Source organism: Dorea hominis, assembly GCF_014287705.1.
Classification (GTDB): Bacteria; Bacillota; Clostridia; order Lachnospirales; family Lachnospiraceae; genus Dorea_D; species Dorea_D hominis.
On record NZ_JACOOY010000001.1, the window covers coordinates 1 to 230,686 of the forward strand.

Sequence of the window (230,686 nt, forward strand, 5' to 3'; positions counted from 1 at the left end):
CTTTCACAATGCTACAGTGAATTGAAAATATTTTTCAGCATATTGACCAAAATTTCAATAAACTATTGTTATTGTTGAAAAATATTTTCAATTCACTGTAGCATTGTGAAAGCTGTTTGATATTATCTTATTTGTATAAAAATTAGATAGTTTTTTCATCTTTTCCACAATTCATACACTTTAAGTTGATCTATTTTAATTTGATTGTACATAAAAAAAACACCTTTTTGTATATTTTGCAAAAAGGTGTTTTAAATCGTATATGCAAATGAATAAAATCTGTACCTTAGTCTTTGGTAAAATCCCCAAAAATTCTTCACTATTTGACATAACAAAATATGACATTTAGTATGCCTGCCAGTAGCATGACTATAATCGGGTTCCATTTTTTCCAGCATAATAATATCAGACAAATCAGAAAAATTACGAAAAGCGGTATATTTATACCAGTGACAGACAGTACACTGCCTGCTTCCAAGAAAGCATTTTTTAAAATACTGACTCCTGCGGAGGCAATTAGTGCGACTACTGCCGGGCGCAGGGATTTCAAAACTCCCTGCAACAAATCTAATTTCCGGTATTTTAAGTATAGTTTCGCAATAGCTGTCACAATAATACAGGACGGAAGGATATTCCCAAGTGTTGCTGCAAGCGCTCCCGGCACTCCTGCTACTTTAATTCCAACAAATGTTGCCGAATTGATGGCGATCGGTCCGGGTGTCATCTGTGATAATGTAATAAGATCTGTAAATTCTTTAACATCCAGCCATCTGTGCGCATCGACGATTTGGCTCTGAATAAGCGGAAGCGCTGCATAACCACCGCCAAAGCTGAATAATCCAACCTGAAGGAAACTAAGGAAAAGCTGGATATAAATCATTTCCGCACCTTCCTTTCAAGCATAGTCCGTATAACACCAAGGATTCCGCATCCGAGAATAATCCAGACGATATTAATTTCCCCGCTGCATGCAAGAAGAAATGAAAGAATCAGAACAAGCAAGGATATCACATCTTTCTCCTTTATAACCGAACATCCCATCCCAAAAGTAACAGAAGCAATCACAGCTCCCACACCCGCCTGCATACCTTCCAGCATCCGTGCAACCAGCAGGTTGGAGCGGAATGCCTGATAGCAGACAGATAATATCGATATAATGACAAAAGGAGGGATAACTGTTCCGAAAATAGCAACGAATGCGCCTAGAATTCCTGCCAGTTTATATCCGACAACAATCGCGCCGTTGACAGCAATTGCCCCCGGCGCTGACTGGGCGATTGCCACAAGATCCAGCATCTCCTCCTCATCGATCCAGTGTCTGGCATCGACAAAATCTTTTTTCATTAATGACACAATGACATATCCACCTCCAAAGGTGAATGTGCTTAAATATAAAGTTGATAAAAATAAAGTCCGAAGTATTTTACTATTCTTTTTTTTCATTGTATTATCCTACTCTTCGTCTGTAGACTCTATTTCACCGTCAAATCCGGCATCTCGAATCATCTGCATTGTAGCATCAATCCCCTGACCGTCTGCGGTCAGATATCCGGATGCGAAAATCGAATCAACAACTTTGAAAAGCGTCGGCTCTATTCCTTTAAAATATACTTCTCTTCCGGCCGCACAACGGATATCAGAAGTCGGGATCATAAGTCTTGCAAGGCATAAAACTTTCATGCAGTATTCCGGTGTAAGTCCGGAAATATCCCTGTCTGCAAGTCGTGTCCCCGGAATCGGAAGCAGGAAATTGATTGGTACAGATTCCGGATGAATTTCACGAAGATCCAGAAGCATGTCCACAACATCTTCTTTTCTCTCTCCCATTCCGATAATACCACCGCTGCAGATCTCAAAGCCGATATCCTGAAGCATATGTATATTTGCCACACGCTGCTCGTAAGTGTGCGTCGTACAAATCTCCGGGTAAAATCTCCGGCTGCTGTTCAGATTATGATTGATCCTGTCCAGTCCGGCATCTTTTAAAAGTCTCGCCTGCTTCTCCGTCAGAAATCCAATAGAACAGCAGATTTGCGTTCCTTTCTTCTTCATTTCCCGGATACGTTCTGCAAGATCTTCAATCTCTGCATCTGAAAACTGAATTCCGCTCAGACCGATACAATGTCTTGCCAGATGCTTGTCATCTACCAGATCGTTATCCCCGTAAAGTTTTTCATCCGAAACACGACGATATTTTTCAATGGCCGCATGCGACTCGCAGGACTGTGCACAATATGCACAGTTCTGCGAACAGTTTCCGCTGCGGACATTAGTCAGAAGCTGTACGCTTACTTTCTTGCCTTTATACTTTGTACGGAGCGCATAGGCACATGCGATCAGATCATCCATGTCTTCCTTTGGAAGATTTAAAATTTTAATTGCTTCCTCTCTCGTAAGTCTCTTTGTCTCATCCCAGTGTTTCAACCATTCTTTCATAGAAACATCTCTCCTTTTATCTTAAGCTTTTTCTTCCTTTTTATTAAATATCTCACGATCCAGCGCCTTGTTCTGATGTGCAACGATTGTTGTACATACAGCATCACCTGTAATATTAACGGCTGTTCGTGTCATGTCAAGAATACGGTCAATACCCATGATCAGTCCGATTGCCTCAACCGGGAGTCCTACAGAATTAAATACCATTGTAAGTGTAACAAGACCTACACTTGGTACTCCGGCCGTTCCGATAGATGCAAGTGTCGCTGTCCCGATAACCGTAACATAATCGGTAAGAGAAAGATGGATTCCAAATGCCTGTGCCGCAAACACAACAGCTACACCCTGCATAATCGCTGTTCCATCCATATTGATCGTCGCACCAAGCGGGATCGTAAAGGACGAAATTTTCTTGGATACACCCATTTTTTTAGACAGCGTATCGATGGAAAGCGGAATGGTCGCATTGGATGTTGCTGTTGAAAATGCAAACGCCATAACCGGGAAGAATTTTTTAATAAATTTGAATGGATTCAGTCCTGTAAATCCTTTTAAAAGTCCCAGATATACAACAAAACACTGCAGGGCAAGTGCAAGCAGGACACCGATCATGTATTTTGCAAGCGGAATGAACGCGCTGAAACCGATATTAGCAAAAGTGCGTGCGATCAGGCAGAACACTCCGATCGGAGCAAGTCCCATAACCATCATTGTCATTTCCATCATGATGTCATTGAACTGACTGAAGAAATTGCTGACTGTCTCTGTACGCTCTCCTAGTTTTGCCAGAATAACACCGACGATCAGTGCAAATACAATAATCTGAAGCATTGTTCCGTTTGCCAGCGCATTCAGCGGATTGTCCGGAATGATATTCAGAAGCGTTTCTGTCAGTGTAGTTGCTTTCATGGACTCCACTTCCGCAGCATTCTGCTGAATACTGCTCATATCCAGTCCTTTGCCAGGATTAATTAGATTACCGACAGATAACGCAACTGTAACTGCAACGGCTGTTGTAAACAGATAAAAAACGAGTGTACGCACGCCGACTGTTCCGAGTTTTTTTGTATCTCCAATCGACATACTTCCACATACGATCGAACAAAATACAAGTGGAACAACAAGCATCTTCATCAAACGGATGAATCCTTGTCCGATTACATATAAAATTCCTTCTACGATTACATCATCTTTGATACTGCTTTTCGGGACAAGATAACATAAAATCACACCAAACAGCGCTCCTGCAAGAAGGGAAATGAATATTTTCGTAGTAAGTCCCATCTTTTTCTTTTCTTTTGTATTACTCATGAGTCTCCTCCTTCCACTCGGCAATGTATTCCTCAAGAGACTGTTTCCATTTCGGCATTTCATATACATCAATGATCCGTAAAATAAAATTATCCAGAACCGCATATGCTGGCCGTACCAGATGTTCTTTAGAATCTGCAATTGAAATCTCTTTTACTTCTGCATGAAGACCTGCCAGAGATAGAATCTCTCTTGCAAAATCATATCGACTGCAAAGTCCTTTACATGTTGCATGATAGGTTCCATATTCATTTGTTGTAATAAGATACAAAATAATACGTGCCAAATCCTTCGCACTGGTCGGACATCCGGTCTCATCTATTGCAGCCTCGATCAACTCTCCATTTCCCGCCTTCCGCAATACACGTGTCACAAAATTATCGCCATGTCCAAAAATCCAGCTGCTCCGAATCACAAAATGTTTGTGTGTAAATTCCCGCACATAATTTTCACCGGCTCTCTTAGAGCGTCCGTACACGGTCTTCGGATTCGTATCATCAAATTCACTGTAAGGCGTATTTTTGTTACCATCGAAGACATCATCTGTAGATATATGGACGATTTTAGCACCGATCTTACGTGCGACGATACTTAAATTTCTTGCACCGAGTGCATTAACACGGTACGCCAGTTCCGGTTCTTTTTCACAAAGATCCATATCTGTGATTCCGGCACAGTTGATGATCACATCCGGACGGTTGATCTCACCAAAGCTTAATACTTCATCTGTCTGTGTGATATCCAACTCATCTTTATCTGTGTTAAAAACTTCCATCTCCAGTGGATCTAACACTTCGTTAATAGCAGTTCCGATCTGTCCTGCCGATCCTGCAATCCATATTTTTAACATGTTTCATCCTCCTCTTTCGTTCCTCATTTACTCATGAAATTACCGGTGTTCCAGAATCGGAAACGCCGATGTATCTTCAGAGATCATTTGAATGATTTCTGAGCTGTTCACACTCATAAACTCATCCTTTTTGTAATCCATTGCAACAAATGCAGCAAACAGCAGAAAGCTTATGAAAAGCCGGAGCCCCAGTGTACCGCTCTTAAATTCCTGCGGCTCTTCATAAAGCAAACGGTATGCCGCTCCATATCTCGGGTGTACCGCCGGAGAGTCATAAGAATCCCGGTACAGTTCCCGTGTCCGCATTAATAATTTCTGCCTTCGTCTTTCTGCTTCATTCAATCCCGGTCACATCCTTTCCACTCTAGGATATGCATGGATATTCGGTTCTATACCTGAAAAGACAGTGCACGCGCATTAGCGGCTTGCCAGTTCTTTTACAATATCTTCCCAGTTCAGTCCTTTTTCAACCATTAATACAATCATATGATAAAGGAAATCCGAGATCTCATACTTCGTCTCTTCTGCACTTGGATTCTTGGCAGCGATCACAATCTCCGTTGCCTCTTCGCCGATTTTTTTCAAAATCTTATCAATTCCTTTATCAAATAAATAATTCGTATAAGAACCCTCTTTTGGATTCTCTTTTCTGTCTACAACGGTATTATAGATGATTTCAAAAACTTCCAGCGGATTTGCTTCGTTATATTCCGTTCCTGCAAGGTGCTGGAAAAAACAGGTCGGATTACCGGTGTGACATGCCGCACCAACCTGATCTACTTTTGCAAGTAACGTATCATAATCACAGTCAATTGTCAGCGACTTGACATACTGGAAATGCCCGCTTGTCTCACCTTTCACCCAGAGCTTCTGGCGGCTTCTGCTGAAGTAAGTCATTTTTCCTGTTTTGATCGTCTGATCAAATGATTCTTCATTCATATAGGCTAACATCAATACTTCTCTCGTCTTATAATGCTGTACAATAACCGGGATCAGCCCCTGCTCATTTGTCTTAAACTGTGAAAATTCCATAATACTTTCAAAAGAAGTCATCTGGATGCCTTCCTCTGAACACTCTTTCTTAAATTCCACAAAATCCATATCCGGCTGACTGACATATTTTCCTGAAAGCCCTTTCACTCCCGGACATTTAAGTATCTTGAATAACTCCGGTTTTTCCAGCGTATCTGTTACGATTACACATGGAATATCCGTTACGTCCATAACCGAATTAAGATCCAGACGATGCATGAACACAATCTCACTGGAATATTCATCAATCAGATGCTGATGTTTGAAAAGCGCATCAAAATCATTCAGCGATACTGCAATTTTCTCTTTTCCAAAACGTTTTGCCGCCTCTTCCACTGCCTTCGCACTGTCCGGTTTGGAAAAATTCAGCATTGCACGCTTTGCTCCGGCATACAAAATCTTCTTTACATCCTCCTGCCGTTTGATATTACCACCCGCTACCATTGGGATACGGATCAAGCGATTAATACGGCGCATCAAGTCAATGGCTTCTTCGTGCTCATCATCAGATGTAGAAAGATCGAACACAAGCAACTCATCTGCCCCGTGATCGCTGTAGTATTTTGCAAGTGCGATCACATCGTCCTGTAATACGCTCTTATCATTAAACCATTTTACAGCCTTCCCACCTGCAATAAAAATGCAGGGAATCAATCTTTTATAACTCATATATGTTCAAAAACTCCTTTAAAGACTTCCTTTTGTCGTCCACGCTTCTTTGATCCGTGGTTCATCCATAGTTGCCATATCAAGCGCTTTTCCAAAACTTTTGAAAAGTGCTTCAGCCATGTGATGATTGTTCTCACCATCCATAATCTTAAGATGGATGTTCATTCCTGCGCTGTAAGAAACAGCATAGAAAAATTCTTTCACCATCTCTGTGTCCATATCACCAATCTTTGGAACTGTAAATTCTGCATCATAGCGAAGGTATGGACGACCGGACAAATCTACCGCGCAAAGTGCTAGCGTCTCATCCATCGGAAGGATCATATTCCCAAAGCGTTTGATACCGACTTTATCTCCGATGGCTTTTAAAATGGCATTTCCTAGCACAATTCCTGTATCTTCGATCGTATGATGACTGTCTACATCCAGATCGCCATTTACTCGAACAGTCAGGTCGAACAGTCCATGTCTTGCAAATCCGTCCAACATATGGTCAAAAAATCCAATCCCCGTATGAATATCGTTATTTCCGGTTCCATCCAGATTCAGCGTAATGGAAATGTCGGTTTCTTTTGTTTTTCTTTCACAAGTAACGATTCTGCTCATTTTTTACATCCTCCTTACTTCTTCTCAAAACGTACTTTGATGGAATTTGCATGTGCTGTCAGATGTTCTGCTTCTGCAAATTTTTCAATATCGGTATGGATCGCACCAAGTGCCTCCTGTGAGTAAGCAATAATGCTTGATTTTTTAATAAAATCATCAACAGAAAGCGGTGAGAAGAATTTTGCTGTTCCGTTTGTCGGAAGGACATGGTTCGGTCCTGCAAAATAATCTCCAAGCGGTTCACTGGAATATTCGCCAATGAAAATAGCTCCTGCGTTGCGGATGCGTGTCATAATGTCATACGGATTCTTTGTCTGGATCTCCAGATGTTCCGAAGCAATCTCATTCGCAATGTCAATCACTTCTTCCATGGTATCTGCTACCAGTATGTATCCATAATTATCCAGTGATTTGCGGATGATCTCACTTCTGGAAAGTTCATTTAAAAATCCGTCTACTTCTTCAGATACCTTCTCTGCAAGCTTCTGGCTGGTTGTCACTAAAATTGCAGAAGCGAGCTCGTCATGTTCTGCCTGGGACAGAAGATCCGCAGCTACATAGCGTGGATTTGCTGTCTCATCAGCGATTACAAGGATTTCACTTGGGCCTGCTATCGCATCAATGCTTACATGTCCGTATACAGCACGCTTTGCAAGTGCAACATAAATATTTCCAGGTCCTACAATTTTGTCAACCTTCGGGATACTCTCCGTTCCATAAGCAAGTGCAGCGATCGCCTGTGCGCCGCCGACTTTATATACAACATCAGCACCTGCTTCATGTGCTGCAACCAGTGTTGTCGGTGTGACTTTTCCGTCTTTTCCCGGAGGTGTTACCATTACGATTTCGTCAACTCCTGCAGCTTTCGCTGGTGCGATATTCATAAGGACAGAAGACGGATAAGCAGCTTTTCCGCCTGGTACATAGACGCCGACTCTCTGAAGAGGTGTAACTTTCTGTCCAAGCATTGTTCCATTCGGTTTGCTCTCAAACCAGCTGTTCTGACGCTGTCTCTCGTGATAATCACGGATATTAAATAATGCCTTGCGGATAATACCTGTTAACTCTTCGCCGACTAATTCGTAAGCTTCTTTAATCTCTTCTTCTGTTACTTTAATATTCGATGCATCAATCTTTGCTCCGTCAAATTTTTCTGTATATGTAAATACAGCCGCATCTTTTTCGCTGCGTACATGATCCAGGATTTCTGCAACACCCTGCTCATATTTGCCATAGTTATTCGGACTTCTCTTTAAAAGATCCTCCAGCAGATTCATTTTTATATTCTTATCGAGATGCTGTATTCTCATTTTTATCACTCCTATATTCCTATATCTGTGCGCGTAATTTCATTAATAATGCCTTAATTCTGTCACTCTCCATACGCATGCTTACCGGATTGACGATCATACGCGCAGACAGTGGGCAAACTTCCTCCAGCACTTCCAGACCGTTTTCACGCAGTGTGGAACCCGTTTCTACAATATCCACGATCACTTCAGAGAGACCAACGATCGGTGCCAGTTCAATCGAACCGTTTAATTTTACAATCTCCACAGTCTGGTGTTTTGTGTTGTAGAAATAGTCTTTTGCAATATTCGGATATTTTGTTGCGACACGGATCAGCTCATGATGTTTCAATAACGGTATTGCATCTTTATAACCGCACACACACATTTTACATTTCCCATAACCAAGATCCAGAACTTCATGAACTTTACGTCCCTCTTCAAGGATCGTGTCTTTTCCGACAACTCCGATGTCCGCTGCACCATATTCTACATAAGTCGGTACATCCGGTCCTTTTGCAAGGAAGAAGCGAAGCTTCAATTCTTCATTTGTAAAGATCAGTTTTCTGGAATCTTTGTCTTTCATCTCTTCACAGGTTATACCAATTTTCTCAAACAGTTCCAGCGTCTGTCTTGCCAGACGCCCTTTTCCAAGGGCAAATGTAAGATATCTCATAGTAAAAACTCCATTCTCTTATATATTATGATGTGGTCTTCTTTCCGTTTCCGGCAATCTTGTGTTCACCTGTCACAAGATTGATCATGACCACTTCTCCATCTTCTCTTATATATACAAGGTTTCCTGCATAATACTCTTTTCCATAAGTAATATATTCTTCCAGGATCTTGCCATCCGCTTTCTTGATCAGTTCCACATTCTTTGCTTTGTTACGGAAATCTTTTGCAAGCATAACCGCCTGTTTTGTCTTCCCTTCATCATATAAAATAATCGTATTCTTTCTTGTATATACGATGCGGAGTTTCTGTCGGTTCATCGCATTCATCAGCTCATCAATGACAATTGCAAATCCAATAGAAGGTGATTTCTTACCAAACTTCTCCAACAGATGGTCGTAACGTCCACCTTTTACGATCGCATCTCCGGTTCCAAAAGTATAACCGCGGAAAACAATACCGGTATAATATCCGTAAGTTCCTGTCATGCTCAGATCAAATGTTACAAATTTTTCCATTCCATATAATTTTAGAATGTCGTATATATGTTCCAGACGTCTGATTGCCATAATACCGGCAGAGTTAGGCGCAAGATCTTTTGCCTGGGAAAGGATCTCTACTCCGCCAACCATTTCTCCAAGTGCTGCAAAAGCTTCCTTGGAGCTTCTCTTTACAAGAATACTGTCCAGATATTCTTCCACACCGAAATAATTCCGGTTATTGATTAGTTCAATGACGCGTTCTCTTGCATCCTCATCCAGCGATGCATCTTCAATCAGGCTCTGGAAGAAATCAACATTCCCCACGCTGATTTGAAATTCCTTCACGCCAATTGTAAGCATCGATTCAATCACAAGTGCAAGCATCTCTGCATCTGCTTCCACGGAATCATCACCAATCAGCTCTGCGCCCATCTGTGTGACTTCTCTTAATCTCCCCTGATAGTTGGAATGATTAATAAATGTATTACCTGTATAGCAAAGCCGAATCGGCACTTCTTCCTCACCAAACAGTGTTGCTGCTGCTCTTGCAACGGACGGTGTGATATCTGGCCTCAGTGCAAGTGTATTTCCATCTTTATCAAAAAACTTATATAAATCTTTGGATGCCGTTGTTCCGATTTCTTTACGAAACACATCAAAATATTCAAACATCGGTGTCTGGATATCATGATAGCCATATAAATGGAACGTCTTCTTTAAACGGCTCTCCAGTGCAAGTTTCTTTCCGCATTCTACATTATATATATCCCGGACTCCTTCCGGTGTATGCAATACTTTCTTCATATGACCTCCTGTTAGCTCTTTCACTTTAGCGTGCTAATACGTTAAAACCCTTTCCGTATTATATACATTTTCTGATTCTTTGTCAAGTATATGACAAAGCCTGCCATTACTTCTGTTTCTGCTCCCGGACATCCAGGTCTTTATTAATCCCGTCCAGATACGGAACAAGACTTCCACGCCTTAATTCCATAAAAAATTCCGGATCCAGTTCTTCCAGACGGAAGCTTTTTCTGCCGCCTTTTTTTGCACGGTTCCAGAACTTCATCATTTCTTCATAGCGCATATAATACAGTATATTTTTTGCTGAATAATAAAGCAAAAAAAATGCAATTCCTTCCTGTTTTTCAAATCTGCCCATAAACTCTATCTGATGCTCATGGATATTCTGTAATGGAAAGGTATCTGCCACACATTCTTTTGCATCAAAGCATACCGGAATGCCCTGCACAACACCGATATAATCAACTGTACTTCTCTGTTCAAAATATGCCAGTGTGATCTGCCGGTGTTCCTTATCCATGCGGACCGGCGTGATCGGTGTCGGGATCTTCTGGATCAGCGCCAGATTTTTTTCCATATAATATTCATTGGTCCGGTTTACGAAATCCTCTAATGTTGAACCTCTAAGACCTCTTGAGTTCCATGTTCCCATGTTATCTCCTTTATGATTTTATAGAAATCTTCCGGAACCGGAGCTGTAAACGTTCGCCCGGAAAGTTTCTTTAATGTCTTATTCATCTCCGGCATTACAAGTTCATATGCATGCAGCATCTGTCTTGTCTGTGCTGTCTTCATTCTTCCGTTCCATTTCCGGTTCCACTTTGGATCACCATACTTCGGATCACCAAGAAGCGGATGTCCCTGCCATGCCAGATGTGCGCGGATCTGATGCGTCCGTCCGGTGATCAGATGCACTTTCAAAAGTGTTATTTCCTGATTCCATGCAACCGGAACATATTCTGTCTCGATTGGAACTGCATCAGCGCCGGCCTGTTTTGCAATTCGCACCTGGTTGGTCGCTTTGTCTTTCTGTAAATAGCCGCAGATATGTGCTCTTTTATCGATTGTTCCTTTCACAAGACAGAGGTAATATTTTTTCAGTGTCCTGTCTTTGAAAAGTTCTGAAAGCTTCTGTAATCCCGCCAGACTTTTTCCGGCAGTAATAAGGCCGCTCGTATTCCGGTCCAACCGGTTGCAGATGGATGGTCTGAATGTCTTAAGATCATCTTGCCTCAAAGCTTTCGTTTCAAGCAAATGTTCCATTAAATATTCGACAACCGATACATCCGAAGGCTTTGCTTTCTGGGATAGCACCCCGGCCGGTTTGTTATAAAAAACAACATCTTCATCTTCGTACACAACAGGCATCTGGATCTTTGGAAGCTTTTTCTTACTATGTGCAGTTTCCTGCTTTCCGGTAAATTTCTCCAGTGTTTCATCAGCAAGAAACAGTTTCACCTGATCCCCTTTTTTTAACTTTTCACTACCTGTTGCCTTTCTGCCGTTCAGCACAATATTCTTCTTACGCAGCATTTTATACAGGAAACTTCCCGGAGCTTCACTTAAATATTTCTTTAAAAATTTATCGAACCGCTGTCCGGATTCATTTTCCTTAATATATATTTCTCTCATACACGATTCCTTATATAAATATTTTACATGGATGTTGTCAGAAGGAGATGCCGTATCCGCCGTTCTCTTCTCCGGTTATCCGGCTTCTCGATTGCTGCAATACTGTTCATTCCCTCCGCACGTGATAAAAACGCAACATAATCATGAAAAACTTTTACAGTAACTTTCTCATATTTATGGTTGTGAAGCATTTCCTTAATATATCTTGCCGCCTTTGTCTCATCCGTTTTTTCATTGCTGGTGTAGCCGCACACCGTATGTCCGGAAATGACGATTGCATCTACCTGCATGACTTTTTCCGGACTTGTAATGACAAGATCATAGACTCTTGTCAGAAGGGGTGCTTTTTCTTCAATTTCTTTGCACTTGTCCGACGCAATGCTCTGATAAGGAGCCATTGTAATATACTCAACAAGCATCTTTGCAGCCGGAAGACATCCGACAACTGCTACTACAGTGAGCAAGTTCATGCGGGAACCACTCTGTACAATACCGATCACAACAAGCGCTATGACCACTGCAAATTCAATGACCGCCCAGAGCAGATATTTTGTTTTGCGGAAACGGATATATCCCGGACGTCCTTTTTCAATCTTCATTTATTATTATCCTTCTTTCCTGTTATTCTATCCTCTTTTATCAATCAGCATGCCTGATACGAATCAGATTCCATTTAACTTACGCATCAAATATGCGCTAAGAACATCCGGCAGCAATTTTCCTGCAATTCTGGCAACTTTCATAGATGTGCCGTATACAGAAACACATCTACGATCCACCGCATCCAGCAATGCTTTTCTGGCAACCGCTTTTGGATCCACTTTTGTAACTTTGTTACTTTTTCCAAGAAGTTCACCGCTGTGTGCAAAAAATTCTGTGTCCACAGGACCCGGGCACACCACTGTTACAGATATCTCCGCCGGTTTCCATTCCTCGCGGATCGCCATGGACAGACGGTAAACATATGATTTTGACGCAGAATATATTGCAAATCCCGGCTGTGGTGCGAATGCCGCTGCACTCGCCAGATTGATCACGCGGCTTCCTCTGCCAAGAAACGGCCGGCAGAGCAGAAGCATTCTTGTAAGACTCTGACAATTCAGTTTTACCATGCGAAGTTCTGTATCCTGCTCTCTTTCTCCGAAACAGCCGGACAATCCGCAGCCCGCGCTGTTAACAAGTATCCGGATCTCTGCATTTTTACGTTCCAGCTCTTTTTCGATTCTTTCATAAATATAATCTCGGTTCAGATCTCCGTCAAAGATCCGTACCGGAACAGTAAATTCCTTTTCCAGTTCCTGCAGGCGCTCTGTTCTTCTTGCCACAAGCCAAATCTCATCCAGATTCCGGTACAGTTTTACAATCTGTCTTGCAAATTCTCTGCCCATGCCAGAAGAAGCTCCTGTTACTAATGCAATTTTCATAGGATCATCTGCCTTTCTTTTTGTGTACGTTACGGATTGCTTTCTTTTTATACGGGCGCTTTCCGCCAGAAGCATTTCCACTACCAGATGTATTTCTGTGACCGGAATCATTTCCCCGCTCCGGCGCACGGCTCTTACTATAGGATGTTCCCTGATTCTTCCCACCGTGCCGTTTTGGACGCAGCAAACAGTGTTTATCATAACCTACCAGATCCATACGTCCCGCTTTCTTAAGCGCTTCCAGCACGATATCATAATTCTGCGGATTGCGATACTGGATCAAAGCACGCTGCATCGCCTTTTCGTGCGGATTCTTCGGAACATACACCGGTTTCATCGTCCTTGGATCCACACCTGTATAATACATACAGGTAGAAATCGTTGACGGTGTCGGATAAAAATCCTGTACCTGTTCCGGCATATACCCAAGGTCTCTCAGATATTCCGCAAGCTCAACAGCTTCTTTTAATGTCGATCCCGGATGGGAAGACATCAGATAGGGCACAAGGTACTGCTTCATACCAAGCTGTTCATTGATTTTTTTATATTTCTCAGTAAATTTCTGATAAACTTCATTCCGCGGCTTACCCATACAGGTAAGTACCGCATCTGAAACATGCTCCGGCGCTACCTTAAGCTGACCGCTCACATGATATTTACACAGCTCTTTAAAAAATGTATCATCCTTATCTGCAAGCACATAATCAAATCGGATTCCCGAACGGATAAAGACTTTTTTTACTTTTGGAATCTTCCGCAGTTTCCTGAGAAGCGATACATAATCTTTGTGATCCGCTTTAAGGTTCTTGCAAGGTGTCGGGAACAAACACTGCCTGTTCTTGCAGACTCCATATTTTAACTGTTTCTCACAGGATGGATGTCTGAAATCAGCCGTTGGTCCGCCCACATCATGGATATAACCTTTAAAATCCTTATCCTGTGTGATATGTTCTGCTTCTTCCAGCAGGGATTCATGACTTCTCGTCTGTATGATGCGTCCCTGATGGAACGTAAGCGCACAGAAATTGCAGCCGCCAAAACATCCTCTGTTGCTGATCAGGCTGAATTTGACTTCCGAAATAGCCGGGACGCCACCATCTTTCTCGTAAGACGGATGATAAGTCCGCATGTAAGGATAGCTATATGTCTCGTCCATCTCCTGTTGGGAAAGAGGCTTTGAAGGCGGATTCTGTACGATATACATATGTTCGCCGTACGGCTCTACCAGTCTCTTTCCGGTAAATGGATCTGTATTACAATACTGCGTATAAAAACTTCTGGCATAGTTGAGCTTGTCCGCTTTTAAATCCTCAAAAGCCGGCAGCATAACTGCATCATACACACTGTCCAGACTCTTTACTCTGCAGACTGTTCCATCAATAAAAGTAATATCTTTCACATCGATCCCACTGTCCAGAGCCTCAGCGATCTCGATGATCGAACGCTCTCCCATTCCATAAGAAATAAGATCTGCGCCGGAATCTAAGAGTACGGATCGTTTTAATTTATCTGACCAGTAATCATAATGCGCCATACGCCTGAGACTCGCTTCAATTCCCCCCAGAATGATCGGCGTCTTCTTATAGACCTGCCGGATCAGATTACTGTAAACGATTGTCGCATAATCCGGTCTTCTTCCCATTACGCCGCCCGGAGTAAAGGAATCTTTGCTTCTTCGTTTTTTTGATACAGAATAATGATTGACCATCGAATCCATATTGCCCGCAGACACAAGGAAACCAAGCCTTGGTTCTCCATATATCATTATACTGTTTTTATCTTTCCAGTCCGGCTGTGCAATGATCCCGACTTTGTAACCAAAAGCTTCCAGTTCTCTCGTAATAATTGCATGTCCGAAAGACGGATGATCTACGTAAGCATCACCGGAAATATATACAAAATCCACCTGCTCCCATCCACGGTCGATCATGTCTTGTCTGCAGATTGGCAAAAATTGCTGTTTCATTAATCGTTATACCTCTTATCTATCTCTTCTGAGATTCATGTTTTCTCATATTAATTACTAGTTATCTTACTAAATTATAGGATACTCTTCAATTCGCTGTCTGTAAGTTTCCGGTATTCTCCCGGAGCAAGCTCTTCATCCAGTACAAGTGCACCCATACGTTCCCGTTTCAGATAGACAACTTCCTTACCAACAGCCAGAAACATACGTTTTACCTGATGAAATTTCCCCTCCCGGATTGTCAGCCGGATACGTGAAACCGTGCCTTTTTCCAGAATCTTCAGTTCCGCAGGCATTGTCCACTCTGGTTCTTCCTGAGTACCAATATTGATTCTCTCTTTGAATACACGGACATCCTCCTCCGTCACGCCACCGCTGATCTTCGCATAATAGCACTTATCGACATGTTTTTTGGGCGATAACAGTCTATGTGCCAGTGCTCCATCATTTGTTATAAGAAGAAGCCCCTCTGTATCTTTATCCAGACGACCGACCGGAAATAAATCTTTACGTTTTTTCTCTTTTATGAGATCCAGAACTGTTTTATCTCTTTTGTCTTCTGTTGCAGATATCACACCAGCCGGCTTATTCAGCATATAATATTCAAATGTTTCATAAGCAACCGGTGCACCGTCAAACGTAATTTTATCTTCGTCTTCCCGGATCTTATATTCCGGCTTCTTTATAATATCTTCATTTATCTTCACGCGTCCCTGACGGATATATTTCTTTACTTCCTGGCGTGTACCGATACTCATATCTGCCAGATATTTATCCAGTCTGATCATTAGCAAAGCCTCCATCCCGGAAGATATTTATTTTTCAGCGTCTGTCCTGATAATTTACCAAATCCAAGCGGATAGCCGTCTACGCAAACCAGATACCAGCCTTTTTCCTTTGATCCAGTCATATCTTCTACATCCAGTGTCTCCCCTTTCAGATAACGTTTCACGCGCTCATCTGATACCGGGAAATCTAATACTTTTTTGTACTCGTCCTTTTTCAGGCACATGGCAAGCGCCTGACTTGGTTCAAACCGTTTTTTCTTAAGTTCGCCAAGCAACAGCCCTGTTCGCAGGAAACGAATGCCACATACATCCGGCAGATCTTCCGGCATGTAGTAAACCCGTTCTCCATGGACATCCAGCCTTGCTGCATCCAGTTCCCACGTAGTATCCTCAAGGAACACTTCCAGATCTTCCGGTAATTTCTTTTTGCTTTTCTTGCCAGGAAGCAGTTTCTTATCGGTTGCAGGGAGTGGCTTTCCTTTTCTCAGAAGTGCAAGGTAGTGTCCTTCCCCTTTCATCTTATGAGGAAAGATACGGACTGTTTTTGCAAATTCTTCAGACTTTGAAGCTGTAAGCTCCGGCATTCCTTTTTCAAATCCTTCGTAGCCTTTTATACCTAATATCTCAAATTCCGGATATTTTTTCAATAAATATTCAATTGTCCCTTCATTCTCCCTGCCATCAAAGGTACAGGTAGAATAGAGCAGCATGCCACCAGGTTTTAACATTCTCGCTGCCTGCGTAATAATACTTTTCTGGATATTAGCAAAAAATTCAGGGCCATGTTCTTCCCATGCCTTCACCATCTTTTTGTCCTTCCGGAACATACCTTCGCCGGAGCACGGTGCATCGATCAGAATTTTATCAAAATATTCCGCAAAATAATCTTCCAGCTTTCCAGGCTCTTCGCTCAGCACCAGAACATTGCCAATACCAAATACTTCTATATTTTTTAGCAATCCTTTTGCTCTGGAATTGCTGATATCATTGGCTATCAGAACCCCCTCTCCTTTTAGCTTTGCACCTAATTCTGTCGCCTTGCCACCCGGAGCTGCACAAACGTCCAGCACCTTATCGCCCGGTTCTACCGGCAGACGATTGGCAGGTGTCATGGCACTTGGTTCCTGAAGGTAATACAATCCAGCAAAATAATATGGGTGTCTGGATGGTGTTACCTTGTCTCCATCGTAATAAAACCCATTTTCAATCCACGGAATCGGCGTGATCTCAAATGGACAGATCTTCTTAAAATCTTCTACAGATATTTTATTTGTATTTACACGCAAGCCGTAATATCTCGGCTCATCATAGCAGGACAAATACTCCGGAAATTCATCTCCTAAAAGTGCCTGCATCTTTTCTTCAAATTTATCGGGCAGTTTCATGTCTTACCTTCCTTATGTTCTTTGCAAAATATACGCATAACATATCGCTGATTCATCATCCGTTTCGCAAATGCCTATACGCTTTTTTAGTATAACATATAACAATACTGATTGCAAAATCGGCACCGTCAAAAATGATATTTAAGCTTTTGTCGTTTGCATTTTTGTAAAATGTAATATGGATTTACACTGATTTCCATTCCTTTATCGTATTTATAAATTCCGACATGCAGATGTACTGGGAATTTTCCTGTTTTCCCCTCTTCCCCATAACCGGAATCCCCCATAAACCCAATCACCTCTCCCGCTATAACTGTATCCCCTCTTTTCTTATTGCCAAAGCTATGCAAATGTGCGTAGTAGTAATAAGTACCACTGTCAGAAGTTACGCCGATTCTATATCCGCCTTTTTCTGTCCACCCAAGATTCGTAATCGTCCCATCCGTCATACTTACAACCGGACACGTTCCCGCTTTACTGTTCGCAACCATAAGGTCGCAGCCTTCGTGTCCTCTTTTCCCACCATAAGTGCGTTCCAACATCCAGGAGTTTTCAAAAGTGATTTTAAATTTTGCATTATCTACCGGTTCGGGCAGTGGAAAATACACCACTTCTTTTTTTACCTGTTTCGTCCACCTGTGGTATTTTTGCAGGACATCTGTATTTTTGCTACTGGATTTTTCAAGTTTTTCCGACGCGAATCCCGCGCGTATTTCTTCAACAAGCATATTCTTTTCTATGCTTTTATTCGCGCTATTATCATAGGTGGTTTTAATTAGAACCACTATCAGCATTATCAAAATATACATTCCCACTTTTCGGCAGTTATTTCTTTTTGTTTTGAATCTTCGTTTCATTTCGCATTTATTATTAGTTCTTTTTAATACCACTATATGTATTTTAAGCATATCATTATGCCCTGGCGTATCATACAACATAATTCTTTATATAATCTTCTGTTATAGCGACTCTGCTTTCGATTAATGATTGAAAAAGCAAAACACAGGCACTACAGATCGTTATGATCCACAGTGCCCGTGTTTTATTTTTCTTATTCAATTATTAAACTTATTAAACTGCTAATTAAACATCCTTCAGCGTTCTGTATTATTACTCTTCAGATACTGCGTATTATTTTAATTTCGCAAGAATTGCTTTCAGATAATCCCATGTTCTCTCTGTAGAAGCAATATCCAGTTTTTCATTGAAAGAGTGTACATCCAGCATATCCGGTCCCATAGATACGCAATCCAATCCCGGACACTTATCCATGAAGAAACCACATTCCAGCCCACTGTGCGTAGCAAATACAACCGCTTTCTTTCCATACATATCTTCGTATATATCAGACATCAATTTCTGTAATTTAGATTCCGGATTGTACTGCCATGCCGGATACTCTCCGTTGATAACAGCTTCCGCTCCGACTGCTTTACAGCACCGTTCGATTTCTGCACGCATCTCCTGCTTCTTGGATTCGAAAGAGCTTCGCATCTGGTATCTTACTTTTACATGATCTTCATCCGTGCTGACAACACCCATATTCAGGGAAGTCTCTACAAGACCTTTCAGGGAACGGCTGAATTCAACCAATCCGTTTGGCGAAATTATAATATATGTAATAATATGATCTGTTGCTTCATCATCAAAAGCATCCATCGTTGTCTGACCTTTGACTTCTACATCCAGTTCCAATGTTGGTTCTTCACCGACAAATTCAGCTGTCCAGATTTCTCTCATCTGATCTGTACATTTTTTTACTTTCTCAATATCACTCTCAGCTACAAGTAAAACTGCCTCACAATTCCGAGCAATAACATTATCCTTGGATCCTCCATTGATGGATACCATATGGAATTTAACTTCTTTGGAAACGGCATCCAGAAGACGTCCCATCATCTTATTTGCATTACCGCGCTGTTTGTCAATCTCCATACCGGAGTGTCCCCCAAGCAGTCCGTGAACTTTCACCAACACCTCTGTTCCATCCATCTTTTCTCTGTGGAATGGAATTCTTGCTTCAATGTTAATTCCACCTGCACATCCAGTTGTCAGAATGCCTTCAATCTCAGAATCCACATTGATCAGTGTCTTGCCTTTTAAGTTACTGAAATCTAAAGCAATCGCACCATACATGCCTGTTTCTTCATCAATTGTAAAAACTGCTTCGATCGGTGGATGTGGAATATCGTCACTGTCTAATAATGCCATTGCCATCGCAACCGCAATACCATCATCAGCACCAAGCGTTGTATCTTTGGCTTTTACAAAACCATCTTCTACATAAAGCTCCAGTCCATCTTTTTTGAAATCATGTGTACTTCCCGGTCTCTTCTCGCAGACCATATCCAGATGTCCCTGAATGATCACCGGATCGCTGTTCTCATATCCTGCTGTTCCCGGTTTCTTGATAATTACATTGTTCGTGTCGTCCTGAATGTACTCAAGATTTCTTTCTTTTGCAAACTCAACGCAAAAGTCACTGATCTTCTTCGTATCAAATGTTCCCCTCGGAACTTTGCTGATTTCCTCAAAAAAGTGAAATACTTTCTTAGGTTCTAAATTTTCTAATACTGCCATTTTTCTTACCTCTCTTTTCGACAAATTCTATCTATATTATGGTATACAAATCATAAAAAATCAACTTAATTCATAAAATAAATTAAGAATCTTCTTACGAAAGTCTGAATTATGGATTGTTATTTTTTTATCGTAGTTACAATTATCATTTTTTTCCTGATGCTGTTTTTTCCGCAGACTGCGATCTGTGGGGCAAGCCTTGGTCTGATGCTCTGGTTTCAGACAGTCCTTCCTGTATTGCTGCCATTTTTAATACTGACAGCCCTGCTTTTAAAAAGCAACGGATTCTTCTTGATCTCCAGACTTGTCCGTCCCATACTCCGTCCTCTGTTCGGTATCTCCGACTATGGTTCTTTCGCACTGCTTGTCGGTTTCTTATGCGGCTATCCGATGGGAAGTAAAGTCACGGCTGATTTAAAAAGAGAAGGTAAAATCACAGTAAACGAAGCCTCTTATCTGCTTTCTTTCTGCAACCAGACAAGTCCAATGTTTCTGATCAGTTACATTTTCTACATTCATTTAAAGCGTCCGGATCTTCTGTTCCCCGGTATGCTCCTGATCGAGGGCGTTCCTATCCTTATGAGTATTCCGTTCCGCAAAATATACTGCCCCGCTGTCACATCCAGCGCTTCTTCTCCTTCACCTCATTTTACCTGGAATATGCTGGATGACTGCATCATGCAGTCTTTTGAGACAATCACAAAAATTGGCGGTTATATTATTATCTTTTCCGTTTTTCTGCAGTTTGGTAAAGAATTGCCATTTACACATCCGTTGTTGACCTTCCTATTTCTTCCTTCCCTTGAAATTACAAATGGTATTGCTTTAATCTGTAATTCGGGAGTTCCGACAGACCTGGCTTTTGTACTTGCAACCGGACTGGCTTCGTTTGGAGGCTGGTGTTCCGTGGCACAGACGTACAGCATGATCCGTGGAAGCGGTCTTTCTATTGGCGATTACATAGCAAAAAAGCTGATCATCACAGGGATAACCAGCTTGCTTGCTTACATATATATCTTTTGTTTTTAAAACAGGATCTATATTATATTCTGTTTTATACAGAAATTATTCCTTGTATTCAACATTCTCTGCCTCTTCATAGACCGGTTCTTCTACTTCCGGAATCTCTTCCGCCTCTTCGTAGACCGGTTCTTCTTGAACCATATTCTGATCCGGAACTTCTAATTCTTGACGATTGTTATGTACGCGGTCATAACACTCCTGCAGAGAATTGACAAGCCCATCATATTTTGTAGTGTAGCTGTCCAGTGTATGTCCAATAATGCTCTCTGCATTGGCAAGCAGATCATCAGTATAACGGATCGCTCCGATACGGATATCATTCGCATCTCTTGTCGCATTATCCAGAATCTCCTGTGCCTGGTCAGTTGCTGCGGTTACGATTTCATTTGCCTGGGCATATGCCTGCTGCATGATCTCGTGCTCACTGACAAGTTCATTCGTCTGAATGTGCGCTTCCTCGATCATATTGTCTGCTTTGTTCTGTGCATCAGCAAGGATTGCATCTTTATTTGCAATAATCTTCTGATAACGCTTGATCTCTTCCGGCGTACGCATACGCAGTTCACGAAGAAGCTCGTCCATCTGGTCTTTATTTACAATAATCTTCGTTGTAGATAACGGCTGAAATTTACAACTGTCGATATACTCCTCAATTTCTTCAATAATCTGCTCAATACGGCTGCTCATTATTCACACTCTCCTTTTTTCGTGATCTTCGATTTTATTTTCTCCTCAACATGTTCTGGAACAAATTGAGATATATCCCCTCCAAAAGCTGCCACTTCCTTTACTATCGTGGAACTGAGATAAGAATATTCCAGACTTGTTGTTAAAAACACTGTCTCAATATCCTCTGCCAGCTTGTGATTCGTCTGTGCCATCTGCAATTCATATTCAAAATCTGTCACAGCACGCAAGCCACGCACGACCATCTTCGCTGACATCTCTTTCGCAAAATCGATCAGAAGTCCTTCAAATGGTACAATCTTCACTCCCGGCAGTTCTTTTGTAACTTCTTTTAACATTTTAACACGTTCTTCTACGGAAAACAACGGGGTTTTTGCCTTATTATTCAGCACTCCGACAATGAGTTCGTCAACAAGTCCGCTTGCTCTTCTGATCACATCCAGATGTCCGTTCGTCACCGGATCAAAACTTCCCGGATAAATTGCTCTTAACATACCGTTCCTCCTGTTTTCTCCAAAAATACATGTTTATTTGTCTTATATAATTTCTCCTTGATAATCGAATAACCGAGTGCTTCTACATCGTCAAACGTTGTCTCTTTGGACGCTTCTACGATCAGCAGTGTATCTTCATCCACCAGATTTGAATCATTCAGACTCGCAAGTACTTGTTTCTCCAGATTATGGTTATACGGCGGATCCATGAAAATAATGCCAAACGCACTGGTTCCGCGAAGTCTTGCCAGTGCACTTAATACATCTGTTGCCACTACCTGTGCATTGGAATCCAGTTTTGTATATTTTAAATTCTCTTTGATACATGAAACTGCTTTCGGATTTTTCTCAACAAACACGGCTTCCTTCGCGCCACGGCTTAAAGCCTCGATTCCGATACCGCCGCTTCCGGCAAACAGATCCAGAAACCGGCAGTCATAAAGGCTCGGTGTAATCATATTAAATAATGTCTCTTTGATCCGGTCGGTTGTCGGACGTGTGTCCATTCCTTCAATCGTTTTCAGTTGTAATCTTTTGGCAGATCCTGCTATTACTCTCATAACATCCTCACTTGCTTCGCTTATTATATAGTTCTTCTATTAATATTTCTTCTTTCAGCAAAATATCTTTTTCCCGTTCATTATACGTATTTACTATATAAAAGTCAAATCGGCACACAGCATTTTCTGCCATGCGCCGATTTTTCTTTTCCTTATTTACCGGACATCTGTTTTTCCTGTTCTTCGATCATTTTCTTAACCATATAACCACCAACAGATCCGTTCTGTTTTGATGTCAGGTCTCCGTTGTACCCGTCTGATAATGGTACACCAAGTTCACTTGCTACCTCGTATTTGAATTTGTCTAATGCTCCTTTTGCCTCCGGTACGGCGGCTCTGTTTGATGAACGATTTGCCATTTTATACTCCTCCTTTTAATCTCTGTGTTGTTCTGTAACCTTTTGTAATATTTGTTTTGGTTACAATCCTAGTATATGGAGGAATTAAATTATTACACTAGAAGTTCTTTCATAATCTGGAATTTTTTTCAACCATTCCGGATATTCTTCTAAAATCCAGTCTGCCGCTTCATTTGCCATTTGCAAGATTGCCGCATCCTGATAAATATCTCCGATTTTAAAATCCATAAGACCGCTTTGACGGATGCCAAACAGATCACCCGGACCACGAAGCTTCAGATCTTCACTTGCAATTTTGAAACCATCGTTGGAATGATTCAGAATATCCAGTCTTTTTTTCGTCTCTTTTGCATCAGAACCGGTCATAAAAATGCAATAAGACTGATATGCACCTCTTCCGACACGTCCCCGGAGCTGATGGAGCTGGGCAAGCCCAAAACGTTCCGCGTTTTCAATCAGCATGACTGTCGCATTCGGCACATCGATTCCGACTTCAATTACCGTAGTGGATACAAGGATCTGAATCTGATTTTCTGCAAATTGCTGCATGATCTCATCTTTGTATACCTGTTTCATCTTTCCATGCAGGCAGCCCACCTGCACATCTGCGCCCATCTCATCCTGAAGCATCCTGCTGTAGTCCGTGACATTTTCTGCTTCCATGTTCTCACTCTCTTCGACCATCGGACAAATAACATAACACTGTCTTCCTTCTGCGATCTGTTTTTTCATAAACTGATAGGCAGTCTGCCTGTATCCGGTATCTACGACGCAGTTTTTGATCGGGATACGATTTGCCGGAAGCTCATCAATCACCGATATGTCCAGTTCACCGTATAAAATGATTGCAAGCGTGCGCGGAATCGGTGTCGCACTCATAACAAGCACATGCGGTGTACCGCCTTTCTGCGCGAAACTCTCTCTCTGCTTCACGCCAAAACGATGCTGTTCATCGGTCACAACAAGCGCCAGATTATCATAATTTACCGCATCCTGTATAAGCGCATGGGTTCCGATGATAATCTTCGCAAATCCGCACTCTATCCGGTCATAGGCACGCCGTTTTTCCTTTGCGGTCATGGAACCTGTCAGGAGCACTGCTTTCACTGGAATATCATAGGTTTCCAGCATATTACATATTGACGCGTAATGCTGTCTTGCAAGAACTTCTGTCGGAGCCATCATTGCGCCCTGGCATCCTGAAAGCGCTGTATTAAAAAGCGCCAGAACTGCAACGATCGTTTTTCCGGAACCGACATCCCCCTGCACCAGACGTGACATGGTCATCTCTCCCGCCATATCTGCTGCAATCTCTTTCCAGACTTTCTTCTGTGCATTTGTCAGTTTATATGGAAGCTTCGCTATAAATGCATCTATATCCGGGTGTACCGGGATCACATATTCATTTTCCAGTTTTTCATTCTTATCTTTTAATTTTCGGATTGCAAGAATAAACTGAAGAAATTCTTCAAATACAAGACGCTTTCTTGCATGCATGAAAACAGCTTTGTCCTCTGGAAAATGAATTCCCCGGACCGCATAATTGTACTCTGCAAGTTCATAACGCATACGCAGTTCCTTCGGCAGACGTTCTCTGGTCAGATCCATCCCGTCAAGCGCCTGATGCATTGCTTTCATAATGGCATGATTGGAAAGTCCGGCTGTCAGACCATAGATTGGCTGCAGCGTATTTTTTTTCCCGTCATACTGTTCCGGCGGATAAAAGACCTCCGGATGTTCCATGACAAGTTCGTTTCGTTTTCGCACAATCTTACCGCGGAGCGTAACTGCACCGCCTTTTTGAAATGTATTACGAAGATACGGCATCCGGAACCAGATAACCTTAAGCGTTCCGGTCAGATCTTTCACATGCATCGTCGTCACCTGCAGACTGCGGTTCCCGGATACCTGCACGCGGCCAAAAATCATGCCGTTTACTGTCACTACCTGCCCTTCTCTTACATCGCTTATCGACACCGGCTCTTCATATATATCATAGCCTCTCGGATAATAACGGATCATATCTCCTACCGTAGAAATACCAATCTTCGCAAACAGTTTTTCTGTTTTCTCTCCGATTCCTTTTAATTCTTTAATACTTGTTTCTTTGATCATAACTGCTCCTGCGTAGTAACATCAATAACAAAAAGGGGACCGCTTAAAGTCCCCTTTTATCCTGCTTTTTTTCTATTCAACTGCCAATACGTAATAATAGATCGGCTGTCCACCAAACTGCGCATCAACGTCTACATCCGGATATTTCTCCGTCACTTTCTCTGTAAATGCATCTGCATCTTCTTCTGATACATCAGCTCCATAATACAGGCTGATCAGTGCTGAATCATCATCTACAAGCTGCTCCAGCATATCCAGCGCTGTTGCCTCCACTTCCGTTCCAACAGAAAGGATTCCGCTGTCACCGATTCCCATGATATCTCCTTCATGGATCTCTTTCTCATCAATCTTCGTATCACGGACTGCATATGTGATCTGTCCGGTCTTAACATTCTTAATCTCTTCCAGCATCGTCTCTTCGTTGCTCTTCGCATCTGCGTCCGGCACAAAATTGATCAGTGCTGTGATTCCCTGTGGTACTGTCTTTGTCGGAATTACAATGATCTCTTTATCTTCCACAAGCGCTTTTGCCTGATTTGCAGCAAGGACAATATTCTTATTGTTCGGAAGGATAAATACACTGTCTGCATTCACTGCATCAATTGCCTTGAGCATATCTTCCGTACTCGGATTCATTGTCTGACCGCCTTCGATAATATAATCAGCTCCAAGTTCTTTGAAAATGGAATTCAGTCCTTCACCAATTGATACCGTAATAAATCCCATTGGTTTTCTAGGCTCTTTGGCCTTCTCTTCTTCCTGTGCTGCCGCAAGTTTCTCGGCATCACGGATCAGTTTTTCCTGATGCTCCTCGCGCATATTGTCAATTTTCATGCGGGAGAGCTGTCCGTATGTCAACGCTCTCTGAATCGCAAGTCCCGGATCATTTGTATGCACATGGATCTTCACAACATCGTCATCTGCAACACATACGATAGAATCGCCGATGGATGACAGATATGCTTTAAAATCATGTTCATCTGCTTCTGTAAATTCTTTCTCTGTAAGGATAATGAACTCTGTACAATATCCGAACTTGATATCTGCCGTATCTTCTGCATTCACTTTCGTTACAGTCACACCGCCGGCAGGCTGGATCGCACTGTAATCTACTTCTTTTCCAAGGAATGCATCATATGCTCCTGAAATCACTTCCAGAAGTCCCTGTCCGCCGGAATCTACAACGCCGGCTTCTTTAAGAACCGGAAGCATCTCCGGAGTCTTTGCAAGCACTTCTTTTGCATGTTCGATCACTGCCGGGATGAACTCTTCGAGATCATCTGTCTCCTGTGCCAGCTCAGAAGCCTTCTCAGCAATACCGCTGGCAACTGTAAGAATTGTTCCTTCCTTCGGCTTCATAACTGCTTTATAAGCTGTATCACGCGCTCTTGTGCATGCTGCCGCAAGTGCGATCACGTCAATCTCTTTCTCTTCGCGGATTGACTTGGTAAATCCTCTTAAAAGCTGTGACAGGATAACACCGGAGTTACCTCTTGCGCCACGCAGGGAACCGGATGAGATTGCTTTTGCAAGCTCTTTCATACCCGGATTCTCAAGTGCTGTTACTTCCTTTGCTGCAGACATAATTGTCAGTGACATGTTCGTTCCTGTGTCTCCATCCGGAACCGGAAAAACATTCAGCTCATTGATAAATTCTTTCTTTGCCTCTATATTCTGTGCACCTGCAAGAAACATCTTTGCAAGCATGTCCACATTAATTGTCTTTGTAGCCACTTCTTATGTTCCTCCTTAACTAATCGATGACTCTTACACCTTCGATATAGATATTGATCTTATCAACCGGCATACCTGAAAATTCTTCTACTTTATACTGTACATTGCTGATCAGGTTCTCTGTTACTGCAGAGATACTGACACCATATGCGACGATCGCATGAAAATCAAGACTGATGTGATTGTCATCAGAAATGTGAACCTGAATACCACGTGTCAGGCTCTCTCTTTTAAGCAAATGTACAAAACCATCCTTCATATTAACAGCAGCCATACCAACGATACCAAAGCATTCTACTGCAACGGTTCCGGCATATTTTGCAATAACCTCAGGATCAATTGTAATAATTCCAAGATCTGTACTAACGCATCCCTTCATACTGCAACCTCCACTTCTTCTATTTATCATTTTAAGTATAGTCTAATCTTCTATATTATACCCTGTTTGCTCATTTATTACAAGTCACGCATAGCAGACAGCGCCTGTTCTGTCATAAAAATGTAATTTTTTGTCATATAAAAAACTCAGATTCCAAATCGAACCTGAGTTTTTAATTCCAATCACATTCTTGATTAAGCACGTTCAACTTTGCCTGATTTTAAGCAAGAAGTACAAACATACATTTTCTTTGTAGCTCCGCCTTCTGTCTTAACACGAACTGATTTTACGTTTGATTTCCACATCTTTGGTGATCTTCTATGTGAGTGACTTACATTGTTACCAAAGTGAGCACCCTTTTCACAAATAGCACATTTAGCCATGACTGCACCTCCTAACGCTCATAATAAGTCTGTTCTCCAGACTCGCAACATTGACATTGTAACAGACTTGTTATCTAATTGCAAGTATTTTTTATAAAAATGTAATCTTAAGATGAAAATATGTTTTCAAGGCGGCAAAAGTGTTCTCTCCTGTCTGCACCGCCTGCTAGCAGCAGAACAGATTATACCCTGCCAGTATACATAAAATAATACAGATCACTTCTATAAAAGCATTCGGTAAGATCATAGACAGAATAAGCCCGACAGCAACCCAGAACAAAGCAAATCCGATTACTTTCTTCATAATTCTCACTGCCTTTATCAATTCTTTTCATATTATTTTATGCAAATTTGCCGGAAAACATTACAAAGTTCTCTGCCTGGTTATTCCTCGTCAAGAATATCCATAACATCTTTCTCCGTCATCTTGTCATCTTTATCGCCGGTAAACTTGTCGATGGCATCCGGAATCATATCCAGGATCTTCGTCATCGTATCCTGATTCTTGATATTTACAAGTTTTGTTTTACCATTCTGGATCACAAGCACCGCACACGGAGACATCTTACCGCCGACACCTCCTGCCCCTTTTTCCTTCTTATCGCCGCTGAATGCGCCGGCTCCGATACCAAAAGAGACATCTACAAGTGGAAGAATGATCGTATCTCCGATGTGAATTGCATCTCCGACAACTGTCTTTGATGAAACAACACTATCCATTCCCCGGAACAATGCTTCTACTGTTCCTTTAAAATTATTGTCTGCCATATTATTTCCTCCTGACTTTATCTTTCATAATTTTTTATATCCCGATAGGTCGTTCTGATATTCCGGTTCCAGAACAATACCCATGCAAGTCTCGCAAGATGATTTAACCGTAAGTTTCCTTTGCAGAGAAGGCTTCCTCCAAATACTGCCTGTTCAAAATCCGGATGCACTTCAAATGCCGAGCCGAAGAGCGGATAAAATACACTTAATACAGCCAGCACTTCACCGGTATAAGCCGGATCTTCAAATCCAAATCTTATCTTTCCTTCCAGCTTCTTTGGTTTCCACGCTTTCAGAAAACGGAAAAGCTCTTTTTTAACTTTTTCAAATGCAGCTTTATGCGTCTCGTCCCGAAGAAAGGACATCAATTGCTCTTTCTTATCCACAACTGTCTGTTTCTGCTCACGCATCTTATCGCGCGTTCTCTTTATCTTCTTTACAATCCTCTGAATATAAGATTCTTTTTTATCCGGATTCTTCCGTTTAGATTTTTTCTTTTCAGTTTTTTCAGGATCTTCTGAAATTTGTCCAGATTTTTCTTTATCTTCTTCACACTGTACCGTCTGCGGAAGTTTCTTAACATCTTGTGCTTTTTCAGCCACCTGTAATTCTTCTTCCACTTCTGGCTCTTCATACGCTTCAACAGACCTCTTTTTTTCTGGCTCTTCATGCGTTTCATCAGTTTCTTCCACTGCTGTATCCGGTTCTTCGTTAACAGACCGTTCTTTTTCGTCATCTTTCTCATCGGCTTTCTCCTCCTTTATTTCTGCGCTTCGCTTCTTTGCAGATCTTCGTTTCCAGAACACAATCCGTAATTTCCATATCAGATGGCTATCCTTATACAGCAGATCGATTCTGAACAAATGTAAAAGCCACGTTATGCACACCTTTCCTTTCAAGCTGTCTGTAGTCCCTCTGCATACGCCCTGTGCTTTGTAACGAACAGGAACAAACAGCAGGATTAGAATCAGCAATAGCAGTATTCCCAGTATCACTGCGATTATGATTCCTATTATTTTCAAGATCAACAACAATATATGTAGCATCTTAACCTTCCCGTTCTTTTTCTAAAATATAGGAACGGATATCCGCACCTTTGGTTTCATTATACACTTCCTGTGTGATTCCTTCCACTATTTCCAGCGCATCCTCAAAATCTTTTGTAAGGCCCACGACAAGCGGCAGCTCCTCCGGATAATTTTTCTGCCTGCGGATACATGCCGGGAAAATATCCAGCTGGTTCTGATCTGTCGATGCAAGTGTGATCAGATAAACTCCGGGTAATAATTTCCCGTTTTTCAGTTTTTTAATCAGATTTTCTTTTTTCTTCTGCAGGCCTTCCGGCACATATAAATATTTATAAATATGCATATGCCGCCCTCTTTCTTTAATAATAGGCATCAAAAACTTTCCTTGCCACATTGACTGCTTTCGCATTACCGTCTGCTGCTTCGATTACAACGCTGACAACAAGATCCGGATCATCCACGTTCGACATACCGATAAACCAGGAGTGGTCTTTGTTCTTATCCGAACTGTACTCTGCTGTTCCGGTCTTTCCTGCTGTTGTATAACTTGTTCCGCTCATTGCTGATGCTGCTGTTCCGTATTTTGTTACACTGGACATATAATCCTTTAACATGGAAGCTTCTTTCGCTGTCATCAGTTCTGCATATTTTTCCGGTTTCGTCGAGCTTATCACAGCGCCTTTGTAATTTGTCACAGAATCCACAAGGTACGGCTTCATCAATGTTCCGCCATTTGCAATTGCCGAAGTAATGAGTGCCATATGATATGGACTTACCTGTGTCTTTCCCTGTCCGATCGCTGTCATCATACGTTCCGCGATTCCTGCCTGGTCACTTAATGCAAAATGACTTTCTTTATAAGAAATATTCCCCGGAAGTTTTGAATCAAACAGCAGCTTCTTTGTAGTCTTCTTAAAATCCGGGATCTTCAGTCCCTGTCCGATATTACTGAAAGAGGTATTGCAGGAATAAGCAAGGCTGTCTCTGAAACTTACCTGTCCGTGCACTTTTCCGCCAAAGCAGTGGATCGTATTCGATCCAGCTTCGATCTGTCCCTGGCACACATAAGAATAATCATCCGGATTGCCATGTTCTCTTAAATACTCCAGTGCTGTTACCACTTTAAATGTAGATCCCGGCGGATACTGTCCCTGTGTTGCACGGTTTAACAGCCTTGCCGATGAATCCGTATTGAGTGTCTGCCATTTGTCTTCCACTGTCTCCGGATTGAAGTCCGGCTTTGATACCATGGCAAGAACTTTTCCTGTCTTCGGATCCATGGCAACAACCGCACCCTTTCGGTCTCCCAGCGCATCATACGCTGCTCTCTGTAATTTCACATCCAGTGTTGTGACAACATTGTCTCCCGGATTCTTCTTATCCTGAAATTCATTCGTTAGCTTCTCCAAAAAAAATGCATTTGACGACAGAAGTTCGGAATTCATTCTGGATTCCAGACCGTATTTCCCTTTTGCCGTATACCCGACTACATGGGCAAATTCTCTTCCATACGGATATTCCCTCGTCTCGCTTCCATCTGCGGAAGTTGTCGTCTGAGCAAGTACTTTCCCTCTTTTGTCCAGAATCTTACCTCTTGTAACACGTTTGGCAAGCGTATCTGATCTCCGGTTGTACGGACTGCTTATGAAATCTTTACTTTTTACAACATTAAAATAGGATATATATCCCATCATGACTAAGAAAAGTGTGACAAAAACATATGTTACTCTAGCGAACTCTTTGTTGCGGGCGCGTTTGCGCTTTGCGCGGCGCTTTTCTTCCCTGCGGGCGCGCCTGCGGTCTCTGGCGGTCATATGCCGGCGTTCTTCTCTGCGGCGCATGTTCCTGTCTGCTTCTCTTTGCTCGTAACCGTTCCTTCTTCTTTCTTTCAATGTCCTCTTCCTCGTCTTCTCTTAAAATATAAAGTCCCTGAATAATCGCAAACATGATCACTGTACTGAACAGTGAACTACCACCATAGCTGACCAGAGGAATGGTCACACCGGTGGATGGAATAAACTTGGTCACACCTCCGATGGCAAGAAACACCTGGAAAATATAACAGGTTCCAAGCCCCAGCGCTACCAGCTTGTAAAATCCGTTGTGAAGCTGCATTGCAATATTTAAAAACATAATATAACAGCTCACACAGATCAGTATCATACAAAGTCCGTAGATCAGTCCCATCTCTTCACCGATCGCTGCAAAAATGAAATCGGATACTGCAACCGGGATCGTATTCGGCACTCCCTCAAATAAACCAAGTCCGAACCAACTTCCGGTGCCGATTGCAAATAAAGACTGTGCTACCTGCTGTCCGCCGTTCGCGTATACAGCAAGCGGATCTTTCCATACGATGACACGCACACGCACATGGTTGAACAGATAATATGCCGCCACGGACGCCAGACTCCCGGCACCCAGTCCGGCAAATATATACAGAGGCTGTCTCGTTGCCACATAGAGCATAACGAGATATACAACAAATATGATGAGTGCCGCACCAAGGTCTTTGGATACAACCAGGATCAGCACATGGAATGCCGCCAGCGCTGTCGTGATCACAATATTCTTAAATTCCAGTGACAGCTTAAAACTGGAGGCAACAAAGAATACAAAAACAATCTTCACAAGCTCTGACGGCTGGATATTTGCAACCTTTGTTGAAAAGCTAAGCTTTGCACCTCCGGTAACTCCACCCCAGATAACAACTGCCGCCAGCGAAAAGATACCGATTACTGCGTAAAATTTTCTCCATTCTGCCAGAAACTTGAATTTCCGGATGATCACCGGTACAACCAGACTGCATGCAATACCTGCCGCCGCGATCATAAACTGCTTGATCGCGTAAGAATAATTCAGCCTCGTCAGCATGATAAATCCAATGCATAACAGCATACACATATTATTGACGACCAGTCTGGACACCTTTGGATATAACAATGTGTACAAAATGATCGTAGCTCCAAACAATACTACCTGCATCAGATAAAACGCCAGCATTTTGATGTCATCCGTCTGTAAATACATCACTGCAAATGCGATCGCATGCATCAGAAACATTAATATATTCTGTCGGCGCAGAAGATAACGTTTTCTGTCCGGGTCCTGATAACCAAATATGCTGAAACATAAGAATGTGTACATAATGATCAGCAGAATCATCACATATTTGGATAGTTGTACGATTATATTTACCAAACTCTCACCTACTTCACTCCTCGTTTAAAATGTCCTTTTGTATAGGAGGCTTCCGGAAGCTGTGCATTTCTTCCCCGTAAAAATACATCTCCATATACATTTATAATATCCCGCGTTTCTTTTCCGGATTCCATCGTGAAATCCAGCCGCAGTGCCGATGGCTGTAAATTCCGGATCTCTTTATGCTGTTTCATAAGCATAAGCGGAACCGGGTTATAAATAATATTATAGCAGAAACTGCACTCATTCCTTACCGGAAATCTGTTCTGATAACGGTCCGTCAAATATAAAAGTGACGGCTTTCTCTCACAGCTCCTCGTATTCTTCTGTATACAGTTTGCCGTGATCATCACCGGCTGGTATCCGTAAATACTCAGCATACCGCCCAAAAGACCGCAGTCTTTTAATTCTCTGCCATTGAGTTCAACAGATGCCGTAAACCGGGAAATGCCTTCCTGCTTCAGAAAAGCTTTTCCACTGTGGTTAAATACATACATATTGTAATCTGTCAGAATCTCATCCGTGTAATTTTTCTCTTTCAACCATGCAAGGCTCTCGAAATTGCGGATCATCACGCCATCAAAACTCTTCTTAAGTTCTGCATAGTACTGTTCAAACAGCTTAACTGCACGTTTCCGGAAAATATATGGCATAGCAAGATATAGTTTCTGATCATCAGAGAGCTTCTCTCTGAGATTTTTCCATTCTTTCGCCTCACAAAGTGTACTTTCTGCCAGGATCACTGCAACATCTTCTCTGCCTGCTGCGGCTTCAAACTGTTCCGGTGTGCATACGCGCACTGTAAATCTCTCATCCGCCGGAACATTATTATATTCGTGGCAGATCTCATCCTGTCTCTCAAAAAATGTTTCAACACATTCCGACGACTCTGAAGTTCTGCGATATGGTTCTAATAATTTTTCTTCTAATAATCCCAGACTTTCCCGTCGCAGTTCATTGATTGCCTGCATTGGTAGAAAAATACTGCCTTCCGTATGGATTTCCAACTCATCAAATGTAAATGGCGTCTGACCTGTCTTGCGCATCTGCTTATCAATACGCTTCTCATCTAACGGCTGCTTCAGTGCTTTCTGCACTTCAGCGCCTTCACAAGAAACAGATACCTCCCGACAGCATAAGTCTATTTTAGCACGACTTCCTTCGGAAAGTGTGAAGACTCCCTTAATTTTTTCTTGCTTTTTTGAAAATTCCGGAAGCGTCTCTGCCTGTTCTTCTCCTTTTGGCCGTTTTAGTGATAACATCGATCTGCCATTTTCGCATTGATAATAACCCTTCATATAGCCTCTTCTTCTGTAGGCATTCTCCAGAGTTTTAAGATCTTCCGGCTTCACACGGAAACCATCGCGCCCTTTCTGCAAATAAAGATTCACGTATTTGCGGTACATCCGTACAACCGTATAGACATATTCCGGCTGCTTCATCCTGCCTTCAATCTTAAAAGAGTCAATTCCAGCTTCGATCAGATCCGGGATCATCTCTATTGTGCACAGATCCTTAAGGCTCATCAGATCCTGCGGTTTCTTTCCCTCTACGGAATATGGAAGACGGCACGGCTGTGCACACTGTCCCCGGTTACCACTTCTTCCGCCAATCATACTGCTCATCAGACACTGGCCAGAATAACAGTAACACATTGCACCGTGAACAAAGCATTCCATCTCCAGACCTGTTCGTTCTTTCATCCGACGCACTTCCTCAAGACTGATCTCTCTTGCCGGAACAATACGCGTTGCACCCTTTCTGCCGAAAAATTCTGCTCCGTACTCGCCTGTCACTGTCATCTGCGTGCTGACATGCACCGGCAGATCCGGAAAAACCTCACGGATAAACGAAAAAACACCCAAATCCTGAACAATTACGGCATCCAGCCCTTGACGGTAATATGGCAACAGATACTCATACAATTCTGCAAGTTCATAATCCTTCAGCAGCGTATTCACCGTCATATAAATCTTCCTCTGCTGTAAATGTACCTCATCAATGGCACGCAGATACTGCTCTTCATCCAGATTGCCTGCATATGCCCTTGCGCCAAAACGCATCCCGCCGGCATAAATCGCATCCGCTCCGGCGGCAAGTGCCGCAGTCAGACTTTCATAGGAACCTGCCGGTGCCAGTATCTCTATATGATTGTGCCTATTCTCCGCCTCTCTGTTCATCCAACTACTCCTTGTTCTATAATATCTGCCCTGCCAGATACTTCACATCTCATCTGAATATCTCTGGCAGCGAAGTTTCCTTTTAAACAAATAAATTGTGTCCTGGCATATTTCCGCACCGAGCGCGTTACTGAGCGCCTGCGACGCTCGTTTAGCAACGACCGGAGTGAAACGTAGACAGTTTACAACAATCTACCTCTTCGTGCGAGTGCGCATCCCGCCGGAGATTTTTCATGTAACAGAAAATGCAATTTCCTGTTACATGAAAAAGGCTGTCACTCGACAGCCCTTACTTATTTTTATTCTCTGTCTCCAACTGAACGATCTTAAGCTGAAGTTCTTTGTTCTCTTCTTTTAACTTATCCATCGCTTTCTCAGCATTCTCAAGCTTGATCTGCACGGATATCAAGTCATGTTTCAGTTCGTACATGTCCTTGTCTTTCTCCTCGATATCGTTTTCCAGTGAAGTCCCCTGCTTCTTTGCTTTGAAATAATCATCCGCAATATTAAGTGCCAGAAGGATACTTCTTGTCTCAGCGTTCTGCTTGCGATATCCGTCGCTTGCTCCGAGCTCGTCCAGTTTATGATTCAGATAAGTAGATACTTTCTGCAGATAGTCTTCGCTCTCAAATCCGCTCAGTGTAAATACCTTTCCTCCGATTAATACTTCTGTAAAATTCTTTGATGATGCCATAAATGCCTCCCGCATACATTCATAATCTTTTTACCATTATAAACTAATCTGTGCAAAAAACCAACCTTTTTTTCATCTGCTGATTTTTCTGCCGATTTTTCAGACTTCCATATTCATCTCAATGCCAAGATGTATATATGCTTTTTCTGTGACAATTCTTCCCTTCGGAGTACGCTGGATAAATCCATTTTTCAGCAGATACGGTTCGTATACATCCTCGATCGTTCCTGCATCTTCTCCGACAGAAGCTGCCAGTGTGTCCAGCCCTACCGGGCCTCCGGCAAATTTATTCACAATCGTAAGCAAAAGTTCCCTGTCTGTCTGATCAAGACCTTCTTTATCTACATCCAGAAGATCCAGTGCATAGTCTGCAACTTCCTTTGTGATATCTCCGTCATACTTTACCTGTGCAAAATCCCGCACACGCTTTAACAGACGGTTTGCCAGTCTCGGTGTTCCTCTGGAACGTCTCGCCAGCGCCAGAGCGCCCGCTTCATCGATTCCTACTTCCAGTACTCTCGCTGAACGCTTGATGATCGTCACCAGTTCCTCAGTTGTATAATATTCCATCCGGTGTACAACTCCGAAACGGTCCCGGAGCGGCGCTGTCAGCATACCTGCTCTCGTCGTTGCACCTACCAGTGTGAATTTTGGAAGATCCAACCGAATAGATCTTGCAGTTGCGCCCTTTCCGATCATGATATCAATCGCATAATCTTCCATCGCAGGATAAAGTACTTCTTCTACCTGCCGATTCAGCCGATGGATCTCATCTACAAAAAGAACATCCTTCTCCTGCAGATTATTTAAAATTGCTGCCATCTCACCCGGTTTTTCAATTGCCGGTCCGGATGTGATCTTAATATTCACGCCCATCTCATTGGCAATGATCCCGGCAAGTGTTGTCTTTCCAAGTCCCGGCGGACCATAAAACAGGACATGATCCAGTGCATCTCCTCGCTCTCTCGCCGCACGGATATATACATTCAACATCTCCTTCGCCTTTGCCTGTCCGATATAATCGTCCAGAAGCTGCGGGCGGAGATTGTTCTCGATCTTCGCATCTTCTTCCAGATTCTCTGTTGTTATGATTCTTCTGCTCATCTTTATCGATCCTTTACAGCATCTGTTTCAAAGCCTGTTTTAATACAGCTTCGACATCCATTGCTTCTGTTATTTCTATTTTCTTCACAGCTCTTAAAGCCTCTGTACTGCTGTAGCCAAGTGCTGTCAGCGCCTGAACAGCTTCGCTCTGGACTCCGGACGGATCTCCGTAAGAAATATCCCCGGCGTCTCCGGTCATCGTATGCTCTAACGCATCCTCAAGGCTTAGCTTGTCCTTAAGCTCTAAAATGACCTTTTCTGCTGTCTTCTTGCCGATTCCCGGTGCCGCGCAGATTGCTTTCACATCACCGGATAATACTGCAAAACGCAGATCATCCGGGCTTAATACAGACAGTACTGCCTGACCGCCTTTTGGTCCGATCCCGTTCACACCGATCAACAACTTGAATACCTGCAGATCATCTCTTGTCAGGAATCCAAATAACTGCATCGCGTCTTCTTTTACATTAAGATAAGTATAAATACGCACCTCATTGCCGACCGGCGGCAGCTGGCTGATCGACTCTACCGGCATGAAAATACCATAGCCGACGCCACCGACATCTACGATCACGCGATCTGCTTCCACAACCGCAAGTTCACCTCTGATATATTGAATCATCTGTTCCTCCATTTACCTAAAACTGTATATTCACAAGCCTCTTAAGCATCATCTCCGCAACAATGCCGATCACAAGTCCGGTAAGCAGCCCTGCTACCAGAAGTACCGGAAAATAATAAGTAACGCTGAATGTCTCTACCACAACAGCCGCAACAATAAGCTGTCCGATATTGTGGAAGACGCCGCCTGCAATACTGATTCCCTGCAAGCTGAATCCTCCCCACTTCTTAAGAAGCGCCATTACAGTCAGACTTAAAAGTCCTCCGGCAAGGCTGTATATAATACTGAAATAATTTCCAAAAATAAATCCTGCCAGCAATACACGCACGACAGAAAGAAGATACGCCTCTGAAAGGCGCATCTTATATAAGGCAACAACAATGATCAGATTCGCAAGTCCAAGTTTCACACCGGGAATCCCGAGGTTGACCGGAATCAATGTCTCTACATAACTAAAAATCAATGCCAATGCCGTAAACACTCCAAAATATGCTACTCTGCTCTTCACGTACTCCTTATCTTCCTTCCTGATACAATACCTTAATTTGATACAGCATCAAATTCACTGTTCTCACTGCTCTCAACTTCAACAACTACTTTATTCGGAAGACAGATAATGCTCTCATTGTTTTTTGAAATTGCTTTCTGGTTCACGCAGAGTTGATCCGGGCAGTCTGCCTCTTTCATCTTCGCTCTGTTATTTTTGATCACAAGTGTATTCGTTCCACCATTGATGGAAATCTCCTGATCCTCTCCAAGAGAATAGGTTCCCTCAATCTTCCCGTCTACTTTCACCACAACGCAATTCGCGCCTTTGGCGCCAAGAAGGTTATGGAGAAAAAAGGCAAGACCCGCTACAACAATGATAATCGCAATTAAAACCCAGTCTTTTTTCTTCAAATGCATCTTTTCTTTCATATACACCGTTCCTCTCTGCGTTACATTCTAACACAAGAAATCAAACACTGCAATCACATGTTCGATTGCATATCTTATTTTTCATGGTATAATAACTTAAGATTATGACTGCCGACCTGGAGGTGTATTATGAAACTAAAAAAAATCACGGCAGCAGCCATGTGTGTTTCACTTCTTCTGACCGGTTGTTCCGGACTTTCCGGAAAACGCGGGCTTACTTACAGTGACACATTATTTGACACCACAATTAAGGTGCAGATTCTGGATTCTGCCAATACTTCTGTCATCAAGGGCTGCGAAACATTATGTAAGAAATACGACGCTATGTTCTCACCGGACAACAAAAAAGGCGATGTATATAAGATTAATCATGCAAAAGGAAAAGCTGTTACCGTTTCGGACGATACGATCAGTCTGATCAAAAAAGGGCTTTATTATGGAAAGTTCTCGAAAAGTGAATTTGATATTACCATCGGTTCTGTTTCCCGGCTGTGGGATTTCCGTTCCGGCAAGAAAAAGGTACCATCTTCCGCAAAAATCGACAAAAAGCTTTCCCACGTCAATTATCACGATGTAATAATAAATGGCAATGCTGTTACGCTGGCAGACAAACATGCGAAAATTGACCTCGGAGGAATCGCCAAAGGTTATATTGCAGACCGCGTAAAAGACTATCTGAAAAAGAAAGGCGTGAAACACGCGACGATTAATCTCGGCGGCAATGTACAGACGATTGGTACCAAGCCGGATGGTTCGGATTATCACATCGGCATCCAGAAGCCATTTGGAAAAAACGGCGATGCGATCGCTTCTGTAAAGATTGATGACCAGTCTGTTGTCACCAGTGGCATTTACGAACGATATTTTGAAAAGAACGGAAAGATTTACCATCACGTGCTTTCGCCTTCAACCGGAAAGCCATGCAAGACAGATCTGTACAGTGTATCTGTTATCACAGATTCATCACTAACGGCAGATGCGCTGAGTACCATCTGTCTGATGATGGGATATGACCGCGCACTGAATATGGTAAACCAGTTAGATAATGTTGACGCCATTTTTATTACAAATGATGGCGAACTTCATTATTCGAATAATTTCCAAAAAAATCACTAGTAGCTGGTATTCTTTAGATGTTTCAGCTGACGATCACAGATAATTGAATAAAGCAAAAGAAAGACGATCACTTTACTGCGATCGTCTTTTTATTGCTTTATTCCATTCATATGTGCCACCAAGTATCCGCGAATGGCACATATTGTCGTCCAGTCTTGATTGTCCCAGCTACCTATACTTCTATATATTTACTGCAGGCAACCGCCATTGCTCCAGGACCGATATGACATGCCACGCTCAGAGATAATTTTTCTGTGCGAATCTCATAATCAGGAAATCTCACCTGTAACTCCGCGATCCATTTGTCTTTTTCTTCTTCTGAGCATGTATATGCAGCTTCCAGATGAACCTTTTCTCCTGCGAAACGGGAATGAATATCCTTGTCAATTGCATCCAGCATTGTCTTTTTTGCAGCCTTCCATCCGCGCACTTTTGCAAATGCATCCAGTTTCTCGCCTTGGATCTGGAGTACCGGTTTCAGATTCAGTACCGTTCCGATTGCTGCGGCAGCAGGTGTGATTCTTCCACCTTTTTTCAAATATTTCAAAGTATCAACTGTAATATAAATGCTGGATTCCAGCTTTTCACGCATCAGAACATCGACGATCTCTTCACCGGACATTCCTTTATCGCGCATCATCATGGCGTCTTCCACAGATTGGCGTTGTGTTACGGAAATACGCTGGTTATCCACAACATGTACTTTTCCTTCAAATTCTCTGGCGAGCATGATCGCGTTCTCGCAGGAACTGCTCAGTCCGCTGGACATCGGAATATGAATGACTTCATCATACTCCTCTAGCAGTTCTTCCCACAGTTCCATAACATCTCCCGGTGACGGTTGAGATGTTGAAATATCCGCACCGGTTTCCAGTTTTTCATAAAATTCATCCTGTGTCAGTGTAATATCTTCGTAATACAGTTCCCCATTGATATAAAATGGCATCGGCACAACACGGATTCCCAGTTCCTTTGCTTCTTCCTGTGTAATACCACTGTTGCTGTCTGTTACAATTGCTATTTTTCCCATTACCTATACCTCACTAATTTTTAAAGCTGTGGATCGGTGCCGGAATACGTCCTTTCCTGTTCACAAATGAACTGCAGTCGTATTCGTTTACCGGCATGATCGGTGCATAGCCTAACAACCCACCGAACTGCGCCACATCTCCTACATCTTTTCCAATAACCGGAATGAGACGAACCGCTGTCGTCTTCTGGTTCACCATTCCGATTGCCATCTCATCGGCAATGATCCCGGAAATGGTTGTTGCTTTTGTCTTTCCAGGTATTGCGATCATATCTAACCCAACGGAGCAGACACATGTATATTCGCACCGGCAATATAAGCCGTTACTTTTGCGATAATTCCGACATTGTCTTTTCCAACTACTGTAATGATACATTTCTTCATATGCGAGTCCTCCTTCAAAGCCTGTTCATCTCTTCCTACAGCTGAATAATGTTAGAAACGGATGTTCTTTTTGCAACTGTGATCGGAAGTTCTTCTCCCTTGTACGGATTGTCTCCCATCGTAACTTCCAGTTTCACAGTTTCATAAGCAAGACTTTCATAATTATTTTCCTTGCTCAGATGTCCGAGTACAACTGCGGACATATCATCATGCAGTATATCACAAAGAAGGCGCCCTGACAATTCATTTGATAAATGTCCTTTGTCGCCCATAACTCTTCTTTTCAGAGGATAAGGATATGGTCCGACTTCCAGCATATGTATGTCGTGGTTCGCCTCCAGCACAATACCATTCAGATTTTTAAGGTTCTCAATGGTATAGTCATCATATATTCCAAGGTCTGTTGCAACTGCAGCAGACTTACTGCCATTCTCAATCCGGTAACCGGACGGTTCATTTGCATCATGGGAAATTGCAAAAGGACGGATGTCCATATCTCCCAGACGAAATGTCTGATCTACCTGCACCTCATGCAGAAGACCTTCCGGAAGCCTGCCAATATTTTTATTGGCTTTGATTCCTTCAATCGTTCCATGAGTTGCATAAACAGGAACTGCATATTTTCTGCTGAATACACCCAGTCCCTGAATATGATCGACATGTTCATGTGTAATGAGAATCCCCTGTAGTTCATCTCCTTTGATCTCCAGCTCTTTCAAGCCTTCTTCAATTCTCTTCTTGCTGATTCCAGTGTCTACCAGAAGATGCGTAGTATCATCTCCTATGTAAATACAGTTTCCGCTGCTTCCACTGGCAATGCTGCATAATCTCATCTGTTATTTCCACCTGTTCTTTACCATGTTATTTTTTCTATTATGTACCGTCATGCTGTCTTTTAACTGTTACAGATTCTTTACGATCTGATCGATCTGGATCATTGTCTCGGCGAAAACACCATTATTGTCAATAACTCTGTCACATTCCTTCATAAATTGCTCTTTTGTAAGCTGGGAAGCCATGATATCATCAATCTTGGATTCCTTGTATCCTCTGGAATAAAACAGACGGTTCTTACGGACCTCTGTCTTCACATATACATACCAGAGTTCGTCATAGACCTCTTCATAATGATCTTCGATCAGAAGTGCAGATTCCAGAATAAACAGATTCGTATTCTTCCGCTCTTCATGACGGATTTTTTTCTTAATCTCTTCCTTTACAGCCGGATGCACAATTGCATTGAGTGCTTCTAATTTGGCTTTGTCTGTAAATACGATATCCGCAATTTTCTCACGGTCCAGCTCTTTCTTCTCATCCAGGATGTCTTCTCCGAAATAAGCAACAATCTGATCATAACATTCTGTTCCTTTTTTCTGTAAATGCTTTGCGACTTTGTCAGCCTGACAGATGGTTGCACCATATTTGTCATTCAGATATTCCAGAATCTGTGTTTTCCCGGAACCAACGCCACCTGTTAATCCTATTATCTTCATGTCTTTTCACCTCTTATTTTGCTTCGTACCAATTCGTTCCAGTATGCATATCTATCTCAAGCGGTACCCGGAGGTCAGCCGCATGTTCCATCTCTTCTTCCAGGATTTTCTTCACTTCTTCAACTTCCGGTTCGTACGCTTCGATCAAAAGTTCATCGTGTACCTGAAGCACAAGTCTTGATTTTAAATGCTCTTCTTTCAGTCTGCGTCCCACACCGATCATGGCAATCTTCATAATATCTGCCGCTGTTCCCTGGATCGGTGCATTCATCGCCACACGTTCTCCAAATGAGCGCTGCATGAAATTGCTCGATGATAATTCCGGAACCGGACGCCGTCTGCCAAACAATGTTACTACATATCCGTTCTCTTTTGCATGTGCGACTGTATCATCCAGAAACTTTTTGATTCCCGGATATGTCCGGAAATAATCTTCGATGTATTTCGCCGCTTCTTTTCTCGTAATGCTCAGATCCTGGCTGAGGCCAAAGGAACTGATTCCATATACAATACCAAAGTTTACTGCTTTTGCATTTCTTCTCTGCAACGGTGTCACTTCATCGAACGGAATGTGAAATACCTGTGATGCGGTAATTCTGTGAATATCTGCTTCCTCCCTGTATGCCTGGATCAGCTGCTCATCCTGCGAGCAGTGTGCAAGCACACGCAGTTCAATCTGCGAATAATCAGCATCTACAAATACATATCCTTCTTCCGGCACAAATACTTTACGAATCATTCTGCCAAGTTCCACTCTGACCGGTATATTCTGCAGGTTTGGTTCCGCACTGCTCAAACGCCCGGTTGCCGTCACTGTTTGATGAAACTTTCCATGGATCCTTCCATCTTCCTGAATGTACCCCGCCAGCCCGTCTGCGTACGTAGACTTAAGCTTCGTAAGCTGTCGGTATTCCAGTACTTTTGATACGACCGGATAATCCGGTGCCAGCTTGTCCAGCACATCCGCCGCAGTTGAATATCCGGTCTTTGTCTTTCTTCCGCCCGGAAGTTCCATTTTTTCAAACAGAATTACTCCAAGCTGCTTCGGTGAATTGATGTTGAACTCTTCTCCTGCAAGCTCGTAGATATCTTTTTCCAGTTCAGTAATCTTACCGACAAGCTGATCTCCGTAAGCTTTCAGCGCTTCTGCTTCCACTTTCACACCATTTTGTTCCATCTCATATAAGGTAAATACAAGTGGCATCTCAATGTTTTCAAAAAGCTCCCAGCTCTTTGTATCTTTTAAACGGTTCTCCAGCGGTTCTTTCGCCGCAAATGCTGTATATGCTTCATAGCAGGCTTTTGTTCTCCCGTCTGCTTTCTCATCAATCATAAGTCCGAGCTGTTCTCTTGCGACATCTTCATACATATAATCGCTTTTCAGTGGATTCAGAAGATACGCCGCAACTGTCGCATCAAAACAATTCGCCCTGTTTTCTATCGGCAGTTCAGCTATGACATTTTTCAGATCAAATACAACAAATTGTCCGGCTTTCCGCTGAATCTGCGAGACTTGCTCTAATAACCATTCTGCGGAAATCTCTCCACCTGTAAGAATTAACGCTGTCTTTTCCTGTGATGCACAGAATGCAACTCCTCCAAGAGCTGCCTGCATGGCAAATAATGGCAATACATTTTCTGTATCTTTATAAACAGCTGCGCCAACAACTTTTTCTCCCTCAAGCTTCTTCAGATATGTTTCAGCTTCCTTCTTTGTCTTGATCGCACAGAAAGTCTCTTCAATCGATGGCGCTTCTGGCTGTACATCAAAACGGGATAACAGGTTCTTAAACTGTAATCTCTGGAAATATGCATAAGCCTCTTCCGTATAGAGATTGCCAAGTTTTGCCTCTTCAAAATCGTATTCCACATCCGCGTGCACTTCGATCGTCGCCAGTGTCTTGCTTAAAACCGCAAGATCCCAGTGTTCATTTAATGCCTTGGATGCTCGTGGTGGCTTCAGTTCTTCCACATGCTCATGTGCATTCTCAATAGAATGATACTCGGTAATGATCTTCGTTGCTGTCTTCTCGCCGATGCTTGGAACTCCCGGAATATTATCGGCAGTGTCACCCATCAGCGCTTTCAGGTCGATAAATTCAACCGGATTCACCTGATAGCGTTCTTTTACATCTGCCGCATAATAATCTTCCACTTCGGTGCGTCCCTGCTTCGTCTTCGGGATTCGAATCTTCACATGCTCTGTCGCAAGCTGCAGAAGATCTCTGTCACCGGAAATCACAGATACTTCCATGCCCTGTTCTTCTGCTCTTCTCGACAGCGTTCCAAGCAGGTCATCTGCCTCCAGTCCCGGCTGCTCGATAATGCGCACTCCCATCGCCTTTAACACTTCTTTGATCACCGGAACCTGCTGACGCAGTTCCTCTGCCATAGGCTTACGCGTTCCTTTGTACGCATCGTACATCTTGTGACGGAACGTCGGTGCATGCACATCAAAGGCCACCGTCAGATACTCCGGCTTCTCTTCTTCTAATATTTTAAACATGATCGTCAGAAAACCATAAATGGCATTCGTATGAAGCCCCTCTGAATTTGTCAGATCCGGAAGCCCATAGAATGCCCTGTTCAATATACTGTGTCCGTCGATCAGAACTATTTTCTCGCTCATAAAAACAACACTCCATGTATTTTTTCGCTACCTTAATACTATACACCAAATCCTTTGATTTTAAAAGTGCTTTTCTTTTTCTTCTTTCTCTTCTTCCTCAGCCTGGATAAACATCAGGACAAATACAACAAAAAGCAGGATACACACGGTATATACAGATTTTGTGCCAACCCCCGTCGTCAATTTTGTACTGATAACTGCGCCGAAGATAAATGCTGCAATAATTCCGTAATACTGAAGACTGTTATTACGTACTTTCCGGTCTCTGTGCACACCGGAATAAAAAAGATTCTCGGTAGCTGTCCTTAAGTTTCCGGTACACATCGTTGTTGCGTATTTCTTTCCTCCGCCAAAAGCCCTGAAACTCTCTACCTGCATAGAGCAGACGAAAGAAACTGCCGTATTGACCAGATCATTGCAAATGCCTTCCGGGACAAAAGAAACTGCCAGCAGTACAAGAATCTCCAGTGCGATAACGATCTGACGCCAGTGGATCTTTGTGCTGTAGCGGAAATTCAGTTTTACAATTTCCGTAATCATAACTCCGACCATAAACGCAAGGATCGGTAAAGTATACGTTGTTATTTTTTCAAAATTCTGCTGTGCAATATGAATCCCGAGAAGGACGATATTTCCCGTCTGTGCATTGGCAAATACGCCGCCCCGGCTTATATATGTATAGACATCCAGATAGCCTCCTGCAATCGCAAGAAGAAGTCCTATGAAATAAGACTCTGAAACCTGTCTTTTTAACTGTAGCATGAACTTACTTTCACATCCTTTATTTCTCTTTTTTCTGTAAATATGCCGCTCTTCCCTCTTCGTAAAGGTTGTTTCCCTCGCTGTCTATCACGACAACTAACGGCATCTCTTCTACATATAATCTGCGGAGCGCTTCCGCCCCAAGATCTTCATAAGCGATCAATTCTGCTTTTTTGATACATTTTGCAAGAAGTGCTCCGGCGCCTCCGATTGCTCCAAAATACACACCGCTGTATTTCTTCATTGCTTCAACAACTTCCGGAAGTCTGGCACCTTTTCCGATCATGCCTCTTGCACCTACAGACATCATCGTCGGCGCATACGCATCCATACGACCGCTTGTTGTCGGTCCCGCAGAACCGATCACATGTCCCGGTTTTGCGGGTGTCGGTCCGACATAGTAGATCGTTGCGTTTTTGGGATCAAATGGAAGTTCTTCTCCTCTTGCAAGCGCCTCACACATCCGCTTGTGTCCTGCGTCTCTTGATGTATAAATGGTTCCGGTCAGATACACGGTATCTCCGGCATGTAATGTTTTTGCAAGTTCCTCTGTCAAAGGAAGTGTGATATGTTTTTCCATTTTAGATCACCTCCGTTTTATGTCTGGTCACATGGCAGTTGATATTGACTGCACAAGGCATACCTGCGATATGCGTTGGCAATGTCTCGATATTCAGCCCGATTGCTGTCGTACGACCGCCAAATCCCTGTGGTCCGATTCCAAGCTCATTGACCTTTTCAAGCATCTCTTCTTCCAAATCTGCATAGTATGGATCCGAATTTTTGGAATCTACCGGACGCATCAGCGCTTTCTTCGCAAGAAGTGCCGCTTTGTCAAACGTACCTCCGATTCCGACACCGATCACCATTGGCGGACATGGATTCGGTCCTGCTGTCTCAACGACTTCCAGAATAAAATCTTTGATGCCCTGCAGTCCTGCAGATGGCTTGAACATACGGATCTGGCTCATATTTTCACTGCCAAATCCCTTCGGGCCTACTGTGATCTTCACCTGTTCTCCAGGAACGATCTCCGTGTAGAGCATTGCCGGTGTATTATCTCCGGTATTTCCTCTGCGCACAGGATCTTTCACAACAGATTTGCGCAGATAACCCTTGTCATATCCTCTTCTTACGCCTTCATTTACCGCTTCTGTAAGATCACCGCCTGTCAGGTGTACATCCTGTCCGATTTCAAGGAAGACACATGCCATACCGGTATCCTGACAGATCGGTACTTCCTGTGCACCTGCAATCTCATAATTCTCTATAATATTGTCTAACACGCCTTGCGCAATCTCCCAGTCTTCACATGCACGGCACTTCTCGATTGCACCTTTCACATCTTCCGGAAGAAACTGGTTCGCCTGAATGCATAATTTTTCTACAACTTCTGTAATTTTTGCTACATCAATTTCACGCATTATGCAGTACCTCCATTGCATTTTTATTCACTTTTTCTATCATATTCTCTTTTGGCAGATTTTTCAATTCTTTTTTCAGATCATACCGGGTACTCATATGCCAGAAAAATTCTCCTGTAAATAAAACTTTATGCATCCAGTCTTCTTTAAGCCATGCTCCGATCAGCCGTCTCACGGAATAAATCCGTCTGCTGGCATCTATCTGTTCAAGCTGAAGTTCGTACGGTGTCATCTGCTTTGGATAATGTACCGTATTTCCATTATATTTTGCCCAGTTTCTATGTATCAGACGGTCTTTATTTGCCTCATATGCCGGTGTCCCCGGTACAAAATACATGCTCTGGATCAGTACGCCCTGAATATGATTGCGGATCACGAAATCCGCCAGTTCTTTTCCACAACCCTTTTTCTGATTGTCCGACCCAAGAATAAATAATCCGCGCACGCTCAGTCCATGTTTCTGGATATTGCGGATAGATTTTTCAATCTCTTTTCTTGTACTCTTTTTGTGATAAGTTTCAAAAGATGCATCATCAATAAACTCGATACCCATATCTAGCTCAAAAAATCCAGCTTTCTTTAACAGCTCTAACATCTCATCATCGAAACCCACTTCATATCTTGCCTGGATATTAAAACGATATTTGATTCCGCTGTCTATGATCGCATGCAGGACTTCCATTGCCCATTTCTGGTCAGCAAAGAAATTATCATCCGTGATCCACAAATCCTGCACAATTCTGTGATTTCCTTTTTCAAAAAAATCAATGGAATATTTAATATCTTCTATAATATTTTCCGGTGTACGTTTTCTGACACATCTGCCAAAATGTTTCACAAGCGCACAGTAGTCGCAGTTATGCGGACATCCTCTAGAGGCATGTACCTGCGGCCAAATCGTCATATGTTTTGTCATCTTCTTATAATTATGAATCAGACTTCTGTCCGGAATCACATCGATATTTTCCGGCGGAACCGGCTTTCCTGTGCTGTAAAATTTTCCCTCTTCCAGCCAGGCGTATCCAGCCGTATCCGGTTTCTTTTTCTCCTGTATCATTTTTATAAGTGGAAGAATCGTCTCATCACCTTCACCCAGCATCACATAATCGCAATAGTTCACTGCTTCTTTCACATTCATGGATGCATGTAACCCACCCATCACAATGGTTGCATTCGTATGCTCCTTCAAATATGTTGCGATCTGATACCCGCGAACCGCCGCATAAGTAAAAATGCTGATAAATATAATATTCGCATCCTGAAGATCCTTCATCGGAATCTTAGAAATCGACTCACTGTACATATAAGTATCCGGATACTCCCGCTTCACAATCGTCGCAAGTGTATTTAAGCCCACCGACGGTGTGCGGATATAGCGGTCATATACGAAATAATTTAAAATTGTGGGTTTATACGGGCGATTGCCCGGCTCAATAAAACGAATTTTCATCTGTTTCTTTCCTCCACCCTGTCTTTTCTCGTTTGCCGTTATTATTATAAGCCTCTTTTCTATTTTTATAAAGAATTTTCTTGACATTCGTTTCAAAATACATTATCATAATTTTGTTACTTTGAGTAACAAGTATGCGGATATGGCGGAATGGCAGACGCACAAGACTCAAAATCTTGCGAGGGTGACTTCGTGTGGGTTCAAGTCCCACTATCCGCAGGCAGATAAAAAGCAGTAATGATTTTTTGTCATTACTGCTTTTTCTTTACATAAAGCTTCTTGTTTTTGTATATTCCACTATTTCAAATCATTTCAATAAATCCGCTATCCGAATCTCAAATCCCGGATAAATTCCTACCGGTATCATCTCATTGAAAGAATACTGCATGAAATTCTCCTGCATGCCAAATGAATACACCAGTACCTTTTCCTTCCGGAAGCGCATAAATATCATGAATTGTGTATCCATGCTCTTTTTGTAATGCACCGCCTTTCTTATCTACATAGGGAACATTGCCGCATCCAGCGAAGTCAGATCTTTCTCCCGGATGGAATACACGCCATCATCGTCCTTCTCAATCTGGACTTTACGAACTTCCGCTTTCCCATACTCCGGATTTTTAAGCTTGTCAGCCATGAGATCATACATTTCCTGCAGCATCAACTCATTGAGCTTATCGTCTGACGGAATCTTCTTTAACGTCTTCATCTTCGCTTCCAGCTTCTTCGTCAGCTCGTCCTGTAATCCTGAGAAGCACTTAAGCGGTTTCACTTTTACTTTCACTGTAAATCCGTTGTCTGTCTTCTCGGCGCTCTGCACTTTGTAATTCGCTGCTTTTAAAATATCCTGAAACAGCAGCCGGAACTTCTCTGTCATCTTTTCGGAAGCACCTATACTGTCCAGGCCACTGCTCTGCATCATCGTATCAATATTTTCCTGATATAAGTTCTTTACTTCTTTCTCTGTAGCATCTGTCTGCTTCTTGTATTCCTTGAACTTCCCTTTATAACTGGCATCCAGTGTTGCCGTCACATAGGCTTTTGCGTCTTTTTCACGCATCCCGCAGCCGGACAGGAGTCCCACAAGCAGTATGCAGACAATGAAAATACTTCCATATTTTTTAAGAACCATCTTTCTACTCATATCTTTTTCCTCCATTTTCCCGTAAGCTATCGCTTATAGCCTGTCTTTACGATACCTTACAGGATGGAAGTTTTCAATATGTATCCGTTTATTTTACCAGTTTTTTTCCGATATCAAAACAGTCAAATGTCGCAAAATAGTCCTTTGGTGTCTCAGCGCGTCGAATGAGCTGTGCTGTGCCGTCTTCTTTCAGTAACACTTCTGCTGATTTTAATTTGCCATTGTAATTGTATCCCATTGCAAATCCGTGTGCGCCGGTATCATGGATTACAAGCAGGTCTCCAATATCGATCTTCGGGAGCATACGGTCGATTGCAAATTTATCATTATTTTCACAGAGAGAGCCTGTGACATCATATTTGCAGTTGCATGGTTTGTTCTCTTTGCCCATAACTGTAATATGATGATAAGCACCGTACATTGCCGGACGCATTAAGTTTACAGCACATGCATCTACACCAATGTATTCTTTGTATGTATGTTTCTCATGGATTGCTTTTGTAACGAGGCAGCCATACGGTCCCATCATGAAACGTCCAAGCTCTGTGTAAATCTCAACATCACCCATTCCTGCCGGTGTAAGCACTTCTTCATACACACGTCTTACGCCTTCTCCGATCACACGGATGTCATTTGGCTCCTGATCCGGGTTGTAAGGGATGCCGACACCACCGGATAAGTTAATAAATTTAATATGAACGCCTGTTTCTTTTTGTAATTTGACAGCCACTTCAAAAAGAACTTTCGCAAGCATCGGATAATATTCATTCGTAACGGTATTACTTGCCAGGAATGCATGAATACCGAATTCTTTCGCACCTTTTGCTTTCAAAATCTTAAATGCCTCGAAAATCTGCTCCGTTGTCATTCCATACTTGGAATCTCCCGGATTGTCCATGATGTCATTACTGATTTTGAAAAGTCCGCCCGGATTGTATCGGCAGCTGATCGTCTCCGGAATATGTCCGATTGCTTTCTCAAGAAAATCAATATGTGTAATATCATCCAGGTTGATGATCGCACCTAATTCTTCTGCTTTTTTGAACTCTTCTGCCGGTGTATCATTGGACGAAAACATGATGTCATTTCCTCTTGCTCCGATTGCCTCTGACAGCATCAGCTCTGTATAAGAGGAACAGTCGCATCCACATCCATATTCTCTCAGAATATTAATCAGGAATGGGTTCGGAGTTGCCTTTACAGCAAAATATTCTTTGTATCCTTGGTTCCATGAAAATGCTTCTTTTAATGCTTTTGCATTCTCGCGGATCCCTTTTTCATCATAAAGATGAAATGGAGTCGGATATTCTTTTACAATCTCATCAAGCTGTTCTTTTGTTACAAATGGTATTTTTTTCATCGCTTCTCATTCTCCTTCTTCATTGCAAGTAATTCTATTTCATTCGCCAGTGTACGTTTATATAACTCAACAAAGTTCTTCTGTCCGGAATAGAGGCATGTATTCATACTGCCTTCCCCATATTCTCCGGTCAGTACATACTTAGAATCTGTGATCACACCGATTGATGTGCCTCGCTGTTCACCGATATAAACCTTTGCCCCTTCGTAGTTGACCGGCTGATCCGTAACGATCACAACTTTTCTCTTCGCATCAATCAGCTCTTCTAACTCTTTTACAAATAGGAGCAGATAGTTACGTGTACAGGATACGTACACCCGTTCTCTGGCATCTTCCAGCAGGTTACGCATCTTATCCAGCACATTTTCCGAACCTTCGATCGTAATATATCCTTCGACATGCTCCTTCTCCAGCGGTCTGTGCTTGCACAGCCACTTCTTGTTCTCTTCCATATGCCGGATACGGTTCTTGCAAAACTCATCCAGCACAACCGGAACATATTTCTTAGTTGTACCTTCTTCAACTAGATATGCCGCACCCTTCTCTGTCATGCTCGCCAGCGAATTGTAAGCATTCGACCGGGAAATTCCAAGCTGTTTCGCGACTTCATATCCGGTTGTTTTGCCTTCTCTGAGCAAGCACTCGTAAATACCGGCCTCCTGTCTGGTCAGTCCAAAATCCATTAATCTTTCAACAAATGATGTATGTTCCATAACTCCACCTTTATTCTTTAGTAGTTCTCCACGGGAACACTATATAGCATATTTTATCGTATGTCAACGGATACTACTGGAAAATTTTATCAAAAAAGGATAAACGATGTCGGTTACTCTGGTTACCGTCATTCGTTTATCCTTTTTCACTTCTACTTCTAAATATTTGTTATCTGAATACTTGCAGATTGCTTCACGCTTTGCTTAACTGCAATTTCCCACTTGTTCACATATAGAATAGAATATAATCTTAATCAATAATTGCAATACGCATCATATTACTGAATCCGCTCTTCTGTGCTCCAACATTTGGAGAAGGGATTCCTGCTGTCAGGATTACGATATCTCCTGTCTCTGCAAGCTGTTTTGCGCATACAAGATCAATCGCCCCTGTACAGATATCTTCTGTTGTCGTTACTTCAATAGATTTCAGTGGCTGTACACCCCAGTAAATCTGCATTCTGCGGAGAGTTGCCTCGTTCGGGCTTACACCGATAATATTTGTCTTTGGTTTGAACTTGGATACCACTCTTGCAGTTGCTCCGGATACAGTCGGAGTAATAATGCATTTCGCTCTTAAGTTCGTTGCTGTTGTAACGGTTGCATGTCCTAATGCGCTGGATGCACTCTTCATACGGTGTTCTTCAGCTTTTCTCAGAATAGAATCGTATTCCAGATGCTCTTCTGTGCTTTCTACAATATGGACCATCATCTGCAATGCCTCAACCGGATATTTACCCTGTGCAGTCTCACCGGATAACATTACTGCATCTGTTCCATCATATACAGCATTGGCAACATCTGTCACTTCCGCTCTTGTCGGACGTGGGTTACGAATCATGGAATCCAGCATCTGTGTTGCAGTAATAACCGGTTTAAAATTATCATTACATTTCTGGATCATCAATTTCTGTAAATACGGAACTTCTTCTGCCGGAATCTCTACACCAAGATCTCCACGGGCAACCATGATTCCATCTGCGCAGCGGATGATCTCATCAATATTCTTAATTCCTTCTGCGTTCTCAATCTTTGCAATGATTGGAATATAAGGTGCATTGCACTGCTTCAATACTGCTTTGATTTCCAAAATACACTCTGCATTTCTTACAAAAGAAGCTGCGATAAAATCAACACCCTGTTCTACACCGAATTTGATATCGTCTCTGTCTTTTTCTGTAATAGCCGGAAGTCTGACCGGTACATTCGGCACGTTGACTCCCTTCTTCTCACCAAGCTCACCACCGTTGATGACTTTACAGACAATCTCATCATTTCCTTTGTCTTTAACTTTCAGTTCGATCAGTCCGTCATCGATCAAAATTGTACTTCCGATCTGCACGTCATTGACAAGTCCTTCGTATGTGATGTAAGTCTTTGTCTCATCTCCAACACATTCTGTTGTTGTCAGAGTAAATGTCTCGCCTTCTTTTAAATGTACTTTCTTACCGTCTTTCAGAACACCGGTACGGATCTCCGGTCCCTTTGTATCCAGGAGGATTGCGATCGGCTTGCCTTCTTCTTCACGGATTCTCTTCAGCATATCCATACGGAACTTCTGCTCTTCATGATCTCCGTGTGAAAAATTAAATCTTGCAATATCCATTCCATTGCGTACAAGTGCACGCATTGTATCTTCGTTATTTGTATTTGGTCCCATTGTGCATACAATCTTTGTTTTCTTCATAATAAACCTCTTCATCCTTTCCCATTTACTTCATTTACTAAATTTACTATTGTTCATTTACTGAACATGTATATGTGTGAACAAATGCTCCTGGCAATATTCATAGTTGCCGTGGCATTTTGAACAATACCGAAATTCAAGATTCGGATCATCTAATTCGGTCCGCCCGCATACTGCACATCTGTGCTTTGCACCACCTGTCGCATACGGATTCTGTGTCGAACGCGCCTGTCTTACATTCTTCTGAAAATCTCTCTTGCGTTTCATCTGCTTCGGGCTGTATGCTCTTGTCTTTCTTGAACTCAAGAAAAACAGCAGGAAGTTAAGAATCGACACAAATGCAGCAAGCGCATTTGCTTTATAATAAATGCCATAAACGGCATTTCCGCCATAACTTGGAATAAACGCCTGTGCAATCCCGTAAAGGAAAAATGCACCGTCAAGCCATGCAAGCCATTTTGCTTTTACCGGAATGACAAACCATACCAGGAACTGTACGTCCGGATACAGAAATGCGAATACAAAAAACAACGACATATTCAGATACGCTGTATCAAGATGCATGGAAATACCCGTAATCAGATAGACAAGGATCGCTGCAATCACATGGAACAGTACTCCCGCAAAGAAATATACATTAAATCGGAACGCTCCCCATGCTGCTTCAAGCTGCTTTCCAATAAAATAATACAGCATTAATGCAAATGCCACCCAGATAAGGCTTGTACTCGGCGGATCAATAATAAATGTAATAACTCTCCACACCTGACCATGTAAGATTGCCGGAGCATCCAGGCTCAGCCATGTAGAATAAAATGTTGGATTCACCATGTCAAGTATAAACCCGAAACCATACAATATTACTATGTAAAGCATCAGATTGTCAATGGCATACCTGCCAAACTTTCTCTCTAATTTATCTAACCAGTTCATAATCTAATCTTCTATACTCCTTTTTCTTATCATGACTCTCATTCTAACGGCTTCAAAAATGTTTGTCAATTCTGTCATATAAGTTTCACAGCTTTTTTACAATTCTATAACATTTGTTAATTGTCTTTTTGATTTTTTTGTCGTATAATGTTACAGTCTATTAAGCTTACATGCATTTAATAAGAAAGAATACATATATTTAACTAGATAAGGAGTACATATTATGAGCCAAAACGAAGTATACACACTGGGGATCGATATTGGTTCTACTACCGTGAAGATTGCTTTGTTAGATTCTGATAATGAAGTAGTCTTTTCTGATTATGAGAGACATTTTGCTAATATCCAGGAGACACTGTCCGATCTGTTAGGACGTGCCATTTATAAAGTCGGACCTGTTTACGCATCCCCGGTCATTACCGGTTCCGGCGGACTGACACTTGCCAAACATCTGAAAGTGCCGTTCGTCCAGGAAGTTATTGCCGTATCTACAGCATTACAGGATTACGCACCACAGACAGACGTTGCGATTGAGCTTGGCGGAGAAGATGCTAAGATTATTTATTTTGAAGGCGGCAATGTAGAGCAGCGTATGAACGGTGTCTGCGCCGGTGGTACCGGTTCTTTCATTGATCAGATGGCTTCTCTGTTACAGACAGATGCTTCTGGTCTTAATGAATATGCAAAGAATTATCAGGCGCTTTACACGATTGCCGCGAGATGCGGTGTATTTGCCAAATCGGATATCCAGCCACTTATTAACGAAGGAGCCTCCAAAGAAGACCTGGCTGCTTCTATTTTTCAGGCTGTTGTCAACCAGACCATCAGTGGTCTTGCCTGCGGAAAGCCGATTCGTGGTCACGTTGCCTTCTTAGGTGGACCGTTACACTTCCTTTCCGAGTTAAAGGAAGCATTTATCCGTACTTTAAAACTGGATGATGAGCATACGATTGCTCCTCACCATTCACATTTATTTGCAGCGATTGGTTCTGCACTGAATTCAAAAAAAGACCTGCACGTTTCCTTACAGGAGATGCAAAAGCGTCTGGAAGGCAAGATCCAGATGGAATTTGAAGTAGAACGTATGGAACCATTATTTGCAACGGAACAGGATTTCAAAGAATTTAAAGAACGTCACGACAAAGACCAGGTACCGATGGGCGACCTTGCCTCTTATAAAGGAAAAGCATTCCTGGGAATCGATGCCGGTTCAACAACTACAAAGGCTGCTCTTGTCGGCGAAGACGGCACACTGCTTTATTCTTTCTATCATAATAACGAAGGAGATCCGCTTGGTACAACAATCCGTGCGATCAAGGATATTTACAGTAAACTGCCGGAAGGTGTTGAGATTGTTCACTCCTGCTCGACCGGATATGGCGAAGCGCTGATCAAAGCTGCTCTTCTGCTGGACGAGGGAGAAGTAGAGACAGTTTCCCACTACTATGCTGCATCCTTTTTTGAGCCGGATGTAGACTGTATCCTTGACATCGGTGGTCAGGATATGAAATGTATTAAGATCAAGAACCATACAGTTGACAGTGTACAGCTCAATGAAGCATGCTCTTCCGGATGCGGTTCTTTCATCGAGACATTTGCAAAATCATTGAACTACAGTGTAGAAGATTTTGCACAGGAAGCATTATTTGCAAGAAATCCGATCGACCTCGGAACCCGCTGTACGGTATTTATGAATTCCAAAGTAAAACAGGCGCAGAAAGAGGGCGCAGAAGTTTCCGATATTTCTGCCGGTCTTGCTTATTCCGTTATCAAAAACGCATTGTTTAAAGTAATCAAAGTTTCCGACGCATCCGAGCTCGGTGAGCATATTGTTGTGCAGGGAGGAACTTTCTATAACAATGCCGTTCTCAGAAGTTTTGAGAAAATCGCAAACTGCAAAGCCGTACGTCCGGATATTGCCGGTATCATGGGAGCATTCGGAGCTGCCCTCATTGCCAGAGAACGTTATGTTGACTGTGAAGGTACTACGATGCTTTCCATTGAGGACATTGAAGCGCTAGAATACTCTACAACAATGACTAAATGTCGAGGATGTACAAATAACTGCCGTCTGACGATCAATCATTTCAGCGGCGGACGCAGATTTATTACAGGAAACCGCTGTGAAAAAGGACTGGGCAAAGAAAAATCAAAAAATAACCTTCCAAACCTTTTTGCTTACAAATTAGAACGTTATTTTAATTATGAACCATTAAAAGCCGAGGATGCAAAACGCGGTACGATCGGTATCCCACGTGTACTGAATATGTATGAGAACTATCCGTTCTGGTTTACATTTTTCAATACATTAGGATTTTCCGTTGTGCTCTCTCCTGCTTCTACACGTAAGATTTATGAACTGGGAATTGAGTCCATACCGAGTGAATCCGAATGTTATCCGGCGAAACTTGCGCACGGACATGTACAGTGGCTGATCAACCAGGGCGTACAGAATATTTTCTATCCAAGTATTCCTTATGAGCGCAATGAGTTTGAAGAAGCAAATAACCACTATAACTGTCCGATCGTAACCTCCTACCCGGAGAATATTAAGAATAATATTGATGCGATCGTCCAGGGCGAAGTGAATTTCATTCATCCGTTCCTCTCCCTGCAAAGCGAAGAGACGATCCGCTATCGTTTAAAAGAAGAACTCTGCGAAAGATTTGATATTTCCGGAGCTGAGATCGACACTGCTGTACATGCAGCATGGGAAGAATTAAAAGCATGTCGTGAAGATATGCGCAGAAAAGGCGAAGAGACAATTAAATTTCTTAAAGAGACCGGCAACCGCGGCATTGTCCTTGCAGGACGTCCATATCACATTGATCCAGAAGTCAACCACGGTATCCCGGAACTGATCAACTCCTATAACATTGCAGTTCTGACAGAAGATTCGATTTCTCATCTGAATCCTGTCGAGCGTCCATTAAATGTTATGGATCAGTGGATGTATCACTCCCGCCTTTATGCAGCCGCAAACTATGTGAAGACAGTAGATAATCTGGATCTCATCCAACTTAACTCTTTCGGCTGTGGACTAGATGCTGTTACGACAGATCAGGTTGCTGAGATCCTTACAAATTCAGATAAGATTTATACTTCTCTGAAGATTGACGAAGTAAATAACTTAGGTGCTGCACGTATCCGTGTCCGCTCTCTGCTGGCTGCGATCCGTGTCAGAGAACAGAGAAAAGACGAAAGACATATCCAGTCTTCCGCGATCAAGAAAGTTTCCTTCACAAAGGAAATGCGTAAAGACTATACGATCCTCTGCCCGCAGATGTCACCAATCCACTTTGAACTTCTGGAGCCTGCATTCCGTGCTTCCGGATATAACATCGAAGTACTTCCGAATGACAACAAACAGGCTGTTGACGTAGGACTTAAATATGTAAATAATGATGCATGTTACCCATCTCTGATGGTTGTCGGACAGATCATGGAGGCAATTCTTTCCGGCAAATACGATACTGAAAAGATTGCTGTGATCATCAGCCAGACCGGTGGTGGATGCCGTGCTTCGAACTATATCGGATTTATCCGCCGTGCCCTTAAGAAAGCCGGTTATGCACATATTCCGGTAATTTCCATCAACTTAAGCGGACTGGAAGGCAACCCTGGATTTAAGATTACACCTTCTCTCGCACTCCGTGGCGTATATGCGGCTATATTTGGAGATATTTTCATGAAATGTACTTACAGACTTCGCCCTTACGAAGCCGAAAAAGGTGCTGTAAATGCCATGCATGAGAAATGGAAGAAAGTCTGCATTGACTTTTTATCTTCCGGATATCCGTCCAGACGCAAATTCAAGAAACTGTGCCGTGAGATCATCGAAGACTTTGACAACAACATTAAACTGTTGGATATTAAGAAACCGCGTGTCGGTGTTGTTGGAGAAATTCTTGTCAAATTCCTTCCGGCGGCAAACAACTATCTTGTAGAACTTCTGGAAAGTGAAGGTGCCGAAGCTGTTGTTCCGGATCTTCTGGACTTCCTGCTTTATTGCTTCTATAACCAGAACTTCAAGGTAGAAAAACTTGGATTTAAGAAATCCAAAGCCACACTCGGCAATCTTGGTATCAAGGCACTGGAGTGGTTTCGTGCACCGGCAACAGAGGCATTCAAAGCAAGTAAACACTTCGATCCACCGGCTAAGATCGAAAATCTTGGCAAGATGGCTTCCAAGATCGTATCTCTCGGAAACCAGACCGGTGAAGGCTGGTTCCTGACCGGCGAGATGTTAGAGTTGATCCACAGTGACGCACCGAACATTGTGTGTACACAGCCGTTTGCCTGCCTGCCAAACCACGTCGTAGGAAAAGGCGTTATCAAGGAACTGCGCAGACGCTACCCACAGTCCAACATTGTCGCTATCGACTTTGATCCGGGCGCCAGTGAAGTAAACCAGCTGAACCGTATCAAACTGATGCTGTCTACGGCTAATAAGAATTTAAATCAGTAATAAAGTTTCAATATAAAAACGACACAGAGAAAAATTACTTTTAATTTATTCTCTGTGTCATTTTTTATTTCCAATTACACCAGAAATTACGGCATCATACATATTTCAGTATATCCGCAACATCTGCCTCTACATAATCGGCTCCTGCCTGTGCAAATTCTTCTTTGTCTCCGAATCCATATAAAATGCCAAGACAGTCTATTCCAATCTTATGCGCGCCGATAACATCATATTCTCTGTCTCCGATCATAAGCACATTTTTCAGATCTGTAATGCCATTTTCACGAAAAGCATATTCTATCACTTCCGCCTTCGTCCCTCTGCCACCATCCAGTTCCATTCCGGCAACGTATGTGAAATACGGCGTAAGCGAGAAATGATCCATAATCTGTTTTGCATATACTTCCGGTTTGGAAGTTACCACCAGAGCTTTTTTTCCTGCTTGTTTAACGGCTTTCAGCACATCAGGTATCCTATCATACAGCTTACACTCAAAAATGCCTTTGTCCTGATAATACTCGCGGTAAGCGTCAACCGCTTTCCAGCTTTCTTCTTCAGAAAATCCATAATATTTTGTAAAAGATTCCGTAAGCGGCGGTCCGATAAACGCATACAGTTTCTCACGTTCCGTCTCCTCGATTCCGAATTTCTTCAACGCATAAATAACTGAATTGATAATCCCTTCTGACGAATCAATTAATGTCCCGTCCAGGTCAAATAAAAATGTGTTATATTCCATGAGCTTCTTCCCCCTGATTTATTTTATCATATAGCGAATCAGACATAGAATCAGCAAATGCACCGGATAAAATATATAGAAAAACCACCGGTTCCACTTTCTGAACTTTGTCATCTGATTTCCATTATAATAGCACAAAAGTATAATCCCGGACAAGGCGATTCCAAGTCCGTTTCCGCAGGCGAGGCATGCCGCTTTAAAAATTCCATGCGCACTTATATAGGTACTGAAATTTAAAATCATAAATAAAATTATCACGATCACATAACTCTTTGCAAGCTCTTTTTTCCTACCACGATAACGGACAAATAAATACACGCCAAGTGGCGCAATTAATTTCCAACAACAAAAGAAACTGGTTGCAAAAATCAGAACCAGAGAAATCCTGTGTTCCCACTCTGCCATCGGGCGTTCTATAAGCTCCGGAACCGCCAGGCATAAAAGCAATGTAAACAGCATATTTAACTGTCCATCCCGAAACGCCATACTATATGGAATCTGCGAAAGGACTGCAAAAACAAGTAATCTTCCTGCATAATTTTTCCGGCTTCTCGTGTAATAATACCCTTCCACAAGAAAATAGCACATGGTCATTGCTGCAAAATATCCGATGTCGCTTAAGCTCTCATATAAAAAATTGCCCGGTGTCAAGAACATCCGGGCAATATGATTGCAAACCATTGTCAGAATTGCAATGTATTTACATGTATCACGGTTCATTATTTCACCAGTAAAGAAGCGCCATTCATCTCTTTTGGCTGCTCCATACCCATTAATTCGATCAGTGTTGGAGCGATATCAGCCAGGCATCCACCTTCTCTTAATTTGTAAGCCGGATCAGCATTTACAAGGATAAACGGTACCGGGTTTGTTGTGTGGGCGGTAAATGGTTCTCCTGTCTCATAATCAATGAGCTGTTCTGCATTTCCGTGATCAGCACAGATGAACATCTGTCCGTTAACTTCTTTCAAAGCTTCCACCGCCTTGCCAACACACTCATCAACTGCTTCCACTGCCTTAATCGCAGCTTCCTGTACTCCGGTATGTCCTACCATATCCGGATTTGCAAAGTTGATGATGATAACATCATACTTATCAGATTTGATCGCAGTTGTTAATTTGTCGCATACTTCGTATGCACTCATCTCCGGTTTCAGATCATAAGTTGCTACTTTTGGAGATTTAACGAGAATTCTGTCTTCGCCCTCATTCGGTTCTTCCACTCCGCCATTGAAAAAGAATGTTACATGTGCATATTTCTCTGTCTCTGCAATACGTGCCTGTTTCAGACCGTGTGCAGCCAGATACTCACCGAATGTATTTGTAATCTCTTCTTTGACAAATGCAACCAGTTTATTTTCGATCGTAACATCATATTCTGTAAAGCATACAAATGTTGTTTTTACTCTGTCGCCTCTCTCAAATCCGTCAAATGCGTCATCACAGAAAGTTCTTGTGATCTCTCTTGCACGATCCGGACGGAAGTTAAAGAAAATAACAGAATCATCATTTTTAATCGTTGCAACCGGTTTCCCGTCTTCAACAACAACGGTCGGCAGAACAAATTCATCTGTTGTATCTTTGTCGTAAGAAGCCTTGATTCCTTCCGGTCCGCTTACTGCCTGCTCGCCTTCACCGCAGACAAGTGCACGGTATGCTTTCTCGACACGATCCCAGCGGTTATCACGATCCATAGCATAGTAACGTCCCATAACCGATGCAACTTTACCTACACCGATTTCTTTCATCTTAGCTTCCAGTTCTTCTACATATTCTTTACCGGATGCCGGTGGTGTGTCACGTCCATCCAGGAAGCAGTGTACATATACTTTCTCGATGCCCTGTCTCTTTGCCAGTTCCAGAAGTCCGTAAATATGTGAATTATGACTGTGTACTCCACCATCAGATACCAGTCCGAAAAGATGCAGTGCGCTGCCATTATTCTTCACATTCTCGCACGCAGCAAGAAGCGCTTTATTTTCAAAGAAGTCTCCATCCTGGATTGCTTTTGTGATCTTTGTCAGATCCTGATATACGATTCTTCCGGCTCCCATATTCAGATGTCCGACTTCTGAGTTACCCATCTGTCCATCCGGAAGACCTACTGCCATTCCGCTTGCATTTCCTTTTACAAAAGGATATTCTGCCATTAATTTATCCATAACCGGTGTGGCTGCCTGCGCGACTGCATTACCGTTTGTATTCTCATTTAATCCATAACCATCCAAAATCATTAAAACTGTTGGTTTTTTACTCATAAAATATTGTATCTCCTTTCTCGTTTTTTGCAATTAAAAACTGCTTCGATTCCTGCATACAGAAATCGAAGCAGTCAAAATACTTATTATTTGTAATTTACAATCTTGCCAAAGTCAGCTTTCAGGGAAGCTCCACCGACAAGACCACCGTCGATATCTGCCTGTGCAAATAATTCAGCAGCATTTCCTGCATTTACAGATCCACCATACTGGATGCGGATTGCTTCTGCTGTTGCCTCGTCATATACTTCAGCGATGCATGCACGGATTCCTGCGCATACTTCTTCAGCCTGCTCTGTTGTAGCTGTCTTACCTGTTCCGATTGCCCAGATTGGCTCATAAGCGATAACTGCTGTCTTAGCCTGATCTGCTGTAACATTCTGGAATCCGACTTTAACCTGCTGGCGAATGAAATCCATTGTTACACCCTGTTCTCTCTGCTCAAGCGTCTCTCCACAACACATGATCGGTGTAAGACCATGTTCAAATGCTTTGAGGACTTTTTTATTAACAGTCTCATTTGTCTCTGCGAAATATTCTCTTCTCTCAGAGTGGCCGAGAACAACATATTTAACACCAGCGTCTGTGAGCATTGCCGGAGAGATTTCTCCTGTGTAAGCTCCGCTTTCTTCAAAATACATATTCTCTGCTCCGACTTCAATGTTGCTTCCTTTACATGCTTCTACAACCGGAATGATATCAATTGCAGGTACGCAGAATACAACATCTACTTCTTCGTTAGCAACTAATGGTTTTAATTCTTCAACCAAAGCAACTGCTTCACTTGGAGTTTTGTTCATTTTCCAGTTTCCTGCTACAATTTTCTTTCTAGCCATTTTTATCTCTCCCTAATTTTATATTTGTAAGTCTTTACTTATCATTTGCAGCTGCAACACCCGGCAGTTCCTTTCCTTCCAGGAACTCTAAGGATGCACCGCCACCAGTAGAGATATGAGTCATCTTATCACCGTATCCAAGCTGGTTAACAGCTGCTGCAGAATCGCCGCCGCCGATAATTGTAGTAGCTTCTGTATCAGCAAGCGCTTTTGCTACTGCTTCTGTTCCTTTTGCAAAGTTCGGCATCTCGAAACATCCCATTGGTCCGTTCCATACAACTGTCTTTGCGTCTTTTACTGCATCACAGAAAATCTTGATCGTTTCTGGTCCGATGTCAAGTCCTTCCCATCCGTCCGGAATCTCGCCACGTTTTACAACTTTGATATTTGCATCGTTAGAGAAATCATCTGCGATTACGTTATCTACAGGAAGAAGAAGTTTTACACCTTTTTCTTCTGCTTTCTTTTTCATGTCCAGTGCATACTGGCAGTAATCTTCTTCCAGAAGGGACTTACCAACTGTACCACCTTCTGCTTTTGCAAATGTATAAGACATTCCACCACCAATGATCAGTGTGTCAACTTTGTCAAGCAGGTTGTTGATTACAGAAATCTTGCTGGATACTTTGGCTCCTCCAAGGATCGCAACAAACGGTCTTGTCGGATTGTTTACTGCATTTCCGAGGAAATCGATCTCTTTCTGCATAAGATATCCTACAACTGCTGTATCCACATATTTTGTAACACCCACATTGGAACAGTGCGCACGATGTGCTGTACCAAATGCATCATTTACAAATACATCGCAAAGAGAAGCGAGTTCTTTGCTGAATGCATCCCCGTTCTTTGTCTCTTCTGCTCTGTAACGGGTATTCTCAAGAAGAATAACATCTCCGTCTTTCATTGCAGCTACTGCTGCTTTTGCATTCTCGCCTACGACTTCTCTGTCTGCTGCAAATTTAACTTCCTGTCCGAGCAGTTCTGATAAGCGTACTGCAACCGGTGCCAGAGACAGCTCCGGTACTGGCTCTCCCTTCGGCTTTCCAAGGTGAGAACAAAGAATAACCTTACCTCCGTCTGCAATCAGCTTCTTGATTGTTGGAAGAGCTGCTACAAGACGATTCTCATCTGTGATCTTACCATCGATAAGCGGTACGTTAAAATCGCATCTTACGAGTACCTTTTTTCCTTTTACGTTGATGTCATCAACTGATTTTTTGTTAAGCATATCGTTTACCTCCTAATATTCAAAAAAAGAGGCCCGGTCCAATAAGACCGGACCCTTTTTTGAGTCATAATTAAGCTAATTCAGAGAAGTATTTGATTGTTCTTACCATCTGGCTTGTGTAAGAATTCTCATTGTCATACCAAGATACAACCTGAACTTCTGTTGTTCCGTTGTCTAATGGCAGAACCATTGTCTGAGTAGCATCAAATAAAGAACCATATCTCATTCCTACGATGTCGCTTGAAACGATCTCATCTGTGTTATATCCGAAAGACTCTGTAGAAGCTGCTTTCATAGCTGCATTTACTTCGTCAACTGTAACTGTTCCGTCAACAACTGCTGTAAGAATTGTTGTAGATCCTGTAGGTGTTGGAACACGCTGAGCAGATCCGATTAATTTTCCATTTAATTCTGGAATAACAAGACCGATTGCTTTTGCAGCACCTGTGCTGTTAGGTACGATATTAACTGCAGCAGCACGGGATCTTCTTAAATCACCTTTTCTCTGCGGTCCGTCAAGTGTCATCTGATCTCCTGTGTAAGCATGGATTGTGCACATGATACCAGATTTGATAGATGCAAGGTCGTTCAATGCTTTAGCCATTGGAGCTAAGCAGTTTGTTGTACAAGAAGCTGCGGAAATAACTGTGTCTTCCGGTTTCAGTTCTGTATGGTTTACATTGTATACGATTGTAGGAAGATCGTTTCCTGCCGGTGCGGAAATAACAACTTTTCTTGCTCCTGCTTTGATGTGTGCAGATGCTTTCTCTTTAGATGTGTAGAAACCTGTACACTCAAGGACAACGTCTACTCCGATTTCTCCCCAAGGAAGTTCCTCAGCGTTAGCCTTTGCATAAATTTTGATTTCTTTTCCGTCAACAATGATGGAATCTTCTGTAGCTTCTACTGTATCAGCCAGTGCATATTTTCCCTGTGATGAATCATATTTTAACAGGTGAGCAAGCATCTTAGGAGATGTTAAGTCGTTGATTGCAACTACTTCATATCCCTCTGCTCCAAACATCTGTCTGAATGCCAGACGTCCAATACGTCCAAAACCATTAATCGCTACTTTTACTGCCATGATCAATTCCTCCTAAAGTTTATTCTAACTATACTTTATTGTGAACGCTTTAACATTTTAAAGCACTCCCAACTGGCTTAATTGTACTAAATCTGGTACAAAAGTTCAAGTGTCTTCTATATTTTTATGAAAGTTGCTTAAAAACAGGCTTTCTTTGCTTAAATTCTGTATAATATGTAAAACCGCATGCCCGCAATATGCCATTTGCCTTGTCAAAATCCCATGCAATATGCTCCGGACAGTGTCCGTCTGCACCGACTGTGATGATCTCTCCACCTAACTCCCGGTATCTTTTTAATACATCCGGGTGTGGGTGTGCATATGGAAGTCCATATTTTAATCCTGCCATATTGAGTTCAAGTCCTTTGCCTTTTGCAATGATATTTTTCAGGATCTCATCGATCAGCTCTGCATATTTCAGATACGAATATGCCTGTTCTTTATCTTTTCCATAACGGATCATATAATCCAGATGTCCGAGCACATCATAATCTTCATAAATACGGACATCTTCCAGCATCTCTTCCAGAACTTCCCGGTAAACTTCTTCATCTGTTTTTCCATCAAAGATCTCTCCGTGTGCGATATCCAGTTTATGTGTGGAATGTACGGATCCAATCACAAAATCAAATGGATATTTTTTTACAAATTCCCGGTAAAACGGTTCCAGATAAGGCTGAAGTCCGATTTCTACACCGATCCGTACATCAATCTTATCTTTGTATTTGTCCCGCAGCGGCGGCATTACTTTAAAATATTCTTCCGGCTTAAACACTTCTTCCGGTCCCCATGCAAAATCATCTTTGTCGTGGTGATCCGTAAAACAGACTGCCTGAAGCCCTTTGGCTATCGCACCAAGGATCATCTCCTCCGGTGCGGATTTTGAATCATGTGAAAAATTCGTATGCATATGCACATCTGCCCGCATCATCGCATTTCCTCCTGTCACTGTTTTTCATTTACTGTTTCGTATTCTCTAGCTGTCTCCGATGATCGTTCCACCGCCAAGCACATAATCCTGGTCATAGAGGACAACTGCCTGTCCCGGCGTAATTGCTCTCTGCGGTTCTTCAAATGTACAGAGGATCTCATCTTCCCCTGTTTTCTCCACCATGCACCAGGCGCCTCTGTGATTATAACGGATCTTCGCCCAGACGCGTTTCGGTTCTTTAAGGTTCTCCACAGACATGAAATTAACCGCATTGGCACGGACATAACGCGACATGGACTCTTCATTGGAACCAACTACTACTTCATTCGTCTCCGGTCTGATCTCAAGGACAAATACCGGATATCCGAGAGAAAGTCCGAGACCTTTTCTCTGTCCTACTGTATAATGGATGATTCCTTTATGTCTGCCTACAACAGTTCCATCACTTGTTACGAAATTGCCCGGCTGTATCTTCTCTCCGGTATACTCTTCTATATAAGAAGCATAATCTCCATCCGGAACAAAACAGATATCCTGACTGTCTGGTTTGTGCGCCACCTGAAGTGCGACTTCCGATGCAAGCTCACGGATCTGGTCTTTCGTATATTCCCCGACTGGCATAAGTGTTCTCGCAAGCTGGTCCTGCGTCAGATTATAGAGTGCATAAGTCTGGTCTTTTGCTCCGGTTGCGGATGTATGAAGCGCATAGCGTCCGTTTGGAAGCTGTTCGATCTTCGCATAGTGACCGGTTGCGATATAATCTGCTCCGATATCCAGGCTTCTCTTCAGGAGAGATTCCCATTTTACATATCGATTACAGGCAATACACGGATTCGGTGTCCTTCCATTTTTATATTCATTTACAAAATAATCAATGACATGTTCTTTGAATTCTTCCTTGAAATTCATAACATAATAAGGGATACCGATTGCTGCTGCTACACGTCTGGCATCGTCTACGGCGCTTAAACCGCAGCATCCGCCATTCTCTTCCTGGACAAATTCATCTTCATCCTGCCAGATCTGCATCGTTACCCCTACTACATCGTATCCCTGTTTTTTTAAAAGCCAGGCAGCCACGGAGGAGTCAACTCCTCCTGACATGCCTACAACTACCTTCTTTTTATCCATGCTTTTTTCCATGTTTGTCTCCCGGCTTTAATATTCCTCTTCTTCGTCCTCTTCACCTTCGTGAATATCAGACTTTGGTTTCTCTAATCCTTCGATCGTAATACCATTTTTTGTTGCATAGTCCCAGAGTGCTGCATGAATTGCTTCTTCTGCAAGAAGTGAGCAGTGTACTTTTACCGGCGGAAGTCCGTCCAGCGCTTCCATTACGGCTTTATTTGTTACCTCCATTGCTTCCTGGATTGACTTTCCTTTAACTAGTTCTGTCGCCATACTGCTTGTTGCTACAGCAGCTCCGCATCCAAATGTCTTGAATTTGACATCACGCACGATTTGGTTCTCATCGATATCAAGATAAATTCTCATGATATCTCCACATTTTGCATTACCAACTGTTCCTACTCCGCTGGCGTTCTCTATCTCTCCGACATTTCTCGGATGCTGAAAATGATCCATTACTTTTTCTGAATACATATTAAATTCCTCCTGTATCTTATATCTTGTCTGTGTCTTGTTATTTATTTCTGTTTCTTTACAAAATCTTCATATAATGGTGACATATTTCTTAGGTGTGCCACGATCTCTTTCAGATTATCCACAACGTAATCAATATCTTCTTTTGTGATCTCTTCGTTGATCGTCAGTCTCAAAGAGCCATGTGCGATTTCATGAGGCAGTCCGATTGCAAGTAGTACATGGGAAGGATCAAGAGATCCGGATGTACATGCAGATCCGCTGGATGCACAGATTCCTTTCATATCCAGCATGATCAGAAGAGATTCTCCTTCTACAAACCGGAAACTGAAGTTGGCATTGTTTGGAAGTCTGTCAGTTCTGTGTCCATTCAGACGGCAGTATGGAATTTCTTTCAATACACGATCAATCAGATAATCTCTGACCTCGATCTCTTTTGCCACTCTCTCTTCTCTTGTATTCGCAGCACGCTTTGCAGCTGTTCCGATTCCGACAATTCCAGGAACATTTTCTGTACCTGCACGACGTTTTCTCTCCTGTGCTCCACCATGAACGAAAGAACGGATCTTCACACCTTTACGGATATAAAGAAAACCGATTCCTTTCGGTCCGTTAAATTTATGTCCACTTGCACTGAGCATGTCAATATGACACTCGTCTACATTAATTGGGAGCTGTCCATATGCCTGTACTGCATCTGTATGAAATAAAATACCGTGCTCTTTGGCAATCTCACCGATTTCTTTGATCGGCTGGATCGTTCCGATCTCGTTATTTGCAAACATAACAGAAATCAGGATGGTTGTCGGACGGATTGCTGCTTTTAATTCATCCAGTTTTACTTTTCCGTCTTCATCTACATCTACATAAGTAACTTCAAATCCTCTTTTTTCCAGATACTGTGCAGTGTGAAGGATCGCATGATGCTCGATCTTTGTTGTAATAATGTGATTGCCTTTCCCTGCATATGCTTCTGCTGTTGCTTTCAACGCCCAGTTGTCAGATTCTGAACCACCTGCTGTGAAATAAATTTCATTTGCACTGGCTCCAAGTGTATCAGCAATTGCTTCTCTCTGTTTGCTGATCATTTCTTTATTACCGGACGAAAAGCTGTAAACGCTGGAAGGATTTCCATAATGCTCTGTAAAATAAGGAAGCATTGCATCTACGACTTCCGGTGCTGTTTTTGTTGTTGCTGCGTTATCAAGATATAACAGTTTACCCATGATAAATTCCTCCATTTTCTATTCTGAATGAGTACACTTCGTATGATCATATACACCGTGTGGATTCATTTCTTTGCTTTCTTTTACCAGTTCATCTAACATCATCTCATCAACTGCATGATTGATGCTGTCGTTGATCCTCTGCCAGACATATTTGGTTACACAGCCTTCAGAAGCCATACATCCTTCTTCTGAAAAAAAAGCTGCACATTTGACCGGTTCCAGACTTCCTTCGAGTGCCCGCAAAATATCTCCCACTGAAATCTCACTGGAATCTTTTGCCAGTACATACCCGCCGGAGGCTCCCCGGATACTCTTCACCAGACCTGCTTTCTTCATCTTAGCCACGAGCTGCTCCAGATACCGTTCGGAAATTCCCTGTCTCATTGCAATACTTCCAATAGAAACCGGTTCCTCTTCACTGTATCTGGCAAGATCTATCATTGCCCTTAAGCCATATCTGCCTTTCGTGGAGAGCTTCATCTCATCACCTTCTTTAATTCCTACCAATTCAATTCCCACTAAATTACTAGGATTTTTTCCTTTTGTAGAATAGCACCCTCTTAAAGTTCTGTCAAGGACTTCATTCAAATATAATATAATAATATTTTCAGCGGTTTTCCGACCGAAAGGAGTCTGTTTATGACAGAGAAACATATCATCCTGAAAGGAACATTCGTTCTGACCCTTGCCGCTTTTATATCACGATTCCTCGGTTTTTTCTACCGTATGTATTTAAGTCACACCTTCGGTGAAGCAAATGTCGGACTGTATCAGCTCATTTTCCCGGTCTATACACTGGGGATTGCCATAACGTGCGCCGGAATCCAGACTGCGCTTTCCCGACATGTTGCCGGTTACGTTGCTAAAGGGAAAAAAAAAGAAACAGACCTGCTTCTTTTTACTTCTATGATTTATACTGTTTTTCTCTCGGTGATTCTTATGCTTTTTACGCAGCACTATGCGCATGACATCGCATGTACGCTGTTGAAAGAACCGGCATGCAAACCCCTGCTGCTCCTGCTCTCTTACTGTTTTCCTTTTGCTGCCATCCACTGCTGTATCCTCGGCTATTATTTCGGTATGAAACAGGCTAAAATTCCCGCCTGGTCTCAACTTCTGGAACAGTCTGTCCGAATTCTTTCTGTATATGCAGTCTATTCTTTTGGCATCCGACACGGGCAGCATTTTTCTGTCTCCGTTGCAGTACTTGGAATGATCGCAGGCGAAGCTGCCGCAGCATGGTATTGTCTCCACAGTTTAAATTCATATTCCGAGACATTATCATCCCGCAAATCAACAGACATCCTTTTTCTCCGAAGGCTGTGCTGTCTGGATAATTTAAAGGCATTTCTTTCACTGCTTCGTTTTTCAATTCCGCTTACCGTAAGCCGGATCATGCTTACACTGCTGCAATGTCTGGAGGCATTCTCCATTCCATGGAATCTACAATATTACGGTCTGGATCGGAATGAATCTCTTCGTATCTACGGTGTGCTGACCGGAATGGCACTTCCGTGTATCCTGTTTCCAAGTGCGCTGACCGGATCTCTTGCAACAATGATCCTGCCATCTGTTGCACAGATTGAAGCAGAAAACAATACCCAAAAATTACGTCGTCTGATACGTAAAGTGACAACTACGTGCATTTTGCTCGGAAGCACATGTTGTATCCTGCTTCTGCTTTCAAGCTCTTTTATAGGAGTATGTCTCTTTCACAGTCCTTTAGCATCCAGATACATTTTTACACTCGCATGGATCTGTCCATTTCTGTATACGAATACAACATTTATCAGTGTTTTAAACGGAATCGGTAAAGCTGGCATATCCCTTTTCATCAATATGTTTACAATACTCATCCGTATTGCAAGTATCTATCTCAGCATCCCGGCATACGGAATCCGAGGATACCTGACTGGACTACTGTTAAGCCAGATATTTATGTTTTGTTTCTGTTTCATTTATCTGCATTATCATTACAGATTCAATGCGAACCGAAGGACAGCTGGGCTCACATAGCATTCCAGGAAAATACCGATAGCAAACAAAATTAACACGCCAGTTGTCTTATTTATATTCCAGCGATTTACAACAGGATAATTCAGTAAATAGATCAATATTGCCATATATGCCGCGACATAGAAAGGCATATGTGGCAGCAGTGCCAGCACGCAGATAAATATTCCTTTTATTCCAAGTTGTAAGACTGCTGCGCAGAACAATACGCCTGCCAGAAAACCTGTCCATAGAAAAAACAGTACCGCACTTGCCTTTTTCCATCTTGTTGCCCCTGCAAGCGTAAGAATGCAAAGAGGTAACAGGCGCATACGCACAATGTACCATATATATTCCAGTCCAGGTACGCACACTTTCACACTCTCTGTTAAATGATTTTCTGCAAATATTCCCATCTGCATGATGGACTCCTGCGCAATCAAATTCGCATATAGGATTCCTGCCATCACTCCCGCAGCATATACTGCTACCCAGATTTTTGTATATTCACGCATTGCCACGCCTCCCGACCTAAAGATAATTTATTATATGTCAGGATTCTTCTTACTAATGACAGTGTTTTTTAAGAGGCTTATCTAAAATAAATACATTTAATGACAGTATTTGGATTCGTATGCCAAAATTGAGGCGATTGTCTTGGAATCTTCAATCTTGCCGGTAAAGATCATCTCCCTTAACTCCTCCAATGTATATGCCTTCACCTGGATAAATTCATTCTCATCCAAATGTTGTTTCGCAGGTTTGAGATCCCTTGCAAGAAAAATCTCTACCTTTTCATCACAAAATGCAACCGTTGTACGCAGATCCATAAGCCACTCTATATTCTCCGCCCTGTAGCCGGTCTCTTCTTCCAGTTCTCTTCTTGCGCATTCGATTCCAGGCTCTCCTGGTGCATCCAGCTTTCCTGCCGGGATTTCCAGTGTATCCCGCTCCAGTGCATTACGGTACTGTGTAACCATCAGAATCTTGCCGTCATCCATAACCGGAATTACGGCAGCCGCTCCGTCATGGTGAATAAAATCCCAGTCTTCATGATTGCCATTCGAAAATTCCATACGGTCTTTGTATATTTTTAGAACTGTTCCTGTATAAGCCAGTTCTCTGCTTACTCTTTTTACTTCGTTGCTCATAATTTACCTCCTTGCCACAACAAAAGGCAGAACCGATATTCACCGATTCTGCCTCTATTTTATCTTCTACTTGGCATAGTCTGTAACACGTGATTCACGGATTACATTGACTTTGATCTGTCCAGGATATTCGAGTTCAAACTCGATCTGTTTTGCTATATCTCTGGCCATTAATACCATATCTGCATCAGATACTTGTTCTGGAACTACCATAACACGAATCTCTCTACCTGCTTGAATTGCAAAAGATTTATCAACACCCTTGAACTGGTTGGTGATATCTTCTAATTGTTTTAACCTGTTTGTATATGTTTCTAATGTTTCTCTTCTCGCACCCGGTCTTGCAGCAGAAATCGTATCTGCAGCCTGTACAACACATGCAATCAGAGTTTCCGGTTCTACATCTCCATGATGTGCTTCGACAGCATTAATAACCGTTGCAGACTCTTTGTATTTTCTACAAAGATCCACACCAATCTGAATATGCGATCCTTCTACATCATGATCTATAGATTTACCGATGTCGTGCAGAAGTCCTGCTCTCTTAGCAGTACGGACATCCAGTCCGATTTCCCCTGCAAGAAGTCCAGATAACTGTGCAACTTCCATAGAATGTTTCAGCGCATTCTGACCATAACTTGTTCTGAACTTCATACGTCCAAGAAGCTTGATCAGTTCCGGATGGATTCCGTGAACACCGACTTCTAACGCTGCTGCTTCTCCTTCTTCACGAATCATCGTATCGACTTCTTTCTGTGCCTTTTCCACCATCTCCTCAATTCTTGCCGGATGAATACGTCCGTCAACAATTAATTTTTCAAGTGCAATACGTGCAACTTCTCTTCTTATTGGATCAAATCCGGATAAGACAACTGCTTCCGGTGTATCATCAATAATCAGTTCAACACCTGTCATCGTCTCCAGTGTACGAATATTACGTCCCTCTCTACCAATAATTCTGCCCTTCATCTCATCACTTGGAAGCTGTACTACGGAAATCGTAGTCTCAGCAACATGATCCGCGGCACAGCGCTGAATAGCAGTTACTACATATTCTTTTGCTTTCTTGTCCGCTTCTTCCTTTGCCTGGGCTTCCAGTTCTTTTACCATCTTGGCAGTGTCATGTTTCACATCTTCTTCAACAGTTTTCAACAAATATTCTTTTGCTTGTTCGGAGGTAAGTCCTGAGATTCTTTCTAGTTCCTGTACCCTTTGCTTACTCAGCTCGTCTACTTTAGTTTCACGCTGTCTGAGCTGTTCTTCCTTTGCTGCAAATCCTGCTTCACGCTTTTCTATAGCATCTGCCTTCTTGTCCAAAGTCTCTTCCTTGGAAAGTACACGCTTCTCATAACGCTGTAATTCAGCTCTGCGTTCCTTTGTCTCTTTTTCAAGTTCATTCTTGTTCTTGATAGACTCTTCTTTAATTTCCAAGAGAGACTCCTTTTTCTTTGCCTCAGCCGTCTTCACTGCATCATCAATGATCTCACGCGCCTTTGATTCTGCATTTCCGATCTTCGATTCTGCATTCTTACGCAGATTCGAAACTGTAACAAAATGACTGATGATTACACCTGCTATGACAAGCACTACTGTAACAGCAATCATAATTCCGTCCGGCACAGGAGCACCTCCTTATTTAATTTTTATTGTAAAAATACAACGTACAAATACAACACTTAAATTTTATACTGTTTTACCAAAGATGTCAAGCGCTCCCCTCAGAAACTTGTATTACTTGACGTATGTCTTCATAGCGGAATCCTTTTCTCGTCAGATAGCCCAGTATTTTGCGGGTTTGCACATGATCCGCCGTCTCCGGGTCATAATGCTTCTTTGCAAGAAGAGTCATGATCGCATGTCTGGCATCTTCATGCCCGTAGCACTCTTCCATCGCCTCGTCGATCTCATCTCTTGCGATTCCCTTCTCTGCCAACGCCGCATAAATCTCTCTCTTGCTCTTTTTATCCTTCCTGCTGTCGATAAAGCTGCGGGCATAAGCCGCATCATTGATATAACCGAAAGACTTCACATAAGCAATTACTTCCTTCACGATATCATCCGGATAGCCTCCACGCTTAAGCTTCGTACGGAGTTGCTCCTCCGTTCTCCCCATATCTGTCAGTAAATGCATGGCTCGAAGCTTTGCACGTTTCAGTACAATCTCACTCCGGATCTTCTGATATATGTCTTCTGTTATCTCCCGGCTCTCTGCCAAATGATACCGCTTAACCTCTCCCTGATAGAGAACAAATGCCGGATGTTCATCTATATAGATGCGGAACTTTGTCTTTGTCAGTGGTTCCACTCTGGTGACTGTCATTACTCTTTCTCAGCTTTCTTTGGAGTCTCTGTCTGTTCTTCTTCCTCTTCACCGTCTTCAAATGCATAGTGCTTGCGGATCTTGTGATCCAGTTCCTCCATGATATCCGGGTGTTCGGTCAGATAGTTCTTGGCATTCTCACGTCCCTGCCCGATCTTATCACCATTATACGCAAACCAGGATCCACTCTTGCTTACCAGTCCAAGGTTTACTGCGAGATCAAGGATGTCTCCTTCTTTGGAGATTCCCTTACCAAACATAATATCAAATTCTGCTTCCTTAAACGGAGGCGCAATCTTATTCTTCACAATCTTCACTCTTGTACGGTTACCGATCATCTCACCACTCTGCTTCAATGTTTCAATTCTTCTGACATCCATACGGACAGATGCGTAGAACTTCAGTGCACGTCCGCCGGTAGTTGTCTCCGGATTGCCAAACATAACACCGACTTTTTCACGCAGCTGGTTAATAAAGATCACGACGCAATTGGACTTGCTGATTACAGGCGTCAGTTTACGCAACGCCTGAGACATCAGTCTTGCCTGCAGACCAACGTGTGAATCTCCCATATCTCCTTCGATCTCCTGTCGCGGTACAAGAGCCGCTACCGAATCAATAACAATAATATCCATAGCTCCGGAGCGCACCATCGTCTCCGCAATCTCCAGCGCCTGGTCTCCACTGTCCGGCTGTGAGATATAAAGCTCATCAATATCTACACCGATATTCTTTGCATATACCGGATCCAGCGCATGCTCTGCATCGATAAAACCGGCAATACCGCCCTGCTTCTGCACTTCTGAAATCATATGAAGCGCAACCGTTGTCTTACCACTGGACTCCGGTCCGTAAATTTCTACAATTCGTCCCTTCGGCACACCGCCCATACCGAGCGCGATATCCAGACTCAGAGATCCTGTCGGAATTGTCTCAACTGCAACCTGTGCTGCCGGATCTCCCAGCTTCATAACCGTACCTTTACCGAAATCCTTCTCCAGCTTTGCAATGGCTGCATCTAATGCCTTCTTCTTATTCTCATTCTTTGTATCATTACCTGCCATAAAAGTTATCTCCTTCTCTCGTGACGAACGCATGTTCGTTTTTCTGTTTACAATAGTAGTACACTTGTTCTGTTTTGTCAATATACTTTCGTCTCTCTCTGTGAAATAATCCGGCGAAGTGCCGATGTTGAATTACAGAATGTATTTATATATTCAGCATGCTTAAATACATTTTTACTCTAGCATACTCTCCGGAACAAGTCAAAGAGAATTTCTGATATCGCCACACTTTATTTACACACGTCGATCCATTTCTTACACTGTCCGTATCGCTCCAGTTCCGGAATCGTAAGTTGGATCATGCTGTTGCCGCTTCCTGCTGCCGGATAGACCGTTTTATAAGCTTTGAGTGATTCATCCAGATATACCTCTACGCCTTCATTGACAGCAAACGGACATACGCCGCCGACCGCATGACCTACCAGCAGTTCTACTTCCTCGAATTTCAGCATATGCGCTTTGCTTCCAAACTCTGTACGGTATTTCTTATTGTCAATCTTCTTATCTCCTGCCGTTACGATCAAGATTACTTTTTCATCCAGATGAAAAGACAGTGTCTTAGCGATTCTTCCCGGCTCGCAGCCTAATACATCTGCTGCCTCTTCCACCGTTGCACTGGAACTATCTTTCTCCATGACTCTGTCTTCCATCCCATAATTCTTAAAATATGCTTTTACTTTTTCAATTGCCATGTTTTTATTCCTCGTTTTCGTCTTTTGTCATATGTAAAACATTATACTTTTTTCTTTGCACAAGCGCAACCGTCCCATATGAAATCCTTTTACCTGCAAAACCTGCCACTGATTGCTCCATCCTAATGCTATGGTGACAAAAACAGCTTTTTCATAACAAACGCAAGACATCCTCCCGGTGAACGGGCTTCTACCGTTTCATCTGCAATAACCGGGCAGGCACACACGGCTTTTCCGTTAAGGAAATACTGTACTTCACCAATCTGTTCTCCCTTTTTCACCGGCGCATGCAGATTCTTCGGAATCTTCTTTTTTACTTCCAATTTTTCATCTTTTCTCATCAGGATTTTCTCTGTTTCTTTCTGGATATGTGCCGTCAGATGTTCCCCTTTCTGGTATGGATTTCCTTTATTTACAGCATCCTTTATATATACCTGGATTCCTTCTTCATCCGGAAACTCTGCCTTTTGATAATTTTTCAGTCCATACTCCATCAGTTTTCTCGTATCTTTCCATTTATAAGAACGGTTCCCTGGCCACCCGCAGGCAAGAAGTACCACAATAAATGTCCGGTTATCACTTTTTAACGCTCCGATATAGCAGTATCCTGCTTTCGCTGTAAATCCCGTTTTTCCGCTTAGTGCCCCATCCATCATTTTCAAAAACGCATTATGATTCCGGCAGGAAAATGTCCTTGTCTGCTCGATGTTCTGGAACGAATACATCTCCTTTCGTGTAATCTCAAGAAACTGTTCTCGTTTTGGCGATTCTGTGATGCAATATCGGAAAATCCGTGCAAGATCTTCTGCTGTCGTCCGATGTGCACCTTTTTCATCTGTTCCATCCAGACCGTTCGGTGTCACAAAGTGTGTATCTTTGCATCCAATCTCTTTCGCTTTTTTATTCATTTCCACAGCAAATTCCTGTACACTCCCGGCAACGTTTTCCGCAACCAGCACTGCACTGTCGTTATGGGACTCCAGCATCAGCGAATATAACAGATCTTTCAGTCTGTAATTTTCTCCTTTCCGCACGCCGAGACGGACCTGTGGCTGTCGGCATGCCTTTTCTGATACTTTTACTTCACTGTCTGTTTTTCCTTCTTCCAGTGCCAGAATACACGTCATAATCTTCGTTGTGCTTGCCATCGGGCGCACCGCATTTCCTTCTTTTTCAAATAAAATACGCCCACTATCTGCATCCATCAGGACTGCCGACCGGGCGTATAACTGTTCTGCAAACTGTTCTCCCTCTGCTTTAACTGCAACCGGTTTCCGGCTCCACCAACTCACAAGAAAAACGATAAGCAAAATACATGCTCTGTTTCTTCTATTTTTCATATTGCACCGCCCATACATTACTATCCTAAATGTATGCAGACAGTCCAGAATCTATACATCTAATTTTAGCTGCACTTCTTCTTCCGCTTCTGATTTGAAATGCTCCACCTGTTCCGGATTCAGAACCGGAAGATCATCTACAGACTGGATACTGAATCTGCGCAGAAATTCTTCTGTCGTTCCAAACAAAATCGGTTTACCCGGCGCATCCAGCCTTCCCACTTCACAGGCAAGGTTATATTCCACCAGTTTATTCACTGCATGATCCGACTTCACACCTCTGATCTTTTCAACCTCCAGCTTCGTCACCGGCTGTTTGTACGCAATAATCGACAACGTTTCCAGCAGGACATCTGTAAGCACATACCGTCTCGGCTGTTTGGCGATACGGATCAGATAATCATAATTTTGCTTTTTCGTACATAACTGGAAAGAATCCTCCAGTTCTACGATCTGGATTCCACGGTCTTCTGCCTGGTATTTATCCATCATCTGATGGACGATCTTTCTTGTTGTCTCTTCATCGTGTTCAATGGCAGATGCAATCTTGCCAAGTTCCACAGAGTCTCCCATTGTAAATAAAATTGCTTCTATTGCGCTTTCTAATCTATTGATCTCCACTGTCTCCATACCTTTCTTCTCCTACATGCGAAGTGATCAGAATGTCATCAAACGGCTGTTCCTGACTGATACTGATCTGTCCTTCCTTCATCATCTGCAAAATCGCAAGAAATGTTACCACAACCTGTGTTTTTGAACTTTGCTTTGTCAGAAGACTCCGGAAACTAAAGTTTCTGTGTTCCTTTGCATACTCATAAACATAGCCAAGCTTGTCTGTCAGCGTCACTTCTTCTTTTTCGATTTTACCGAATTTGCTCCGCACCGGATCGACTTTGTCCACCTGACGTCTCATGACATCTTTGAAAATACGGTTCAGTTTTGCCAGCGTAAGATCTCCTAATAGCTTGTCCAGATCGACCGGCTCCACATATTCCATGACTTCTTCCGGAATAGTTGCTTCCTTGTACAGGATTCCTTCCGAATCTGTCTCTCTGTCCTTCAACTCATAGGACATGAATTTATACATCTTATATTCCAGTAACTGTTCTACTAATTCCTGTCTCGGATCTTCCTCTTCCCCGTCTTCCGTCACTTCTTTTGGAAGTAGCATCCGGCACTTAATATCCAGAAGCGTAGCCGCCATAACGAGGAACTCACTCATAATATTCAGATCTTCCCGTTCCATGGCTTTGATGTAGTCCATGTACTGGTTTGTGATCTCTACGATTGGAATATCATAAATATCTATTTTATTTTTGTCTATTAAATGTAAAAGCAGATCCAACGGACCTTCAAACACCTGTAGTTTTACCGGAATTCCCATTTCTCATCCTCACATTATTTTCATATACCGTAACTTATTTATTATACAGAATTTTCCTGTTAATTACAAGTTTTCAAATGCAATACGATAAATTCCGCCGGATTCCACAGACGGATATGAAATGTATGCGTTCCAAGACCTTTGCTTACAACACTGATTTTGTCGCCATCCCGGTACAGATCACCTGAATATTTCGGAAATAGTTCAAATGCCGGAGAAATAACCCCTAAGATTCCCGGTATTCTCACCACACCTCCATGCAGATGTCCGGACAGCACAAGATCCGCCCCCCACTTCTGATATGTCTCCATATAAGTTGGATTATGTGCAAGCAATACCTCGTACGTTGTCTCATCTGGCTGTCCGATCCGTTCGATTATTTCTTCCACAGTAAGCGTACCTTTCCGGAAACGCCGATAACAGGCTAACGGAATCTCCAGCCCGCGAAGTGTGATATTATACTCCGCAAAACGCACTGTTTCATTTTCCAGAAAATGTACTCCGTAAGCCTCCAATACTTCTTTGTATTCCACATAAGAATATTGATAATCTTCCGGGTTCTCTTTCATACGCTGCTCGTGGTTACCACTCGCACAATAAACCGGGCAGATCCCGGTTATTTCTTTTACAAAAGAAAGCGCCGGCGTATAATCGGTATCTTCTTTTCCGATCAACATATCACCGCCAATCCAGATAAAATCCGGATCAGACTCACGGATCGCTTTTACAAGGTTCTCATTATTCTGTCCGTATTGCTGATTATGAAGATCACTTAAAAATACAATTTTCTTTTCTTTCCCTTCCGGAATATTCAGTTTTTCAGATACGATCGCATAATCGGTTCTCTTAAAACAATGTACTTCTCTGTAAATCTCGATTCCGGCAAGAATAGCCAGAACGAGAATAATTTCTGCTATGATCTGCACGGCTTACTCTCCTTTTGCCCTCTTAAATGCCTGCAACAGTGTACGAATATCTGCGAATGCATAATCCGGCATATATTCTGTCTCTTTTAAGTCTTCCGGCTTTGCTTCCCCTGTATAGACGAGTGCCGTCTGCACTCCGGCATTGATGCCACAGGCAATATCCGTATACAAACGGTCTCCGACTACCAGCACTTCTTCCGGCCTGGCATTCACCTGTTCCATACACATCCGTACAATCTCCGGATTCGGTTTCCCGACATAATAAGGCGTCCGGTCAACCGTCACTTTTAACATTTCACAGATTCCACCACAATCCGGCACAAAGCCGAACGCTGTCGGACAACGGTAATCTGGATTTGTACCGATATAATCCACTTCCGTGCGAAGAAGCAATTCACAGGCTGTCTCGATTTTTCCATAATGAAGCGTCCGGTCAAATCCTGCCACAACACAGGCAACATCCGGCTCTACCTGCTCTGTTACAAACAATCCACATTCTTCTACTTCTTTTCTGAAAGATGGTGTACCGAGAACGAAAAGCTTTTTTCCGGCATAGTGCGCTTTCAAATACTCACAGGTTGCATAAGATGCTGTCATAAACTGGGATGCCTCCGCCCGGATCCCCCAGCGGGCAAATTTTTCTATATAATCTTTTCTGCTTTTCACAGAATTATTTGTGATATAAAAGGATTTTCCTCCAATTTCCTCTATATAATCCAGCAGTTCTTTTGTTCCGTCATATAAAGTCTCGTCCACTGCCAATGTTCCGTCTATGTCAAATAAAAAATATCTTTTGTCTTTCAGCATATATGTTCTCCTTCATTTCATTCAGTAACAGTATATAATTAATGTCAGGACTTTGCAAACAGAAAAGAAGACGCAAACTCCCGGATAACATCAAATAATCTCTGTCTGCCGATACTTTCTTTCGATACAACCGGAACAGTTCCAATCGACTTTCCATCCAGTGTATATTCTATTGTTCCCACTTTGTCACCTTTCTTCACCGGTGCATGCAGATTCTTCTTTATATGAAGAGAACGCTTGATTTTGGATATATCTTCTCCCTGTGACAGGACATAGGAAAACCTTTTTTCCGTCATAATTTTAAACATATCTTTTTTGCCGCGTATCAGTTTTATCTCTTTTAATTTCAGATTTTCTTTCTCCCGGTATACTTTGCATGAGCCGAATCCATATTCCAGAAGAGAAATGGCATCTTTCATCCGCTTCTTACTGTCATCTGCCGCCATGATCACTGCGATCAGTTCTACATCGTCTTTTTTTGCAGTCGCAGAAATGCAGAATTTTGCTTTTCCGGTAGAACCTGTTTTCAGTCCGGTTGCATATGCATAATGCCTGATCAGTTTATTCGTATTGCTAAGTCCGAATGTTGTCTTTCCTTTTTTCGTCTCGTGTGTAATGTCTTCCATCCAGATTTTGCAATACTTTTCAATCTGAGGGTGTTTACGCAGCATCTCTCTCGACATTTTTGCAATATCTCTTGCTGTTGTCTCATGTCCGTCTGTATCCAGACCGTTACAGTTCTTAAAATGTGTATGCATCATTCCCAGCTCTTCTGCTCGCTTATTCATCTGTCCGACAAACACTTTCTCACTGCCTCCGACATGTTCTGCCATTGCCACTGCCGCATCATTGGCGCTTGCCACAGCAATACATTTGATCATCGTCTTAACGCTCTGTGTCTCTCCCGGTTCAAGAAATACCTGGGAACCACCCATAGATGCAGCATACTCAGAAACGGTCACCGGATCTTCCAGTTTTATTTTTCCAGCATCCAGTGCGTCAAATACAAGCAGAAGTGTCATAATCTTCGTTACGCTTGCAGGCGGGCGTTTCTCATCTGCATTCTTTTCATACAAAACTTTCCCAGTCGATACTTCCATTAAAAGAGCAGACGGAGCCGATACCATTTCTTTTGTATCCTCTGTCTCCTTCTGCTCTTTTTCTTCATTATCTGTATTTTCTGTAGTTTCCCTTTCTTCTTCCGCCAGACTTAAGATACTGCTCTGGCAGGTCATCATAACAACCGCTAGCAAAAACACTATCCCTCTTTTTATAATCTGTTTCATCCGGCATCCACCAATTTTATGTAGTTACTACTAATATAATAAATGCTTACATAAAATATGAGTAAAATCTATTTTTCCTCCGGGTTCTCCTCTTCATACTTTTCTTTGTTTGCTCTTGCTGTTTCTATCGCTCTCTTGAAATAAATGATACTGCATCTAACCGTTATCACTGTTCCAATACCTGCCGCTGCAATTCCTTCTATACCACCTGCTTTAATTCCATTTATTACAGCACCTGCGCCAACACTACAGATCATCCATGCAGCTCCCATAGTTGCATAAAACAGTTCTACTTTCTTGCTGGAATGTCTGAGATTTTTTTCCGGCAGGTAACGTTCCAGATAGGAACCACACCACATGAACACTATAATAAGACCAATCAACAATATGCTTCGTCCTTTTAGTAGCAATACATTTCCTTCTGGCCAGAACAGTACATTCAACATCCATACCGGATCCCCCCATAATATCGGCAATAATATTAATACATATGGTAAAGTCATCAACAGATAAATAATCAGCTGAAACCTGTGCATCGTATTTTCTCTTACTGTTCCCATAAGCATCTTTTCGGTCTCTTCTTTATAATGCTCCGGTTCTATCTTTTTCCCGGCCAACAGTTCACTTACTTCGATATCCAGCTCTCTGCAAATCTCCTCGATCAGATTCACATCTGGAAAGGACCTTCCGTTTTCCCATTTGGAAACTGCACGGTCTGTTACATTCAGTCTGTCTCCTAATTCTTTCTGTGTCAGATTTTTTTCATGTCTGCACTGTGCTATAAATTTTCCCGTCTTCCGTACATCAATCATATTCTGTACTCCTCTCTGATTCACTGCCCATATCATAACATAATTTCTTATTTTTCTCACCACACTGTCAGTTGAGTTATATTTTCATCCTTCAAATTGTGTATTTCGCATGATTTTTTCTTGAAAATACAAGTTTTTCGTGTCATAATATAACACAATACATCTATAAGGAATGCTTATCATTAGAGGAGGTTTTAACATGCAAAAAAGAAGTAGTTTTTCCGGCAAGCTCGGTTTCGTACTGGCAGCCGCCGGATCTGCGGTAGGACTCGGTAACATCTGGCGATTCCCCTACCTCGCTGCAAAATATGGTGGAGGAACGTTTTTATTTATTTACCTGATCTTGGCAGTCACATTTGGTTTTACACTGATGACCGCAGAGATCGCAATCGGACGTAAGACAGGACTCAGCGCCATTGGTGCTTTCACTATACTTGATAAAAGATTCAAGTTTCTCGGTATTCTGGCATCAGCAGTGCCGATCATTATTTTCCCGTATTATTCCGTTATCGGTGGATGGGTTGTCAAATACTTTTTCGTATTTGTCACTGGTTCCGGTCACGCAGCAGCGGGCGACAGTTATTTTACAGATTTCATTGGCAGAACATTCGAACCGATCGGATGGTTTTTCTTGTTTATTGCAGTTACAGCAGTTATCGTTGGTTTTGGTGTAGAGCAGGGTATCGAAAAGGTCAGCAAATTCATGATGCCGATCCTCGTTCTTCTAACTCTGTTCGTTGCCTTATATGGACTGACGATCGACGGTGCCATGGACGGACTTTCTTACTATCTGAAACCACATATGGCTGACGTATCCGCGAAGACAATCCTTGCAGCTATGGGACAGCTCTTTTATTCCATGTCACTTGCCATGGGTATTATGATCACATATGGTTCCTATATGAAGAAAGAAAATCATCTGGAAAGTTCTGTACGACAGATTGAAATATTCGATACCGGTGTTGCTTTCCTTGCAGGTCTTATGATTATCCCAGCAGTATTCTCATTTTCCGGTGGTGACAGTTCTGCACTGCAGGCAGGTCCGGGGCTAATGTTCATTACACTTCCAAAAGTATTTGGCAATATGAAATTTGGCAATGTTGTCGGAACAGTATTTTTCCTGCTTGTGTTCTTTGCGGCGCTTACTTCCGCAATTTCACTGATGGAGACGATTGTATCAATCTTAAGAGATAAACTTGGCTGGACAAGAAAAGGAACCTGTGTGTTTGTAACAATTCTGGCACTTGTTATGGGTGTTCCGTCTTCTCTCGGATTCGGTCCACTCAGTTTCATTTCCTGGATGGGAATGTCTGTACTTGATATTATGGACTTTGTCAGCAACAGCGTACTAATGCCGATCGTAGCATTCTTCACCTGTATCTTTATCGGTTTTGTAATTAAGCCATCTACGATCGCAGACGAAGTAAAAGTGACAGATGGAACGTTTAAAGGCGAAAAATTATTTGCAGTTATGATCAAATGGATCGCTCCGATCTTCCTTGTGCTGATCCTCTTAAGTTCCGTAGCAAGTGCATTAGGAATCTTTACTCTGTAAGAAGTATATTGCAACTACAGGAATACATTATACACCAACAGCAGAATATGATAATTTGGGACTTTCTTCCCAAGATAAAACGGACAGGATTTCAGTTAATATTTTCTAAAATCCTGTCCGCTGTTTATTTGATTACCAGAAGCTCGTAAAAATCGCCATTGACTGACTGCCTTTTGAATCTTTCCATCCATAGACTGTCTGGCAAGATCTGAGCAGGCTTCTTTGCCTATCTCTTTCCACCCATATGGAATACCGCCAGTACACCCGGACCGGTATGGCTTCCAATCACGGTTCCGATATTATTGATAAGAATATTCTCCACTCCCATCTTCTCACGGACAACTTTTGCCAGATATTCTGCATCTTCCGGGCAGTCTCCATGTGTGATCATGATAATCTCATTATCCCATCCTTTTGAACGCTCTACAGACATATCTACAATCTTCTGGATAGAACGTTTTCTTCCTCTCTCTTTACCGATCACCTGCAGCTTACCTTCGTCATCTACATGGATGATCGGCTTAATCTGTACCATTGTTCCGAGAACTGCCGCTGTCTTTGACACACGCCCGCCTCTCTGCAGATGATGCAGGTCATCTACTGTGACATTGTGGCAGACATGTAATTTATTCTGCTCTACCCAGTCTGCAAGTTCTTCAACGGACATGCCTTCCTTCTTATGTTTCAGTGCATAATACAGAAGAAGTCCTTCTCCCATACAAGCACACAACGTGTCAATCACGATGATCTTACGCTCCGGATATTCTTCTTTCAGCTCTTCTGCCGCAATCCGCATACTGTTATATGTACCGCTGAGTCCGGAAGAAAATGCCAGATGAAGGATATCTTTTCCCTCTCTTACAATCTTCTCCAGACCTTCTTTTGCCTGCTCCGGGTTTACCTGTGTCGTCACAGCCATCTTTCCTTCTCTTAACTTTTGGAAAAATTCCTTTGACGTAAGACCTGACATATCATCATAAGTTTCCTTATCTATCGTATATTTTAACGGAATCACCGGAACAGCTCTCTTCTCAAGCCATTCCTTTGGTAAGTCAACTGTACTGTTGACAGAAATTACATATTCACTCATCTTTCAAATCCTCCTATTTCTTAGGTTGGCTACATTATACCACCTGGAAACAGGATATGCAAAACATAATACTACACCAACTTACACCAAAATTACACCAAAATTATTACGGTTTGTTCACATTTTCCAGCGTATCAGTTTAACCGTATATGCAGATAACTCCACCCGGACAATGTCTTATTAAAACAGATACTACACACCACAACGATACATCCGATCAGAAAACCGATCCAGTTAAAGAGAGCAGTCAATATAAGCAATTGAAGCCGCATAAATTTGAGTGCATAGCCAAGTTCAAAATTCGGCTGGGTGTAATTAGCGACAGCCACAAAAGCCATGTATAACATTACCTCACTGTTAAACCAGCCGGACTTTACAGAAAATTCTCCCATCACAAGACCTGCGATCACACTGAGCGGTGTGCTTAACATACTCGGTGTATTAAGAGCTGCAAGTCTTAATCCGTCAATTGCAATCTCCAGAATCAACAATTGGAAAATAAGCGGAATATTTATCATATCTTTTACTGCCACAAACGCAAACATTTTCGGGAGCCAGTTCAAATTCTGCATAAGCAGAAGAAACACCGGTGTTAAAAAAATCGTCAAAAAGCTAATCAGCCCTCTCGCTGATTTCAGATACACTCTTGTAAGTGTTGGAAAATAATAATCATTTGCTTCCTCTATGACGTCCAGGATCGATGTCGGCAAGATCATCGCTGATGGAGAATTATCTACCAGCAGAACCACTTTTCCTTCAAAAAGACATGCCGCAGCCGTATCCGGTCGTTCTGTAAACTTAAATTTCGGAAATGGATTGTACCACTTTCTCTTCATCAGACATTCTGCAAGACTCTGTTGGTTCATTCTGAGATCATCGGTTCGGATTGAAAGGACTTTCTGTCTTAAATCGCAGAGAATCTCCTTGTTCACCCGGTCTTTCATATAGCAGATGGCAATATCTGTGCGCGAACTGTCGCCAACCTCCTGCATCTCCATTACAAGATGCTCGCTCCTTATCCTTCGTCTTATCATTGCCGTATTGCTGACAACAGTCTCGACAAAACCATCTCTGGAACCACGAAGTGATTTATCTTTATCCGGCTCTTCCACACTTCTTGCTGGATAAGTACGGCAATCGATTGCGATTGCCCCCTCATAGCCATCCACAAAAAGACAGGTAACACCAGAAAACAGATTTTTTAACACCTGGTCAAAATCTTCTATTAGCTCTACTTCCGTATAGGGAATCGCCATTTCCATAAATTGCAGAATCCCTGCCGGCATATCTTCTTTTTTGATCTTTAAAAGTGCATCCATCAGCTTTAACATATCATCGTCTTTATTCAGACCATTGATAAAATAAAAAGAAGCCATCCTTTCGCCGATCATCAGATCGCGCTGAATCAGGTCAAAGCTCTCCCTCATCGGGAGAGTCTGATTCATATAGGATGTGCTTTCTTCTCTTGAAGCGGTAATCTTTTTCCCGTCTTTCATATATGTTCACCCTCCACTGTCTTACTGACAGTTAGGATGTCCTTTTTCTTTTATCTTATTCACTCTTTGTGGTGCTTCCGAATCCTCCGTTGCGTACTTCTTCTACATCATCATCGACGGTAATTCCATATTCAACGAAAATTCCCTGCATAAATCCGGTACCTTCTTTTAATTCGACTTCTTTCCCTTCTTTTCCGTCATTTGTCAGCTTTGCGAAAATATGTCCCTCATTATCGGAGCCATAATAATCGCTGTCAATAATTCCAACTGTATTATTAAGCTGCAGACGGTATTTGAATCCAAGACCACTTCTCGGATAGCATTTCAGTACCCAGTTTTCATCCATCTTCACACGAATTCCTGTCGGAACTTTTAATGTCTCCTGCACTTTTAATGTCTTCGTCACAGGCATGAAGAAATCATATCCTGCCGAACCTGCTGTTGCTCGTCTTGGAAGTTTTATTTTTTCATAAATTCCCCGGATTTCTTCATCCGAAACATCTCCGAATGCATCTTTGTATCCTTCTTTAAACTGTACAAAACTTACTTTTTCAAACTGTGCAATTCTCTTAGCCATATCATAATTCTCCTTATTTTGATCAACTATCATATAGCATACCATTATTTAGTTCCCACATTCAATACTGATTTCATTAAACATTGTAAGAATATCATCAATAGAGGTTGCTTCTTTTTCCTCTTTCTTCTTATCTAAAACAATTTTTCCCTGATGCATCATAAGAAGCCGATTCCCATACTCTACTGCATAACGGAGATTATGTGTTACCATAATCGTTGTAAGATTTTTCTCCTTTACGATTTGATCGGTCAGTTCCATGATAAGGTCTGCCGTCTTTGGATCTAACGCTGCCGTATGCTCATCGAGGATCAGATAATCAATCGGTGTCATCGTTGACATCAGAAGTGCCATCGCCTGTCTCTGACCACCGGACAATACACCGACTTTCACACTCATCTTATCTTCCAGTCCGAGATTCAGTCTGGATAACTGTTCTCTGTAATAAGAAATGCGGTTCTTATTTGTTCCCCGCAAAAGTCCATACATTTTTCCTTTGTTGTCGGCAAGTGCCATATTTTCAAGGATCGTCATGGAAGGACAGGTTCCCATCGCTGGATTCTGGTATACTCTTCCAATCCGGAGATTTCTTTTATATTCTTTTTCTTTTGTAATATCCTTTCCATCCATCAGAATACTGCCTTTTTCCGGTGAAATACTGCCACAGATCAGATTCAGCATAGATGTCTTGCCGGAGCCGTTGCTTCCAACTACGGATACAAATTCACCTTTTCCAATCTGAAGTCCAAAATCATCAAACAGACACATCTCATTGACTGTTCCCGGATTATAATATTTGTGAATTCCTTTTAATTCTAACATCTATTTCACCTTCGTCTTTCTTTCCATACTGATGACCAAAATGATCAGGAATAATACTGCTGTGATCAGCTTCATTGCCTGCGGTTCAAAGTTACGGATTGCAACCGCCACACATGCTTTGTAAATGATCGAACCGATAATGACCGCTGTTGTCGTCTTTACATACGAGATTTTCTTGAAAATACTTGTTCCGATGATTACGCTCGCAAGTCCGATAACGATCGCACCTGTTCCCATGGAGATTTCAAACACACGCTCTTCCTGTGCAAATACACATCCTGCCAGAGATACAAGTCCATTTGCAATTGCAAGTCCTAATATTTTCACATTGCCCTGATCTTTTGCAAGTGCAGTTACGACTGTCTCGTTATCTCCGACTGCCCGGAGCAGGTATCCGGACTTTGTATTCATATAAAAATCCAGAATGATCTTGCATACAACCGCAAGGATGAGTACGACGATCAGCGTCACATAACTTTTCATACTCTCCGGTACAATTCCTGTCAGAAAATCATTTTTAAAAATACTGTCCTGAGAAAAAAGCGGTACATTCGCTGTACCTGCAATGTAAAGATTTACAGTCCACAGTGCCGTCATCATAATAATTCCGGACAGCAGATCTCTTACTTTACATTTCACATGAATCAGTCCGGTGCATACACCTGCCAGCACTCCTGCCAAAAAGGAAACCGGCAGTGTCAGATAAGGATTCATCCCTCTTGTAATGAGAGCAGCCGTTACAGCTGCTCCCAGAGGGAAACTTCCATCTACCGTCAGATCCGGAAAATCCAGTATCTTATAAGTAATATATACACCCAGTGCCAATATTGCATATATCAGCCCCTGTTCTAAAATCGTTACGATAAAATCCATGAAACTTCCTCCCAAAACATTACTTTCTTAATTCTTCTTATTTATCTGCCTTTTTGCTTGCTGTGATCTCGTCAAAACTCTCTACTGCACTCTTGGATAGTTCATCCGGAACTTTGATTCCAAGATTAGAAGCTACTTTTTTATTTACATAGAAACCAGGTTTTTTAATGGTTTCATAGTTCATTTCTTCTGCTTTCTTTTCACCTTTTAATACCTGTGCTGCCATCTTACCTGTCTGCTCTCCAAGTGCAATGTAATCCAGTCCTTCTGCTGCAAGGCATCCGATCTTAACCTGTTCGATCTCACTTCCGAATACCGGGATCTTCTTTGCATTTGCTTTGTCAAGAATTGTCGGCAGGGAAGATACGACCGTGTTGTCTGTCAGGTTTGTGATGCAGTCCACTTTGCTTAACAGATCATCTGCAGCAAGTGAAACATCTGCTGTTGTTGAGATTCCTTTCTTCACAAGTGTAAATCCATAATCTTTTACAAGGCTTTCATATTCTTTGATCGCAGATACAGAATTTGCTTCACTCGTTGTATACATGATTCCGATCTTTTTTGCATCCGGTAACATCTTACGGATCATTTCCAGCTGTTCTTTTATCGGAAGTTTGTCAGATGTTCCGGTTGTATTTCCTACGGCTTCGCCATCTTTGTCTGCAAGTTCAGCACTTACCGGATCGGTAACGGCTGTATAAATAACCGGAATGTCTTTGTCCATTGCTGCATTGTATGCACTCTGTGCACTTGGTGTTGCGATCGCACAGATCAGGTCCACTTTATCTGAAACAAAACTGTCCGAAATCTGTCCGGCAGTTCCCATATCTGCGGCTGCATTCTTATACTTAACTTTCAGATTCTTGCCTTCTTTGATTCCTTCGTCTTCCAGTCCTTTTAAGAAACCTTCCCGGCAGTTGTCCAGTGAACCGTGCTCTGCGAACTGTTCAATACCGATTGTGTAACTATCTTTCTTTGCTTCACTCTTTGTCTCTGACTTTCCACATCCTGCCATCATCGTTGCTGCCATCATTGTTGCTAATACTGCTGCTAATACTCTTTTTTTCATTGTCTTTTTCTCCTTTTTCTGTGTTTATTGATTTTTGTTTCCTGTTAGGAGAGAAAAATGATCGGGACCGACTGACAGATAAGGAAGTCTTATAAAATAAGAAAACCGCCTCAAACCTATCGGTTTGAGACGGTAATATTATTCTGAAATATTATCGCGGTACCACTCAACTTGACGAATCGTCCACTTTTCTCATGTACTAACATACACTCCTGATTGATAACGGGTTCGGTTCCCGACAAGCCCTACTCTCAAAGATTTCAGACTGCCCTCGAAAGGCCATTCAATTATCCATTCCATACGATGTTCCACCACCCATCGCTCTCTGTAATGTCATCAGATAATCTACTACTCTTTCTCAACGGTTTTGCTTATCTACAATCACTACTTTACTTCATTAAAGTATATTTGTCAAGAACAACTTTGATTAATTTTGTAACTCAAATTTTTAACTAATCTTTAATAACCGGAATTGGTGTGTCATCTTTTGCGTCGAGATCGTTGATGTATTTCTTCGTTTCACTGACGATAACATTTGACAACAACAATACTGCCACAAGGTTTGGTATCGCCATCAGCGCATTCAATGTATCTGCGATCAGCCATACAAGATCCAGCGCTACAACCGGTGCGATAACTGCAACTGCCACATACAGGCAACGATACAGTAATAATACTTTTTTGCCGGCAAAATATTCTACACAGCGTTCTCCGTAATATGCCCATCCAAGAACAGTAGAATATGCAAATGAAATAATACCAAGTGTCAGAATGATCGGTCCAAGAACCGGAATCTGACCAAATGCAAGAGATGTCAAGACACCACCATCCGGGATCTCATCTGCATTAATCGATGGGTTCTTCATAATTGTTGTTACAAGTACAAGACCTGTCATTGCACATACAACAACAGTATCCCAGAATGTTCCTGTAGAAGATACCAGAGCCTGACGGACCGGATTCCTTGTCTGTGCTGCCGCTGCTGCGATCGGCGCAGATCCAAGACCGGATTCATTGGAGAAAAGCCCTCTTGCTACACCAAACCGGAGTGCCATCATAATTCCGCTTCCTACCAGACCACCTGCTGCTGCGCCTGGTGTAAATGCAAGCCGACATATGACTCCAAGTGCTGGAATTATGTAATCATAATTCATACAGAGAATCACGATACATCCCAGTACATAGAAAATTGCCATAAATGGAACAAGCTTCTCACATACATTTGCAATCGCTTTGATTCCACCGAAAATAACAATTGCTGTTAATATTGCAACTACCACACCTACCAGCCATCTTGGAATGTGGAAGTTTGTATAGCAGACTGTTGCAATTGCGTTCACCTGCGTTGCACATCCGATACCGAATGAAGCAAATCCTCCGAAAATAGCAAACAGAAGACCTAACCACTTCATATTCAATCCACGCTCCAACGCATACATAGCACCACCCTGCATACGTCCATCGTCTGTCTTTACACGATACTTCACCGCGATCAGTGACTCTGCATATTTTGTTGCGATTCCAAAAACGCCGGTAAGCCAGATCCAGAGAACTGCCCCCGGTCCACCAAGAGCGATTGCTGTTCCTACACCTATAATATTACCAGTTCCGATTGTTGCCGCCAGAGCAGTCGTAAGCGCACCAAACTGTGATACTTCTCCTTCTGCTTCCGGATCCTTTGTTACAGATAACTTGATTCCTTTTGTTACGGACTTCCACTGGATGAATCCTGTCCGGAAAGTCATATAAAGATGAGTTCCAAACAAGAGTATGATCATCGGCCAGCCCCATACAACACCATTAATTGCGGTAACGACAGAATTAATTGCTTCTAACATAATGTGCCCCCTTTTCATGAATTCTCTGTCCTTAAGTTACTGTACATGTACTTTCTATACCGGTTATTTAGTTATTGAATACATTTTAACCGAACTTATTGAACACATCAATAATTGTTATATAATTATCGAACAATTCGGCATTTTATCTAATATTTTTAGAAAATCTTTTTTCAAATAAGTTGTCCTTGCATGTATTCGTCAATACACACTGGTATGTTTTATCCGCTGATTAGCGTTCGAGGATGCACTTGCATAAGTGCGTGTATTTTCCTCTTTGCCATAACAAAAAGACTCCGGGGAAATTCCATCCTTGGAGTCTAATTTTCGCACAACTTGTATTCATTAAACCAATTGACAAAATTATACTACCATATTTGGAATTTGCATGCAAGTATTTTTTGTATATTATATGTTTTAAATATTCCATATATGACTACAATTTAAGAAAAAAGAAGACAGCCAAAGTAGTTTTATTTCCTGTCAATGTCAGTCTGTAAAACAAGGGTTTCCAAACTGATAAATATTATCGCTCTCCAAACTGGCATGGTTATTTTTGCAATAACTGGTTCTTTATTTCAATCCAGTTTCGTTGTAAAGTTTCTACAACAAAACAAAAGAAATGAGGTCTGATAGTTATGAATTCAAATCTGAAAAAAATTGTTATGACAGCTTTATTTGCTGCTTTATCGTGTGTAGCAACCATGTCGATTCACATTCCTACTCCTGGAACCGGCGGATATATCCATCCGGGTGATGCAGTTGTGATTCTCTCCGGTGTGATCCTTGGTCCGGTATACGGACTCCTTGCCGGCGGTATCGGTTCTGCAATGGCTGATTTGATTGGCGGATATTTTATCTATGTACCGATTACATTTGTGATCAAAGGTCTGGTTGCTCTTGTAGCAGGACTGATTTACCAGAAACTTGGACATTCTTCCAAGACAAGATTTACAGCCGTTATCCTTGGCGGAGTTGCTGATATTGTACTTGTTGCCGGCGGCTACTGCCTCTGCGAGATTTTCCTTTATGGTGTATCTGGTGCACTTGCAAGTGTTCCTGCCAACATCATCCAGGGTATCGGAGGACTGGTCATTTCCGCAATCTTATATCCGGCTCTGATCGCTATCCCGGACGTAAGACAGCTTGCCGGGGAACGCGCTCATTCCTAAGTGACATTATCATTTTTGTTCAGATATTTGCCCCTCATAAAAGAACCAGCACATGAAATCATGCGCTGGTTCTTTTTAACTACTTATGTATGTTTTCTTCTTAGACGTTTATATTATATTTTAAACTTTTCACCTTATATTTATAAGATGATTTTGAGTTCTTAACAATTCGGATGAATCTTAAGTTGTTTTTTCTGTCCTTGCACAAGAACGACCTTTTTTGCTGAATCTGCCGACGCAGTTATGCAAGTTCGTCCAGATGCAAGACCTCCCACAACCAATGCAGAGAGCATGACAAGCAGGCAGCTTTGTACGACTTTTCTTTTTGATCTTTTCATTTTTCTTCTCCTTTTTCTACCGAAAATCCGGTGTTCATAACATAATATATCTCCCAATATATTAATCAAATTACTGCTTTTTTACAATCTTTAACTCATATCCTAATGCATTTAATAAATTATTAAATGCCGTTATAGTAGGAACTGTTTCCTTGCGTTCTATCTTTGAAATTGTCTGTTGTCTTTTACCGGATAATTTTGCTAATTCTTTTTGTGTTATATTTTCTTCCTTTCTCAGCATAATCATTTTTTCTATTAATTCATACTCCGCACGAGATTCATCCCATGCTTCTCTAAATTCACTGTCATCCTTTCTTTTTTCTTCAATTTCTTTTTTTATATTTGCTTGTATGAATGGCATATCTTTCACTCCTCTTTTTCTATATTTTTATATAAATTTCTTTCCCAATGCCTTTCCCAATTCTTTTGCTCTCTTTTTTATTATTTTTGAATCTCCCTTTTCCGTTTTGTTTTTTTGCTTTCTGCATGCATGTAATAAATAAATATTGTCACCGTCTGGGATAATATAAAATATGCGATTGTGTTTGTAAAAATATACTTCGTATATTTTTTCTCCCATCTTTTAATATTCAGTTTCTCGAATTCTCCATTCTCCATTTTTTCTCTGACACTATATCCATCAACCATTTCAGGGATTGTCAAAGAATCAATATATTCTTTAATTACATTCCTTCCAGAAGAAGTTTCATAATCATGTAGTATCATAATTACATATTCTCCTTTCTTCTTTTATATTACGCATAATACATCATATATGTTGTATTCATCAATGTAAAACATCTGTTTATATTATTTTTGCATTAAAAAAGGAATGCCTTAATTGGCATTCCCATTTTTTAACAATTTTTCTATTTTTGTACACCTTTTCTACACCATTTTCGTAACAAATCATACTAAATTCAAATAAATTATATACCTAATTTTCGATTATCCGCATAAACACTAGACTTTCAAGCATTTTGAAGTATAAAAAAACATTCATTTTACCACGAATTTACCACGATTGAATGAGCCTTGATATGACCTATAAAATAATACCCAAAAGACATCATTTAGATATAATGATGTCTTTTTTAAAAGCAGTCAATCCTAAGACTAACTGCTTTATATGTGATATAAGGTTATCAGACAATTTACCAACAAAGTATATACTATCGACTCAATAACATAGGCAAAAATTTTAATAATAAATCAATTCCATACGTAAATATGAATAACCCTAATATTATCGAAACTATTGTTCCTATTTTAATTTTTTTAGCCAGAATAAATACTGCTGGGTGCTTTGGGTCAATATATATGCTATATACATTTCCTTGTGTCATACTCCTATTTAATCGTTTATGAGATATATTTTGTGCTGTTTGCTCACGATAATAAGTTCCGTTATATGTATATTCAAATATTGGAGATTGTGTAGAAATGCCATTGCCACCATAATATGTATTGTAGCCACAATACACGCCGTCCACTTTTTCTCTACAACGCAATAACGAATATAAATCATTTACCCCAACCAAAATAAATACCAAACCAAATATAATTGCTCCCAATGGATAAACCAAAATCTCACCATATGGCAAAGTTAAAGATAAGATAGAAACGATTCCACAGCCAATGAAACAAATAAACATAATCAAACAGATAAGTGGCATGACTTTATAGCGTTTCTTTTTCATAATTACAAAACATACTATACCAAATACTATTGTTAAAAAATAAATAAGAATTGTCATTACCTAATCGCTCCTTTGATTTTCCCTTACTACTTAATCACTATTATTTTTCTAACTGTTCTTGCACAAATTTAATACTATTCTGAATCAATTCTTTATCTTTTTCTGTTGCAACTTCTTCTAATTGTTTAAACAAAGCAATACTTTCATTTCGTTTACCTAATACATTAAATGCAGTTGCAATATTAAGATACCATGTCATTTCATCTTGCATATCTTTAGGCTTCATATCCATTGCAAGAAGTTTTTCTAAAAAGAGTTCTCCATTTTTATTTTCTTGATATTCTCTTACAATATCGTTATTCATTTTTCTAAACTGATATCCTCTACGCATTAAAACAAAGAACATGATAAAGAAATAAACAATAGTAATAACGGCAATACCACCAACGATAATGCCTAAAAAACCAATTGTTAATTTTACATAGGGAATTACTATGTTCACATAAATAAATAGCAGTACCGCCCAAAATAGAAAGGCTAATCTAATGAGCCATTTATCTTTTTTTTCATACATTGCTCTTTTCTTTTTTAGATTTTCGGGTTCGTAAATCATTTTTTCACTCCTTTATTACTACATCAATCAGAATTTGTTTCATTGTTCTGATTTTGTTTCTTCCATTCCTTATAATCTTTTTGCGTTTTTTGTTGTCTTTTAACATCTGCCATTTTTTCCAAAATCACTTCTACGTCTGGTTGACTGTGCTGTTCTGGTAGAGAATAGAAAATAAGGTTATCATCGCTTGTATATACTGAAATATTAAAAACCAAATCACTTTCTACAATTTCTTGCATGATATAGGAAAGTTCTTCTGCATATTCTTTATCAGTTTTTCCCTCATTAAGATATATACTTGTTTCTATTTCATATTCCCTTTTTTTCAGATATTCTTCTACACTTTCCTTACCATTCCATTCTGTCGTGGTTGTATGCCCTTGAACTTCAATTTGATAACCTCTTATAAAAGGCTTATCTTGAAATAAAGGAGTTGCAAGTTCTTTTATTTCATCAGAATAGTAATAAACATGGTAACTATCCTCAAAAAGTCCAGTATTTCGTGTATATATAGTAGCAGTTTGAGAAGAATTTATTATTACAGAAGTGAAGAAGTACAAAGAAGAAAAAATAGGATTAAACTGGATTATGGCAGAAGTTTCCAGTAAAGAAAATTCTTCATTGTATTTGTCCTTTAATTTGGATAAGATATATTTTTGTGCTTCTTCACTAGAGTTAAAATCATGCGAATAACTGCTACAACCATTTAATAGTCCTAGACAAAGCACGCTTGCTATAACACCTAATAAAAATTTTTTATATCGCATAATCGCCACCTCTATGTGATTTGATGATTTAACACTCATAAACTTCTCTATCTATATCATTTTCGACTTCCTTTTTTATTTCGTCCATAGAATTCAACCAATTATCTAAAAATTCCAATGAAATAATTCGCCCATTATAATAAATAGTTATTTCTGCACCTGCTCTTTGCAGTTTCCCAATCAATTCTCTAAACGCTCTAGTCTTATCTATTCCGTTTATCTCTTCTACAACATCGTAATCATTAGTATCATATGTTACTACAAAATCGTTCGACTCTATTTTCTGTTTTATATGGCTCATAGACATGGATTTATCATATTCTCTGATGAATTTAATGTATGATACAATTTGCTCATCTTTTGCTATTTTTATTTGCATTAAATCCATAATAAGATTCCTCCTAACATTATGATTTTATGATTTAACACCGTTCTACAAACTGGGATTTGCATATATGAAATACAAACTTATAATCTTACCATTCATTTATGGCATATAAAATAGCAAGTCTTACATTTTTTAATAACTCAGAAGACAGCGTTTCGTATTCTTCAGATAACCCTTTTTTGTGAGCCATATATGCTGGGCTATCATTCCACGAACCCATTGCTCCAAAAACATCCGAAACACTTGCAGCTTCGAACATTTGAAGATTTTGCTGTGGAATTGGTGGTAAACTCAAACCATACTTTTCATCTGGATACTCGCTACAGCCATCTAAAAGGTTTATAGCAGAAGTAAAAATATTAGCAAAATTTTCACACTCTATTTTTTCAGCCAATTCTTTAATCGATAATAATACATCTCGAAATGAGTTAATGTTATTCTCAAAATATGGTTTTTTTGATGGTGGGTTAGTCCACTCATGCTCTGAATATAGAATATTCCATTTTTTTTGCACAGAGTCAAATTGCCAATCAGCAACAAAGTATGTTACTTTTCCGCTTTTGTAAAAACACAAAATGGCACTTTCTGTTGTATTTGAAAATCCTAAAAATTGTCTATCTTTCACTGAATATGGACAGAGCAACTTTATATCCTGTATCCCATTTTTCTTTATTTGTTCAAACCACAATGAAACATTAGTAGCAGTATATTTTTCTGTCCTTAAAAATTTCTTTTGAGGTAAAAAGACAAATTCAATTTTATTCTCATATTCTAATGGTGAAAATCTAATTGGTTCTGATAATTGCAACGCTTTTTTGCTCGCTGCTACAATAGATGCAATTTGAAACATTTGTCCATTCATCATTTCGCCTCCTCTTAACATGAATAATACTGTTCTCACAAATTCTAATTTGTCGCTTTCTTCATGCCCATATTATAACAGTTCCATATATCCACCACAATAAAAATCAGCATACCTCTTAATATTTTTCTATCTTGGAAAATACACACTTTTCTTTTCTTCCTCTTGATTATCAATCACAGAAAAGAAAAAGCCCTGTCAAGAGCCTTGCCACCATTGGTGGTGCTTTGCACTCTTTACTGGGCTTTTTATTTGCTGTATCTTCCATGCAAGAGGAAATTAAAGACCTCTGTTCCATTTCGCCTTTAGATAATCTTCATAATCTCCCTCATTAAAGTCTACTTGTGGAGAAGTATTAGGAATATTTTTTCTGTTATCTATATCTGCAAGTTGACGGAATATCCAGTCATCATAAGGGTTGTGATATTTGTATTCTTTCGGCTGTTCTCTGTATCGGTCTAACCCTCGCATTTCCTTATGTACTTTCATCATGCGTTCTATTTTTTGACGCTGTATCAACTGTTTGATTTCCATAAGTTCTTCAATTTCTACAACCTCATTAGAAAGATAATTGCTGATGTATCTAATCAATATGGTTTCCATGTAAAATCTGTATTCGTTTTCATTATCGAAAAATTCATTTTCAGACAGATAATCTAAAGAAACATTGAAGTCCTGTTCCCGTTTGATAATATCCATGATATATGGCTCGGTGTGATCGATATACTTCCATTCTCCCGACAATAATTCATTGGGCGTTACACCCAGCACGTCCATTATCTTTTCCAGCGTATCAAAGGTAGGATAATTCACACCACGTTCAATCTTGGAAAGGCTCTGCATATTGATACCGATTTTGTCCGCCAGTTCCTGTTGTTTCATTCCTCTATGTTTTCTTATGGTTTGTATGTTCTCTCCTAAGAAACTGATTTTCTTTTCATAATGCTCCATAACTTAGTATAACCGCTCCTTTCGTTGCTTTTTTTGGTATTTATAAGCATATCATACTTAATCTATATCCAAAAGTCAACAAAAACTTCTTGACAAGTAATTCTAATGGCGTTATTATCATATCAGATAGAGTGATTAAGCACGCTAGGGTCAATCACACGCTTGAGTAAGCATATAGAATAGATATTTTCATTTTGATAGCATGAATAGGTATGGACTATCAGACCGAAAATAAGGTTTCTGACTGGGGCTGTTCCGTTTAGCCACGAGCCTTACAAGGCTCGTGAGCGTTAAGAACGGAGCAGACACAGGAAGAAAAGGAACGCCTTTAGGCGTTCGTAAAGGGCGTATATGTAACACCGCCCTGCGCATACATGTCATAGTACCTAGAAACTGTGATAAATAAAGGAAAAAACACGATTTTTACCCCGCAAAAAAACGGGAAGTACGAAAGGAGTAATGCACTATAACTACACACAAAAATTTATCCGTTAAGATTGATTACATCAGCATTGTATTTGATACTGCAACCGCAGAAGATGTCATCATGCACATTTTAGGTTTACCGACTGATATTTTCAATGTCTATCCGGCAAGCATTAAATACAAAACTTATCAAGCACGCTGGCAGATTGGAGATATTTATGTATCGGGGGACGCAAGAAAAACAGAGGATAACCCACAAGGGTTAGGCTGTTATCTTGTTATGACTGGCAGAGGTTGTGATGATATTTTCCGTATTCTCGACAATAGGAATTATACTTTTGGGGATATGTTCAAACATTGTGAGCGAAGATACGGACGGGATAACTTCCACTTCACAAGGCTTGATATTGCCATTGACGATAAAAACGAAAAGCCATTTTTTACCATAGATCAGATAAAGAAGAAATGCGAAAAAGAGGAATTTATCTCGAATAGTGAGGGCTACCACTTTGACGAAAGCAAGTTTGATGATTTCGACACCGCAAAGACTGTTTATATCGGTGCTGGCAAATCGGGATTGTCCTACCGCTTTTATGATAAGGATAAGGAAGTCTGTTCAAAACATAATAAGACACTTGATGAAGTCGGCAGTTGGAAACGGACAGAAATGCAACTGCGTGATGATAAGGCTCATGCTTTTGCCATGACATTCAAGGAAAGACCGCTGGAACTTGGAGAACTTGCTTTCGGTCTATTGGCAAACAACCTACGCTTTGTCGTACCAAACAGAAACGAAAGTAATAAGAGCAGGTGGAAAACTTGTCGGTTTTGGGAACGCTTTTTAGGGGCTGTGGAAGTCTTAAAACTGCAAGTACCAAAACAGCAAAATTCTCTTGAAGAAACACAGCAATGGCTCACAGAGGGTGGCGTGATTTCCGCTGTCAAAAGTTTTTATTTCTTAGAAGAACATGACGCATTAGGTGGACTGGAAAAAGTAGGAACTATGCTTGATAAGGCAAGATACAGCAATTCCCTTTCCAGTAAATTAACCGCCCATTTACAGAGGATAAACCGCACCGACCTTATCCCCTATATCCAGTATGACACGAAACATGGGAAAGGGGGTATCTGATGAATAACAACGATATTCCCGTATGGGAAAAATACACCCTTACCATTGAAGAAGCGTCAAAGTATTTCCGTATCGGAGAAAACAAGTTAAGACGATTGGCAGAGGAAAACAAAGACGCTGGCTGGCTCATTATGAATGGCAACCGCATACAGATTAAACGCCGACAATTTGAACAGGTTATTGATAAATTGGACGCAATCTAATGCAAATGAGCCTTGTATGTGTTATGATGAACACAAGTCATATCAAGGCTCTTTCCAACAAGGAAAGGAGCAGACACCATGAAAGAAAAAAGACGGGATAACAAAGGTCGTATCCTGCATACTGGAGAGAGCCAACGAACAGACGGAAAATACTTATATAAATATGTAGACGCATTTGGAAACACAAAATATGTGTATGCTTGGAGATTGACACCTACAGACCCGACACCAAAGGGAAAACGGGAAAAACCCTCACTTCGAGAACTGGAACAGCAGATAAGACGGGATATTGAGGACGGTATCGACAGCACAGGCAAGAAAATGACGCTTTGCCAACTCTATGCCAAACAGAACGCACAGAGGGCAAATGTGAAGAAAAGCACAATGAAACAACGGGAACAACTCATGCGGTTATTGAAAGAGGACAAGTTAGGTGCGAGGAGCATTGATACAATCAAACCCTCTGACGCTAAGGAATGGGCGTTACGCATGAAAGACAAAGGTTTTTCCTACAATACCATTAACAACCATAAACGCTCGTTAAAAGCGTCATTCTATATCGCCATACAAGACGATTGCGTAAGGAAAAATCCCTTTGATTTCAAGTTAAATGAAGTCCTAGAAAATGATACCAAAGAGAAAGTCGCATTGACAGAGGAACAGGAACAAGCCTTACTCTCATTCATCAAAACAGACAATGTGTATCACAAGCATTATGATGATGTGCTGATATTATTAAAGACAGGACTTCGTATCTCGGAACTGTGCGGGCTGACAGTAGCCGATATTGATTTCAAGAATGAAGTTGTGATTATCGACCACCAGTTATTAAAGAGCAAGGAACAGGGCTATTATATTGAAACGCCTAAAACAAAGAGCGGAATAAGGCAAGTGCCATTAAGCAGAGAAACAATACAGGCATTTCAACGGGTTATGAAAAAACGCCCAAAGGCAGAACCATTTGTGATAGACGGACGGAGCAATTTTCTGTTTGTCAATCATAAAGGCAAGCCCAAAATTGCGATTGATTATAACGCCTTATTTATCCGTATGGTAAAGAAATACAACAAGCACCACAAGGACAATCCCTTGCCACATATCACACCGCATACGCTACGCCATACATTCTGCACAAGGCTGGCTAGCAAGAACATGAACCCAAAAGATTTACAGTATATCATGGGACATTCAAACATCAGTATCACAATGAACTGGTACGCTCATGCGTCCATAGATACCGCAAAATCAGAGGTTCAGCGTCTAATCGCATAAGAAGTATTTACCACGATTTTAACCACGCTTGATAGCGAAAATATAAGAAGATAGACCTAGATATGTGAGGTTTACCACAAAAGCAAAATGCCCGTAGAGCCTATAAAATAAGGCTTTGCGGACATTTAAGAAGATATAAAAAGATAGTCAAAAAGACATATATAATTTATAATAAATTATGTGATATATAGGATACTCGTAATCCCCGTAAAATCAACGAAAATCCGGTGTTCCGATCATATCGTACGGCGTTGCCTGATATACGTAATAATTCAACCAGTTTGTATACAGGTTATTCGCAGTCGCTCTCCACTTAAGGAGCGGTGTCTTATCCGGATCATCATCCGGATAATAATTCTTCGGCATTGCAATCTCCAGGCCTTTGGAAAGATCACGTTTGTATTCGCCATCCAGAGTTACCCGGTCATATTCCGGATGTCCCATTACGAAAATCTGTCTGCCGTCATTTGCCATAGCAAGGAAAAGTCCAACTTCATCGGACTCAGCAAGCACAGTAATTCGCTCGTCATCCCTTACTGCATCCATCGGCACTTCTGTATGTCTGGAATGTGGTGCAAGGAAACAGTCATCAAATCCACGGACAAGTGGAATCTTACGGTTGAGTACTTTATGCCAGAATAATCCAAAAGCTTTCTCCGGCAACGGCTTCTTATCAATTCCGAAATGATAATACATACCTGCCTGCGCACCCCAGCACAGATGCAGTGTTGAGGTAACATGCGTCTTTGTCCATTCCATGATCTGCTTTAATTCTTCCCAATAATCTACTTCCTCAAATGGGATCTGCTCTACAGGAGCTCCCGTAATGATAAATCCGTCAAATCTCTCATCCCGAATCTCGCCAAAACGATTATAAAACTGGTTTAAATGACTGGTCGGTGTATTCTTTGCTTCATGACTGGATACCATAACAAACGTTACATCCACCTGCAACGGTGTATTGGACAGCGACCGGAGGATCTGAAGCTCCGTATCCTCCTTAAGCGGCATCAGATTCAGAAGTCCGATCTTGATCGGACGGATATCCTGATGCATCGCACGGTGTTCATCCATTACAAATATGTTTTCACTCTCTAAGATCTCCTTTACCGGGAGATCATTCTGCACACGAATCGGCATAATTAAATTCCCCTTTATTTGTTATCTTTTTTATGATTCTCTTCCTGATCATCCTTTTTCTTTGGTCTAATTTTTGCATCAAAGGTTTCCATATGACCAAAATGCTCCATATGTACTGCGGAATGTTCCGGATACTTATATTCCTGCGTCGCATGCACATGCTCCTGTGAAGAATGTACATACTGTCCTGCATTGTCTACATAACTGTACTGATCGTAAGCTTCCGTATTTTTAGGAAGCATTTTTTGTTCCAGCTTGCTGCTTACAAGCATCTGAACAATGTAATAGATCACAGCAAATGTCGGCACTCCCATAAGCATACCCGGGAATCCGAACAAACCTCCCCCGAGAAGAATTGCAACGATTACCCAGAATGCAGACAATCCTGTGGAATTTCCAAGGATCTTCGGTCCTAATATATTACCGTCAAACTGTTGCAATACCAGTATAAATATCAGGAAATACAGTCCTTTTATCGGACTATCCAGCATGATCAGGATTGCACTCGGAACAGCTCCAATGTACGGTCCAAAGAACGGGATGACATTCGTCACACCGACGATCACACTTACTAATAACGTATATGGCATATTTAAAATTGACAATCCAAAGAAACACAGTACTCCAATAATTGCAGAATCAATGATCTTTCCAATAATAAATCCACCAAATATCTCATTACTTTTCGTTGTCAGATGCAGGAGCAGATTAGCATGTCTTATTGGCAATACTGCATAAACAATCTTCTTGCACTGTTTTGCAAACAGTTCCTTACTGAATAAAATGTAGATGGATACAATCACTCCGATCAGGAAGTTCACAACTTCACCAAGAAAATTGAGCACTCCGACTGTCAGATTCGACATCAGTTCATTGACCTTTCCAAGAAGGTCGTTGCGCAGCCAGTTCTGAAGCATTGTTGTTCCCTGCTCAATCGCTGTCTTTACAATGGAACCGGTTGTAGAATCATCCATTTTGATATTATTCAGTGATGACACCATATGGTTGAGCTGTCCCGGTAATGTATAGATCATATCACGGATACTAACATATAATTCCGGTATCAGTAGGTTGCATAAAGCAGATATCAATGCGCCCAATATAATCAGCGATGTAAACACACCGACAGATCTGGAAATATTCTGTGCTCTTCCCGGTTTTGTAACCTTTTTCTCTAATACAGGGATCAGCCTCTTGTCTACTCTTTTGACGATTGGGTTCAGCAGATATGCGATCACGGCTCCATAAATAATCGGTTTCAATACGTCGTATACCTTCCACAGCACGTTAAAAATATGCCGGAAACGCAACAGTGCAAAATAAAATGCAAGCGATGCCGCTATCACAAGAAAATATGTCATTCCTCTGTTAAACTGCTGTCTGATTTTCGAAGGACCATTTCCGCCAAGTCTTGGTTTTGAATTGTAATATGTTTCCCGTTCTTTCTTTTCATTTTCACTCATATAATTATTCCTCTTCTTTGCACAAATGCACATAAAATAATTATACTCTCCGATCTTTTATGCGTCAACTATAAAGGCGTAACAGTAAGCAATCAGCGGCACAAAAGAAAACTCCCGGAGCGAGATCTCCGGGAGTTTCCATTGTGCTATGAGAGGCACGCTTATTTTTCTTATCTGCAGCTGCAATCAAATGTTGCACATTCTGTCTGCCCACATGTGCAGGCGTTTCCACCTTCCACGCTGATCTTACCAGCCTGACAGGAACAGTTGTTATTATATTTACATTCTGTTGCCTGGCAGTCTACCTGGCTGACCGGCGATGCCTGTTTTCCTGTGCTGTTTGAATATCCGTCTTTACGTTCTTCAAAACTGTCGCAACAAGTGTCCTTCGGTGCAACTGCGGCGTCTCCGCCCACTGTGATCTTGTCAAGATCACAGTTATAATTCTGATTGTGCTTACATGTCTGTACGGTACACTTTAATTCCGGCATATTATACCCTCCTTTTCTATCCTGTTACCAGATCAAAGTTAGTATATCCGGAAATAAAATTTTTAACCGTTTGATATCATAAAAGTTTTAATCTTCTTTTTCGACTTCGCGGATTGTTTTTGTATCGATCTCTTCTTTCAAAGCATCCATAAATGCTGTCAGATCTTTCTGTCCTTCGTCACCTGCAAAACGACTTCTTACAGATACCACACCTGCTTCTTCCTCTTTTGCTCCCACAACAAGCATGTATGGAATTTTCTGCATCTGTGCTTCACGGATCTTGTATCCAATCTTCTCTGCTCTGGAATCAATTTCTGAGCGGATACCTGCATTGTATAATGTATCCTGTACTTTCTGTGCATAATCCATGTATTTATCGGAAATCGGAAGTACTTTAACCTGTACCGGTGCAAGCCATGTCGGGAATGCTCCTGCAAAATGCTCGATCAAGATACCAATAAATCTTTCGATAGAACCAAATGCAACTCTGTGGATCATGATCGGACGATGTTTCTCTCCGTCAGCTCCTGTATATTCTAATTCGAATCTCTGTGGAAGCTGCATATCAAGCTGGATCGTTCCGCACTGCCATGTTCTTCCGATAGAATCTGTCAAATGGAAATCAATCTTCGGTCCATAGAATGCTCCATCCCCTTCATTTACAACATAATCCAGTCCAAGATCGTCTAATGCTCCTCTTAAACCTTCCGTTGCAAGTTCCCAATCTTCATCGCTTCCCATACTGTTGTCCGGACGGGTAGATAACTCTACATGATATTTGAATCCGAACAGGCTGTATACTTCGTCGATCAGTGCTGCAACACCTTTGATCTCATCACGGATCTGTTCCGGCATCATAAAGATGTGCGCATCATCCTGTGTAAAGCAGCGTACACGCATCAGTCCGTGAAGCTGACCGGATTTTTCATGACGGTGTACCAGTCCAAGTTCACCGACACGGAGCGGAAGATCTTTATAAGAACGAGGCTCTGCTTTATAAACAAGCATTCCACCCGGACAGTTCATTGGTTTTATTGCAAAGTCTTCATCATCGATCACGGTTGTATACATATTTTCTTTATAGTGATCCCAGTGTCCAGATGTCTCCCACAGATGTCTGCTTAAGATGATCGGTGTGGAAACTTCCTGATAACCACAGCGTTTATGCAGTTCTCTCCAGTAATCGAGCAGTGTATTCTTTAATACCATTCCCTTTGGAAGGAAGAACGGGAATCCAGGTCCTTCTTCACACATCATAAAAAGTCCGAGCTCTTTTCCGAGTTTTCTATGGTCACGTTTCTTCGCTTCTTCCATCATATGCAGGTATTCATCTAACTGTGCTTTCTTCGGATAAGCAACACCATAGATTCTTGTCAGCATCTTATTCTTCTCATCTCCACGCCAGTAAGCACCTGCAAGGCTTGTCAGCTTAAATGCTTTTACTGTCTTGGTAGACATCAGATGTGGCCCTGCACAGAGATCTGTAAATTCTCCCTGTTTGTAAAAGCTGATCTCTGCTCCTTCCGGAAGGTCTTTAATCAGTTCTACTTTATATGGTTCCTCCTTTTCTTTGAAAAATGCAATTGCCTCTTCTCTTGATTTTGTAAATCTTTCCAGAGGAAGTGCTTCTTTTACGATTTTTTTCATTTCTTTCTCGATTTTTTCAAGATCTTCTGCTGTAAATGCAGTTTCACGATCCAGATCATAGTAAAAACCGTTAGCAATAGAAGGTCCGATTGCCAGTTTTGTCTCCGGATACAGCCGTTTTACAGCTTGTGCCATAATATGTGCTGCTGTATGATTAAATGCACCATTTCCGTCTTCTGAATCAAAAGTAAGAATTTCCAATTCGCAGTCTTTGTCAAGTACAGTACGAAGATCTACAATATCTCCGTCTACTTTTGCAGATGTTGCTACTCTTGCAAGACCTTCGCTAATTGATTTTGCAACATCAAGAACGGACATTTCCTGTTCAAATTCCATAACAGATCCATCTTTTAATGTGATTTTCATAATGTTTTCTCTCCTTTTATTTTATTATTTCGCTTTTTATTCGCTGGTAAGGGGTTAAATAGAATGTGCGAGTACACATCCTGCCGGAGGCTTTTAAAATAATAGGAAATGCGGTTTTCTATTATTAAAAAAATCCCTTACAGCAATCACTGTAAGGGACGAGTTCTCTCGCGGTTCCACCCTGTTTGAAACGATCATACTTGTATATTAAAAATATCTCTGATCGAAACCACTTCATTCATGATGATAACGGAATCACCGGGCTGTTTTACAGCCACTCCGAGGTAGTCTTCAGAAGGTTCCAAAATAAGAAGCTTGCAGCCGGTGACTTCTCTCTCTGCTATTCCTTTCCCAACTTACTCGTCTCATCTACGCATTTGGCATATGTCTTTCATACACGCTTTATATTATATCACTGTCTTTTTCTTTGTCAAGCCAGAACTTCCACATCGCCGGAACCTCACGCATCATATAATTCAAAAAGAGACTTCCTTTACATCCGGCAGAAATCGGATACACATGTGGATATCCGAGTCTATTTGCAAGAGCACATGACCTGTGTAAATGGAAATTATTTGTCACAATTCCAACCTTTACGATCTCCGGTGTAAATAATGCTTTGGAAAATCTTAAATTCTCTCTCGTCGTTGTCGATGCCGTTTCCTTTAAAATCCGTTCTTTCTCAATGCCATGCTCCCACAGATAAATCTCCATCGCTTCTGCTTCTGTAATATCTTCGCCCTTTCCCTGACCTCCGGAGACGATGACTTTAGTCATCGGATGTGATTTCAGATATTGCTCCGCTTTTCTGATTCTGCGTTCCAGTGAATCACTTGGTACCCTGCCATTCACATGCGCACCCAATATGATCAGATAGTCGCATGCATCATTTTCTTTAACAAACATCGTATACAAAATCGGTATACAGGTCAGTATGATCAATACACAGATTGCCAATATTGCCAGCATCATTACATGTGGCAGACGTCCTCTCCATTCCAGATAGGAAAAAGCCAGTAACAGGATTCCTGCTACTGGCCAGACTCTTGCAAATGTTGAATTCCATCGCCCGGTTGCCAGTCGAATCACTCCATAATAGACCAGGCACAAAACTGCGAGCATTAGCAATATTATTTTCCACAACATTTCTTATACTTCTTTCCTGAACCGCACGGGCACGGATCGTTACGTCCGATCTTCTTGCCTTTGCGGATTGTTGTAGACTCTTTCTGCTCTTTGTATAACTTTTTCAGTTCAGACTCAGAAAAAATCTCTTTCCACTGTGGAAGTTCATACAGCCAGTCGGCTCTCGCTGCAACCATGTTTTTGTAAAGTTTTTCCTTGTCAAACACAAGATTCACAACGGTATCTTCGTCCATTGTATCGATTGGGTTTGGCACAACCAGACTCTCGTCAATACCATCCAGAAATCCTACCATTGTCATGACATCCTGTCCATATCTCTCAGCCAGCTCTTTTACAGTTCCTCTGACTTCTTCATCCGGATTAGAAAGAAGCTTTTCATAAATCTCCTTCTCAATCTGGAAATAGCTTCCCCAGAAGTTCTGAAGCTGTCCTCTGTCAGCAGTCTCATCATAAGCGATGTCTTTCCACTGTTCTAATAATGTACGACTCATATCTATGTTACTCCTTCTTATGTTTCTAGTTCATTTCTCTTATATATACATCTCGGCGAACGCCCATGCAACATTCACAGGAATGGTAGTTTCCATCTTGCTACTGTTCTCAGGGGCATTCTTTTTCTGTCTTTTTCTCTTGTCTAAATACTCTTCCATCGATATCACTTCCTGATATTCTGAAGTAGTTTTCTGATTCATAAGTATACCTCCTTCTCGGTCATTCTTACTCCCGCCTTACTATTATATTCACAGATTGCTCTGTATATGACGTAATTCTTAGCGGTAAAATCATCTTATCAGCAGAATGTGTACATCCTGTGGCAGATTTCTAAAGATAAAATAACACTTTTCTTAAGAGGTATTAAGAATCTTAATTATTTATTACGATAAATAATGTCTTCTCTTCCAGGTCCGTTTGATACCATTGTGATCGGATAACCAATCTGTTCTTCTACGAACTCGATATACTTACGGCAGTTCTCCGGAAGGTCTTCATATTTCTTGATTCCACGGATATCACAGTTCCATCCCGGCAGTGTCTTAAATACCGGTTTTGCTTTCTCAAGAAGATGTGTCGGCGGGAAATCTGTTGTAACTTCACCGTCAATCTCATATCCTACGCATACCGGAATCTCTTCCAGGTATCCAAGGACATCCAATACTGTAAATGCAACATCTGTTGTTCCCTGCATACGACATCCATATTTGGAAGCTACACAGTCAAACCATCCCATACGTCTCGGACGTCCGGTTGTTGCTCCGAACTCGCCACCGTCTCCGCCGCGGCGTCTTAACTCGTCTGCTTCTTCTCCGAAGATCTCACTTACAAATGCACCTGCTCCAACTGCACTGGAGTATGCTTTGCATACTGTCACGATCTTCTGAATCTCATACGGTGGAATACCTGCTCCGATTGCTCCGTATCCAGCCAGTGTGGAAGAAGAAGTAACCATTGGATAAATTCCGTGATCCGGATCCTTCAGAGAACCTAACTGTCCTTCTAACAGAATATTCTTTCCTTCTTTTAATGCATTGTGCAGGAACAGGGATGTATCACATACAAACGGCTCAACTTTTGCTTTGTACTCCATCAGCTCTTCATAGAGATCATCCGGATTGATCAGCGGTTTGTGATACAGATGCTTCAGAAGAACATTCTTCTGCTCTGCAACTCTTACTACTTTTTCTTTTAATAATTCATCATCAAATAACTCGCTTACCTGGAAACCGATCTTTGCATACTTATCTGAATAGAACGGTGCAATTCCGGACTTTGTAGATCCGAAAGACTTGCCTCCGAGTCTCTCTTCTTCATATGCATCAAAATCTTTGTGGTAAGACATTACCATCTGCGCTCTGTCAGATACAAGAATCTTCGGCATCGGAACATTTCTGTCAACGATAGACTGTACTTCCTTGAAAAGTACCGGAATATCTAATGCAACACCATTTCCGATGATACTTGTTGTATGATCATAAAATACCCCTGACGGTAATGTATGAAGGGCAAATTTTCCATAATTATTAACGATTGTATGTCCTGCATTGGCTCCACCCTGGAAACGTACGATAATGTCAGCTTCCTCAGCAAGCATATCTGTAATTTTTCCTTTACCTTCGTCTCCCCAGTTAGCACCTACGACTGCTTTAACCATATCAATTCCTCCTGTGTTATTATCACATATCATTCTTCATTCGGGTGTCCTAAGACACCATTCGTTATTATACTATATTTCCGTGTTTCTGTAAAACAAATTTTGTACATTTTCACTGTTTTTCCACGTTTTTTTTATTTTTACATAAGCGGCGCTACAAGTTTTAATACCTGTCCGACAATCTTGGTCAGCAGTGACCGATTCTTTACTTCCATCAGCGTCACTTTATGACATTTCTCCAGTGTTTCCTGAAAATCACGTTCAATTCTGTCAATTTCTGAATTATTGTAAATAAAGGCTCCGCATTCAAAATGCAGATATAGGCTCCGGTAATCCAGATTGATCGTACCTACACTTGCCGTATCATCGTCTGCCACAAATACCTTTGCATGAACAAACCCCGGCTCGTATTCATAAATCCGGACACCGCCCTCTATCAGCTCTTTGTAATATGTCTTGGCCACAGCAAAAGCATACCACTTATCCGGAATATGTGGCATGATGATACTGACCTCCACGCCACTTTTTGCCACACGCGTCAACGTCGTGATCATCTCGTTATCCAATATCAGATACGGGGTCATAATATGTACATATTTTCTCGCATGGTTCAGAATATGGAAATAAACCTCTTCGCCTACATTTTCATCATCATACGGACTGTCTGCATAAGGAATTATATAGCCGTATTCCCGGTGCAATTCCCGGCGTTTTGGTGTCAGATAGCGATGATAGTTTTCTGAATATCGCTCATCTACATTCCACATCTCCAGAAACATCATTGTAAAGCTCTGTACCGCATCCCCCTTTAACATGATTGCTGTATCTTTCCAATGGCCGAACCGTTCTTTCCGGTTAATGTACTCATCTCCAATGTTGATTCCTCCTGTAAATGCTGTTTTTCCGTCTATAACACAGATTTTCCGGTGATCTCTGTTATTCTGTGTTGTAGACAGAAACGGCTTTACTGCATTTGCCATTTTACATTGGATTCCATAGTGTTTTAATTTCTCCGGATAATCATACGGAAGCATGGAAATCGCACACATTCCGTCATACATAAAACGAACTTCCACACCTTCTCTTACTTTCTGGATCAATATCTCCAGAATCTGATCCAACATGTATCCTTCTTCGACAATAAAATATTCCATAAAAATAAATTTTCGTGCTTTCTTAAGCTCCGCAAGCAGGCAACGGAATTTGTCTTCCCCCAATGGGAAATAACGAACCTGCGTATTCCGGTATGTCGGAAAGTTCAGCTGGTTTGAAAGATAATGCGACAGCCTTGCATTCGCTGATCGGCTTGCCCATAGTGCATCTACTGTATCTTTATCCTGCACCATATACTGGGACATCTCTGCTTTGAGTGTACTAAGTCTATGCTTCAGAAAGCGTGTCCCCACCTGCAGCTTCACATAAATATAAAACAGCGTTCCTACAACCGGAAACGTGATAATACACAAAATCCATGTCATCTTAAATGCCGGATTGCCCTCCGAATTGATTACGTAAATGATTACTATAACTCGCAGGCAAAGCATGATTCCGCTGATTGCTGTCGAATATGCCTGCAGCCGGAATGTAGTTATCGTAAAGACTCCGATCTGCATGAGAATCAGCAGGAGCATAATACCGGAACGACTGAAAACAATACGAAACAATCCTTTTTTTGCTGTTTTTTTTGGTTCATGTTTTTTCATAAACTAACTACCAATCTCCTCTTTTACTACACTTTCTTCAAAAAATATATTTTACAGTGTATCACAATTTTGTCAAGTTTTATAGTATTTTTATAAGTCTATCCCTTTCTTTTTCTTCTGAAAAGTATTACAATACATCTATTAGAACAACACGACGAAAGGAGTATTTACTTATGAATAAATTATGGAAACGTTTATTCGGACTCGCTGCGATCGGCAGTGCTGCCGCAGGTATTTTCTATTACTTTAAGAAGACAAAAGCTGACGACGAGGACGATTTTGACGATGATCTCGACGATATCTTTGAAAATGAAGGCTTTGATCTGGACAATGATCTGAAGCCGGTCTCTGACAGAGGTTATGTACCACTTACCCCAAAGACTGACAGCGAAGAAGATGCTGACTCTGATGAGGATAACTCCTCTGATAACAGTACTGAAGCTGATATAACAGAAAACGTTGACACTTCCAGCGAAGGAACTGAAACAGAAAATATTGATCCGGATAAGGAAGAACAGAAATAAATTTTCAAATCAGCATTCATTTAATAATAAACACAGATTTTGTTAAATGAGCAAAAGGGCATTACACAAATTCTAAATTTGTATAACGCCCTTTATTTTATGTCTGTGCTCTATATGTTCACATCTTGTTCATTTCTGCCATGGCAGTAACCGACAGCCGCTGAAGCTTTTTATAACTCTGTCCAGCACTGGTTCAGAAGGTTTACTGCTTCTTTGATATCTTCTTCAGACATATTCGCATATCCAAGAAGAATTGTCGCCGGCTCTTCTGTAGTTTCGATACGGTACTGGGACATTCCGTACACACGGACGCCGGCTTCCTTTGCCTTCCGGATCAGAAATTCTTCTGATGTACCATCCTTGAAATTAAGTAGCAGATGCACACCTGCATGTTCCCCGGAGATCCTGCATCTGCCAAGCAGTGGCTTTAATGCCTCAATCAGCACGTCATGCCGGTTCTTATATAACGCTCGCGTCTTGTTCAGATGGCGCTCATAATATCCTTCTTCAATGAATTTCTGCACGATCAGTTGATCCACCTTCGATACGGTAGAATTAATGAACCGGTAATTTTCCCTGTATTTTTTTAGAAGCGGTACCGGCAGAACCATATAGCTCAGTCGGATCGCCGGTGCGATCGACTTTGAAAATGTTCCCAGATAAATAACTTTCTCATCGGAATCATATCCCTGTAATGCCGGAATCGGTTTCCCTTTATACCGGAACTCACTGTCATAATCATCTTCAATAATGAAACGTCCTTCTTTTTCATTTGCCCATCGCAATAATTCCAGACGGCGTTTCAATGGCATGACAATCCCTGTCGGATACTGATGAGACGGCGTTACATAAGCAATATCAGCATTTTCCATTTTCAAAGCATCCACACGCAGACCATTTTTATCTACCGGAACAGGCACTGTCTCGTATCCCAGACCGGAAAGTACGTGGTATGCCTGTTTATAAGTCGGATCTTCAAAAGCAATCCGGTGATTCTTTCCTAAAATGATACTTAACAACATCAGAATATAATCACTTCCGGCTCCGATCAGAATCTGCTCCGGCGTACAATGCACTCCCCGCGCCTGATACAGGTAATTACAGATTGCATTGCGGAATCCATATTCTCCCTGCGAATCCCCGCTTCGGAATAATTCTGTCCGATCATCAATCAATATATCTTTGGAAAGCTTTCTCCAGACATTATACGGAAAACTCTTAAGATCTACACCATTTGGTGTAAAATCAAACCGATATTTTTCTTGTTTTTCTTGTTTTTCTTCCACAACTGCAGGCTTTGCTGCCGACAACTGATACAATTCTTCAATCTGTGCTACAAAATAACCGCGGCACGGTTCTGATTCCAGATAACCTTCGGACAATAACTGTTCATAGGCTAGTTCAATCGTGCTGCGGCTGACTTCCAGATGTCTGGACAGCGCTCTCGTAGAAGGAAGCTTCTCCCCATAGGAGAGCTTCCCTCTGCGGATCTCTGTTTTAATATGTTCGTAGATCTGCTCATAAAGCGGAACCTTACTGTGTGCTTTTAGATCAATCGTTAATTCATTCATATCCTTTATTTTGGAAGTTTAAACGAACTCTTCAGTGAAACAATCCGGTTAAATACGAGCTGCTCCGGTGTAGAATCTTTGGAATCTACGCAGAAGTAACCATTTCTTACAAACTGAAAACTGTCAGACGGACCTGCCTCAGCGAAGCTGTCCTCTACATAACATCCCTTGCGGATCTCCAGTGAGTTCGGATTTAAATTAAGAGAACCATCTTCTTTGTTATACACACCCTTCTCTTCATCGATCAGATTCTCATAGAGACGGATCTCTGCCTGTTTCGCAAGAGGTGCATATACCCAGTGGATCGTTCCTTTCACTTTTCTTCCTGTAAATCCGGTTCCACACTTCGTCTCCGGATCATAAGTTGCATGTACAACTGTTACATTGCCATCCTCATCCGTCTCATAACTTGTACAAGTCACAAAATATGCATGCATCAGGCGTACTTCATTGCCAGGGAACAAACGGAAATATTTCTTCGGAGGCTCGATCATAAAATCGTTACGCTCAATATATAATTCTCTTCCGAATGGAACTTTACGCATGCCAAGCTCCGGATTCTCCAGATTATTCTCAACATCCAGATATTCTACTTCTCCTTCCGGATAGTTGTCGATTACTAATTTGATCGGATCTAACACTGCCATCATACGTGGTTTCTTCATCTTCAGATCTTCACGGATGCAGTACTCAAGCATTGCATAATCTACAGAGCTCTGGGATTTGGAAACGCCACATAATTCTACGAACTTACGGATAGATTCCGGCGTAAATCCACGTCTGCGCAGAGCTGCAATAGAAACAAGTCTCGGGTCATCCCATCCATCTACGATTCCATCCATAACAAGCTTCTTGATGTAACGTTTTCCCGTTACAACATTTGTCAGGTATAATTTGGAAAATTCGATCTGTCTCGGTGCCGGATCAAATTCACATTCCTTTACAACCCAGTCATATAACGGTCTGTGATCTTCAAACTCCAGTGTGCAGATAGAGTGTGTGATCTTCTCAATCGCATCTTCGATCGGGTGTGCAAAATCATACATCGGATAAATGCACCACTTATCTCCTGTATTGTGGTGTGTCATATGTGCCACACGGTAAATAACCGGATCACGCATGTTGATATTCGGTGATGTCATATCGATCTTCGCACGAAGAACACGTTTTCCGTCTTCAATCTTACCTGCACGCATCTCTTCAAATAACTGTAAGTTCTCTTCTACGGAGCGATCTCTGTACGGGCTATTCTTTCCCGGTTCTGTCAGCGTTCCACGGTATTCACGGATCTCTTCCGCACTCAGGTCGCAGACATATGCTTTGCCTTTTTTAATCAGCTTGATCGCGCATTCATACATTGTATCAAAATAATCGGATGCGAAATAGAGATGGTCTCCCCAGTCAGCACCTAACCACTTTACATCTTCTTTGATGGACTCTACAAATTCCATGTCCTCTTTCATCGGGTTCGTATCGTCAAAACGAAGGTGGAATGTTCCTCCATACTCCTTTGCCAGACCGGAATTTAAAATGATGGATTTAGCGTGTCCGATGTGAAGGTATCCGTTCGGTTCCGGTGGAAAACGGGTACATACTTCCTGGTAAACGCCCTCTTTCAGATCTTTATCTATCTCTTGTTCTATAAAATTCTTAGAAACTGTCTCTTCTCCCATGTTCTTCCTCCTAGTGATTATTCTGCCCCTTATCTTACCATAAAACATATGGACGAACAAGGTTTAAAACAAAAGAAAACCTCTGAAAGTCATGACTTCCAGAGGTCTTTATCTTTTGTACAAGCTGCCTAGCGGAATCGAACCGCCGACCTCCGCCTTACCAAGGCGACGCTCTACCGACTGAGCCAAGGCAGCACGCATATGTGCTATGCAACGTTAATACTATACAACACATACGCTATTTTTGTCAATATGATTTTTCGTCACTCTTTAAGATTTTTTCGGTCTTATTTTTGATGCGCTGCAGTGCATTATCAATCGTTTTCGGGCTCTTATCCAGAAGCTTTGCAATCGTCTTATAGTCTGTTCCCCGAAGGCGCAGATACAATACTCTGCTTTCCAGATCACTGAGTGCTTCTTCCAGACGGCTCTCAATAAGAGTCGCATATTCCTGGCTGATAAGCAGCTCTTCCGGATTGTTCTGACCTTCCGCTTCTACTGTTTCGATCAACGGATTCTGGTCATCCGCACCGGTCTCATACAGAGAAATGTAAGAATTTAATGGGCTGTGTTTTTTTCTTCTGGATGCCGTTATTGCTGAATACAACTGTCTTGTAATACATAATTTTGCGAAACTGTAAAAGGATGAATTCTGATCCGGTGCATAGTCACGAACAGCCTTAAACAGACCGATCATCCCTTCCTGAATCAGGTCATCTGTCTCACCGCCGAGAAGATACATTGCATTGGCTTCTTTGCGGACAAGATTTTTGTATTTTTCCATAAGAAAATCAATGATCTCTTTCTCACCGCCGCGCAGCTTCTCAATCAGCAGTTCATCTGTCATCTTCTCATATTTCATGCGCTTCCATTCCTTTTGATTCTTATGCCATTCTCTGTCTTACAATCTCATAAGCAAGGACACCGGCTGCCACAGACGCGTTTAGTGAATCGATATCACCGTGCATCGGAATGCTTGCTACATAGTCGCAGGTTTCTTTTACGAGGCGGCTGACTCCCTCGCCTTCGTTTCCGATCACCAGTCCGATCGGTCCTTTCAGATTAAGATCATACATCTTCTCGCCGCCCATATCGGCACAGACAAACCAAAGACCTTCTTTTTTCAGTTCTTCCATTGTCTTTACCAAATTTGTAACTTTTGCTACCGGTGTATAGTTCAGTGCACCGGCAGATGTTTTTGCCACAGTTGCTGTCAATCCGACTGCTCTTCTCTTCGGGATGATCACTCCGTGTGCACCGGCAAGATTTGCCGTACGGATGATCGCGCCAAGATTGTGCGGATCTTCAATTCCATCCAGAAGAACAAGGAAAGGATCTTCTCCACGCTCTTTTGCAAGCGCTAACATATCCTCTACTTCTGCGTATTCATACGATGCAGTATAAGCAATCACACCCTGATGTCTTCCCGTCTCAGAAAGCTGATGCAGACGCTCTTTTTCTACAAACTGAATGATCGTGTCGTGTTTCCTTGCTTCTCTTATGATCGTGCGCACCGGTCCGTCCTGGCAGCCGTCCAGAACAAATAATTTGTCAACCGGTTTTCCGGAACGAAATGCTTCCAGAACCGCATTTCTTCCCTCGATTTTATTTTCGTTTGTTTTCTTATTATAATCTTCGCTCATGTCCGACTCCTTATTGTTCCTCTTCAAGGCTCTTAAGTCCCATTTTCACCAGTTCCATCATTCTTGCGTAATCCTTTTTCAGATACAGATATCCCATCACTGCTTCAAAACCGGTCGCACGTCTGTAATCGGTCACAGACTGGTTCTTCGCAGGTGATACACTCTTGGAATTCCGTCCCCTTTTGTAAATGCTGTGCTCTTCTTCTGTCAGTTCTTCCTGCAGAACACGCATCATTTTAGACTGTGCTTTTGCCTGCACATAGGTACTGGTTTCTTTGTGCAGTTTCTGTACCGGTTTGTTGCCCTGGTTTACAACTAACGTCTTCATGATCAAATCGTAAATACTGTCACCGATATACGCCAGAGTAAGAGGTGAATATTCTCTTATATCCACCTCTTTTAACCGGAACGTTTCCTGCATGCAGGAGTCAAACTCCCAGTTTATGCTCTTTTCCATTGTACTCCTTCTCTTGTATCTTTTAAAACGATACCTTTTTCTAATAACTCGTCACGGATTGCGTCTGCTCTTGCGAAATCTTTGGCTTTTCTTGCTGCCTGACGCTCTTCGATCAGTTTTTCAATATCTTCATCCAAGATGTCTTCCTTCTTGTCAACGAGCAGTCCAAGTACATCTGTTAATTTTACCAGAAGATCAAAGAGTTTGCCAAGGTATTCTGCTGAGCTCTCACTGTCTGTATTACTGTTTGCAAATTTAACAAGGTCAAATACTGCTGCGATTGCATCTGCTGTATTGAAATCATCTTCCATTGCTCTCTCAAAATCAGCAACAAATGCATCTGTCTGTGTAAATAACTTGTTCTCTTCCTCTGTCATCTTTTCATTTGCAGCATTTTTCTTTAAGAATTTCAGATTATCTGCCGCATTGACAATACGCTCCAGACCATTCTTGGATGCTTCCATAAGATCTGCGCTGAAGTTCAGCGGACTTCTGTAATGTGCGCTTAACATAAAGAAGCGAAGCACCTGCAGATCATACTGTTCACTGATCTCACGGACAGTGCGGAAGTTTCCTAATGACTTGCTCATTTTGCGATTATCGATATTTAAAAATGCATTGTGCATCCAGTATTTAGCAAATTTTTTTCCGTTGGCAGCTTCACTCTGTGCGATTTCATTCTCATGATGTGGAAATACAAGATCTTCTCCACCGGCGTGAATATCGATCTGCTCACCCAGATATTTTTTAGACATCTCTGAGCACTCAATGTGCCATCCCGGACGTCCCTCGCTCCACGGTGCTTTCCAGAAAGGTTCTCCTTCTTTTTTCGGTTTCCAGAGAACGAAATCCAACGGATCTTCTTTTTCATCTTCGCCGCTTACAAGGAGTGATCTCTCACCGGATCTTAAATCATCCAGATTTTTATGGGAAAGCTTTCCATAGTCTTTGAATTTTCTTGTGCTGTAATATACCGTTCCGTTTTTCTCATAAGCATAGCCTTTGTCGATCAGTGTCTGGATCATCTCAATCATTCCGCTGATTTCTTCTGTTGCAAGCGGATTCTTTGTTGCCGGCTCGATGTTCATTCCATCCATATCTTTCTTACACTCTGCAATATAGCGTTTGGAAATCTCATCGGACGAAACGCCTTCTTCATTAGCTTTCTTAATGATTTTATCATCTACATCTGTGAAGTTGGATACATAATTAACATCGTATCCTTTGTACTCAAAATAACGTCTGACCGTATCAAATACAATCATCGGTCTTGCATTTCCGATATGGATAAAATTATAAACCGTTGGTCCGCAGACATACATCTTAACTTTGCCTTCTTCCAGCGGGGTAAATTCTTCTTTTTGTTTTGACAGTGTGTTATACAGTTTCATCTTTGTCTCTTCCTCTCTTTTCTTATTCTTCTCTGGAACTTTCTATGAATTCCATTTTTTCTATTTCTTTGATCAGTTCCTTCTTATCTTTACGCAGGCATTTCATATTCTTCTCCATTGCACGGATCTCTTCTCTCATGCGGAGATTTTCTTCCTGCAGGTTCTGGATATCTGCGCTGATCGGATCTGGTAAATGTACCTGATCTAGATCCATACGCGGAATCTTCTGGTCATCCATCTTCACAATTCTTCCCGGCACACCGACAACTGTACAGTTCGGCGGTACTTCTTTTAATACAACCGCTCCGGCGCCAATCTTGGAATTTTCTCCGATGGTGAAGGAACCAAGTACTTTTGCGCCGGCACTTACCATGACATTATCTTTAAGTGTCGGATGCCTCTTTCCCTGTTCCTTACCCGTTCCACCAAGGGTGACACCCTGATACAGTGTAATATTATCACCAAGCTCTGCTGTCTCTCCGATGATCACACCGCTTCCGTGGTCGATAAAAAGTCCTTTGCCGATCGTAGCTCCTGGATGGATCTCAATACCGGTTTTGCGCACGGCACGCTGTGACACCCATCTTGCCAGAAAATAATGTTTCTTTAAATATAATTTATGTGCAATTCTGTAATGTAAAATTGCCTTGAAACTGGAATATAAAAAAACTTCCATATTGGATTTGATCGCAGGATCCCGTTCACGAACAACCTGAATCTCCTCTTTTACGTAAGAAATAACTCCCATATCTATCGCTCCTTCATTATAAAAAACGCCTCTTGCTTTCGCAAGAGGCGTATATATCGCGGTTCCACTCTTCTTCCAGAATCAGACCTTCCTGCTGAAATGTCCCCCGCTTAAGGAAAATCTTCTTCTGCTTAAGTACACGTAACGTGTGTAATTCCGTACCCGGCTACCCATCTTATCTGAACGCATCAGACTACGCTCGCCGGATCAACTCCCGAATGCACTTCACGATGCTCTTTCCTGAAAACCGCTTTCAGCCGGTGACGGTTTCTCTCTGACAGTTGCAAGTATCGCTACTCTTTTCGTTCATCGTCTTTTCATATAGAATATACTATATGCGAATTATCGGCATTTGTCAATGGGAGACAAGTGGAAATCTCAATGTTATTTTGAAAAGATCTGCTTCTGTCTCAATATCCAGATGTCCTTTCTGCAATTCTGTAAAACTGCTTACAATGGCAAGTCCCAGTCCGGAACCTTCGGTTTTCCGGGATTCATCTCCCCGCACAAACCGTTCGGTCAGTTCTTCTGGTTTTACATGCAGTTCTTCTCTGGAAACATTCTTCATATGCACAACCGCTTCTCCATCTTCTTCACGGATGGAAATATAGGCTCTCGTATGCGGCATCGCGTATTTTGTAATATTAACAAGCAAGTTTTCAAAGATCCGGTATGTTTTCTGGCTGTCCAGATGTACGATCAGCCTTTCTTCCGGAAAATCGCAGCGGAACTCCACACCGGATTTCCGGATCTGTTCATCCAGTTCCAATTTTACCTGTTTAAACAGATTTACCATATCCAAATCCAGCAGGTTCAGTTTGACAGCCTGGCTGTTCGCTTTGCTCACTTCAAACAAATCTTCGATTAGTACTTTCAGCCGCAGTGATTTTCGTTCCAGGATCTCAATGTACTCTTTCTGTTTTTCTTCATCTTTTTCATTTTTCAGAAGATCCACATAAGTAATGATCGCTGTGAGCGGTGTTTTCAGATCATGCGAAACATTGGTGATCAACTCTGTCTTCATCCGCTGGCTCTTCACTTCTTCATCCACTGCCTTTTTAAATCCGCTCTGAATCGTTCCAAGTGCGTCACCGACCGGCTGGAACATCCTTAGATCCGTACCTATTTCTGCATCCAGATTGCCGTTTGCGATTGCTTCTGCTGCATTCAAAAGCTGCATGTATCTGCGTCTCATTCTGCGATACCAGATATTTAATACAATAAACAAAAGGACTGCATCACACAGAAGAAACCACATCATATCTCCCTGCCCGACTATAAAGCAAGGCACTAATAATATGGAATTAATAAGAACAACCTTTAACATATAACGCTGTCCTCTGTCTCTAAAATCAATCTTTTCCAGCATATAGAGGGTTTTTCTGCCAGCACTTTTCACGGTGCCGCAGATTTTTCCGGAAATATTCTTTATCGTCTTCCTTTTTCTGTAGCACAGTGAATATTCTTTTATATATCCTCTGACTCCACAGGTCCAGATATGTCTGAGATTCGTCACGATCCAGTAATCCACAGCAAATACTGCCGCCCACAAAAGCGTTTCCGTGCCTTCTGACCGCAAACCGTCTGTAACACGTGCCCGGACAAGCGACGGCGCACACGTAAGCAACACAGTGAATGCAGGCACAGCTACTTCCACAGGAGCCTGGAAAATCTGTTCTTCTCCGGTCTGAAAGCTCTTCACTGACGGATAAACACATGCAAGAAGCGCAACTGCAGCAAGCAGTGCATAGATCATCCTGTCTGCTGAATCCGGTACTTCATCCTGTTCACTGAAATCCATTTCCGTGCTGTCTTTTAAATAAGCTTTCAGATTTTTCTCTGTAATTCCATAACGGAATGTGCAATTCTCCGGATTCTTTAATATCGTATTTGTTTTTCCGTCCGTCTGCGTATCTGCTTCATCATCTTCATAAAGAAACGCCTCATCCGGCTGTGTACTTACATCGTTCAATGCCCGCCTGAGCGCAAGAAGCTGCTTGCTTTTGTTACTTCCGGATAAAATCTGCGCCATTGGTTTTCCATTTTTATCATACTGGATAGTAAATGAAAATGCATATTTCGTCATATCATCTTCCATCGCCTGTTCACCTGTACTGACAGAACTTCTTGCTATGACCTCACCTTTTTCATTTTCCATTTCGTAATCAATATATGGATAGAGCATTTTGTAATTTGTAAGCCATTCCCAGTATGCATCCTGATCCAGCATATCCCGTAACTTCGTGCGTTCTTTTTCCGTTCCGTTTTCATTTGTATACATAATATATCCATTCTGAACGAATGGCATCATAAAATCTTCAGATGACTCGTGGCTTCTTTTTTCCTTTTCTACGTTTGCCGCGGCCTCTCTCTGATAGAGCTGATATCTTCCGACAACCATCGCAGCCGGTATCAGTATCGTAAAAAAGATTAGTATGCACGCCAGTTTATGCCTGTTTTTCAATTTTGTATCCAACTCCCCACACCACCTTCAAATATTTTGGTTCTTTCGGGTTAATTTCTATTTTCTCCCGAATATTTCTCACATGCACCATAATAGTGTCTGTATTCACCGCCTCTTCTTCCCATACCCATTCATAGATTTCATCAGCGGAAAAAACTCTGCCTGGATGTTTCATTAACAGCAGAAGAATCTTATACTCTGTCGGTGTCACTTTCACGTCTTCCCCGTCTACGCTCACTGCTTTGCGGTCCTCATTCAGTTCCAATCCACCGATTGTATAAATATGTTCCTTTTCTTCTTTTTCCTTTAATCTGCCCATAAAATTCCGGTATCTGCGAAGCTGGGAATTAACTCTAGCCAACAGTTCCATCGGTGTAAATGGTTTTGTCACATAATCATCCGCTCCCATATTTAGTCCCATGATCTTGTCTACTTCTTCTGATTTTGCGGATAAGAAGATAACCGGAAAGTCATATTTTTCTCTTAATTTTACCGTCATTGTAATTCCATCCATGCGCGGCATCATAATATCTACGATCGCGAGATGGATTTCTTCTTTTTCTATCACCTCCAGACCTTCGATTCCATCTTCTGCCTGGTACACTTCGTATCCCTGGCTTTTCAGATAGATCTCAATTCCCTGACGGATCTCCTTATCATCTTCCACTACAAGTACGTGATTCATTTCCATTTTCTTTCTCCCTGCTTCTCTTTTAAATATCATGTCGGGGCAAACCCGGCTCCGATACCTGCGGATTCTTCCGCATTATTCGGTATCTTAAAAAATGTGTGGATACAGTTTCTTTTTCTCTAACCTTTGTATCATATCACATTTTATGATTCAAAGTATAAAGAACTTTTCTTAAGAGCCGCCGGATGGCTTTCTAAAGATTTTCTAAAGAAAATACCCGGAGCAGCTTTTCGTGCATACACAATATTTTTGTGTTATTTCTTACAAGAATAACAGTGATAAGCGCGATTGCCGCCAATACCTTTCCTATAAAAAGTCTATATTTATTATGATTTTCTATAAATTGTTTCTATGTATTTTCACCTTGACATACAAATAAACTACCGATATAGTAGATTAAGTACTTTCTATATGTACCACAGAAAGGAGGCATTTTCAGATGTCTTTAAATGCTAATAACAGTAAGGAATTACAGAAGAAACAGAATACCATCACTTTCATCAATGCTGCGACAGAGATGATCGCTGAATTAGGGATTGAACATATTTCGATTCGAAAGATTGCAGAAAAAGCCGGATTCCACAACTCAACCATTTATCTTTATTTTAAAGACCTGGATGAACTTCTGCTCCTCGCTTCCATGAAATTTTTTCAGAAATACAGTCACTCTCTCAGTCTTTTGAGCAAGACAGCTACTACATCCGGTGAGACTTTCATTAAGATCTGGGATTATTTCCTGACAACGGTTTTCAAGTGGCCAAATCTGTTCTTTAATTTCTTCTACGGAAAGCGAAGCGACGACCTGACGCCTTATATGAACCATTATTATGAACTCTATCCGGAAGAACGTAACGAATATACGGACGATATCCACAACATGTATTACGGCAAGAATATTGAGGAACGAAGCAGCAACCTGCTCAAAACTGTCCTGAATGAAACAGATAAGGTGACTACAGATAATATGGATATGGTAAATGAGATTATTGTCAGCTACTGCAAATACAAGCTGGAGCAGAAACGAGCGAATATGGATCTTGACAATACGAAGTTAAAAGACGAATGTCTGCATGTCATCTCCTATGTTACAGGCGTATAAATGCAGTTCATTGTGTAAGCATAAATCTGTACCTGGCTCATCGTATACCTGCAGAACTTGCCATCGGCAGCTTCCTCTGGATGCTATGGCAACACAAAAAAGTCAGCTTTCCCAAACCGGAAGCTGACTTTTTTATTTGTTATGGCGACAAGGAAAATGCGCCCTGCTTGCATGGCAGCATTTGACGACAGCTAATCAGCGATAAAATTCGCAGAGCGCGTTTTATCGCTGTTATAGCGTCCGGGAAATAACTCCCTTATTTTTTCAGAATTAATGCTGCAAATACAACATCTTCTTCCCCGTCGTTACGGATCCCGTGTCCGTCTCCGTCCTTACAGAAGAATACATCTCCCGGTTTTGCCGGAATCTTCGTGCCATTATCTTCGTAAATTCCTTCACCTGACAAAATATAATACGTTTCCGTTTCTCCATGATGTTCATGGTGCCCGAGCTCAGAATGTGGCGGCAGTGTCACTTTACTGAACATCTTACAGTGCGCACCAAGTTCCTCTGCACCAAGCAGTGCCTCCTTCAAAATATATCCTTCTCCACCACTTGGTTTTTCAACTTTTACGATCTCTCTTTCGCCTTCTCTTGTCATTTTCGTTCTGCCTCCTTCTTACGATTGCCTCTGTACCTGCTATGAAAACAGTTTTCTCAAAACTCTATAAAAACAAGATACAACCGCAGAGCCGATCCGTCAATCCACTTTTTATCAAAATACTGCTCCTTTTCACAATTTAATTTACGATCCTGTAATATTCTTTTGCAGTAAGGCTGTATACGATTGCATAAAATACAGCAAACACACCAATTGTTGTAACCGTACATCCCGCAAACAGAGCTCTGTTACTTAAATTCAGTACACGCAGAAGTTTTACCATGATCGGAAATGCCACAATTACATGCAGAATTGCCATAAAAAGCGGCAGGAAAAATACACTTAAGATCTGGCTTCTGATGGAACGACGCACTTCGCGCTTACTCATTCCGACATTCTGCATAATCTGAAATCGTTTTCTGTCTTCAAAGCCTTCGGATATCTGTTTATAATAAATGATCAGCACCGTTGCGATCAGAAACAGGATTCCCAAATAAATTCCAATGAAGAACAATCCGCCATAGAGACCATAGAAACTCTCCCTGCTCGTCTCTCTGCTTTCCATTTCTGTATAAGGAACTTTGTTTAGCCCTTTTTGTAATTTTCCCAGTATCTTTGCATTTTCTGCATTCTTTCCATTCAGGTCAAATGCTGTATAATAGCGGAGCATCTGCTGATTTTTCTTAAAAGCTTCCGGTACATTCTGCCCAGAATAATTCTGCATCTGCAAAATTTTTAAAATCGCATCTGTGTTTTTGAAAACAATATAATAATTACCATATACCGACTGTGTTTTCTCCACCTCTGCTTTCAATTTCCTGATCTGTTTTTTCACATGAAAATTCTCTTTTGCAATTTTCAGATCATAATAATTATATTTTCCATCTGGACAGTACAACAGAATTTCGTTTTCATTTAATGTTTCTGTTTTTCCTTCCATGTGATTATAATCTTCCAGCGGAAGCAAAGTCAGATAGCAGATTTTTGATGAATTATATGCATCCGCATTTATTTCAAACTGTTCGTCTTTCTGTGATGCCATAAGCTGACCGCATCGGTAAGAAATCTGTGATTGTCTCTGTAAATGCAGACGATCACATTCTTTTTCAAGGGCTTCCTGCAATTGATTTCTGGATTCTCTGCTAGTCTGATAATTTGTTACTGCCACTGCTTTCGGGAAACGTGTATGTAAAACGTCCTCCATTCCTGCATACAGTGATGTTGTTGTAGATATCATTACAAGCACCATCGTACTTAAAATACAGATATTTGCAAGCCCGACTGCATTCTGTTTCATCCGGTAGATCATTCCTGATATGGTTGTAAAATGTCCCTGTCTGTAATAATATTTTTTGTTTTTCTTTAAAATCTTCAAAAGCGCAATACTACCTGCTGTAAACAGCGCATAAGTACCGATGATGACAAGAACCACCGCCAGAAAAAAAGTTAATAAAGCTTTTAACGGCTCTTTTGTAGTCAGGGCGATATAGTATCCGCTTCCCAGTGCCAGGACTCCGACAAGGGCGAGCAGCCATCTCGTCTTCGGCTCTTTCTCTCCCTGACTGCTTCCACGCAGAAGTTCCATCGGATTCGCAAGCTGCACCTGCAGAAGGTTGTAAATAAACGTAAGCATGAAAATGATCAGAAATAAAACGAGACAGTCTTTTATTGCCGCCATGCTGACCGCAAACTTCATTTCCACTCCGCTGTGCAGGATTTTAAGCAGGATCAGATACATCATTTTTCCGAATATAATTCCAAGGATCAATCCTCCGATCATGCTGACTCCTGCAATGATCACCGTCTCTACTGCCATCATTTTCGCAATATGCCGTTTTCCCATTCCGAGAACATTGTAAACACCAATTTCATTTTTTCGCTGTTTCATCAGGAAACTGTTTGTATAAAAGAGAAAAATCACAGAAAAAATAACCATCACGCCTGTTGCGTACTGCAGGCAGAGCCGCAGCGTTTCCATTCGCAGGTCTTTGCTTTTTGTCAGTGCATCAAACATATAGAACATCATAACCATCAACATAGAGGTCAATATATATGGCATGTAAGTCTTCCGGTTATTTTTCAGGTTTGTGACGGCAAGTTTTGCATAAATGTTTCTAGCCAATGTGCTCACCTCCCGTTGCAAGAACGCTTAAGGTGTCTGAAATCTTCTGATACATCTCATCTTCGCTCAGATTTCCACGATATAACTGATGAAACACCTCTCCATCCTTGATGAAAAGCACTCTTTTCGCTGTGCTTGCCGCACGCACACTATGTGTAACCATGACGATCGTCTGTCCGTCCTCATTGATACCGGTAAAGAGATCAAGCAGTGCTTTGGAAGCCCGAGAGTCCAGCGCTCCTGTCGGTTCGTCCGCGAGAAGGAGCTGTGGTTTGGTAACCAGCGCTCTGGCAACTGCCGCACGCTGTTTCTGTCCTCCTGATACCTCATATGGATATTTGTCCAGAAGCTGCGTGATCTCAAGCTGCTTTGCAACCGGCTGCAGCCGCTCTTCCATTTTCCCATATTTCATTCCAGACAATACAAGTGGAAGAAATATGTTATCTCTTAACGAAAATGTATCCAGAAGATGAAAATCCTGAAATACAAATCCGAGATTTTGTCTTCGGAAAGCTGCCATTTCTTTCTCTTTTATCCCGGAAAGGTCGCGTCCTTTCAAATACACCTTTCCTTTTGTCGGTCTGTCAAGTGCTGCCAGAATATTTAAAAGTGTTGATTTTCCGGAACCGGACTCTCCCATAACTGCTACATATTCTCCCGGTTCAACTGAAAAATTAACGTTTCGCAGCGCCTCTACCTGGTTGCCTCCAAATCTGGTCGTATATACTTTTTTTACATTTCTTACTTCTAATAATGCCATTTGTTTCACCCTTTCCATATCATCTGTTTTACATCTATGATTATAGAAAAAAGGAAAATGTACAGCCATCGATTCAGGTTACATTTTCCTTCCTGTTTCTTACATTTTTGTAAGATATCTCATTTTACTTCCAGATTCTCTTTTGTATCTATTCAATCGGTAATTTTTCTCTGGACAAATCCATGCAGGCTCTTGTTCCTTTCCCCGCTTCCGATTTCAGCCACAATCCATGCTGAAGCTTATCCATTACCGATTTGCATAAATAAAGTCCGATGCCTGTCGATTTCTTATCATTTCTGCCATTATAACCGGTAAATCCGCGTTCAAAAATCCGTGGCAGATCTTCTTCACGAATACCGATCCCAGTATCTTCCACAACAAGTATCTGACCTTTTTTATAAATATGCACACTTCCGTTTTCTGTATATTTCAAAGCATTGGAAAGCAGCTGCTCCAGAACAAACGACAGCCATTTTTCATCGGTTAATACTGTTTCCTGAATCGGCTCATATACCAGTGTGATTTTCTTTAAAATAAACATCTTGGAATACTTGCGCACTACTTGGCGGATAACCGTATCAAGATCACAGACTGCAAAGGACAGATCCGCTGACATATCTTCCATACGCAGATAAGTTAAGACCATTTCTACATACTGCTGGATTTTAAATAATTCCATCTCCAGTTCTCTTACCAGAACCGGATGCTCCTCTTTTTCTGTCTGAAGCAGGAGATTCATCGCTGCGATCGGAGTCTTGATCTGATGCGCCCACATACTGTAATAATCCAGCATGTCCTGCCGTTCTATTGCCTGTTCCGACTCAGTCTCATTGATCTGCGTATATAATTTCTGTACCAGTTTCTGATAATCCTGTTCCAGAAGTGTGGTTTCTTCTGCAAATTCCAGAATCTGCTCTTTCTCACCTTTTATAACATTCTGCAGTTCTCTGTGCGTTCTTCTGTATCTTACAAATCCAAGAACCGCATAAAGCAGGCTCCACACACCTGACAGTAGAAATGCATATTCCACACATGCCAGATCGATATGATACAGATCAAATATAACGAAAAAGATTCCATACGCACCCAGATACATACAGATCTGCGTCCGATGTTCTTTTATATATGCTCTTAAGATTTTCATAGTTCCACCAAATATCCAATTCCTTTTTTCGTACGGATCACATCTGTCATTCCGATACTTTCCAGTTTTTTACGAAGTCTTGTCACATTAACTGTAAGTGTATTATCGTCCACAAACGAATCATTTTCCCAGAGTCGTTCCATGATCGTATCTCTTGAAACAATCTTTCCCGCATTTTCAAGTAATATCTGTAAAATTCTAAATTCATTTTTTGTCAGCTCGACTCTCTGCTCCTGATAAGTCAGCACTGCATCATTCAGATTCAAAAGAGCACCTTTATATTCTATCGCATTTGTCGTTCCGCCAAAAGAATAGGTTCTTCTAAGCAGTGCCTGTACTTTTGCAGTCAGAACTGTCAGATCAAATGGCTTTTCAATAAACTCGTCCGCACCCATATTCATCGCCATGACAATGTTCATATTGTCATTTGCTGAAGAAAGAAAAACAATCGGTACTTTCGACACTTCACGAATCTTCTGGCACCAGTAAAAGCCATTAAAAAACGGAAGCATAATATCCAGGATCACAAGTTCCGGTTCAAAAGCCAGAAATTCCTGCAATACATTTTTCAAATCTTCTGTCGTTTTTGTTTTGTAATTCCATTTTTCCAAATGCATTGCCACTGTCTGTGCAATCGTCTGGTCGTCTTCTACAATTAAAATCTTATACATCTTTTTCCCCACCTGCCGAGACTATGGTAGCCATCCCGCTCTGATTAGCGGTCGTCAAATGCAGCCATGCAAGCATGGTGCATTTTCCTCGTCGCCATAACAAAATGAGCAGAAACGTCCCGCCTCTGCTCTTACATCCTAATACCTTGTCCGGAAGTTGTCAATTCCAGAAATAAGACTTTTTTGCTCTATCTCTTAGTGGAAATAATGATCACCGATCTTCTTTCCGGAGCCTCCCTGATTAAAATACAGACATCCATTTATCGGATCTTTTCCTTTTAATGCATCCGCTGCTGCTTTCCAGGCGGTTTTGGTATAACTTTTATTCTGCAAAACACGATTCAGCCATCCGCTGCCTGCCGGTCCGAACTGTCCGCGCTGATAGATAACTTCCTTCATAGAATCCGGATATGTTTTGCTTTTTATCCGGTTTAAAACAACCGCTCCCACAGCAACCTGTCCTTTATACGGCTGATTTCCCGCTTCACAGAATATAAGTGCTGCTAACAGCTCCTGCTGTTTTTTCAGTTTCTTTTGTTCCTGTTTTTTTCTTGCTTCTCTTTTTGCACGGATTTTCTGTCGTCTGATTTCCTGCTCTTTTTCCAATACTGCCTGTTTTAATCTGATCTTTTGTACTCGTATTGTCTCCCTCGTCTGAACTGCAATCGATCTGGAATGTCTGACGTTTCCCTCCACCGATGCCGCTTTCGCTGTAAATCCAGTCATACACACGGTACATATCAAAGCCGCTAAGAATAATACAATCTTTTTACTTCCCTTACCTACAGAACCTGCCACTGGCAACTTCCTCCGGATGCTATGACAATTCATAAATATAATACCCTCCTATATGTGCCAAACCATTTTCTTTACATAAATCATACTCATTCATTTCAATTTTATTACAAATATTACAAAAATGTTACGCACAACGTCTGGTATCATATCATAATCTGGCTGTTCTGTCAAATATTACTCGAAGAACAGAAAAATCAAATAGGACAAAATTCCTAATATGTAAAAAACCTGCTACAGAATCCTGTAGCAGGTTTTATCTTGACATCTTTAAATTGTAGCAATATCGATCAATGTCAGTTTCTTAATATCTGTATTCTCCAGACTGGATACAAGCGCTTTTGCTGTATCAATCGCTGTCAGTACATTCACACCTGTCTCAATCGCATTTCTACGGATCACAAAACCATCTCTGGAATGTTCTGCTCCCTGATGCGGTGTATCGATAACAAGGTCGATCTTATGTCCCAAGATAAGATCCATCAGGTTCGGAGATTCCTGCTCGATCTTATTTACTGCATTTGCTTTCACTCCTGCTTCTTTCAGGATATCCGCAGTTCCTCTCGTTGCAAAGATCTTATATCCAAGTTTCTCGAATCTGCGTCCGATATCGATTGCTTCTTCCTTATCTTCATCACGAACAGTCATGATCATATTCTTATGCTTCGGCAGACGGATTCCGGCTCCGATAAATGCCTTATACAATGCTTCGTCAAATGTCTTCGCAATTCCCAGACACTCTCCGGTAGATTTCATCTCAGGTCCTAAGCTGATATCTGCACCACGTATTTTCTCGAAGGAGAATACCGGCATCTTAACAGCAAAATAATCTGCTTCCGGCTGTAATCCTGGTGTGTATCCGAGATCTTTGATCTTTGCTCCGATGATGACTTTTGTTGCAAGCGGAACGATTGGGATACCGGTTACTTTACTGATATATGGAACCGTACGGCTGGAACGAGGGTTTACCTCGATGACGTACACTTCTTCACCACATACAATAAACTGGATATTGATCAGTCCGATAACGTGCAGTGATTTTGCAAGTCTTCTTGTATATTCTGCGATCGTCTGCTTCGTCTTCTCGGAAATGCTCTGTGCCGGATATACGGAAATACTGTCTCCGGAATGGATTCCTGCACGCTCGATATGTTCCATGATACCTGGAATCAGGATATCTTCGCCATCGCATACTGCATCGACCTCAATCTCTTTACCCTGCAGATATTTATCTACAAGAATCGGATGATCCTGTGCAATCCGGTTGATGATGCCGATAAATTCATCAATATCATGGTCGTTAATCGCAATCTGCATTCCCTGTCCGCCGAGTACATAAGAAGGTCTCACAAGTACCGGATACCCCAGTCTGTTTGCAACTTCTTTTGCTTCTTCTGCTGTAAATACAGTACCACCTGTTGGTCTTGGAATCTTACACTCTTCCAGAATCTCATCAAACAGCTCACGGTCTTCCGCTGCATCTACATTCTCGGCAGAAGTTCCAAGGATTGGAACGCCCATTTTCATAAGAGACTCTGTCAGCTTGATCGCTGTCTGTCCACCAAACTGTACGACTGCTCCGTCCGGTTTTTCAAGATCAACAATACTCTCTACATCTTCCGGTGTCAGCGGTTCAAAATACAATTTATCTGCAATGTCAAAGTCTGTACTTACTGTCTCCGGGTTATTATTTACAATGATTGTCTCATAGTCTTCTTTTGCAAATGCCCATGTACAATGCACAGAACAGAAATCAAACTCAATTCCTTGTCCGATACGGATCGGACCTGATCCAAGAACAAGTACTTTCTTCTTGTCATTCGTCTCTTCAACTTCGTTCTCGCTGCCAAATACAGAATAATAGTACGGTGTCTCTGCTGCAAACTCAGCCGCACACGTATCAACCATCTTATATGCTGCCGTAATTCCATATTCATGGCGCATATCGTGAATCTGGCGCTCTGTATTGCCTGTTAATTTTGCAATAACAGAATCTGGAAATTCCATACGTTTTGCTTCTTTTAATGTCTCTGCATTCAATGTTTCATTCTGCAGCTTCTGTTCCATCTCAACAAGAATTGCAATCTTGTCAATGAACCATTTGTCAATCTTTGTGATTGCATGAATCTCATCATAACTGATTCCCTGGCGGATCGCTTCTGCAATCTTCCAGATTCTTCTGTCATCTACAACTTTTAACTCTTCTAACAGCTCCTCACCTTTCAGATGTGAAAAATCGTAAGACATCAGGCTGTCTACATGCTGCTCCAGAGAACGGATTGCTTTCATAAGTGCACCTTCAAAGTTATCACAGATACTCATAACTTCTCCGGTTGCTTTCATCTGTGTTGTCAGTGTACGTTTTGCACTGATAAATTTATCAAATGGAAGTCTCGGGATCTTTACAACGCAATAGTCAAGCATTGGCTCGAAACTTGCATAGGTCTTCTTCGTAACTGCATTCTTAATCTCATCCAGTGTATATCCAAGTGCGATCTTTGCAGCAACTTTCGCAATTGGATATCCGGTTGCTTTGGAAGCCAGTGCAGAAGAACGGCTTACACGCGGATTTACCTCGATAACACAGTACTCAAATGTGTCAGGATTCAACGCATACTGTACGTTACATCCTCCGGTAATATTCAGCTCGCTGATAATGTTCAGCGCAGAAGTTCGCAGCATCTGGTACTCCTTATCACCCAGTGTCTGGGAAGGTGCAACTACAATACTGTCACCGGTATGCACACCAACCGGATCTATATTTTCCATATTACATACAGTAATGCAGTTTCCATTGCCGTCACGCATCACTTCATACTCAATCTCTTTCCATCCGGCAATACAACGCTCTACCAGTACCTGTCCGACACGGGAAAGTCTGAGACCATTTTCCAGAATCTCAACTAACTGTGTTCGGTCGTGGGCGATACCACCGCCGCTTCCACCAAGTGTGTAAGCCGGACGAAGTACAACCGGGTATCCGATCTTCTCCGCAAATGCAATACCATCTTCCACATTCTCAACAACGAGGGAAGCTGCACATGGCTCACCGATCTTCTCCATCGTCTCTTTAAATTCCAGACGGTCCTCTGCTTTCTTGATTGTCTGGGAAGTAGTACCGATCAGGCGTACGTTATGCTCTCTTAAGAAGCCATTCTCTTCCATCTCCATGGCAAGGTTCAGTGCTGCCTGTCCACCAAGCGTAGGAAGTACACTGTCCGGTTTTTCCTTTAAAATGAGCTGTTCTACAACTTCAACGGTAAGTGGTTCAATATATACACGGTCAGCAATATCTTTATCTGTCATAATCGTTGCCGGGTTAGAGTTCAGAAGAACAACTTCAAGCCCTTCTTCTTTCAGTGAACGGCATGCCTGTGTACCGGCATAATCGAACTCTGCCGCCTGTCCGATTACAATCGGACCGGAACCGATTACTAATACTTTTTTGATATCTTTAATTCTTGGCATTACTGTACCTCCTTCATCATATCCATGAATCTGTCAAATAAATATCCTGAGTCCTGTGGTCCCGGGCAAGCTTCCGGATGAAACTGTACGGTAAAGATATTCTTTCCGACATAAGACAGACCTTCATTGGTTCCGTCATTGACATTTACAAATGCTTCTGTTGCGATTGATGAATCCAATGTAGAAGCATCTACTGCATATCCATGGTTCTGAGAAGAAATGTACACACGGTTATTACTTAAATCTTTTACCGGGTGATTCCCACCTCTGTGTCCATATTTTAACTTATATGTCTTTCCACCATTTGCGAGTGCCATAAGCTGATGTCCCAGACAGATTGCAAAGATCGGAATATCACTGTCATATAACTTCTTCACTTCTTTAATAATAGAAACACAGGTCTCCGGATCTCCAGGTCCATTTGAGAGCATGATACCATCCGGTTTAGAATCAATGATTTCTTGTGCAGATGTATGTGCCGGATAAATGGTCACTTCACATCCACGCTTATTTAAAGAACGGGCAATGTTATTCTTGGCACCAAAATCCATCAATGCAACTTTTGGTCCATCACCTTCCAAGATATAAGATTTATCACAGGTTACTTCTGATACAACGTCTCCGACTACATATTCTTTTAACTTCGGAAGGATCTCATCCAGATCGTAATTCTCATTCGTTGTGATCATACCGTTCATCGTACCTTTCTCACGAAGAATCTTCGTCAGCGCACGCGTGTCAATTCCTGCAATTCCCGGAATATCCTGCTTTTCAAGAAAATCCTGAATTGTTCCTTCACATCTGAAATTGCTCGGTACTCTGGAAAGTTCTCTGACGATATAACCTTTTGGCCAGGCTTTCTTCGATTCCATATCCGGTGTAATTCCATAGTTGCCGATCAATGGGTATGTCATAACGACTGCCTGTCCCGCATAAGAAGGGTCAGTTAATACTTCCAAATATCCTGTCATTGAAGTATTAAACACAATCTCGCTGATCATATCTTTTTTAGAACCTATGCTGGTTCCGGTAAAGACGGTTCCGTCTTCTAATATAAGAAATGCTTTCATATATCCACCTATTCCCTTCCTGATTATCCTATTGTATCCGTGGGTTTCCAAGGTATCTTTTTCCGCCAGAGTTTTAAGCAAACGCATTCCCCGGCTTGTCGCCTCCATAAAAAAAGCAGTCTGCGTATGCACAACTGCTCTGTTATGACACTTGTTCAGACGCCTTCGTCTCCACAAATTGTAAAAATTATACTACATATTTTTTTTAATTTCAACCTCATTCCCGTAAAAATATTCATATTCTTTTTCTTATCCGCATACATTATACATGACAAAGTATTTTGAGGTATGATCCCATGCCAGAAAACGACCGTATAAATACGTCTTTGCCGGACAATTCTGCAAAAGGCAGTCTGAAAGTCAGTCTTACTTCCTCTCTCACTGCTGCCCCGGTTGCAAATGCTAAAGTATCCATCTCTTACACCGGTATACCAGACAGTACTCTGGAAGAACTGATGACTGATTCTTCCGGTCAAACAGAATCTCTTACATTAGATGCACCGCCCCTGGAATACAGTCTTGATCCCGCCTTTGACGAACAGCCTTACTCTGAATACACACTCCGCATAGAAGCCGAAGGATATGCGCCAATCAGTGTTGCCGGTGCAGAAGTTCTTGCATCGACGCTCTCTCTGCAAAATCTTGCGCTTGCACCCCTTGGCGCTGAAAACAATGATTCCGTCTATGTTATTCCTGCTCATACTCTATATGGAGAGTATCCGGCAAAAATTCCGGAAGAAGAAATAAAGCCTGTTCAGGAATCCGGGGAAATTGTTTTAAGCCGGGTTGTTGTTCCTGAATATATTGTTGTCCATGATGGAAGTCCGAGAGATTCCACCGCTAAAAACTACTATGTAAAATATAAAGATTACATCAAAAATGTTGCTTCCAGTGAAATCTATGCGACCTGGCCTGCCGCCACGATCCGTGCAAATGTGCTTGCCATCATGTCTTTTACCCTGAACCGTGTCTACACAGAGTGGTACCGCAATCAGGGCTATGACTTTACGATTACTTCCTCTACGGCTTTCGATCACAAATGGATTCCGAACCGGAATATTTTCGATTCCATCTCTGTCGTAGTCGATGAGCTGTTTGCCGACTACCTCTCCAGACCAAATGTCAAACAGCCGATCCTCACGCAATACTGTGATGGGCGTCAGGTACAGTGCCCGAATTGGATGACACAGTGGGGATCTAAATCACTTGGAGATCAGGGTTACACACCAATCGAAATTCTCCGTTATTATTATGGAGATGACATGTATATCAATACTGCTGAAGCAATTTCCGGTGTTCCGGCATCATGGCCGGGATACGATCTTAGTGTTGGTTCTTCCGGTGACAAAGTACGTCAGATGCAGGAACAACTCAATGTGATTGCCGGTGCCTATCCTGCGCTTCCGAAAGTAGATGCCGATGGAATTTACGGCACAGCTACGGAGAACTCAGTTCGGAAATTCCAGTCCATTTTTAGTTTACCCCAAACCGGAGTTGTAGATTATAAAACATGGTATAAAATTTCTGAAATCTATGTCGGAGTCTCCAGAATTGCTGAATTAACATAATTATATTTTCAAAAAGCTGTCCGGGAGCAATATCATTTTCACTTCATGATATTGTTCCGGACAGCTTTCTTTCATCATCCGGGATAATAAGCACTACCTTCCGTCTGTGACGTTCTGCTAATACCATATAATCCTAGAAAAATATTCTCTTTACATCATTAAACAATACAAACACCATCAAAAGCATCAAAAGCACGAATCCCAGTCCATGCACATAGCCTTCTTTCTCCGGCGGAATCCTCTTTCTCCGGATTGCTTCTACAAAGAGAAACACCAATCTTCCTCCGTCCAGTGCCGGAAGAGGCAGCAAATTCATAACTCCCAGGTTTGCCGATAATAAAATTCCGATATAGAGAAACTGTTCAATTACAACAATTGCTCCATAGCTCTTCGTCTGCTGGTATGCATCTGCTACAACATTTACAACTCCGACCGGTCCGGATAACTGATCCATTCCTATCTTTCTCATAACTAACATTTTCAGGCTGTCTACCGTCGAACAGATCCAATATTTCACTTCATAAACACCATACTGGAGACTCTTTACAAAAGAAGCTTTTGTATTACCGGCTCCTGTGATTCCATAACGATAATATCCCAGCTTCTTATCCATCTTTGGAGTCAGCTTTACAGTATAGGTTTTCCCATTTCGCTCATAGGTAACTTTGGCAGCCTCTCCCTGATGAAACTGATTGTAAGAAGTAACTTCACGAAAAATGTGAATCTTTTTATCTCCGATTTCTACAATCTTATCTCCTGCCCGAATGCCTGCCGCGGCAGCTGGATACCCTTGTTCCACAGAAGCCGCTACCGGAGCGTCATATCCTACCATCATAATCAATACTATTGATGCGATAAATGCAAGAATAAAATTAAAAACCGGTCCTGCTGCAATAACAGAAATTCTCGCCCACACAGATTTATTATTAAAGTTTCCCGGTGCATCTGACGCTTCGTCATCTTCTCCCATCATGCACAAGCCACCAATTGGAAAAAGTTTCAGACAATATCTTGTTCCCTTATACTCTTTTGAAACAAGATTCGGTCCCATTCCGATTGCAAACTCTTCCACATCAATTCCATTCTTTTTTGCCAGTGTGAAATGCCCCAGTTCATGGAAAAATACAATAAAACTGAAGATCAGTATTGCAAATATAATACCTACTATATTACTCAATCTAATTATTACCTCCTGCTTTCGATTCGTTCATACGTCTCTGCTTCGGTCTGGAGAATCTGTTCCAGTGACGGATTCGCTATATTCTTATGTGCATTCATACAGTCTTCGATGATTTCCATAATTTCCAGATATTTGACTTCACGTTTCAGGAACTTGCTTACCGCCAGCTCATTTGCCGCATTGAGCACGGTCGGAAGACTTCCGCCTTCTCTTCCTGCCTTATATGCGAGTTTCAGACCATAAAACGTCTCCATATCCGGCTTTTCAAAATCCAGTTTTCCCATTTCCCAGAAATCCAGTCTGTCACCCGGCAGATATCTACGCTCTGGATAATAAAGCGCATACTGAATCGGCAGTTTCATATCCGGTGTTCCAAGCTGCGCCATTACGGCTCCGTCTTCATATTCAACCATGGAATGAATGACACTCTGTGGCTGTACAACAACCTGGATCTGATCCACATTTACATCAAACAGCCATTTCGCCTCAATCACTTCCAGTCCTTTATTTACCATTGTAGAAGAATCGATGGTAATTTTCTGTCCCATCGACCAATTTGGATGTTTCAATGCATCTTCCACACGGATATTCAGAAGATCTTCTTCTTTTTTTCCGCGGAATGGACCGCCGGATGCCGTCAGAAGGATCTTGTGGATTGGATTGCCTTTATTTCCCTGAAGAGACTGGAAAATAGCACTGTGTTCACTGTCTACCGGTAAAATACGGACATTATATTCCTTTGCCATCGGCATGATCAGATGTCCGGCTGTTACCATCGTCTCTTTGTTGGCAAGCGCAATGTCTTTTCCTGCCTGTATCGCTGCGATCGTCGGACGCAGTCCGATCATTCCTACAATTGCCGTCACAAGAATCTCTGCCTTTTCAAGCGTTGCGATCTCAATAAGGCCCTCCATTCCTGTTACAACTCTTGTATCTGTATCTGCAATTTTTACTTTTAACTCTTCTGCTTTGCCTTCGCTCCATACAGCAACACACACCGGATGGAACTCCCGGATCTGTTGTTCCAGCAGTTCGATATTCTTACCGGCTGCAAGTCCAAGCACTTCAATATCTTTATTTTCTCTGACTACTTCGAGTGTCTGTGTTCCAATCGATCCGGTGGAACCAAGAATTGCTATTTTCTTCATAAAATCCCTCTCTTTAATCCTATAACCACTGTTTTATTTTACAGATTGCCGGCGAGAAATGTTGTCAGGAAATAAATGACCGGTGCTGTAAAAAGAACACTGTCAAAACGATCCAGAATGCCGCCATGTCCCGGAATCAGCGTACCATAATCTTTAATATCATGATTTCTCTTAATGGCAGAAGCTGCCAGATCTCCAATCTGGGAAATCGCTCCTCCGGCTCCGCAGATGATTGCATAATGCAACACATTTGCCTGTGCTCCGGCAAAATGATTCATTGCAACTGCAAATATCGCGCCAAGCAACGCTGCACCTACAATTCCTCCGATTCCACCTTCTACCGACTTCTTCGGGCTTAACTTCGGCGCCATCTTATGTTTACCGATCAGCATACCGACGCAATACGCACAGGTGTCACATCCCCAGGAACTCAGGAAAATGAGCCATACTACAATGCCACCATCCTCTAACATTCTTGTCTGATATACATAAGACATCATCATTGCCACATAAAATACTCCAAAAAATACTGTTGCAACCTGATCTGCTACAAATGCAGGATACGAAAATACATAAACTGCCATCAATACGATCATAAATCCCATGATCAGTAGCGGCAACCGATTTAACTGATTCGTATACAGAAGTGCATAATAAGCTACTGCTGCCAGATAACCGGCAAATGCAATTGGTTTCTTTTGTACATCCACTACCTTATACAATTCTGTCATACCGATCAGACTGATTACGCCAAGTACGCCAAAGAGAATTTCTCCTCCGCATCCAACTGTAGCGATCAGGATGATCACCAGAACAATTCCACTTAAAAGTCTTGTTTTAAACATCTTTTTTCTGTTCCTCCTTCACGCCTCCGTAGCGGCGGTCTCTTCTATTATATTGCTCAATCGCCTTTTCCAGTTCTGCTTTTGAAAAATCCGGCCACGGAACATCTGTAAAATAAAATTCCGTATATGCAAGCTGCCAGAGCAGATAATTGGATAATCTGAGTTCCCCACTTGTGCGGATCAGAAGATCCGGATCGGGGATTCCATGTGTATCCAGATAGCCTGAAATAACTTCTTCTGAAATCTCTCCCGGCTTTAATTTACCTTCTGCACAGTCCGCGGAAATTCTGCGGACTGCACGCATAATCTCATCTCTGCTTCCGTAATTCAATGCAATCTGGAAATTCAGTCCACCATTATCCTTTGTAGCTTCTTCCAGTTCCTCTATACGATTTCGGATGTCATCATCCAGTCTGGTCTTATCACCGATTACACGGACTTTCATATCATTTTTCGCTGCTGTTTTCAGGCAGGTCTTCATATAACTGCGCAACAGCTTCATCAACGCGTTCACTTCATCTGCCGGACGGTTCCAGTTCTCTGTCGAAAACGCATATACAGTCAGATATTTGATCCCCATTTTCCATGCTTCTTCACAGATTTTCTCAACATTCTTGCTTCCCTGTACATGCCCATAATTACGTGGCATTCCTTTTGCTTTCGCCCAACGTCCGTTTCCATCCAAAATAATCGCAATATGCTGCGGTACATTCATCTGGTTTCTCCTCCCACGAATGGGGGACAGTTACCAAAATCTCTTTGGCTTCTGTCCCCTCATTTATTAAACCGTCATTACTTCTTTTGATTTTGCTTCAACTGCTTTGTCAACTTCTTTGACATATTTGTCTGTCAGTTTCTGAAGATCATCTTCCATATCCTTAATCTCATCTTCAGATACATCAGAACCTTTCAGTTTCTTGAATGCATCATTTCCGTCACGACGAATATTACGGATTGCAACCTTTGCTGCCTCTCCTTTTTTTTTAACATCCTTTACCAGTTCTTTTCTTCGTTCCTCGGTCAGTTCCGGGAATACCAGACGGATACATGTTCCATCGTTTGTCGGATTGATTCCAAGATCAGAAGTCATGATCGCTTTTTCGATTACTTTTACCATCGACTTCTCCCATGGCTGGATCTGGATCATACGCGGCTCCGGTACAGATACGTTTGCAACCTGCTGGATTGGTGTCGGTGTTCCATAATAATCTACCATGATTTTATTCAAAACATTTGGATTGGCACGTCCTGCACGGATTGCTCCGAGCTCTCCATCCAGATTACCCATTGTCTTGGTCATCTTCTCTTCATATGCTTTTAATTTCTCGTTCATAAATATTTCCTCCTATTATTATACAGTTACTTTTGTACCTGTAAATGTTCCTGTCATCGTCTCAACGATACTGTTCTCCTCATTCAGTCCGAATACTAGCATCGGCATCTTATTTTCCAGGCACATGATAGATGCTGTCAGGTCAACTGCCATCAGCTTCTTATCGATGATCTCCTGAATCGAAATCTCATCATACTTCTTCGCATCCGGATTCACCTTCGGATCGCTGTCATAAATTCCATCAATTGCTTTTGCCAGAAGCATTGCATCTGCCTCGATCTCGATCGCACGGAGAACAGCTCCTGTATCTGTTGAGAAATACGGATGCCCTGTACCGCCTGCAAAGAATACAACCTTTCCTTCATTGAGTGCTTCTACTGCTGCATCTTTGGAAAATAGTGATGTAAACGCACCACATACAAATGGTGTGAAAATCTCTGTCTCCATTCCGACATAACGGAAAATATCAGATACATAAATACAGTTCATAACCGTTGCAAGCATACCGATCTGGTCAGCTTTCACACGGTCAATCGTCTCACTGGTTCTTCCTCTCCAGAAATTACCGCCTCCGGTTACGATTGCAACCTGGATGCCATCGTCTACCAGTTTCTTAACCTGCTTTGCAACGCCTACACATGTAGCTTCATCAAATCCGGTTTTTTTATCTCCTGCGAGTGCTTCCCCGCTGAGTTTTAATAATACTCTTTTCATCGGTTTTCAAACTCCTTATCTTTTCTCTTTTTATGTTTTCACATACTTGTTGTAATTATAACATAGGAATTTCAAAAAAGGAATAACTATCGCATTTCTTCTGCTTTTTGTACAACAAAAAGCTTATTTCCTTCTTTTGCTATATAATCCAGATTCCATCCGGTGCTTGCCTTTTCACCTGCTGCTCTGTACAACAACGCTGCATCGTAGCTGTATGCAATCTGATGCAACTTATAAAAAAGACGATTTGGTGCAGTCGCTGCATCCTGCATAAATCCGAACGCTGCATCATAGTCCTTATTTGCCATTGCCCTCCGGAAATTATTGCATGCACACAAATGTGCAAAAAGAGCCTGTCCTTTTTTATTTTTAGAAAGTTTTCTGCGACATGCCTGTTCCAGCTCCGGAACTTGCTGTCCCATGTCTCTCTGAAAATAGATCATGGATAATAACAGATAATAATTCAGTGCGAATTCTCTTTTTAATTTTTCTGGATTAATCGCCATCAGCGTATCATATGCTGCATCTATATTTCCCTGATAGTACCTTGCGACTGCAAGATTACAATTCACACGATCTTTGAAAAATGGCTGCTTTATACGCATTGCACATGCCTCATATAAAAACGGATCACATTCCTCAAATAAAATCTTCTCTATTTCCAGTTTCCCAAATGCTTCCAACAGACATGCCAGAACAGCAATTGCGGCATATGCTGCAAAAACAGCCACATATATCAGGAAAGTTCCAAATATTCCAAATGACCAGGAACATATATCCAGATCCAGTTTGAAAATCACCATGTAAATCAGAAACAAAATATCTATTGCAATGGTTCCATACGAAGCCCACATCTTCTTATGATATTTGTGTAACCTTTTCTGAATCTCGTTTTCTAATTCTATGTCCATCTTAAGTCCTCCATTCTTGTCTTTCTTCTTACTATTATAGAAGATATACCGGAAAATGCACTTAATTTTTTCTGAATATTTTGTGAAATCTGCTTTTTATATTCTTTATTTCCAATGGAAGTGAAACATGAATGAAATTATTCCATAAAATAAAACAACACACAGGGAGCAGTTCGTCCTGATAAACGATACTGCTCCCTGTTCTTTTCCACACAAGCACGAAAAACTCTTCGTAGCCACTTAAAGTCGATTCATAAACCCAATTTTTTTCATGGAATATCCATATTTTTTTAACAAATCGTCATAATAGCTAAATGCATTTTTTACACTTTCGGATGTCTTTGGCCATGCCCACTCTCCCGGCACTCCTTTGTCAGGATCTTCTTCTTCTCTAATAATTTCATAATACGTTAAGTCCAGACCTTTTTTGTTTTCATCACAGTTTTTCTCAACCTTGCCCTGTATGCGGTAAATAATGTCACTGTAACCGTCTTCATATACATATTTTAATTGTCCGGCCTTATCTTTTGAAACATCCAGTTTTATATCCACTCTCGTTAATTCATCCGGTTCTTCCAGATCCTCCTTAAACACAAATTGCATCTGCCATTTTTTCGGATACGCACTTATTATAACTGTACGATAATTTTCTACGTCATACTGTTTTATTTTCATTGATATGCGTCTGACATCCGATGAACCTTTTGCTCCTTTTTGTCTCACAAGCATATATAAATTTCTTCCATAATATTGCTGTTTGGAAACAACTTCCACCTTACACTTTAACTTTTTGCCCTTTACTTTTGCATAAATTGTACATTTTCCCGGCTTAACTGCTTTTACTGTACCTTTTTTACTGACTTTTGCAATTTTTTTATTACTGCTCGACCATTTTACTTTTGCCTTTGTATGATTCACTTTCAACTTTTTGCTCTGCGCCACGTACAACATAACACTTTTTTTATTGAGCTTTGGTTTCGCTGCCGCCTCTACTCTACATCCCTGTACTCCGGAAAATATAAAAATTGCTACCATTGCAACCGCCAAAAAGTTTTTTCTTATACATCTCCATATTTTTTTATCCATACGCTTTCCTTTCCAGTTATCCCTAACTTAAAGAACACATTTTTTAAAACTTCCTTTGCTTCCGGAAGCAATGTCAGAAGCATTACAAGCACGCTCGCAAAATATCTTCGTTTTCTTTCATATTTATCTCCTCCTTTTCCTTGAATTTGTACATAAGATCTCTAATTCTAGTTTCAGTTTAACAGAAGAAAAAATGTATAACATCCCTCAAAAGAGTATGTTTTTATATTTTTTCCCTTTCTAAAATCCCCGTATCACAATTCCGCTTTCTCTTGCCATTACCGCAAGCTGTGTCCGCGTTGTAAAACCAGTTTTCTGTAGCAGTGTTTTTACATATTTTTTTACTGTATGTATTGAGATATGTAATCTTTTTGCAATTTCATCATCCGTATCTCCGCTGGTCAGTTCCCGCAGTACTTCCAGCTCTCTTGCCGTAAATTCTTCGCTTGTTGCAAGTCCGATCTGCAATACAGGCAGTTTATCCGGATAAACAGATTCTCCTCTCATCGTCCGATCCATGACATCCAGCAAATGTTCTGCCGAAGGATCTTTATACCAGAAACTTTCTACTCCACTTTTTCTTGCACGCTCCACGAAATCACACTCCGGCTGACTTGTCACAATAATAATTTTCTTCTTTGGATAAATCTTTTTAATTTTTGCTGCCGCTTCCAATCCGCTCGAGCGTAGCGCTGTACAGACATCCATTAAAATCAGATCCACTGTGCTCGTCATACAGTAAAATTCTGCTAGGGATGCACTCTCAATTGCCGCTGTAACTATATATCTGGCACTTTCCTGCAAAATAATCTCAAACAATTTTCTTGCCATTGGATCGTCTTCCACAATCAATACATGTATCATTCTCTCTTCCTTCCCCTGCTTTTGGCAGTCGTATTTTCAAGGAAAATACATTCTCAGCTGTAATTTTCATAGACCCGCCTGCCAGTTCTGTTTTCTGACGAAGCGTTGACAACCCTCCGCCTTCTGTAATTTTTTTCTGTGGAATCACTCCATCATTTGAACAAATAAAATATATTTCTCCCTTTTCGGTTCCTGTCTCAATCCACAAATTGTCCGCCTTTCCATGGCGAACAGCATTTGTCAAAGCTTCCGCCCCCGCTGCCAGAAACAATTCCTGAATACTTCTGTCATCTGGGATTTTTCCTGTTACTTTAAGTTTTATTCCTGCGGATGCTGCTGCATTTTTCAAATAATACAAGGCATCCTCTTGCTCTTCCTTTGTCTCTTGCTGCAAAAGCGAAATGATATGATGCCATTTTTTTAATAATTCATCCGTTTTATCTTTTACAGTTTTGCTTGAAAGAAAATATCTGGTTTCCATAAGTATTTGTCCGAACGTATCATGAATCCGGACTTTTGTATCAAGTCTTTGACGCGCACGTGTAAGTTCTTCTACCCTCTGTGCATACACTTCCAGTCTTTTGTTGATACTTTTCAGTTCTTCATTTTCTTCTTCCTGCCTCTTCAGTAATTGATATAGCATCGTTCTTTCTGAAGCTGTCACCTGTATCATTTTCTTTTTTCTCACATAGATTTCTTCCCGGTCAAATTGCCAGACTGTTTGATCCGCCATTTGAAAAATCATTGGACTCTTCCTGGACAGGCGCTTACATCCTAGCACCAAACTTCCTTCTTCTAAAAACTCCCAGAAATCTTCACCGTTTACAATTGCTTTTCCACGCAATTTATGTCCCAATTGATTCATTCTCTTATTTATAAGCTGAATCTGACCATTTGTATCATAAAAGCATAGTCCCATTGGTAACGTATCTGCAGCTTCACGTATTGTATTATTCGTTATTTCCGTTTTGCTTCTGCAAATTTGCCGGTAATAAACCTTTCCTGCCACTACACTTGCCATAGCAATATAGAGAAATATGTATATTTTCGGAATTCCAAGTACCACATTTTCTATCGCTGAAGTGGTGCTTTTATCTGCCAGCTTCTGTGCCCCTGCCGCAAATATGATTAACAATCCCAGATTCAATAAACTGCTGACTAAAAGACCTGTTCTGACTTCTCGTCTGCTCTTTTCTTTCAAAAATGCATTTGCCTGTAAAAAGAAACAAAGAAACAATAAACTACATATCATTGCGCTCATTTTTTCCTATCTCCTTTCCGGCATACAGTTGTACCTGACATTCCTGATTCTGTATTCTTTTCCTGATTTGTATATTCCCTGCCACTGCAATATCTCTTACACGAGACAGGCAGGTGGTATTTCCCGCTATATTCAATTTTAATACCGCCTGCCTATTTGCCGACTGTAAATGTAACAGCACTGCATCCACATCACCAAGGATCTGTTCCATCAGCTTTTCATATGTTTCATATAATGCGATCAAATCTTGTTTTTTCAAAACTCCTTCACATTTTCCGGATAAAGATACTGCTATTTTGCATACTTTCAGATTTTCCACCGACTCCCTCAAGCAATACTCCAATTCTTTTGCCGGCAAAAAATCAGATTCTTCACAAAGTAATATTAAATTACTCATCCGTTTCACATAGGCGGCAAGTACACATATTTTTTTCAGATTTTCCCATTTCTGTTGCTCATTTTTACTGTTTTCGAGCCAGTATTTAATCTGATCGATCTGATCTTTTGTATACTCTGTAATTTTATTACAAAACTGCATCTGCTCATCCAGTTTGCTTTGTTTTTTCTTTAAATCCACTTCCGCCTGCAAAAGACTGCGGCTGGATTCCAGTTGTTCCGCATTTGCTTCTAATTGTTTTAATACACATCTGATATCTGTCACATCTTCACACCATACAACCGCTCCTCCTCTGACCGGTGCAAGAAGCAATTGTTCTTCCCCAAGATCAATCGGTCCATTTTTTGCCTCTTCCAGTACATTTTCTGATATTTGTTTTGCATTTCCAGATGCAAAACAAACTTCCTTATTCTGATTCAGAATCTGTGCTCCGATTGTAGTTGCTTCAAACAGTTCTTCATATCCTGTATTTGACGGGATCAGACCGCTTTTTATACATCCTTCACAGATAGCAAGGATCACAAGAATCATCATCACCGTCAGATCTCCTGCATAAGTCCGAAGAAACGAAATTCCGGAAAGGTACAATCCTACATATAGAATCCCCACGCCCAACGGAATCATTGGCAACCAGATTCGTTTTTTTCTTCCGGGCACATGACTTTTTATAAACAACAATACAAAAAAGATCAAAACTTCCATACTGAGCCACGCAAGAATCATTTTGTATCCCCATCCGTAATAATAATTTCCATCACTGGAAGGCACCCCATTTTCAAAGCGAAACACACACTGATGGATATGATTCGTCAAAACAAGAAGACAGAGCACAACTGCCGGGAAAACAAGACTATACAAATACTTTGGTAACCTGTAATGCTCTGGCTGTCCAAGGCAGACTGCCAGATATAGTGCAAATAATGGTATAAATAACATCGGTATATAAAATCCATACCAGCACAGACTTTTCAGGAAATCCATATTTCCCAGGAAAAGATACTTTATTGTACGTATAAACAACCAGAAAATAAGAAGGTAACCGATCATCAACAAATATTTCCGAACTGCACTGTACAAGATCCTTTTTTTCACAGATGAAATCCAGTACAGAACCAGTTCCATGTAAATTGCAGAACGTAATACATCCAATCCCATAAAGACATCCCCTGGGAGTAAAATATTCCGTGGAAGCAGGCGAAAGACATATCCGCACAAAATTGCCAAAAAAAATATCACATATGAAAATTCTGCTCTTGTGCTTTTTTCCATCTGTCTCTCCTCCATACAATTTTTCTACATATTTTTATTATAACATGATTCCTGGATACCGTATATGAAAGAAACTTCTTTTCTGGAATGACATGTCAGGAACAATCATACAACAAGAGCTATGACACCTGCGGTTTTATCGCCTGCGTCAAAGCTCTTGTCATCCTTTTATAATATAGATATTTTTGCTATCGGGAAATCTTTTATCTCACACTTTTTCTCTTCCGAATTACACAGACGCCAGCAAGTCCTGCTGCCCCTGCCATAATTCCGATCATCAGTCCTGTCTGCGCCGGATCACCGGTCTTCGGCAGGATTGTAACTGTTTTTACCGGCTTCTGTGGCTGGTTTGGTTTCTGCGGATTAGTCGGTTTCTGTGGATTTTGTGGTTCCTGCGGCTTCGTGTACACATTTGTAAATAACACTTCGTCCGGCGTTGTCTCGACCTTCGCCTGATAAGCGCCCTGCTCATTATCCGTCACCGTTATTTTGTACGTGTATACAGAAGTGTCATAGGTAATACCTTTCGCCTGCTCATGCTTCTCATTTACTGTATAAATATACGTGCCCACACGGTTAAATGTTAATTTATCAAATGTCACTCTTCCGGACGCATCATTTTTCACCGTCTGCATAACCGCGCCATTTACGTCTTTTAATTCAAACGTAAATTCTCCTTCTGCGAGCAATCTGCCTTTCAGCACTTTCACAGCGCCCGGAACCACTTCTACCGGCACTGCCTGATACTGATTGGAAAACGTCGGAATATTCACAGCATCTCCAGCATATGCATACGATGTCTCTGCTTTCAGATATCCTTCGGCATCCGTAACCTCCACTGTCACCCCATAAACAGTCTCATCATACGTAACGCCACCGGAAGTTCCTTTTGTTTCTCTCATTGTATAGCGGTAAATTCCTGCTTTTTCATAAGTCATTGCAGGGAATATGACATTTCCGTCTGCCTGGTTCCTGGTTTTTGCAACAACTGTTCCATCTTCATTTAATAGCTCAAACAAAAATTCTCCACTCTTCATATCCCGTCCATGCAACGTTTTTTTAGCGTGAATGATATTCTTTCCTTCCAGTGTTACCGGATTCGGCGCGTACTGGTTGTGGAATTCTGGATACTTTCCTTTCTGTCCGTCCGTATAGACTTCTGCCTGTAATATGCCGTCCTGATCTGTAACGACAACTTTCACAGTTGCAACATGGGAATCGTACGTGTACCCTTCCTTATCCCCCTGAACTTCAGATACCTGATAAATGTACGTTCCCGGATGTGTATAGGTAAGCTCTCCAAAATGAAAACTTCCACCCTGGCTATTTGTAACGGTTTCGTCTACATTTTCTGCCACTGCTTTTCCTGTATCATTTTGCAACTCTTCCTGCACTTCTTCCGGAATATCTTCGCTGATTGATTTCAGCCTGAACTGAAACGTTCCTTCTTCCAGTGTCCTGCCTGTCAGTTCTTTCATTCCCTGTAAAGTAACAAGTACTTTGTCCGGGTTGTATTTGTTCGTAAATAAAATGCTGTCCGCTTTTTTCTGTCCTTTTTCATAAGTTACCGTTGCTTCCAATTTGCCTTTCAGATTGTCTTTTACCGTCACGATTACCGTTACCGGAACTCCGTCATAGCTGATTCCGTTTGCATTTTCCTGTTTTTCACGGATTGTATACACATATGTTCCACTTTCTGTGTACCGCATAGTATTTTCAAAACGGAACTGTCCGTCTGCATCATTTTTCACTGTGCGTGCAGCCTCTGACAATGCTTTCACCGGATCTGACTCTGGATTATTTTCAGCAGTTTCCAGTACAAATGTAAATTCTCCGCCTTTCATTGTAAACATATTATTTTCACTTGACTGTACCTGCTTTGTGCCGCGTATACCGGTTTTAAAATCAGCCGGAACAACCGGATCTGCTTTGTAGCGGTTCATAATCTTCAATGGATTTCCGTCCGGATAAATAACTTCTGCCTTTAATGCTCCTTTTCCATCATCCGTTACTTTTACTGTCACTTCGTATTTAACTTTATCATAACGGATACCCGGAATCGGATGCTCCGTGTCCTCCACTTCTTGAATCGTATATTTATAAATCCCTGCCTTCACATAAGACATCTGGAAATGGAATTTTCCGTCTACATCGTTTGTTACAACCGTTTCACCCGGAAGTGGCGCATCATTTTCTGCCTTGATCCGGAAATGGAACGTATCATCTGCTCTTAAATCTCTGCCCTCCAGCAATTTCTTTCCATGAACAGATGTTTGCACCGGTTTTACTTCGTACCGGTTCGTAAATGTCATCACACGGTCTCCTGTAATCGACACGCCGTTTCCTTCTGTCTGATATCCGGAAGGAAGTGCTTTTGCAGTCAGTGTTCCATCCAGATTATCAGTCACGACCACTGTCACTTTTACATTTCCGTCTGCATAAGTGACACCCGGAAGACTTCCTTTTCTTTCTTTTATAACCAGTTTATAAACTCCCGGCTCTTTAAATACGATATCACCAAAATGCGCTTCCACACCATTTTTTACAGTAATTGCTTTCGGAAGCTTTACATCTTTTGCTGCATCTGGATTGTCTTTATCCCATCCGATTGCAAATGTAAACGCATCATCCGACATCCAGTCCCGTCCGGTAAGTTCCTTTTTCACTTTCAGATTTGCTGCGCCCTGAAGTGTCACCGCATCGGTCTCATAGTCATTCTGAATCCTTGCAATCTGATCTGCAACTGCAAGATTTAATTCCGCGCCTTTATCATCCTTTTTCTGCCACATCGTTAATTCCGCATGCAGATTCCCCTTTCCGTCATCTGTCACTTTCACAACAACTTCATAGAATGCCTGCGAATATTTCACACCACCGGCACGATTATTTTCTGCCGGTATCTGTTCCCGGATTTGATACTTAAATGTACCCGGTCTTGTAAATGTAATTGTTCCGAACCCAATGTTCTGTGCATTTGTTACATTTTTTGTCATGCACCGGACACCGTCTTTTTCTGTCACCTGCGCTCCTTCCGGGAACGGCGCATTTTTCTGGTCACTGCTCAGCACAATATCAAAAGACAGTCCCTGAAATGCTTTCCAGTTCGGGAACTGCTTCTGTACGCAGAAAATTCCGTTTGCAAGTTCTGCCGGATCTGCCCTGTAAACATTATGAAATACTGCTTCCATCGTTTTTCCTGCATTAATTTTTCCATTTTCTCCTGATTTTTCATCCAGCGTATATCCTCCCGGCAGATTCACTTCCTCGATGCTGTATGCCGCATTTGCTTCCAATCCGTAAATGCAGAGAGATTCTCCGTCTTTTAAGACAATGTCTGCTTTTCCATTTGCAAATGTAAGTGATATCAGATCACCAACCTTCTGTTCATTCTGATATTTCTGCACCTGGAATGTCTGATTCATTGCAGATGGAATCTGGATTTTAAAATGGAATTCCGTTTCACCGGCTTTTTCCGGTCCTGTAAATCCTTCTGCCACTTCCGCACATTTGCTGATCAGAAGCGCTCCCGGACACACAACCTGTAACTTTCCGTTATTACCGAGTTCTTCTTTTATCTCAGAGGCATCTCCACTTGTCCTCTTTGAACTCCAGACATTTTTTGCGGTTTCTGTCACATTTTCCTGCTTTGTTTCAGTCTCATTCTTCGCCTGCCGGTAATACGGATTTTCAGATGCCGGTGTAAATATGCACGTTGTGTCTCCGTTATCTTCTCCTTTCGTATAAACATTGCTGTAAAATGATACAATTCCATCCTTCTGGTTTTCAGCCAGATAAGACTGCATATTCTCATCCGGAACTGCCATTTTCTCTTCCACACCATCTTTCAGGCTTACACCATAACAGATGGAGATTGGTGATGCTTCTTCCACTGTCACGTTCTCTTTTCCGTTCACTTCGTTCACCTTGAAATTCAAAAGTGGCAGCAGCGATGCCGGAATCTTCACTGTGACAAGATCTCCCGTTTTTAAATCATTTGATTTTTCTACCTGAATAATCAGGTCATCAAGACTGGCATTTTCATATAAAGCATTCGCCGAAACCGTGCCGGAGAAATGATAGACATCCTTATTTCCGCTGGTTGTCTTCTCTTTCAGATCAAATGTTTTTCCTGCACAGACAATATTTGCAAAGCGATCCACTTTCATATAATCCCCAAGCCGATCTGTAAATATAACATAACCGTCTTTACTGCCGTCTGCCTCTCCTAACTCTGTTGGTACACCACTTGTTGACTGACTGATATCCTGCGCGATTTCATCGAAAATCTTATTCAGTTCCGCCACATTGGATGCCGCCTTGTAATACTGGCTGTCTTTTGCTCTGCTGCCGAGGTTCTGATAACTCTGTGCATCCGGATAGTTACTGGAAACGCCGTGCATATATGCATTAAATGAATTTCGCGTATCTGACGGATCTGCCGAATCGAATACACCAATCGTGTAGATCCTTGTTCCATCCTTTTTCAGATCTTTCGCATAAGAAATCGCCTGATTTGCAACGTATCCGTCAAATCCGCTAAAATGATTCGGTTCTCCGTCCGTAAACAGGATGACGATCTTCTGCGATTTTTTCCGTTCTATCTGATCTATGATCTTTTTTGTATATTCCATTCCATAATCCGCTGCCGTACATCCGCTGGCATTCAGTGCATTTACATCCGCTTTCAATACAGATGCATCATCCGTCAGATTGCTGAGAATCTGCGTATGATTATACTTATAACCATTGGAAGTATATGTGGTATTTCCAATTTTATCGGATTTATTTCCTGCATATTTTACAATTGCAATCTTATGTTTTTTTGATGCATCCGTGATATTTTTATTGACTGCATCTGTTTTATCAATGAAATCATTTACCGCTGTTTTCAGCGCAGAAAGTTTAGAAGTGCTTCCATTCAGATTATCGCTCATAGATCCGGATACATCCAGTGTCAGCACGATATCTAACGGTTTATCCGAAACTGTTTTCCTGTTGGACATAGAAGAAAGTGCAGATAATGCAACGAGGAAATCAGATCCGTCATTTGATACCGTGATCTTCTTTCCTCCGTTTTCTATTTCCAGATTTTCTGTTGTAACTGTTTTGTCTGACCAGATCTTACCGGTATTTTCTATCAAATAGTTCCCGTCTCCATCCGTCAGTGCTTTTTTCCAATTGGCAATACTGGACGCATCTGCCATCGTACCCTTGCTTTGAGATGTCACTCCTGAAAGTGTACCCTCTGATGTCTGTTCTTCCGCCTGTACTGCCATACCAGAAGATAACATTCCCCAGACCAGTGCCATCATCAGCACGATCGTCAGAACTCTTCTGATCGTATTCTTACATCTGCTTCTTCCCAAAAACTGCCTTTTCATTTCTCCACTCCTTTCCAGCTTATTCTTTCTCTGGTGTGGATCATGAAATCTGCCAAAGCAGAGCTTCATTTATCATGGCAGTCTTTCAGGCTGCTTTTTGTAAAGTACTGTAATTATATACGATTCTTATTATTGTGTCTATATCTCATTCTATTTAATTATATTTTTATTTTAGTCAGATTATTCCATTTTTTGTCAATATTTACACTATCGTCAGCTCTTTTGTCGATTCCTAAGATTTGACGGTATTCCTTTTTATAAAAATAGCTGTCACCACCAAATAAACCGCTCCCAATATCAGAATGCTCGCTGCCATAACAGCAATCATCTCCTGCGTAGAAACAACTTCGCCTCCGAACATCGGACGGCAGTCTAGACTTTTTGCAATCTCTGTGACACTCTGTTTTGGAAATCCATCCTCTTTCATCTGTGCAAACACGCCTCTTAACATATGATTTTTCAGCAGAGATGTTCCATACGTACCCGGAAGGTAAGATAAAAATTTCTGTAATCCGTCTCCGAAATTGGACACCGGCATATACGCACCACAGATAAAACCATATCCTGCGCTGACAATTGTTCCGACTGCTGACATCTGCCCCTGTGTCTTTAACGGATAACAGATAATGCTAGATAACACTGCTCCAAACAATACCAGAAGAAGTACATCCAGAACCATCCACGCAAGATCTGTTGCTGATAAGTACCAACCCATTTTCCTTATATAAAAAAGACACAGAACCAATGCCAGTACATTTACCATTAGGGAATTGAACACAGTTGCGCAGAAATATCCCAGATAGAGAACCGGTCTTTTTACCGGTGACACATCAAAATCTTTTCTTGCGCCACTTGCTTTATCCTGCACCATCGTAAGATTCACGCAAAACGTAACTGTTACACAGCTGACAGCAAGAAGCGCCGCACCAAGCTGGGACGCCACCGCACCATCGATCAGTTTTTCAGATACATGCAGGATCTTCGGCAGGTAAGACGTAAATGAGTCTTTATATACTTTTGCAAGGAACGTAGCATAAAGCACAATCAATATAACTGGTGTAATGAGCGAAGAAAATAACATTCCTCTGTCCCGGAAAAATAATTTTCGGTTACGGTTTATCAATGCCTGTAATGTTTTCATACTTCATCCCCTCCCAGTCTCTTTCCGGTAACTTCCAGAAATACATCATCCATACCGCCTTTTATCACTTCATAATCCTGGAACAGTTCCGGATGTGCCACGATCAGCTCTGTCGCCTCTTTTGTAGACCGCACCATGATCTGATAACCGTCCCGGATTATTCTATACTGTTTTCCAAGAAGCTGCACCTGTTCTTCTGTTACTCCATAAAGTGCTACCACATCATCCGCATACTGATTTTTCAGATCATGCGGTGTTCCTTCCGAAACAATACTTCCACTGTCCAGAATCACTACATAATCCGCACTTGCAGCTTCTTCCATATAATGTGTTGTCAGGAACACGGTCATCTTTTCTTTTTTCCGCAGGTTTTCTATAACATTCCATAATGTCTTACGCGTCTGCGGATCCAGTCCGGTTGTCGGTTCATCAAGGATGAGTATTTCCGGGCGGTGCAAAAGTGCTCTCGCAATATCTATTCTTCGTCTCTGTCCGCCGGAAAGCTTACCAACTGCACGGTCTGTATAATCTGCAAATCCTAACAGTTTCTCTAACTCCTGCAATCTGTTTTCAAAAGCTTTACCTGTAATTCCATATAGTGCTGCCCGGCTTTTCAAATTCTCCCGGACAGTCAGCGGTTTATCTAACACACTGTCCTGAAATACCACTCCCAGCAGATACCTTGTGTCCTGCCCGGCATGCGTCTGGTCTGCCCCGTTAATTCTTACTTCTCCGGCATCCTTAGATAGCTGCCCGCACAAGATGGAAATCGTTGTACTTTTTCCTGCTCCGTTTACACCAAGAAATGCAAACAATTCTCCCCTTTTCACCCGGAAGCTTAAATCCCGGACTGCTTTAACTTTACCAAATGCTTTATGTAAATGGCTGACTTCGATTACATTCTCTTTCATAGTTTTCCTTTCTTCACAATGCTGTTTATAATACGAAAACGGCAGGATAGACGATCTTCCTGTTCTTCTCCCGAATGAAATATATTTTGTCAAAAATTGCACACCCCTGATTTAATACATGCTCTTTAACAAATGCGTTCCCGTTGAAGTACGGAAAATATTTTTGCACGTATTTTCAATTACTTCCTCAGAATATCCGCTTTCATCGGCATTCACCAGAAAATCCGCCTCCAGCAGGATCTGATGATCCGCGCTCTTTACATCTGTATATGTATGATGATGCTCAACCAGCCATCTGATTCGTTCTACCTTCTGCTTCTCAACCGGCAATTCAGCAAAAAATGCGTCTACCAGTGGCGCGCTTTCTTTCTCCTGCATTTTGCCATTTGCATTACCGTATTTTTCTCGGCACAACGGACATGCAATATCATGTACAACAGCCGTTAATTCCAGAATCTTCTGTGTATCCTCATCCAGTCCTTCCTTTTCTCCGATCGTCTTTGCGAACGACCAGACTTTAAGAAAGTGATTGATATCGTGTCTGTTTCCCTTATAAAAATCAATCATTTTTTCAATTGCAGTCGCAACCAGCATTATATTATTTCCTCCCAGCGTATATTTTTACTTGTATGATGTTAGGGTCAAAAGATTCCATACCGTTTTAGGCTTTTGCCCCTGGCATCTTTATATGCTATTATAATATTATCTTCTGCTGTATTGCAAATACGATTTATCACCCTTCTTTTCTCGCCACAACATACGCAACTCCTGCCGGCGCCTCCATCTGACACCCTAGATTGTACTTATTATATTCCGCTGTCTTTTCTAATTCTCTTCACTCTTCCACATCATCGTAAATCCACTTTTCCCATACCCTTGTCTTTTTAATTCCGGAGTAATACAAATCGGTCCCATAGTCATAAACCGGATCATTTCGAAGCTGATGCAATACATAATGTTCATGTTACTTTTTTCAAATTGAAGACTGAACCACAAATATCAGAAAACCGAGGACTGTTCCCCGGTTTTTTTTGCTTAACTATTTATAGTCCTCTTGCAAACTTAACTGCATTTTTTATATCTTCTTCATCTGGATGCCCTTTGGCAATACCACCCACCAGTTTAAATGGACCAAATGTGTCATAACCCTTGCACCCGAATTTTCCTATCACTTTAGAATGCTTCTTGTCTAAAATCTGCTCTATGGATTTATAATTCGCATTCCCACCATAAGTACAGATCAGAAATATCTTTTTGTCATCCGGTAGATTCTTCTCTGCAAATCCCAATATCGACTGATGAAACTTTGAAAAATAGATTCCTGATGCAAACCCAATTATATCATAACTGCTCAGATCTGCATCTGGCTGTTTCACAGCATCAATCAAATCCACCTGACATTCTTCTGCTATCCTCTTTACTAATTTTTCTGTATTTCCGTGATGCACAGATGCGTATACTATCGCTGTTCTCATTTTTCTTCCTTTCTGCCTGTTCCATCAATTAGGTCATAGCTCATATCCAAAAAGTCTAATGTCTTTGCTTCACTGACTGAACCATCCAGTAAAATCGTAATCCAGTGCTGTTTATTCATATGGTATCCTGGTAAAAAACCGTAAGTCTGAATAATCATACTGGTCATTTCCGGATCGCACTTTACGTCCATGATGTCAACCAGATCATTTCCCTCTAATCCCAACTTAGATTTCTCAACTGTCATGAGTACAGCATACCATTTTCCATTTTTATGACGAAGTACAGCACTGTCTGGCGATTTACTCCATAAATATTCCGGAACTGTGCCGTACTGTTTCTGCACATATTCAAAAATTTCTTCTTTCTTCACAATCTATTCAACTCCAGATTCTTCTGATATCCTGCCCATAATCATACCACATTTTCGTATCCCGTACTACCTGCCAAATTCTTTTGCATTTCTCTTATTCTTCTGACTTTAGCTAAATAACTTGTCAGTCGTATAGATTCATAGCTTTAGGTGCATATATAATTGTAAAAAAGTATTGACTCCGACGTTACGTAATAGTTTATGCTTAGAACACAAAGTTAGATAGGAGAAAATATTAATGATGACAGTGCATGAAGTGAGCAAGCTTACCGGAGTGAGTATACGCACTCTACAATATTATGATTGTCAAGATTTTCTTTTTGCTTATATTATCTCTTTTTATAAATCAACAGCTCCGGATTTTTACCATCCTTCTCATATGTACATACGAGAATAAAATCCATACCTGCCAGAATACCGAAGCACCTGTCTCCTCCAAATTCAGACTCCAGTTGATTCCCCAGATAGGTTTTCTGATCATTAAGGAATTTCACTTTTTGACCATTAGGCAGAGTATATTCCAGATTCACATATTTCCCCACAAGTGCATTTAGTTTGTCTACCCTTGGAAGTCCGTCTATATGCAGATCATTAATTTCATTTATCAATTGCTTTTTAAACTCTTCAAACTGCCCATTGTCACTAAGCTCATCATATCTTTTCCAGTAATCTAACTTTGGAAGCATTTCTTTCAGATAAGAACGTGCTTGTTCTTCGGTAAAGTTTTCATTTACCATATTCTTTACACACACATCAATCAATTCATCCATATCATTATATGTGTATGTTCCATCTGCATAGCACCATTTACAATACTCCTCATTTAATGCGCCATCCTTATCACGTCCCAATATGGAATCATCATCAATAGGCATGCCGCAGCACTGACAGATCAGCTTTCTGGGTTCTCCCAAAAGCGTATTGATCGAGACATCAAATTCTTTCGATAAGAGCTTAAGGGTATCAGTATTCGGAACGGTATCTCCATTTTCCCAGCGTGATACCGCCTGCCTTGTTACCATAATTTTATCCGCCAGCTCGTATTGTGACATTCCTCTTTCTGTACGAAGTTTCAAAATAATATTTTTTGTTTCCATAGTCATCACCTCCATAAGCATATCATATAGATAAATTCATGTTCCGAAAAGCAACCTGCTGTTGCCATACCCTGTCTATATGATTTAATTATCACTCTTTGGTCATGACTCTTTTACAATAGAAATTAATCTTGCCATATGATTTCCTTTCCGGCATAAGAAAAACCCTTGAAAACACTGGATTTTCAAGGGTTTTATGGATCTTATTAAAGAGCAGCAAATATCAGATTATTTACCCATCTGAGCTGCAACTTCTGCTGCGAAGTCTTCGTTCTTCTTCTCAAGGCCTTCACCTGTTTCAAAACGAACAAATCTCTTCACGCTTAAGTTAGCTCCGTTCTCTTTTCCAACCTTCTCTACGTATTTAGCTACAGTAAGGTCGCTATCCTGAACGTATGCCTGGTCTAACAGACAAATCTCTTTCATCTCTTTGTTGAGACGTCCGATGATCATCTTTTCGATGATGTTATCCGGTTTATTCGGATTCTCCTGTTTAGCCTGAGCAAGAAGAATCTCTTTCTCATGGTCTAAGAAGGACTGATCTACTTCATCACGGGAAGTATATTTTGGAGACATAGCTGCTACCTGCATAGCTACGTTCTTCAGACAAGTTTTGATCTCGTCATTGATAACATCTGTATCTGCTTCAACAAGAACACCGATACGTCCGCCACCGTGAATATAAGATACTACACATCCGTCAGTAACAACTTTCTCAAATCTTCTGATGTTCAGTTTCTCTCCGATAACAGAAATCTTCTCTGTCAGAGCATCCTGTACAGTCTTAGAAGCATCTTCGTTCCAAGTTTCTGCCATAAATGCTTCCATATCTTTGGACTCAGAAGCGATTGCCTGATTAACAACAGCTTTAACAAATCCCTGGAATTCTGCATTCTTAGCAACGAAGTCTGTCTCTGAGTTAACTTCTACGATTGCTGCAGTCTTATCATCTTTGACATCAGCCATAACAATACCTTCTGCTGCGATACGTCCGGCTTTTTTAACAGCCTTAGCTTCGCCATTCTTTCTCAGATATTCTACTGCCTCGTCCATGTTTCCATCTGTTTCATTAAGAGCTTTTTTGCAGTCCATCATTCCTGCACCAGTCATCTCTCTTAATTCTTTTACCATCTTAGCTGTAACTGCCATTTTTTTATCCTCCATCATTAAAAAGAATGAATCCTACTCTTCTACTGCCTCTGCTTCTTCAGCAACTTCCTCGTATACTTCATCAGCATCAGCTGCTCCCTGATTAGCTTCTACAACAGCGTCTGCCATCTTGGAAACGATCAGTTTTACTGCACGGATAGCATCATCGTTACCCGGAATTACATAATCTAACTCTTCCGGATCACAGTTTGTATCAGCGATTCCGATAAGCGGAATACCAAGTGTATGTGCTTCCTGAACACAGATTCTTTCTTTCTTAGGATCTACTACGAAGATTGCATCCGGAATAGTCTTCATTTCTTTGATTCCGCCAAGGTTCTTCTCAAGTTTCTCCCATTCTTTCTTAAGCTGGATAACTTCTTTTTTCGGTAATACGTCAAATGTTCCATCTTCAGACATTCTCTCGATATCTTTCAGACGAGCGATTCTGCTCTTAATTGTCTTGAAGTTTGTAAGCATTCCTCCAAGCCATCTCTCGTTAACATAGAACATTCCACAACGCTCTGCTTCTACTTTGATAGCATCCTGAGCCTGTTTCTTTGTTCCAACGAACAGAATGTTTCCACCTTCTGCTGCGATATCTGCTACTGCCTGGTAAGCCTCATCAACTTTTCCTACAGATTTCTGTAAGTCGATGATGTAGATACCGTTTCTCTCTGTGTAAATGTACGGAGCCATTTTAGGGTTCCATCTTCTTGTCTGATGTCCAAAGTGAACACCTGCTTCTAAAAGCTGTTTCATTGAAATAACGCTCATGTTTCTTTCCTCCATTTGGTTCTTTACTTCCGCATATATGTAAGTCTTTGAAACCTCCTGTATCAGGCCGGCACCATCTTGGACAAATATATGCGTGTTTTTTGCGACCTTAATAGGATAGCATAAAACCCTTGCTGTTGCAAGGGTTTTCGTAAATTCTGAAATATTTAGAAAACTTCTGATCAGAACTCTTTCTGCCCCATAATTTTAACTGATTTCCGATAAGAAGAGAAATAAATCATTCCCACCACAACTGCAGATAGTAACACAGTACCTAAAAAATGTTGTATAAATATACCTCCAAATGCATCTACAAAGATGGTAATAAATGCTACCAGTATTGCGCCTATTAACATATCAAATGCTGTAAAAAGAATAATAATCCCCATTACAAGCAGCAAAATAATAATTCTTGATTTTGATACATCATATTTCAGTTCTACCGGAAATATAATTGCCTGAAGAACTAATGCAACTGCCAATATTCCAAGAAACGCACTAAAAATTTCCTGATTACTATCTGCCTGATCCGGTGTAAAGAGCATCCCGATTTTAGTAAGAATCATACTTAAAATACCACCAATACATATACTCATAAGACTCAGCAGATACTTTTCCTTCACATATTCCTTTCTTGTAATAGGCAGTGTCATAAGATAAACAATTCCCTGGTCCGCCACATCGTATTGATACATTGTCCGGGCAATCATAGATAACCCAAACATGATATATCCCATCATAAAATACCAGTTTTGAAACAAAACACCAAATAAAACACTTACACCGATGATACTAACCCACAATCTTCTCTCATTTTTTAAAGTTCTTAAATCTTTCATGAGTAATGCTTTCATATTCTCTCTCCTCCTGCCATCAAAAGGATTAATTCGTCCACGCTTCCTTTTTCTATTACAATTTCCGGATTATGCATCTGATAATATGCCTTCTGATCTGTCAGACAGCTCCATCCGAAATTTTCTTTTTTCCGGCAGATAATATGTGACTTATCCATTTTTTTATATACCTCATCTGATACTTTTAATAATCCATATGCATCTAATAGCCGATCCATTTCTTCATGAAATGTAATTGTCCCTTTTTGAATCAGATAAATATCATCACAAAATGTTTCCAGATCTCCTGATAAATGCGAACTGATCAGAATCGCCCGTCCTTCCGTCTCCATATATTCCCGCAACAGTGTCAGCATCTGTTCTCTCGCCACCACATCCAGCCCGCTGGTCGGTTCATCCAAAAGTAATAACTTCGCTTTATGTGTAATTGCTGCAAATATCTGTAATTTTCGTTTCATTCCTGTTGAAAATTCCTTTATTTTCTTATTCATTGGAAGTTTATATTCTTCGCAATACTGTAGAAATTTATCCTTTTCAAATTCCGGATATAAGTCTTCCAGAAATGGGATAATATCATGAATTGTAAAATAACTTCCAAAACCGGTTTCCGCTAACACGACTCCTGTCTGCTGTAATATTTCTTTTTCTGGCTGTTTTCCATCATTACTGCACTCTCGTTTTTTCCCCAGCACTTCCATCTCTCCTGCTTCTTTTCCAATCAGCCCGAGAATAAGTTTAAATGTCGTACTTTTTCCTTCTCCATTCGCTCCGATCAGTCCCGTAATCATTCCAGGATATACTGTCAGAGAGCAATCCATCGAAAAATCCGGATATTTCTTCTGTACATGATTTAGTTTTATCATCACATCTTTCCCCATCTCTAACCCTCCAATACAATTTCAAATAATTCCGTCAAGTCATGATCTGTCAATCCGCAGCTTCTTCCTTTATGGATTGCCGCTTCCAGTTCTGCCTCAACTTCTTTTTTCTTTTCCTCCAGCAGCATATTCTGATTGGCACATGCTACAAAACTTCCCTTTCCATGTACCGTCACAACAAATCCTTCCTCTGTTAATGCGTCATAGGCTTTTTTTACAGTGAGCGCACTGATTTTTAAATCTTTCGCCATTGTACGGACAGACGGAAGCATCATCTCTTCCGAAAATTCTCCATTTATAATCTTCTCTTTAATCTGTTCTACAATCTGTTCATAAATCGGCTGCATGGATGAGTGATTAATAATCAGATACATCTTTCGCCCTCCTTCTTTGTAAACAGTATATAACAGTATATAACTGTTGTCAACTGTTATACACTGTTTATTCACCTATAAAACATGACACCGGCAGACTTTTTCAGGATACTAAACCAATTTTTCTAGTCGCCAAAAAAATCTGTATTTACAGATATACTTTCTATAAATACAGATTTTAAATCTTGATATTGTAATTTTATTTTCAAACGACTATATGCATTTTAAAACACAACATTCAGAAGCATTTTAAATCTCTCTTCTCCGTATACAGCGTGTGGTTTCTTTGCAGGCATGATAATTGTCTCTCCTGCTTTTAGGATATATACGTCTCCCACAATTCTATCATATAAAAAGGACGGGGAATAAATCCCCGCCACATAAAGTCTTTTAAAACTTACTAACTGATGTGTAATTAGCAAACTGTATGGATCCATCCTTCCGGAGCTTCGATGTGTCCCATCTGGATTCCAGTTAATGTATCGTATAGTTTCTTTGTGATCTCACCCATCTCTTCCATTCCGCTTGGGAAGCAAATTTCTTTACCATGATCTACGATCTTGCCTACTGGAGAGATAACTGCTGCTGTTCCGCAAAGTCCACATTCTGCGAAGTCTTTTACTTCATCCAGATATACTTCTCTTTCTTCTACTTCCAATCCAAGATAATGTTCTGCGACATACATCAAAGAACGTCTTGTAATAGAAGGAAGAATTGTGCTTGATTTCGGTGTTACTACTTTCTTATCTTTTGTTACAAAAATAAAGTTAGCTCCACCAGTCTCTTCAACCTTTGTTCTTGTAGCTGCATCCAAATACATGTTTTCATCGTATCCCTGTGCGTGTGCATCTACGATTGCATGTAAGCTCATTGCATAGTTAAGTCCGGCTTTTACATGTCCTGTTCCATGCGGTGCTGCACGATCAAAATCACTAACCCTGATTGTGATTGGTTTTGCTCCGCCTTTGAAGTATGGTCCAACTGGTGTAGTAAATACACGGAACTGATACTCATCTGCCGGTTTTACACCGATAACAGCGTTAGAACCAAACATATACGGACGTACATACAAAGTAGCTCCTGATCCGTATGGTGGTACATAAGCTGCATTTGCTTTTACAACATCATGTACAGCCTGTACAAATTTATCTTCCGGGAATACCGGCATTTCCAGTCTTGCTGCAGAATCAGCAAGTCTCTTTGCATTTAAGTCCGGGCGGAACATTACAATGTGTCCATCTTCTGTCGTATATGCTTTCAGGCCTTCAAAACATGTCTGTGCATACTGCAGTACTCCGGCGCATTCACTGATGACAACCTTATCATCTTCCGTTAATACACCTTCATCCCATGATCCGTCTTTATAATTTGATACGAATCTCTTATCTGTCTTTACATAGCCAAATCCAAGATTACTCCAATCGATATCTTTTTTCTCCATTTTCTATTCCTCCGTCCTTTTACAATTAAATATATTTATGATACCACTTAACACGAAACAATCCGCAGGCATCATAGTTGAGGCTTTTGTCCCAACATCATTGTATGCAAGTATTATAATACTGTCTATATAAAAATTCAAGAGTGCACTCTGTTTTTTATGTGTACAATTTTCACAAAATTATTTATCGCTCCATCATGCTAATCGATTCAATACCGACACTTCCTCCACGGACAACTTCAATACTCTTGTACTCTTCTTTCATAAGTTTGATTACTGCATCATTCTTTGTCGCTGTCTGTACAAATTCAAGAAGCAGACTGTCTTTACCATAATCAATAACTTTTGCTTTAAATGTTTCTGCAATCTGGAACAGTTCTACCTTATCTTCCGGTGTACATTTCTGTACTTTTACATAGAGAATTTCCTTCATTCTGACAAATACATCCGTAAAATCAATGACTTTAATTACTTCTACCAGACGGTTTAACTGTTTTTTAATCTGTTCAAATGTTTCATCGTCGCTGACGGTCGCGATCGTCATTCGTGATACAGTCGGATCTTCCGTTGTTCCAACAGTCAGACTGTCCAGATTGTAAGATTTTCCCGAAAACAGCCCTGAGATTTTAGACAGGACACCGACTTGATTTTCTACATATAAAGAAATCCAGCGTTTTTTCATTTTATTTCCACTCATAATCATTCTCCTTCCTGCTTAACAATCCATGATCATATCTTCTAATGTACCGCCCGGCTGGATCATCGGATATACAAGATCCTCCGGATCAATATCAAATTCAATGATATATGGCGTCTTTTTACTCTGCATTGCTTCTCTGAATGCCGGTTCAATCTCTTCCACTTTTGAAACATGGATTCCCTTCGCTCCATAGGATTCTGCAAGTTTCAGGAAATTCGGTGTATATTCCGGGCATGGAACTTCACCGCATTTTCCCCTGCATGCTGCTCCCGCTCGCAGGCAGGTCATGGAGTAACGTTTTCCATAGAATAATTTCTGCCACTGACGAACCATTCCCAGATTATTATTATTGAAAATACAGGAAATGATCGGAAGTTCTTCCAGCACCGCCGTTGCAAGTTCTTGAATATTCATCTGCATACCACCATCACCGGAAATAGAGATAACCGGTGTATCCGGATTACCGATCTTGGCTCCGATCGCACCTGGAAGTCCGTATCCCATCGTTCCAAGTCCACCGGACATCAGTAATTGTTTCTTATGTGTAATTTCTATAAACTGCGCTGTAAACATCTGATGCTGTCCAACATCCGTTACGATAATTGCTGCATCAAATACCTTGTTGATCGTATCGATTACATCCTGTGGTGTCATGATCGGCTTTCTCTTCATCTTCATCGGATGTTCTTCTTTCCATGTTTCAACCTGTGCACGCCATTTTTCTGTGTCACACTCTGTCACGTACTCTAACATTTTATCGATTGCTTCTTTTGCGTCCGCTACGATTGGAACATCGACCTGTACATTTTTTGAAATGGCAGCTGTATCAATATCGATATGAACAATCTGCGCTTTTGGTGCAAAAGAATGTAACTTACCTGTGATGCGGTCATTGAATCTTGTTCCGATAGAGAACAGCAGATCACATTCATTTACTGACATATTGGACGCATAAGCACCATGCATACCAAGATTTCCAATATAAAGTGGGTGATTTGTTGGAATTGCTCCTCTTCCCATAACCGTTGTTACTACCGGCACATGTGTGCATTCCACAAGTTCTGTAAATGCCTCCTGTGCATGAGCAACATTAACACCTCCTCCGGCAAGAAACAGCGGTCTCTTTGCCTTTCCGAGCATTTTCAGTGCACGTTTTAACTGTCCGATATGTACATGTGTATTCGGTTTGTATCCACGGATATTTACTTCTTCTGGATACTCTGCATCTCCCAGCTCTCCCATAACATCTTTTGGAAGGTCAATTAATACCGGTCCCGGTCTTCCGGTTCTCGCAATATAAAATGCTTCTTTTAAAATACGTCCGAGATCTTCTCTTCTACGTACAGTTACTCCGTATTTTGTAATACTTCTCGTAATACCGACAATATCGACTTCCTGAAATGCATCATTTCCAATAAGATGTCTGGATACCTGTCCGGTAAAACATACAAGTGGTACGCTGTCATAATAAGCAGTCGCGATTCCTGTCACCAGGTTTGTCGCACCCGGTCCGCTTGTTACAAGGCACACCCCAACTTTTCCTGTAGATCTTGCATATGCATCTGCTTCATGCACAAGCGCAACTTCCTGTCTTGGCAGGATCACTTTCGTATAATCCTGTTTGTATAACTCATCACTGATATCAATCGTGCAGGCTCCCGGATAGCCGAATAATGTGTCTACGCCCTCTTCCTTCAAAGCCTTTACTAATAATTTGTTTCCACTGATTTTTTTCATCTGCACAACCTCCTTGGCATTAAAAAAACCCTAAGCTCTATGCTTAGGGCGAATTACTCATCCGTGTTACCACCTAAATTCAGAAACTTTTGTCTCTGCACTCTGCCGATACAGGACTCCTACATCCGATATCGTTCCCATCTAACGCTGGGACTGCGTTGAAGCCTACTTGCTTTCGCTTTCAATTCACTGCTCGGGGGCTACTTCCATAATCACTTCACGAAGATTCACACCAGCCATCTTCTCTCTGTGGATCTGTAAATTATGTACTCCTCCCTGTCATAGCATTTTCACAATTATTTATAAAATCTATCTATTGTTTCACTCATTCAAATAAGTAATACAATTATAACTTTCTGAATATCTTCTGTCAACTGATATATTTTTAACTGCAAAGAACAATATTCATCAAGCTGTATGGCACTATACCAGAACTTTCTCTGCAATTTTTCCCCAGGAGATTCGGCTTACATCAGCCGGTCTGGTACAATTTTCCTCTACACTTTCCTGCAATGATTCTGCAATGCGTTTCTCATAAGCCGGAAGTTCTTCTCTAACTGCTTCATCCACGCGGTTCATCCGTGGAAGTTCTACATATCGGATATCCGCTCCCGGCGCATATGTATCCAGCCATTCGCGGATTCCCGGAAGATCCGACATCACAACACGGTCGCCACAGGCAAGTGCTTCGATCACTGTAAGCGGCAATCCTTCCGAAAAAGATGGTAGTGCAAAGATATCGCATGTATTATATACTTTTGCCAGCTCCATCTGCTCCAGTTTTCCAAGAAAATGAACCGGATATGGTGCCTTCTCTGCCAGTCTGCAGATTCTTGCATACTCTGTCTCATTTCCTGCGCCGCCAGCCAGATATACTTCCAGTTTATCTGCTTCATACGGAAGATAAGCAAGACTTCGGATCAGACTCTCTACGCCTTTCTTCTCTGAGATTTTCCCAGCAAACACAATCTTCGTCTTTCCGGGAACCTTCCGGATATGAAGATCACGGAAAATATGACTGTTATAGCCCATTCCAGATACTTCCACCTGTTCTGCTGTTACATGAAACATCTGGCAGATCTGCGTCTTCTGCTCTTCATGCAAAGCAAAAATCCGGTTTAGCTTCGCAATCTGCGCTTTGATATACTCCTGTTTTAACACATTTTTCTGCAATTGTCTGAGATCTGTATTATGACAGAAACCATATACCGGAAGTTCCGGAAAATGTTCCCGCACCAGTGCTGTAAGCAGATACAGATGATGACTTAAGATCAGATCCGGCTGAAATTCCTTTACTGCCTGCCTGATCTTCGTCAGGAAAACATTTGCAAACTGCCCTGCCATTTCTTCTGTCATATCACAATATCTCGTGCTTTCATAAGGCATCTCATCCGACATTCCCGCAATCGGAAACGGCAGCTCCTCTGACTTGAAAATAACCGGATATACTTTTGTATTTTCCGGAACTTCTGTCTTATCTTCTTTATAAACACCGGCAACTACTGCTTGTTCATGTCCTTTTGCTGCCAATTCCTTTACAAGTTCTGTCAAAAACACGCCACTACCGGTACTGTTTGGCTTCTGTGCCGTAATACTCAGTATTCTCATCTTTCTTTTTAAATCCTCTCATATACCGTAAAATAATACTCCAGATCAAAACATGTCTGTTCTTCACTGATCTTTGTCATCTTCCACTCTGGATCTTCATCCAAACTCGGAAAATAAGTATCTGCATCATACGCATGATCAATCTTTGTAACCAGTGCTGTATCGCAGTACTTTAACATCGCACGGTAAATGCTCTCCCCACCGATTACGAATGTCTCTCCCTCGTACTTCTTCGCTTCTTCCAGTGCTTCTTCTACACTGTGTACAACAACCGCGTCTTTTACTTTGTAATCCGGATTCTTGCTGATTACAATATTCACACGGTTTTTAAGTGGCTGGCTCTGTGGAAAACTTTCCAGTGTTTTCCGTCCCATAATAACAATATTCCCCTTTGTTGTCTCACGGAAAAATTTCATATCTGCCGGAATGCTCCACATCAGGCGGTTGTTTTTTCCAATCGCCCAGTTTTTATCAACTGCAACTATTAATTTCATCTTATCTCGCCCTTTCTTTTTTTAAACTGCAACCGGAATGTTTTTAATCTGCTCATGCGTCTCATAATCGATCAGTTTTACATCATCTCTCGTAAAATCATAGAAATCTTTTACTTTCGGATTCAGCCAGAACTTCGGTGCCGGAAGCGGTTCTCTTGCGATCAGTTCTTCTATTACCGGCACGTGTCTGTCGTAAATATGCGCATCCGCGATCACATGTACCAGTTCTCCGGCTTCCATATCACACACCTGTGCCAGCATATGCACAAGCACCGCATACTGGCAGACATTCCAGTTATTTGCTGTCAGCACGTCATTCGATCTCTGATTTAAAACAGCATTCAATGTCAGCTTATCGTGTCCTTCCTTCTTCGTCACATTAAATGTCATACTGTATGCACAAGGATAGAGATTCATCTCATGAAGATCCTGATGTACATATATATTTGTCATAATTCTGCGGCTGTACGGATTATTTTTTAAGTCATAAATCACACGGTCAACCTGATCAAACAGGCCTTCTTTATACTGATGCTTCACGCCAAGCTGATATCCGTATGCTTTGCCGATTGAGCCATTCTCATCTGCCCAACTGTCCCAGATATGACTGTGCAAGTCATTGATATTATTCGATTTCTTCTGCCAGATCCACAAAAGTTCATCCGTGCAGCTCTTGATCGCTGTTCTCCTGAGCGTCAGAGCCGGAAATTCCCTTGACAAATCATAGCGGTTCACCACTCCAAATCTTTTAATTGTGTAAGCCGGCGTCCCATCCTCCCATTTCGGACGGACCTTTTCTCCCCTGGTATCTGTGCCATTGTCGATGATGTCACGGCACATATCTATAAAAACTTTGTCTGCATAACTCATAAAAATGTATCCTCCTTGCAAGCTGTCTTTTTCATATTAACATGAAAATATTATAAAAAAAAGAGAAACGTCGCAATTTGCGTTCCTCTTTTAAGCCTATACATCTCAGGCTCTTTTATTCCTGATATCCTGCTATATGCTATATATTATATTAACCACAACATTCAACGAGAACATTTTCCAGTGCATTTGCACTTGCACTGTGTGTACGCTCCACACGGATATTGTAACGCTCTGCTTCTTTCAACGCACAGTGTACCATTTTATGTGCCACTGTTGAAGTAAACAAAATGATCAGATCCGGCTGACCGATCTGTGTCTTCAGATTGCCCGCCATTCTGGTAAATACTTTTGCCTTACATTTATATTTCTTGCAGATCTGTTTATACTGATGTTCCATTCTTTCATTTCCGCCTATAATAACAACACTCATCGATTTGTCCCCTTTCTTGCTGTCTTTTGTCTTATGCTACAATTTCCCGAATTGTCTTTCCTGCCAGAAATTCATTTACTGCACAGTCCTTTGCCTTATCGTATGTCCAGAATGTAAGTTTTGCTTTTTCCGGATCATGATATACTTTCCAATATCCACAAAAGAGACTGTCCTGTCCTTTATGCTCAATAAAGCCTCTGACATCTTCCAGTGGATAGTTAAGGAAAATTCCGATTTCATGAGGAAATTCAATCTCATTTTTTGAATGTTCCCGTACTCTTAACGAAAGTCTTTCCAGCACTTTTTCCAGACTGTTTTCTTCATAACCGTAATCAGCAAGGAACGTCTTCACTTCCGGTTGTTTCAGATATGTTTTTAACTGTGCCGGGCGATATAACAACACTAGGTATTTGTCTCTGCAAAATGTAAGTGCACGGTAACAGATTCCCGTTCCATTAAGAAGCAGATGCATATTTCTCATATCCTCTCTGCGGACATTCGTAATACAGGCTACTTTATATCCTTTGAACAATGGGGCACATTGCAGGATTAACTGAAACTGTAATCTCTTCCAACTATTTTTATCTGCTAACATACATGCTACAACTTCCACTGGCATTTTGGAGTTCCCGCCTTTTCTTGTTTGATTTTGATTTTGATTATCATTTACATTTACTAATTTATCATACATGTATTAAAATTACAAGGAGACTTATTCATACCATTTTCTCATTAAGGAGGAACAAAAAGGTCCATGCTTTATTTTTGCATGAACCTTAATAACTTATACTTTATAAAATTTTCTTTCTGCCTCGATTCTTACATTGTCATCTCATCTTTGGGAAGGAAATATTTTAATGCCACTTCATTTGTAGCCGCATCAGCCAGGTTGATACAACTGTTTCCCATACGGTCAATCAAATGAAGAATATTCGTAAATGGTGTTGTCAGACTCGCTTTACATTTTCCTTTGTTGACACGCTGGATATGGGATTTTCGCATCATAATATCCAAATTGACAATCTTGTCTTTGCGCTTCATCAGCTTTTCAAGCTCTACTGTTGTATCACCGCGTAATGCCTTTGTCGCTGAATCAAACATCTTCTCCAGAGTTTTCAGACATTTTGCAAGTTCATCCATCGCTTCCTGTGAATATTTATACTGGTTTGTTTCTTTTTCTTTCATAGATAATGCAATTCCGGCACTTAAATTACCGATTCGTTCCACATCTCCCAGCACATACATCAGTCCCGCTGTCTGGGATGCCTGCTGTTCGGTCAAAAGTCCGGAAGAAAATAATCCTGCCAGATAATCTGTGATTTTATCTGTGAGCTTTGTTACTTTCGCACTCTCCTCCTGTATCTTATCTACACCTTGCATCTGATTTTCTTTTACGACAGTCACCGTATCATGCAGAACTTTTTTCACCTGATCGCTCAGATGTAAAATCTCTTTTGCGACAAGCTGCAGCGCTGCTGCCGGCTGATTTTTCACATTCTCATCCAGATATAATGTCTCAAACGGATCTGATTCGGTCTTCCTTCCATCCGGAATCAGGAACATAACAATCTTCACCATCACTCCAATCAGGCATACCCAGATCAGTGTCATTGTAATATTAAAACAAGTATGCGCATTCGCAATCTGTCTGGAAATCACTTCCACTTCCGGTCCTTTTGGTGAAATAAAACGGATCAGTGTAGCATATGGTTTCACAAACCATATAAATAAAAAACTTCCTGATATATTAAAAATGCAATGCGCCACGGCTGTTCTCTTTGCATCTTTCGTCTGTCCTATACTTGCAAGAAGTGCCGTGATCGTTGTTCCGATATTGTCTCCAAGCAGGATCGGAATCGCACCAGTAAGTCCAAGAATACTTGTCATACCGTCTGGTCCTGCCTGTGCTGCAAAATTCTGTAAGACTGCGATGGTTGCACTACTACTCTGTACGACCAGCGTCATTAATGTACCTACTCCCACTCCAAGAACCGGAATATGTTTTACACTTGCAATAAGTTGTGTAAACATCGGACTGGATGCCAGCGGTTTCATGACGTCTCCCATTGTCTCAATTCCAAGGAATAACAGACCGAATGCAAATATCGTCTGTCCTATACTTTTTGCTTTTTCTGATTTTGCAATAAATGCAATGATAAATCCCACAAAAATAATGATATATATGTAATCGCTGATCTTAAATGCAATAATCTGTGCCGTCATGGTTGTTCCGATATTTGCACCAAATATAATAGAAATTGCCTGTGGCAGGTTCATAAGTCCTGCACTGACAAATCCGATTGCCATGACCGTTGTGGCGCTGCTGCTCTGCAGAACTGCCGTTGTAAGCGCTCCGGCAAGCACACCGAGAACCGGATTCTTTGTCAGTAATGCCAAAATACTTTTCATCTTCTCTCCAGCTGCTTTCTGCAGACACTCGCTCATCATATTCATTCCATAAATAAAGATTGCAAGTCCCCCCAGCAGACCAAATACAATCTGCATATTTTCATTCATATTGATTTCTCTCCTTTTTGCTGTACAATTTACTATCGTTGCTATTTTAGCGAATGCACATGCAAATCAGATGAAATCTATGTTAAATCTATGTAAAGTCAGCTCATGTATTACAGAAAAACAATAAAAAAAGCCGGCCTCTAAGGCTCGGCTATATTATACAGTACACGATCCAGCATCTTTTTCAATGCTTCTACTTCTTTTTTATTCATTCCCAGTGTCAGCATCTTATCCAGTTTCTTCCGGTCTGTTTCCATCCTCCTCTGAATATCATATGCTTTCTCAGTCAGGTAAATGTTCTTGCAACGCTTATCTTCGTTGCTCGGTACTACAAGGATAAATCCTTTTTCATCCAGTCGTTTCATAAGTCCTGTCACAGTCGGATTACGCAGACTCAGCGCTTTTTCAATATCTCTCTGGGTTACATGCTCTTTTCTGCTTGTAAATAAATAATCCAGCACCGCACACTGTGAAGCTGTGATTCCCAGCGTACGTAGTTTGCGGTTAAATTCTTTTTCGTAAATTGTGCTGATCTGCTTAAACAAAAATCCAAGCGTCGTTCTCTCCCGCATCTTATGTTTCCCTCCTCATGAACTTCCCGGCTTTCTTATAAATATATCCGACTTTTAATACTCACGAATCACACTGCTGATTTCCTGTGTCGTATCCATCTCTCTTAAATGCATCAACGCATCCTGCATATGATACTCTTTTACTGCTTCCGTTACGATAACAAGTTCAGCGACTCCGTCTGTAATGACCTTCTGGATCACTTTGGAAATGCTGACTTTGTGCTCACCGAACATGCTGGCGATTCGTGCAAGAACGCCCGGTTTGTTTGTTACCTGCATGCGTACAAAGAATTTATTTTTCACATCATCTGAACTCTTGACCGGTGTATTCTTGTAGCAGGTACAGCTGATTCGTCCGGTACATGAGAACTGGATATCGCGGATAATGTCGATCACATCTCCCATAACAGCACTGGCTGTTGGAAGCTCTCCGGCGCCTCTTCCGTAAAACATCGCATCATCTAATGCATCTCCGTGTACAAAAACCGCATTAAAGGAATCTCTGACAGATGCAAGCGGATGATTCTTCGGCAGCATCATCGGATAAACTGCAACCTCAATACCATCTTCTCTGTTATGTGCCACTCCGAGAAGCTTGATCACACTGCCAAATTCTTTTGCATATGCGACATCCTTCGCAGATATCTTTGTAATTCCTTCTGTGTATACATCGTCAAATACAACTCTGGAATGAAATACAATGGAAGCTAAGATTGCAACTTTTCTTCCAGCATCCAGACCTTCAACATCCGCAGTCGGATCTGCTTCCGCATATCCAAGCTCTGTCGCTTTTGCCAGCGCTTCTGAAAAGTCCATGCCATCCTCAAACATCTTTGTCAGGATGTAGTTTGTTGTTCCGTTCACGATACCGATCACTTCATCAATCTCATTCGCTGCAAGACACTGTTTCAGCGGACGAATGATCGGGATACCGCCTGCAACAGCCGCCTCAAAGAGGAAATCAACCTGATTTTCCTGTGCTGCATCCAGTAATTCTCTTCCGTGCACTGCCACCAGATCTTTATTCGCAGTCACTACATTCTTCCCTGCGCAGAGTGCTTCCAGAATCATCGTCTTCGCCGGTTCGATTCCTCCCATTACTTCAATCACAATAGAAATCTCCGGGTCTTCTACTATTTCTTTCCAGTTATCTGTCAGAAGAGAGGCATCTACGCCTTCTCTTTGTTTGTTCATATTATGTACGAGGATTCTTGTAATCTCAAGATTCGCTCCTGATTTTTTTACCATTTCTTCTTTCTGTCTTTGAACCAGTTTATAAACACCGCCGCCCACGGTTCCTAATCCGAGGAGTGCTGCCTTTATTTTCTTACATTCTGCCATATATCCCTACCCTCATTCTTTCCTGTATTTTTATGACGTCTTTACAGACATCACAATCAATTTTATTATAGCATTATCTGGTGGATATAGTCAAAAATGTTCTATAATAACATCTTTTTATCATTGCATGTTTTATAAGCATTTGCGAAAATTAGAAAATTCAAAAAACTTTTTTTAAAAAAGTGTTGACAAAAACTAATTCACGTAGTATAGTATGTATTGTTCTGAGGAACACATAACACAGAACAACAACTTAAGATATGCGACAGTGGCTCAGTTGGTAGAGTACGACCTTGCCAAGGTCGGGGTCGCGGGTTCGAACCCCGTCTGTCGCTCTTGAAGAGGAATTGCAGTTTGCAGTTCCTTTTTTGCATATACGGTGAACCCAAGTACAGATTTTTGCTTGCACTGTATTTGACGAATGTGCCTCATCGAGCTCGCATTGTCCCGGAGGCTATTATTTATAATAGAAAATACAATTTCTTGTTATATAAAAAACTGCAGCAAGATGTCCATAACCAGACACCTTGCTGCAGTTTTTTATAATTCTGAATATTTACAGAATATCAATATATTCTCCTGCCAGCGCTTTATTCATACTGCGGACTGCGCAGAATTTTCCACACATACTGCATGTATCGCTGTGGTCATCTTCCGGACTTCTGCTGTCACGGATTGCTCTTGCTGTATCAGGATCCAGTGCGCATGCATACTGTGCTTCCCAGTCAAGCTTTCTTCTCGCGTCACCCATCTTATCATCAATATCTCTTGCTCCTCTGACACCTTTGGCAATATCAGCCGCATGTGCTGCGATCTTGGAAGCAATGATTCCCTGTTTTACATCATCAACATTCGGAAGTGCCAGATGTTCTGCCGGTGTTACATAACAGAGGAATGCAGCTCCGTTCATAGCAGCCACAGCGCCACCGATAGCGGCAGTAATATGATCATATCCCGGTGCGATGTCTGTAACGAGAGGTCCTAATACATAGAACGGTGCTCCCATACAAATACTCTTCTGCACCTGCATATTTGCTGCGACCTGATCAAGCGGCACATGTCCCGGTCCCTCTACCATAACCTGGACATTGTGATCCCATGCACGCTTTGTCAGTTCGCCAAGGCGTACCAGTTCTTCGATCTGGCATACATCCGTTGCGTCTGCCAGACATCCCGGTCTGCATGCATCTCCCAGAGAAATTGTAACATCATACTCTTCGCAGATGTCCAGGATCTCATCATAATATTCGTAGAACGGGTTTTCTTCTCCAGTCATGCACATCCACGCAAATACAAGACTTCCACCACGGCTTACAATGTTCATTTTTCTCTTATGCTTTTTGATCTGCTCAATCGTTTTTCTTGTGATTCCGCAATGCAGCGTTACAAAATCTACCCCGTCTTCTGCATGCATACGGATAACATCTACAAAATCTTTTGCTGATAAAGTAGCAAGGTCTCTCTGATAATGGATCACACTGTCATATACCGGAACTGTACCGATCATAACCGGACATTCACTTGTCAGTTTGCGGCGGAATGGCTGCGTATTTCCGTGGCTGGACAGATCCATGATCGCCTCTGCGCCAAGATTTACCGCACTCATGACCTTTTCCATCTCAATGTCATAGTCTTTACAGTCTCTGGAAACGCCAAGATTGACATTAATCTTTGTACGGAGCATACTTCCTACCCCTTCCGGATCCAGACAGGTATGATTCTTGTTTGCACAGATCGCTACCTTTCCTTCAGCAACCAGTTTCTGTAATTCTTCTACTGTCATCTTTTCTTTTTCTGCAACTTTTTCCAGTTCTGGTGTAACAATTCCCTTTCTTGCCGCATCCATCTGTGTTGTGTAATTTCTCATTGGATCATCCTCCTGTAAATAAAATCTTTTTTCTGCCATGTAAGCATGGCGCATTTTCCTATTCCATAAAAAAAACGCTTCTGCCACCGCAAAAAACGTTTTCGTATAAAAAGAGATGCGCAGGCATCTCTTCTCTTCCGTAATTCTTCCCTACGTTGGCATTATCCAAATCAGGTTATAGGTCGAAACAAATTATAGTTTCCTCTCAGCCAGCTTTGTACCAGCTCCCTGTAACATTAAATTGTATATTTAATTATAGTTTTGCTCTCTGTAAATGTCAACCTAAAATATCTTCGTTGTCCATTTGCTCATGTCCCAGACTTCCTGCACGACATCTTTATAAAATTCCGGTTCATGACAGATTAAAAGAATACTTCCGCGGTATTCCTGAAGTGCTTTTTTCAGTGCATCCTTGGCGTCTACGTCCAGATGATTGGTCGGCTCATCCAGAAGCAGAAAATTCGTGTCACGGTTGATCAGTTTACAAAGACGGACTTTCGCCTGTTCTCCACCACTCAGAACACGGACCTGACTTTCGATATGCTTTGTCGTAAGCCCGCATTTTGCAAGCGCAGAACGCACTTCATACTGTGTAAAAGACGGAAATTCTTCCCATAACTCTTCGATACAGGTATTTTTATTCTCCCCTTTTACTTCCTGCTCAAAATATCCAAGTTCCAGATTCTCTCCCAGTTCACATTCCCCTTTCAGAGAAGGAAGCAGTCCGAGAATACTTTTAAGAAGTGTTGTCTTTCCAATTCCGTTCGTTCCGACAAGAGCAATTTTCTGTCCCCGTTCCATCGAAAAATTCAGTTTTTTCGATAATGGTTCATCATAACCGATCACAAGATCTTTTGTCTCAAAAAGCATTTTTCCCGGCGTGCGTCCATAACGGAAATGAAATTCCGGCTTCGGCTTTTCTGCCGCAAGCTCGATCACATCCATTTTATCCAGTTTTTTCTGTCTGGACATTGCCATATTTCTTGTCGATACACGCGCTTTATTCCGTGCCACAAAATCTTTCAGCTCACTAATCTCCTGCTGCTGTCTGCGGTATGCTGCTTCCAGCTGTGCCTTCTTTACTGCATAAACTTCCTGAAAATGGTCATAATCGCCCACATAACGGTTCAGTTCCTGATTTTCCATATGATAAATAATATTCACCACATCATTGAGAAATGGGATATCGTGCGAGATCAGTATAAATGCATTTTCATATTCCTGCAAATAGCGTTTCAGCCATGCAATATGTTCTTCATCGAGATAATTGGTTGGCTCATCCAGAAGCAGAATGTCTGGTTTCTCCAGCAATAATTTTGCCAGCAGAACTTTGGTGCGCTGCCCGCCACTTAAGTCTGTAACATCCCGGTCTAATCCAAGATCCAGAAGTCCCAGCGCTCTTGCCACTTCTTCTACCTTTGCATCAATTGTATAAAAATCATGCAAAGTCAGCTCATCCTGAATTGTTCCAAGTTCTTCCATTAATTCTGCCATCTGTGCATCATCTGCTGTGCCAAGCAGATCACAGATCTCATTCATGCGGATTTCTTTCTGCAGAAGACTGTCAAATGCAGATTTTAGAACTTCCCGGATTGTCATGCCTTTTTTCAGCACCGCATGCTGATCCAGATATCCAGCATGTACGTTTTTCGACCATTCTACTTTTCCTTCATCCGGCGTCAGTTTTCCAGTCACAATGTTCATGAATGTAGACTTTCCTTCTCCATTGGCTCCTACCAGCCCGATATGTTCACCTTTTAATAACCGAAAAGAAACATCTGAGAAAATGGCTCTGTCTCCAAAGCCATGTGTCAGATGTTCCACGTTTAATATACTCATAGAAAATCTCCTACCCCTCCAGCAGCATTGCGATCGCTGCCGGGTCTTCCTCAGCCGAAGCCTGCACGCACAGCAGTACGTCCTGGACATACGACTGTGCGAAATCAAGCGAGCCGGCAATTTCTATTATTGTTTTGCCTTCTTTATATAATGCAAGAATCTGTTCGATTTCTTTTATCTTCTCTCTGAGTGTTTCATCAGCAATAGATGGATGTTCCATATACTCTCTACTCCTGTTCCTGGGCATTTTCTTCCACTTCAAGTCCCAGCTCATCTAACTGCTTTGCATCAACCGGTGACGGAGCTTCTGTCATAAGATCAGATGCGTCTTTTACTTTCGGGAATGCGATCACATCACGGATGCTGTCCTGCTTTGCCATAAGCATAACAAGACGATCCAGTCCGTATGCCAGTCCTGCGTGCGGCGGAACTCCGTATTTGAATGCTTCAAGCAGGAATCCAAACTGCTCTTGTGCCTGCTCCGGTGTGAACCCGAGAACTTCAAACATCTTGCTCTGAATATCCTGATTGAAGATACGTACACTTCCTCCACCGATCTCGTTACCGTTCAGCACAATATCATATGCCTTTGCGCGAACTCTTCCCGGATCACTGTCAATGTACTGAAGATCTTCTTCCATCGGCATAGTAAATGGATGATGCATCGCTGTAAAGCGGTTCTGTTCATCGTTCCACTCAAGTAATGGGAACTCTGTTACCCAGAGGAATTTGTACTCATTCTTATCCAACAATTCCATCTGACGGGCAAGTTCCAGACGCAGTGCACCAAGAACATCCCATACAACTTTATTTTTATCTGCTGCAAACAGAAGTAAGTCTCCATTCTCTCCACCCATTGCCTGGATCAAAGAAGCCTGCTGCTCTTCTGTCATAAATTTGGCGAATGAGGATTTTACAGTTCCATCTTCGTGGATTGCAATATATGCAAGTCCTTTTGCGCCATAGTCTTTTGCAAAATCAACCAGTTTGTCAATTTTCTTTCTTGCCATGCCACCCTGTCCTTTGGCGTTGATGCCACGGACAGTTCCGCCATTTTCAATCGCACTTTTAAATACAACGAAATCAAAGTCTTTTACAACTTCTGTTACGTTCTGAAGCTCCATTCCGAAACGGATATCCGGCTTATCAGAACCGAAACGATCCATTGCTTCCTGCCATGTCATTCTCTGAATCGGCAGTGATACTTCAACACCAAGAACTTCTTTAAATAATTTTGCGAGAAGACGTTCATTTACTTCAATTACATCATCTACGTCAACAAAAGAAAGCTCCATATCAATTTGTGTAAATTCCGGCTGACGGTCTGCTCTTAAGTCCTCATCACGGAAACATTTTGCAATCTGGAAATAACGGTCACATCCGGAACACATCAAAAGCTGTTTGAAAAGCTGTGGTGACTGCGGGAGTGCATAAAAATGTCCCTGATGCACACGGCTTGGTACAAGATAATCTCTTGCTCCTTCCGGTGTACTCTTGATCAGGATCGGAGTCTCAATCTCCATAAATCCTTCTTCTGCGAGAAACTGACGGGTTAATGTCGCAACTTTGCTTCGCATCATCAGGTTCCTCTGCATATCCGGTCTTCTCAGATCCAGATATCTGTATTTCAGACGAATCTCTTCTTTTGTCTTTGAATTTTCTTCAATCTGGAACGGTGGTGTCTCAGACTCGGAAAGTACACGTAATTCTTCTGGAATGATCTCAATCTCTCCGGTTGCCAGATTTTTATTAACTGCGCCGGAACGTTTTTCCACTTTACCTACAACAGCTACTACATATTCCGAACGAAGCTTCGCGGCCTTTTCGATCAGCGCTGCATCCGTCTTGCCTTCTTCGCATACAACCTGAATGATTCCGGAACGGTCTCTGACATCAATAAATACGAGACCTCCTTTGTTACGGTTTTTCTGTACCCAGCCCATGATTGTCACAGTTTCACCTGCATTCGCTGCAGATAACTCGGCACATCTATGAGTTCTTTTTAATCCCTGCATTGATTCTGCCATGATCCTTCTCCTTTTCTTCTCTATATTCTACAGACGGTCTGCGTAGCAGTCTACAATATCTGCATAGCCTTCCCCTGTAAGCTGTTCTTTCTGGAACTTCTTGTTTTTCTTCATATTAACGATCAGTACCTGTTTTCCTTCTTCTCTGTCTTTTTTCGCCATTGCAAGTACTTTTAACATACTTTCTTTTGGAAGCTTCTTCTCCAGAAGGTATGCCTTTTTCTCTTTTGCTGCCGGAACTTTGTATCCATTTTCCAGAAGCAGCATAACGATTCTCTCAAATCCGATAGAGAATCCGCATGCCGGCGTATCCTGTCCGGTAAATTTACCGATCATCCTATCGTATCTTCCGCCACCTGCTACGGAACCTCCGAAGTCATCCATTGTTACTTCAAAGATTGTTCCTGTATAATAAGACTGTCCACGCACCAGTGTCGGTGTAAATTTCAGATTAAATTCGCACTCTTTTGCCTCTTCCACACTTGACATGATCAGTTCCATACTCTGTGCAGTCTCCTCCGGCAGATATTCTCCTAACTTTTCTTTCAGATAATGGATTCCTGTTACATCTGCGCTTACTTCATCAAAAAGTTTCAGATATGTCTCTACGTTTTCTTTTGCATAGCCCATCTCGATCAGCTCATTTTCTACACCTTCTGCACCGATCTTGTCCATCTTATCTAAAATAATGAAAACTTCATCGTAATCTTCCTCTTTGAATCCGCTGTATGCAGCCATTGCTCTTAAAATTCCACGATCATTGATACAAACTGTAAAATTCTTGAAATCCAGCTTGCCAAGCATTGCTGTTGTCGCAAGGATCAACTCGATCTCTGCCAGTGCAGATGCTTCACCTAAAATATCAATATCACACTGCATAAACTGACGAAAACGTCCTTTCTGCGGACGGTCAGCTCTCCATACATTACCGATCTGCAGCGCCTTGAAAGGTGCCGGAAGTTCATTGGAATGGTTAGCATAATATCTTGCAAGCGGAACTGTCAGATCATAACGCAGACCTCCGTCTGCCAGATCATTTTCCTCTTTTGCCTGATCAATCTTTAACTTCTCGCCTCTCTTCATAATCTTGAAGATCAGCTTCTCATTATCTCCGCCCTGCTTGCTGCACAGATTTTCAATATGCTCTACACATGGTGTCTCCATTGACGTAAATCCAAAACTCTTGTAAGTCTTTTTAATAAGACCGATCAGATAATCACGGATCTCCATCTCTGCAGGAAGGATGTCCTTCATGCCGGTAACCGGTTTCTTCTTTAATGCCATAGCCATTCTCCTTTTCGTTCTATCATTTCATCAATCCTCTGGATATACGCGTCGATTGCTTTTACATTCTCCAGCCGAATCAGATTTGTTTCTTTTTTCTTTTTGCTGCCCTGTACCGGCACCGGGTTCTTTAATACGATCTTCGTCGATGCGCCTGCACCTGCAGCGATAATGGATTGTTTTTCTTCCATAATAAGTATATTGTAAATTCCGGCTTTGTCAACCTTTGCATAACCTACATTTTCAAAATTTCCGGCAATATTCTTCTGCCGGTACAAATAATATGGCAACAGTCCCATCTCTTTTGCCACGCGTCTTGCTTCATCTACCATCTCTTTTGTATCTGGGCCGACAGAAGGTTTTTCATCAGACCGTCCCATCTTTGCAGCACGCTTGATTGCAAGAGAATGTACTGTCAGGCTGTCCGGTTCCAGTTCTTTAATCTGTGAAAGCGTATCTTCCATATCCGCAAGTGTCTCACCCGGAAGTCCTGCGATCAAATCCATATTAATATTGTCAAATCCAAGACTTCTTGCCGTATGATATGCATCACGGATCTGTGAAACAGTATGTTTTCTGCCAATCAGATCCAGCGTTTTCTGCTGCATTGTCTGCGGATTAATAGAAATCCTGCTGATTCCATGCTCCGCAATTACCTGTAGCTTTTCCGGTGTAATACTATCCGGTCTGCCAGCCTCTACGGTATATTCCAGAAGATGCTCTCTTGAAAAATATGTATCGATACAGTCTAACAGTCTCTTCAACTGTCCGGCAGTTAGTGTAGTCGGTGTACCTCCGCCAATATAAATCGTATTTAATTTCTTCTCCACGGATACCTTTCCGATGTAAGCAAGTTCTTTGCACAGTGCATCTAAATATGCTTCCACACTGTCTTTCCAGTCAAACAGTGCGCCTGAGCTAAAGGAACAGTAGCTACAGACACTTGGGCAGAATGGAATTCCGACATACAGACTGTATCCATTTTCATAATCCAGTCTGTCAAGTAATTCTTTCTCCCGGTTTGCGATTTCCCATGCAAGAATAGTTTTCTCTTCACTCGCCAAATTTTCTTTTTGAAACCACTGGACAAAAGCGCCTTTATCCATTCCTTCTTCCAGTTTTTTCATAGCGATTTTTGTCGGACGCACTCCGGTAAGGACACCCCACGCAAGGGAACGTCCGGTTATTTCTTTCAGTTTTCTGTATAATGCACGATCAAGTTCCTTCTTTGTCAGTTCTTTTTCTCTGGAAATGGCAAGCCTGCTTCCATTCGGGAGAACCGCCTCTACATAATTAGAGGCTTTTTCGTCCACCCGGGCCACCATGTTCCCGGCTGGATAAAAAGCCTTCATAATATGATACGCATTATACGTGTATGATTCGTTACAACATATAATTTCCATCATCTTTTCTCCCATCCATCTTACACATATGGATTGTGTGTTTTCTCATGTCCGATCATCGTCTCTCCCATATGACCCGGGTACACATGTGTCTCATCCGGTAAAAGGAATAATTTTTCTCTTACAGAACGGACGATCGCCGATGTACTGCTGTTTTCAAAATCTGTACGTCCGACAGAATTCTGGAATAGTGTATCACCGCTGAACAGCACATTCTCAGATTCTACATAGTAACAGCAACATCCCATCGTATGACCCGGTGTGTGGATCACCCGGAAATCATATCCGGCAAATGTAAGAACGTCTCCGTCCTTCACAGTCTTCGCTCCGGCAAATGTATAACCATTGGTATAAGTCAATGACTGGTTCAGTCTTGCATCCGTCAAAAGATCCGCATCATGTTCTTCTACATAGACAGGAACATCATAAACTTTCTTAAAATCATCAATCCCCATTATATGGTCAAAATGTGCATGTGTCAGCAGAATTGCTTCCACCGTAATATTCTCTTCTTCGATATAATTCTTCAGAGCTCGCGGAAAAGCAGCCAGATCAACAATGACCGCATGCTTTGTCTCTTCATTTATCACAAGATAACAATTCGTGCTGATAATACCTGTTACAAATTTTTCTATTTTCATTCCAGTTTTACCCCGTCGTTCTTTCAATATCGATCACGCCCTCGATCTGGCGCAGTTTCTTCACAATATGCTCTAATTCGTCTCTGCCATGAACAATAAATCCTGTCTCGATCGTCGCAGTTCCCTGCTTGCTTGTACGCACATTCATAGATTTGACATCCACATCTGCCTCTGTAAAGATCTTGGACATCTCCATTAAAAATCCCTGTCTGTCATGTGCATACATCTTGATCTCTGCAAGGTACTGTCCGGTCGCTTCCTGTGTAACGTCACTTTCCCATTCAGCATCAATCAGTCTTGCACGTTCAGATTCTGTCAGATGAATCATATTGATACAGTCTGTCCTGTGGATAGATAATCCTCTTCCGCGTGTAACAAAACCAACAATCTCATCACCCGGAACCGGATTACAGCATCTGGAAAAGCGGACTGCAACATCATCTATCCCCTTAACCACAATTCCACTCTTGGATTTGGCAATGTGCACTTTATTCTTGGACGCTTCCGCAACCTTCTCCAGTACACTCTCATCGGTAAGCTCCTGCTTGTGTTCCTTACTGTATTCTTCTACCAGTCGATTTACAACCTGTCCTTCTTTTAGGCCTCCATGACCAATCGCCGCAAGCACAGAATCCCAATCTTTAAAACCATATTTTCTCTGTACCGTCTCTTGGTATTTCATATTCGTAATATGGGAAACATTGATGGATTTGGCTTTGCAGTAAGCAACGATCATCTCTTTTCCTTTGATGATATTGCTCTCTTTAAACTCCTTCTTGAACCATTGATTGATCTTGTTCTTCGCCTGTGTACTCTTAACGATATTCAGCCAGTCACGACTCGGTCCTTTGGAGTTCTGGGATGTCAGTATCTCAATACGGTCACCGTTCTGGATCTTATAGTCTATATTTACAAGTTTACCGTTGACTCTGGCACCGACCATCTTATTACCGACAGCACTATGAATCGCATAAGCGAAATCAATCGGTGTTGATCCGTTCGGAAGGTTTTTGACATCTCCCTGCGGTGTAAAGCAATAAACATCTTCCGCAAACAGATCCAGATCTCCTTTGATCAGATTCAAGAACTCTCTGTTATCTGACATATCTCTCTGCCATTCCAGAATCTGACGAAGCCAGCTTAACTTCTCTTCTTCCTGTGCCTCCACACTCTTCTTGCCATCATTGGATTCCTTATATTTCCAGTGTGCTGCGATACCATACTCTGCTGTCTTATGCATCTCAACCGTACGGATCTGTATCTCAAATGGCTGTCCCACAGAACTCATCAGTGTCGTATGTAGAGACTGGTACATGTTTGGTTTTGGCATTGCAATATAATCCTTGAAACGTCCCGGAATCGGTGTGTACATCTCATGGATGACACCGAGCGCCGCATAACAGTCCTTCACAGAATCTACAATAATACGGACTGCAAACAAATCGTAGATCTGATCTACGGTCTTGTCCTGATTGACCATCTTCTTATAAATACTGAAGAAATGCTTGACACGTCCGTTCACTTCACATTTGATATTGGCATTCTTCATATGTGTCGATACTTCCTGAACGATCTGATCTACAAATTCTTCACGTTCTGTTTTTCTTGCATTGATCTGATTCACCAGATCAAAAAAGACTTCCGGCTGTGAATATTTGAGTGCCAGGTCATCCAGCTCAGTCTTGATCTTGGAAATACCAAGTCTCTGGGCGATTGGTGCATATATATCCATCGTCTCTTTTGCTTTTTCCTTCTGCTTTGCAGGAGTCATAAACTGCAGTGTCCGCATGTTATGCAGACGGTCAGCCAATTTGATAATGATAACACGGATGTCTTTTGCCATGGCAAGAAACATCTTACGGAGATTCTCCGCCTGTACTTCCAGTTTATCGGAAGAATAGGATAATCGTCCGAGTTTTGTAACTCCATCTACAAGAAGTGCTACTTCATCTCCAAATTCACGTTTGATATCTTCTTCTGTATATTTTGTATCCTCTACGACATCATGTAACATTCCTGCTGCAATCGTCTCTTTATCCATCTCCAGATTTGCCAGAATGATCGCAACCCAGAGCGGATGCACAATATACGGTTCTCCGGACTTACGGCACTGGTCTCCGTGTGCCTCTTTCGCCAGAGCATATGCTTTTTCAATCATACTGACATCCGTAGACGGATGGTACTTCCGGATACGGGCAATTAACATGTCATACAGCTCGTCCGGGTTCTCATACTCACCCGGCTTCTTAATCCCATGACCATCCACAACATCCAGCCCTTTTGTAAGATCTTTTGTAAGAGTGCTTGCCGCAATCTTATTATCCAATGACTCATACGTTGTCTTTGACATATTAACGCCTCCTTCCTCTGATTTCTCTTTCCTTTATCTGTCTGTTCTACCTTATATTACGGATTACTTGCCCGGATAGCAGATTACAGACTCTACGTCATATCCTTTCAGACGCTCACGGCCTTTGAGTCCTGCCAGTTCCATCAGGAATACTGCTTTCACTACAACACCGCCAAGTCCTTCGACCAGCTTGACCATCGCTTCATTCGTTCCTCCTGTTGCAATAAGATCGTCAATGATCACAACTTTTTGCCCTGGTTTAATCGCATCTCTGTGCATCTCCAGTTCGGCGCTTCCATATTCAAGATCATACTTGATTCCTATGGTCTCGCATGGTAATTTGCCTTTTTTGCGGATTGGCACGAATGGCTTGTGTAAATTATATGCAATCGGAACACCGAAAATAAACCCCCTGGATTCCGGTCCGACAACGATATCAAAATCTAATTCTTTTAACTTCTCCTGCATCAGATCAATTGCCAGATGCAGTCCGTCTGCGTCCTGTAACACACTTGTTACATCACGGAAGATGATACCTTCTTCCGGAAAATCCTCAATACTTCTTACATATTCTTCTATCTGTTTCATAATGCATCTTCTCCGTTTCATGATAAAATACAAAATTAGTATATCATTACTTGATATGATTTTCAAATAATTCTATAGATATTCACCTATGATCCCATTTACCGATAATGCATCACTACAATCTGCAATGTTTTTCTGCCCAGATAATCGTTGATTTCCGGATAAAAGGTTGCCTGGATTGTCACCCGGCTTCTGCCGCCTGTAAGAAGCTCTGTTACTTCCTGTTTTCCATATTTTTCCTCCAGGTAACCGATAAACTTCTCTACTTCACCAAAATAAACCGCATCCAATATGACATGCTCTGCATTTTCCAGACGCATTTTCAATACATTTTTGTTGCGTCCAAGAACCCTCGCGCTGCGTATTACCAGATTTTTTTCTGCAAATACCGGCTTGGTATTACCTTTACCGAATGGCTCCAGCAATTTGATCTCATCGATAAACTTCGGCGATATCTTGGAAAATGGCAATTGCATATCAATTGTTATCTTTTCCGAAAGATCCTTCTCACTCAGCATACATTTCTCATTCAGCCTTCTGCGCAGCTTATCGATATTCTCTACCGGAAGAGACAGTCCCGCCGCCATCTTATGTCCACCATATTTATCCAGAAGTTCTTCACACTCATGAAGTTTCTCATACATATAATAAGCTTCGATCGATCTGCCGGAGCCTTTTGCTCCTTCTTTAGCGTCCGTGATAACAAAGACTGGCCTGTAGTATTTTTCCCGGATCTTTCCTGCCACAATTCCCGCCAGACTCTCATGACATTCCGGCAGATACACTACCAGTACTTTATCTTCTTTTAATGTAGAGTGTTCTATATATTCAATCGCTTCTTTCACGGCTTTCGCAGTCAGATCTTTCCGGCTGTCATTCAGTGCCTTCAGATCTCCTGCCAGAACATCTGCCTCTTTTTTGTTCTTCGCCCGCAAAAGCTCCAGTGCGCGTTTTGCCGTATCCAGCCTTCCTCCGGCATTGAGACACGGTCCGATCACAAAACCGATATGATAGGAATTCAGCCGCTCCTTTTCAATTCCATTGCATTCCATAAGCGAACGCATCCCCGGATTGGCAGTCCGCTTTAGCATTTCAAGACCTTCCCGCACAAAGATCCGGTTTTCATCTTCCAGATCCATCACATCACCAATCGTTGCCATTGCAACATTTTCTATAAGGTAATCGATATCATCCACATCATGTCCTGTCACCTCATACAATGCTTCCATCAACTTGTATGCAACTGTTGCTCCGCAGATCCCCTCATAAGGATAATTGCAGTCCGGCTGTTTCGGGTCAATGACTGCATCTGCCGGCGGAAGAATATATTTTCTTTTACCTTTATAAGTCATTTCCGCAGTCTGATCTTTTTCTTCCTGTTTTTGCTCATCTTCATAAGGCACTTCATGATGATCTGTTACGATCACAGTCATGCCAAGTTCTTTCGCATATGCGATCTCTTTCCTGGCGGCAATGCCATTGTCACAGGTGAGAATCGTATCGACTCCGGCACTTGCTGCCCGCTCGATCAGCTCATTGCTCAGACCGTAGCCATCTGTCATACGGTTTGGAATATCATAATCCACCTCTGCTCCCAGTCCTTCCAGTCCTTCCAGTAAAATATACGTTGCATTCACACCATCGATATCATAATCTCCGATCACACGTATTTTCTTCTTATCCGCAATCTTCTCTGTCAATATGTCAATGGCTCTGTTCATATCTTTTAACAGCATGCCATCATACAGATCTGAAATCGTTCCATGAAGATACTTCTCCATCGCTTCCTCTCCTATGACATTCCGATTTCTGATCAGACTTACCAGTTGTTTACTAATATGAAATTTTTCGCTCAGTTCCTCAAACTTTGCTCCTTTGTGAAGTAATACCCAGCGTTCCATCTGCTTCTCCTTTAGTTCTCTTTTTTATAAACTGCCTTCCGCTTCTGACAGTCAGATGGCAGTAAGGAAACAGCCACAACCATAGGATCTATGGTCATGGCTGCTTATGTTCTTATATCGGAACCGTATTATTTTTTCTTCTTTTTGCCTCCCGTCTGTTTTGCAGGCTGTGCTTTTGCACCGATCTTCATCTTCATGACATACCACAGTGCACCTGTAATACATACAGAAGAGTAAGCACCCCATGCAACACCTACCATCAGCGGTGCAGCAAATTCTTTAATAGAACTAACACCAAGAATAAACAGGATTGCTACCATAACAAACGTTGTCAGAGAGGTATAAATACTTCTTGTCAAAGTCTGTGTAATGCTCTTGTTTACAAGCATATCCAGATCTGCTGCTTTCTTTCTGCCACGCAGTTCTTCACGGATTCGGTCAAAGATAACGATCGTCGCGTTGATCGAATATCCAACAATTGTAAGCACTGTCGCAATAAATGTATTACCTACAGAAATTCTTACAACACCGTAGAAGATGATTACGATTATTACATCATGTAGCAATGCAAGTACGGCACTGGTTGCAAAGCGGATATCTTTGAATCGGAACCAGATATACAACAGCATACAGATGGCTGCAATAATAACCGCAATAACTGCATCCTGACGCATCTCACTGCTTACAGTAGAGCTGATATTCTCTGCAGTGATCTTAGATTCATCTACTTTAAAGTTATCTACCATCGCTTTGTTCAGCGCTTCACGCTGTTTTAAGCTTAATGTAACGGTCTTGATGATAATCTGTTTTGTTCCGGCAACTTTCTGTGTCTGAACATTGTGATCACCGGTTGTCTTCTCTACAACAGGTACGATCTTCGCATCAATATCATTGATAGAGTAGTCCTCATTAAATGTTACATTCGTAGCTGTACCACCCTGGAAGTCCAAACCATATGCAAATGCTCCGTCTCCTTTTGATGCATGGAATCCCATGATTCCAAGTCCAATTACCATAACAGCAATTGAGAATGTAAAGAAATACTTTTTCTTTGCAAGGAAATCGATAGTCTTTCTTTCTTTCTTCCATGGACGATAGTAGAATTTTTCGTTTCTGATACCGACACCATAGAACGCATATACGATCATACGTGTGATAACAAGTGCTGTAAACATCGATACAATGATACCTATTGCAAGTGTCTGTGCGAATCCTTTTACTGTACCGGAACCCTTAAACCACAGAACTGCTGCTGCAATCAGTGTTGTTACGTTACCGTCAACGATCGCTGACATCGCTTTGTGGAATCCGGTCTTCAGTGAATTCTTCACTCCTCTGCCTGCCGTCATCTCTTCTTTCACACGAGCGAAGATGATAACGTTGGCATCCACCGCCATACCGATACTCAGGATAATACCTGCAATTCCCGGTAACGTCAGTGTAATGTCAAATGCATTCAGGATAACCATTACCAATCCTGTATAAATCAGAAGTGCAAGTCCTGACGCAAGTCCCGGCAGGTAATATACCCATAACATAAACAGGAATACAACCGCAAGTCCGATCGCACCTGCTACTAAACTTGTATGTACTGCCTGCTCTCCGAGCTGTGCTCCTACAACCTGGGAACGTAGTTCTTCCAGTTCCAGTTTCAGTCCACCGATACGAATCGTAGAAGCAAGTCCGTCTGCCTCTTCAAATGTCATATTTCCTGAAATCTGTGCAGAACCATCTGTAATCTCATTCTGTACATTCGGCACACTGACAAATGCTCCGTCGTAGTAAATACCGATACTCTCGCGTGCTTTGTAAGCTTTCTTCGTAGCATCTGCAAACTTCTTCGTTCCTGCCTTTGTAAACGTCAGTGATACAATATTCTCTTTTGCTTTTGTTGTCGGATTCTCTGTCGTCTGTGCTTTTGCAGATTTGACATCTGTTCCTGTCAGGACAATAGAGCCGTCTTTCTGCATTTCTTCCAGAGATTTTGAAAGCTTGTAATCTTTCGCAGCATCTCCTGTAGAGCTGACAAGTTTATAATTGGCTTTGCCTTTGCTGTCTGTCTGTGAAATAAAATACAAAGAACCCGGTTGTCCAAGTTCATCCAGAATCTCATTTGCATTGGAAACACCCGGAATCTCAATGTTGATTCTGTCTTTACCTTCCTGGTAAACAGAAGCTTCTGTACTGTACTGTTCTACACGCTTCTGCAACTTGTAGATCGTATCATTCATCTCGCTGTCTGTCGGGTTGTCATCTTTTACTTTATATGTAATACTGACACCGCCTGCCAGATCCAGTCCGAGCTTGATATTCTGTGCCGAACCGGTATGACCTTTTCCGAATCCGACAGCAGTGGTAAATCCCAGAAGTCCAATCAGCACGATCGTCAAGATCAGACTCAGTATACCCTTCCCCTTTTTCATAATTGCTAAACCTTTCCTTTCTTTCCGACTCCATAAACTGCACTGTCTGAAATTATATGCTTTCAGCGTATACAGTCCACTTTGTTAGTTTAGCACAATTTATCCAAATTGAAAACCTTTTCCTTATATTTCACCGAACAATTCACAGGCTGCGGTAAAACATGCTTTGCGAGTTTTATCCGCTGATTAGCGGTCGTCAAATGCTGTCATGTAAGCATGACGCATTTTCCTCGTCGCCATAACAAAAAGCTTCTGATACCATGCTTTTCATCTGATATCAGAGGCTCATTTTTCCTTCATTGTATTCCTTTATTGTATTCCGTTATCTTACTTCCGTAATTTTTATGAGATCATACCGCCTGTCATGCCGCCACCTGTACAGAGAATCCATGCCGTCAGCATATTAAGCCCATTTCCGGAAAGCGAACGATACAGTATGATCGTAATGACCAGAAGCAGAATAAAATATAAATTTCCCAGAAGGAGTCCCCAGAAAAAGCGTCTGGTTCTGACCAACTTTCCGATCACAATTCCTCCTACAACCGTTGATAATACATATACTGCCACAATTGCTGCCGAAACAAGATGCTCATTCCATTCAAATTTGTACAACAAAACAGACAACAGCAGCAGACTGATGCCTGTTACTACATAGGAAAAAAGCAATGCCTTCAACAGCCATATGATTTTCTGATTTTTTTCCAGCCTGTTCATCTTCTTCCCTCCTCTTTATCAAAAGTATGAAAAGAAAAGGGCTTTTATTCCTGTTTCTTCCTCATTGTTCCATCTGTCTGCCGAAAAAATCTGCAACGCAGACGGCGACCTGCATTTCCAGATCGGTTAATTTCTTTCGGTTCTTTTCGCCAAGTAAAAGCACACCTCCAATCACGTCCCCTTCACACAAAATCGGGCAGATTGCTTCTCCGGTGAAAGCAGACTCTTCCACATCCACAACATTTACATAAGAAGAATCCTCCTGAAATGCAAGCAGTTTTTTCCTTTTTAACAGTATTTCTTCCAGTTCTTTACTGATAAGCTGCTCGTCCAGTTCTTTTTTACCTCCACCTGCCACCGCAACGATTTGATCCATATCGCAGATTGCTGCCGTGCAGTGCAGGCTCTGCGATAAGCTCTGCACATAATTTCCCGCCAGTGCACTCAATTCGCCGATTGGTGAATATTTCTTCAATACGATTTCACCTTCCCGGTCTGTAAATATCTCTAACGGATCTCCTTCCCGAATGCGGAGTGTTCTGCGGATTTCTTTTGGAACAACGACGCGCCCGAGATCATCTATCCTTCTGACTATTCCTGTGGCTTTCATATTCTCCTCCAATACCCAAGTTATTTTAACTGCTTTTTGATTTATAAGTTTCCTGATTTCTGTAATATTTTCTATATATAATCTGTGCAGTTAGTATATGGAAAATATGTAAAAATATTCTGTATTTCATAAAACCTGCCGAGACTGCCACTGACAGCTCCCAGCCACAGAAATATCAGGAGCTTCATACCCGCCTATGCGCGGTTATGAAGCTCCAGTGCTCTTCGATGTTCTTCTTTCTGGCTATACATACGTTTATCTGCTTCCTAGATCAGCTCATGCACCGATGCTTTCACCGGAAATTCAAAAGAATCAATAATACCAAAGCTGAAATCTTTCAGATATGGACGTTCTACTCTGGTGCGGAAAGCTTCCTGGATCATCTGCATCCGTTCTCTCAGATATGCTTTGTCACATTCTTCAATCGCAATGCAGAATTCGTCTCCACCAATCCTTGCAAACAGATCCTTCTTTCGGATTTGTTCCTGTACTATATCGACAAAATGATTCAGATACCAGTCTCCTTCTTCATGACCATAAGTATCATTGATATATTTTAAATGATCGAGATCACAGTAGCAGAACACAAATTTCTCGCTTTTTTCAAGAAATTCTTTCATCTTTCCAACCAGAAGATTACGGTTACCAATCCCGGTAAGCGCATCCAGATATGCCTTCTCTTCCAGTTTTTCCTCACGTTCCTTTTCTTCCGTGATATCACGTATAATATGTGCGTATGCTTTCTCACCCTGCCACTCCATAAATCCTGTAGCGACATAATAATAGCGATGATCGGACACCTGTTCTTCCCACTCCCATTCACACTCACAGGCATTCTCTTCCGCCTCAACCTCTGCAAGTTTTTCTGCAAGTCTTTCCCGGCAGATCTCGTAAATTTCTCTGTGTTTTGAATTTGACAGACTCTTCCCGCTGCAATACAGTGTTTCCTGTCTGTCTTTACTTAAAACAAGAATGTCTTCTTTGCTTCGCTCAATCAGCTGGATCAAAAGCTGATTGTAACTTTCTACCATATTCGCATGTGTCTTCTCACGTTCTGCTTCCTGCTTCAGATACTGTTCCCGCTCTTTTAACTGCTTTGTCATTGTATTAAACGCTTCTGAAAATTCTCCCAGATAAGAAACACTCTGGGAATAATCTCCTTTGGCAACCTGTTTTGCCTGCCAGCTTAAATGGTTCAGATTTGCATGGATATTTTTGAGATTCTTACACAGGAAATTCTCACGCGGCGGCGCTTCCACCGAAAGATTTCCCACAGATATCGCCGCAGAATATTCTTTCATCTCTCGTACCGCCTGTTCCAGATACTGCATTCCTTTTCCAAGTTTCTCAAAAGCAGGTTCCAGATCATCTATCTGCAAAGCATTCACTTTATCGTCATATAAAATACTGCGAAGATATTCAAATAACTGTTCACAATTATCTTTATGTTTCATCTGTCTGTTCCCCGTCTTCTATTACATTTGCATGAAACCGGCATACACGGTCACCAGTAGCCCAGCAGTCTACTTCAATGGCTTCATATGGCTTATCTGTATATACAGATAAAATTCCGGAAATAAATCCTTCATCATAATTACATACAGTCTCGCCAAGAATCGGAAGTCCTGAACAGTCCGCATCTTCCGATACGGTCAATATGATTTTCCCGCTCTTTTCTTCTATACTTTCAATTCTTAAAACACCAATCTTAAATTCTTCCAGTTTTCGCTGTAACTCACTCAGAAATGAATCCAGTGGCTGGTCGAGATTCATCATATTCTTTGCAAAATATTCACCGGATTTGCGTCCTGCTTTCCGAAAAATCTCTATCTGCTTTTCTTTTCCGAAATTATTTACAAGCTCTTCTTTGATCGAATATTCCAACATCCGGTATACTGTTACCGGAAGCATATCCCCAAGATTGCCCCGTCCATTTTCATTAAACTGCAAATATTCTTCAAATGAAATAGGACTGCGGTCCTCCATAAAAATATTATTACTCATTGTCCTTCTGTATTTCCTCTCTAGACTCTGTGCAAATGTACATCCAGATTTAGTATATCATTATCAAAAACAAGATTCAACGTAATGTTGCCAAAAATATCATGTGAAAGATTTTACATAACTCTGGATATTTTCACCGTATTTCTGTATAATGGATAGCAGATTTAAAGAGGAGGAATGAAATATGAGTAAAATCGATGAAGTCCGCGCTGACATGGTAAAAGCTATGAAAGCCGGTGATAAAGAAAGCAAGGAAACCTTATCTATGTTACTCGCAGCTCTTAAGAATAAAGCGATTGACAAACGTTCTGACCTGACCGCCGAGGAAGAAACTCAGGTTATCTTAAAAGAAATTAAACAGACTAAAGAAACTCTGGAAATGACACCTGCCGACCGCACTGAGATCATTGACGAGTGCAACAAACGTCTCGCAGTTTTAGAGCAGTATGCTCCAAAGATGATGGATGAAGCTGAGATCCGCGCTGTCATCGACGCGACACTTTCCGAAGTCGGAATCGAAGCACCTGAAGCAAAAGACAAAGGTAAGATCATGAAAGTTCTGATGCCAAAAGTCAAAGGCAAAGCCGACGGCAAACTGGTCAATGATATTTTAATGACTTATATGAACTAACCTGTCACCTTTTTTCAAATACCGTGACCGTAAAATGATCGGTTCTTAGTTCATCGCCATAATAAAAACAGCAGATACATCCGTACCTGCTGTTTTTTGATGCCAAAGTTAAAAGCCTGAAAAAGTACGAAGTACGAAACCATTTGCATGGCATCTTTTGACTCTGATATCTTTTAATAATCAACATCTGTATTCGTCTGATCGTCCGTCTTCATATGTTCTGTATAAGGCTTCTCTTCTTTCTGCTTGATCCGCACACCGAGATCCGCATAAGAAATCGATCTCCATACTCTTTTGTGTATGCTGATATCCGCTTCCATCAGCCATTCATCTTTCGTCTGCTCATAAATCTTATTCTTTCGCTGTGCAATCAATTTTTTCTTCTTATCCGCTGTTGCTTTTCTGTCTTTCAAGCTGACAAGCTTTGCTACATAACATCCCTCTTCTGTCTCAACCACATCAGTAAGATCTCCCTTGGAAAGTTCATCTGCTGCCTTCACTAGCTTCTTGTCCGGCTTTATAGATGCGGAATCAAATGTCACTTCTTTATAAATCTTCCCGGCATCCTGTGCCGCTTTCTCAAAATCCTTCTTCTCTTTTGCATGTTCCAGAAAAGCTTCTGCATCTGCTTTTGCCTGTCTCTTCTCAGCAGCGGAAAGTTCAAGTCCTTTTCCGGTCTCTTTCGTCTCTTTATAAGGGAACAGAACATATTGCATCCGCTTCTGTTTTGCCTCTTCATTCGTGACTTTCACATCTGCTTTATCTTCTACTGCTTTTTTCACTTTACTCTCTACAGCCATCAGTGTAAGCAGGCGCTTTACTGTCTTTCTTTCACCGGACACCTGATTCTTATTATGAAGCGCATTATCTTCATCAAATTCTCTGGCTGACTTCTCAATCACATCTTTTTCTGCCTGGGAGAGCGTCACCTTATATTCTTTCATATGCTCTTCCGATAACAGCATCGTCTCCAGATCTTCTATCACCTGTTCTTTGACTGCATCTTCATAATTATTGCCCTTTTCAGCACGGGATCCCCACATATCATTTCCCATATATGCCGCATAGTAAGTCTCATATCCCGCCTGGATATATCTTGCATAAAATTCAGCAATATCAGCAGTTACATCAATCCCATTTACCGTTACTGCCGCATCTTTTCCACTCATTGATGAACTGCATCCGGTAAGCGTTGTGACTGCAAGCACTGCTGCGAGTATCACTGCTGTGATTCTTTTCTTCATATCTTATTTCCCTTCTGCATTCTGATCGTTCTCTTAAGTATAGCTTAACATACCAGAATGAGTCAACCGGCTATTCCCGAATGATTATTAAGATTTTATTAGTTTTGTACCAGAATTCTTGCAATACCATCCAGAACCTTTGCTACAATCTCTGTTGGCATCGGTGGTTTTTCTCTTTTATTCCGAATCTTGTGAACATATACAAATGTATAATTCTCTGCACGGAATGTAAGACTCCCCCGGAACAGTTCGATCAGCTTCGGAATCCTCTCTGGCTGTACTTTCGCATGTTCATACATTGTAAAGGTATACATGTCACCTTTCTGTTCAATTGTCGTCACATAAAGCTTATGTGCTCTTGCTTTCAGTGCAGCAACTTCCAGAAGGGTACCAACTTTTTTCGGCGAATCTCCAAAACGGTCGATCAGTTCTTCCTCCATATCTTCCCGTTCTTCGTCCGATTCGATTGCCGCGATCCTTTTATAAATATCCAGTTTCTGGTATTCATTCGGAATATAGGAATCCGGGATAAATGCATCTACATTCAGATCAATGGTTGTCGTAAAATCTTCTTCCTCCATCTCACCTTTTAACTGTTTGACTGCTTCGTTTAACATTTTACAGTACAGATCATAACCGACTGCTTCCATATGCCCATGCTGTTCAGCTCCAAGCAGATTTCCCGCTCCACGGATCTCCAGATCCCTCATGGCAATCTTAAAACCGGAACCCAGATCTGTAAATTCCCGGATCGCCGCCAGTCGTTTTTCTGCTACTTCTTTTAAAAGTTTATCTCTTCTGTACAGTAAAAATGCGTATGCCATGCGGTTCGACCTTCCGACACGTCCACGAAGCTGGTAGAGCTGAGAAAGTCCCAGTCTATCCGCATCATGGATGATCATTGTATTGACATTGGAAATATCCAGTCCTGTTTCAATAATTGTCGTAGATACAAGCACATCGATTTCCCCGTTAATGAAATCATACATGATCTTTTCCAGTTCATGCTCCCGCATCTGTCCATGTGCATATGCCACATTTACATCCGGTACAAGTTTCTGAATCCTACCTGCCACATCTGCAATATCTTCCACCCGATTATATACATAATAAACCTGTCCCTGTCTGGCACATTCACGCTCAATCGCCTCACGTACCATTTCATCATTATATTCCATGACATAAGTCTGGATTGGCATACGCTCTTCCGGAGCTTCTTCCAGTACACTCATATCACGGATACCGATGAGACTCATGTGCAGAGTTCTTGGTATCGGTGTCGCCGTAAGCGTCAGCACATCGACATTTTCTTTCATTTTCTTGATCTTTTCTTTATGCTGCACACCAAAGCGCTGTTCCTCATCAATAATGAGCAATCCGAGATTTTTAAATTCCACATCTTCGCTCAGCACACGGTGTGTACCGATGACAATATCAACAAGCCCTTTTTTCAGATCCTGTATCGTCTTTTTCTGCTGCGACGGTGTACGGAATCGGCACATCAGATCCACACGCACCGGAAATTCTTTCATACGCTGAACAAATGTATTGTAATGCTGCTGTGCAAGAATAGTTGTCGGGACGAGATAGACAACCTGCTTATCTTCCTGTACTGCTTTAAATGCCGCACGGATGGCAACTTCCGTTTTTCCATAGCCAACATCCCCGCAGATCAGACGATCCATGATCTTCTTGCTCTCCATGTCTTTCTTCACTGCTTCGATCGCATGCATCTGATCTTCCGTCTCTTCAAACGGGAACATCTCTTCAAATTCCTGCTGCCATACCGTATCCGGTCCGTACACATAACCTTCCTGGTTCTGTCTTACTGCATACAGTTCTACCAGATCTTTGGCGATAACCTTTACCGCACCGCGGACTCTTTTCTTCGTCTTCACCCATTCCTGGGAGCCGAGACGGTTAAGTTTCGGCTTCTTTGCATCCGCGCTGGCATATTTCTGGATCAGATCAAGCTGTGTTGCCGGAATATAAAGATTGCCGCCCTTGGCATAGGCAATTTTCATGTAATCTTTGGTAATCTTATCAACCTCAATCTTTTCGATTCCCTGATAGATCCCAAGGCCGTGATTCTCATGTACAACGTAATCTCCCGGCTTCAGCTCAGAAAAGTTCTGGATCTTCCGTCCTTCATAAATTTTTCTTTTTTTCTTTTTCTTCGCCTTTCCGAAAATATCACTCTCTGCAATGACTGTAAATTTCAGCATCGGATACTCATATCCTTCTGCAATATGTCCGTATGCTGTCATAATCTCTCCCGGTTTCACAAGCCTGTCCGAATCATCACTGTAATAACTACTCAGATCATAATCTCTTAAGTCTTCGGCAAGACGTTTGGCACGCGTTCTTGAACCGGACAATAATACAACGCGGTATTTTCCTCTTTTCAATCTTTTAAGATCCTGCGTCAGAAGTTCAAAGCTCCGGTTATATGGATTAACGCTCTTTGTCTGTAACTGGTAGGATTCCCGGAGTTCCAGCCCCGGTGCGCGCATTTCCAATGCCATAAATCCGACAGATGCATATCCATTCATCTTTTTTTTCAACTCTTCAACGGTATACATCCGCATCTCTTCATCCGAAACTTTGCAGCCATTCTCTACACGACGCTTCTGCGCTTCTACGAACTCTTCTTCCACGCCTTCGCCTTTTTCCAGAAGTCTTACTGGCTCATCCAGAAACAGGATTGTCTTTTCTTTTTCAAAATAATCAAGAAACGATACGCCTTTTTCTTCGTCAGTCGGATACTCTACTGCCGGATAAATGAACACTTCCGTCAGATTTTCGATTGAACGCTGTGTCTCCACATCGAAACTGCGGACAGAATCCACTTCATCCCCCCACAGTTCGATCCGTACAGGCAGATTCTCTGTAAGTGGATAAATATCAATAATCCCTCCCCGAACGGCAAACTGACCGGGACCTTCAATCTGTACTTCTCTGTCATATCCAATCTTCACCAGTCGGTCTTCCAGTTCCTTCAGATCCAGTGTATCCGTATTCTTTATATGAATCACACGTTCACGGATCGTCTCTTTCGGAAGCAGCACATCCATAAATGCATCAAAACTCGTAACAACCGTCACCTGCTCCTTCTGAATAACCGCCTCCAGCACCTCCATTCGCTGCTTCACCAGCTCTTTACTTCTTATATCTGCCTGATAAAACAGAAAATCCTTTGACGGATACAGATACACATCTTCCGAAAGCATCTTATACTCTTCATATAAAGCTCTCGCTTTTGACTCACTGGAACAGGCGATGACTCTGTAAGCGGAGCCATCGCCAAGTGCGTACATAAAATGTGTTTTCTGAGAAGTAACACACCCCGAAATGCGTATCATCCCGGGGTTTTCTTTTCTTTTTTTATAAATATCTTCAAATTCCGCCAGCTCTCGTAACGGTTCTGTCAGCGCCTTCATACTTTTATGCCTCCTTAGGCTTCACCTTACGGTTAAATTCATTCATAGCCGCTTCCATCTCACCGGCAAGGATCTTCTCCACAGCCTGAATTGCTTTCTGGTAGCCTTCTTCCATCTCTTTCCTCTCCGCCTTTGTAAAATGACTCAGCACATAATCGGCAAGGTCATATTTTTTCGGTTTCTCTCCCACTCCGACCTTAATCCTTGGAAATACCTGGGTTCCCAGATGGGCAATAATATTTTTGATCCCGTTATGTCCTCCGGCACTTCCTTTCTTACGGATACGGATCTGTCCCGGCGACAGACTGATGTCATCATAAATGACGATCAGATCCTGTTCTTCATCTATTTTAAAATAATCAACCAGCCCCCCAATGCTCTCACCGCTCAGATTCATGTAAGTCTGCGGTTTTACAAGGAGTACTTTCTGTCCTTCTATGATTCCTTTACCGATATAGGCTCTGTTCTTACGCCCGTCTACGGATATATTATATTTGTCTGCCAGTGCATCTATGACATCGAACCCGGCATTATGTCTGGTTCCTTCATACTGCATGGTAGGATTACCAAGTCCTGCAATTATATACATATGTTTCTCACCTTCCATTTTCTCTTTTAACATTCTACAGGAACTCTACTCATTTGTCACGGAAAAAATACATGTATATTTTTCCGTTTTTTTTCATACATTATAGAAAGCAAATAGAATCTATAATATACAGGAGGTCGCTGATGAGTTCCAAAACTAAAATAATTGTACTGCATATGAGAGAAATTATATATACAGTCGTATTTGCTGTTCTTGCACTTATACTGATTTTACTTCTTTTCTTTATGTTCGGACCAAAAAAGGAAGAAAAAAAGACTTCCGGCCAGACATATACGCCGGGAACTTATTCTTCTTCCCTCACTTTAAATAATACAGATCTGGAAGTGGAAGTAACCGTTGACAGTTCCAAAATTAGTTCAATCCGATTCACAAACTTAAGCGAATCTGTTACTGCCATGTACCCACTGATACAGCCCACTCTCGAAGAGATTGCCGACCAGGTCTACGAAAAACAGTCTTTAGAAAATATCTCCTACTCCAAAGACAATCCTTACACTTCCCAGATCATTATAAATGCAATACAAGAAGCGTTAGAAAAAGCCGCAGCATCCAAATAGCTGCGGCTTTTCCTATCCTTCTACGATCAAATAACGTCCCCCCGGAAGTACGAATACTTCAGATGCGTCTTCCAGTTCTTCAGAAGACATTCCTTCAACGTCAAGTCCCTCTTCTTCAAGAAATTCACGGACTTCATCAATATTCTCTACGATCGTTGCCATGCATTCCTCCAGAAAAGCTTCTGCTCCTTCCAGCGTCTCTGCCACCGGCTCGTCAAAAAGCTGTGACTGATTCTCCAGAAATGTTTTCAGACATTCCTCATCATACTCATACATGCTCTTTTCCTCCTTCCTCTCATAGACTTTTAAACATATGCAAGAAGATCTGCCGGCTTCGCGATCATATGCTCCGGATCTGCTTCTCTTAATTCCTGTTCGGAACGGAAGCCCCAAGTTACACTAATCGTCTTAAGACCTGCATTCTTTCCCGTTTCTATATCCACTTCAGAATCTCCCACATACAGACATTCCGATGCCTCTGCACCCAGTACCTCCAGAATATGCCATACACCATCCGGCGCGGGTTTTCTCCTAATTCCTTCCTGCTGCCCGGACACGTAATCAAACACTCCGTCACCAAAGATCTTACGCACAACCTTTACCGCCTGTGCATGTGGTTTGTTGGATAATACGGCGAGTTTGATTCCTCTGTCTTTCAATGCTTCAAGCATCTTAACAATTCCTTCGTAAGGTGTTACATGATATGTACAGTTCTCATCAAATATTCTTCCATAAACCTGCATTCCTTCTTCCAGCCGTTCTGCATTCTCATCACCGACAGCTGCCAGCGATTCTTCCATCAGACGTCTGGCACCATTTCCAACAAAAGTTCTGCACTGCTCTTTCGTAATCTCCGGCAATCCCATCTCTCTCAATGTGGCGCGTACGGAATATACAAGCGATTCCAGAGTATCTGTAAGTGTTCCATCTAAATCAAAAATACAAGCTTTCATTTTCTTATGTCCTCCATGCAATTAATATAATAGTATGACCTGTTCTAAAATGCAACTAAAAATTCCTTTCAATCTGCAATCAAAAAGGAACGGAATCATTTTCCGTCCCCAAGATAGCGCCGCATAATACGCAGTGCATTTTTTTCCAGTCTGCTGACCTGTGCCTGTGAAATTCCAATTTCATCCGACACTTCCATCTGTGTTTTTCCTTCAAAAAAGCGCAGATCAATGATATACCTCTCTCTTTCATTTAAACGGTTCATTGCCGCTTCCAGTGACAGATTCTCAATCCATCTGTCTTCTTTATTTTTATGGTCACTGATCTGATCCATCACATAAAGTGCATCTCCGCCATCGTTATACACCGGCTCCTGCAGACTTACCGGTGTCTGGATTGCGTCCATCGCAAAGACAATATCTTCTTTCGATATGCCTACTTCTTTTGCAATTTCCTGCACGGTCGGCTCTTTCTGATACTGTTTCATATAATTTTCCCTTGCGTAAATCGCTTTGTACGCTGTATCTCGCAGGGATCTGCTAACACGGATGGAATTGTTATCCCGCATATAACGACGGATTTCTCCAACGATCATCGGAACTGCATAAGTAGAAAACTTTACGTCCAATTCTGTATTAAAATTATTGATTGCTTTAATAAGACCGATACAGCCGATCTGAAATAAATCATCCGAGTTTTCACTGCTCGCAGAAAAGCGCCGGATCACACTCAGCACCAGCCTTAGATTTCCTTTGATATAAGCATCTTTCGCCTCTTCATCTCCTTCTTTTATACGCGCAAACAAAGCTTCCTTCTCCTTTTCACTCAGGATTGGAAGCTTTGCTGTATTCACTCCACATATTTCTACTTTTCCCTGTGTCATATCGAGATCCTCCTCTACCAGATGTACTTTCTTTTCTAGTAGAAATCATCTCCATATCTACACACGTTATGCGGTCTTAAGATAAAATAAAAAAACTTTTATCCCTTGACATTCTTTTCTATCTGTCCCATTTATCTGCAAGATTCTGGATCTGGGATTCTAATTTTGCAAGCTCTTTATTGGCGAGTCCCTCATTCTTATAAACGACCTCCAGCAGTCTCTTCGCAGCCGCAACCACACGTTCAAATGCGGTATGTTTCCGGATTTTCTCCGGTTTCTCAGATGCTTTCTTCGGCATCCGTATACCTTCACTTATAATCTCTCCGGTCAGCAGATTTACGCTTCCGCCGGAATAAGGTGCAAACGCCGGATAGCCAAATTTTTCCTCAATAAGAGCAGCAAATTCATCTGTTACCTGATCTTCTCCGTGTACGACAAAGACATGCCGGATATCAGAAGTAAACCCACTCATCCAGTATAGCAGTCCGTTCATATCTGCATGGCCACTGATACCTTTCAGCACTTCGATTTTCGCATTGACTTCCACATTTTCACCGAACAGTTTTACAACCTGTGCTCCCTCGATCAACTTTCTTCCCAATGTTCCCACTGCCTGATAGCCTACAAAGCAGATCGTACATTCTTTTCTCCACAGATTGTGTTTCAGATGATGTCTGATACGGCCAGCTTCACACATACCAGATGCTGACAGTATAACTTTTGGTTTTTCATCAAAATTGATCAGTTTTGACTCATCACTTGTAATCGTTGTGCGTAAGCCCGGAAATACAAGCGGGTTGATTCCCTGCTGTATCAGTTTCATTGCATCTTCATCAAAGCAGGACTGTACATTTTTCTGGAATACGTTCGTTGCTTCTATCGCAAGAGGGCTGTCTACATATACTTCAAATCCCGGATATTCCGGAAGCAGATTCTTCTCTTTGATCTCACGGATAAAATACAGGATCTCCTGTGTTCTCCCAACAGCAAAAGACGGAATTACAACATTTCCTCCTTTCGCAAATGTTTCTCGCAGGATTCTTGTAAATTCTCCTACATAATCCGGAATATCTTCTCCATGTGTACGATTACCGTACGTCGATTCGATCACAACATAATCTGCTTCTTTTACTGTTTTTGGGTCTTTGATGATCGGCTGGTTCACATTCCCCACGTCACCGGAAAATACGAGTTTTCTCGTCTCGCCTTCTTCTGTGATCCAGATTTCGATCGCTGCTGATCCAAGCAGATGCCCCACATCTGTAAAACGGATATCAATACCGTCACAGAGTGTGATCCGCTGTTCATAATCACACGGATGCAGAAGTTTGATTGCTGCCATTGCATGCTCCATCGTATATAACGGCTCATATAATGGTTCGCCACTTCGCATTGCCTTCCTGTTTCTCCACTGTGCTTCAAACTCCTGGATATGTGCACTGTCACGAAGCATGATATCGCAGAGGTCTGCTGTTGCAAATGTAGATATGATCTCTCCTCTGAAACCTTCCTTGCACAACAGTGGAATCTTTCCAGAATGATCAATATGTGCGTGTGTCAGAAGCACATAATCGATGTCTCCTGCCTTTACCGGGATTTCCTGATTCTCATACAGATCCGGTCCCTGTTCCATTCCACAGTCTACGAGAATATGTTTTCCGCATGCCTCAATCAAGTGGCAGCTTCCTGTAACTTCATGGTCTGCACCGATAAATATAAGCTTCATATCATCAGCCCCTTTTTTCTTTATTGTACCACTTTTTCATTTCTTTTTCTATATTTTCTGAATATCAGTCATTTTTCGGCATTTTTCACATGCATTAACGATCATCAAGAATACTTCAGCATTTCTTTTTTCAGTCTCTGCATGATCTTCTTTTCCAGCCTCGAAATATAAGACTGGGATATGCCAAGAATATCCGCCACTTCCTTCTGTGTTTTTTCTTCACCTTTCGCATCATTCAATCCGAATCGCATTCGTATGATCGTCTGCTCCCTTGCGCTCAGCCGGTTGATTGCCCCAAACAACACTTTCTTTTCTGCTTCCTGCTCCATATCCCGGTAAATGGTATCTTCATCCGTGCCAAGTATATCTGAAAGCAGCAGCTCATTTCCATCCCAATCCACATTTAACGGCTCATCAATCGATACTTCCATCTTTGTTTTATTATTTCTGCGCAGATACATTAAAATCTCATTTTCAATGCATCTGGATGCATATGTAGCAAGCTTGATTTTTTTCTCCGGATTGAACGTATTGATCGCTTTGATCAGTCCGATCGTTCCGATGGAAATCAGATCTTCCACACCAACTCCCGTATTATCAAATTTCTTTGCTATATACACAACCAGACGAAGATTATGTTCGATCAGAAGCTTTCTTGCTTCATTCGCATCTCCATTCTTAAGACTTCTGATCGTCGCTTCTTCCTTCTCCGGTGAAAGTGGTGCCGGAAGAATCTCCGATCCTCCTATATAATGGATTTCCCGATGATCCGGAAATAAAAATGTACGGATACCCGGAATGATTTTTAATTTGAACTGATTCGGTACTGCAACTTTAATTACCATATGATTTCCTCCTAAAATATATCAGGATTCAGAATCATCCGACAATCTTCGCATAGGATCTTTTCCTCACTGACCGCAACTAATCCGTTCTTTATGACCATATTTTCCTTCTCTGGAAATATCATTCTTTCTATCCGGAAAGCTTTCATAACACCATTTTCTTTCCCAATACTGTGATATGCGATCTCACGCATCTGTGGAATTTCTTCTTTCAGCAGACATTCCGCTATTTCCGGATCCAGTATATTTACCGGTTCTCCACTGACCGGATCACGCAGACGGTTTCCCGTATCAATCAGTGCTTTTCCATCATAGTTCTGCCCCGCATGCTCCAGACGGATTCTGCATGTTCCGAATTTCTTTCTGAACAACTGCTGTAACATCCAGAGAATTCCACCTGCCAGGTAGTCCCCCGCAATCACACATCCAAAGAAAAGGCTGCCATAACGGATATATTGCCGAAACAGGGACAGAATACCTGCCATAAGCACTGCGCTGATTCCGAGAACGATGAACGCTCTCACAAGCTCTCTGCTTCTTCTGATTCCCAGTCCTGCCTGAATCATAACAACATTTACAAAAGTGTAGAAAAAAAGCAGTTTCAAAATTCCTGGAATACCAGGAATACTCCAGACAATACATGTCAAAAATGCTCCAAGAAATGCTCCCCACAGGATACGCATTTTTCCTACTTTACACGAAAGGATTTTCCCTGTTATCTTAAGGAGCATCCAATCCATAATGGCATTGATCAGGAAAAATACATCTATGTACAGTTCGTACTGCATTTTCCACCTTCTTTTTCCTTTGGAAACTAAATCGATTTGGTCCATGTGCAATTATTATTATAAAGATATGCCCTTTAAAATTTTGTCAGAATCTGGCGTGATTTTGTCAGTTTCTTTCGACGGAAACTGACAGCGATAAAACAAACAAAGAAGCCTGCATCTTCATCTGTCGATAAAAATGTAGGCTTCTTTGTTGCTTATGTCTTTATTTTGTTTACAAAAACACTTATTTCTTAAAGAAATCCGGAATCTTGATGGACTGTTCCTTCACCTTGCTCGTAGGTGTTCTCGGTGTCTCAAGAGTCGGTGCTGTTCCTCCCATCGCTCTTCTAACCTGCTGTCCGGAAGCGGATGCACTGCTCTTTGCAGATGCCATGCCAGCATCCAGTTTCTGGGATGACTGAGCGTGCTGCTGAATATGAGACTGTGTTCTCATCGGCTGCGCAACTCTCTCTCTTTCATATTCTCTGTGATGTACGGTTCCTGCCGGCGCAGTTCTGTTCTCCAGTCTTGATTTTAACTTAGAAGCGCTTCCTTCTACATTGTGAAGACCGGTAGCGATAACTGTAATCGTTGCTTCATCAGCTCTGGAATCATCATACATAGCACCGAAGATAATATTTGCTTCTTCTCCTGCAAGATCCTGCACAAATTCTGCCGCATCAGAAGCATCCATCAGCGTAATATCACCAGATACATTAATGATAACATGAGATGCACCCGCGATCGTTGTCTCAAGAAGTGGACTGGCAACTGCCTGTTTCACAGCTTCCAGTGCTTTGTCATCACCACGACCCTGACCGATACCGATATGTGCGATACCCTTGTCTGTCATAACAGTCTGAACATCTGCGAAGTCCAGGTTGATCAGTGAAGGAACATTGATCAGGTCGGTAATACCCTGAATACCCTGCTGCAATACTTCGTCAGCTTTCTTCAGAGCTTCCGGCATAGTTGTGCGTCTGTCAACGATCTCTAATAACTTGTCATTCGGGATAACAATCAGAGTATCTACGCTCTCTTTTAACTTTTCAATTCCGCCAAGGGCATTACTCATACGTGTCTTGGACTCAAAACGGAATGGCTTTGTTACAACTCCGACAGTTAATGCACCCTGCTCTTTTGCAATTCTTGCCACAACAGGAGTTGCTCCTGTTCCGGTTCCGCCGCCCATACCGCAAGTAACGAATACCATGTCTGCACCTTTCAGTGCTGCGGAAATCTCTTCTGCACTCTCTTCGGCAGCTTTCTCACCTACTTCAGGTCTTGCTCCGGCGCCAAGTCCTTTTGTAATCTTGTCACCAATCTGCATAAGTGTCGGTGCCTTACATAACTGTAAAGCCTGTTTATCTGTATTAATAGCTATAAATTCCACACCGGCAATCTGTTCATCGATCATACGGTTCACGGCGTTATTTCCTCCGCCACCTACTCCAACAACAATTATCTTTGCCGCTGCTTCTGATTCATTTGTCTTAATTTCTAGCAAGGGTTTCTCCTCCTTTGTTATCCTTATTATATATATTATACATCCCATACTCTTCGAGTATCCCGCCGTGCCATCTTCCCCGATCCTGCGGCACTGCGGCACGATGCGTTATACATAAAGCAACACATACAAAAGTACAGCTTGCCATATATATTATATAATATAGGCTTTTGTATAAAATATCAATAGAATTGCGGAATTTTTCTTATTTTTATTTTGATTTTTTTGCTTTTTCAAATGTGATCGTTTCCTGCCCGTCAGCGTAATTTTCCAAATGCAGAGTTCCTTCCTGCCCGCCCAGTTTTTCGATAATTGGCGGGATCTGTGCAATCTTCTCTGCGGAAATGCTCTCTCCAAGATTTACTTTTACATTTGCGATCCGCAAATAGATCCTGTCATTCCTGCAGGTAATCTTGTCCACTGACAGATTATAATTCTGTAATTCCCGGCACGCATCCAGTACTTCCGAAAAAAGTTTTGCATCTGCACATTCCAATACCTTGTACTCACCACTGGAAGTCAACGTGATGCCTTCTACAAGAGGCACCATTTTTTTTACGGCACTTTTATCTACAACAAGTCCTTCTGAATCAAAATAAACATACTGTTCTCCCTCTTTCATACCGGCAACAATTGTCTTTTCCTTTACACGGATCTGCACGGTCCATGGATTTTTCATAGATACCTGCATACTTTCAAAACACGGGAGCACGTTTCCTTTTCCCATCCCATACTGTAATACCAGATACAGGGAATTTGTAGAAAGCCTGCCACTTTTTATGCTCTCTGCCACTTCCCTGTCCGAACAGTATTCATTTCCTTTTACTTCAATCCTCTGTATATGAAACAAAAGCAGGACCGTCATTATAATAATCGCAAGTCCGCTTATCAGAACAACCAGTGCATAGATTCTCTGCGCCTGTTTCTTTTTCTTTGCGTTCTTTCTGCGCCTTGCATTTCTTTCTCTTTCCATCTGTCTGCCTCCTAAAAGCTCTTTTCGCTTTTTTTATCTTACCATTGTTGACACATTCAGCACAAGTCCCATTTCTGCAAGAAGAAACACGATCGACGTTCCCCCATAGCTGACAAACGGCAATGTAATCCCTGTATTTGGAATCGCATTGGTGACAACAGCAATATTCAGTATGACCTGAATCATCAGATGTGCCATCGCACCCGACACAATCAGCGCGCCAAACAGATCCTTCGCATGCACCGCAATCACAAAAAAGCGCCACAATAACAGTAAAAATAAAAAAATCAAAAAGCCGGCGCCTGCCAGCCCAAATTCCTCACAAATGATAGAAAAAATCATGTCATTCTGCGCCTCCGGAACAAACCCAAGTTTCTGGATTCCTCTGCCAAGCCCTCTGCCGAACAGTCCTCCGGAACCGATTGCATACAGTCCCTGCACTGTCTGATATCCTTTGGCAAACTGCTCTGGATTACGCCAGATCAGAAGGCGCTCCAGGCGATAGCTCTCAAGCATGAGAAATACCGTCATAAATCCTGTCCCGATCACTCCCATCCAGATGAACTGTACATATTTCGGACTTGCCACAAATACAAGGATCACTCCGATTCCAAGAATGATGATCGCTGTACTCAGATTACTTGCTCCGACCAGCCCTACAATTGGCAGGATACAGAACAGTACCTTGAATAATATCGTAATCTTCTCTATTTTCTTAGCATTTTTATTTACCATCCATGCAAGAAATAAAATCAGTGCGACCTTGGCATATTCAGAAGGCTGAAACGAAAAAGGGCCCAAAGACAACCATCTTTTGGACCCATTGTATTCTTCTCCTGCTAAAAGGACTAAAACGGAAAGAGCCACCGCTCCCACATAGCCAGCTACAGCAGCATATTTCCAGATATGATAATCAATACCTGCTACCAGATACATCACCGCCAGTCCCAGTGCTGTTGCAAATAATTGCTTTTTCAGATAGTACATGGCATCGTGAAACTTCACTTCGCCATTATAGACACTTGTACTGTACAGGATCACAAGTCCCGCCAGAATTAAAAGCATCAGCACAACCAGCAGTGTCAGATCATATTTTTTCACTCTTACCTTGAACGTGGTCAAACTATTTTGCACTCCTTATAAGGAATTTACAATTCTTTTAAATTCATCTCCACGTACTTCATAATTCGGGAACATTCCCCAACTTGCACATGCCGGTGACAGAAGCACTGCCTCTCCACTCTCGGCTGTCTTTGCTGCAAGAAGGACTGCCTCTTCAAAAGTATCTGCAAACACATAATCATGGAAACCACATTTTTCTGCATCTGCAGCAATCTTTTCCTTCGTTGCGCCAATCAGGATCAGTTTCTTAACCTTTCCATCAAATGCATTGATCCACTCTGTAAACTCGGAGCCTTTGTCATATCCTCCGCCAAGCAGCACCGTTCTGCGGTTCATTGCCTGGATTCCTTTGATCGCAGCATCTGGATTGGTTCCTTTGGAATCATTATAATAAACAACACCGTTCTTTTCTGTTACATATTCGATACGATGTTCTACACCTTTAAATGCACGGATCACTTTGCGGATAATATCCATCGGCACACCATATACTGCTGCCATCGCAACAGCCGCCATATAATTCTCATAATTGTGCATACCGAGAAGCTGTAATTCATCTACATTGCATACAAGCACTTCTTCCGGGTTCTTATAAATCATATTCCCGTTATCCAGATATATTCCTTTTTCCAACTTCTGTCTGCTGCTGAAATAAATCACCTGTGCATCTATATGTTCTCCGAACTCTCTCGTTCTCTCGTCCTCGTAGTTCAGGATACAGTAATCTTCTGCTGTCTGGTTCTTTGCAATATTCTTCTTTGCATTCACATATGCTTCCATCGTGTGATGACGATTCAGATGATCCGGTGTAAAGTTAAGGATCGCGCTGACCTTCGGACGGAATGTTACGATGCTCTCAAGCTGGAAACTGCTCATCTCTGCAACTGCAACTGCATCTTCTTCCATCTGTCTTGCTGCCACAGTATACGGATTACCGATATTACCTACAACATATGTATGCTCTTTGTATGCTTTCATGATCTCACCGAGAAGCGTTGTTGTTGTCGTCTTACCGTTCGTACCGGTAATTGCTAGCACATCACCTTTTCCAAATGCATACGCAAGCTCTACTTCACCGATCACAGCAACCTTCTTATCACGCATTGCATTTACAACCGGAAGGTCTGTTGGTACTCCTGGGCTCAACACTGCAATATCTAATGTATCAATCAGTTTCTCCGGAAATTCACCAAGGATAATCTCTGCTTTTACTCCATCCCCAAGCTGTTCTTTCATAGCAACTTTATCCAACTTGTCATTTCCATCGTAAAGAATAACCTCTGCTCCATGATCTTCCAATAATTTTACAGCTCCGATTCCGCTGATACCGGAACCGAATACCAGTACTTTCTTTCCTGTTACTTCCATTTTCTCCTCCTACATTGCCATAAGCGCTACGAGACACAACAGAGCCGTAATAATTGAAAATACTGCGACCACACGCGTTTCTGACCATCCACACAGCTCAAAATGATGATGGATCGGCGCCATTTTAAAAATACGTTTTCCTCCGGTTTTCTTAAAATATGTGACTTGGATCATAACCGATAATACTTCTACCAGATAGATCAGTCCTACGATCAGGATAAAGATCGGCATCTGAAGCATATAAGCTGTTGAAGCCACAAAACCGCCAAGGGCAAGAGATCCTGTATCTCCCATAAATACACTTGCCGGATATACATTAAATAATAAAAATCCAAGCAGCGCACCAACAACTGCACATGTTACAGGTTCGATTCCACTTTTCGTTCCGATCGCAACAACCGTAAAAAATGTTGCAACAAGAACGGTTACGCTGGATGCCAGTCCATCCAGACCGTCAGTGAAATTGACACCGTTTACTGTGCCGATCACAGCGAAAAACATCAGGACAATTGCCAGCCATCCGATATCCAGATATTTTCCTCCGGAGAACGGAATGAGCATTTTCAGAGATACATCCGTGAATTTTACCACATAAAATGCGAAGATTGCAGTAACTACGATCTGTAATGCCATCTTCTGTTTTGGATATAGACCATCGGAACGCTTCATCACAACTTTCAAATAATCATCCAGAAAACCGATCAGACCAAAGCCAACTGTCACAAACAGGATTGGGATGATCTTCGGATAATCTTTGATATAAAAGATTGAAGTAAGTACCACACTCAAAAGGATGATCACTCCGCCCATGGACGGGGTTCCTGCCTTCTTCAGATGGGACTTCACACCATCTTCCCTCTCTGTCTGATTCATCTTCAATTTTCGCAGTACCGGAATAATGATCGGTCCCAGAATCGCACTGAATGCAAAGGCAATCAATACCGGCATAAATACTGTATAATTCATAATCCACCTCTTTTATCTTTTTGTCAGACTGTTAAGTCCTCGACGAACCTAGTATACTTCATTTCCTACTCTTTTTCAATGCCAAGATACGGGAATGTCTCCCGAAAAATGTTTCCGATCACCGGAGCTGCAATCGTTCCCCCGTAATAGATCCCTTTCGGATTATAGATCACACACATGCCCAGAACCTGTGGATTTTCTGCCGGAGCTAATCCTATAAAGGAAGAAATATATTTTCCGGCACTTCTTGGCAAAGTCTGGGAAGTCGCTGTTTTGCCCCCAATATGATATCCTTTTACATATGCCTTTTTCCCAGAGCCTTTTGCCACCACTCCTTCCAGCAGTTCCTGCATGGTCTCTGAAGTCTTCGCTGAGAGAATTCTCTTCTTTCTTCCATAAGAAAAGACTTCCGTCTTCTTTTTCTCCGAATCTGTAACTTCTACTCCAAAATGAGGTGTAATTCTCTTTCCTCCATTTATAAGAGAACTGACCGTTGCTGCCATCTGCATCGGTGTAACCTGAAAAGACTGTCCAAAACTCATAGTTGCAAGTTCTACCTGTCCTACACGATTTTTCTTATGCAGGATTGTTCCAGCTTCTCCCGGCAGATCCACACCGGTTGGTGAAAGCAGTCCAAACTTCTGGAAATATTTATAGAAATCATTTACTCCAAGTCTGAGTCCGATGTCAATAAATACCGGATTACAGGAATTCTGAATCCCTTCCACAAAATTTTCCGCACCGTGTCCTCCCACTTTATGGCAGCGGATTTTCCGGTCTTCCACAACTTTATAACCCGGGCAATGAAAACGATCCGAAAGCTTTACCACTCCTTCTTCCAGGCATGCCGATGCCGTAATGATCTTAAATGTAGAACCCGGCTCATATGTATCACTGATACATTCATTACGCCACATCCGGTTAAGTGCATCCTGCTCTTCTTCCGGTGTCAGATTTTTCTTTTCTTCACCTGGAAGCGAAAAAGGATCATTCAGATCAAATTCCGGTACATTAACCATTGCAAATATTTCTCCATTCTGCGGATTCATAAGCAGTATTGCAACTTTTTCCGCCTGTTTTTCTTCCATGACTTTTTCTGCCATCTGCTCTGCATATTTTTGAAGATTTGCATCCAGGCTGATTTTCAGCGTGTCGCCTTTTACCGGTTCTTTTCGTCCTTCTGCTTCTTCGTCCAGTTCTATTCCTCTCGCATCTGTGATTGTCAAAATCTGCCCATTTATCCCTTTTAAATAATCTTCATACTGCACTTCCAGACCAATGATTCCCTGATTATCCCCTCCTGTAAATCCAAGAACCTTTGATGCAAGTTTTCCATAAGGATAATATCGTTTAAAATCTTCGTCTACCTTAACACCATCCAGCCCAAGATTTCGAATTTTATCTCCCGTCTTTTTCTCTACATTTGACGCAATCCTCTCCATAGATGATATTTTTTTCACTTTTTTTCTCACCTGCGCTTCTTCCATGTGAAGTGCTTTTGTCAATATTTTAATTACCTTTTCCGAATCTTTCAGCTGACTGTGTATTACAGAAATTGTGCAGACTGTCCGGTTTGTTGCTAGGATTTTTCCATTCCGGTCAACGATTTCTCCTCTTGCAGCTTTAATATCGCGCTCTCTTTCATGTAACTGCTGTGCTTTCTTTTGATATTCTTCTGCGCGGAAGATCATCAGCCACGCAAGTCTTCCGAACAACAGAATAAGCAGGATGAGCGCGCAGGAGAATACAAAAAATATTTTCTTCTTATTATATGTTCTGTTCTTCAAACAAAAAACCTCACACAAGCTTTGTAATAATCTATTACTGCTTATGTAAGGTTATTCTGTTAATTCTTGCTGTCTGAGATTTTTTCCACTCCCAGATACGGAAGAATCTCTTTCATAATATCTGCTGAGAGCTGGGTTGCCAGACCGCTATTCGCCTGGTCACTGACGTTTGGTTCATTGATCACAACATAGACAACAACCTGCGGATTTTTCTGCGGTGCATATCCGATAAAAGATACAAGATATTTTCCATTCCTTCTTGGGAGTTTCTCCGCTGTACCAGTCTTTCCGCCCACATCGTATCCCTTAACGGCTGCCGTCTTTCCGGTTCCGTTTGTAACTACCCCGCGCATGTAATCTTTCACTACATCACAGGTCTCCTGGGAAATCGTTTTCCGTACAAGCACCGGATCCTTGCTCTCTGTCACATTTCCATTTTCATCTTTGACCTGTCTTACAACATGCGGTCTGTAATAACTGCCGCCATTGATCAGAGAACTGAATGAAGCTGCAAGCTGTGTCATTGTTACGTTGAAATTCTGTCCAAAAGCATTAGTTGCAAGACTGGCAGAATCCATTTTCTCCGGTGAATACAAAAGGCCTTCTGTACTTGCCTCACCCGGAAGATCTATGCCCGTCGATGTGCCAAATCCAAACAGCTTTTGATAACGGCTGAATTCGTCTTTCCCGATCTGCGCGCCGATCCGCATCATTGCAACGTTACAGGAATTTTCAAGTGTCTGCTTAAGTGTCTGCATTCCATGTCCATTACGATGACTGCAGTGGATATCGTGTCCGCCTACTCTGAGTACACCGGTACAGTTATAACTTTCATTTCCTGTCAATACACCCAGTTCCAGTCCCGTTGCAACCGTAAATGGTTTGATCGTTGATCCTGGTTCATAAGTATCTGTCACACAAAAATTCTTCCACAGCGCGTTAAGTGTCTCGATCTTCTCTTTATCCGTCATCTTTGCAAGTTCATTTTTTGTATAATATGCTGACAGATCTCTCGGCTTATTCAGATTGTAATTCGGATAAGATGCTTCCGCAAGAATCTCTCCGTTATTTGGATTCATTACAATGACTGCCGTATCCTTACTTCCGGTTCCTTTTCTTGCTTCATTCTGATGTTTTTTATTAAACGCCAGAATATGCTTCTCCACTATACTCTGTACCTGCAAATCAATTGTAGAGACAACTGTCTTTCCATTGACCGGCTCTTTTACGGTCTGTTCAAAAGTAGAGGTTGTATCCTGATAGCCATATTCTCTTCCATCTGTACCATTCAGGACTTCGTTATAAGATGCTTCAATTCCATTGCTTCCTATGTTTCCATCTACGGTAAACCCAAGTGTATCGCTTGCCAGTGAGTTATACGGATATTTCCGTTCATAATCTTCCTCAAGCCAGATTCCCTGTACATTCGAATACTTCTCACTGTTCTTCATTATGTTGAATTTTTTCGCTTCTTTATAGCCGATTCCTTTTTTCAGAACGTTATAACGCCCGGACGGGTTGGTCTTCATCAGTTTTCGGATATCTTCTTCCTTAATATCAAAATATTTCTTCAACGCTTCAATGGTCGGTTCTATATAATCGTCCTTACTGAGCATTGCCTTCATGTCCAGAATAACATTATAAATACGTTCACTTGTCGCCATCTTGGTTCCATTACGGTCTACGATATCTCCTCGTTTAAACGGGATTGTACGGCTGTCATACTGTTGCTGGTCCAGCACCACTTTTGTATATTTGTCACCATTTGATGCATTAATATAAGTAATCCGGCCTGCAAGAAAAACAAAAGCCAGTACAAATCCCATAAAGAGCATGACTAGCTTTTTTTGCATGGCCTTATTAAATTTCCTTTTAAAAGGATTTCTCTTTCTTCTTGCCATTTATTTCTTCACCTGTTATTTACTTTTTTTCGTCTGTACTTTTGTAAGTGCACCTTCCTTTGGAATGCTTTCATATTGCTTTACATAATCCAGAGAAGGTTTTTTATATTCCACGACCTGAGAATCGGAAGCATCTACCATGCCAAGGTCTTTCTTAGCCTTTTTACGCACTTCGTCCAGATTCACAGAATCCACGATTGCATTGTATCTGGTCGTATTCTCTTCTTTCAGAGTTGCCAGTTCTTCTTCCATCGCTGAAATTTTTTTTGCGTGGCTCATATTTGCTGACTGCAAATTAACATACTTGATACATACAAGCAGCATGGCGATTGCTGCAACCGCCATGAATACAACATATCCTCTGTTCATTCGCAGAGCCTGTCTGCGGTTTTTCTTTACCTGTCTGCTTGTCCTTTTCTTTTTGGGTTCCTGCGCGCGTCTTTCCGGTTCGTATGCCGGTTGTCTTACAACATTACCGTAAACATAAGACGCTCTTTGTACATTCTGTCTTCTTCTTGTTGTCATCTGTCTGTATGCCATGCGCGCTCACCCCTTTCCCACTTTTAATTATTACATACTCATGTGTCAGCTCCGCTCAAAAATACGAAGCTTTGCGCTCTTTGCACGACTGTTTTCTTCCATCTCTTCCTTGCTCGGAAGGATTGGTTTTCTAGTGATAATACTCCCTTTTGATATTTTCCCGCATACACATACAGGAAAATCGCTTGGACATGTGCATGGATTTTCATTCTTACGAAATGCACTTTTCACGATCCGGTCTTCCAGTGAGTGGAATGTAATGATGCACAGTCTGCCCCCTGGATTCAACAAATCAATCATAGCGTCCAATGAATTTTTTAGCACTTCCAGCTCCTGGTTCAATTCAATACGAATTGCCTGGAAGGTTCTTTTTGCCGGATGTCCGGACTTCTTCTGAAACTTCATCGGGATTGATGCACGTATGATCTCTGTCAGTTGTCCCGTTGTCTCAATCGGTGCTTTCTGACGCGCAGCCACAATATGCTTTGCAATGTTCTTGGCAAACTTATCTTCGCCATAATCACGGATCACACGATAAAGTTCCCGTTCTTCATAGTCATTGACGATGTCTCTCGCTGTCATCTTCTGACGTCTGTCCATCCGCATATCGAGAGGTGCATCTTCGCGATAAGAGAATCCCCGCTCTGCCGTATCTAACTGATAAGATGATACGCCCAGATCGAGCACGATCCCATCGACCTTGTCAATGCCTAACTTACCTAGCTGTGACTTCATATCACAATAGTTACTTCTTACTATTGTGACTTTCTCTCCGAAGTCTTTTAAGCGGATCCCGGCTGCTTCAATTGCAGCGGCATCCTGGTCTATTCCTATAATACTCCCCTTGTCACTGAGACGTCTTGCCACTTCACTGGCATGTCCGCCTCCACCGAGCGTTCCATCTACATAGATGCCGTCCGGTTTAATCTTTAATCCATCAATTGTTTCTTTCAATAATACTGATTTGTGTACGAATTCCATATCTTCTCCCTCTAGATACTGAACCCGCTTGCTTCCATATCGGATGCAATATCCTCAATATTCATTTCCACCTCAGCATTCTTAGCTTCCCATTTTGCCTTATCCCAGATCTCGGCACGCTTCCCCATACCGACAAATACAACTTCTTTTCCTAGTCCGGCGAAGTCTCTGAGTGGGGCTGAAATAAGAGTTCTGCCTTGTTTGTCAAGGTCGCCGTCAATTGCACTTCCCTGGAAGAAATATGCAAATGCGCGGGCTTTTTTGTCTGTGGTCGTCGGTAAGTTGTTCAGTTTCTCTTCAAAAGCGATCCATTCTGCTTCCGGGTATACATACAGGCAGTTTTCCATTCCTTTTGTTATGACGAAATGCTCCCCTAAATCGTCACGGAACTTAGCCGGAATGATCAGTCGCCCTTTGGCGTCTATGTTATGACTGTATTCTCCTTTTAATCCCCTTAGCATACTGAACTCACCTTCTTTCAAAGTGGTCCACCACTTTCGCACCACTTTTCTCCACTTCTCACCACTTTCTACCACTTGAACTAATTGTAAAACACTTTTTCAGTGATTTCAAGCCTTTTTTGTGTGTTTTTTGTGAAATCAACATAGAATGTGACTTGACCCATTGTATACATATAAAGAGAGTTGACACTCGCAAGCCTACGCTTTTGAACATCAACTCTCTTTGATTCTTATTATTTATTTTATTCTTCTACTTTATCCAGATTGCTCTGAAAATTCTGCAAAGCACTGTAATCAATCTCTACTTCCGGTCTTGACTGCTTCGCTTCATAAGTATGATACGCCGAATAAGTAATCCAGCCAAGTAAGATCACTCCTACAAATACTACCAGACACTTGCGCATCAGATTATATAATCTGTGCTTCCGGCGTAATCTTCGCCGGTTTGCTTTTTCTTCTTTATAATTATCAACTTTGGTCTGACTCATCAGGTATCTGTCTCCTTCTTATCGAATAACTACCGTTATTCTATCACACCTTTCCGGATTAGACAACCAGAATCACACCACCGTCTGCTGCATACATACTGCTAATCCCTGCCGTATCCAGGACGATGATATCTTTTACCTTCATCTGTTCCTGAACCATTTTCTTCATGTCTTCAGCACGCTCCGGGCAATTACAGTGTGTAATCGCAAGAATCTTCTCTTCTGGTCGTATCGCATCTTTCTTCACCTGCGCAACCATCTTCTCGATTGCTTTCTTCATGCCTCTTCCCTGACCCAGCTGACAGATACTTCCAATCGGTGTAGAACCCATTACCGGCTTGATATTAAGCGCAGTTGCCATCATCGCTTTAATACCAGTCAGTCTTCCGTTCTTTTTCAATGTCTCCAATGTCTCCAGTACAAAATACGTGTGCTGCTCTTCTATATAAGCATCCACTGTCTTAATAATCTCTTCAAAGCTCATCTGCTTTTCTTCACACTCTGCAATCTTCAGTGCGATTAGAGTCTCTCCAACTGAAGCAGACTTAGAATTAAATACATGGATCTGTTTCTCTCCATATTCTTCTTTATAAAGGTTCTTCCCCAACTCTGCACTATTGTAAGAACCACTCAGCTCAGCCGATAATGTAACTGCATATACATGCTCAGCATCACAGTGATACATCTCCATATAACGTTCCGGTGATGGGCAGGAGGACTTCGGACACTCCGAAGCCGCTGCAACTCTTCTCAAAAAATCCTTCTGATCAAATGTTGCATCGTCAATGATATGATAACCATCTACTTCTATCTCCAGTGATGCGGTCACGAAATGCTCTGACTGTTTCATCTCTTCCGTTAATTCACCACAACTATCTACAACTATTTTATAACTCATGTCTTCCTCCCGGTAAACTTTTTATTTCCATTAAATGTAGTTTTTAATACTACGTTTAATATCATAGCACATTCACATCGGAAAAGAAAGTCTTTTATTCCGTTATTGTTCTATTTTTATTTGTTTTGAAACACTTAGCGCAATTCCCATTTCTATAGAAAGGAACAGAATTGCTGTTCCCCCATAACTGATAAATGGTAATGTAATACCTGTTGTCGGAATCAGATTTGTCACAACTCCCACATTTAAAAATACCTGTAAAGCCATGTGAGCAAATATTCCCGTCACAATCAGTGAACCATACAAATCCGGCGCATTCTGTGCAATAAACAGCAGACGGTATAATAATAAGCCAAACAGTGTCAGAACGAGAATTGCTCCAAACACGCCAAGTTCTTCACATATAATAGAAAGGATCATATCATTCTGCACTTCCGGAATGATTGTCTTCTGTGCGCTGTTTCCAAGACCTTTTCCAAAAAAGCCTCCGGAACCAATCGCATATAACGCCTGCATAATCTGGTATCCGCCTTCTGATGCATAATTTTCCGGATTCAGCCATACAAGAACCCGTCGCATCCGGAAACTCTTACTTGTCGTAAGTACCATACCCAAGATCTTCACGCCCACCAGTATCGCTGCAAGACCGCCACCTGCAGCTGCAAAGAAGATCTTTGTCTTCCGGTGAACAATAAAAATCATAATAATGCTGATGCCCATTACGATAATCGCTGTACTTAAATTATCTGTCAAAAAATATACACATGCTGCGGATAACAGTCCCCAGACCATTACATGGATAAATCCTTCTTTTGTATTAATCTTCTTTCCAAGCTTGCAGATCACTACCGGGATAAATAGTATCACCGCAATCTTTGCAACCTCCGATGGCTGAAACTGTCCGATTCCAGGTACCATGATCCATCTCTTGGCTCCCTTGGCTCCTTTTCCGATTGGGCTTTGTACAAGTGCCATCAGTATTATGGATACCCAATATAGCGGTTTTGCACGCTTAATGTACCAGTGGTAATCAATAAAGCGGCAGATAAACCACATCACAAAAAAACCAGCCAGACAGAAAATTATCTGTTTCTTCAAATAAAATATACTGCTTTTCTGTCCGGTGATCTTCATGGAACTGTATGCACTGGTGCTGTATAACATTACCAGCCCGAAACATACAAGGCATATAAGAATTGCAACCAGACTATAATCAAAATATGGGATTGTTTTTTTCCTTTGTTCTGTAATTTCTCTTTTCACTGTCCTTGTCATTTTATTTACACTCCAATCGTATTCATTATACTCAGATATGATTCTAAAAACAACTAAAAATTCCGGTCTTTGCACCTCTTTTTGACTTCTTTCATATTATAATAATGCAAATAATTGAAAAGGAAGGTTTCTAAAAATGCCTAATTATCGCTATCAAGCTTCTAATTGCTGCGGCAACTCCATGCGGAACGTTTCCCTTAGTGTTCCTTCAGGCTCCGGCTGTCATGAACATGCCTGCTCCGATAACACTTCCAATATTTCCATGCAGGTTCTTGCTATGGCATATGTTCCCATCCAGAAATTCCAGTGCCTGTACGATCCGCCGAAAGGGCTGCATGCAGGTACTATTTTTGCCGAACTCGATAAACCATTTCTTGGAACAGGAGGTGTTCTTCGATGAATAATGATAAAAGATTATCCCGTCAAGAACTCTTACAATGGATCAATGCCGTCAGCTTTGCAGTCAATGATGTGACTTTATTTCTCGACACACACCCTGATGACGCAGAAGCATTAGAGTATTTTGAGGAATTTCGTACGCAGCGCACACGCGCACTTCAGGAATATTCCAGAAATTATGGGCCGCTCACGATCGATACTGCAACTGCCACTCCATGTGAACACTGGCAGTGGAGCACACAGAGCTGGCCATGGCAGGAAGGAGGCTGTTAATCTATGTGGAATTATGAAAAGCGTCTGCAACATCCGGTAAAAATCACCCAGACAAATCCAAAGATAGCTCAGGTGATCATATCCCAGTTCGGTGGTCCTGATGGTGAACTGGGTGCATCCATGCGGTATCTCTCCCAGCGATACACAATGCCTTACAACGAGGTCACCGGTATCCTTACGGATATCGGTACGGAAGAACACGCCCAAAAACGTTCTCGCTTATTTTTCTTCCTTATAATAATGCATTTTTACAGCGTTTCTGCGTATTTACTGGATATCTTAATCCAGCCCTCGCCGGACTTTAATCTGCCATACGGCATCTTCTCCACGGTCTTCGTTTTCGTGATCGTATAGACCGATTCCGGTGCTTTCTTTCCAGTGTAATCTTTGCCGGGACTCTTGTAAATATTAAGTGCCTGTTTGGTCTTTACCTTGAAAGATTTATCCGCAGCTTTCTTCGCTACCGGCTTCTCTTCTATCTTCTTTCCGATCAGACCTTCCGCAATCGCTTTTGCGACAGTCTTATATCCTAGCTTCTTGTACAGCAGGATATCATCTTTGTCATCGGCAAAGCAGACTTCAATCAGCATTGCCGGATCATTCGTGCGTCTGATAACTGCTAAAGAGCGGTTGTTCTCTTTGCAACCCTTCACTCCACGGTTTGTAAAGCCAAGCTTTGCCATTTCCGCACATACTCTCTTAGCATAAGGAACCGCCTTGGAACTCATGCTGGATACCCAGACTTCAACACCTTTGACTTTTCCGTCTTTCTTTGCTTTTTTGCAGCCATTGAGATGGATAGACATGTTTAAATCCACCGTATTCTTGTTACATTTCTTTACAATGTTGCTAAGATTTCCGTTCTGTGTTCTTGCAGAATCATCCGTACAATCATGCACAGTATGTCCTTCTGCGCTGAGAAATCTCTGTAACTCTTTTGAAATCTTCCGATCTTCGGTCACCTCATCCAAATATGAGGTGATGCCTGGGACATGTCTATTGTGTCCGCCATGAACATTATATCTTGCCATAATATCATTCCTTTCCAAACATCCTTATTTCTTATATTTACTCCGATTCCAGATCGATGCAACTCGCTCCCATCCGCCTGTACTTACCAGATATACAATAAAAGCAGCCACAATTGCTGCGAAAATATAATACCATTCAATCACAATCCGATAATAATTGCACAGGACGATCACGCTGATCGGCGTCAGGATCAGTGACACCGCCAGTGCTACAACACTGGTCTGTATCTTCTTAAATACCGGCATCTCTTTCACTGCCTGCACGATCACACTGACCAGAAATGCCAATACGCCAATTCCGGTCAGCAGGTAACTGATATACTGCAGAAGAAGCTCTGCACTCATTGCTTTTCCCATAATCTAATCTCCTTTACGTTTCAAATGTAATTCCTGGATCTCGTCATGCATTTTTTCAACCATGCCATTTCCTCCAAGCCTGTGATACGCTTCGTACATCTGGCAGAAGTTCTCATAAGCATAGGACGGAATAGAACCGATCTTCATATACCTGTCGTGGTACTCGATTAGCTGCACCCGAAGAAGCAGCATCGTACCGGCACTGTTTGCATCCCGTTTCTCATTCTCGTCAGCGATACGCTTATTTCGCTCTATGGCATCCTTCTGCTGTCTCTTCTTCTGCTCCTTCAAAAGCCAGACGATATACCCAAGCACGATCGGCAGAACGATTCCATATGTCTGTAAGATGATTTCTTTCACTTTCTATTCCTGCTTTCCTTAAATTATGCAAATAAAATAAGACCGTTACGGTCTTGCTCTTGGGGTGTTCATGTAAAATTCTCCTATGAAAATGTTAAATATCCTGACCATGCAATGCCAATGGCATCATTATTGGCGACGTTAGTTGTTTTGTCGATCGTCATCCTTACTTCTATCCATGACTCTCTGACATAGCATGAATACGAAGCTGGCTTTACAAACGCACTCGCAGATGAACCGTGTGTATATTTACCGCCCTGTCTTCCTCGGAAACCATTGTTCGTAGTTGCCGTTACTGCCGATACTCCTACAAGCGGCTTGGACAATGGGACTGAAAATATAACCTGTTTACCGCCACCGCTAACGTAACCACCAGTGCTGATCTCACATGGAATTTTATCGCCTTTTGTGTAATATGGTTTAAAGGTATCTCTGGTCGGCGGTCCCAAGTACAGATCTGTCTCATCTGAATACAACTGCCATTTTCCGGCTACTTCATCATGGAGCCCTCGGTTTACTCCTCCGGTTCCAACTCCAACACCTATAGCATTACCAGTTGAATTATGCGAAATAATAGTCACGTCATTCGAGTAGACATGCAAACGCCCATCTGCATTATTTAATAATAGCGCAATCTTATCATTCTCACTCATGACTCCCTGATGACTGATTTGCGATCTCAATAAAATTCCAGAATCCAATACACCTATATAGTTTTGTATCTGCTTGCCAACTCCCGTCCCTGATGTGCCGTAATATTCTGTCAGATACTCAAGAAAAGCTACTGCATCATTTTCCGCATTAACCTCCGGGCTCATCAAGGAAAGTATTGATGCTGATGTATCCATTCCATTGTCATTTTCGTAATAATTAGTAGAATCAAGATTTATTGCTACAGGTCCGGACATATTCAGATGTGAAGCTGCATCAATTTCAACTCCATCTGTTCCATTTATTTTTGAAAATGTTACGCTTTCTCCATCTTTTTCCTGTACAGAAGATACAATCGATGTTGTTCCACCACACATTTCCACCACAGCATCTTTACTATTCTTCCCCAGCTCCACTTTATTTGCCGCATACTTCGCTAGCACCATATCTCCGTTTCGAATTTCCATAGAATCAGAATCTACCTTTACATTTGCTCCTAATGTATCCGCTTCCATATTTCCTACAATCAAGCCATCATCCGTTCCCTGTATATAATTCGTTGCAACTTTCGCCGCAGCGTCAGCAGCCGCCTGCGCCCGATTTGCCTTATTCCAGGCTTCCTTGGCTGCTTCGTAGCTGCTGGACTTCGATACATCCGAATAGCTGTATGTATCATTGGACATTATAGTCAAGATTACAGTGTATAGGGTGCTTGTTGATCCTGACTCGTATGTTGGTTCTGTTGTATTCCAATTTCCACCGGGCGGGATTGCTGTCGGTTTGTTCGGCTTGGCGGCAGTTGAGGATTGCAATAAGTAATATGTTGTAACTGCTTTCACGTCTATAATCCTCGATATCGTAATATCTGCCTTTGCTAATATTGCCATCCTCTCACTCCTTAATCTTCAAGCTGACATGTATATGCCTGTGCATTTGTTACATCCACTGCCGATACTGTTAAAGTTTTTGCTGTGGCAATAGGCGCTGATCCTCCGACCTTATACCACTTAACTACTCCAATCCCGGATACCGTACCGTCGTTGGCCACTGTCTGCTCGGTAGCTCCTTTAAATACATGCGCAGTAAGAACAGTGGACCCAGAGTTATTTTTGAAAATGATTCCATTTGAGGATGTCACGGTAAGAGTAATGGCATCTGCTCCGTTTACTCCGTCCTTCCCGTTTGTTCCGTTCGTGCCTTTATAAGAAACACTATAAGAAGTTGTGGATTTTCCGTCGGAATAAGTTACTTTTGTCCTAGTCCATAAAAACTGGCCATACCCCACAGATGGAACAGTAGGAGACCACGGTCCAGTAGGTTCCTCTGTACCACTTGAGCTGGTCTGATACGTTACATCAGTAGATGATACCGTTACGGAAGTACCATTTGCCCCGTTTGTTCCATTTGTGCCCTGGTAAGATACGCTATATGCTTCCGTAGATTTACCATCAGAGTAATTGACTACCGTCTTTGTCCATAAGTACTGGCCACGTTCAACAGCGGGAACGTTCTCTGACCATGATCCGGTAGGTTTGTTCGTACCGCTTGAGCCAATCTGGTATGTCACCGATGTAGAACTGACGGTTACGGAAGTGCCATTTGCCCCGTCTTTACCATCCTGCCCATTAACACCAGCTTTAGCTACAGCGAACGAAAACTTTTTGTTTACTGTAATACCATCTACTACTACCGGGATTGTAGCCTCGCACGCTGATGAGATGATAGCCGTAGTTGTAAATGTAATTTTCACTTTATTTGTACCACTTCCTTCAACTGCTGCACTGATTCCGGCTGGAAGTATAATTGAACTCTTATCAACGCTTACAGAAGCGCATTGATTTGTTCCACAAAATGCCACGGCCTCTGTGATACAGGACAGCCCAGAAGGCGCTCCACTTGTATTTCCGATAAATGTATACGCTTCTGACGTAAGCATCACAGAATACGCATCCGTGACATCCATAATAGTTAATTGATCTGCTGCTTTAATTCCCATGCTCTTATCCTCCTGCTAAACAATTAATTCACATAAAAAAGTTACCTTTACATCTACATCATCTGGTGATAATGCAAATGAAAATCCATCGTTTCTGATTCTTGGATCACCGGAAGAGATAATTCCATAAGTCTCTTCCTCTAAGCGCTGCCATTTCCACTGGATATATGCACCGCTTCCGAATGTCTTTCTCAGAGTCTCTGCATCTTCTATCCGCTCCTTTCCGTGATATATAACAACCGACAATACCGTTGACACTGCATTATTCTTAAATACACTGCCCCTCGAGGATTCTATGTGAAGCAATACTGCCGCTTCTCCTTCTTCCCCTTTTACTCTCACCCATTTATACAGTTCCGGATTGGAAATATCCGGATCTCTCACAGTCTGGTTCGCACGTGTTCCAAGATATGCTTTCCCGGTCGGATCAAGCGAAATTCCGGAACCGTATTCATCATCTGCGTAAGCGGTCCATGTATACAGCGTTCGATTGTCTGCCAGATTCTTAAAGTTTCCCGCCAGATCCTGCACCTGCTGAGAGATTCCGTTATCTTTGATCAGATAATCTCCAATAGTAATGCTGACACTTCTGCCCGTTTCTGAAATCTCCGTTTTTAATATTCTCGCAGAAAAATATACTTCGCCGGATTCATCCACAATATTTACGGTATCTCCGATCTTTGTACCCTTTGGCAGTTCAAGCACATCAATCTCATAGTTCACTTCCGGTTCCCGGATCTTCTTCAGCTCTTCTATCGCCTTCTCACATAAGAGTTCCTGACTTACTGTATCAAAATTAAATGTCTTTACAATATCGCCTTCGCCCTGTCCATCTGCGAAAAACCGGCTCCACTGCTGCCATGCTGTCCTGGATTTCAGAAGATTTCCATCAATGTAAAAATCTCCATCATCGTACTTATAATCTCGCAGATTGATTGCAATATCACTGTCTTCCGGTGTGGAACCGTATGGCAGCAATGCCGTGGCAAGATTCGCAATTGATTTCTTCGTTACCATCCTGTCGATATCGCGGTTCAGATGAAGCTGTACTCCTGCGTCCCGTCCCCGCTTCTGGTAAATGTCGATATACTTATGCTTTACAGCCATTCCTTCTACATCAAAGGAAAAGGCGATTTCTGCATCAAACTCTCCGGCAACGTCTAATATCCGCTCCGTCACAGTCTGTTCATCATTCCAGGCAAGTTTCTTTGTTTCTGATACCTCGTTAAGTCCGATCTCAAAGCCACTGTCTTCTGCAAATTTATTTACATAATGATCGATCTCATATGCCTTATCTGCAGTGTACGGAAGTGCTATTTCATTCAGCAGATCCAATCCCGCATCTTCTGCATAAACCATAACTTCTCTGCTTTTTGTATCTGCTTCTGTCTCAATGATCGTATAAAAAGATTTTTCATCGCTACTCTGGTACAGTAAATAATTTCCTACCGCAGCACATCTTTCCACTTCTTTTCTCGTAAGCGCATCGTATGCAATATGCAATTCCAGAACCGATACGCCCGCTTCTATCTCTTCTGTTTTTGTATCATCGACAATCAGCAAGCCTTCCGGAAGCGTTGTGCTTGCATTTCCTAATATGTTCATATGACGGTCAGCAAAATACACGATCATAGAAAGACCTCCCTGTATTTCAATTTGAAGGCCGGTGCGTATTCCTCTTCTACCCACTCCGACCAGCTAAACCCGATCTGATTCACTCCGGGCATTAGATAAAATTCTTCCCAGCTATTGCCGAGTGCTCCAAGATCCTGCCTGTCCAGTTCATTCAGCTTTACGGATGCACTTGCGCAGTCAATCGAAAGGACATCATTTGCATTGAATTTATTCTGTACATCGTGCCATTCCAGTACGATCTTATCTATAGTCTCCGTGACCGTCTTCTTATAGTTCTTCACCAGTTTCATTTCATACATTCCATTGTATTTCATGGCTGCCGCCGTGCTCTTCTGGAAGAACCCGGCAGTGATCTTGCTTACGGATTTCGCCGCTACGCTCTCCACTGTAAAGCTTGCTTTTATCCCGCCGAGGTCAAAGGAAATTCTTGAGCCTTTCTTTGTAATGCAGGATGATTTTGCGGTCTTAATGGCAGTTATTTTTTTCTTCTTATCCTCTGCCCGGTTTTCTCCAAATCTCTTGTTGTGCAATGACAGATCTATCTCTGCTTCTTTCCGGATCTTGCCATCCACGATCATCCGGTACTTCCCTTTCGTTCCGTCACCGGACTTGTAAATGTCAACGCCCGCTACAATTTTCCCAGACGCATCCGACAATATCATCTGGAAACGACCTTTCTGCTTCTTTCCTGCACTCGTGCTGTCCACACACATCTTCTGCGCATACTGCATCTGGAAATCTGTAGCAGATTCCGAAAGAGAATATGTCGTTACAGCACCATGCCATCCAGAACCCGATCCATAACTTGTCGCTGTAAGATAGTAAGTTCCCTCACTCGTGGAATTCTGCGAATGTTTCTCTCCCATCGTTCCATTTTGTGCCACTGTTCCATACAGCACACCGCTGTTATTTTTATACTTCGTCTTTAATGCATTCCATGCGGACGATTTCTTGAACGAATGATTAACCTGCACCTTCGTTGTCGGAACCTGATAAGTATTGGTTTCCTGTTCGACAACCTCGATCTGCTCTTCTGACAATTCGTCCGGATTGCCAAATTGTAATATGTGTTCTTCGTCATCGAAGAAAGCTACATAACCGCATCTTCCATTGTCGTTCTCTTCGCCGCTTTCGTCATTGTAAAAATCAACTTCAAACTTTGGAAATGCCCGATATGTACCGCCGTATTCAAACACAAATGCATTATCTGTCGGTTCTACCTCGTATTCTTTCACAGAATACTTAAACGGATCGGAGCATTTAAAACTGAAAGAACCTGTCACGGCATTCTTCCCCGGATCGATATCATCCACCGATTCCATTGTTCCAATGTAATACTTGTCGGGTTCATCCATGAAGATTAATTGCGCCTCTTCTACATTCAGAAGTGCATTCAGCTCATTAAATGCTGCACGGAACCGCGCATTACTTCCGGCAATCAATTGAAACGTCACAGTAATCGTTCTTTCCGGATATCTTTTACTCTGATACCTTGTTCCATCATTCACAGTGCTGTCCAGCGTAGTGACTTCTGTTTCTAACAATTCCCGTCCGGAGACATGCAAGGTCCGATACTCCGGGATTTCATCCTCGATCAATATTCCATTTATCATCAAAGCTTCAGATGGGACGTCACGCCCCACCTGAAAATCTGTCGTATCTACGAAACTATACATACTGCCTCCTTACTTTCTTCCATGCCGTCTGCTCTCACGACTTTGTCTCGAATCCAGTTCGCTCTGCATATATGGTGCAGTCGTTCTTGCCACTTCTCGTCCATCCACTTCTACCGGAACAACAATCGTATACTTCGCGTTGCTGTAATATTCATACTCTGCTGACAAATCGCCGGTGTAATCACCTGCGAGTCTCGGTGCCGCAACGTCAGGAATGGTCACAATACTTTGCGCTACATCAGCAATCTTATGCCGCATGGTCTCCAACTGGTTTATATATCCTTTTGCCGTGTAAGTCGCCAGAGAAGCGAATACCTTTGACGGACTGTGAATCTTAAGCTTCTTTCGGAATGCCTTGATCACTTCGTTTGCCAGTATCCGGCTTTCTTTACTCAGATTCTTTTTCTTGGATGACATTCCTGACACAAATCCGCTCATTGCATTTGCTCCAATTGTAGTCATGCGCTTTTTCAGCGCCTTTGCTTCTTTCGTCACCTGCGCAGAGAAGTCCTTCTTAAGACTGCTTAATTTCGGCGCATAGTAATTGGTTGCTGTTTTCTTTGCAGCATTCTGGAATTTTGTATAACTTGCCCCGTAAGCTTTCAGATTTTTCGTAGACATCTTAAGCAGATTATTCGTATAAGCCAGACCTTCTGCCGTGCTGAGTCCGAGGATTTCTTCCATCAGTCCGTCCGGAAGAATTTTCTTCAGCTTTTCCAGATTCTTTGCGTAGGCATTGATCTGCTTTGTGCCGGCATTAAAATCTTTCAATGCAATATTCCCGTAATCATCCGCCGTGTAGAGACTGTTGACATTTCCAAGATTCTCCATGAATGTCTTTCTTGCATCGATGATCGCATCGTATTTCTTCTGATACTTCTTTCCCAACTTATCAAATGTGGAATCCGCTGCCTTGATCAGCTTCTTCACTTCGGCTTTATATGATTTTGAAAATGCACTGTTTAGATAGCGTCCGGCTTTCGTATACTTGCTGGAAGCCTTCTTATTCTGCTTTTTCAGTGGCTTCACATACGCATTGATCATATTCTTGACCGACTTAAGTGCACTGTCCCGTTTCTTCTCCATCTGCGATTTGAACTTATCACTGAGTTTTTCACCAAGCGACTCATAATTTCCCTTATTCTTCGCAGTCTTAAATACTTTCATCGTTTCGCTGACGAGTTTTCTTGCCGCTTTTGTAGCCTCACTGATCTTACTCAGGATTCCATTTCCAAATCCCAAACTCATGTATCCACCATGCTTCTTCGTGAGTTTGGAAGGGCTGTGGATCTTCGCTTTCGCCCGGATAGCTGTGTCCGCAGCAGATACCATCCTCTCAGCTGCTGCTTCGATCTGTCCAAGGCAGGAACTCATTCCACTTGCGAACCCCTGGCTGACGTAAGAGCCGGCACTGTACGCACCAGAACGCCCGGATCTCAGCCTTGCATTTACACTTGTAGTTGCTTTCGATGCAGCCGATACAGCTTTACTCAGACCACTGCGAAGAGCAGATGCATAACCGCTTCCTGCATTTTTACCTGCAGACTTCGCTGTAGAAGCCACTTTGCTCATGGACTTGCCAACCGCAGATAAAGAACTTGCCGCCACCGCGCCCATTGTTCCGAAACTTACATTTACGGATGCAGATGCGGATGCCAGCGTTTTCAATCCACTCGCCGCCTGACCTACACCTGTACCCTTTTTGGAAATTTTACCAAGCCCGATCGACACAGCTCCGAGAGATTTTGCGATAGATCCAATCGACAGTCCGGCTATCGTCTTAATCCCACTTGCTACACTCTTAAATCCCTGTCCGGCATTCTTTGCAGATGTTCCGACCGAATTAATCACTTTGGCAATTCCATTCAGCACACTTGTAAGACCGCCACTGATTGCATCCACGACTTTCGTGATTGTATTTCCAATCACCGTAAATCCGGCACTCGCCACAAGAACTGCCGTTCCAAGCACCAGCAATCCAGCTCCGGCTGCCACTGCTCCTGCGCCAACTACTACGAGCCCGGCTCCCAGTACAATACATCCGGCTCCGGCAATCGCTGCGCCCGCACCAAATACAAGCATTGCTGCTCCGAGAGCTGCGATGGATACCGCTCCTGCCGCTCCATACTGGACAACTGCTGGCAGAACACCAACAACAATCTTAAGCGCTGCTCCTGCTATCAATGCACCTGTTGCCGCCAGAACAATCGCTGCTCCAAAGGCGATAAAACCAACTGCTCCAACGGTAAGTGCCGGCGCCAGAACCGCTGCTCCTGCTGCAAGCAAGGCAACCGCTGCCACCATGCCGACCATCACACCAATTGCCACCGGTCCGGCAGATGCCAGATTCGTTGCTGCTGTTGTAAGTAATAACATCCCTGCACCCGCCAGGACAACTGCTGCGCCAAAAGCTATGAAGCCTGCTGCCCCGGCAGTTAAAGCCGGTGCAACTTCTTTCGCAACGACCAGCAGCCCGCCGATTGCAACGACCATGCCAAGCATAACGCCTGCCGCCAAAGGACCGGCTTTTGCAAGATTAATCGCAGAAAGCGTAAGCAACGCAAATCCGGCTGCAATCAGTGCGATTCCGGCTCCCATTTTCAAGAATGCTGTAGCGGACTGAACAAGACTTCCGAAAGACTCTTTACTTGCTACTCCAACCGCTTTCTCTCCTGCCGCAACACCGAATAACTTACCAGCTAATGCCACAATGCCTTTTCCACCTAACTTCAAAAGCGTACCCGCAAATGTGGTGATTCCCGGAACGAGCGACTGGATGATCTTAAATCCCTTTATCGCCAAAAGAAGTTTTAAAACCTTTGGCGCTGCAGACGCTATTTCGTCTGAATGATCTGCCACAATCTGCGCAAAATGAGCAATCGCATCTGATATGCCACTTACTACGCTCGTAAATGTATCTAGACTACTCTTTCTCTGCGCCAGTCCACCAAAAGATTTTCCAACAGCCGACACAGCATTTATGATTGCTTTTCCGGCTTTGGAAGTTGCATCCGAAAATGCTTTCCAGTACGGAGATACAACCGATACCGCAGATTCTACTTTCTTTGCCAGCCCGTCCGGATCTACTTTATCCAAACGTCCAATTACTTTTTCAATACCGGAAATTGCAACATCGGATGCCTTATTAAAAGTCGGCATCAGCTTTACACCAAGCGTTTCCTTCAAACCGTCCATAGCCTGCCCTGCTGTCTTGTACGACGTGGCAAGTTTAGTAAAGGACTTGTTTGTTCCGACCTTTGCTATCGCATTAAAGAAATCTTCTGTCTTAACTTTTCCATCCTGCACATCCTGTACAAGCTGTGATGTCGTTTTCCCCATGCCTTTAGCAACAGCCGCAATACCTGCCGGCGTCTGTTCCAGCATCAATTTAAAGTCCATCCACTGGATCGTTGGCTTTGCAGCCGCCTGTGTTGCCTGCTGGC

Annotated in this window: 215 protein-coding genes, 3 tRNA genes, 4 pseudogenes, 1 riboswitch and 2 other annotated features (1 of these 225 cut by a window edge); of the genes and pseudogenes, 20 read left to right on the forward strand and 202 right to left on the reverse strand. The window is 41.8% G+C overall.

Annotation, left to right across the window (positions count from 1 at the left end):
- Positions 1-319: 319 nt before the first annotated feature.
- The 20 genes from H8S07_RS00005 to H8S07_RS00100 form a co-directional block, all read right to left on the reverse strand.
- The gene (locus H8S07_RS00005) at positions 320-880 is read right to left on the reverse strand and encodes a chromate transporter (protein WP_021860960.1); all 561 of its coding nucleotides are present in this window, start codon (positions 878-880) and stop codon (positions 320-322) included.
- Positions 877-1,443 (reverse strand): chromate transporter, encoded by a 567-nt coding sequence (locus H8S07_RS00010; RefSeq protein WP_118519363.1) that lies wholly within the window; start codon positions 1,441-1,443, stop codon positions 877-879. Before H8S07_RS00010 ends, H8S07_RS00005 begins: the two co-directional genes overlap by 4 nt.
- 9 nt (positions 1,444-1,452) lie before the next feature.
- Positions 1,453-2,436 (reverse strand): biotin synthase BioB, encoded by a 984-nt coding sequence (gene bioB / locus H8S07_RS00015; protein WP_021860958.1) that lies wholly within the window; start codon positions 2,434-2,436, stop codon positions 1,453-1,455.
- A gap of 21 nt (positions 2,437-2,457) precedes the next feature.
- Positions 2,458-3,747 carry a dicarboxylate/amino acid:cation symporter gene (locus tag H8S07_RS00020; protein WP_021860957.1) on the reverse strand — a complete coding sequence of 430 codons (1,290 nt, stop codon included), beginning with the start codon at positions 3,745-3,747 and terminating at the stop codon, positions 2,458-2,460.
- On the reverse strand, positions 3,740-4,597 hold the full coding sequence (gene rfbD / locus H8S07_RS00025; RefSeq protein WP_186855185.1) for a dTDP-4-dehydrorhamnose reductase: 858 nt from the start codon (positions 4,595-4,597) through the stop codon (positions 3,740-3,742). The genes H8S07_RS00020 and rfbD overlap by 8 nt, the downstream gene beginning before the upstream one ends.
- Before the next feature lie 39 nt (positions 4,598-4,636).
- A complete protein-coding gene (locus H8S07_RS00030; RefSeq protein WP_117537197.1) occupies positions 4,637-4,939 on the reverse strand; it encodes a hypothetical protein in 303 nt (100 codons plus the stop codon).
- Between the two features lie 75 nt (positions 4,940-5,014).
- Positions 5,015-6,298, reverse strand: coding sequence for a bifunctional phosphoribosyl-AMP cyclohydrolase/phosphoribosyl-ATP diphosphatase HisIE (gene hisIE, locus H8S07_RS00035; RefSeq protein WP_021860454.1), 1,284 nt, complete (start codon positions 6,296-6,298; stop codon positions 5,015-5,017).
- 18 nt (positions 6,299-6,316) lie between these two features.
- Positions 6,317-6,904: an imidazoleglycerol-phosphate dehydratase HisB gene (gene hisB, locus H8S07_RS00040; protein ID WP_186855186.1), complete on the reverse strand. Its 588-nt coding sequence runs from the start codon at positions 6,902-6,904 to the stop codon at positions 6,317-6,319.
- 14 nt (positions 6,905-6,918) lie between these two features.
- Complete coding sequence (gene hisD, locus H8S07_RS00045; RefSeq protein ID WP_186855187.1) at positions 6,919-8,214, reverse strand: histidinol dehydrogenase; 1,296 nt, start codon at positions 8,212-8,214, stop codon at positions 6,919-6,921.
- 19 nt (positions 8,215-8,233) lie between these two features.
- Complete coding sequence (gene hisG / locus H8S07_RS00050; protein WP_021860457.1) at positions 8,234-8,869, reverse strand: ATP phosphoribosyltransferase; 636 nt, start codon at positions 8,867-8,869, stop codon at positions 8,234-8,236.
- 25 nt (positions 8,870-8,894) lie between these two features.
- The gene (gene hisZ, locus H8S07_RS00055; RefSeq protein WP_118519370.1) at positions 8,895-10,154 is read right to left on the reverse strand and encodes an ATP phosphoribosyltransferase regulatory subunit; all 1,260 of its coding nucleotides are present in this window, start codon (positions 10,152-10,154) and stop codon (positions 8,895-8,897) included.
- A 106-nt stretch (positions 10,155-10,260) separates the two neighbouring features.
- Positions 10,261-10,806, reverse strand: coding sequence for a Holliday junction resolvase RecU (locus H8S07_RS00060; protein ID WP_021860459.1), 546 nt, complete (start codon positions 10,804-10,806; stop codon positions 10,261-10,263).
- Entirely contained in the window at positions 10,764-11,786 is a 1,023-nt protein-coding gene (locus H8S07_RS00065; RefSeq protein WP_118519371.1) for an RluA family pseudouridine synthase, read from the reverse strand. The genes H8S07_RS00060 and H8S07_RS00065 overlap by 43 nt, the downstream gene beginning before the upstream one ends.
- Before the next feature lie 23 nt (positions 11,787-11,809).
- Positions 11,810-12,385, reverse strand: coding sequence for a hypothetical protein (locus H8S07_RS00070; RefSeq protein WP_021860461.1), 576 nt, complete (start codon positions 12,383-12,385; stop codon positions 11,810-11,812).
- A 63-nt stretch (positions 12,386-12,448) separates the two neighbouring features.
- Positions 12,449-13,210: an SDR family NAD(P)-dependent oxidoreductase gene (locus H8S07_RS00075; protein WP_118519372.1), complete on the reverse strand. Its 762-nt coding sequence runs from the start codon at positions 13,208-13,210 to the stop codon at positions 12,449-12,451.
- A 4-nt stretch (positions 13,211-13,214) separates the two neighbouring features.
- The gene (locus H8S07_RS00080) at positions 13,215-15,176 is read right to left on the reverse strand and encodes a YgiQ family radical SAM protein (protein WP_186855188.1); all 1,962 of its coding nucleotides are present in this window, start codon (positions 15,174-15,176) and stop codon (positions 13,215-13,217) included.
- A gap of 74 nt (positions 15,177-15,250) precedes the next feature.
- On the reverse strand, positions 15,251-15,964 hold the full coding sequence (locus H8S07_RS00085; RefSeq protein WP_118519373.1) for a pseudouridine synthase: 714 nt from the start codon (positions 15,962-15,964) through the stop codon (positions 15,251-15,253).
- Positions 15,964-17,349, reverse strand: a complete 1,386-nt coding sequence (locus tag H8S07_RS00090) for an RsmF rRNA methyltransferase first C-terminal domain-containing protein (RefSeq protein ID WP_021860465.1) — start codon at positions 17,347-17,349, stop codon at positions 15,964-15,966. The genes H8S07_RS00085 and H8S07_RS00090 overlap by 1 nt, the downstream gene beginning before the upstream one ends.
- A gap of 128 nt (positions 17,350-17,477) precedes the next feature.
- Positions 17,478-18,077, reverse strand: coding sequence for a M23 family metallopeptidase (locus H8S07_RS00095; RefSeq protein ID WP_243060347.1), 600 nt, complete (start codon positions 18,075-18,077; stop codon positions 17,478-17,480).
- Positions 18,078-18,480: 403 nt separating this feature from the next.
- Positions 18,481-19,929 carry an aminoacyl-histidine dipeptidase gene (locus H8S07_RS00100; protein WP_021860467.1) on the reverse strand — a complete coding sequence of 483 codons (1,449 nt, stop codon included), beginning with the start codon at positions 19,927-19,929 and terminating at the stop codon, positions 18,481-18,483.
- A 111-nt stretch (positions 19,930-20,040) separates the two neighbouring features.
- Here H8S07_RS00100 and H8S07_RS00105 point away from each other — a divergent pair, with 111 nt between their 5' ends.
- Entirely contained in the window at positions 20,041-20,958 is a 918-nt protein-coding gene (locus H8S07_RS00105) for a nucleoside recognition domain-containing protein (protein WP_021860468.1), read from the forward strand.
- A gap of 36 nt (positions 20,959-20,994) precedes the next feature.
- Here H8S07_RS00105 and H8S07_RS00110 read toward each other — a convergent pair whose 3' ends face one another.
- The 20 genes from H8S07_RS00110 to H8S07_RS00205 form a co-directional block, all read right to left on the reverse strand.
- On the reverse strand, positions 20,995-21,639 hold the full coding sequence (locus H8S07_RS00110; RefSeq protein ID WP_021860469.1) for a hypothetical protein: 645 nt from the start codon (positions 21,637-21,639) through the stop codon (positions 20,995-20,997).
- Positions 21,639-22,133: a pantetheine-phosphate adenylyltransferase gene (coaD, locus tag H8S07_RS00115; protein WP_021860470.1), complete on the reverse strand. Its 495-nt coding sequence runs from the start codon at positions 22,131-22,133 to the stop codon at positions 21,639-21,641. Before coaD ends, H8S07_RS00110 begins: the two co-directional genes overlap by 1 nt.
- A complete protein-coding gene (gene rsmD / locus H8S07_RS00120) occupies positions 22,127-22,693 on the reverse strand; it encodes a 16S rRNA (guanine(966)-N(2))-methyltransferase RsmD (protein WP_021860471.1) in 567 nt (188 codons plus the stop codon). Before rsmD ends, coaD begins: the two co-directional genes overlap by 7 nt.
- A gap of 152 nt (positions 22,694-22,845) precedes the next feature.
- Entirely contained in the window at positions 22,846-23,052 is a 207-nt protein-coding gene (locus H8S07_RS00125; protein WP_021860472.1) for an alpha/beta-type small acid-soluble spore protein, read from the reverse strand.
- A gap of 84 nt (positions 23,053-23,136) precedes the next feature.
- Complete coding sequence (recG, locus tag H8S07_RS00130; RefSeq protein ID WP_186855189.1) at positions 23,137-25,167, reverse strand: ATP-dependent DNA helicase RecG; 2,031 nt, start codon at positions 25,165-25,167, stop codon at positions 23,137-23,139.
- 72 nt (positions 25,168-25,239) lie between these two features.
- A complete protein-coding gene (locus H8S07_RS00135; protein WP_117537187.1) occupies positions 25,240-26,901 on the reverse strand; it encodes a DAK2 domain-containing protein in 1,662 nt (553 codons plus the stop codon).
- A 19-nt stretch (positions 26,902-26,920) separates the two neighbouring features.
- On the reverse strand, positions 26,921-27,280 hold the full coding sequence (locus H8S07_RS00140) for an Asp23/Gls24 family envelope stress response protein (protein ID WP_021860475.1): 360 nt from the start codon (positions 27,278-27,280) through the stop codon (positions 26,921-26,923).
- A 194-nt stretch (positions 27,281-27,474) separates the two neighbouring features.
- Complete coding sequence (gene rpmB, locus H8S07_RS00145) at positions 27,475-27,663, reverse strand: 50S ribosomal protein L28 (RefSeq protein ID WP_021860476.1); 189 nt, start codon at positions 27,661-27,663, stop codon at positions 27,475-27,477.
- A 166-nt stretch (positions 27,664-27,829) separates the two neighbouring features.
- Positions 27,830-27,967 carry a hypothetical protein gene (locus tag H8S07_RS00150; protein WP_186855190.1) on the reverse strand — a complete coding sequence of 46 codons (138 nt, stop codon included), beginning with the start codon at positions 27,965-27,967 and terminating at the stop codon, positions 27,830-27,832.
- A gap of 80 nt (positions 27,968-28,047) precedes the next feature.
- Entirely contained in the window at positions 28,048-28,431 is a 384-nt protein-coding gene (locus H8S07_RS00155; protein ID WP_021860477.1) for a GerW family sporulation protein, read from the reverse strand.
- Positions 28,432-28,448: 17 nt separating this feature from the next.
- Positions 28,449-29,477 carry a DUF2953 domain-containing protein gene (locus H8S07_RS00160; protein ID WP_186855191.1) on the reverse strand — a complete coding sequence of 343 codons (1,029 nt, stop codon included), beginning with the start codon at positions 29,475-29,477 and terminating at the stop codon, positions 28,449-28,451.
- Position 29,478: 1 nt separating this feature from the next.
- The gene (locus tag H8S07_RS00165) at positions 29,479-29,802 is read right to left on the reverse strand and encodes a hypothetical protein (protein WP_021860479.1); all 324 of its coding nucleotides are present in this window, start codon (positions 29,800-29,802) and stop codon (positions 29,479-29,481) included.
- A gap of 16 nt (positions 29,803-29,818) precedes the next feature.
- Positions 29,819-31,150 (reverse strand): peptidoglycan D,D-transpeptidase FtsI family protein, encoded by a 1,332-nt coding sequence (locus H8S07_RS00170; protein ID WP_186855282.1) that lies wholly within the window; start codon positions 31,148-31,150, stop codon positions 29,819-29,821.
- 37 nt (positions 31,151-31,187) lie between these two features.
- Positions 31,188-32,660, reverse strand: a complete 1,473-nt coding sequence (locus H8S07_RS00175; protein ID WP_117537185.1) for an FtsW/RodA/SpoVE family cell cycle protein — start codon at positions 32,658-32,660, stop codon at positions 31,188-31,190.
- An 8-nt stretch (positions 32,661-32,668) separates the two neighbouring features.
- Complete coding sequence (locus tag H8S07_RS00180) at positions 32,669-34,840, reverse strand: peptidase U32 family protein (protein ID WP_186855192.1); 2,172 nt, start codon at positions 34,838-34,840, stop codon at positions 32,669-32,671.
- 289 nt (positions 34,841-35,129) lie between these two features.
- A complete protein-coding gene (zapA, locus tag H8S07_RS00185; protein WP_021860483.1) occupies positions 35,130-35,534 on the reverse strand; it encodes a cell division protein ZapA in 405 nt (134 codons plus the stop codon).
- 99 nt (positions 35,535-35,633) lie between these two features.
- On the reverse strand, positions 35,634-36,638 hold the full coding sequence (gene ruvB / locus H8S07_RS00190; protein ID WP_117537183.1) for a Holliday junction branch migration DNA helicase RuvB: 1,005 nt from the start codon (positions 36,636-36,638) through the stop codon (positions 35,634-35,636).
- A gap of 13 nt (positions 36,639-36,651) precedes the next feature.
- A complete protein-coding gene (gene ruvA, locus H8S07_RS00195) occupies positions 36,652-37,260 on the reverse strand; it encodes a Holliday junction branch migration protein RuvA (protein ID WP_186855193.1) in 609 nt (202 codons plus the stop codon).
- A 16-nt stretch (positions 37,261-37,276) separates the two neighbouring features.
- Positions 37,277-37,768, reverse strand: a complete 492-nt coding sequence (locus H8S07_RS00200) for a Gx transporter family protein (RefSeq protein ID WP_118287862.1) — start codon at positions 37,766-37,768, stop codon at positions 37,277-37,279.
- Positions 37,769-37,800: 32 nt separating this feature from the next.
- Complete coding sequence (locus H8S07_RS00205) at positions 37,801-38,178, reverse strand: NusG domain II-containing protein (protein WP_021860487.1); 378 nt, start codon at positions 38,176-38,178, stop codon at positions 37,801-37,803.
- Positions 38,179-38,307: 129 nt separating this feature from the next.
- Here H8S07_RS00205 and H8S07_RS00210 point away from each other — a divergent pair, with 129 nt between their 5' ends.
- The gene (locus H8S07_RS00210) at positions 38,308-39,294 is read left to right on the forward strand and encodes an FAD:protein FMN transferase (RefSeq protein WP_186855194.1); all 987 of its coding nucleotides are present in this window, start codon (positions 38,308-38,310) and stop codon (positions 39,292-39,294) included.
- A gap of 172 nt (positions 39,295-39,466) precedes the next feature.
- Here H8S07_RS00210 and H8S07_RS00215 read toward each other — a convergent pair whose 3' ends face one another.
- The 9 genes and pseudogenes from H8S07_RS00215 to H8S07_RS00260 form a co-directional block, all read right to left on the reverse strand.
- Positions 39,467-40,324 carry a DegV family protein gene (locus H8S07_RS00215; RefSeq protein ID WP_021860489.1) on the reverse strand — a complete coding sequence of 286 codons (858 nt, stop codon included), beginning with the start codon at positions 40,322-40,324 and terminating at the stop codon, positions 39,467-39,469.
- Positions 40,325-40,337: 13 nt separating this feature from the next.
- Positions 40,338-40,622, reverse strand: a pseudogene (locus H8S07_RS00220) (DUF711 family protein); the annotation flags it as partial.
- Between the two features lie 121 nt (positions 40,623-40,743).
- Complete coding sequence (locus tag H8S07_RS00230) at positions 40,744-41,541, reverse strand: MBL fold metallo-hydrolase (RefSeq protein WP_117537182.1); 798 nt, start codon at positions 41,539-41,541, stop codon at positions 40,744-40,746.
- Positions 41,542-41,610: 69 nt separating this feature from the next.
- The gene (coaE, locus tag H8S07_RS00235) at positions 41,611-42,201 is read right to left on the reverse strand and encodes a dephospho-CoA kinase (RefSeq protein ID WP_021860493.1); all 591 of its coding nucleotides are present in this window, start codon (positions 42,199-42,201) and stop codon (positions 41,611-41,613) included.
- Between the two features lie 13 nt (positions 42,202-42,214).
- Positions 42,215-44,830 (reverse strand): DNA polymerase I, encoded by a 2,616-nt coding sequence (gene polA / locus H8S07_RS00240; RefSeq protein WP_186855195.1) that lies wholly within the window; start codon positions 44,828-44,830, stop codon positions 42,215-42,217.
- 60 nt (positions 44,831-44,890) lie between these two features.
- Complete coding sequence (locus tag H8S07_RS00245; protein WP_117537179.1) at positions 44,891-45,592, reverse strand: YoaK family protein; 702 nt, start codon at positions 45,590-45,592, stop codon at positions 44,891-44,893.
- A 19-nt stretch (positions 45,593-45,611) separates the two neighbouring features.
- The gene (locus tag H8S07_RS00250) at positions 45,612-46,172 is read right to left on the reverse strand and encodes a Fe-S-containing hydro-lyase (RefSeq protein ID WP_117537178.1); all 561 of its coding nucleotides are present in this window, start codon (positions 46,170-46,172) and stop codon (positions 45,612-45,614) included.
- Position 46,173: 1 nt separating this feature from the next.
- The gene (locus tag H8S07_RS00255; RefSeq protein ID WP_117537177.1) at positions 46,174-47,016 is read right to left on the reverse strand and encodes a fumarate hydratase; all 843 of its coding nucleotides are present in this window, start codon (positions 47,014-47,016) and stop codon (positions 46,174-46,176) included.
- Positions 47,009-48,466: a B12-binding domain-containing radical SAM protein gene (locus H8S07_RS00260; RefSeq protein WP_186855196.1), complete on the reverse strand. Its 1,458-nt coding sequence runs from the start codon at positions 48,464-48,466 to the stop codon at positions 47,009-47,011. The genes H8S07_RS00255 and H8S07_RS00260 overlap by 8 nt, the downstream gene beginning before the upstream one ends.
- 136 nt (positions 48,467-48,602) lie before the next feature.
- On the opposite strand from H8S07_RS00260, the gene H8S07_RS00265 reads away from it, so the two are divergent.
- A tRNA-Leu gene (locus H8S07_RS00265) sits at positions 48,603-48,685 on the forward strand.
- Positions 48,686-48,773: 88 nt separating this feature from the next.
- On the opposite strand, the gene H8S07_RS00270 is transcribed toward H8S07_RS00265, so the two are convergent.
- The 6 genes from H8S07_RS00270 to H8S07_RS00295 all read right to left on the reverse strand — a co-directional run bounded on the left by H8S07_RS00270 (position 48,774) and on the right by H8S07_RS00295 (position 54,303).
- Positions 48,774-48,920: a hypothetical protein gene (locus H8S07_RS00270; RefSeq protein ID WP_186855197.1), complete on the reverse strand. Its 147-nt coding sequence runs from the start codon at positions 48,918-48,920 to the stop codon at positions 48,774-48,776.
- Positions 48,921-48,965: 45 nt separating this feature from the next.
- Positions 48,966-49,610: a hypothetical protein gene (locus tag H8S07_RS00275; RefSeq protein ID WP_021860503.1), complete on the reverse strand. Its 645-nt coding sequence runs from the start codon at positions 49,608-49,610 to the stop codon at positions 48,966-48,968.
- Positions 49,611-49,698: 88 nt separating this feature from the next.
- Positions 49,699-50,970, reverse strand: a complete 1,272-nt coding sequence (locus tag H8S07_RS00280) for a diaminopimelate decarboxylase (protein WP_021860504.1) — start codon at positions 50,968-50,970, stop codon at positions 49,699-49,701.
- Entirely contained in the window at positions 50,967-51,683 is a 717-nt protein-coding gene (locus H8S07_RS00285; RefSeq protein ID WP_021860505.1) for a TrmB family transcriptional regulator, read from the reverse strand. Before H8S07_RS00285 ends, H8S07_RS00280 begins: the two co-directional genes overlap by 4 nt.
- 250 nt (positions 51,684-51,933) lie before the next feature.
- Complete coding sequence (gene pyk, locus H8S07_RS00290; protein ID WP_021860506.1) at positions 51,934-53,370, reverse strand: pyruvate kinase; 1,437 nt, start codon at positions 53,368-53,370, stop codon at positions 51,934-51,936.
- 57 nt (positions 53,371-53,427) lie between these two features.
- Entirely contained in the window at positions 53,428-54,303 is an 876-nt protein-coding gene (locus H8S07_RS00295; RefSeq protein ID WP_021860507.1) for a hypothetical protein, read from the reverse strand.
- A 223-nt stretch (positions 54,304-54,526) separates the two neighbouring features.
- On the opposite strand from H8S07_RS00295, the gene H8S07_RS00300 reads away from it, so the two are divergent.
- Positions 54,527-58,771 (forward strand): 2-hydroxyacyl-CoA dehydratase, encoded by a 4,245-nt coding sequence (locus H8S07_RS00300; protein ID WP_118287856.1) that lies wholly within the window; start codon positions 54,527-54,529, stop codon positions 58,769-58,771.
- 94 nt (positions 58,772-58,865) lie between these two features.
- Here H8S07_RS00300 and H8S07_RS00305 read toward each other — a convergent pair whose 3' ends face one another.
- The 11 genes from H8S07_RS00305 to H8S07_RS00355 all read right to left on the reverse strand — a co-directional run bounded on the left by H8S07_RS00305 (position 58,866) and on the right by H8S07_RS00355 (position 69,158).
- Positions 58,866-59,510: an HAD family hydrolase gene (locus H8S07_RS00305; RefSeq protein WP_118287855.1), complete on the reverse strand. Its 645-nt coding sequence runs from the start codon at positions 59,508-59,510 to the stop codon at positions 58,866-58,868.
- Between the two features lie 18 nt (positions 59,511-59,528).
- The gene (locus H8S07_RS00310; protein WP_118287854.1) at positions 59,529-60,230 is read right to left on the reverse strand and encodes a TraX family protein; all 702 of its coding nucleotides are present in this window, start codon (positions 60,228-60,230) and stop codon (positions 59,529-59,531) included.
- Complete coding sequence (gene gpmI / locus H8S07_RS00315) at positions 60,230-61,768, reverse strand: 2,3-bisphosphoglycerate-independent phosphoglycerate mutase (RefSeq protein ID WP_118287853.1); 1,539 nt, start codon at positions 61,766-61,768, stop codon at positions 60,230-60,232. The genes H8S07_RS00310 and gpmI overlap by 1 nt, the downstream gene beginning before the upstream one ends.
- Before the next feature lie 86 nt (positions 61,769-61,854).
- Entirely contained in the window at positions 61,855-62,604 is a 750-nt protein-coding gene (gene tpiA / locus H8S07_RS00320) for a triose-phosphate isomerase (RefSeq protein ID WP_021860512.1), read from the reverse strand.
- Between the two features lie 34 nt (positions 62,605-62,638).
- Positions 62,639-63,832, reverse strand: coding sequence for a phosphoglycerate kinase (locus H8S07_RS00325; RefSeq protein ID WP_021860513.1), 1,194 nt, complete (start codon positions 63,830-63,832; stop codon positions 62,639-62,641).
- Positions 63,833-63,902: 70 nt separating this feature from the next.
- The gene (gene gap, locus H8S07_RS00330; protein ID WP_021860514.1) at positions 63,903-64,916 is read right to left on the reverse strand and encodes a type I glyceraldehyde-3-phosphate dehydrogenase; all 1,014 of its coding nucleotides are present in this window, start codon (positions 64,914-64,916) and stop codon (positions 63,903-63,905) included.
- Between the two features lie 124 nt (positions 64,917-65,040).
- The gene (locus H8S07_RS00335; RefSeq protein WP_118659896.1) at positions 65,041-65,844 is read right to left on the reverse strand and encodes a histidinol-phosphatase HisJ family protein; all 804 of its coding nucleotides are present in this window, start codon (positions 65,842-65,844) and stop codon (positions 65,041-65,043) included.
- Between the two features lie 48 nt (positions 65,845-65,892).
- A complete protein-coding gene (mnmA, locus tag H8S07_RS00340; protein ID WP_117537402.1) occupies positions 65,893-66,978 on the reverse strand; it encodes a tRNA 2-thiouridine(34) synthase MnmA in 1,086 nt (361 codons plus the stop codon).
- Between the two features lie 27 nt (positions 66,979-67,005).
- Positions 67,006-67,449 carry a Fe-S cluster assembly scaffold protein NifU gene (gene nifU, locus H8S07_RS00345; protein WP_021860518.1) on the reverse strand — a complete coding sequence of 148 codons (444 nt, stop codon included), beginning with the start codon at positions 67,447-67,449 and terminating at the stop codon, positions 67,006-67,008.
- A 44-nt stretch (positions 67,450-67,493) separates the two neighbouring features.
- The gene (gene nifS / locus H8S07_RS00350) at positions 67,494-68,675 is read right to left on the reverse strand and encodes a cysteine desulfurase NifS (protein ID WP_117537166.1); all 1,182 of its coding nucleotides are present in this window, start codon (positions 68,673-68,675) and stop codon (positions 67,494-67,496) included.
- A gap of 18 nt (positions 68,676-68,693) precedes the next feature.
- Positions 68,694-69,158 (reverse strand): RrF2 family transcriptional regulator, encoded by a 465-nt coding sequence (locus H8S07_RS00355; RefSeq protein ID WP_021860520.1) that lies wholly within the window; start codon positions 69,156-69,158, stop codon positions 68,694-68,696.
- A 159-nt stretch (positions 69,159-69,317) separates the two neighbouring features.
- Between H8S07_RS00355 and H8S07_RS00360 the strand changes: the two genes are divergently transcribed.
- Positions 69,318-70,694, forward strand: coding sequence for a polysaccharide biosynthesis protein (locus H8S07_RS00360; RefSeq protein ID WP_186855198.1), 1,377 nt, complete (start codon positions 69,318-69,320; stop codon positions 70,692-70,694).
- Here H8S07_RS00360 and H8S07_RS00365 read toward each other — a convergent pair.
- The 13 genes from H8S07_RS00365 to H8S07_RS00425 all read right to left on the reverse strand — a co-directional run bounded on the left by H8S07_RS00365 (position 70,652) and on the right by H8S07_RS00425 (position 82,452).
- The gene (locus H8S07_RS00365) at positions 70,652-71,185 is read right to left on the reverse strand and encodes a stage II sporulation protein M (RefSeq protein WP_186855199.1); all 534 of its coding nucleotides are present in this window, start codon (positions 71,183-71,185) and stop codon (positions 70,652-70,654) included. The genes H8S07_RS00360 and H8S07_RS00365 overlap by 43 nt on opposite strands.
- Positions 71,186-71,281: 96 nt before the next feature.
- A complete protein-coding gene (locus tag H8S07_RS00370; protein WP_118287849.1) occupies positions 71,282-71,821 on the reverse strand; it encodes an NUDIX hydrolase in 540 nt (179 codons plus the stop codon).
- A gap of 66 nt (positions 71,822-71,887) precedes the next feature.
- Positions 71,888-73,426 (reverse strand): ribonuclease Y, encoded by a 1,539-nt coding sequence (rny, locus tag H8S07_RS00375; protein WP_207722368.1) that lies wholly within the window; start codon positions 73,424-73,426, stop codon positions 71,888-71,890.
- Between the two features lie 100 nt (positions 73,427-73,526).
- Entirely contained in the window at positions 73,527-74,141 is a 615-nt protein-coding gene (locus H8S07_RS00380; protein ID WP_118287848.1) for a regulatory protein RecX, read from the reverse strand.
- On the reverse strand, positions 74,141-75,205 hold the full coding sequence (gene recA / locus H8S07_RS00385) for a recombinase RecA (protein WP_021860526.1): 1,065 nt from the start codon (positions 75,203-75,205) through the stop codon (positions 74,141-74,143). The genes H8S07_RS00380 and recA overlap by 1 nt, the downstream gene beginning before the upstream one ends.
- 230 nt (positions 75,206-75,435) lie before the next feature.
- Positions 75,436-75,897 carry a YbaK/EbsC family protein gene (locus H8S07_RS00390; RefSeq protein WP_021860527.1) on the reverse strand — a complete coding sequence of 154 codons (462 nt, stop codon included), beginning with the start codon at positions 75,895-75,897 and terminating at the stop codon, positions 75,436-75,438.
- Between the two features lie 128 nt (positions 75,898-76,025).
- Positions 76,026-77,237 (reverse strand): D-alanyl-D-alanine carboxypeptidase family protein, encoded by a 1,212-nt coding sequence (locus H8S07_RS00395; protein ID WP_186855200.1) that lies wholly within the window; start codon positions 77,235-77,237, stop codon positions 76,026-76,028.
- Positions 77,238-77,288: 51 nt separating this feature from the next.
- Positions 77,289-77,867 (reverse strand): SMC-Scp complex subunit ScpB, encoded by a 579-nt coding sequence (gene scpB / locus H8S07_RS00400; protein ID WP_021860529.1) that lies wholly within the window; start codon positions 77,865-77,867, stop codon positions 77,289-77,291.
- Positions 77,845-78,621: a segregation and condensation protein A gene (locus H8S07_RS00405; RefSeq protein ID WP_021860530.1), complete on the reverse strand. Its 777-nt coding sequence runs from the start codon at positions 78,619-78,621 to the stop codon at positions 77,845-77,847. Before H8S07_RS00405 ends, scpB begins: the two co-directional genes overlap by 23 nt.
- Before the next feature lie 59 nt (positions 78,622-78,680).
- On the reverse strand, positions 78,681-79,547 hold the full coding sequence (locus H8S07_RS00410; RefSeq protein ID WP_330416704.1) for a metallophosphoesterase: 867 nt from the start codon (positions 79,545-79,547) through the stop codon (positions 78,681-78,683).
- 3 nt (positions 79,548-79,550) lie between these two features.
- Positions 79,551-80,354: an HAD-IIA family hydrolase gene (locus tag H8S07_RS00415; RefSeq protein WP_117537160.1), complete on the reverse strand. Its 804-nt coding sequence runs from the start codon at positions 80,352-80,354 to the stop codon at positions 79,551-79,553.
- Between the two features lie 44 nt (positions 80,355-80,398).
- Positions 80,399-81,640: a D-alanyl-D-alanine carboxypeptidase family protein gene (locus tag H8S07_RS00420; protein ID WP_330411786.1), complete on the reverse strand. Its 1,242-nt coding sequence runs from the start codon at positions 81,638-81,640 to the stop codon at positions 80,399-80,401.
- Between the two features lie 68 nt (positions 81,641-81,708).
- Complete coding sequence (locus H8S07_RS00425) at positions 81,709-82,452, reverse strand: helix-turn-helix domain-containing protein (protein ID WP_158570014.1); 744 nt, start codon at positions 82,450-82,452, stop codon at positions 81,709-81,711.
- Positions 82,453-82,651: 199 nt separating this feature from the next.
- On the opposite strand from H8S07_RS00425, the gene H8S07_RS00430 reads away from it, so the two are divergent.
- Entirely contained in the window at positions 82,652-84,007 is a 1,356-nt protein-coding gene (locus tag H8S07_RS00430) for a sodium-dependent transporter (RefSeq protein WP_186855201.1), read from the forward strand.
- A 226-nt stretch (positions 84,008-84,233) separates the two neighbouring features.
- Here the strand turns inward: H8S07_RS00430 and H8S07_RS00435 are convergent, their stop codons facing one another.
- From H8S07_RS00435 to H8S07_RS00465, 7 genes are all read right to left on the reverse strand, one after another.
- Positions 84,234-85,097, reverse strand: a complete 864-nt coding sequence (locus H8S07_RS00435) for a DegV family protein (protein WP_118287844.1) — start codon at positions 85,095-85,097, stop codon at positions 84,234-84,236.
- A gap of 134 nt (positions 85,098-85,231) precedes the next feature.
- Positions 85,232-86,593, reverse strand: a complete 1,362-nt coding sequence (locus H8S07_RS00440; protein WP_021861039.1) for a spore germination protein — start codon at positions 86,591-86,593, stop codon at positions 85,232-85,234.
- Positions 86,594-86,648: 55 nt separating this feature from the next.
- Positions 86,649-87,170 (reverse strand): dCTP deaminase/dUTPase family protein, encoded by a 522-nt coding sequence (locus H8S07_RS00445; RefSeq protein ID WP_021861040.1) that lies wholly within the window; start codon positions 87,168-87,170, stop codon positions 86,649-86,651.
- Positions 87,171-87,218: 48 nt separating this feature from the next.
- Entirely contained in the window at positions 87,219-87,992 is a 774-nt protein-coding gene (locus H8S07_RS00450; protein ID WP_118287843.1) for an ABC transporter ATP-binding protein, read from the reverse strand.
- A complete protein-coding gene (locus H8S07_RS00455; protein WP_118287842.1) occupies positions 87,993-88,865 on the reverse strand; it encodes an ABC transporter permease in 873 nt (290 codons plus the stop codon). It abuts the gene before it with no gap.
- Between the two features lie 37 nt (positions 88,866-88,902).
- Entirely contained in the window at positions 88,903-89,934 is a 1,032-nt protein-coding gene (locus tag H8S07_RS00460; RefSeq protein WP_186855202.1) for an ABC transporter substrate-binding protein, read from the reverse strand.
- A gap of 122 nt (positions 89,935-90,056) precedes the next feature.
- Positions 90,057-90,305, reverse strand: a binding site (T-box leader).
- A gap of 81 nt (positions 90,306-90,386) precedes the next feature.
- The gene (locus H8S07_RS00465) at positions 90,387-91,772 is read right to left on the reverse strand and encodes an alanine/glycine:cation symporter family protein (protein ID WP_118287840.1); all 1,386 of its coding nucleotides are present in this window, start codon (positions 91,770-91,772) and stop codon (positions 90,387-90,389) included.
- A gap of 638 nt (positions 91,773-92,410) precedes the next feature.
- On the opposite strand from H8S07_RS00465, the gene H8S07_RS00470 reads away from it, so the two are divergent.
- Positions 92,411-92,944, forward strand: a complete 534-nt coding sequence (locus H8S07_RS00470; RefSeq protein WP_118287839.1) for an ECF transporter S component — start codon at positions 92,411-92,413, stop codon at positions 92,942-92,944.
- A 161-nt stretch (positions 92,945-93,105) separates the two neighbouring features.
- Here the strand turns inward: H8S07_RS00470 and H8S07_RS00475 are convergent, their stop codons facing one another.
- The 9 genes from H8S07_RS00475 to H8S07_RS00515 form a co-directional block, all read right to left on the reverse strand.
- Positions 93,106-93,282, reverse strand: coding sequence for a hypothetical protein (locus H8S07_RS00475; RefSeq protein ID WP_021861046.1), 177 nt, complete (start codon positions 93,280-93,282; stop codon positions 93,106-93,108).
- A 70-nt stretch (positions 93,283-93,352) separates the two neighbouring features.
- Entirely contained in the window at positions 93,353-93,643 is a 291-nt protein-coding gene (locus tag H8S07_RS00480) for a helix-turn-helix domain-containing protein (RefSeq protein ID WP_021861047.1), read from the reverse strand.
- Between the two features lie 27 nt (positions 93,644-93,670).
- On the reverse strand, positions 93,671-93,862 hold the full coding sequence (locus tag H8S07_RS14825; RefSeq protein ID WP_243059749.1) for a type II toxin-antitoxin system RelE/ParE family toxin: 192 nt from the start codon (positions 93,860-93,862) through the stop codon (positions 93,671-93,673).
- Positions 93,863-94,454: 592 nt separating this feature from the next.
- Positions 94,455-95,039, reverse strand: coding sequence for a hypothetical protein (locus H8S07_RS00490; RefSeq protein ID WP_074140231.1), 585 nt, complete (start codon positions 95,037-95,039; stop codon positions 94,455-94,457).
- A 43-nt stretch (positions 95,040-95,082) separates the two neighbouring features.
- On the reverse strand, positions 95,083-95,595 hold the full coding sequence (locus tag H8S07_RS00495; RefSeq protein ID WP_186855203.1) for a hypothetical protein: 513 nt from the start codon (positions 95,593-95,595) through the stop codon (positions 95,083-95,085).
- Between the two features lie 23 nt (positions 95,596-95,618).
- Positions 95,619-96,362, reverse strand: coding sequence for a hypothetical protein (locus tag H8S07_RS00500; RefSeq protein WP_186855204.1), 744 nt, complete (start codon positions 96,360-96,362; stop codon positions 95,619-95,621).
- A 28-nt stretch (positions 96,363-96,390) separates the two neighbouring features.
- Complete coding sequence (locus tag H8S07_RS00505; RefSeq protein WP_117788412.1) at positions 96,391-96,750, reverse strand: hypothetical protein; 360 nt, start codon at positions 96,748-96,750, stop codon at positions 96,391-96,393.
- Between the two features lie 88 nt (positions 96,751-96,838).
- On the reverse strand, positions 96,839-97,615 hold the full coding sequence (locus H8S07_RS00510) for a hypothetical protein (protein WP_117788313.1): 777 nt from the start codon (positions 97,613-97,615) through the stop codon (positions 96,839-96,841).
- A gap of 276 nt (positions 97,616-97,891) precedes the next feature.
- A complete protein-coding gene (locus H8S07_RS00515) occupies positions 97,892-98,563 on the reverse strand; it encodes a helix-turn-helix domain-containing protein (protein WP_004612630.1) in 672 nt (223 codons plus the stop codon).
- Between the two features lie 496 nt (positions 98,564-99,059).
- On the opposite strand from H8S07_RS00515, the gene H8S07_RS00520 reads away from it, so the two are divergent.
- From H8S07_RS00520 to H8S07_RS00530, 3 genes are all read left to right on the forward strand, one after another.
- Entirely contained in the window at positions 99,060-100,121 is a 1,062-nt protein-coding gene (locus H8S07_RS00520) for a replication initiation factor domain-containing protein (RefSeq protein ID WP_278044932.1), read from the forward strand.
- Entirely contained in the window at positions 100,121-100,324 is a 204-nt protein-coding gene (locus H8S07_RS00525; protein ID WP_002607397.1) for an excisionase, read from the forward strand. The genes H8S07_RS00520 and H8S07_RS00525 overlap by 1 nt, the downstream gene beginning before the upstream one ends.
- Before the next feature lie 78 nt (positions 100,325-100,402).
- Positions 100,403-101,596, forward strand: coding sequence for a tyrosine-type recombinase/integrase (locus H8S07_RS00530; RefSeq protein WP_118203784.1), 1,194 nt, complete (start codon positions 100,403-100,405; stop codon positions 101,594-101,596).
- Positions 101,597-101,809: 213 nt separating this feature from the next.
- On the opposite strand, the gene metA is transcribed toward H8S07_RS00530, so the two are convergent.
- The 9 genes from metA to cls form a co-directional block, all read right to left on the reverse strand.
- Positions 101,810-102,736, reverse strand: coding sequence for a homoserine O-acetyltransferase MetA (metA, locus tag H8S07_RS00535; RefSeq protein ID WP_118287838.1), 927 nt, complete (start codon positions 102,734-102,736; stop codon positions 101,810-101,812).
- A 14-nt stretch (positions 102,737-102,750) separates the two neighbouring features.
- On the reverse strand, positions 102,751-104,199 hold the full coding sequence (locus H8S07_RS00540) for an AI-2E family transporter (RefSeq protein ID WP_226976316.1): 1,449 nt from the start codon (positions 104,197-104,199) through the stop codon (positions 102,751-102,753).
- Positions 104,200-104,369: 170 nt separating this feature from the next.
- Positions 104,370-104,690, reverse strand: a complete 321-nt coding sequence (locus H8S07_RS00545; RefSeq protein WP_118287837.1) for a DUF1540 domain-containing protein — start codon at positions 104,688-104,690, stop codon at positions 104,370-104,372.
- Between the two features lie 87 nt (positions 104,691-104,777).
- Entirely contained in the window at positions 104,778-106,703 is a 1,926-nt protein-coding gene (thrS, locus tag H8S07_RS00550) for a threonine--tRNA ligase (protein ID WP_021861052.1), read from the reverse strand.
- A 402-nt stretch (positions 106,704-107,105) separates the two neighbouring features.
- Positions 107,106-107,849, reverse strand: coding sequence for a YdcF family protein (locus H8S07_RS00555; RefSeq protein ID WP_207722364.1), 744 nt, complete (start codon positions 107,847-107,849; stop codon positions 107,106-107,108).
- A complete protein-coding gene (locus H8S07_RS00560) occupies positions 107,834-108,340 on the reverse strand; it encodes an SEC-C metal-binding domain-containing protein (RefSeq protein WP_021861054.1) in 507 nt (168 codons plus the stop codon). Before H8S07_RS00560 ends, H8S07_RS00555 begins: the two co-directional genes overlap by 16 nt.
- Before the next feature lie 39 nt (positions 108,341-108,379).
- Entirely contained in the window at positions 108,380-108,541 is a 162-nt protein-coding gene (locus H8S07_RS00565) for a hypothetical protein (protein WP_021861055.1), read from the reverse strand.
- A 176-nt stretch (positions 108,542-108,717) separates the two neighbouring features.
- The gene (locus H8S07_RS00570; protein ID WP_117537144.1) at positions 108,718-109,998 is read right to left on the reverse strand and encodes an adenylosuccinate synthase; all 1,281 of its coding nucleotides are present in this window, start codon (positions 109,996-109,998) and stop codon (positions 108,718-108,720) included.
- Between the two features lie 140 nt (positions 109,999-110,138).
- Positions 110,139-111,701, reverse strand: coding sequence for a cardiolipin synthase (gene cls / locus H8S07_RS00575; protein ID WP_186855205.1), 1,563 nt, complete (start codon positions 111,699-111,701; stop codon positions 110,139-110,141).
- A gap of 173 nt (positions 111,702-111,874) precedes the next feature.
- Here cls and H8S07_RS00580 point away from each other — a divergent pair, with 173 nt between their 5' ends.
- Entirely contained in the window at positions 111,875-112,225 is a 351-nt protein-coding gene (locus tag H8S07_RS00580; protein WP_186855206.1) for a hypothetical protein, read from the forward strand.
- 170 nt (positions 112,226-112,395) lie between these two features.
- Here the strand turns inward: H8S07_RS00580 and pdxR are convergent, their stop codons facing one another.
- The 10 genes and pseudogenes from pdxR to H8S07_RS00630 all read right to left on the reverse strand — a co-directional run bounded on the left by pdxR (position 112,396) and on the right by H8S07_RS00630 (position 122,863).
- Complete coding sequence (pdxR, locus tag H8S07_RS00585) at positions 112,396-113,796, reverse strand: MocR-like pyridoxine biosynthesis transcription factor PdxR (RefSeq protein WP_186855207.1); 1,401 nt, start codon at positions 113,794-113,796, stop codon at positions 112,396-112,398.
- Between the two features lie 5 nt (positions 113,797-113,801).
- Entirely contained in the window at positions 113,802-115,469 is a 1,668-nt protein-coding gene (locus H8S07_RS00590) for a glutamine--tRNA ligase/YqeY domain fusion protein (protein ID WP_021861060.1), read from the reverse strand.
- Positions 115,470-115,591: 122 nt separating this feature from the next.
- Positions 115,592-115,664: transfer RNA gene (locus tag H8S07_RS00595), tRNA-Thr, on the reverse strand.
- Positions 115,665-115,716: 52 nt separating this feature from the next.
- Positions 115,717-116,343 (reverse strand): annotated as a pseudogene (sigH, locus tag H8S07_RS00600) (RNA polymerase sporulation sigma factor SigH); the annotation flags it as partial.
- Positions 116,344-116,353: 10 nt separating this feature from the next.
- Positions 116,354-117,112, reverse strand: a complete 759-nt coding sequence (gene rlmB, locus H8S07_RS00605; protein WP_186855209.1) for a 23S rRNA (guanosine(2251)-2'-O)-methyltransferase RlmB — start codon at positions 117,110-117,112, stop codon at positions 116,354-116,356.
- 10 nt (positions 117,113-117,122) lie between these two features.
- Positions 117,123-117,569 (reverse strand): Mini-ribonuclease 3, encoded by a 447-nt coding sequence (locus H8S07_RS00610; protein WP_021861063.1) that lies wholly within the window; start codon positions 117,567-117,569, stop codon positions 117,123-117,125.
- Positions 117,554-118,960, reverse strand: coding sequence for a cysteine--tRNA ligase (cysS, locus tag H8S07_RS00615; RefSeq protein ID WP_186855210.1), 1,407 nt, complete (start codon positions 118,958-118,960; stop codon positions 117,554-117,556). The genes H8S07_RS00610 and cysS overlap by 16 nt, the downstream gene beginning before the upstream one ends.
- Positions 118,961-118,982: 22 nt before the next feature.
- The gene (gene epsC, locus H8S07_RS00620; RefSeq protein WP_021861064.1) at positions 118,983-119,708 is read right to left on the reverse strand and encodes a serine O-acetyltransferase EpsC; all 726 of its coding nucleotides are present in this window, start codon (positions 119,706-119,708) and stop codon (positions 118,983-118,985) included.
- 355 nt (positions 119,709-120,063) lie between these two features.
- The gene (locus H8S07_RS00625) at positions 120,064-122,184 is read right to left on the reverse strand and encodes a sensor histidine kinase (RefSeq protein WP_186855211.1); all 2,121 of its coding nucleotides are present in this window, start codon (positions 122,182-122,184) and stop codon (positions 120,064-120,066) included.
- Positions 122,156-122,863, reverse strand: a complete 708-nt coding sequence (locus H8S07_RS00630) for a response regulator transcription factor (RefSeq protein WP_021861066.1) — start codon at positions 122,861-122,863, stop codon at positions 122,156-122,158. The genes H8S07_RS00625 and H8S07_RS00630 overlap by 29 nt, the downstream gene beginning before the upstream one ends.
- 439 nt (positions 122,864-123,302) lie before the next feature.
- On the opposite strand from H8S07_RS00630, the gene H8S07_RS00635 reads away from it, so the two are divergent.
- Positions 123,303-123,962 (forward strand): TetR/AcrR family transcriptional regulator, encoded by a 660-nt coding sequence (locus tag H8S07_RS00635; RefSeq protein WP_186855212.1) that lies wholly within the window; start codon positions 123,303-123,305, stop codon positions 123,960-123,962.
- A gap of 256 nt (positions 123,963-124,218) precedes the next feature.
- On the opposite strand, the gene H8S07_RS00640 is transcribed toward H8S07_RS00635, so the two are convergent.
- The 8 genes from H8S07_RS00640 to H8S07_RS00675 all read right to left on the reverse strand — a co-directional run bounded on the left by H8S07_RS00640 (position 124,219) and on the right by H8S07_RS00675 (position 134,593).
- Complete coding sequence (locus H8S07_RS00640; RefSeq protein WP_021861068.1) at positions 124,219-124,563, reverse strand: cupin domain-containing protein; 345 nt, start codon at positions 124,561-124,563, stop codon at positions 124,219-124,221.
- Between the two features lie 139 nt (positions 124,564-124,702).
- On the reverse strand, positions 124,703-126,685 hold the full coding sequence (locus H8S07_RS00645; RefSeq protein WP_186855213.1) for an ABC transporter permease: 1,983 nt from the start codon (positions 126,683-126,685) through the stop codon (positions 124,703-124,705).
- Positions 126,678-127,445 (reverse strand): ABC transporter ATP-binding protein, encoded by a 768-nt coding sequence (locus H8S07_RS00650; RefSeq protein ID WP_021861070.1) that lies wholly within the window; start codon positions 127,443-127,445, stop codon positions 126,678-126,680. Before H8S07_RS00650 ends, H8S07_RS00645 begins: the two co-directional genes overlap by 8 nt.
- A gap of 148 nt (positions 127,446-127,593) precedes the next feature.
- On the reverse strand, positions 127,594-128,589 hold the full coding sequence (locus H8S07_RS00655; RefSeq protein WP_186855214.1) for a sensor histidine kinase: 996 nt from the start codon (positions 128,587-128,589) through the stop codon (positions 127,594-127,596).
- The gene (locus H8S07_RS00660; RefSeq protein ID WP_021861072.1) at positions 128,586-129,260 is read right to left on the reverse strand and encodes a response regulator transcription factor; all 675 of its coding nucleotides are present in this window, start codon (positions 129,258-129,260) and stop codon (positions 128,586-128,588) included. Before H8S07_RS00660 ends, H8S07_RS00655 begins: the two co-directional genes overlap by 4 nt.
- 195 nt (positions 129,261-129,455) lie before the next feature.
- Positions 129,456-130,091: a cell wall hydrolase gene (locus H8S07_RS00665; RefSeq protein WP_186855215.1), complete on the reverse strand. Its 636-nt coding sequence runs from the start codon at positions 130,089-130,091 to the stop codon at positions 129,456-129,458.
- Between the two features lie 234 nt (positions 130,092-130,325).
- On the reverse strand, positions 130,326-133,523 hold the full coding sequence (carB, locus tag H8S07_RS00670; protein WP_186855216.1) for a carbamoyl-phosphate synthase large subunit: 3,198 nt from the start codon (positions 133,521-133,523) through the stop codon (positions 130,326-130,328).
- Positions 133,523-134,593, reverse strand: a complete 1,071-nt coding sequence (locus tag H8S07_RS00675) for a carbamoyl phosphate synthase small subunit (protein WP_021861075.1) — start codon at positions 134,591-134,593, stop codon at positions 133,523-133,525. Before H8S07_RS00675 ends, carB begins: the two co-directional genes overlap by 1 nt.
- A gap of 296 nt (positions 134,594-134,889) precedes the next feature.
- Between H8S07_RS00675 and H8S07_RS00680 the strand changes: the two genes are divergently transcribed.
- Positions 134,890-136,161, forward strand: a complete 1,272-nt coding sequence (locus H8S07_RS00680; protein WP_186855217.1) for a peptidoglycan-binding protein — start codon at positions 134,890-134,892, stop codon at positions 136,159-136,161.
- Positions 136,162-136,294: 133 nt separating this feature from the next.
- Here the strand turns inward: H8S07_RS00680 and rseP are convergent, their stop codons facing one another.
- From rseP to H8S07_RS00765, 17 genes are all read right to left on the reverse strand, one after another.
- A complete protein-coding gene (rseP, locus tag H8S07_RS00685) occupies positions 136,295-137,329 on the reverse strand; it encodes an RIP metalloprotease RseP (RefSeq protein WP_186855283.1) in 1,035 nt (344 codons plus the stop codon).
- A gap of 17 nt (positions 137,330-137,346) precedes the next feature.
- Positions 137,347-138,489 carry a 1-deoxy-D-xylulose-5-phosphate reductoisomerase gene (dxr, locus tag H8S07_RS00690; protein WP_021861078.1) on the reverse strand — a complete coding sequence of 381 codons (1,143 nt, stop codon included), beginning with the start codon at positions 138,487-138,489 and terminating at the stop codon, positions 137,347-137,349.
- 38 nt (positions 138,490-138,527) lie between these two features.
- Positions 138,528-139,334 (reverse strand): phosphatidate cytidylyltransferase, encoded by an 807-nt coding sequence (locus H8S07_RS00695; RefSeq protein WP_186855218.1) that lies wholly within the window; start codon positions 139,332-139,334, stop codon positions 138,528-138,530.
- Positions 139,327-140,049, reverse strand: coding sequence for an isoprenyl transferase (locus H8S07_RS00700; RefSeq protein ID WP_117537134.1), 723 nt, complete (start codon positions 140,047-140,049; stop codon positions 139,327-139,329). Before H8S07_RS00700 ends, H8S07_RS00695 begins: the two co-directional genes overlap by 8 nt.
- Before the next feature lie 66 nt (positions 140,050-140,115).
- Entirely contained in the window at positions 140,116-140,667 is a 552-nt protein-coding gene (gene frr / locus H8S07_RS00705; RefSeq protein ID WP_021861080.1) for a ribosome recycling factor, read from the reverse strand.
- A gap of 18 nt (positions 140,668-140,685) precedes the next feature.
- Positions 140,686-141,381, reverse strand: coding sequence for a UMP kinase (pyrH, locus tag H8S07_RS00710; protein WP_021861081.1), 696 nt, complete (start codon positions 141,379-141,381; stop codon positions 140,686-140,688).
- 86 nt (positions 141,382-141,467) lie between these two features.
- Entirely contained in the window at positions 141,468-142,292 is an 825-nt protein-coding gene (locus tag H8S07_RS00715; RefSeq protein ID WP_186855219.1) for a hypothetical protein, read from the reverse strand.
- A gap of 240 nt (positions 142,293-142,532) precedes the next feature.
- Complete coding sequence (locus H8S07_RS00720; protein ID WP_186855220.1) at positions 142,533-143,378, reverse strand: Ig-like domain-containing protein; 846 nt, start codon at positions 143,376-143,378, stop codon at positions 142,533-142,535.
- A 240-nt stretch (positions 143,379-143,618) separates the two neighbouring features.
- Positions 143,619-144,242 (reverse strand): response regulator transcription factor, encoded by a 624-nt coding sequence (locus H8S07_RS00725; RefSeq protein ID WP_186855221.1) that lies wholly within the window; start codon positions 144,240-144,242, stop codon positions 143,619-143,621.
- Entirely contained in the window at positions 144,190-145,503 is a 1,314-nt protein-coding gene (locus H8S07_RS00730) for a sensor histidine kinase (RefSeq protein ID WP_186855222.1), read from the reverse strand. The genes H8S07_RS00725 and H8S07_RS00730 overlap by 53 nt, the downstream gene beginning before the upstream one ends.
- A complete protein-coding gene (locus tag H8S07_RS00735; RefSeq protein ID WP_147364884.1) occupies positions 145,484-147,055 on the reverse strand; it encodes a hypothetical protein in 1,572 nt (523 codons plus the stop codon). The genes H8S07_RS00730 and H8S07_RS00735 overlap by 20 nt, the downstream gene beginning before the upstream one ends.
- A 317-nt stretch (positions 147,056-147,372) precedes the next feature.
- Positions 147,373-152,550: a Spy0128 family protein gene (locus H8S07_RS00740; protein WP_186855223.1), complete on the reverse strand. Its 5,178-nt coding sequence runs from the start codon at positions 152,548-152,550 to the stop codon at positions 147,373-147,375.
- Positions 152,551-152,782: 232 nt separating this feature from the next.
- Entirely contained in the window at positions 152,783-153,691 is a 909-nt protein-coding gene (locus H8S07_RS00745; RefSeq protein ID WP_117537130.1) for an ABC transporter permease, read from the reverse strand.
- Positions 153,688-154,602, reverse strand: a complete 915-nt coding sequence (locus H8S07_RS00750) for an ABC transporter ATP-binding protein (protein WP_117537129.1) — start codon at positions 154,600-154,602, stop codon at positions 153,688-153,690. The genes H8S07_RS00745 and H8S07_RS00750 overlap by 4 nt, the downstream gene beginning before the upstream one ends.
- Positions 154,603-154,713: 111 nt before the next feature.
- Complete coding sequence (locus tag H8S07_RS00755) at positions 154,714-155,196, reverse strand: HD domain-containing protein (protein ID WP_117537128.1); 483 nt, start codon at positions 155,194-155,196, stop codon at positions 154,714-154,716.
- A 449-nt stretch (positions 155,197-155,645) separates the two neighbouring features.
- Entirely contained in the window at positions 155,646-156,077 is a 432-nt protein-coding gene (locus H8S07_RS00760) for a flavodoxin family protein (protein ID WP_117537127.1), read from the reverse strand.
- Complete coding sequence (locus H8S07_RS00765; RefSeq protein WP_117537126.1) at positions 156,074-156,448, reverse strand: MmcQ/YjbR family DNA-binding protein; 375 nt, start codon at positions 156,446-156,448, stop codon at positions 156,074-156,076. The genes H8S07_RS00760 and H8S07_RS00765 overlap by 4 nt, the downstream gene beginning before the upstream one ends.
- Before the next feature lie 241 nt (positions 156,449-156,689).
- Here H8S07_RS00765 and H8S07_RS14715 point away from each other — a divergent pair, with 241 nt between their 5' ends.
- On the forward strand, positions 156,690-156,845 hold the full coding sequence (locus H8S07_RS14715) for a MerR family transcriptional regulator (RefSeq protein WP_330598471.1): 156 nt from the start codon (positions 156,690-156,692) through the stop codon (positions 156,843-156,845).
- Here H8S07_RS14715 and H8S07_RS00770 read toward each other — a convergent pair.
- From H8S07_RS00770 to H8S07_RS00850, 18 genes and pseudogenes are all read right to left on the reverse strand, one after another.
- Positions 156,778-157,545, reverse strand: coding sequence for a zinc ribbon domain-containing protein (locus H8S07_RS00770; RefSeq protein WP_117537125.1), 768 nt, complete (start codon positions 157,543-157,545; stop codon positions 156,778-156,780). The two genes, H8S07_RS14715 and H8S07_RS00770, sit on opposite strands and share 68 nt — an antisense overlap.
- 228 nt (positions 157,546-157,773) lie before the next feature.
- Complete coding sequence (gene tsf, locus H8S07_RS00775; protein WP_117538339.1) at positions 157,774-158,694, reverse strand: translation elongation factor Ts; 921 nt, start codon at positions 158,692-158,694, stop codon at positions 157,774-157,776.
- Positions 158,695-158,727: 33 nt separating this feature from the next.
- Positions 158,728-159,471 carry a 30S ribosomal protein S2 gene (gene rpsB / locus H8S07_RS00780; RefSeq protein WP_117538340.1) on the reverse strand — a complete coding sequence of 248 codons (744 nt, stop codon included), beginning with the start codon at positions 159,469-159,471 and terminating at the stop codon, positions 158,728-158,730.
- A gap of 182 nt (positions 159,472-159,653) precedes the next feature.
- Positions 159,654-160,325 carry an ABC-2 transporter permease gene (locus tag H8S07_RS00785; RefSeq protein WP_117538341.1) on the reverse strand — a complete coding sequence of 224 codons (672 nt, stop codon included), beginning with the start codon at positions 160,323-160,325 and terminating at the stop codon, positions 159,654-159,656.
- On the reverse strand, positions 160,322-161,188 hold the full coding sequence (locus H8S07_RS00790) for an ABC transporter ATP-binding protein (RefSeq protein WP_117538374.1): 867 nt from the start codon (positions 161,186-161,188) through the stop codon (positions 160,322-160,324). Before H8S07_RS00790 ends, H8S07_RS00785 begins: the two co-directional genes overlap by 4 nt.
- 17 nt (positions 161,189-161,205) lie before the next feature.
- Positions 161,206-161,577 carry a GntR family transcriptional regulator gene (locus tag H8S07_RS00795; protein WP_021861530.1) on the reverse strand — a complete coding sequence of 124 codons (372 nt, stop codon included), beginning with the start codon at positions 161,575-161,577 and terminating at the stop codon, positions 161,206-161,208.
- Positions 161,578-161,801: 224 nt separating this feature from the next.
- Positions 161,802-161,897 (reverse strand): annotated as a pseudogene (locus tag H8S07_RS14830) (cupin domain-containing protein); the annotation flags it as partial.
- Positions 161,898-161,992: 95 nt separating this feature from the next.
- Positions 161,993-163,018 carry a branched-chain amino acid aminotransferase gene (locus tag H8S07_RS00800; RefSeq protein WP_021861532.1) on the reverse strand — a complete coding sequence of 342 codons (1,026 nt, stop codon included), beginning with the start codon at positions 163,016-163,018 and terminating at the stop codon, positions 161,993-161,995.
- Positions 163,019-163,202: 184 nt separating this feature from the next.
- Positions 163,203-163,715, reverse strand: coding sequence for an acetolactate synthase small subunit (gene ilvN, locus H8S07_RS00805; RefSeq protein ID WP_021861533.1), 513 nt, complete (start codon positions 163,713-163,715; stop codon positions 163,203-163,205).
- A gap of 18 nt (positions 163,716-163,733) precedes the next feature.
- Positions 163,734-165,455, reverse strand: coding sequence for a biosynthetic-type acetolactate synthase large subunit (gene ilvB, locus H8S07_RS00810; protein ID WP_021861534.1), 1,722 nt, complete (start codon positions 165,453-165,455; stop codon positions 163,734-163,736).
- 41 nt (positions 165,456-165,496) lie between these two features.
- Positions 165,497-165,747, reverse strand: a binding site (T-box leader).
- A 131-nt stretch (positions 165,748-165,878) separates the two neighbouring features.
- A complete protein-coding gene (locus H8S07_RS00815) occupies positions 165,879-167,063 on the reverse strand; it encodes a glycosyltransferase family 4 protein (protein ID WP_117538342.1) in 1,185 nt (394 codons plus the stop codon).
- An 8-nt stretch (positions 167,064-167,071) separates the two neighbouring features.
- Positions 167,072-167,557 carry a dihydrofolate reductase gene (locus H8S07_RS00820; RefSeq protein ID WP_021861536.1) on the reverse strand — a complete coding sequence of 162 codons (486 nt, stop codon included), beginning with the start codon at positions 167,555-167,557 and terminating at the stop codon, positions 167,072-167,074.
- Positions 167,558-167,578: 21 nt separating this feature from the next.
- Positions 167,579-168,427 carry a thymidylate synthase gene (gene thyA, locus H8S07_RS00825; protein ID WP_021861537.1) on the reverse strand — a complete coding sequence of 283 codons (849 nt, stop codon included), beginning with the start codon at positions 168,425-168,427 and terminating at the stop codon, positions 167,579-167,581.
- Positions 168,428-168,578: 151 nt separating this feature from the next.
- Complete coding sequence (locus H8S07_RS00830; RefSeq protein ID WP_117538343.1) at positions 168,579-168,860, reverse strand: DUF2325 domain-containing protein; 282 nt, start codon at positions 168,858-168,860, stop codon at positions 168,579-168,581.
- Positions 168,861-168,891: 31 nt separating this feature from the next.
- Positions 168,892-169,479 carry a DUF3793 family protein gene (locus H8S07_RS00835; RefSeq protein ID WP_021861539.1) on the reverse strand — a complete coding sequence of 196 codons (588 nt, stop codon included), beginning with the start codon at positions 169,477-169,479 and terminating at the stop codon, positions 168,892-168,894.
- Between the two features lie 200 nt (positions 169,480-169,679).
- Positions 169,680-171,377: a Na/Pi cotransporter family protein gene (locus tag H8S07_RS00840; protein ID WP_117538344.1), complete on the reverse strand. Its 1,698-nt coding sequence runs from the start codon at positions 171,375-171,377 to the stop codon at positions 169,680-169,682.
- Between the two features lie 140 nt (positions 171,378-171,517).
- Positions 171,518-171,949, reverse strand: coding sequence for a MarR family winged helix-turn-helix transcriptional regulator (locus H8S07_RS00845; RefSeq protein ID WP_021861541.1), 432 nt, complete (start codon positions 171,947-171,949; stop codon positions 171,518-171,520).
- 54 nt (positions 171,950-172,003) lie between these two features.
- Positions 172,004-173,290 carry a homoserine dehydrogenase gene (locus tag H8S07_RS00850; RefSeq protein ID WP_118287826.1) on the reverse strand — a complete coding sequence of 429 codons (1,287 nt, stop codon included), beginning with the start codon at positions 173,288-173,290 and terminating at the stop codon, positions 172,004-172,006.
- Between the two features lie 262 nt (positions 173,291-173,552).
- On the opposite strand from H8S07_RS00850, the gene H8S07_RS00855 reads away from it, so the two are divergent.
- Positions 173,553-173,625: transfer RNA gene (locus H8S07_RS00855), tRNA-Gly, on the forward strand.
- A gap of 221 nt (positions 173,626-173,846) precedes the next feature.
- Here the strand turns inward: H8S07_RS00855 and thiC are convergent.
- The 15 genes from thiC to H8S07_RS00930 form a co-directional block, all read right to left on the reverse strand.
- The gene (gene thiC, locus H8S07_RS00860) at positions 173,847-175,157 is read right to left on the reverse strand and encodes a phosphomethylpyrimidine synthase ThiC (RefSeq protein WP_021861543.1); all 1,311 of its coding nucleotides are present in this window, start codon (positions 175,155-175,157) and stop codon (positions 173,847-173,849) included.
- Positions 175,158-175,287: 130 nt separating this feature from the next.
- A riboswitch (TPP riboswitch) is annotated at positions 175,288-175,399 on the reverse strand.
- 40 nt (positions 175,400-175,439) lie between these two features.
- Entirely contained in the window at positions 175,440-176,996 is a 1,557-nt protein-coding gene (locus H8S07_RS00865; RefSeq protein ID WP_021861544.1) for an ABC-F family ATP-binding cassette domain-containing protein, read from the reverse strand.
- A 10-nt stretch (positions 176,997-177,006) separates the two neighbouring features.
- A complete protein-coding gene (locus H8S07_RS00870) occupies positions 177,007-177,216 on the reverse strand; it encodes a hypothetical protein (RefSeq protein ID WP_021861545.1) in 210 nt (69 codons plus the stop codon).
- Between the two features lie 7 nt (positions 177,217-177,223).
- Positions 177,224-179,023, reverse strand: coding sequence for an aspartate--tRNA ligase (gene aspS, locus H8S07_RS00875; RefSeq protein ID WP_186855224.1), 1,800 nt, complete (start codon positions 179,021-179,023; stop codon positions 177,224-177,226).
- A gap of 27 nt (positions 179,024-179,050) precedes the next feature.
- The gene (gene hisS / locus H8S07_RS00880; protein ID WP_117538347.1) at positions 179,051-180,313 is read right to left on the reverse strand and encodes a histidine--tRNA ligase; all 1,263 of its coding nucleotides are present in this window, start codon (positions 180,311-180,313) and stop codon (positions 179,051-179,053) included.
- The gene (gene hemZ / locus H8S07_RS00885) at positions 180,298-181,713 is read right to left on the reverse strand and encodes a coproporphyrinogen dehydrogenase HemZ (protein ID WP_186855225.1); all 1,416 of its coding nucleotides are present in this window, start codon (positions 181,711-181,713) and stop codon (positions 180,298-180,300) included. Before hemZ ends, hisS begins: the two co-directional genes overlap by 16 nt.
- Before the next feature lie 17 nt (positions 181,714-181,730).
- Positions 181,731-182,351: an MBL fold metallo-hydrolase gene (locus H8S07_RS00890; protein ID WP_186855226.1), complete on the reverse strand. Its 621-nt coding sequence runs from the start codon at positions 182,349-182,351 to the stop codon at positions 181,731-181,733.
- Positions 182,352-182,358: 7 nt separating this feature from the next.
- On the reverse strand, positions 182,359-184,701 hold the full coding sequence (locus tag H8S07_RS00895) for a RelA/SpoT family protein (protein ID WP_021861550.1): 2,343 nt from the start codon (positions 184,699-184,701) through the stop codon (positions 182,359-182,361).
- 63 nt (positions 184,702-184,764) lie between these two features.
- Positions 184,765-185,289, reverse strand: coding sequence for an adenine phosphoribosyltransferase (locus H8S07_RS00900; protein WP_021861551.1), 525 nt, complete (start codon positions 185,287-185,289; stop codon positions 184,765-184,767).
- 98 nt (positions 185,290-185,387) lie between these two features.
- Positions 185,388-187,190, reverse strand: coding sequence for a single-stranded-DNA-specific exonuclease RecJ (locus H8S07_RS00905; protein ID WP_186855227.1), 1,803 nt, complete (start codon positions 187,188-187,190; stop codon positions 185,388-185,390).
- Positions 187,191-187,318: 128 nt separating this feature from the next.
- Positions 187,319-189,613: a protein translocase subunit SecDF gene (locus tag H8S07_RS00910; protein WP_021861553.1), complete on the reverse strand. Its 2,295-nt coding sequence runs from the start codon at positions 189,611-189,613 to the stop codon at positions 187,319-187,321.
- A 342-nt stretch (positions 189,614-189,955) separates the two neighbouring features.
- On the reverse strand, positions 189,956-190,327 hold the full coding sequence (locus H8S07_RS00915; RefSeq protein ID WP_021861554.1) for a TIGR04086 family membrane protein: 372 nt from the start codon (positions 190,325-190,327) through the stop codon (positions 189,956-189,958).
- A 61-nt stretch (positions 190,328-190,388) separates the two neighbouring features.
- Positions 190,389-190,937 (reverse strand): stage V sporulation T C-terminal domain-containing protein, encoded by a 549-nt coding sequence (locus H8S07_RS00920; protein ID WP_186855228.1) that lies wholly within the window; start codon positions 190,935-190,937, stop codon positions 190,389-190,391.
- A gap of 266 nt (positions 190,938-191,203) precedes the next feature.
- The gene (locus H8S07_RS00925; protein WP_186855229.1) at positions 191,204-192,391 is read right to left on the reverse strand and encodes a sensor domain-containing diguanylate cyclase; all 1,188 of its coding nucleotides are present in this window, start codon (positions 192,389-192,391) and stop codon (positions 191,204-191,206) included.
- Positions 192,381-192,941, reverse strand: coding sequence for a V4R domain-containing protein (locus H8S07_RS00930; RefSeq protein ID WP_186855230.1), 561 nt, complete (start codon positions 192,939-192,941; stop codon positions 192,381-192,383). The genes H8S07_RS00925 and H8S07_RS00930 overlap by 11 nt, the downstream gene beginning before the upstream one ends.
- Positions 192,942-193,125: 184 nt before the next feature.
- Here H8S07_RS00930 and H8S07_RS00935 point away from each other — a divergent pair, with 184 nt between their 5' ends.
- Positions 193,126-193,572, forward strand: coding sequence for a GatB/YqeY domain-containing protein (locus H8S07_RS00935; protein ID WP_021861558.1), 447 nt, complete (start codon positions 193,126-193,128; stop codon positions 193,570-193,572).
- Positions 193,573-193,745: 173 nt separating this feature from the next.
- Here the strand turns inward: H8S07_RS00935 and H8S07_RS00940 are convergent, their stop codons facing one another.
- The 3 genes from H8S07_RS00940 to pth all read right to left on the reverse strand — a co-directional run bounded on the left by H8S07_RS00940 (position 193,746) and on the right by pth (position 198,845).
- On the reverse strand, positions 193,746-194,816 hold the full coding sequence (locus tag H8S07_RS00940) for a peptidylprolyl isomerase (RefSeq protein WP_118519612.1): 1,071 nt from the start codon (positions 194,814-194,816) through the stop codon (positions 193,746-193,748).
- A gap of 98 nt (positions 194,817-194,914) precedes the next feature.
- On the reverse strand, positions 194,915-198,256 hold the full coding sequence (gene mfd, locus H8S07_RS00945) for a transcription-repair coupling factor (RefSeq protein ID WP_186855231.1): 3,342 nt from the start codon (positions 198,254-198,256) through the stop codon (positions 194,915-194,917).
- 4 nt (positions 198,257-198,260) lie between these two features.
- Positions 198,261-198,845 (reverse strand): aminoacyl-tRNA hydrolase, encoded by a 585-nt coding sequence (gene pth, locus H8S07_RS00950; RefSeq protein WP_117538377.1) that lies wholly within the window; start codon positions 198,843-198,845, stop codon positions 198,261-198,263.
- A gap of 143 nt (positions 198,846-198,988) precedes the next feature.
- On the opposite strand from pth, the gene H8S07_RS00955 reads away from it, so the two are divergent.
- A complete protein-coding gene (locus H8S07_RS00955) occupies positions 198,989-199,423 on the forward strand; it encodes an FMN-binding protein (protein WP_021861562.1) in 435 nt (144 codons plus the stop codon).
- A 12-nt stretch (positions 199,424-199,435) separates the two neighbouring features.
- Here the strand turns inward: H8S07_RS00955 and H8S07_RS00960 are convergent, their stop codons facing one another.
- From H8S07_RS00960 to H8S07_RS01050, 19 genes are all read right to left on the reverse strand, one after another.
- Positions 199,436-199,699 carry a calponin homology domain-containing protein gene (locus tag H8S07_RS00960; protein ID WP_021861563.1) on the reverse strand — a complete coding sequence of 88 codons (264 nt, stop codon included), beginning with the start codon at positions 199,697-199,699 and terminating at the stop codon, positions 199,436-199,438.
- Positions 199,700-199,728: 29 nt separating this feature from the next.
- The gene (locus H8S07_RS00965; RefSeq protein WP_021861564.1) at positions 199,729-200,376 is read right to left on the reverse strand and encodes an HAD family hydrolase; all 648 of its coding nucleotides are present in this window, start codon (positions 200,374-200,376) and stop codon (positions 199,729-199,731) included.
- A 95-nt stretch (positions 200,377-200,471) separates the two neighbouring features.
- Positions 200,472-201,257: an RNA polymerase sporulation sigma factor SigG gene (sigG, locus tag H8S07_RS00970; RefSeq protein WP_021861565.1), complete on the reverse strand. Its 786-nt coding sequence runs from the start codon at positions 201,255-201,257 to the stop codon at positions 200,472-200,474.
- Positions 201,258-201,375: 118 nt separating this feature from the next.
- Positions 201,376-202,983, reverse strand: a complete 1,608-nt coding sequence (locus H8S07_RS00975) for an MBL fold metallo-hydrolase RNA specificity domain-containing protein (protein ID WP_021861566.1) — start codon at positions 202,981-202,983, stop codon at positions 201,376-201,378.
- 104 nt (positions 202,984-203,087) lie between these two features.
- The gene (gene sigE / locus H8S07_RS00980) at positions 203,088-203,828 is read right to left on the reverse strand and encodes an RNA polymerase sporulation sigma factor SigE (RefSeq protein ID WP_021861567.1); all 741 of its coding nucleotides are present in this window, start codon (positions 203,826-203,828) and stop codon (positions 203,088-203,090) included.
- An 11-nt stretch (positions 203,829-203,839) separates the two neighbouring features.
- Positions 203,840-204,616 carry a sigma-E processing peptidase SpoIIGA gene (locus H8S07_RS00985; protein ID WP_158549926.1) on the reverse strand — a complete coding sequence of 259 codons (777 nt, stop codon included), beginning with the start codon at positions 204,614-204,616 and terminating at the stop codon, positions 203,840-203,842.
- Between the two features lie 226 nt (positions 204,617-204,842).
- Entirely contained in the window at positions 204,843-206,105 is a 1,263-nt protein-coding gene (gene ftsZ, locus H8S07_RS00990) for a cell division protein FtsZ (protein WP_021861568.1), read from the reverse strand.
- 211 nt (positions 206,106-206,316) lie between these two features.
- Positions 206,317-207,078, reverse strand: coding sequence for a cell division protein FtsQ/DivIB (locus tag H8S07_RS00995; RefSeq protein WP_021861569.1), 762 nt, complete (start codon positions 207,076-207,078; stop codon positions 206,317-206,319).
- Between the two features lie 33 nt (positions 207,079-207,111).
- Positions 207,112-208,200: an FtsW/RodA/SpoVE family cell cycle protein gene (locus H8S07_RS01000; RefSeq protein WP_021861570.1), complete on the reverse strand. Its 1,089-nt coding sequence runs from the start codon at positions 208,198-208,200 to the stop codon at positions 207,112-207,114.
- Positions 208,201-208,215: 15 nt separating this feature from the next.
- Complete coding sequence (gene murD, locus H8S07_RS01005) at positions 208,216-209,568, reverse strand: UDP-N-acetylmuramoyl-L-alanine--D-glutamate ligase (RefSeq protein ID WP_021861571.1); 1,353 nt, start codon at positions 209,566-209,568, stop codon at positions 208,216-208,218.
- Positions 209,569-209,577: 9 nt separating this feature from the next.
- Complete coding sequence (gene mraY, locus H8S07_RS01010) at positions 209,578-210,534, reverse strand: phospho-N-acetylmuramoyl-pentapeptide-transferase (protein WP_021861572.1); 957 nt, start codon at positions 210,532-210,534, stop codon at positions 209,578-209,580.
- 65 nt (positions 210,535-210,599) lie between these two features.
- The gene (locus H8S07_RS01015; RefSeq protein ID WP_021861573.1) at positions 210,600-212,321 is read right to left on the reverse strand and encodes a peptidoglycan D,D-transpeptidase FtsI family protein; all 1,722 of its coding nucleotides are present in this window, start codon (positions 212,319-212,321) and stop codon (positions 210,600-210,602) included.
- A gap of 59 nt (positions 212,322-212,380) precedes the next feature.
- Positions 212,381-214,222, reverse strand: coding sequence for a peptidoglycan D,D-transpeptidase FtsI family protein (locus H8S07_RS01020; protein ID WP_186855232.1), 1,842 nt, complete (start codon positions 214,220-214,222; stop codon positions 212,381-212,383).
- Positions 214,223-214,237: 15 nt separating this feature from the next.
- Positions 214,238-214,762: a hypothetical protein gene (locus tag H8S07_RS01025; RefSeq protein WP_021861575.1), complete on the reverse strand. Its 525-nt coding sequence runs from the start codon at positions 214,760-214,762 to the stop codon at positions 214,238-214,240.
- A 45-nt stretch (positions 214,763-214,807) separates the two neighbouring features.
- Positions 214,808-215,743: a 16S rRNA (cytosine(1402)-N(4))-methyltransferase RsmH gene (rsmH, locus tag H8S07_RS01030; protein WP_118287818.1), complete on the reverse strand. Its 936-nt coding sequence runs from the start codon at positions 215,741-215,743 to the stop codon at positions 214,808-214,810.
- An 11-nt stretch (positions 215,744-215,754) separates the two neighbouring features.
- Positions 215,755-216,204, reverse strand: coding sequence for a division/cell wall cluster transcriptional repressor MraZ (gene mraZ, locus H8S07_RS01035; protein WP_117538353.1), 450 nt, complete (start codon positions 216,202-216,204; stop codon positions 215,755-215,757).
- A 242-nt stretch (positions 216,205-216,446) separates the two neighbouring features.
- A complete protein-coding gene (locus H8S07_RS01040) occupies positions 216,447-216,692 on the reverse strand; it encodes a hypothetical protein (RefSeq protein WP_186855233.1) in 246 nt (81 codons plus the stop codon).
- Between the two features lie 58 nt (positions 216,693-216,750).
- Positions 216,751-217,590, reverse strand: coding sequence for a DegV family protein (locus H8S07_RS01045; protein WP_186855234.1), 840 nt, complete (start codon positions 217,588-217,590; stop codon positions 216,751-216,753).
- Between the two features lie 102 nt (positions 217,591-217,692).
- Positions 217,693-218,865, reverse strand: coding sequence for an FtsW/RodA/SpoVE family cell cycle protein (locus H8S07_RS01050; RefSeq protein WP_118661027.1), 1,173 nt, complete (start codon positions 218,863-218,865; stop codon positions 217,693-217,695).
- Positions 218,866-219,001: 136 nt separating this feature from the next.
- Here H8S07_RS01050 and H8S07_RS01055 point away from each other — a divergent pair, with 136 nt between their 5' ends.
- The 3 genes and pseudogenes from H8S07_RS01055 to H8S07_RS14835 form a co-directional block, all read left to right on the forward strand.
- Positions 219,002-219,265, forward strand: coding sequence for a spore coat associated protein CotJA (locus tag H8S07_RS01055; RefSeq protein WP_186855235.1), 264 nt, complete (start codon positions 219,002-219,004; stop codon positions 219,263-219,265).
- Complete coding sequence (locus H8S07_RS01060; protein ID WP_186855236.1) at positions 219,262-219,537, forward strand: spore coat protein CotJB; 276 nt, start codon at positions 219,262-219,264, stop codon at positions 219,535-219,537. Before H8S07_RS01055 ends, H8S07_RS01060 begins: the two co-directional genes overlap by 4 nt.
- 3 nt (positions 219,538-219,540) lie before the next feature.
- A pseudogene (locus H8S07_RS14835) lies at positions 219,541-219,741 on the forward strand (manganese catalase family protein); the annotation flags it as partial.
- Between the two features lie 44 nt (positions 219,742-219,785).
- Here H8S07_RS14835 and H8S07_RS01070 read toward each other — a convergent pair.
- The 8 genes from H8S07_RS01070 to H8S07_RS01105 all read right to left on the reverse strand — a co-directional run.
- Complete coding sequence (locus H8S07_RS01070) at positions 219,786-220,568, reverse strand: N-acetylmuramoyl-L-alanine amidase (RefSeq protein ID WP_186855237.1); 783 nt, start codon at positions 220,566-220,568, stop codon at positions 219,786-219,788.
- A 24-nt stretch (positions 220,569-220,592) separates the two neighbouring features.
- On the reverse strand, positions 220,593-220,925 hold the full coding sequence (locus H8S07_RS01075) for a ribonuclease (RefSeq protein ID WP_243175939.1): 333 nt from the start codon (positions 220,923-220,925) through the stop codon (positions 220,593-220,595).
- Between the two features lie 3 nt (positions 220,926-220,928).
- On the reverse strand, positions 220,929-221,285 hold the full coding sequence (locus H8S07_RS01080) for a hypothetical protein (RefSeq protein ID WP_186855238.1): 357 nt from the start codon (positions 221,283-221,285) through the stop codon (positions 220,929-220,931).
- A gap of 83 nt (positions 221,286-221,368) precedes the next feature.
- On the reverse strand, positions 221,369-222,823 hold the full coding sequence (locus H8S07_RS01085) for a hypothetical protein (RefSeq protein ID WP_186855239.1): 1,455 nt from the start codon (positions 222,821-222,823) through the stop codon (positions 221,369-221,371).
- 11 nt (positions 222,824-222,834) lie between these two features.
- Positions 222,835-223,932 carry a hypothetical protein gene (locus H8S07_RS01090; protein ID WP_186855240.1) on the reverse strand — a complete coding sequence of 366 codons (1,098 nt, stop codon included), beginning with the start codon at positions 223,930-223,932 and terminating at the stop codon, positions 222,835-222,837.
- 15 nt (positions 223,933-223,947) lie between these two features.
- A complete protein-coding gene (locus H8S07_RS01095) occupies positions 223,948-225,564 on the reverse strand; it encodes a phage tail spike protein (RefSeq protein WP_117538358.1) in 1,617 nt (538 codons plus the stop codon).
- Positions 225,561-227,243, reverse strand: a complete 1,683-nt coding sequence (locus H8S07_RS01100; RefSeq protein ID WP_117538359.1) for a distal tail protein Dit — start codon at positions 227,241-227,243, stop codon at positions 225,561-225,563. Before H8S07_RS01100 ends, H8S07_RS01095 begins: the two co-directional genes overlap by 4 nt.
- Positions 227,244-227,252: 9 nt before the next feature.
- A protein-coding gene (locus tag H8S07_RS01105) for a tape measure protein (protein ID WP_186855241.1) crosses the window boundary here: on the reverse strand, positions 227,253-230,686 show its 3' portion. Its footprint extends 454 nt past the window's final position; the window shows 3,434 of its 3,888 coding nt (coding positions 455-3,888); its start codon lies off the right edge, out of view; its stop codon occupies positions 227,253-227,255.

Excerpts from the sequence above, each read along its gene's own strand:
- H8S07_RS00390 (WP_021860527.1), bottom strand. The coding sequence starts at position 75,897 with ATGGCAATTGAAAAAGTAAAAGCATATTTTAAGAATTATGGGATGGAA.
- H8S07_RS01075 (WP_243175939.1), bottom strand. The coding sequence starts at position 220,925 with ATGGGAAAAGCAATGAGTGCAGAGCTTCTTCTGCAGTATATCAGTTAC.
- hemZ (WP_186855225.1), bottom strand. The coding sequence starts at position 181,713 with ATGATGGAAATTATATGTTGTAACGAATCATACACGTATAATGCGTAT.
- sigG (WP_021861565.1), bottom strand. The coding sequence starts at position 201,257 with ATGACACAGGGAAAAGTAGAAATATGTGGAGTGAATACAGCAAAGCTT.
- H8S07_RS00205 (WP_021860487.1), bottom strand. The coding sequence starts at position 38,178 with ATGAAAGAAAAGATGCATTTGAAGAAAAAAGACTGGGTTTTAATTGCG.
- H8S07_RS01070 (WP_186855237.1), bottom strand. The coding sequence starts at position 220,568 with ATGGCAAGATATAATGTTCATGGCGGACACAATAGACATGTCCCAGGC.
- H8S07_RS00735 (WP_147364884.1), bottom strand. The coding sequence starts at position 147,055 with ATGGGATTGGATGTATTACGTTCTGCAATTTACATGGAACTGGTTCTG.
- H8S07_RS00730 (WP_186855222.1), bottom strand. The coding sequence starts at position 145,503 with ATGAGCGCAATGATATGTAGTTTATTGTTTCTTTGTTTCTTTTTACAG.
- H8S07_RS00480 (WP_021861047.1), bottom strand. The coding sequence starts at position 93,643 with ATGCCATTCATACAAGCAAATATAAAAAAAGAAATTGAAGAAAAAAGA.
- rpmB (WP_021860476.1), bottom strand. The coding sequence starts at position 27,663 with ATGGCTAAATGTGCTATTTGTGAAAAGGGTGCTCACTTTGGTAACAAT.
- H8S07_RS00850 (WP_118287826.1), bottom strand. The coding sequence starts at position 173,290 with ATGGCAGAATGTAAGAAAATAAAGGCAGCACTCCTCGGATTAGGAACC.
- H8S07_RS00660 (WP_021861072.1), bottom strand. The coding sequence starts at position 129,260 with ATGTATAAGATTTTAATTGTAGAAGACGACCAGACGATTGCACAGACA.
- sigE (WP_021861567.1), bottom strand. The coding sequence starts at position 203,828 with ATGGTAATTAAAGTTGCAGTACCGAATCAGTTCAAATTAAAAATCATT.
- H8S07_RS00760 (WP_117537127.1), bottom strand. The coding sequence starts at position 156,077 with ATGAGAACAGCGATAGTATACGCATCTGTGCATCACGGAAATACAGAA.
- H8S07_RS00445 (WP_021861040.1), bottom strand. The coding sequence starts at position 87,170 with ATGGCTAAGAGAATTGCACAGTTTGAAAAAGTAAGTTTTGTACAGTTT.
- H8S07_RS00470 (WP_118287839.1), top strand. The coding sequence starts at position 92,411 with ATGAATTCAAATCTGAAAAAAATTGTTATGACAGCTTTATTTGCTGCT.
- thiC (WP_021861543.1), bottom strand. The coding sequence starts at position 175,157 with ATGAGAAATTACACAACACAGATGGATGCGGCAAGAAAGGGAATTGTT.
- dxr (WP_021861078.1), bottom strand. The coding sequence starts at position 138,489 with ATGAAGAAAATAGCAATTCTTGGTTCCACCGGATCGATTGGAACACAG.
- H8S07_RS00005 (WP_021860960.1), bottom strand. The coding sequence starts at position 880 with ATGATTTATATCCAGCTTTTCCTTAGTTTCCTTCAGGTTGGATTATTC.
- H8S07_RS01025 (WP_021861575.1), bottom strand. The coding sequence starts at position 214,762 with ATGGCATACAGACAGATGACAACAAGAAGAAGACAGAATGTACAAAGA.
- polA (WP_186855195.1), bottom strand. The coding sequence starts at position 44,830 with ATGAGCGAGAAAATAGTTCTGATCGACGGACACAGTATATTGAACAGG.
- cls (WP_186855205.1), bottom strand. The coding sequence starts at position 111,701 with ATGAAAAAACATGAACCAAAAAAAACAGCAAAAAAAGGATTGTTTCGT.
- H8S07_RS00835 (WP_021861539.1), bottom strand. The coding sequence starts at position 169,479 with ATGCCAGTGGAAGTTGTAGCATGTATGTTAGCAGATAAAAATAGTTGG.
- gap (WP_021860514.1), bottom strand. The coding sequence starts at position 64,916 with ATGGCAGTAAAAGTAGCGATTAATGGTTTTGGACGTATTGGACGTCTG.
- H8S07_RS00530 (WP_118203784.1), top strand. The coding sequence starts at position 100,403 with ATGAAAGAAAAAAGACGGGATAACAAAGGTCGTATCCTGCATACTGGA.
- mnmA (WP_117537402.1), bottom strand. The coding sequence starts at position 66,978 with ATGGATAAAAAGAAGGTAGTTGTAGGCATGTCAGGAGGAGTTGACTCC.
- H8S07_RS00795 (WP_021861530.1), bottom strand. The coding sequence starts at position 161,577 with ATGTATCTGATTATTAATCACTCATCCATGCAGCCGATTTATGAACAG.
- hisG (WP_021860457.1), bottom strand. The coding sequence starts at position 8,869 with ATGAGATATCTTACATTTGCCCTTGGAAAAGGGCGTCTGGCAAGACAG.
- H8S07_RS00070 (WP_021860461.1), bottom strand. The coding sequence starts at position 12,385 with ATGAAGATTGAAAAAGGACGTCCGGGATATATCCGTTTCCGCAAAACA.
- cysS (WP_186855210.1), bottom strand. The coding sequence starts at position 118,960 with ATGAAACTGTATAACACACTGTCAAAACAAAAAGAAGAATTTACCCCG.
- H8S07_RS00630 (WP_021861066.1), bottom strand. The coding sequence starts at position 122,863 with ATGGAAATGAATCACGTACTTGTAGTGGAAGATGATAAGGAGATCCGT.
- H8S07_RS00280 (WP_021860504.1), bottom strand. The coding sequence starts at position 50,970 with ATGAAAAAAATACCATTTGTAACAAAAGAACAGCTTGATGAGATTGTA.
- H8S07_RS00260 (WP_186855196.1), bottom strand. The coding sequence starts at position 48,466 with ATGAAAATTCGTTTTATTGAGCCGGGCAATCGCCCGTATAAACCCACA.
- tpiA (WP_021860512.1), bottom strand. The coding sequence starts at position 62,604 with ATGGCTAGAAAGAAAATTGTAGCAGGAAACTGGAAAATGAACAAAACT.
- H8S07_RS00305 (WP_118287855.1), bottom strand. The coding sequence starts at position 59,510 with ATGGAATATAACACATTTTTATTTGACCTGGACGGGACATTAATTGAT.
- H8S07_RS00900 (WP_021861551.1), bottom strand. The coding sequence starts at position 185,289 with ATGAAACAGATAGAAGAATATGTAAGAAGTATTGAGGATTTTCCGGAA.
- H8S07_RS00515 (WP_004612630.1), bottom strand. The coding sequence starts at position 98,563 with ATGGAGCATTATGAAAAGAAAATCAGTTTCTTAGGAGAGAACATACAA.
- H8S07_RS00665 (WP_186855215.1), bottom strand. The coding sequence starts at position 130,091 with ATGAATTGTCATAGCATCCGGAGGAAGTTGCCAGTGGCAGGTTCTGTA.
- H8S07_RS00890 (WP_186855226.1), bottom strand. The coding sequence starts at position 182,351 with ATGAAAATAGAAAAATTTGTAACAGGTATTATCAGCACGAATTGTTAT.
- H8S07_RS00790 (WP_117538374.1), bottom strand. The coding sequence starts at position 161,188 with ATGATAAAACTAAATCATGTACAGAAGAAATATCCGGATTTTTCGATG.
- H8S07_RS00695 (WP_186855218.1), bottom strand. The coding sequence starts at position 139,334 with ATGTTTAAAACAAGACTTTTAAGTGGAATTGTTCTGGTGATCATCCTG.
- coaE (WP_021860493.1), bottom strand. The coding sequence starts at position 42,201 with ATGAAGATAATAGGATTAACAGGTGGCGTTGGTTCCGGGAAAACACAG.
- epsC (WP_021861064.1), bottom strand. The coding sequence starts at position 119,708 with ATGGGAGTTATTTCTTACGTAAAAGAGGAGATTCAGGTTGTTCGTGAA.
- H8S07_RS00230 (WP_117537182.1), bottom strand. The coding sequence starts at position 41,541 with ATGAGATTATGCAGCATTGCCAGTGGAAGCAGCGGAAACTGTATTTAC.
- H8S07_RS00360 (WP_186855198.1), top strand. The coding sequence starts at position 69,318 with ATGACAGAGAAACATATCATCCTGAAAGGAACATTCGTTCTGACCCTT.
- H8S07_RS01020 (WP_186855232.1), bottom strand. The coding sequence starts at position 214,222 with ATGGCAAGAAGAAAGAGAAATCCTTTTAAAAGGAAATTTAATAAGGCC.
- recG (WP_186855189.1), bottom strand. The coding sequence starts at position 25,167 with ATGATCAAAGAAACAAGTATTAAAGAATTAAAAGGAATCGGAGAGAAA.
- aspS (WP_186855224.1), bottom strand. The coding sequence starts at position 179,023 with ATGGCAGAATCAATGCAGGGATTAAAAAGAACTCATAGATGTGCCGAG.
- thyA (WP_021861537.1), bottom strand. The coding sequence starts at position 168,427 with ATGAGTTATGCAGACAAAGTTTTTATAGATATGTGCCGTGACATCATC.
- H8S07_RS00650 (WP_021861070.1), bottom strand. The coding sequence starts at position 127,445 with ATGGCATTATTAGAAGTAAGAAATGTAAAAAAAGTATATACGACCAGA.
- H8S07_RS00140 (WP_021860475.1), bottom strand. The coding sequence starts at position 27,280 with ATGAAGGGATGCGTTAGTACAGATCTTGGAATTATTACAATTGATCCT.
- bioB (WP_021860958.1), bottom strand. The coding sequence starts at position 2,436 with ATGAAAGAATGGTTGAAACACTGGGATGAGACAAAGAGACTTACGAGA.
- H8S07_RS00215 (WP_021860489.1), bottom strand. The coding sequence starts at position 40,324 with ATGGGAAAAATAGCAATTGTAACAGACAGCAACAGTGGTATTACACAG.
- H8S07_RS01050 (WP_118661027.1), bottom strand. The coding sequence starts at position 218,865 with ATGACAAGGACAGTGAAAAGAGAAATTACAGAACAAAGGAAAAAAACA.
- ilvB (WP_021861534.1), bottom strand. The coding sequence starts at position 165,455 with ATGAAAAAAATCAGTGGAAACAAATTATTAGTAAAGGCTTTGAAGGAA.
- H8S07_RS00580 (WP_186855206.1), top strand. The coding sequence starts at position 111,875 with ATGAATAAATTATGGAAACGTTTATTCGGACTCGCTGCGATCGGCAGT.
- H8S07_RS14715 (WP_330598471.1), top strand. The coding sequence starts at position 156,690 with ATGACAGTGCATGAAGTGAGCAAGCTTACCGGAGTGAGTATACGCACT.
- H8S07_RS00255 (WP_117537177.1), bottom strand. The coding sequence starts at position 47,016 with ATGCGTGAAATTGATGTAGCAAAAATTACAGAAGTTGTAGAAAAATTA.
- zapA (WP_021860483.1), bottom strand. The coding sequence starts at position 35,534 with ATGGCATCATCAAAGAATTTTACAGAAGTATTAATCGGAGGAAAGGTA.
- H8S07_RS01085 (WP_186855239.1), bottom strand. The coding sequence starts at position 222,823 with ATGGCAATATTAGCAAAGGCAGATATTACGATATCGAGGATTATAGAC.
- H8S07_RS00500 (WP_186855204.1), bottom strand. The coding sequence starts at position 96,362 with ATGCGATATAAAAAATTTTTATTAGGTGTTATAGCAAGCGTGCTTTGT.
- H8S07_RS00090 (WP_021860465.1), bottom strand. The coding sequence starts at position 17,349 with ATGAAACTGCCCGATAAATTTGAAGAAAAGATGCAGGCACTTTTAGGA.
- H8S07_RS00020 (WP_021860957.1), bottom strand. The coding sequence starts at position 3,747 with ATGAGTAATACAAAAGAAAAGAAAAAGATGGGACTTACTACGAAAATA.
- ilvN (WP_021861533.1), bottom strand. The coding sequence starts at position 163,715 with ATGAGTGGAAATAAAATGAAAAAACGCTGGATTTCTTTATATGTAGAA.
- H8S07_RS00310 (WP_118287854.1), bottom strand. The coding sequence starts at position 60,230 with ATGAACCGTGATACATGTAAATACATTGCAATTCTGACAATGGTTTGC.
- rpsB (WP_117538340.1), bottom strand. The coding sequence starts at position 159,471 with ATGAGCGTTATTTCAATGAAACAGCTTTTAGAAGCAGGTGTTCACTTT.
- H8S07_RS00105 (WP_021860468.1), top strand. The coding sequence starts at position 20,041 with ATGGATTGTTATTTTTTTATCGTAGTTACAATTATCATTTTTTTCCTG.
- frr (WP_021861080.1), bottom strand. The coding sequence starts at position 140,667 with ATGAACGAGAAATTAAAAGCATATGAAGAGAAGATGACCAAGACAATG.
- H8S07_RS00365 (WP_186855199.1), bottom strand. The coding sequence starts at position 71,185 with ATGCGTGAATATACAAAAATCTGGGTAGCAGTATATGCTGCGGGAGTG.
- H8S07_RS00925 (WP_186855229.1), bottom strand. The coding sequence starts at position 192,391 with ATGAAACATAAAGATAATTGTGAACAGTTATTTGAATATCTTCGCAGT.
- H8S07_RS00785 (WP_117538341.1), bottom strand. The coding sequence starts at position 160,325 with ATGAAAGCATTACTCATGAAAGATTTAAGAACTTTAAAAAATGAGAGA.
- H8S07_RS00560 (WP_021861054.1), bottom strand. The coding sequence starts at position 108,340 with ATGAGTCGTACATTATTAGAACAGTGGAAAGACATCGCTTATGATGAG.
- rlmB (WP_186855209.1), bottom strand. The coding sequence starts at position 117,112 with ATGAGCGAAGATTATAATAAGAAAACAAACGAAAATAAAATCGAGGGA.
- H8S07_RS00180 (WP_186855192.1), bottom strand. The coding sequence starts at position 34,840 with ATGAACAGAGAGGCGGAGAATAGGCACAATCATATAGAGATACTGGCA.
- coaD (WP_021860470.1), bottom strand. The coding sequence starts at position 22,133 with ATGTTAAGAGCAATTTATCCGGGAAGTTTTGATCCGGTGACGAACGGA.
- rsmH (WP_118287818.1), bottom strand. The coding sequence starts at position 215,743 with ATGGAATTCGTACACAAATCAGTATTATTGAAAGAAACAATTGATGGA.
- H8S07_RS01045 (WP_186855234.1), bottom strand. The coding sequence starts at position 217,590 with ATGAGTTATAAAATAGTTGTAGATAGTTGTGGTGAATTAACGGAAGAG.
- H8S07_RS00010 (WP_118519363.1), bottom strand. The coding sequence starts at position 1,443 with ATGAAAAAAAAGAATAGTAAAATACTTCGGACTTTATTTTTATCAACT.
- hisZ (WP_118519370.1), bottom strand. The coding sequence starts at position 10,154 with ATGAAGAAAGTATTGCATACACCGGAAGGAGTCCGGGATATATATAAT.
- H8S07_RS00125 (WP_021860472.1), bottom strand. The coding sequence starts at position 23,052 with ATGGCAAATCGTTCATCAAACAGAGCCGCCGTACCGGAGGCAAAAGGA.
- H8S07_RS00555 (WP_207722364.1), bottom strand. The coding sequence starts at position 107,849 with ATGTTGTGGAAAATAATATTGCTAATGCTCGCAGTTTTGTGCCTGGTC.
- H8S07_RS00635 (WP_186855212.1), top strand. The coding sequence starts at position 123,303 with ATGTCTTTAAATGCTAATAACAGTAAGGAATTACAGAAGAAACAGAAT.
- H8S07_RS00715 (WP_186855219.1), bottom strand. The coding sequence starts at position 142,292 with ATGGACATAGAATTAGAAAACGAGATTCAGAAAAGGTTACACAAATAT.
- H8S07_RS00565 (WP_021861055.1), bottom strand. The coding sequence starts at position 108,541 with ATGAATCAGAAAACTACTTCAGAATATCAGGAAGTGATATCGATGGAA.
- H8S07_RS00270 (WP_186855197.1), bottom strand. The coding sequence starts at position 48,920 with ATGATATTTATGCGCTTCCGGAAGGAAAAGGTACTGGTGTATTCATTT.
- H8S07_RS00510 (WP_117788313.1), bottom strand. The coding sequence starts at position 97,615 with ATGATGAATGGACAAATGTTTCAAATTGCATCTATTGTAGCAGCGAGC.
- H8S07_RS00460 (WP_186855202.1), bottom strand. The coding sequence starts at position 89,934 with ATGAAAAAAAGAGTATTAGCAGCAGTATTAGCAACAATGATGGCAGCA.
- H8S07_RS00865 (WP_021861544.1), bottom strand. The coding sequence starts at position 176,996 with ATGAGTATATTAAACGTGGAACATCTGACACATGGCTTTGGAGACAGA.
- H8S07_RS00490 (WP_074140231.1), bottom strand. The coding sequence starts at position 95,039 with ATGACAATTCTTATTTATTTTTTAACAATAGTATTTGGTATAGTATGT.
- H8S07_RS00435 (WP_118287844.1), bottom strand. The coding sequence starts at position 85,097 with ATGAGTGAATATGTAATTTCTGTCAACAGTACAGTTGACTTACCAAAG.
- H8S07_RS00065 (WP_118519371.1), bottom strand. The coding sequence starts at position 11,786 with ATGAGAGAAATATATATTAAGGAAAATGAATCCGGACAGCGGTTCGAT.
- H8S07_RS00740 (WP_186855223.1), bottom strand. The coding sequence starts at position 152,550 with ATGAAAAGGCAGTTTTTGGGAAGAAGCAGATGTAAGAATACGATCAGA.
- hisIE (WP_021860454.1), bottom strand. The coding sequence starts at position 6,298 with ATGAGTTATAAAAGATTGATTCCCTGCATTTTTATTGCAGGTGGGAAG.
- H8S07_RS00655 (WP_186855214.1), bottom strand. The coding sequence starts at position 128,589 with ATGAAAATCTTAAGAGCATATATAAAAGAACATCGGACGCAGATCTGT.
- H8S07_RS00965 (WP_021861564.1), bottom strand. The coding sequence starts at position 200,376 with ATGAAAGCTTGTATTTTTGATTTAGATGGAACACTTACAGATACTCTG.
- thrS (WP_021861052.1), bottom strand. The coding sequence starts at position 106,703 with ATGAAAATCACATTAAAAGATGGATCTGTTATGGAATTTGAACAGGAA.
- H8S07_RS01090 (WP_186855240.1), bottom strand. The coding sequence starts at position 223,932 with ATGGGAATTAAAGCAGCAGATCAATTAACTATTATGGATGTCACGGAT.
- pth (WP_117538377.1), bottom strand. The coding sequence starts at position 198,845 with ATGTATATAATTGCAGGACTTGGTAATCCTACCATGCAGTATGAAGGA.
- H8S07_RS00640 (WP_021861068.1), bottom strand. The coding sequence starts at position 124,563 with ATGACAAGAGAAGGCGAAAGAGAGATCGTAAAAGTTGAAAAACCAAGT.
- H8S07_RS00475 (WP_021861046.1), bottom strand. The coding sequence starts at position 93,282 with ATGAAAAGATCAAAAAGAAAAGTCGTACAAAGCTGCCTGCTTGTCATG.
- H8S07_RS00820 (WP_021861536.1), bottom strand. The coding sequence starts at position 167,557 with ATGAAATTAATAGTTGCAGTTGATAAAAACTGGGCGATTGGAAAAAAC.
- H8S07_RS00725 (WP_186855221.1), bottom strand. The coding sequence starts at position 144,242 with ATGATACATGTATTGATTGTGGAAGACGATCCAATGGCAAGAAAATTG.
- H8S07_RS00110 (WP_021860469.1), bottom strand. The coding sequence starts at position 21,639 with ATGAGCAGCCGTATTGAGCAGATTATTGAAGAAATTGAGGAGTATATC.
- H8S07_RS00495 (WP_186855203.1), bottom strand. The coding sequence starts at position 95,595 with ATGATTTACGAACCCGAAAATCTAAAAAAGAAAAGAGCAATGTATGAA.
- H8S07_RS00675 (WP_021861075.1), bottom strand. The coding sequence starts at position 134,593 with ATGAAAGCATTTCTTATATTAGAAGACGGAACCGTCTTTACCGGAACC.
- pyrH (WP_021861081.1), bottom strand. The coding sequence starts at position 141,381 with ATGAAAAGAGTATTATTAAAACTCAGCGGGGAAGCACTCGCAGGAGAT.
- carB (WP_186855216.1), bottom strand. The coding sequence starts at position 133,523 with ATGCCAAGAATTAAAGATATCAAAAAAGTATTAGTAATCGGTTCCGGT.
- mfd (WP_186855231.1), bottom strand. The coding sequence starts at position 198,256 with ATGAAGGCGCTGACAGAACCGTTACGAGAGCTGGCGGAATTTGAAGAT.
- hisB (WP_186855186.1), bottom strand. The coding sequence starts at position 6,904 with ATGAGCAGAATCGTTACTTGTGAAAGAAAAACAAAAGAAACCGACATT.
- H8S07_RS01095 (WP_117538358.1), bottom strand. The coding sequence starts at position 225,564 with ATGATCGTGTATTTTGCTGACCGTCATATGAACATATTAGGAAATGCA.
- H8S07_RS00085 (WP_118519373.1), bottom strand. The coding sequence starts at position 15,964 with ATGATCAGACTGGATAAATATCTGGCAGATATGAGTATCGGTACACGC.
- H8S07_RS00610 (WP_021861063.1), bottom strand. The coding sequence starts at position 117,569 with ATGGAAAAGAGCATAAACTGGGAGTTTGACTCCTGCATGCAGGAAACG.
- H8S07_RS00450 (WP_118287843.1), bottom strand. The coding sequence starts at position 87,992 with ATGTTAGAATTAAAAGGAATTCACAAATATTATAATCCGGGAACAGTC.
- H8S07_RS00170 (WP_186855282.1), bottom strand. The coding sequence starts at position 31,150 with ATGGGATATATATCCTATTTTAATGTTGTAAAAAGTAAAGATTTCATA.
- H8S07_RS00800 (WP_021861532.1), bottom strand. The coding sequence starts at position 163,018 with ATGGAGAAAAAAGATATCGATTGGAGTAATCTTGGATTTGGCTATGTA.
- H8S07_RS00975 (WP_021861566.1), bottom strand. The coding sequence starts at position 202,983 with ATGAAGCTTATATTTATCGGTGCAGACCATGAAGTTACAGGAAGCTGC.
- H8S07_RS00940 (WP_118519612.1), bottom strand. The coding sequence starts at position 194,816 with ATGAAGAAAAGAATCACAGCAGTGATACTCGCAGCAGTGCTTGCAGTC.
- rfbD (WP_186855185.1), bottom strand. The coding sequence starts at position 4,597 with ATGTTAAAAATATGGATTGCAGGATCGGCAGGACAGATCGGAACTGCT.
- H8S07_RS00910 (WP_021861553.1), bottom strand. The coding sequence starts at position 189,613 with ATGAAAAAGGGGAAGGGTATACTGAGTCTGATCTTGACGATCGTGCTG.
- H8S07_RS00720 (WP_186855220.1), bottom strand. The coding sequence starts at position 143,378 with ATGGATAAAAAAATATGGAGATGTATAAGAAAAAACTTTTTGGCGGTT.
- H8S07_RS00325 (WP_021860513.1), bottom strand. The coding sequence starts at position 63,832 with ATGCTTAACAAAAAATCAGTTGATGACATCAACGTAAAAGGAAAAAAG.
- H8S07_RS00545 (WP_118287837.1), bottom strand. The coding sequence starts at position 104,690 with ATGCCGGAATTAAAGTGTACCGTACAGACATGTAAGCACAATCAGAAT.
- H8S07_RS14825 (WP_243059749.1), bottom strand. The coding sequence starts at position 93,862 with ATGGGAGAAAAAATATACGAAGTATATTTTTACAAACACAATCGCATA.
- H8S07_RS00985 (WP_158549926.1), bottom strand. The coding sequence starts at position 204,616 with ATGCAGTACGAACTGTACATAGATGTATTTTTCCTGATCAATGCCATT.
- H8S07_RS00335 (WP_118659896.1), bottom strand. The coding sequence starts at position 65,844 with ATGCGGGCAGATGTGCATATGCATACGAATTTTTCACATGATTCAAAA.
- H8S07_RS00770 (WP_117537125.1), bottom strand. The coding sequence starts at position 157,545 with ATGGAAACAAAAAATATTATTTTGAAACTTCGTACAGAAAGAGGAATG.
- H8S07_RS00840 (WP_117538344.1), bottom strand. The coding sequence starts at position 171,377 with ATGAATGAAAATATGCAGATTGTATTTGGTCTGCTGGGGGGACTTGCA.
- H8S07_RS01055 (WP_186855235.1), top strand. The coding sequence starts at position 219,002 with ATGCCTAATTATCGCTATCAAGCTTCTAATTGCTGCGGCAACTCCATG.
- H8S07_RS00160 (WP_186855191.1), bottom strand. The coding sequence starts at position 29,477 with ATGCTACATATATTGTTGTTGATCTTGAAAATAATAGGAATCATAATC.
- H8S07_RS01040 (WP_186855233.1), bottom strand. The coding sequence starts at position 216,692 with ATGAGTCAGACCAAAGTTGATAATTATAAAGAAGAAAAAGCAAACCGG.
- H8S07_RS00395 (WP_186855200.1), bottom strand. The coding sequence starts at position 77,237 with ATGAAAAATAGAAGAAACAGAGCATGTATTTTGCTTATCGTTTTTCTT.
- H8S07_RS00895 (WP_021861550.1), bottom strand. The coding sequence starts at position 184,701 with ATGTCAAAGACAACGTATGAGTCATTGGATAATAAGATTGCGGCAAGC.
- H8S07_RS00930 (WP_186855230.1), bottom strand. The coding sequence starts at position 192,941 with ATGAGTAATAATATTTTTATGGAGGACCGCAGTCCTATTTCATTTGAA.
- H8S07_RS00915 (WP_021861554.1), bottom strand. The coding sequence starts at position 190,327 with ATGAACAGGCTGGAAAAAAATCAGAAAATCATATGGCTGTTGAAGGCA.
- H8S07_RS00250 (WP_117537178.1), bottom strand. The coding sequence starts at position 46,172 with ATGGAAAAACATATCACACTTCCTTTGACAGAGGAACTTGCAAAAACA.
- H8S07_RS00995 (WP_021861569.1), bottom strand. The coding sequence starts at position 207,078 with ATGGAAAGAGAAAGAAATGCAAGGCGCAGAAAGAACGCAAAGAAAAAG.
- H8S07_RS00075 (WP_118519372.1), bottom strand. The coding sequence starts at position 13,210 with ATGAAAATTGCATTAGTAACAGGAGCTTCTTCTGGCATGGGCAGAGAA.
- H8S07_RS00905 (WP_186855227.1), bottom strand. The coding sequence starts at position 187,190 with ATGGAACGCTGGGTATTACTTCACAAAGGAGCAAAGTTTGAGGAACTG.
- H8S07_RS00455 (WP_118287842.1), bottom strand. The coding sequence starts at position 88,865 with ATGGATTTTATCGTAACGATTTTAGAACAGGGGCTGATATATGCAATA.
- H8S07_RS00275 (WP_021860503.1), bottom strand. The coding sequence starts at position 49,610 with ATGAGTAGAAAGATGGTTCTTAAAAAATATGGAAGTATTTTCATTGTC.
- H8S07_RS00420 (WP_330411786.1), bottom strand. The coding sequence starts at position 81,640 with ATGAAACAGATTATAAAAAGAGGGATAGTGTTTTTGCTAGCGGTTGTT.
- recA (WP_021860526.1), bottom strand. The coding sequence starts at position 75,205 with ATGGCAGGTAATGATACAAAGAATGAGAATAAGAAGAAGGCATTAGAT.
- H8S07_RS00870 (WP_021861545.1), bottom strand. The coding sequence starts at position 177,216 with ATGGAACATCCATCTATTGCTGATGAAACACTCAGAGAGAAGATAAAA.
- H8S07_RS00540 (WP_226976316.1), bottom strand. The coding sequence starts at position 104,199 with ATGAGTGAAAATGAAAAGAAAGAACGGGAAACATATTACAATTCAAAA.
- H8S07_RS00440 (WP_021861039.1), bottom strand. The coding sequence starts at position 86,593 with ATGAAAGACGGGAAAAAGATTACCGCTTCAAGAGAAGAAAGCACATCC.
- H8S07_RS00300 (WP_118287856.1), top strand. The coding sequence starts at position 54,527 with ATGAGCCAAAACGAAGTATACACACTGGGGATCGATATTGGTTCTACT.
- H8S07_RS00405 (WP_021860530.1), bottom strand. The coding sequence starts at position 78,621 with ATGGGAATTCCGGTAAAACTACAGGTGTTTGAAGGTCCGTTGGATCTG.
- H8S07_RS00100 (WP_021860467.1), bottom strand. The coding sequence starts at position 19,929 with ATGGCAGTATTAGAAAATTTAGAACCTAAGAAAGTATTTCACTTTTTT.
- H8S07_RS00150 (WP_186855190.1), bottom strand. The coding sequence starts at position 27,967 with ATGAAGAAAGTAATCGGATTTGCTTTGTTCTGGGTTGCTGTCGGGCTT.
- H8S07_RS00465 (WP_118287840.1), bottom strand. The coding sequence starts at position 91,772 with ATGTTAGAAGCAATTAATTCTGTCGTTACCGCAATTAATGGTGTTGTA.
- hisD (WP_186855187.1), bottom strand. The coding sequence starts at position 8,214 with ATGAGAATACAGCATCTCGATAAGAATATAAAAATGAATCTGCTGGAG.
- H8S07_RS00815 (WP_117538342.1), bottom strand. The coding sequence starts at position 167,063 with ATGAGAATACTGAGTATTACGGCACAGAAGCCAAACAGTACCGGTAGT.
- H8S07_RS00210 (WP_186855194.1), top strand. The coding sequence starts at position 38,308 with ATGAAACTAAAAAAAATCACGGCAGCAGCCATGTGTGTTTCACTTCTT.
- H8S07_RS00095 (WP_243060347.1), bottom strand. The coding sequence starts at position 18,077 with ATGCTTGTTGAAGAAATACGCGCGGGATTCGCGTCGGAAAAACTTGAA.
- metA (WP_118287838.1), bottom strand. The coding sequence starts at position 102,736 with ATGCCGATTCGTGTGCAGAATGATCTCCCGGTAAAGGAGATCTTAGAG.
- H8S07_RS00590 (WP_021861060.1), bottom strand. The coding sequence starts at position 115,469 with ATGGGAGAAGAGACAGTTTCTAAGAATTTTATAGAACAAGAGATAGAT.
- H8S07_RS00680 (WP_186855217.1), top strand. The coding sequence starts at position 134,890 with ATGCCAGAAAACGACCGTATAAATACGTCTTTGCCGGACAATTCTGCA.
- H8S07_RS00430 (WP_186855201.1), top strand. The coding sequence starts at position 82,652 with ATGCAAAAAAGAAGTAGTTTTTCCGGCAAGCTCGGTTTCGTACTGGCA.
- H8S07_RS00755 (WP_117537128.1), bottom strand. The coding sequence starts at position 155,196 with ATGCTGGTTGCGACTGCAATTGAAAAAATGATTGATTTTTATAAGGGA.
- H8S07_RS00960 (WP_021861563.1), bottom strand. The coding sequence starts at position 199,699 with ATGTATGAGTATGATGAGGAATGTCTGAAAACATTTCTGGAGAATCAG.
- pyk (WP_021860506.1), bottom strand. The coding sequence starts at position 53,370 with ATGAAGAAAACAAAGATTGTATGCACAATGGGACCAAATACAAATAAC.
- gpmI (WP_118287853.1), bottom strand. The coding sequence starts at position 61,768 with ATGAGTAAAAAACCAACAGTTTTAATGATTTTGGATGGTTATGGATTA.
- ruvA (WP_186855193.1), bottom strand. The coding sequence starts at position 37,260 with ATGATTCAATATATCAGAGGTGAACTTGCGGTTGTGGAAGCAGATCGC.
- mraY (WP_021861572.1), bottom strand. The coding sequence starts at position 210,534 with ATGAATTATACAGTATTTATGCCGGTATTGATTGCCTTTGCATTCAGT.
- H8S07_RS00165 (WP_021860479.1), bottom strand. The coding sequence starts at position 29,802 with ATGCATATTTATAAATATTTATATGTGCCGGAAGGCCTGCAGAAGAAA.
- nifS (WP_117537166.1), bottom strand. The coding sequence starts at position 68,675 with ATGGGTAAACTGTTATATCTTGATAACGCAGCAACAACAAAAACAGCA.
- H8S07_RS00380 (WP_118287848.1), bottom strand. The coding sequence starts at position 74,141 with ATGACAGTCACCAGAGTGGAACCACTGACAAAGACAAAGTTCCGCATC.
- H8S07_RS00830 (WP_117538343.1), bottom strand. The coding sequence starts at position 168,860 with ATGAGTGTTGTTATTATAGGCGGAAATGAAAGAATGGAACATCAGTAT.
- hisS (WP_117538347.1), bottom strand. The coding sequence starts at position 180,313 with ATGGCTATGGCATTAAAGAAGAAACCGGTTACCGGCATGAAGGACATC.
- murD (WP_021861571.1), bottom strand. The coding sequence starts at position 209,568 with ATGGAAGTAACAGGAAAGAAAGTACTGGTATTCGGTTCCGGTATCAGC.
- H8S07_RS00955 (WP_021861562.1), top strand. The coding sequence starts at position 198,989 with ATGAGTTCCAAAACTAAAATAATTGTACTGCATATGAGAGAAATTATA.
- H8S07_RS00245 (WP_117537179.1), bottom strand. The coding sequence starts at position 45,592 with ATGCTACAGTTAAAAAGACAGGTTTCAGAGTCTTATTTCATAGGACTT.
- H8S07_RS00080 (WP_186855188.1), bottom strand. The coding sequence starts at position 15,176 with ATGAAACAGCAATTTTTGCCAATCTGCAGACAAGACATGATCGACCGT.
- H8S07_RS00155 (WP_021860477.1), bottom strand. The coding sequence starts at position 28,431 with ATGGCAGACAATAATTTTAAAGGAACAGTAGAAGCATTGTTCCGGGGA.
- H8S07_RS00700 (WP_117537134.1), bottom strand. The coding sequence starts at position 140,049 with ATGAATGTACCGCAGCATATTGCGATTATTTTGGATGGAAACGGACGT.
- pdxR (WP_186855207.1), bottom strand. The coding sequence starts at position 113,796 with ATGAATGAATTAACGATTGATCTAAAAGCACACAGTAAGGTTCCGCTT.
- H8S07_RS01060 (WP_186855236.1), top strand. The coding sequence starts at position 219,262 with ATGAATAATGATAAAAGATTATCCCGTCAAGAACTCTTACAATGGATC.
- H8S07_RS00505 (WP_117788412.1), bottom strand. The coding sequence starts at position 96,750 with ATGGATTTAATGCAAATAAAAATAGCAAAAGATGAGCAAATTGTATCA.
- H8S07_RS00525 (WP_002607397.1), top strand. The coding sequence starts at position 100,121 with ATGAATAACAACGATATTCCCGTATGGGAAAAATACACCCTTACCATT.
- H8S07_RS00355 (WP_021860520.1), bottom strand. The coding sequence starts at position 69,158 with ATGAAGCTCTCCACGAAAGGCAGATATGGCTTAAGGGCAATGATAGAT.
- ruvB (WP_117537183.1), bottom strand. The coding sequence starts at position 36,638 with ATGAGCAGAAGAATCATAACAACAGAGAATCTGGAAGAAGATGCGAAG.
- H8S07_RS00425 (WP_158570014.1), bottom strand. The coding sequence starts at position 82,452 with ATGATTGATGTACGGAAGACGGGAAAATTTATAGCACAGTGCAGACAT.
- H8S07_RS00285 (WP_021860505.1), bottom strand. The coding sequence starts at position 51,683 with ATGGAACATACATCATTTGTTGAAAGATTAATGGATTTTGGACTGACC.
- H8S07_RS00745 (WP_117537130.1), bottom strand. The coding sequence starts at position 153,691 with ATGAAAACATTACAGGCATTGATAAACCGTAACCGAAAATTATTTTTC.
- H8S07_RS00295 (WP_021860507.1), bottom strand. The coding sequence starts at position 54,303 with ATGAACTGGTTAGATAAATTAGAGAGAAAGTTTGGCAGGTATGCCATT.
- H8S07_RS00750 (WP_117537129.1), bottom strand. The coding sequence starts at position 154,602 with ATGAAAGAGAATGTAATCGAAGTCAGCCATTTACATAAAGCATTTGGT.
- H8S07_RS01100 (WP_117538359.1), bottom strand. The coding sequence starts at position 227,243 with ATGTATAGTTTCGTAGATACGACAGATTTTCAGGTGGGGCGTGACGTC.
- rsmD (WP_021860471.1), bottom strand. The coding sequence starts at position 22,693 with ATGAGAGTAATAGCAGGATCTGCCAAAAGATTACAACTGAAAACGATT.
- H8S07_RS00370 (WP_118287849.1), bottom strand. The coding sequence starts at position 71,821 with ATGAGCAACGAAGTAAAAAGAGTAAGCAGAGAACTGGCTTATACAGGA.
- scpB (WP_021860529.1), bottom strand. The coding sequence starts at position 77,867 with ATGGAGACAGTGGAGATCAATAGATTAGAAAGCGCAATAGAAGCAATT.
- H8S07_RS00415 (WP_117537160.1), bottom strand. The coding sequence starts at position 80,354 with ATGCTGAAAGACAAAAGATATTTTTTATTTGACATAGACGGAACATTG.
- rny (WP_207722368.1), bottom strand. The coding sequence starts at position 73,426 with ATGATTGCTGTTACAGTAGTGCTTGTCATAGCAGGTGTAATCATCAGT.
- H8S07_RS00920 (WP_186855228.1), bottom strand. The coding sequence starts at position 190,937 with ATGAAAGCCACAGGAATAGTCAGAAGGATAGATGATCTCGGGCGCGTC.
- H8S07_RS00935 (WP_021861558.1), top strand. The coding sequence starts at position 193,126 with ATGAGTAAAATCGATGAAGTCCGCGCTGACATGGTAAAAGCTATGAAA.
- H8S07_RS00570 (WP_117537144.1), bottom strand. The coding sequence starts at position 109,998 with ATGGTTAAAGCAGTCGTAGGTGCTAACTGGGGAGACGAAGGTAAAGGA.
- H8S07_RS00060 (WP_021860459.1), bottom strand. The coding sequence starts at position 10,806 with ATGGGAACATGGAACTCAAGAGGTCTTAGAGGTTCAACATTAGAGGAT.
- H8S07_RS00845 (WP_021861541.1), bottom strand. The coding sequence starts at position 171,949 with ATGCGGGAGAGAACGACGCTTGGATTTTTGTTTAAGCAGATCAGCACA.
- nifU (WP_021860518.1), bottom strand. The coding sequence starts at position 67,449 with ATGTATTCAGAAAAAGTAATGGATCATTTTCAGCATCCGAGAAATGTC.
- tsf (WP_117538339.1), bottom strand. The coding sequence starts at position 158,694 with ATGGCAGTTACAGCTAAGATGGTAAAAGAATTAAGAGAGATGACTGGT.
- mraZ (WP_117538353.1), bottom strand. The coding sequence starts at position 216,204 with ATGCTAAGGGGATTAAAAGGAGAATACAGTCATAACATAGACGCCAAA.